Raw genomic sequence first — 228,793 nt, 5'->3', positions numbered from 1 at the left:
GTTGTCCGGCCGATGTCCGGAACATCCCCGCGCCGGTCACCCCGGGGTGCGCGCCGGGGGCCGGCAGTGCCAGGCTCGACCCGGCGAACGCGACGCCCGGAAGGACTCCGGACGCGGCGGCGGCGCGCGGCAGGTGCAGGACAGGGACGACGGCGAGGAGCGGATCGGGATGAGCGGACAGTCGGTCACGGCGGTGGTCGGGGCACATGTGGTGCCGATCGAGGGCGAGCCGTTCGACGGCACCGTGCTGGTGCAGGACGGCCGGATCACCGCGCTCGGTCCGGACGTGGCCGTTCCGGACGGCGCCGAGGTGGTCGAGGCCGGCGGCCGCTGGCTGCTGCCCGGCTTCGTCGACGCCCATACCCACCTGGGCCTGCACGAGGAGGGCGAGGGCTGGGCCGGCGAGGACACCAACGAGATGACCGACCCGGTGACCGCCCACGTCCGGGCGCTGGACGCGATCAACCCGGCCGACATCGGTTTCCGGGACGCACTGGCCGGAGGCGTGACCACGGTGAACATCAACCCGGGATCGGGCAACCCCATCGGCGGGCTGACCGTCGCGGTGCACACCCACGGCCGGACCGTCGACGAGATGGTGCTGCTCTCCCCCTCCGGCCTGAAGTCGGCACTCGGCGAGAACCCGAAGCGGGTCTACGGCGACCGGAAGCAGACCCCTTCGACCCGGCTCGGCACCGCGGCCGTGCTGCGCAAGGCCTTCGTCGAGGCGCGGACCTACCAGGACGCCCTGGACCGGGCCGCCGCCGACCCGGAGGCGAAGACGCCGGACCGTGATCTGAAGCTGGAGGCACTGGCCGCGGTGCTGTCCGGTGAACTGCCGTGGCGCCAGCACTCGCACCGGGCCGACGACATCGCCACCGCACTCCGCATCGCGGACGAGTTCGGCTACACCCTGGTCATCGACCACGGGACCGAGGCTCACCTGCTGGCCGACGTCATCGCCGGCAAGGGCATCCCGGTGCTGATCGGCCCGCTGTTCACCAGCCGGTCGAAGGTCGAGCTGCGCAACCGGTCGCTGGCCAACCCGGGCCGGCTGGCCGCCGCGGGCGTGGAGATCTCGATCATCACCGACCACCCGGTGGTGCCCATCCACTTCCTCGTCCACCAGGCGACGCTGGCGGTCAAGGAGGGCCTGGACCCGGTAACGGCGCTCCGGTCGATCACCATCAACCCGGCCACGGTGATGGGAGTCGCGGACCGGGTGGGTTCGCTGGCGGTCGGTAAGGACGCGGACCTGGTGCTGTGGTCGGGCGATCCGCTGGACGTGATGCAGCGGGCGCTGCAGGTGTGGATCGGCGGCACCTCGGTCTACCGCTGGGACGAGGCGACGCGCGAGGGGCTGGTCAGCGGCGACTGATCCGGCGAGGATCGGCGTCATGGTCGATGCCGGGGTTCCGCAGGATGTCGTGACCTACCTGGGGCGGCAACCCGCCGCGCTCCGCAAGGTGCACCGCTGGTGCCTGCGGCTGCCGGACACCACCGTCAAGCAGTCCCACGGGTCGCCGACCTACCAGGTGCGCGGGAAGTCCTACGCATCGACGATGCACGATCACCACGCCTCGGGCCGGACCGAGCTCTGGGCGAAGGGAGCGCCCGGCGCCCAGCAGACCTGGATCGAGGAGGACCCGGACCGCTACTACCGGCCGGCCTACGTCGGCCCGAGCGGCTGGGTGGGCGCCTGGTTGGACGTCGACGTCGACTGGCCGGCGATCGCGGAGATCCTGGTCGAGGGCTACCTGGACCGGCTCCCACCGCGGGCCGCCGCTGCAGTGGACGGGCCTGCTCTCGTGGCGGTGCTGCGCAAGGTCCGCTGAGCTCAGGCTCCCCTTCCAGCGCGCAGCGCCCAGGCGATCAGCGGGATCTGCAGCGGCAGCCGGGCCCAGACAGCGACCCGGTACCAGGCGGGCTTCCGCTTGGATCGCAGCGCCATGGAGACGTTCGCCGGGAACACCCCGGCCAGCAGGCCGGCGGACAGCACACCACCGGCGGGCCTGGTGCGCGGCACCGCGAGCAGGCCCGCGCACACGAGCTCGACACCCCCGGACACCAGCACCAGTTCCTTCTTGGCCGGCAGCCGCTTCGGCACGATCGCGACGAACGGGCCAGGGCGAAGGAAGTGCAAGGTGCCGGAGACGGTGAAGATCCCGATCAGCAGCGCCGTGGTCGGTCGGACTCTCGAGGTGAGGTTCACCGGTCCATCCTGCCTGCGTCGTGGTCCGGCCCCCTGCTGATCCGCGACGCGCTTTCGATCCGCGTGGCGGGACGTCGTCCCGTTCCGTCGCGGACCACTGGCTCCGGACGAATCTGGCGCGGGAACGGCGCCGGGCAGGCACGATGACCGCCATGGATCCGACGGCGCCACGCCACCTGCGTTCCCGGATCGTCGCCGCGGTCCTCGGCGTCCTGCTCGGCGGGGCGCTCGCCGCGTGCGGCACCACCACCGCCGGCACGGCGATCGCAGGCGCAGCACGTCCGTCGGCCGGCGCCGCTCCGACCGGCGGATCCGTCCCGGGTGTCGACCCGCGCACCGGAACCCCGACCACGGACGAGCAACCGGTACCCGGCGATCCAGGTTCTTCCGAATCGGAGCCGACCGACCCCGGGTCGACCGATGGCCCCGTCGGTTCGGCCGATCCAGGGGGTGCCGCCGGCTCCGGCAGTTCCGTCGCGCCACCGGGGTGGCCGCTGCCCGACGTCGGGCTGGACGGGGTCAACGACGCGGACTGCGTGCCCACCGCCGACGTCCCGCCGGTGCTGCTGATCCACGGCACCTTCTCCACCGCATCGTCGAACTACGGCGGTCTGGCCTATCCCCTGGTGGAGACCGGGCGCTGCGTCTACGCGGTCGACTACGGCAACCAGGGCACCGATGCCGTCGGGTCGTCGGCGACCGAGGTCGCGGCGGCGGCCCGGCAGGTGCTGGAGTCGACCGGGTCCGCCCGGCTGGACCTGGTCGGCTATTCGCAGGGTGGGCTGATCGTCCGCACGATGCTGCGCGACAACGGGCTCGCAGACCTGGTCCGCGTGGCCGTGCTCATCGCCCCGACCTTCCACGGCACCACCGCTCCGGAGGTGCAGGCGCTGGCCCCGGTCTGTGCGGCGTGCGCCGACCAGGTGGCCGGGTCGGAGTTACTGCAGCGGCTCGATGCCGGCGGCGATCTGGACGGCGCCGTGCGGTACGCGGTGGTGTCCAGTTCCGCCGACACGGCGGTGACGCCGACCGCTTCCCAGGTGCCCGAGGGCCCGGCGGACCGGGTGGTGTCGATCGTTGCCGAGGACCAGTGCCCCGGGCTGGTCACCGACCACGTCGCCATCCCCGCGGACCCGGGCGTGGTGAACTGGGTGATCGCCGCGCTGGAGACCGGCGGGGCACCGCCGCCCCAGGCACTGACCTGTCCCTGAGCGGCCGGGCCGTGGCCGGTCCCGTCGCAGTTCAGGGCGTTTGGGATCACTTCGGGCGGCTGGTACTCTGGACAACCGTGTGCGCTCCGAGGAGTGCACGGACAGACCTGGAACACAGAAGCGGTGCCCGCCTGGGCATCATCCCAGCAGCACCGAGACGAAACGAAGGCAATCCGGCGTGGCCAACATCAAGTCGCAGATCAAGCGTATTCGTACCAACGAGGCCGCTCGGCTGCGGAACAAGTCCGTGAAGTCGGCGCTGAAGACCGCCGTCCGGCGCGTCCGCACCGCCATCGAGGCCGGCGACAAGGAAGCCGCCACCACGCAGCTCGTGGTCGCCTCCCGCAGCCTCGACAAGGCCGTGTCGAAGGGCGTCATCCACGCCAACCAGGCCGCGAACCGCAAGTCGGCGCTGGCCCAGCAGGTCAACGCGCTCTGACCCGGTCGGTCCGGATTCGCCCCGGACCACCGACGGTCGCGAACGGCGTCATCCCCTCGCGGGGGTGGCGCCGTTTCTGCGTTCGCGCCGGTCCGTCGCGCCGATCCTGCAGACACCGTCGAGAGCCGGGACCATCGATGACCGACCCGATGCCGGGCCGGTGACTCACCCGGCCACCGCCGGCGGGCAGGGTCAGCTCAGCCGACGCGCCCGGCCGACCGCGATCACGGCCTTCTCCAGCGCGTAGTCCGGGTCGGCGGCGGCACCTTTCACCTCGGCGTTGACCACTGCGACCGCGGCCGTACCGGCGGCGAGCCCCGCCTCGGACCAGCCACGGGCCACACCTTTGGCCTTGTCGATCTTCCAGGGCGGCATGCCCAGCTGACCGGCGAGCTGGTAGGAGTTCCCACTGCGGACCCCGGCCACCTTCGCCACCGTCCGCACGCCGTCGGCGAGCGCGTCGGCGATCAGCACGTGCGCCACCCCGACGTCCAGGGCCCAGCGCAGCGCCTCCAGCGCCGCCGGGATGTCACCCGCCATCACCAGATCCGCGATCGCGAATCCGGAGACCTCGGCACGCCCGTGGTGGTAGCGGCGGACGGCGGCCTCGTCGACCATCCCGCCGGTGTCGGCGACCAGCTGGCCAGCGGCGGCGGCGAGCTCGCGCAGGTCGGAGCCGACCGCGTCCACCAGCGCGGCCACCGCGTCCGGGGACGTGGTGCCGCCGGCGGACCGGATCTCGTTGCGCACGAAGTCGATCCGCTCCGCGGGACGGGTGACCTTCTCGCAGGTCAGCACAGCGGCGCCGGCCTTGCGAAGACCGTCGGCGAGCGGCTTGTTGCGGGCCCCGCCGGCGTGCTGGACCAGCAGCACCACCCCGTCCACCTGATCGGTGGTGTAGCGCAGCAGTTCTGCGGCGGTCTCCTTCGAGACCTCGTGCGCGCCACGGACGATCACCACGCGTGGCTCGGCGAACAGGCTGGGCGCCACCAGGTCCGCGAACTCGGCCGGGCTCAGCCCGGCACCGGTCGCGTCGCGGCGCTCGACCTCGGGATCGACGGCACGCGCGGCCGCCATGGTCCGGCTGACCGCACGGTCCACGAGCAACCCTTCGTCGCCCGTCACCAGGACGAGCGGGGGCGGTGGTGTGGGGGTCGCCGTCGGCACGTCGCCATCCTGCCAGTCGTCGCCGACAGCCCCGATCCGTCAGGCACTGTCCTCGCGACCGCGCTGCCGGGAGGCCCGGACCTTGGACCGGTTCCCGCACCGCTGCATCGAGCACCAGCGCCGCGCGCCGGTCCGGGAGGTGTCCACGAACACCAGGGCGCAGTCGTCCGCCGCGCACTCGCGGATCCGGTCGGCCAGCGGCCCGCCGAGCACCCGGACGGCGTCCCTGGCCACGTCGGCCACGACCTGGGCGCCGGTGGCCGGCTGCTGCCAGAGCGATCGTTCGGCGCCGTCCAGTACCGGGGCGAGTGGCGGCACGGCCGCGGCCGCGTTGATCGTCGCGAGGTCCGCGTCGGGGATCCGGCCGCCGGCCATGCGCGCCCGGAAGGCCCGCCACAGCGCATCGCGCAGGGCCCGCGCCCCGGCGAGTGCGGTGCCGTCGACGGCGACCGGCGCAACGGCCAGCGAGCACCGGCCGGCCCAGTCGGCGAGGTCCTGCGGAGTGCGGAGGGTGTCCCACACCGCCAGCTCGTCCGGGCCTCCGAGCAGCAGGAACTCCGCGGAGAGCGCTCCAGGATCGAAGGTCCAGACCGCCCCGTCGGACGACCGCATCGTTGACAGACCGTGCATGTAACCACTATACCGGTTACATCGAAGCAGCACCGACGAGCGAAGGAGACGACCATGGACAGCCTCGGACAGACGCCGACGGACACCACCGGACTCACCCGCGACGCGGGCTGGGAGATCGGGGTGCGCAGCACCGTGCCGTACCCGGCAGCGGTGGTGTGGGAGCTCCTCACCTCGACGGACGGCCTGGCCCTGTGGCTGGGCACACCCGTCGACGGAGCACTGCCGACCGATCGTGGCGAAGGGTTCGTGCTGGACGGCGGCGCAAGCGGCGAGATCCGCTCCTACCACCCGGGATACCGGATCCGGCTGACCCTGCAGGACGCCGGCGGACCGGACTCGACGATCCAGCTGACCCTGGACGACCGGGACGACCGCACCGGCATCGGGTTCCACCAGGAGCGCCTCCCCGACGCCGCCGCCCGCGACCGGCAGCGCACGCACTGGAAGCACGTCACCGACCAGATCGCCACCGCTCTCGACACCACCACGAGCGCCGACTAGTCCAACGGCACCGAGTGCCCATGTAGGATCAGCCGCACAACCGAATACACCTCATCCAGAGGGGCAGAGGGATACGGCCCGTTGAAGCCCCGGCAACCGCGTCGGATGATCGCGTTCTTCGAGCTCAGCTCGCGAGGCCATCGACCGAAGGTGCCAATTCCGTCCCGTCACGAACGGGGAAGATGAGCAGAGAGGCCTCGTCATGACTGCTGTCCTGTCCGGTACCGATCTCGGTGCCGCCGTCGCCCTGTCCTGTCGCGAGTGCGGCGCACGGGTCGAACTCGGACCCAGCTACGCCTGTACCGAGTGCTTCGGGCCGCTCGAGGTCGCGTACGAGTTCCGGCTCCGGGGCGACGAGCTGCGCGCGGCCATCGAGGCGGGCCCGCAGAACATCTGGCGTTACGCGCCGCTGCTGCCGGTGCCCTCGCACGTGGCCTCGACGCCGAACATCAACCCGGGCGCGACGAAGCTGGTGAAGGCCGAGAACCTCGGCCGGGAACTGGGTCTGCGCAACCTGTGGGTGAAGGACGACTCCGGCAACCCGACGCACTCGTTCAAGGACCGCGTCGTCGCGGTGGCGCTGGCCGCCGCCCGCGAGCTCGGTTTCAAGGTGCTGGCCTGCCCGTCCACCGGCAACCTGGCGAACGCCGTGGCCGCGGCGGCCGCGCGGGCCGGCATCCGGTCGGTGGTGTTCATCCCGTCGAACCTCGAGCAGCAGAAGATCCTGACCACCGCCGCGTACGGCGGCACGCTCATCGCCGTCGACGGCAACTACGACGACATCAACCGCCTGGCAGGGCAGATCGCCGCCGAGCAGGAGGACTGGGCGTTCGTCAACGTCAACGTCCGGCCGTTCTACGCCGAGGGGTCGAAGACCCTGGCCTACGAGGTGGCCGAATCGCTGGGCTGGCGGATCCCGCAGCAGGTCGTCATCCCGATCGCCTCCGGGTCGCAGCTCACCAAGGTGGACAAGGGTTTCACCGAGCTCGCCGCCCTCGGCCTGGTCGACGACACCCCGTACAAGATCTTCGGCGCCCAGGCCACCGGCTGCTCGCCGGTCTCGCAGGCGTACAAGGCCGGCCAGGACTTCGTGCAGCCGGTCCGGCCGGACACCATCGCGAAGTCGCTGGCGATCGGCAACCCGGCCGACGGCCCCTACGTCCTGGACGTGGTGAACCGGACCGGCGGTGCCGTCGAGGACGTCACTGACGAGGAGGTCGTCGAGGGCATCCAGCTGCTCGCCCGGACCGAGGGCATCTTCGCCGAGACCGCCGGTGGCGTCACGGTGGCCGTGCTCCGCAAGCTGCTGGCCACCGGCAAGCTGGACCCCGATGCCGAGACCGTCATCTTCAACACCGGCGACGGACTGAAGACCCTGGACGCGATCGCCGACAAGGTCGGCCCGACCGCCACCATCAAGCCGACCCTGGACGCGTTCGAGGCCACCGGCCTGGCGTGATGCGCGGCTGACACACGAAGTCTGAGAAACGAAAGAGCGGGCCCGGTCGGAGTTCTCCGACCGGGCCCGCTGCGTTGTCCGGTGCCTCTACGTTGTCCGGTGCCGCTGTGTTGTTCGGTGCCGCTCAGTTGTCCGGTGCCGCAACCATGGGCCCGATGACGCCCGGGCGGTCAGCTGTGCTGGTCGGACCCGTCTGGCAGCCGGATCCCGAAGAGGGTGTGCAGCGCCTGCACGTAGTCCTGGCCGCTGCCGGTGCGGGCCAGCTCGCGGGCCCGCAGGGTCGGCGTGTGCAGCAGTGACTGGGTCACCCGGTGCATGGCCAGCTCGACATCGGCGGCCAGGTCGTCGGACAGGTCCCCGTACTTCGACCGGAACCGGCCCATCTCCTTCTGCACGGCGGACGAGACGTGCTCGCGCAGCGCGACGACGGCCGGGTCCAGTGTGCGGACCGCTTGGTCCTCCTCGAAGCGGGCGACCGCGTCGATGACGATGTCCTGCGCGGCGACCACGGTGTCGTGGTGCTCCGGCGCCACCCCTTCGGCCACGGTGTGCAGGTCGGTGACGTCGACGCCGTCCATCCCGCGGACCCCCGGACCGAGATCCGAGTGCAGCGCGAGATCCAGGACGCGGAGCCGGCTCTCGCGCAGCGCGACGGCCTCGGCCACCACCTCGTCGGACAGGCTGCGGCGACCGGTCCCGCTGCAGCCGATCACCAGGTCGACGGTCGCGACCGCCTTGACCAGGCCGTCGGCGTCGATCGCGGTGGCGTGGTGGGTCGCGGCGAAGGCCTCGGCGCGGCCGCTCGGCGAGTGCACCAGGAACTCGGCGCAGCCGCGGGCCCGCAGCGCGGTGGCGACCACCCGGGCGTAGGCGCCGGTGCCGACGATCAGTGCGGATGCCGGCACCGATCCGTCGGCCAGGGCCAGGTCCAGCGCGACGGAGGCGACGGACCGGCCGGCACCGCCGAGCGAGGTCGCGGAGGCGACCTTCTTGGCCGTGCGGGAGGCCTTCTGGAACAGCGAGTTGAGAACGGTGGTGGCGGCGCCGGCGGCCTGCGACTCGGCCAGCGCCCGGGACACCTGCCCGGAGATCTCCGCCTCCCCGACGACCATCGAGTCCAGCCCGGCGGCGACGGTGAAGAGGTGGGCCGCGACCGGCGCACCGACCCGGACCTTCAACGAGGAGGCGGCGTCGGCGGGATCGAGCCCGGCCACGTCGGCGACCAGGGCGGTGACCGCGTCGATCGCGTCGTGGAACCGGGCGGTGTCGAGATAGATCTCCAGCCGGTTGCAGGTGGCGATCACCACACCGCCCGCGACGGGCGAGTCGTCGGACCCGACGAGCTCGGCGATGCCGGATCGCAGCTGCGCGCTCCGGGCGGAGAGCCGGTCCAGTTCGGAGAGCTCCAGGTCATGGTGGCTGGCACCGAGAACCATGAGCATGTCAACGATGGTAACGCCTCTGACCTGCAAGAACCCACTTAGGGCAGCCTAACCGTGTCGACCCGGGAGGGTCCGGGGGCCGGTCCGGGCAGGTCACCGGCCGGGGTCTGGGACGATGGCAGCACCATGCCCGGAACACCACCTCCCCCGCTCTCCGCCCCCGTCACCGCCGCGACCGGCGGCGGCGACGCCGGCCCCGACGCGGGGGGCCTGCCTGCCACCCACCCGCTCGTCGACGGGCGGACGGCGTCCGCGCCGCTGGTCCGGGCGATGCGCGGGGACCGTCCGTCGACGCCGCCGGTGTGGTTCATGCGGCAGGCCGGACGGTCGTTGCCGGAGTACCGCGCGGTGCGTGCCGGGGTCGCCATGCTGGACTCCTGCCTCCGCCCCGAGCTGGCGTCGGAGATCACCCTGCAGCCGATCCGCCGGCACGGGGTCGACGGCGCGGTGCTGTTCAGCGACATCGTGGTCCCGCTGAAGCTGGCCGGGATCGACGTCGACATCGTGCCCGGGACCGGCCCCGTGGTGGCCGCGCCGGTGCGGACGGCGGCCGACGTGGCCTCGCTGCCCGATCTCGACCCCGCAGCACTCGCCCCGGTCGAGCAGGCCGCCGCGCTGACCGTGGAGCAACTGGGCGGCGTGCCGCTGATCGGCTTCGCCGGCGCCCCGTTCACCCTGGCCAGCTATCTCGTCGAGGGCGGTCCGAGCCGGGAACACTTGCGCACCAAGGCGTTGATGCACGCCGACCCGGAGACCTGGCACGCGCTGGCGTCCTGGGTGGCGGACATCACCCTGGCCTTCCTCCGCGGCCAGATCCTGGCCGGGGCGTCGGCGGTGCAGCTGTTCGACTCCTGGGCCGGGGGGCTCTCGCTCGCCGACTACACGGAGTTCGTCGCGCCGCACTCCGCCCGGGTGCTGGCGGGCGTGGCCGACCTCGGGGTCCCGCGGGTGCACTTCGGTGTCGGAACTTCCGAGCTGCTGGTGGCGATGCGGGACACCGGCGCCGACGTGATCGGCGTCGACCACCGGCTGCCGCTGGACGAGGCGAACCGCCGGCTCGGCGGGACGACCCCGCTGCAGGGCAACATCGACCCGGCCCTGCTGTTCGCCGGACAGGACGCCCTGGAGCGACACACCCGGCGGGTGCTGGAGGCCGGGCGGGCGGCGCCGGGGCACGTGGTCAACCTCGGCCACGGGGTCCCGCCGGACACCGACCCGGACGTGCTGACCCGCCTGGTCGAGTTCGTCCACCAGCAGTGACCCGGCCCGCCTCCGCCGGCGAGGGCCGCCGCCCGGTGGTGATCGGCGGCGGGGTGGCCGGACTGGTGGCGGCCTGGGAGCTGGCCCGGGCCGGACGCGCCCCGATCGTGCTCGAGGCCTCCCCCGCCCCCGGCGGCACCGTCGCCCGACACACCGTCGACGGGCTCGACCTCGACGCCGGGGCGGAATCCTTCGCAACGGCGACACCTGCGGTGGCGCAGCTGGTCTCGGACCTCGGGCTCCAGGACCGGGTGGTCTCCCCGAACCCGGCCGGCGCCTGGGTGAGACACGCCGCCGGTGCCGCACCGCTACCGGCCGGCGGGCTGCTCGGCATCCCTGGTCGCCCACTGGCCGCCGACGTCCGCCGGGTGCTCGGCACCCCGGGTGCCCTGCGCGCCGCGGTGGACCGGGTGCTGCCCCGCCGGACCGGCACCGGCCCGGGCACCCTCGGCGACCTGGTCCGCACCCGGATGGGCCGACGCGCCCTGGACCGGCTGGTCGCGCCGGTGGCCGGCGGTGTCTACTCCGCGGACCCGGACGGCCTGGAGACGCACTCGCTGAACCCCAGGCTGCTGCCCGCGCTGGCCGAGCACGGATCACTCGCCGCTGCCGTCCGTGCCCTGCGTGGCGGAGCGGGTGCCCGCGCCGGGTCCGCGGTGGCCGGCCTGCGCGGCGGCATGTACTCGCTGGTCGAGGCACTGTCCGCGCAGATCGCCGGCGCCGGCGGGGAGATCCGCACCGGCACACCGGCCCTGGCGCTGTCCCGTGCGGGCACCGCGTGGCAGGTGTCGGTCGCCGGGGCACAGCTGCTGACCGACCTGGTGGTGCTGGCCACGGACGCCGGCCCGGCCGCCGCCCTGCTCGGCCCCGCATCGGCGGTGACCCTGCCCACCGACACCACCGACGTCGTTCTGGTCACCCTCGTCGTCGTCGGACCCGATCTGCGCGCCGCTCCGCGTGGCACCGGCCTGCTCGTCGCGGCCGACGTGCCCGGCATCGCCGCGAAGGCACTGACCCACGCCACCGCGAAATGGGACTGGCTGGCGCAGGCCGCCGGCCCGGACCGGCACGTGCTGCGCCTGTCGTATGGCCGCGGGGACCGCACGCCGGACGACGGAGAGCTGCCCGCGCTCGCCGCCCGGGACGCGGCCGCACTGATGGGGGTGCCGCTCGGCACGGTCCACGCCACGGCACTCACCCGCTGGTCGGCGACGGTCCCCCGGTTCGGCACCGGCCACCGGGACACGGTGCGCGCCCTCCGCGCCGGGCTGCCGCCCGGGCTGCTCGCCGTCGGCGCCCACCTGGCCGGCACCGGGCTCGGCGCCGTGGTCGCCGACGCCAGGGCGGCGGTCGCCCCGTTGATCGCCTCGCCGTCGTCGCAGTCCTGAACCGATCGCGACCGAGCCACTCGCGACCTGCACCGCCACCCCGTCCGCGGGACCGGTTCGTGCGACGCCCCTCACCGGGTCACGCTCACCACACCCCGCGCGGCACATCCCACTCCCCGGAGCGGGGAAGATGGGGGCATGACCAGTGACACCGGCGCCGCCGCCGGAACCGGATCACGCCCGGAACGGACCCGACCGACCGCCCGCGAGATCAACGCCGGCATCCGGTACACCGCGTTCACCGTGCTCCGCCGGACCTCCGGACTGCCCACCTCCGCCGAGGCCGCGCTGGACGAGCTGACCGCGCTGGTCGCCCGACTGGCCGAGCAGGACGACGTGCAGATCCGCGGCTTCTACGACGTGTCCGCGCTGCGGTCGGACGCCGATCTGATGGTCTGGTGGCACGCACCGACCGCGGAGGCCCTGCAGCACGCGACGCGGGCGCTGCGACGCACGGCCATCGGCGCGGCGACCGAGCAGACCTGGTCCGCCGTCGGCCTGCACCGGCCGGCCGAGTTCAACAAGGGGCACGTGCCGGCCTTCCTGGCCGGGGCCGGCGCCAAGAACTGGGCCACCGTCTACCCGTTCGTCCGGTCGTACGAGTGGTACCTGCTGCCCGACGAGGAGCGCCGGACCATGCTCGTCGAGCACGGCATGATGGGCCGCGAGTACAACCAGGTGCTGTCCAACACCGTCGCCGCCTTCGCCCTCGGCGACTACGAGTGGCTGCTCTGCCTGGAGGCCGACGAGCTGCACGACACCGTCGACCTGATGCGGCACCTGCGTGCCTCCCGGGCCCGGCTGCACGTCCGCGAGGAGGTCCCGTTCTACTCGGGCCGCCGCGTCGACGAGGCGGGTGCGGTGGAGGTCCTGGCATGACCGCCGGCGGCTACGACGCCGTGCTGCTGGCCGGGTTCGGCGGGCCCGAGGGGCCGGACGACGTGATGCCGTTCCTGCGCAACGTCACCCGCGGTCGTGGGATCCCGGAGGAACGGCTGGTGGAGGTCTCGCACCACTACCAGGCCCTGGGCGGCGTCTCCCCGATCAACGACCAGAACCGGGCGCTCCGGGCCGCGCTGGAGAAGGCTCTCCGGCACCGGGGTCTCGACCTCCCGGTGATCTGGGGCAACCGCAACTGGGAGCCCTACATCTCCGACGTGGTGGCCGACGCCGCCCGGGACGGCCGGCGCCGGCTGCTCGGGGTGGCGACGTCCGCGTACTCGTCGTACTCCTCGTGCCGGCAGTACCGGGAGGACTTCGGCGGCGCCCTGCTGAGCACCGGTCTGGTGGGCGAGGTGGTGATCGACAAGATCCGACCGTACTTCGACACCGCCGGCTTCATCGACCCGTTCGCCGACGGCACCGCCGCCGCCGTGCAGCATGCGCTCGACGACGACTTCGACATCTCCCAGATCGAGATCCTGTTCACCACACACTCGATCCCCGACGCGATGGCGGACAGCTCCGGTGCCGCCTGCCTCGGCGACCACGTTCCCGGCGGCGCCTACGTGACCCAGCACATGGCCGCCTGCGCCGCGGTGGCCGCCGCGGTCGCCGGCCGCTGCGGGGCGACCCCGGCCTGGCAGCTGGTCTACCAGTCCCGCTCCGGCCCGCCGTCGATGCCGTGGCTCGAGCCCGACATCTGCGACGTCATCGAAGGCATGGGTGCCCGCGGGTACAGCGCCGCCGTCGTGGTGCCGATCGGTTTCGTCTCCGACCACGTCGAGGTGGTGTGGGACCTGGACCACGAGGCCCGGGACGCCGCCGAGGCCGCCGGGGTGTGGTTCGAGCGGGTGGCGACCCCGGGCACGGACCGGCGGTTCGTCGCCGGCCTGGCCGCGCTCGTCGCCGAACGGCTGCAGGGCCGCCGCCCGGACCTGACCATCGGACCGGTGTCACTCCCCCAGCGTCCCGACTTCTGCGCCACCGGTTGCTGTGTCAACCTGCGCGGGGCGAAACCGACCACAGCGGGCCAGGACTCGGCCCGCGACTGGGAGGACACCGACGTGTCGGCGGAGCAACTGATCCGCTCCGGCATCCCCGGCAGGCTGCCGGTATGACGGCCGCCCGCCTGCCCTCCGCTTTGCGGATCGGGACCCGGGGCAGCGCCCTGGCGCTCGCGCAGTCCGGGATGATCGGCGAGCAGTTGTCCGCGCTCATCGGGGTGCCGGCGGAGCTGGTCACCATCCGCACCGAGGGCGACGTGAACATGGCGCCGCTGACCGGCATCGGCGGCACCGGGGTGTTCGTCTCCGCGGTCCGCGACGCGCTGCTGGCCGGCGAGGTGGACCTGGTCGTGCACTCGCTCAAGGACCTGCCGACCGCCCCGGCCGCCGGGATCGCCCTCGGTGCCGTGCCGCCGCGGGAGAGCCCGGCCGATGCACTGGTGGCCCGCGACGGACTGACCTTCGCCGGGCTGCCGGCCGGCGCCACCGTCGGCACCGGATCGCCGCGACGGGCGGCCCAGATCCGCCACGCCCGGCCGGATCTGGACATCAGGCCGCTGCGCGGCAACATCGACACCCGGGTGGGACGCGTGCACTCCGGCGACCTGGACGCGGTCGTGCTGGCCGCGGCCGGCCTGCGCCGGATCGGCCGGGTGGACGAGATCACCGACGACCTGTCCGAGGTGATGCTGCCCGCGCCGGCCCAGGGTGCGCTCGCCGTCGAGTGCCGGCTCGAGGACCGGCAGTCGGCCTGGTTCGCCTCCGCCCTCGCGGCCGTCGACGACCCGGCGAGCCGCGCCGAGGTCACGGCCGAGCGGAACCTGCTCTCCCACCTGGAGGCGGGCTGCAGCGCACCGGTCGGCGCCCGCGCGGTGGTGGCCGGCCCGTCGCTCACCCTGCACGGCGTCGTCATGGACACCGAGGCCCGACACCGCTTCCACGGCACCGTCTCCGGGGACGCCGGCGATGCCGCGCGGATCGGCCGGCGTCTTGCCGAGCAGTTGCTCGCCGACGGCGCGGCCACCGCCCTGACGGCGGCACGGGAACGGTGAACCGGCTCGCCGGCTGGCGGGTGCTGCTGCCCCGACCGTCCTCCCGCAGCTCCCGGCTGATCGGCCTGCTGGGAGCGGAAGGTGCGACGGCGCAGGCGATCCCGCTGCTGGCGTTCGAGCCACCGGCCGACACCGGCGCGCTTGACGCCGCCGTGGTCGACCTGGCCCGTGGCGGGGTGGACTGGGTGGCCTTCACCTCGGTGAACGCGGTCGATGCGGTACTGGACCGGGCATCCGCCCTGGCCCTGCACCCGGCGGTCCCGGCGGACACCCGGGTCGCCGTGGTCGGTCCGGCCACCGCCCGGGCCGTCCGGGCGGCGGGGATCGCCGTCGACCTGATGCCCGAGTCCGGTGGTTCGGCGGCCACCCTGGCGGCCATCTGGCCGGCGCCCGGCGAGCACCCGCGGGTGCTGCTGCCGCAGTCCGCGATCGCCTCCGACACCCTCGCGGTCGCGTTGCGCGCCAGAGGGTTCCAGGTACAGGGCGTGCCGGCCTACCGGACGGTCCCGCTGCCGCCGCCGTCGTCGATCGCCGAGGACCTGGCCGACGGCGCCTTCGAGGCGGTGCTGCTCACCTCGCCGAGTACCGTGGCCGCGCTGGCCGGCCTGCCGGTCGCCGCCGGCACGGTGATCGGTGCGATCGGGGCGAGCACGGCGGCCGCGGTCCGCGAGGCCGGCCTCGCGCTGACCTTCACCGCCGCCGATCCCACCGAACAGGGCCTGGTGGACGCGCTCGCCGCCGTCGCCGCCGCCACACCTGCTGCCACACCTGCCCCAGAGGAAGGGACGTCATGAGCTACCCCACCCACCGCCCGCGCCGGCTGCGCCGGACCGCGCCGCTGCGCCGACTGGTCGCCGAGACCCGGCTGCATCCCGCCGATCTGGTGCTGCCGATGTTCGTCAAGGAATCGCTGACCGCACCGGTCCCGCTGCAGTCGATGCCCGGCGTACTGCAGCACACCCGGGAGTCGCTGAAGGTGGCGGCCGCGGAGGCCGTCGCCGCCGGGGTCGGCGGGCTGATGCTCTTCGGCATCCCGGCCGAGCGTGATCCGATCGGCACCGCCGCGACGCAGCCGGACGGGATCCTGAACCTGGCGCTGTCCGACCTGCGGGCCGAGGTCGGGAAGGACACCGTGCTGATGGCGGACCTGTGCCTGGACGAGTTCACCGACCACGGCCACTGCGGCGTGCTGGACGAGCACGGCGAGGTCGACAACGACGCCACGCTGCTGCGCTACCGCGAGATGGCCGTCGCCCAGGCGGAGGCGGGGGCGGACCTGATCGGCACCTCCGGGATGATGGACGGCCAGGTCGCCGCCTGCCGCGACGCCCTGGACGGCGCCGGGCACACCGACACCGGCGTGTTCGCCTACGCCGCGAAGTACGCATCCGCGTTCTACGGCCCCTTCCGCGAGGCGGTGGACTCCGCGCTGCAGGGTGACCGGCGCACCTACCAGCAGAACCCGGCCAACCGGCGGGAGTCCGCCCGCGAGGTGGCGTTGGACGTCGCCGAGGGCGCCGACCTGGTGATGGTGAAGCCGGCGATGTCGTACCTGGACGTGCTCGCCGACGTGGCCGCGACGGTGGACGTCCCGGTGGCGGCGTACCAGATCTCCGGCGAGTACGCGATGATCTCGGCCGCGGCGGCCAACGGCTGGATCGACCGGGACCGGGCGATCGCCGAGTCGCTGCTGTCCATCAAGCGGGCCGGCGCGCAGATCGTGCTGACCTACTGGGCGACCGAGGTGGCTGCGAAACTGGCTGCCGGACAGGAGATCTGATGACCCTCACCGAGCCCGTACCGGGCAGCGCCGAGTGGTTCGCCCGCGCCTGCCAGGTCACCCCCGGCGGGGTGAACTCGCCGGTCCGTGCCTTCCGGTCCGTCGGCGGCACCCCGCGGTTCATGGTGTCCGGGAAGGGCGCCACCATCACCGACGTCGACGGCAACACCTATGTCGATCTCGTGGGGTCCTGGGGTCCGATGATCCTCGGGCACGCGCACCCGGCCGTGCTCGAGGCCGTCGGAACCGCTGCGGCGAAGGGGTTGTCGTTCGGCACCCCGGGCACGGGCGAGGTGCTGCTGGCCGAGGAGATCGTCGCCCGGGTGGCGCCGGTCGAGCAGGTCCGGCTGGTGTCCTCCGGGACCGAGGCGACCATGTCCGCCATCCGGCTCGCCCGCGGCTTCACCGGCCGGCCGGCCGTCGTGAAGTTCGCCGGCTGCTATCACGGGCACGTGGACGCCCTGCTGGCCGCGGCCGGTTCGGGCGTCGCCACGTTCGGCCTGCCGGACTCCGCCGGGGTCACCGCGGCCACCACCGCCGAGGTGATCGTGCTGCCCTACAACGACATCGAGGCGGTCCGCGCGGCGTTCGCCGCCAATCCGGGCCGGATCGCGGCGGTCATCACCGAGGCGGCCGCGGCCAACATGGGTGTGGTGCCGCCGCTGCCCGGTTTCAACGCCGCACTGGCGGAGATCACCCGGGCCGACGGCGCCCTGCTGATCAGCGACGAGGTCATGACCGGATTCCGGTTGTCCCGCAGCGGGATGTTCGGCCTGGACGGCGCCGTCGAGGGCTGGCAGCCCGACCTGATGACCTTCGGCAAGGTGATCGGCGGCGGCCTGCCGGTCGGCGCGTTCGGCGGCCGGGCCGACGTGATGGCGCTGCTGGCCCCGAACGGGCCGGTCTACCAGGCGGGCACCCTGTCCGGGAACCCGATCGCCACCGCCGCCGGGCTGGCCACGCTGCGCGGCTGTGACGACGCCGTCTACCGGCACCTGGACGAGACCGCCCTGCGCGTCGGTGATCTGGCTGCCGCCGCGCTGGCCGAGGCCGGGGTGCCGCACCGCTTGCAGCGGGCCGGCAACCTGTTCTCGATCTTCTTCGCCGACGCACCGGTGACCAACTACGACGAGGCCAGGCAGCAGCACACGACCGCCTTCGCGGCCTTCTTCCACAGCATGCTGGCCTCCGGGGTCTACCTGCCGCCGTCCGCCTACGAGGCCTGGTTCGTCTCCGCCGCGCACGACGACGCCGCGCTCGACCGGATCGCCGCAGCGTTGCCGGCCGCGGCGGTGGCGGCCGGGGCCGCGCTGTCGGTCTGATCCCGGTCGGATCTGTCGGCTGGATCGCGGTCGGATCTGTCGGTCCGATCTCGGTCGGATCTGTCGGTCGGATCTGTCGGCCTGATCGCGGCCGGAAGTCCTGCCTCCCGGGCGCTGTCGGTGGCGGCTGGCAGGATGACGCCATGCCAGCACGCCGCGCCCAGCCCGTCCCGCTCGATGTCGAGGAGCTGCGCCGGCGGCTCGACGACGGCAAGACCGTGCGGGTCGGCGTCAGCCCGTCCGCCCAGTTCCCGGCCGGCGCGGTGGGTCGGGTCCGGCGCATCGGGGACCCGGCGTCGGACGGCGACGAGTTCGTGATGGTCGAGGTGGGCAGCGGCGCGACGAAGGACGTGCTGCCGTTCGCCCCGTCCGACCTGTCGGCGCCGCCCGCACGCGGCGTGCCGACCGCGCCGGACTCCGCTGCCGGGTCGGGTGCGACCACCACATCGGCAGGTGACGCAGAGCCGGCGCGGCGGCCGCTCCCCCGTTCGACGGCCACCGCACCGGCACCCGCACCGACGGCGGTGGATGCCCCTGCTCCGGCGACCGACGGTGCGGCTCCGGAGACCCCCGCCGGTCGCCCGGCGCCCGCCCGTCCGCGCACCGGAGCCACGAAGGGCCGACGCGCGCCGGTGACCATCACCGTCGCCACCGGTCCGGACGAGAACGGCAGCTGGCGCATCGAGGCGAAGGTCGGTGCCCGCACGGTGGTCCGGCCGACCCCGGTGTCGCCGGCCCGGGTCTGGGAGATCGTCCGCACGCTGGACAACGAGCCACTGACGCAGGCGGTGCAGACCCACCTGGAGGACCACCGCCGCGCCGCCCAGCAGCGGGCGGACGAGCTCGCCGCCCAGCTGGCCGCGGTGCGGTCCGAGCTGGCGTCGCTGCCGGACAGCACCGGCTGACCCGATCCGGGCTGACCCGAACAGGCGGGTGGTGACCGGAACCACCACCACCCGCCTGGCCGCCCACTCCCCCGTGTGCAACAGTGGAGGCGAGCCGGGAACCCGGTTCCCGGACGAGGGTTGCCGTACCCGGACAGCGACAAGACGGCTCCTGACAAGGAGCTCGTCATGTCCTGGATCGTTCTCGTCGTCTCCGGTGTGCTGGAAGCCGTGTGGGCCACCGCTCTCGGCCGTTCCGCCGGATTCTCCCGCCTCGCACCGACTGTCGTCTTCGGCGTCGCGCTGATTGCCTCGATGGCCGGCCTCGCGTGGGCGATGCGCAGCTTGCCGGTCGGCACCTCCTACGCGGTGTGGGTCGGCATCGGCGCCGCCCTGACCGTCGGCTACGCCATGGTCACCGGCACCGAGTCCGTGTCGCTGGTGAAGATCCTGCTGCTGCTCGGGATCGTCGGCTGCGTCGTCGGTCTCAAGCTCCTCCACTGACCCGGACGTCCCGCTGCCGGTGAGCGGTGACTCACCCGGTGGCCGGGCCGCTCAGCGGCGGAAGGTGTCGACCACCGCCTGGATCTCCGGCTTGCCGGCGGCGGAGGCCTGGGCCCAGGACTCGAACTCCAGGGCGGCGTCGAAGCCGCCGGAACGGGCGATCCCGACCGCCTTCTTCACGTCCCTGGCCAGCTGCGGGTCCATCGCCGCCCAGCGCGCGGCCGTGGCCTGCGCGTCCGCCACCGGGTCGTCGACCACCCGCAGCGCGAGCCCGGCGGCGACGGCCTCCGGCCCGTCGAGCGCTCCGCCGTCCATGATCATCGCGAAGGCGCGCTGCGGGCCGAGGATGTCGACCAGGAACCAGGTGCACCCGCCGCCCGGATGCAGGCCGATCCGGGTGAAGGTGGCGGCGAACCGCGCCCGCGGGCCGGCGATCCGCACGTCGCAGGCCAGCGCCAGGTTCATCCCGGCGCCGACCGCCGGCCCCTGCACCGCGGCCAGCGTGGGGATCGGCAGCCGCCGGATCCGCAGGAAGCTTTCGTACACCCGATGCAGGTGGTCCCGGGTCTGCGCGACAGTGCGGTCGGTGTCGCCGAAGAGCGCGGGCAGGTCGGCGCCGGCACAGAACGCCGCACCGGCACCGGTCACCACCAGGGTGCGGGCCGACGGATCGGCGGCCACCGCGTCGACCGCAGCGCCCAACTGCTCGATCACCGCCTCGTCGATGGCATTGCGTCGGTCCGGGTCGTCGAGGGTGATCGTCCAGCGCCCGTCCTCCACCGTGGCCCGCACCTTCGGCGGTCGCGTCCCGTCCGTCGTCACCCGGCCACCGCCCGGACCGGCAGCCGTCGCGCCGCGACCGTCATTCTTCGCGCCATTGCGCCCGTCATCAGTCCGCCCGTCATCCGTCCGCCCGTCGTCAGTCCGCCCGTCATCCGTCCGCCCGTCATCCGTGCACCCGTCATCCGTCCACCTCGCCCACGATCCAGTCCCACACGGCGTTCTCGCCCTGCGGCAGCAGCGATCGACCGAGGCCCGCGGCGGTCCGGTCCGGTCCGCCGAACTCGTCACGCCAGGACCAGAGCCGACGGGTGGACAGGTGCAGCCGGTGCTCCCTGGTGATGCCCATCGCACCGTGCAGCTGGTGGGCAGCCCGGGCCACCCGGCCGGCCGCCGTGGCTGCCACCACGAACGCACCGCGCACCCGGTCGACGCCCCCGGCCACAAGGATGTCGCGGTCGATGCCTGCTGATACGGCGCCCCCGTCACCGTCGTCGGCGATCCTGTCGGTGACCGTGCGCAGCGCCGCCTGCGCCAGCTCGAGCTCCGAGATCATCTGCGCCAGTTGCGATCCCACCGCCTGGAAGGCGACCAGAGGGCGGCCGAATTGCTGCCGGACCGTGACGTGCTGCACGGTCGAGTCGACGGCGGCCTCCATCGCACCGACCAGCTGGGCCGTCCGTCGCACCATCCCCCGGGCCCGGACCACGTCCACGTCGACCGGCCGGAGCACCTCGATGGGTGCGGCGTCCAACTGCAGGTCGTCCCGGGGCTCGCCGGCCAGGTTCTGACCGTGGTGCCAGGTGACACCGGTGGCGGCCGGATCGATGCCGACCAGCACCGGGCCGTCACCCGACGCGGCCACGCAGAGCAGGCGGGCTGCAGACGATCCCCACGGCACCCGATCAACGGTCCCGGAGATGCGGCCGTCCGCCAGCACCGGCAGGGCCGCGTTCGCCAGAGCCACCGTCGCCGGGCCGTCCCCGACCAACCCGCCGGCGGGTGCCAGCAGTGCTGCCGCCCAGCCGGTCTCGGCCAGCGGGATCGACACGGAATGCCGACCCGTCGCCCGGAGCAACTCCAGCAGGTCGACGATCGAGCCGCCGGAACCACCTGCGGCCTCGTCGATGCCGACCCCGGGCCAGCCGAGATCGGAGATCAACTGCCAGGTGCCGTCCCCGACCGAACGGTCCGGTTCCCCGCCCTGTCCAGTCAGCACCTCGTCGGCCATGGCCCGCAGCTCCGGACCGCCGACCGGACCGGGAGCGGTCGCGGAGCGGGCGACGATGGTGCGGAGCACCTCGGTCGTGCCTCCGCGGATGGTGAATCCCGGTGCGGACAGCAGGTTGTCGGCGAGCAGCCGGGCGATCCCAGATCCGTCCGGGTCGGGCTCGATGTCTACCAGGGCGCGGGCGATGTCGTTCACCTCGCCCTCGAACGCGGTGCCGAGGTCCTTGAGCACCGCGGCCTCGCGGATCGGCGCCCGGCCCTCGTCGATCATCTCCGCCACGCCGCGGGCCACCCGGCGCAGAGCGGCCAGCCGCGCCAGTGCCGCGCCGAGGGTCCGGGCAGCCACCGGATCCGGATGCTCGTGCGCCGCCATCACCGCGGCCAGCAGTGGATAGCTGGACAGCACCCGCTCGATGCCGCCGCGCTCGAAGGCCAGTTGCTCGGTCACCTGGGTCCAGCCGTTCCCCTCGGTGCCGAGCAAGGCTTCGGCCGGGAGCAGGACGTCGTCGAAGGTCACCTCGTTGAAGTGGTGCGCGCCGCGTAGGTCGAGGATCGGCCGCACCGTGATGCCCGGGGTCGCCATGTCGACGACGAACTCCGACAGGCCGTCGTGCTTGGACCCGATGTCGCCGGTCCGGGCCAGCAGGTAGGCGTGCGAGGCCAGATGCGCGTGGCTGGTCCAGATCTTGCCGCCGCGGACCAGCCACCCGCCGTCCACCCGGTCCGCGCGGGTCCGCACGGATGCCAGATCGGATCCGGACTCCGTCTCGCTCATGCAGAGGCAGAAGGTGATCTCCCCGGCGACGATCCGCGGCAGGTACTGCTCCTGCAGCGCCGCCGAGCCGTGGCGCAGCACCGCCGGACCGATCTGCCGGTCCCCCATCCAGTGCGCCGCGACCGGGGCGCCGGCCCGCAGCAGCTCCTCGGTCAGCACCAACCGGTCGGTGTTCGGCCGGCCGCCGCCACCCGCCGCGGTCGGCCAGGTCAGGCCCAGCCACCCGCGGGCGGCCAGTTCACCGCTGAACTCCGGATCGAAGCCCCGGAGCCAGTTGTCGCACCGTGGGGTGAACCGACCGGCGTCCTGCCAGGCTGTGACCAGCGCCCTGACCTCGGACCGCAGACCGGCGGTGTCCTGCACCCGTACTCCCTCCGCCACGCCCGCGGGCCGGACGATCCGGCGTCCAGCATCCCCCACGGGCGCGTGCAGCGTCAGGGCGGTGGCAGCGCAGGCCCGCGCCGGACCACGAAGAGTGCACCGGGAGCGCCACCGACCGCGACATCACCGTCCAGGTCGGTGCGGCCGACCGCCACCCCGGCAGCCCCCAGCAACTCCAGCACGGACGGCGCCGGATGACCGTAGTCGTTGCCGACACCGACACCGATCAGCGAGATCTCGGGTGTCACGGCCTCGAGTAGCTCCGGGCGGAAGGTGGCCGAGCCGTGGTGCGGTTGCGCCAGGATCTCGGCGTCCAGCGGCCCACCGGGCACCGTCCCGGCCGATCGCAGCAGGTCGCGCTGGGCGTCGTCCTCGACGTCGCCGGTCATCAGCAGGACGACGCCGCCGCGCACCGCCCGCAGCACCAGGGAGTTGTCGTTGGCATGATCCGGGTCGCTGTCGGTCCACGCGGTCACCGGCGGCGGTCGCGCCGGTGCATCCGGCCCAAGGACCTGCAGCTCCAGGCCGTCCAGCTGCCACCGCTGCCCGGGGACCCACTGCACGACCGGGATTCCCGCCCCGCCGGTCTCCCCGGCGAGCGCCGACCAGGCCCCCGCCGAGCTGCGATCGGGGCCGACCGCGACCAGCCCGACCGACCGGCCGTCCAGCGCGCCCGGCAACCCGTCGACGTGGTCGGCGTGCAGGTGGGTGATCACCACCGCGGCGAGCGTGCCGATGCCCAGCCGGTCCAGGCAGCCGTCGACCGCGACCGGATCCGGTCCGGCGTCGACCAGCACCGCGACGCCCGGCCGGTCGGTGGCCAGCACGTACGCCGATCCCTGCCCGACCTCGCACGCCACCACGATCCAGCCGGCCGGCGGCCAGCCGGGCCGGATCACCGCGACCGGGAGCAGGACCGCGGCCGCCCCGACCGCTGCGGCCAGCACCAGGGCGCGTGCCCGCCGCCCGCGCAGTGCCAACGACCCGGCCAGCAGCAGCCCGGTCAGCAGGGTGACCCCGACCGGTGTCGCCGGCCACGGCAGAGCGGCACCGGGCCAGCGGGAGAGCTGCAGGGCGACCTGCGCGATCCACTCCAGCGGTGGTGCCGCGCACCGGGCACACAGCACCGCGGCGTCGGGCCACCAGGGTGCCAGCACGGCGGCCAGCAACCCGAGCAGCAGGGCGGGCGCCACTGCCGGTGCCGCGAGCAGGTTCGCCGGCACGGCGACCAGCGACACGGCCCCACCGAGCCCGGCGACGACCGGCGTGGTGACCAGCGTGGCGGCCACCGGCACCGTGAGCACATCGGCCCAACCCGCCGGCCAGCCACGACGCTGCAGCGCGCGGGACCAGGTCGGCGCCAGGGTCACCAACGCCCCGGTCGCCAAGACCGACAGTGCGAAGCCGGCGGAGGCGGCGAGTGCCGGATCCAGCAGGAGCAGCAGGATCGTCGCCGCGGCGAGGGCCGGCAGTGCCGACCGGGTGCGGCCGAGCACCAGCGCCGCGGTGGCGATCGAGGCCATGACCGCGGCCCGCAGCACCGACGGCTGCGGTCCGACCAGGACGACCAGCCCGCAGAGCACAGCCACGGAGCCGATCGCGGCGGGACGCGGTCCCCAGCGGCGCAGCACCACCATCGTCAGGCCGCAGACCAGCGCGAAGTGCGACCCGGACACTGCCAGCAGGTGGGTGAGGCCGGTGACCTTCGCCGCCGCCTCGAGATCGTCCGGCACGAGCGAGGTGTCGCCCACGACGAGGCCGGGCAGCAGGCCCCGCGGGTACTCCGACAGGGTCGTCGCCACCGCACGGAGCTCGTGGCGGACCACGGCCGCGACCTGCTGCCAGGGTGGGGGCGATCCGGTGACCAGCGGCGGGTCCCGGGCGGTGACCGTCACTGCCGACAGCACGGACAGCCGGTCGGGCGCGGACCGGCCGGAGGTCGAGATCCGTTGGCCCGGAACCACCTCCACCCAGCCGGCGGCGTCGGAGAACACGGTGACCCGCACCCCGGGATCGAAGGTGAGGCCGCCGACGACCACCCGCTCCGGCTCGATCCCCACCCGGTGGCGCGGGGCGGTGCTGCCGTCGGCGGCCGGGAACCCACCGGTCACCTCCTGCGGGATCGACACGACGATGCCCTCGACCCGCACCCATGCGCCACCCGCGGCAGCCTCCACCAACGGGTCCGCTGCGGCGGCGTGCTGGCGGAGCGCCCCGGCCGCGAGCGCCGCGAGTCCGAGCGCCACCGCTCCCGTCGCCGTCACCAGACGCCCCGTGCGGCGGCAGAGCACCAGTGCCACGACACCGAGAACCACCGCAGCACACCAGATCACCACGCCTCCGGTGAGCGCAGCCAGGGTGGCCGCCCAGACGGCCCCGGCGCCGGGCCACAGCCGCAGGTCCCACCGGGCGGCCTGCTCCTCCTCCTGCCACCGGGCCTGCCTCATCCGACCCGGACGAGCGGGGCGATCTGCTCGTACTTCGCCGGCCCGATCCCGGTGACCTCCTGCAGCTGCTCGACGGAGGCGAAGCTCCCGTTGAGATCCCGCCAGGCGACGATGTTCTCGGCCGTGACCGGGCCGACCCCGGGCAGCGCGTCGAGGGCGGCGACATCGGCGGTGTTGAGGTCCAGCGGTGCACCGGGAGCGGAAGGATCGGCAGCACCGGTGCCGCTGCCGCCCGGTGCCGTGCCCGGCGGGGGTCCGGTGATCTGGGCCCCGCCGGCCACCACGACCACGGACCGGCCGTCGGTGAGCGGTTCGGCCAGGTTGATCCCGGTCATGTCGGCCGGGTCGAGCAGCCCGCCGGCCGCCTCGATGGCGTCGGCCACCCGGGATCCCTCCGGCAGCAGGACGATGCCCGGCCGGCGTACCCGACCGGTGACAGATACGGCGATCTCCGCCGGGGCCGCGGATTCCCTCGGCGGGTCGGCCGTCGCGGGCTCCCGGACGGACCCGGCGACGGTCGATGGCGTCCCGACCGCGGCGGCGGAACCCACCGGCTCCGACGGCCCGGCCGGTGCGGAGGCGACGGCGGTCATCTGTGCGGCGACCTGGACGGGCTCGGGCACCGGGCGGGACCGCCACACCCCGATCGCGGCCACCACCGCGGCGATCGCCGCCACCAGAACCAGCACCGTGCTCCCGCGCCTCGACAGCTCGACCCGGCTGTCCCGCAACGGTTCCGGCACCCAGCGCTCGGTGAGCCGGGATCCGCGTGCGGCCCACCGCCGGACCCGGCGGGCCCGGAACCGGGGCCGGCCGTCGTTGGCGTCGATGTCGTCGGGGTCCACACCCGGTTCGTCGTCGGGATCGTTCCCCACATCCGGGCCGTCGCCGGCCGGATCGGCCCGGTTGTCGGGATCGTCGGCCGGGTCCTCCGCCGCAGGCACCCAGCCGGAACGGGAGCGGGGCACGGGGGATCTCACCCGTCCGACGCTAGGAACCCGTGGTCGCGTGGTCGACCGGCACCGGCTCGGCTGTGGACAACGAGCGGTCTGTGGACAACGCCGCACGGATGGACCGCGCCAGCGGGAGACAAGCGGGCCAGCAGCAGGCGACCGGACCAGGAGACACCAGCCGGACCCGGATGCCGGCCGGCCCGGTGACGCCGGCCGGATCGGGAAGGGCCCAGGAGTTCACGAACTCCCCGAGGTCCGGGAGGCACCAGGAGTCCGGGGACAGCGGGAGACCGGGAGACCCGGGAGACCGGCCCTGTATCAGGAGCCCGACCCGTCGCTCCTGTGGTCGTCGGACCGGGGATCGACCCCGACCGCTCCCCTCCGGCACCTGCAAGAGATCGGATCCGGCCGCACCCGGCCGCACCATCCCCACCCCGGTGGCGCGGGCCCCGTGGCGGCCGGGTCCGACCCTCACGCCAGGCCCGGACGCAGGCCATGGCCGCAGGCAATGGCCGCAATGGCCACGGGTCAGACGCCGGCGACGGCCTCCTCGTCCTCGCTGCCGGGCAGCACGACCCCGCCGAGACCGGCGTTGTAGGAGTGCAGACGCCAGCGGCCGTCGAGGCGGTGCAGCTCGACCCAGTGGCAGTTGCCGACGCCGATCAGCGCACTCCAGGAGTCCGCCGGCAGCTCGAGCAGCCGGCCGGTCAGGCCGACGATCAGCCCGCCGTGGGCGACCAGCAGGGCCCGGCCGGTGTCGCCGGCGTCGAGCTCGTCGACAACGGCCGCGGCCCGGGCCGCCACCTGCGACCGGGACTCCCCCTCCGGCGGCGCGTAGTGCGCCGAGGTGGTCCGCCACTGCTGCCACTCGCCGGGCCACCCGGCGACCACGTCCTCCCGGGTGAGCCCCTCCCAGAGACCGAGCGAGGTCTCCCGCAGCCGCTGGTCGACGACGATCTGCTGACCGGTGATCGCCGCTACCGCTCCTGCCGTGGCGAACGCCCGGGCCAGGTCGGAGGACACGATGATCTCCGGCCGCAGCGCGGCGACCGACGGGGCGGCCGCGGCGGCCTGGGCCAGACCGGTGTCGTTGAGCGGGATGTCGCGGTGGCCCTGCATGCGCCGGACCGCGTTCCAGTCGGTCTCGCCGTGCCGCAGCAGGATCAGGTGCTGCAGGCTCACCGCTGCGCCGGCTCGTCGCCCACGACCTCGTCGGCGGGCTCGTCCACGGGCTCATCCGCGGCATCGGCCGACACACCGGAATCGACACCAGCACTCGCGGGAGCAGCAGCAGGCGCGTCCTTGTCGACGAACGGGATGGTCGGGCAGTCCTTCCAGAGCCGGTCCAGCGCGTAGAACACCCGCTCCTCGGAATGCTGCACGTGCACCACGATGTCGACGAAGTCGAGCAGCACCCAGCGCCCGTCCCGCTCGCCCTCGCGGCGCAGCGGCTTCACCCCGGCGGCACGCATCTGCTCCTCGACACCGTCGACGATGGCGCCGACCTGGCGCTCGTTGGACCCGGTGACGATGACGAAGCAGTCGGTGATGGCCAACCGGTCCGACACGTCGACGATGGTGATGTCCGCGGCCAGCTTGTCGGCCGCCGCCTGCGCGGCGATACCGGCGAGCTCGACGGACTTCTCGGTGGCGGTCACTCTGACTCCTGTTCGGGGAACTGCTGGTGCGGGACCGGGGCGGGCGCCCCGGCAGTGATCGGTACGGCGGCCGCGGACGGCCCCGGTGGGAGCGCGGACGGGTAGAGCCCGTGCTTGGCGATGTACTGGACGACCCCGTCGGGCACCAGGTACCAGACCGGGATGCCCTCGGCCACGCGGCGCCGGCAGTCGGTGGACGAGATGGCCAGGGCCGGGACCTCGAGCAGTGTCACCGCGCCGGCCGGCAGCCGGCCCTCGGAGAGCACGTACCCGGGCCGGGTGACCCCGATGAAGTGGGCCAGGTCGAAGAGCCGGTCCACGTCCTTCCAGCTCATGATCGCCGACAGCGCGTCCGCGCCGGTGATGAAGAACCAGTCCGCGTCGGGCTCCTCGGCCCGCAGGTCGGTCAGCGTGTCCCGGGTGTAGGTGGGTCCGACCCGGTCGATGTCAACCCGGCTCACGGTGAACCGCGGGTTCGCCGCGGTGGCGATCACCGTCATCAGGTAGCGGTGCTCCGCCGCGCTCACCCCGGACTTCTGCCACGGCTGGCCGGTCGGCACGAAGATCACCTCGTCCAGGCCGAAGCGGTGGCTGACCTCGGACGCGGCCACCAGGTGGCCGTGATGGATCGGGTCGAAAGTGCCACCCATGACGCCGATCCGGCGTCGGGTGCCGTCGTCCGCGTGTGGGATCACGAGCTCGCCCGGGTCTGCCCGTCGCCGACCACGACGTACTTGGTACTGGTCAGCTCGGCCAGCCCCATCGGCCCGCGGGCGTGCAGCTTCTGCGTCGAGATGCCGATCTCGGCACCGAAACCGAACTCGCCACCGTCGGTGAACGCGGTGGAGGCATTGACCATCACCGCGGCCGCGTCCACCCGGGAGGTGAACGTCTCCGCCGCCTCCAGCGACCCGGTGACGATCGCCTCGGTGTGCCCGGTGCCGTGCGCCGCGATGTGCGCGATCGCCGCGTCCAGGTCGTCGACGACCGCGGCCGCCAGGTCCAGCGACAGGAACTCGGTGTCCCAGTCGGCCGCAGCCGCCGGCACGACGTGCGAGGCACCGGCGGCGATCTCGACGATCGAGGGGTCGCCGTGCACGGTCACGTCGGCGGCGGCCAGCGCGGCGAGCGCGAGCGGCACGAAGACCCCGGCGACATCGGCGTGCACCAGCAGGGTCTCGGCCGCGTTGCACACCGAGGGCCGGCGCGCCTTGGAGTTGACCAGGATGTCGACCGCCATCGACAGGTCGGCGGTGCGGTCCACGTAGACATGGCAGTTGCCGATCCCGGTCTCGATCACCGGCACCGTGGAACCGTTCACCACTGCCTGGATCAGTCCGGCGCCGCCCCGCGGGATGATCACGTCGACCAGCCCGCGCGCGGTCATCAGGTGCTGCACCGAGTCCCGGTCCGTCCCGGGCACCAGCTGCACGGAGTCCGCGGGGAGTCCGGCGTCCGCCGCACCGGCGGCGAGCAGGTCCACCAGCACCCGGTTGCTGGACTGCGCCGAGGCGGAACCCCGCAGCAGGGCGGCGTTCCCGGCCTTGAGCGCGATACCGGCGGCGTCGACGGTGACGTTCGGCCGCGCCTCGTAGATGATCGCCACCACACCCATCGGCACCCGCCGTTGGGTCAGGCGCAGGCCGTTCGGCAGCACGGACCCGCGGACGATCTCACCCACCGGGTCGGGCAGCGCGGTGAGCGCGTCGAGTCCGGCGGCCATCGACTCGATGCGCGCGGCGGTCAGGGTCAGCCGGTCGATCAGCGCGTCGCTCATCCCGGCCCCGCGGCCGGCCGCCACGTCCTCCGCGTTCGCCTCCAGGATCACCGTGGACCCGGCCCGGATCCGGGCCGACATCGCCCGCAGCGCAGCGTCCTTGGCGGCGGGGGTGAGCAGCGCGAGCCCGGCCGCCGCGTCCTTCGCCCGCCGCGCCGAGGCCAGCACCTCTTCCTTGCCCGCGGCCACGATGCGGGGTGCCTGGGTGGTGGTCATGCGCTCTCCTTCTCGGCCGCCGGACCTGCTGCGCCTGCACGAGTACCCGGAACCGGCCCGGCCCCACCGGGCTGCGCAGACTGCACGGGCTGCGCGGATTGCACGGACACCAGGTCGTCGGCGTGCACCACCTCGTGACGCAGCGACTCGGGCAGTTCGGCGGTCTTGCGGCCCACCACGAGCGGCATCTCGGTCGCGTCGTGGGCGACGAACCCCCTGGCGACCACGATGCCGTCCGGACCCAGCAGGTCCACCACGTCACCGGAGTCGAACTCGCCGGTCCACCCCGTGATCCCGGCCGCGAGCAGGGATTTGCGGCGCTGCACCACCGCAGCGACAGCGCCGGCGTCGAGCTGCAGCGACCCGGAGGAGTGCGCGGCGTGCCGGAGCCAGAACAGGCGGGCACTGGTCCGTCGCAGCGCCGGGGCGAAGGCGGTGCCGACCGTCGGCACCACGGTGCCGTCCGGTCCCGGGGTGACCAGTGCGGCGGCCGCTGCCTCCGCCGATGCCAGCAGCACCGGGATCCCGGCGCCGGTCGCGGTCAGCGCCGCGGTGAGCTTCGAGCCCATCCCTCCGGTGCCGACATCGCTGCTGGAGGTGGCGATCTCGACATCGGCCAGGGCGGTGGCGTCGGCCACCTCGGGGATCTGCTCGGAGCCGGGCAGCCGGGGATCGCCGGTGTGCAGCGCGTCCACGTCGGACAGCAGGACCAGGGCATCGGCCCCGACCAGGTGCGCGACGAGCGCGGCCAGCCGGTCGTTGTCGCCGAACTTGATCTCCTCGGTGGCGACGGTGTCGTTCTCGTTGACGACCGGGACGACCCCGAAGCCGAGCAGCTTGCCGAAGGTGCGCTGGGCGTTGCGGTAGTGGGCGCGGCGCACCACGTCGTCACCGGTGAGCAGGACCTGGCCGACGGTCAGCCCGTGCCGGGCGAAGGACCCGGCGTAGCGCTGGGCCAGCAGCTGCTGGCCGACCGACGCGGCGGCCTGCTGGGTCGCCAGATCGCGGGGACGACGGGCCAGGCCGAGCGGCGCGAGACCGGCGGCGATCGCGCCGGAGGAGACGAGGACCAGGTGCGTCCCGGCGGCCACCCGGGCGGCCAGTGCGTCGACCAGCGCGTCCAGCCGCGCCGGGTCCAGACCGCCGGCCGCCGTGGTCAGCGACGACGACCCGACCTTGACCACGACGGTCCGGGCGGCCGCGATCGCCGTGCGGGTCGCGGACACCGTGGCAGGGGCGGTCTGGCCGCCGGCAGCGACGGTCACCGGATGTCGCCCTGCAGGTCCTCGAACTCCTCGTCCTGCACCGGCAGGCCACGGCGCAGCCGGTGCAGCGCCTTGCGCTCGGCAGCCCCGACCCGGTCCACCCGGTCGATGCGGCCGTCGGTACCGCGGCCGGTCGGCGTGTAGTCCTCGCCCATCCCGACGGTCGGCTCCCAGTCGAAGCTGACGTGCCCGATACGCACCGGATCACCCGGCGAGGCACCGAGTTTCGCGAGCTTGTCCTCCACCCCGAGCCGGGCGAGCCGGTCGGCCAGGTACCCGACGGCCTCGTCGTTGGAGAAGTCGGTCTGCTTGATCCAGCGCTCTGGGCGCACGCCCTGCACCAGGTACCCGCCCGGCTCCTCCGGATCCGGGACGACGGTGAACTGGTCCTCGTTGACCGCCTGCGGCCGGATGATGATCCGCTCGGTCCGCTTGACGGGACGGCTGGCCCGGTCGGCGGCGACCACCTCGGCGAGGGCGAAGCGCAGCGCGTCGAGACCCTCGTGGGTGGCGGTCGACACCAGGAACACCCGGTGGCCGGCGGCCACCAGGTCGTCGCGGACGAACTCGGCGAGTTCCCGGGCCTCGGGGACGTCGATCTTGTTGAGCACCACCAGACGCGGGCGGTCGGCGAGGTCGCCGGCCAGCGACGGGGTGTAGTTGGCCAGCTCGGCCTCGAGGGTGGCGATGTCGGAGGCCGGATCGCGGTCCGGCTCGTAGGTGGCGCAGTCGACGACGTGCACCAGCACCGAGCAGCGCTCGATGTGCCGGAGGAACTCGAGTCCCAGGCCGCGACCCTCGCTCGCACCGGGGATCAGACCCGGGACGTCGGCGATGGTGAACACCTCGGACCCGGCGGTGACCACACCCAGGTGCGGCTCCAGCGTGGTGAACGGGTAGTCCGCGATCTTGGGCCGGGCCGCCGACAGCACGGACACCAGCGAGCTCTTGCCGGCGCTGGGGAAGCCGACCAGGCCGACGTCGGCCATGGACTTGAGCTCCAGGGTCAGCTCGGCGGCCTCCCCGGCCTCGCCGAGCAGTGCGAAGCCCGGTGCCTTGCGGGACCGGGAGGCCAGCGAGGCGTTGCCCAGCCCGCCGCGGCCGCCCTTGGCGGCGACGTAGGAAGTACCCGGCACCAGGTCGGCGAGGACGTGACCGTCGGCGTCCAGCACGACGGTGCCCGCGGGCACGTGCAGCTCGAGTCCGCCGCCGTTGGCGCCGTCGCGGTGGTCGCCGTGGCCCGGGCGGCCGTTGCCGGCCTTCGCGTGCGGGCGGAAGTGGAAGTCCAGCAGGGTGTGCACGCCGGGGTCGACGACCAGCGTCACGTCGCCGCCGTTGCCGCCGTTCCCGCCGTCCGGGCCGCCCAGCGGCTTGAACTTCTCGCGATGCACGGAGGCGCAACCGTGCCCACCGTCACCGGCCTGCACGTGCAGGACGGCTCGATCGACGAACCGGGCCATGGGGACCTCCAACGATCAGGTACTGCGGGACCTACGGGACTGCTGGGCGGGGACTTCTCAGCGGAGTACTACCTGGTGCGGTGTTCCGGTGCGGTCCCCCGGAACGCCACGAGGGGCGACCCCGGTGGAGTACCGGCGTCGCCCCTCGTGGGAGAGCTGCTGCGTGGTGGCCGGTCTCAGACCTGGGCCGGCTGGGCCACGATGTTGACCGTCTTGCGGCCACGCTTGGTACCGAACTCGACCGAGCCGGGGACCAGGGCGAAGAGGGTGTCGTCCTTGCCGCGGCCGACGCCGTCGCCCGGGTGGAACTTGGTGCCGCGCTGACGGATCAGGATCTCGCCGGCGACGACGACCTGGCCACCGAAGCGCTTGACGCCGAGGCGCTGGGCGTTCGAGTCACGACCGTTGCGGGAGCTGGATGCGCCCTTCTTGTGTGCCATGTCAGATCTCCCTGATTCAGCCGGCGACAGAGATACCGGTGACGCGGACCTTGGTCAGCGGCTGGCGGTGACCCTGGCGCTTGTGGTAGCCGGTCTTGTTCTTGAACTTGTGGATGACGATCTTCGGGCCCTTGGTGTGGGCCAGCAGCTCACCGGAGACGGTGACGCCGGCGAGGTCCGCCGCAGCGGCCGTGACGTCGGTGCCGTCCACGAGCAGCACGGCCGGGAGGGTGACGGCAGCGCCGGGCTCGCCCTCGAGCTTCTCGACCTCGATGACATCGCCCTCGGCGACCTTGTACTGCTTGCCGCCGGTCTTGACGATCGCGTACATGATGTGACGCGCCTTCCCTGTCCTGTACTGCTCGTTGTCTTCTCTACCGCGCTTGTTACCGCACTGCACTGCTGCCGAACCACTGCTGCACTTGTCGCCGCGCCGCCCTGTCGAACTCGCGGCCCGGCCCTCCCGGGCTCCGGCCTGCGGCGTCCCGGGAACCGGGATCCGACGACGGGCACTGCAAAACCCGCTGCCTGGCAGCGGGCCGACTGCACACTCTACCCGCGGTCCGGCTCCGTCACCAAACCGTCGGTGGAGCCGCCGGTCGGGGCGCCCGCCGGCCGGCTGGCGGCCCGGCGCCGACGGGGGCGCGCCGCACCGGCGGGCTCGCCCACCGAGACGGTGCCGCCGGCCGGGGTCGGCTGGTCCGTGGTCACGGCGTTGTCGATGACCACGACGCCGGTGACGGGCACGGCCGCGGTGGAGCCGTGGACGGTGGAACCGTCGGCGCCCGCCCCGGGTCCGTCCGACCCGTTGGCCGTGATGCCCTGGAAGGACGTCGTCTCCGATGCGGCGGGACCGGCCGGGCGGCCGGCGGCCCTGCGGCCACGCCGCCGCCCGGTGGTGCGCTCGGCGGTGCCGTCCTGCGCGGGGTCGACGAGGACACCGGCCACAGCAGCGTCCGCCGCCGGCTCACCGAGCGGCGACACGGTGTCGCGGGTGCGGGCCTCGAGTGCCGCCAGCACCGCCGACACCGCTGCCGAGGCATCGTCGGACAGTGCGGCACCGGCCGGACGCGCACCGGCACCCAGGTGCAGCGAGGCCACGGCCGCCGCTGCCTCGCGGGCGCCGCGGTCCGCCGCCGACTCCTCGGACACCGGGGCCTCGGACGGCACCTCGGCAGGAGCAGCCGCATCGGCGGTCACCACCACCTGCTCGACCGCCCCGTCGACCGGGTGCTCGGCCACGGCCACCGCAGCGGCGAACCCCGGCGGCTTCGGCCCGCGCGGGTCCGGCTTGCGGACACCCGGCACCACCACGCGGGGCTGCTCGACCGGGGTCTCCGCACGGCTTCCGCCGGACCCCGAGTTCTGCCCGCCGGCACCGTTGCGGTTGTTGTCCTGACCGGAGCGACCGCGCCGGCCGCGAGCGCGCTTGTCCCCGTCGTCGTCCGGGCTGTGCTGCTCCACCGGGACGTCGTGCAGCACGATGCCGCGACCGCCGCAGTGCTGGCAGGGCTCGGAGAACGCCTCGACCAGCCCGGTGCCCATCTTCTTGCGGGTCATCTGGACCAGGCCGAGCGAGGTGACCTCGGCGACCTGGTGCCGGCTGCGGTCCCGGCCGAGGGCCTCGGTGAGACGGCGCAGCACCAGCTCGCGGTTGCTCTCCAGGACCATGTCGATGAAGTCGACGACGATGATCCCGCCGATGTCGCGCAGCCGCATCTGCCGCACGATCTCCTCGGCCGCCTCCAGATTGTTCCGGGTGACGGTCTCCTCGAGGTTGCCGCCGGAACCGGTGTACTTGCCGGTGTTGACGTCGACGACGGTCATCGCCTCGGTGCGGTCGATGACCAGCGAACCGCCGGACGGCAGGTGCACCTTGCGCTCGAGGGCCTTGGCGATCTGCTCGTCGATCCGGAATCCGGAGAAGACGTCCTTCGACGAGCCGGCCGGCGCCTCGTACTTCTCCACCCGGTCGGCCAGTTCCGGCGCGACCGCGGTGACGTACTCGGACAGCTGCGGGTAGACGTCCGGGCCGTCCAGCACGAGCCGGTTGATGTCGGAGTTGAACAGGTCGCGGACGACCTTGATCAGCGTGTCCGGCTCGGCCGACAGCAGGGTCGGCGCGCTCTGCTTCTGCTGCGACCGGGACTGGATGTCCTCCCAGGCCGACTTCAGCCGCTCGACGTCGCGGGCCAGGTCCTCCTCCGGGACGCCCTCGGCAGCCGTGCGGATGATGACGCCGGCGTCCTCCGGCACGATCCGGTCCAGGATCGACTTCAGCCGCTTGCGCTCGGTGTCGGGCAGCTTGCGCGAGATGCCGGTGGCACCGCCGCCCGGCACGTAGACCAGGAAGCGTCCCGGCAGCGAGATCTGCGTGGTGAGCCGGGCGCCCTTGTGCCCCACCGGGTCCTTGGAGACCTGGACCAGGATGGTGTCGCCGCTGCTCAGCGCCGTCTCGATGCGGCGCGCCTTGCCGGCCAGACCGGCCGCGTCCCAGTTGACCTCACCGGCGTAGAGCACGGCGTTCCGGCCGCGCCCGATGTCGACGAATGCCGCCTCCATGGAGGGCAGCACGTTCTGCACCCGGCCGAGGTAGATGTTGCCCATCAGCGATTCGGAGCCGGCCCGGGACACGAAGTGCTCGACGAGCACGCCGTCCTCCAGCAGCGCGACCTGGGCGAGGTCCCCGCGCTGGCGGACGGCCATCACCCGGTCGACCGCCTCGCGGCGGGCCAGGAACTCGGCCTCGGTCAGGATCTGCGGACGGCGGCCGCGGGACTCGCGGGAGTCCCGGCGGCGCTGCCGCTTCGCCTCCAGCCGGGTGGACCCGCGCACACCCTGGACCTCCTCGGAGGCCGGGCGGGACTCCCGCACGTGCACGACGGTGTTGTCCGGGTCGTCCTCACGGCCGGCCTCGCCGTCACCACCGCGGCGCCGGCGCCGGCGGCGACGGCGGCTGCCGTCCGCACCCTCGGCGGCGTCCCCGGAATCGGAATCGGAGTCGTCGGTGTCGCCCTCGTCCTCGGCGGAACCGGTCTCGTCGGTGCTGCCGGCTGCCACTTCGTCCGCGGACCGGGAGGTCTCGTCGTCGCCGGTCTCACCGGCCTCGTCGACGGGGCGGCCACGACCGCGGCGCCCGCGGCGGCGCCGACGGCGGCCGCCGGCCTCGCCGGTCTCCTCGGAGTCGTCCTCGGCCGCACCCTCGGCGGACTCGGTGTCGTCGCTCTCGTTCGACGGGGTGGTGTCGGTCCCGACGGCCTCGGCAGGATCGGCGGCCTCCGCGGGGGCGAGTGCCTCGGTCTCGTCGGGCAACGGCTCGTCCCCGGCGCGGGCGCCACGGCCACGGCGGCCGCCGCGACCGCGTCGGGAGCCTCGACCGCGCCCGCTGGTGGCCTGCTCACCCTCGGCCGGCTCGGTGGTGCTCGCGGCGTCGGCGCTCTGCTCGGCGGACGTCGACTCCGATTCCTCGGTGGCCTCGGGTGCCTCGGTCGGCGATGCAGCGGTCGACGCGTCGGTGAGTTCCGGAGCCGGCTCGGTGGCGGCCTTCGTGCCGCGACGACGGCGGGCCGGCTTCGCGGGTGCCGTTGCGTCCGGGGCCGCGCCGTCCACGGCGGGGTCGGCCGCGTCCGAGCCCGGCTCTGCAGCCGGCTCGGTGGCGATGGCCTCACGAGCCTCCGCCGGTGCGGCCTTCAGCTTGCGGGAGCGGGATCGGGGGGTCTTCACCTCGGCCGGCGGCAGGAACAGCGGCGCGGCCTCGTTCGAATCCGCCGCCACCGGTGTGGCCTCCGCCGGAGCGGCGTCAGCAGCCGCGACGTCGGCACCGAGGACAACGGTGAGCAGCGCCTCCGCAACGTCGCGGTCCACGGAGGACTGGGCCGACGGCACCGAGACGTCATGCGCGGCGGCGAGCCGGGCCAGTGTCTCCTTGGAGGTGAGCCCGGCGCGTTTGGCCAGCTCGTGGACCCGCAGCCGGGCCGGCAGGCCGTCGAGCGCCTGCGCGAGTGAAACGGTGGGTTCGGTCATGGGGTACGTCCTCTCGACGGCCCCCGGGCGCGTAGCAACGCGTCCGCACAGGAGCCGTTCTTGCAGTGGCCGGTGCCCGCCCGCGTGCGACCCGATCGTCGGTGCCGCAGCCCGGCCGGACAGCCGGAGAAGTCTTCGGTGGATCGACCGATCGATCCCGCCTGCTGCCGCCCTACCGGCGTCACACCCGCCGGCGGGCCGGGCTGCGGCGAACCGACCTGGCCGGGTGCGTCCGCCGGGGTCTCCCCCCGCCGACGTACCGCTACCACTATCCCACAACTGCGTTTCCCGGCCGGACACCACCCCGACACCGGCCGGTCGGGGCCGGGAAGCACCTTCCCGCGCAGGTCCGCGACCTGCCGACGGCTCAGCGCAGCAGCAGCTTGTCCAACCGGCGGGTGACCACCACCACGCCGATGAGCGCCATGCCGACGAAGTAGAGGGCGTGCCAGAGCAGCCCGACGTGCAGCTCCCCCAGCGTCAGCCCGCGCATCAACTCGATGCCGTGGTAGAGCGGGAACACCTCGACCAGGATCTGCACCGCCCGCGGGTAGACATCGAGCGGGAAGAAGGTGGTCGAGAACAGGAACATCGGCAGCAGGGCCGCATTGATCCACTCGAGGTGCTGGAAGCTGCGGGCGAACGAGGTCACCGCCATGCCGACCGCCGCGAATCCCGCGGCGATCAGCAGAGCGGCCGGGACGGCGAGCAGCACGGTCCAGTCGGCGGCCAGGCCGAGTGCCGAGATCACCCCGACGAAACCCAGCGAGTAGAGGCCGCCGCGGATCAGCGACCAGGTCACCTCGCCGACCGCGACGTCGACCGGCCCGAGCGAGGTGGCCAGCATCGTGTCGTAGAGCTTGGCGTAGCGGAGCTTGAAGAAGACGTTGGTGGTCGCGTCGTAGATGGCACCGTTCATCGCCGAGGTGGCGAGCAGCCCGGGCGCGATGAAGGCGGCGTACCCGACCGGCCCGTTGGCCGTCTGCACGTCGCCGACCAGCGCGCCGACGCCCTGTCCCAGCGCCAGCAGGTAGAAGACCGGCTCGAAGAAGCCGGACAGCACCACGTACCAGCTGCGGCGGTAGGCACGCAGCGACCGTTCCAGCAGGACGTGCGACCGGCGCGCGTAGAGGTGCAGCGGCAGGATCCGCCACAGCAACGGGTTGCCCATCTGCGCCCGGTCGGCCCCGCGGGTCGGCGCGCTCACGACACCAACCGCCGCTGGAACTTCCGCACCGCCACGACAGCCCCCAGCAGCAGCATCACGACCAGCACCGCCAGGTGGCCCAGCACCGGCAGCGGAGCGGCGGTACCGAGCACGGCGCTGCGTGCCACCTCGTTCCCGTGCCACAGCGGGGAGATCCAGGCGATCCAGCGCATGCCGGCGGGCATGGTGTCGACCGGGAAGAAGGAGCCGGAGAACAGCGTCATCGGAACCACACCGAACCGGAACAGCAGGTTCAGCGCGCCACCCTCGCTGTGCATCACCGCGACCAACGCCAGCACCCAGACCGCACAGGCGCAGGCGGTGAGCACGGCGACGGGCACCATCCAGAGCCCACGCCAGCCGCCGCCCGCCCCGAACAGCAACAGGATCGGGTAGAGCAGGATGGCACCGACGGCGACCCGGGTGGCGACGAACAGCACCTCGCCGGCGGCGATCTGCCGCGGGGTGACCGGGGTGGCGCTGATGCCGAAGAACACCCGGCGCCACTTGAACTTCGCGAACGTCGGGTAGGCGGCCTCCGTCACCGCGGTCTGCACCGCGGCGGCCATCACCAGGGCCGGCGCCAGGAACTGCAGGTACCCCACCCCACCGGGCAGGGCCGCCCGGTTGCCACGGTCCACCAGCGTGCCGAGGCCCAGACCCATTGCCAGCAGCGTCAGCACCGGCACCCCGATCGCGCTCAGCACGCTGCCCACCGCGGTGGCCCGCCAGGTCCGCATCAGGTAGCCCCAGACCGCACCCATCGCCGCACCCGACGACGGCGCCGGCAGCGGGGACGGCGCGGCGGGTGTGTTCCCCGGATCCCGGACGGTGCTCACGGCCGCCCCACCAGGCTGCTCACTCGACCAGGCTCCGACCGGTCAGCCGGAGGAACACGTCCTCCAGGGTCGACCGACGGACCAGCGCGGAGAGCGGCCGGATCCCGGCCCGGTGCGCGGCGGTCAGCGTCTCGTCGCCGTCGGGCGTGTAGAGCAGAAGACGGTCCGGCAGCACCTCGATCCGCTCCACCAGGGCGGAGGCCGCCGGCTCGGCGGCGTGCTGCTCGCCGGGGACGAACCTCAGCTCCAGCACCTCGCGGGTCGAGTACTGCGTGATGAGTTCCTGCGGCGACCCCTCGGCCACGATCAGCCCGCCGTCCATCACCACCAGACGCTCGCAGAGCTGCTCCGCCTCGTCCATGTAGTGCGTGGTCAGGATCAGCGTGACGCCGCGCTGGCGGAGCCGGAACAACCGGTCCCACAGCACATGTCGGGCCTGCGGATCGAGCCCGGTGGTCGGTTCGTCGAGCAGCAGCAGCTCGGGATCGTTCATCAGCGAACGGGCGATGGTCAGCCGCCGCTTCATACCGCCGGAGAGCGTCTCGACCTTGGCCGAGGCCTTCTCCTCGAGCTGCGCGAACTCGAGCATCTCGTCGGCCTTCGCCCAGCAGGCGCGGCGGGACATCCCGAAGTACCGGCCGTAGATGTAGAGGTTGTCGCGGACGGACAGCTCCTCGTCCAGGTTGTCCTGCTGCGGCACGACACCGAGCCGGGCCCGGATGTCGATGCCGTCGCGGGCCGGGTCCAGCCCCAGGATCTGCAGGTCCCCGGAGGTCCGGGGGGACACGCAGGCGATCATCCGCATGGTCGAGGACTTGCCGGCACCGTTGGGCCCGAGGAACCCGAAGGCCTGGCCGCGGGGCACCGTCAGGTCGATACCGCGGACCGCCTCGACCGTCTCGCCGCCCTTGACCGGGAAGGATTTCCGCAGGTCACGGGCACGGATCAGCAGCTCGGGCGGAGTCACCGGGGCTGCTGCCACCGCTCCGGCCGGGTCCGCGGCCCGCTGGCTGTCGTCCACAGCCGGGGACGGTACCGCTTCGCGCCGACACCCAGGAGGACGTTCAGGGGCCGAGCCGTGGCCGACGGCGGACGCGACGACCAGCGGGAATCCCGCTACAGCACGACAGCGTTCCGCGGAAGCTCGCGGCGTTCGGAACTGTTGTGAGAAGCGTCACAATCAAAGGCAGCACCGCGATGCCACCTCACACCGGGCTCATACGTCTGGACAATGAGACAGGTCCGTCATGGGACGGGCACACGTCGGGTTGACCGATCCGGGTTGACCGATCGCCCAGCGGCAGGAGGAGCGGACATGGACCGGGTACGCCGAGCAGTGGCCGCCGCGGCCGTCCTGCTGGCCTCGCTCGGGATCTGGCTGCTCGCCGTCGGTCCGGCCTCCGCCGAGACCGGACCGGTCGCCACCCCGGTCCCCGGCCCCGAGGAGGGCGTCGCCCTCGCCGCCACCGGCTTCAACATCATGGTGCCGGTGATCATCGGGCTCACCACGCTGGTCGTCGGCCTCGCGCTGGTCTGCTGGGCGTTCCTCCGCGGCGGCCGCCGCCCCTCCCGCCACCACTGACCGCGATCCCCTACAGGACGCGCGACCCGCGGCCGCCATGTTCAGGCCAGTCTCATCCTGAGGAAGACCTCGTCGCGGTCGTCACCGGGCGCGACGCGGATCCAGCCCGGTCGGCTGCCTTCCACCTCGAAACCGAAGCGGGCGTAGAAGCGCTCGAGGCCTTCGCCTCCGCGCACGGTCAGCTCGAGACGCTCGATCCCCAGTTCCCGCGCCTGCTCCAGCAGGCCTTCCATGATCCGGTCGCCGAGCCCTTGGCGCTGGTGATCGGGATCGATCATCACCAAGGTGATCATCCCTGTGTGCGCGACGAGCGACTCCCCCGGCGTCAGCAGGCCGAAGCCGACGAGCGTGCGGCCGGCGGTCAACGCCTGGCCGCGGGTGCGGCCGCGCTTGAGTCCGTCGACCACGCCGGCCGCCCGGGCGGCGATCTCCGGACGGGTGCTGTCCGCGAGGAAGCCGACGGCTCCCCCGGCCAGCGAGACCCGGTGCCACAGCGTCACCAGGGCGACGGCGAAGGCGCTGTCCGCGGCCATGGTCGCGGCCGGGCCGACCCGGCGGGAGACGATCTCGTCCGGCACGACGGTCCCGTCGTGCCCCGCCGGCTCGGTCGGTGCGTCGGTCACAGGCCGGGGAACCAGAGGGCGATCTCCCGGGCGGCGGACTCGGGCGAGTCGGAACCGTGGACCAGGTTGAACTGGGTGATCAGGCCGAAGTCGCCGCGGATGGTGCCCGGGGTGGCCTTCTCGACCGGGTCGGTGCCACCGGCGAGCTGACGGAACGCCGGGATCGCCCGGTCGCCCTCGACCACCATCGCCACCAGCGGGGCGGAGGTGATGAACTCGACCAGCGAGTCGAAGAACGGCTTGCCGTCGTGCTCGGCGTAGTGGGTGCGCGCGACCTCCACCGACACGGTGCGCAGGTCCATCGCCGCCAGGCGCAGACCCTTCCGCTCGATCCGGGCGATCACCTCGCCGACCAGCGCGCGCTGGACGCCATCGGGCTTGATCAGCACCAGGGTGCGTTCGGTCACCAGAACTCCTTCACCTCACGCCGCAGGTCGGTCCCGCGGTCGTCTCGCCCACGACCGCACGAGGCGGCCGGACGGGCAGGGGCACACCGGTCCGGACCGATCCGGGTCAGGATCCGGGTGCGGGCGGCGCCACCGGAAGCGTACCGGCGGCGAGGCGGCGCCTGAACTCGTTGCGGAACCACCAGAGCACCGCCCAGACCAGCGCGAAGACCACGCCCATCACGCCCAGCGGCCCGGAGATGAACCAGCCGGCGATGGTCAGCGCCTGCAGCACCGCGACCGCCGGGAGGAACCACGGCCGCGAGACGTACGCGCACAGGCCGATCATCGCGACGGCGAGCACGCAGATCAGCACGACACCGACCACACCGGTGCCGTTCCCGGTGTTCCGGGCGACCGGGATGGACAGCAGCACGGTGATCGCCTCGAGCACGAGCGTGGCCGACATCGCGCCGCGCAGGCCGCGTTCCGGGTCGTACGGGCGGCCGACCGGCCGTTCCGCTGCGGCGCCGGCGTCCGGCGCTCCCGATCCTTCCGATCGGTCCGGCGCGCTCATGACGGGGCCAATCCGGCCAGTGCCCGGCCGTCGCCGGCGGAGACCACCGAGCCCGTGACCACGACCCCGGTGCCGGCAGCGACCTGCTCGTCGTCGCCGGACTCGGCGAGATCGACGGCCAGGGCAATGGCCTCGTCCATCCGTTCGGCGGAGTGCACCCGTTCCTCGCCGAAGACGTCGACGGCGATCTCGGTGAGGTCGGGCACCGGCAGCGAGCGCGGCGAGGAGTTGACCGTCACCACGACCTCGTCGAAGGAGTCGGCGAGAGCGGTGAGCACACCGCGCACGTCCTTGTCCCCCATCACCGCGATGACGCCGACCAGCCGCCGGAAGGAGAACTCCGCGGCCAGTGCCGCCGCGAGTGCGGACGCCCCGGCCGGGTTGTGCGCGGCGTCGACGATGATCGTCGGCGAGGTCCGCACCCGTTCCAGCCGGCCGGGCGAGGACACGGCGGCGAACCCGTCCTGGACGGCGGCCAGGTCGAGCTGCCGGCCGGCACCCGCACCGAAGAAGGCCTCCACCGCGGCGAGGGCCAGCGCCGCGTTCTCCGCCTGGTGCTCGCCGGACAGCGGCAGGAAGACGTCCTCGTAGACGCCGCCCAGACCCTGCAGCGTCAGCCGCTGACCACCGACGGCGAAAGAGCGTTCCAGCACGGTGAACTCGGCGCCGAAGCGGGCGACCGCGGCGTCCACCTCGATGGACCGGCGGAGCAGCACCTCCATCGCGGCCGGGTCCTGCCGGCCGATCACCGCGACCGAGTCGCGCTTGATGATCCCGGCCTTGTTCCCGGCGATGGACGGAAGGTCCTCACCGAGGAACTCGGTGTGGTCGATACCGATCGGCGTGATGACCGAGATCCGCGGGTCGGCGACGCTGGTCGAGTCCCAAGTGCCGCCGAGGCCCACCTCGATCACCGCGGCGTCCACCGGGGCATCGGCGAAGACGGAATAGGCCATGGCGGTGAGGATCTCGAACTTCGACAGCGGGATGCCGCCGTCCTTCGCGCTCGCCGCGTCCACCAGGTCGACGTACGGCGCCACGTCGGCGTAGCCCTCGACGTACCGCTGCACGTCGATCGGGGTGCCGTCCAGGCTGATCCGCTCGGTCACCACCTGCAGGTGCGGGGAGGTGAACCGGCCGGTGCGCACCCCGAGCCGGGTGAGCAGCGCGTCGATCATCCGGGCGACCGAGGTCTTGCCGTTGGTGCCGGCGATCTGCAGCACCGGGTAGGCCTGCTGCGGGTTGCCCAGCAGATCCATCAGCGCGGTGATCCGGTCCAGCGTCGGACTGATCTGCACCTCGTTGCGCCGCCGGTCCAGCTGCGCCTCGACGGCGGCCAGGGTCAGCGGGGCACTGTCCGGGATCAGCAGCGCATCGCCGGAGTCGTCGAGATCGGCGGTGGCGGCCAGCACCTCGGCCTCGTCCACCCCGTCCAGCTCCCCGTCCGACATCCGCTCGCCGTCGGCCCGGTACTGCGGCGCTGCCGGGATGATGTCGTCCGGATGGTCGTCGGGACCGGCGAACTCGGCCGGGATCCGGCCGAACTCGTCGCGACCGAACTCGTCGAGATCCGGTGGCCGCTCGCCGAACTCGTCCTCCCGGCCACCCTCCCGGTCGTAGGGCCCGGTCACGAGGCGTCCAGTTCGGCCAGCCGTGCTGTCAGCCGCGCGATGTCGGCGGATGCTGCCGCGTTGCGGGCACGGATCCCGTCGACCACCTTGTCCGGGGCCTTCGACAGGAACTGCTCGTTGCCGAGCTTGCGGTCCGTGTCCGCGAGATCCTTCTGCGCCACCGCGAGTTCCTTGCCCAGACGGGCCTTCTCGGCACCCTTGTCGATCGCCGATGAGGTGTCGAGCTCGACCGTCGCGGTGCCGGAGGACAGCGCGACGGTGAGCGTCGCGGTGGCACCGAAGCCGTCGCCGGCCGGCTCGAAGCGGCTGAGCGCGGCGGCGGTGGCGGCGATCCCGGGAGCACCGTCGATCACCGCCGGCACCTTGCGGCCGGGCGCCAGGCCCTGATCGGCACGGAACCGGCGGATCTGGGTGACCAGCCGGTCGAGGTCCGACATCCAGGTCGCCGCAACGGGATCCGCGGTCCGCCCGGACGGCGCCGGCCACGGTGCGATCACCAGCGATTCACCGCCGGTCAGCGAGGTCCACAGTGTCTCGGTGACGAACGGGACGAACGGGTGCAGCAGGGTGAGCAGCCGGTCGAGCACGGTACCGAGCACCTCGCGGGTGGTCTCCACCCGCGACGGGTCGGTCATCTGCACCTTGGCCAGCTCCAGGTACCAGTCGCAGACCTCGTCCCAGGCGAAGTGGTAGAGCCCCTCCGCCGCCTTGCCGAACTGGAAATCGCCCAGCAGCGCGGTGGTCTCGGTGATCACCGTGTCCAGCCGGTCCAGCACCCAGCGATCGGCGGTGGTCAGCGCCGCGGCGTCGAGCTCGCCCTCGGGCAGCCGGGCACCGTTGAGCAGGGCGAACCGGGTGGCGTTGAACAGCTTCGAGCAGAAGTTGCGGGAGCCGCCGACCCATTCCTCGGCGATCGCCTGGTCCGTACCCGGGTTGGCGCCGCGGGCCAGGGTGAACCGCACCGCGTCCGCGCCGTAGGTGTCGATCCAGGCCAGCGGGTCGACCACGTTGCCGCGGGACTTGGACATCTTCTTGCCGAACTGGTCGCGGACCAGACCGTGCAGGGCGACGACGTCGAACGGTTGGGTGCCCTCCATGGCGTAGAGGCCGAACATCATCATCCGGGCCACCCAGAAGAACAGGATGTCGTACCCGGTGACCAGCACGCTGGTCGGGTAGAACGCCTTGAGGGTGTCGGTGTCCTCCGGCCAGCCCATGGTCGAGAACGGCCACAGCGCCGAGGAGAACCAGGTGTCGAGCACGTCCGGGTCCTGCACCCAGCCCTCGCCCGGCGGCTGCTCGTCCGGTCCCACGCAACGGATCTCGCCGGCCGGCCCGTACCAGACCGGGATGCGGTGGCCCCACCAGAGCTGCCGGGAGATGGTCCAGTCGTGCATGTTGTCGACCCAGTCGAAGTACCGGGCCGCCAGCTCCTGCGGATGGATGGTGGTGCGGCCGTCGCGCACCGCGTCGCCGGCCGCCTTCGCCAGGGTCTCCACCGCGACGAACCACTGCAGCGAGAGCCGGGGCTCCACCACGTCGTCGGAGCGGGAGCAGTGCCCGACCGCGTGCACGTACGGGATCTTCTCGGCGACGATGCGGCCCTCGGCCCGCAGCGCCTCCTTCACCGCGGACCGCGCCTCGAACCGGTCCAGCCCGTCGAAGCGGGTGCCGGTGCCGGTGAGGTGCGCGTCCTCGGTGAGGATGTTGGGCATCGGCAGCGAGTGCCGGCGGCCGATCTCGAAGTCGTTCGGGTCGTGCGCCGGGGTCACCTTGACGGCGCCGGTGCCGAAGGCCGGGTCGACGTGCTCGTCGGCGATCACCGGGATCTGCCGGCCGACCAGGGGCAGGGTCAGGGTGCGGCCGACCAGGTCGCGGTAGCGCTCGTCGTCCGGGTGCACCGCCACCGCGGTGTCGCCGAGCATCGTCTCCACCCGGGTGGTGGCCACCACGACGCTGAAATCGCCCTGCTCGTCGGACCCGTCGTAGCGGATCGACACCAGCTCGCCGGCGTCGTCGGAGTGCTCCACCTCGATGTCGGACAGCGCGGTGAGGCAGCCCGGGCACCAGTTGGTGATCCGCTCGGCGCGGTAGATCAGGCCCTCGTCGTAGAGCTTCTTGAAGATCGTCTGCACGGCGGCGGACAGCCCGTCGTCCAGGGTGAAGCGCTCCCGCGACCAGTCGACCGAGTCGCCGAGCCGCTTCATCTGGCCGAGGATCGCGCCGCCCGACTCGCGCTTCCAGTCCCAGACCTTCTCGACGAACAGCTCGCGGCCGAAGTCGTGCCGGGACTTGCCGTCCGCGGCCAGCTGCCGCTCCACCACGTTCTGGGTGGCGATGCCGGCGTGGTCCATGCCGGGCAGCCACAGCACCTCGTCGCCGCTCATCCGGTGCCAGCGGGCCAGGATGTCCATCATGGTGTGGTCCAGCGCGTGGCCGACGTGCAGGTTGCCGGTGACGTTCGGTGGCGGCAGCACGATGGAGAACGGCTTGGCCTCGCCGCGCAGCACCCGCTGCTCGTCCGCGTGGAAGTACCCCGCGGCCAGCCACCGCTGGTACAGCTCGACCTCTACCGACGCCGGGTCGTACTGCGTCGGGAGGTCGTCGTGCTGCGGGATGGCGGTCTGGTTCACATCCCACAGTTTAGGTGCGCGCAGGTACCGGCCCGACCCGTGCGCGTGGTGGTGCCTGATGTCCCGCGCCGGCCCGCCTCGCAACCACTCCGGATCAGTAGGCCCGGGGCATGCCGAGGGTGTGGCGGGCGACGTAGTTGAGGACCATCTCCCGGTTGACCGGGGCGATCTGCAGCAGCCGGGCCATGCCCCAGAGCGGGATCAGGCCGTACTCGTCGGACAGGCCGTTCCCGCCGTGGGTCTGGATGGCCGCCTCGACCGCTGCCAGCGCCGCCTCGGCGGCGGCGTACTTGGCCATGTTCGCCGCCTCCCCGGCCGGCAGCCCGCGGTCGTGCAGGTCGGCGGCCCGCATGGCCATCAGTGCCGCCAGCTCGACCTCGATCCGGGCCTTCGCCAACGGGTGCGCGACCCCCTGGTGGGTGGCCAGCGGTGCGTCCCACACCTGACGCCCGCTCGCGTAGGCGGCCGCGGTGGACGTGGCGTACCGGCCGATGCCGACCGCCAGCGCGGCCGCGGTGATCCGCTCCGGGTTGAGTCCGTCGAACAGCGGCACCAGTCCCCCGTCGGGTGCGCCGATCACCGCATCGGCGCCGAGCCGGACGTCGTCGAGGTACACGGTGAACTGCCGGTCCGGGATGTCGATCCCCACCGGCAGCGGCTGCCAGGACAGGCCGGGGCTGTCCGTCGGCACCAGGAACAGGGTCAACAACGCACGACCGGTGGCCGGGTCGGTCCCGGTGCGGGCGACCACCAGCACGGCAGCGGCGTGGTCGATCCCGGAGATGTAGTACTTGCTGCCGGACAGCACCCAGTCCGCACCGTCGCGGACCGCCGTGGTGGTCACCTTGTGCGAGTTGGATCCGGCATCGGGCTCGGTGACCGCGAAGGCGAGAACCGTGCTGCCGTCGGCCATCCCGGGCAACCAGCGGTGGCGCTGCGCATCGGTGCCGTGCCGCCGCAGCACCTCGGTGCCGATCGCCGAGGACACCAGGAGCAGCAGCAACGGGCAACCGCCGGCCGCCGACTCCACCGCGACGGTGGCCAGCTCGGTCATCCCCGCACCGCCGCCGCCGAACTCCTCCGGCACGTTGATCCCGATGAAGCCGGCTTCGCCGAGCGCCGTCCACAGGCCGGTCTGCGGCCGACCGGCCCGGCCGCACTCGGCGTAGTCGCGCGGTCCGAAGTCCGCGGTGATCTCCCGCACCACCGCTGCGATGTCGGTCAGGTGGTCCGCTTCCAGCAGGTCGGTCGCCATGGTCCGCACTCCCTCCGCGACGGACGCCGCCGTGGGATCCGCGCCCTACCAGTGTCGCAGAAGTGAACCGCGGTTAACAAGACCCGCGGCGCTCCGGGAGTCAGAGCGCGGAGGTGGCCTCCTCCGGCCCGGGCGCGTCGGGCGCCAGGAACATCGGTCCGTAGACCGGCCGCTCGCCGTCCATCAGCGAGACCGTCTCGACCCCGTCGGCCTGCAGTTCGTCGAAGTGCTCGGACAGCCACCGCTCGGCACCGGTCTGGTCGGTGAACGCGACCGGTGCGGGCCCGATGACGACCCCGGCACCGTCGGCGAGGATCCATTGCCAGGCCGCCGCTTCCGGCTCCATCTCGGCCGGGGCGAACCCGTCGGGGACCGCACCCGCGGCGGCGTCGACGGGGACTCGGGCGGCGGTGTCGCTCATGATGGGCTCCTGCTGACGGGACCTGCTCGGGGCCGGGTGCGGACCCGGGGCCGGGGTGGGCGTGCCCGGTGACCGTGACGGTAGCGTGGCAAGCCTGTCCCGACCCTAGGAGTCGACCGCGCCGTGACCGTTAATTTCGATCCAGTGCCGCAGCTCGCCTGGACGGCACCGCCGGCCGGACCCGCCGGGGCGTTCGGCCCGGTGGCCGCGCTGCTGCACGCGTGCACCGGCGGCGAGCCGCTGCGGCGGCCCCGCCTGGTCGCCTTCGGTGCCGATCACGGGGTGTCCGCGCTGGACGTGTCGGCACACCCGGACTGGGTCACCCAGGAGCGGCTCGCCGCCCTCGCCGGGGGCCGCGGCAGCCTGGCCGCGGCCGCGGACGCGGCCGGAACCGGTGTCCGCGCCGTCGATCTCACCCCAGGGGCCGGGTTCCCCGCGGCCGGCCGGATCGACATCGAGGACGCGATGGACGCCGATCTGCTGGACCGGGCATTGACCGCCGGCAAGGACGCGGCCGACGCCGAGGTGGACGCCGGCGCCGACCTGCTCATCGGCACGGTGCTGTCCGTGTCGGCCAGCACCCCGGCGGCCGTGCTGGCGGCGTCCATCACCGGGATGGAACCGGTGGACACCACCAGCCGCGGGTCCGGGATCGACGACGCCGCCTGGATCCGCAAGGCGGCGGCCGTCCGGGACGCGCTGTTCCGGGCGTCGCGGGCCGGTGCCGGTGTCACCACCCTGCTGCGGGTGGCCGGTGGCCCGGACATCGCCGCCCTCACCGCCTTCCTGGCCCAGGCAGCGGTGCGGCGCACTCCGGTCCTGGTCGACGACGTGATCAGCACCGCCTGCGCGGTCCTGGCCCACCGGCTGGCTCCGGGCGCCGACGCCTACGTCATCTCCGCCGGCGCCGCCGACGAGCGGTCGCAACCCCGGTTGCTCGAGGTGCTGGGCCGGGAGCCGCTCGCCTCCTGGTCCCTGCGGGCCGGCGGTGGGCGCGGTGCGCTGATGATGGTCCCGGTGCTGCGGTCAGCCCTGCTGCTGGTGCCGACAGAGCCGTCTGATCCGTCCGTTCCCGAGGAGGACCCGGCGGCTGTCGCCGCCGACCTGACGGACTCCGACGAGCAACTCGCGCCCGTGACGGCGGCCGACGGATCCGAAGCGGCCGGCCAGGGTCCGGACTCCGGGACCGCGGTCACGGCCACCGATGACCTCCATGCGGACGCCCCCGACGAAACCGACACCGCACCGACTGACGGGGGCGACGCCACGGATGGGACCGACGCCGGCACGGCAGGCGGGACCGGCGGCGAGGACTCCCCGGAGGAACTCCCCGGCGTCGCCGGTCCGCGGTACCCGCAGCCGGCGCCCGGGCTGGACGGCGAGGAGCGGATGCCGCAGGCCATCGACTCCTGGGACTCCGCCCTGCTCTGAGAGATCGGCGCCGTGGGATCGGCGCCGTGGCATCGGCGCCGTGGCATCGGGCACTGTGGATCCGGGACCTGCGAGACCCGGGACGCAGCCCTCTGTTCCGGTGCGACACCGGTCCCGGGGCTGCGTCGTATCCGGGCGCGGCCGGACACGACGTCAGGCGGTCGGCAGCGGTCCGAACACCCGGACCGGCGGCGGAGCACCGGTGAACAACTCGAGTTGCACCAGACAGCTGTGCGCGCTCGGTCCCTGGGCCAGCGTGCTGGTGCCGACGTCCCGGGTCAGCACGTTCGGGTTGCCGTGCGCGTCCAGGCCACCCGGCTCGACCGGGTCGTACCAGGCGCCGGTGGACAGCCGCACCACCCCGGGCCTGATGTCGGCTGAGATCACCGCCCCGGCCAGCACCTGCCCGCGGTCGTTGAACAACCGGACCACGTCACCGTCGGAGATGCCGCGGGATGCGGCGTCGTCCGGGTGCAGCAGCACCGGCTCCCGGCCGGCGACCTTCCCGGCCCGCGAGTGCGCCGCGAGGTCGAACTGCGAGTGCAGCCGACGATCCGGCTGGCCGGAGACGAGGGCCAGCGGGAACCGTTCTGTCAGCGGCGATCCGAGCCACTCGACGGGCTCCCGCCACACCGGGTGACCGGGACAGTCGTCGTGGCCGAAGGAGTCGATCGCGGCGGAGAAGATCTCCAACCGGCCGCTCGGGGTGCCGATCGGCCGCCCCTCCCGGAGTCCGCGGTAGGGCGAACCCGGCCGCGGGAGGTCGGGCAGCTCCCAGCGACCGGCGGCCACCAGGGTGTCCCAGTCCGGCAGCTCGACGTCGTGCCGGCCGGCCCGGTCCTGCGTCCGCCGGTACAGATCCGCCACCCACTCGTCCTCGGACAGGCCGCCGGTGAACTCGTCCAGCAGCCCCATCTTCGCGGCGATCCCGGCGAGGATGGCGTGGTCGGTGCGCACCTCTCCGGGCGGTGCGGCCGCCGCGACCATGGCGGACAGGAACGGGTCCTCGCGCCCGACTGCGAAGTCGGTCCGCTCGGCGAAGGTCGCTGCCGGCAGCACGATGTCGGCGTGCCGGGTGAGCGAGTTCGCGAAGTGCTCGTGCACGATGACGGTGTCCGGCCGTTGCCAGGCGCGCACCAACCGGTTCAGGTCCTGGTGGTGGTGGAACGGGTTGCCGCCCACCCAGTAGACGAGGCGGATGTCCGGATAGGCGAGCCGGTGCCCGTCGTAGTCGAACTCCTCACCGGGATGCAGCAGCATGTCGGCGATCCGGGCGACCGGGATGTAGTCGCGGACCGGGTTGACGCCCTGCGGGAACGCCGCCACCGGCATCTTCGACAGCCGCATCCCGTTGCGGTGCAGCGCGCCCATCGCACAGCCGAAGCCGCCGCCGGGCCGGCCCATCGACCCGGAGATCGCCGCCAGCGTCAGCGCCATCCATGGCGGTTGCTCGCCGAACTCGGCGCGCTGCACCGAGTACGAGGTGGCGATGACGGTGCGCTCGGTGCAGATGCGATCGGCCAGCCGGCGCAGCTCGTCGGGGTCGAGACCGCTGATGTCGCAGGCCCATTCGATCGTCTTGGGCACGCCGTCGGCGGCGCCGAGCAGGTACGGCTCGAACCGGTCCCAGCCCTCGCAGCAGGTGGTGAGGAAGTCCAGGTCGTGCCGTCCGGTGCTGACGATGTGGTGCGCCAGACCCAGCATGATCGCGGTGTCGGTGCCCGGTCGGGCGGCCAGCCACTGCGCGTCCAGGAACTCCGCGGCATCGGCCCGCAGCGGCGAGATGACCGCGAAATCCACTCCGGCGTCACGGGCGCGGCGTTGGGCGACCGGCGACAGGTGCGCGCCGATCCCACCGTCGTTCACCCGGTGGTTGCGCGGAGCGAGGCCACCGAAGGCCACGACAAGGCTGCCGTGCCGGGCGATCTCGTCGAACGTGGGGGTGGAGTCCATGGCCGTCTGGAAGCCACCCGCGACCCGGCGCAGCAGGACCGAGATCGCGGCCGAGGAGTAGGTGTCGACCGACGAGGTGTAGCCACCGGCGACGTTCAGGAACCGGTGGATCTGCGACTGCGGGTGGTGGAACCGGCCGGCCGATCCCCAGCCGTACGACCCGCCGTAGATCGCCCTGTTGCCGTGCTCGGTCCGCACCCGGTTCAGTTCGTCGGCGACCAGCGCCGACACCTCGTCCCAGTCCAGCGGCACGTAGACGTCGTCGCCGCGGGCCGAACGGCCGCCGGTGCCGGCCGGGCCGGGTCCGTGCTCGAGCCAGCCCCGGCGCACCATCGGACGGGTCAGCCGACCGGGTGCGGTCAGCGCCTTCGGGATGCCGTCGGACAGACCGTTGGGCACCGGGTCGTCGTCCCGCGGCACCAGCCGCTGCAGCACGCCGTCCTCGATCTCGGCGAGGTAGCTGCCCCAGTGGGTGGCGGTCGGGACCGTGCTGCGCCCCCGGGCCGGGCTGGTCATCGGACGGTCCAGTCGACCGGCGCCGCGCCCTGCTGCGCGAGCAGCTCGTTGACCCGGGAGAACGGCCGGGACCCGAAGAACCCGCGATCGGCCGACATCGGCGACGGGTGGGCGGTGGCGATCACCGGGAGGCCCTGCAGCCGGGGTTGCAGGGTCTGTGCGTCCCGGCCCCAAAGGACGGCGACCAGCGGTCCGCCACGCTCGACGAGTGCCTGGATGGCCCGGTCGGTGACCGCCTCCCAGCCCTTGCCCTTGTGCGCCGCGGACGCGCCAGGCGCCACCGTCAGCACCCTGTTCAGCAGCAGCACGCCGGAGGCGGTCCAGCTGGTCAGGTCACCGTGCGGCGCGGGCGGGATGCCGAGATCGGCCTGCAGTTCCTTGTAGATGTTGGACAGCGAACGCGGGATCGGTCGCACGTGCCGATCGACCGCGAAGGACAGGCCGATGGCGTGACCGGGCGTCGGGTACGGGTCCTGGCCGACGATCAGCACCCGTACATCGGCCAGCGGCGCCTTGAACGCACGCAGTACGTTCTCCCCGGCCGGCAGGTACGTCCGTCCGGCCGCGACCTCCGCCCGCAGGAACTCGCCCATCCGGTGGATGTCGTCCTCCACCGGCGCCAGCGCCGCGGCCCACCCCGGATCGACGATCTCGCGGAGCGGCTTCATGCTGCGGTCCTGCGTGTCCTCACCCCACCAACGCTAGGCCATGCGGAGAGCCGGAGTGGTTGCGAGGCGGGCTGCCGCGGGAGCGACCGAGGGACGAGGGAGCGACTGCGGCAGCTGAAGCCGCCGAGCAAGCCACGACATCAGGCGCCGCTGCACCCGCCGTTCACGCACTCCCGAAGTGGGTCCAGCCGGTGGCGCCCTCACGGACGGCGCCGTCCACGGTCACCCGCGGGCCGGACGGGTCGGCGACGGTCACGGATCCGATCGGCTGCCAGCCGGGCGGCAGGGTGGCGCCGTGCGGGAAGGTGGCGACGAGGGCATGGTCGTCGCCGCCGGTCAGCACCCAGTCCAGCGCGTCCCGGCCGAGCGCGGAGGCGACCTCGGTCAGCCGCGGATTGACGTCCAATGCGATGGTGCGGACGTCGATGTCCACCCCCGAGGCGCGCGCCACGTGGCCGAGGTCGGCGAGCAGCCCGTCCGACACGTCGATCATCGAGGTGGCGCCGGAGGCCGCAGCGGTCGGGCCGGCGGCGAGCGGCGGTTCGGGGACCCGGTAGGCGTTGACCAGCGACACCGGTGAGCGGAAGCCGCGGGAGAGCACGGTGAGTCCGGCCGCCGCCCAGCCCAACCGGCCGGCCAGCGCGACGACGTCACCGGACCGGGCCCCGGACCTGGTGACCGGCCGCTCCCCACGCAGGTCCCCGAGGACGGTGACCGACAGCGTCAGCGCCGGTGACCGGGTGACGTCCCCGCCGACCACGGCCGCGCCGTGCTCGGCGGCGGTGTCGTGCAACCCCTTGCCGATCCCCAGCACCACGTCCACCGCGGTGTCGGCCGGCGCGGACAGCCCGACCACCAGGCCGGTGGGCACCGCGCCCATCGCGGAGATGTCGGCCATCGCGGCGAGGGCGGCACGCCGGCCGATCTGCTCCGGGGAGGCCCAGTCGGTGCGGAAGTGGACGCCGTCGACCAGCACGTCGGTGCTCACCACCACCCGGCCGTCCGGCGCGGCCAGGATCGCGGCGTCGTCACCCGGCCCCAACTGCACCGACTCCGGGTACTTCACCCCGGCGGTGATCCGGCCGATGAGCGCGAACTCCCCCACCGCCTGCACGGTGTCGGCCGCGGAGCCCTGATCGCCGCCCGCGCGGCCCCGATCGGTCGTCCTGCCGGCTGCCGTCCGCCCGTCCATCGGGTCCACCACCGTTCCTGCCGGGCCGCAGCGGGACCGGACGATCGTTCGCCGGCACGATCCGTGCGGCGGGGACCATGCTGCCGCACCGCACCCCGGCGGCCGGTCCGGCGCGCCCGGCCGACCGGGTACGACCCCGAGGACCCACCGACGACCGCCGCCGCCGGATGCGACCGCCCGGGCCGGCCGGACCCCTGCCGGAGGACGCGCGGCCGTCCCGGCCGGGGCCGATAGACTCCGGGCCGACGACCAAAGGAGCTCACCGTGGTGCAGGCATTCATCCTCATCCAGACCGAGGTCGGTCAGGCCGCGGCCGTGGCCGCCGCGATCGCCGAGATCGCCGGGGTGACCAGCGCCGAGGACGTGACCGGCCCCTACGACGTGATCGTCCGTGCGGAGGCCAACTCGGTCGACGAGCTGGGCAAGCTCGTGGTGGCCCGGGTCCAGGCGGTCGCCGGCATCACCCGCACCCTGACCTGCCCGGTGGTCCACCTCTGACCACCGACGGACCCGGCACCGCCACGGTGGACCCGGACACGGACCCCGCGCCCGCCGACGGTGCCCGCGGGCGCAATTGGCGTCCGTGGGTCGCGGCCGGCGCCGGATTGCTCGCCGTCGTGGTGGTCATCGTGCTCGCGGGGGTGGTGCGGTCCGCCGCCCAGGACGCCGAACCGGTGGTGCTGGCCGGTGTCGAGCAGCCGGGTGCGGCCACCGCGGCCTGCGCATCGGTGATGGCGGCGCTGCCCGACCAGCTCGGTGACCTGCAGCGGCGGGCGACCCTGGGCGACGCGACGGCCGCTGCCGCCTGGGGCAACCCGGCGGTGGTGCTGCGCTGCGGCATCTCCGACCCGATCCAGATGACGCAGACGAACGCGCAGGGAGTCCAGGCGGGCTGCGAGGCCGGGTTGACCGACATCAGCGGGGTGTCCTGGATGCAGATCAGCGACGTCGGCCAGTCCACGTACCTGGACGTCGACCGCACTGTCCGGATCGCCCTCACCCTGCCCGACGGCCTCGGCTCCGCGCCGATCCAGGACATCTCGGCGATCGTCCAGCAGACCCTGCCCCGCCGCGAGCCGTGCAGCGGCGGGCAGCTGCTCCCACTCGACGGCTGAGCCCCCGGCTCAGCGCAGGCCGGTGCCCCGCGCGACGGCGGTCCGCACCAGCACCTCGAGCAGCTCCGGGTAGGACACGCCGCCCACCTCCCACATGCGCGGGTACATCGAGATCGGGGTGAACCCGGGCATGGTGTTGACCTCGTTGATCACCACCGCACCGTCGTCACCGACGAAGAAGTCGACCCGCGCCAGACCCTGGGCGTCCAGCGCCCGGAACGCCTGCACGGCCATCCGGCGGACGGTCTCGGTCACCTCGTCCGGGAGCTTGGCCGGGATGTCGAAGGTGGCGACGTCCTCCAGGTACTTGGCCGAGAAGTCGTAGAACTCGTGGCCGTCACGCACGCTGATCTCCGCGGTCGGCGAGGCCTCGATCCGGCCGTCCGGGTACTCCAGCACCCCGCACTCGATCTCCCTGCCGATCACCGCGGCCTCGACCAGCACCTTGGGGTCGGCCTGCCGTGCCACCGCGATCGCGTCGGCCAGATCGGCCCACGAGTCGACCCGGCTGACACCCAGCGACGACCCGGCCCGGGCGGGCTTCACGAACACCGGCAGTCCCAGGTGGTCCCGCTGCTCCGGGGTGAGGGTCTCGACGCCCGGCCGCAGCACCACCCAGCGGCCGACCGGCAGACCCTCGGCGGCCAGCAGCTTCTTGGTGAACTCCTTGTCCATCCCGGCGGCGGAGGCGAGCACACCCGGCCCCACGTACGGCAGCCCGGCCATCTCCAGCAGACCCTGGATGGTGCCGTCCTCGCCGTAGGGACCGTGCAGCACCGGGAACACGACGTCGACGTCCAGCACGTCCCCGGCCACCGCCACCGCGCTCGCGCCGCGCACCGTCGGGTCTCCGGCCAGCACCACCGGGTCACCGGCGCCGACGGCGGGCAGTTCCTTCGTTCCGGCACCGGTCAGCACCCGGTCCGGATCCACCCGGACCCAGCCGCCGGAGGTGGTGATCCCGATTGCCGTCACGTCGAACACCGCGCGGTCCAGGTGCCCCAGCACGCTGTTCGCCGAGATGCAGGACACCGGGTGCTCGCCGCTGCGTCCGCCGAAGATCACGGCGATCCTGATCCGTTCCTGCGGTGTCCCGTGCGTCATGCGCCCCACCCTAAGGCCGGGAGCCGGTGGGTCCCGGCTGCGCCTGATGTCGTGGCCTGCTCGGCGGCTTCAGGTGCCGCAGTCACTCCCTCGTCCCTCGGTCGCTCCCACGGCACCCCGCCTCGCAACCACTCCGGGCCTGATGGTCGTGGCCTGCTCGGCGGCTTCAGGTGCCGCAGTCACTCCCTCGTCCCTCGGTCGCTCCCACGGCACCCCGCCTCGCAACCACTCCGGGCCTGATGGTCGTGGCCTGCTCGGCGGCTCGAGTCGCCGCAGTCGCTGCGCCCCGCCTCGCAACCACTCCGGGATCACTCCGGGGAGTAGGGGCGGTTCATCAGCACGCCGATCATCGAGGCCGGGGTCTCGTGCTGGTAGCAGACCCGGTAGACGCCGTCGGTGATCGGCATGTCGACACCGTGCCGATGGGCCAGGTCGCGCATCGAGCGGCAGCTGACCACGCCCTCGGCGACCTGACCGCCGTTGGCCTCCAGTGCCGCCTCCAGGCCGGAGCCCTGGGCGAGCCGGCTGCCCAGGGTGCGGTTGCGGGACAGCGGTGAGGAACAGGTCGCCACCAGGTCACCGAGCCCGGCCAGGCCGGCCAGCGTCGCGGGCAGTGCACCGAGCTTCTCCCCCAGCCGGGTCAGCTCGTTGAGCCCACGGGTGATCAGCGACGCGGCGGTGTTCAGGCCCAGTCCCAGCCCCTCGGCCATCCCGCAGGCCAGCGCGATGACATTCTTGCCGGTACCGGCGATCTCGGCGCCGACCACGTCGGTGATGGTGTACGGCCGGAAGTAAGGGGTGGCGCTGGCCAGCTGCATGCGGACGGCGGTGTCGTGATCGGAGCAGGCCAGCACCGCGGCGGTCGGTTGCCCGGCGGCGATCTCGGGTGCGAGGTTCGGCCCGGTGAGCACCACCACCCGGCGCGGCGCGATCCGGCCGACCGAGCTGATCACCTCGCTCATCCGCAGCCCGGTGCCGATCTCGACCCCTTTGGCCAGCGAGACGACCGGCACCCCGGCGGGCACCGCATCCCGGAAGACCTGCAGGTTCTCCCGCAGCGACTGACTGGGCACCCCGAGCACGACCGCCTGCGCACCCGCCAGCGCGGCATCGAAATCCGAGGTGGCATCGAGGTTCTCGGGCAACGCGGCGGTGGTGAGGTAGTCGGGGTTCCGGTGCTCGGAACGGATCGAGGCGGCCACGCTCTCCCGCCGTGCCCACAGCACGACCTCGCGGCCGGCATCGGCGAGCACCTTGGCGAAGGTGGTGCCCCAGGACCCGGCGCCCAGCACCGCGATCCGGCCGGGCACGTCGACACCGTCCATGGGATCCGGGACGTCGGACATCAGGATCCGGCCGCCCGCTTCGCCATCCGCTCGGCCTTCTTCGGGTCGTAGAACTCGACCGGCGCGGGCTCGTCCCGGATCTCGGCGAGCAGGTCGCGCACCGCGGTCATGATCCGGATCGACGCGTCCCGGACGACCCGGGTGTCGTGCTCCATCCCGCGCAGGTCATCCAGCGGCACCGGCGGGCCGGCGGCCACGATCACGTCCTTGCGCGGCCACGGGCGGAACTTCCCGGCGTACGGCGGCACGATCTCCTGCGTCCCCCAGATGGCCACCGGCACCACGCGCAGGTCCGGCACCGACAGCGCGAGTGCCGCCACGCCGGGCCGCGGCCGCATCGGCCAGTGCTCCGGATCCCGGCTGATGGTGCCGTCCGGATAGATGAAGACGAGCTTGCCCTCGTGCAGCGCCTCGATCGCGGCGTCCAGCCCGACCTGGCCGCGACCCCCACCACGCTCCACCGGGATCTGCTGTGTCGCCTTCAGGATCGGACCGACCACCGGGATCTTCCACAGCGATGCCTTGGCCATGATGTGCGGCCAGCGCCCGGACTTGCGCAGGAACACCGCGCTGTACACCGGATCCAGGTGCGAGATGTGGTTGCCGACCGCGAGCACCGGCCCCGGCACCTGCAGGTGTTCCAGGCCGAGCATCTTCCGCCGGCCGACGATCCGGGTCACCGGGTAGAACACGCACTCGCAGAACCGGATCCAGCCGTTGGCCTTCTCGAACACCGGCCCGCGTCGCGAGCCCCTGCGCCATGCCACGTGCCGATCCCTCTCGCCGGTGGGGCACCGCGCGCGGCGGTGCGTGTCGCACCCAGCCTAGGTGTACCGAGCCCGCCGCGATCCGGAGCGGCCGCTCATCCGTCACCGGACGTTCACCGTCGGCGGTGGGCAACGAGCAGCATGACGGTCCACAATGTCGGGCGTGAGTGCCCTCGACAGCGAGACAGAGATCAACGACCCCGGCTTCGGCGACGAGCACGACCGGACGGCCGCGCCCGGCGCCGACGGCGCCGACCGTCCCGCGGTCGAGTCCGTCGCGGTGGAACCGTTCCACGCCCCGGAGGACCAGGCGGACGTGGTCGACGTGCCCTCGCTGGAGGACGATCCGGCGTTCGCCGAACCGCTTCCGGTCGACCGGTTCTCCAACCGCGAGCTGTCCTGGCTGGACTTCAACGAGCGGGTGCTCACCCTCGCCGAGGACCAGGACGAACCGCTGCTGGAGCGGGCGAAGTTCCTGGCGATCTTTGCCTCGAACCTGGACGAGTTCTACATGGTGCGGGTCGCCGGCCTGAAGCGCCGCCGCGAGATGGGTCTGTCGGTGACCAGTGCGGACGGGCTCACCTCCTCGGAGCAGCTGGCGCTGATCTCCGCCCGCACCCAGGAACTGGTGGAGCGGCAGGGCCGCTGCTTCTCCGACGACGTGCTGCCCAAGCTCGCCGAGGCCGGCATCCGGATCGTGCACTGGGGCGAGATCGACGCCACCGACCGGGAGCGGCTGGCCGAGTACTTCACCGCGCAGATCTTCCCGGTGCTGACGCCGCTGGCCGTCGACCCGGCGCACCCGTTCCCCTACATCTCCGGCCTCAGCCTGAATCTCGCGATCATCGTGCGCGACCCGGAGACGGGTTCCGAGCGTTTCGCGCGGGTCAAGGTGCCCAACAACGTCGACCGGTTCGTGCGGGTGCGCCGCGGCACCGACTCCTTCCTGCCCATCGAGGACCTCATCGCAGCCCACCTGGCCGAGCTCTTCCCGGGCATGGAAGTGGTGGAGCACCAGACCTTCCGGGTCACCCGCAACGCCGATCTGGACGTCGAGGAGGACCGCGACGAGGACCTGCTGCAGGCCCTGGAGCGGGAGCTCGCCCGGCGCCGTTTCGGTCCGCCGGTGCGCCTGGAGGTCACCGACACCACCAGCGAGCGGATCTTGGACCTGCTGCTCGGCGAGCTCGAGGTGGAGGCCACCGACGCCGTCGAGGTGCCGGGACTGCTGGACCTGTCCTCGCTCTGGCAGCTGGTCGGCCTGGACCGGCCGACCCTGAAGGACGCGCCGTTCGTCCCCGCCACCAACCCGGCGTTCGCCGAGGGCGAGGTCCCCAAGAGCATCTTCGCCCGGCTGCGCGAGGGCGACGTGCTGGTGCACCACCCCTACGAATCGTTCGCCACCACGGTGCAGCGTTTCATCGAGCAGGCCGCCGCCGACCCGAACGTGCTGGCGATCAAGCAGACCCTGTACCGCACCTCGGGCGACTCCCCGATCGTCGACGCGTTGATCTCCGCGGCCGCGGCCGGAAAGCAGGTCGTGGCACTGGTCGAGATCAAGGCGAGATTCGACGAGCAGGCCAACATCTCGTGGGCCAAGGCGCTGGAACGCGCCGGCGTGCACGTGGTCTACGGGCTCGTCGGTCTGAAGACGCACTGCAAGGTCTGCCTGGTGGTGCGCCAGGAGGGCTCGGTCATCCGCCGCTACTGCCACGTCGGCACCGGCAACTACAACCCCAAGACCGCCCGCATCTACGAGGATCTCGGGCTGCTGTCGGCCGACCCGGCGATCGGCGCCGATCTCACGGACCTGTTCAACGTGCTCACCGGCTACTCCCGGCAGACGGAGTACCGGAACCTGCTGGTGGCACCGCATTCCATCCGGTCGGGCATCGTCCGCCGGATCGAGCGGGAGATCGACCACCAGCGGGCCGGCCGGGGCGGCCTGGTCCGGCTCAAGATGAACTCCATCGTCGACGAGGGCGTCATCGACGCCCTCTACCGGGCCTCCCGCGCCGGCGTCGTGGTCGACGTGACCGTCCGCGGCATCTGTGCGCTGCGGGCCGGCGTCCCGGGGCTCTCCGAGAACATCACCGTGCGCAGCATCGTCGGCCGGTTCCTGGAGCACTCCCGGATCTTCCACTTCGGCAACGGCGGCCAGGACGAGTACTGGATCGGCAGCGCCGACATGATGCACCGCAACCTCGACCGCCGGGTCGAGGCGCTGGTGAAGGTCACCGACAAGGCCGCCGTGGAGCGGATGTCCACCCTCCTGACCCGGATGGCCAGGCCGGACACGAAGTGCTTCGTGCTGGGTCCGGACGGGTGGACGCGCTCGCCGGCCGAGGGCGGCCGGGACATCCAGGAGGACCTGCTGCGCCGGGGCGCTGCCCTGAGCGACGACTGAGAACGCCAGAGTCTGCGTGAGTCCCCACGAGTCCGGGGCGGTCCTCGCCGCCGGAGCGGTGCTGTGGCGCCCGTCCCGGAAGCACGGCGTCCGCGTCGCACTGGTCCGGCGGCCCCGGTACGACGACTGGTCCCTGCCGAAGGGCAAGTCGCACTCCGGTGAGTCCCCGGCGGTCACCGCGCTGCGCGAGGTGGTGGAGGAGACCGGGTCCGGGGCGGTTCTGGGCCGGACCCTGACCACCGTGTCCTACGTCGTGTCCGGTCGCCCGAAGACGGTGCAGTACTTCGCCGCCCGCTCCACCGGCGGCGACTTCGTCCCCGGTCGCGAGGTGGACCGGCTGGACTGGCTCTCGCCCGCGGCGGCGCGCTCGAAGATGACCTACGAGTTCGACCGGGCGGTGCTGGACACCTTCCAGCGGGAGCGGGCGGATCTGCGGACCGTGCTGCTCGTCCGGCACGCCCGCGCCGGTCAGCGGGAGTCCTGGTCCGGCCGGGACGAGACCCGGCCGCTGGACAGCAAGGGGCAGAAGCAGGCCGCAGCCCTGGTTCCGGAGCTGCTGCCCTTCGGCCCGCTGCAGGTGCGGGCCGCGCCGCTGGTGCGGTGCACCGACACCGTGCGGCCGCTGGCCGACCGGCTCGGCCTGGACGTCCGCCCGGAACGCGCACTGTCCGAGGACGCCTACCGTGACGACCCGGCCGGTGCCCGACACCGGTTGCTGGACTACGCCCAGGGCCTGTCCGACGACGCCCCGGGCTCCGTGGTCGCCTGCAGCCAGGGGGGTGTGATCCCAGGCGTCGTCAAGTCCCTCGCCGCCAGGTCCGGCGCGTCGGTGCCGCGGATCGGCACCCCGAAGGCGTCGTTCTGGGTGCTCAGCTTCGAGGACCGGCGCCTGGTGCAGGCCGATCACTGGGCCGCGCCGCAGGTCTGAGCCGGGCATCCGGAGCAGGTCCGAGCCGGGCATCCGCCGCAGGTCTGAGCCGACCCCCCGGAGCCCCTGCGGCACAGGACGACCCGAACGGCGAACGGCCGGAACCCGTGGGGTTCCGGCCGTTCGGCGGTGCTGCGGTCAGCCCCTTCGGGCTGGCGGTGTCACTTCTTCTTGGCGGCCGGCTTGCGCGCCGGGGTGGCCTTGGCAGCCGGGGCGGCAGCGGCCGGCTTGGCCGCGGCACGGGTCCGGGTCGCCGGCTTCGCGGCGGCCGGAGCGGCAGCAGCGGGCTTGGCGGCGGCGCGGGTCCGCGTGGTGGCCGGCTTGGCGGCCGGAGCAGCCTTGGCAGCCGGGGCGGCGGCGGGCTTGGCGGCGGCGCGGGTCCGCGTGGTGGCCGGCTTCGCAGCGGCAGCAGCGGGCTTGGCGGCAGCGGCACGGGTCCGGGTCGGCGCGGCGGTGACCGCGGCCTTGGCGGCGGCGACGGCGGCGCGGGCGCTGGTGGGCTTGCCGGTGGCCTTCGGCAGCTTGATGGCGCCGGCGATGACGTCCTTGAAGTACTTGCCGGGGCGGAAGGCGGGAACGGTGGTCTTGCGGACCTTCACAGCCTCACCGGTGCGCGGGTTGCGCGCGGTGCGGGCGGCGCGGGCACGCTTCTCGAAGACGCCGAAGCCGGAGATCGAGACGCTCTCGCCCTTGTGGACCTCGCGCTGCACCAGGTCGATGAAACCCTCGACGGCGGTCTGCGCGACCTTCTTGTCACCGTCCAGCTTTTCCGCCAGCGCGTTGATCAGATCGGTCTTGTTCATCGATGTCCCTCCCAGGACCTCACGGCCCCGATGGGTTGGGTAGGGCCGACTCGTCGCACACGGTAGGCGTGTTTCGCCCACAATGCCAACAGCCACGCCCACCGATGACCGGTGGTGTCAAGGGTTCTCGACCCTCCCGGAGCCCCTCCGGGGTACTTCCCGGCGCCTACCCGGAGCTCACATGCCTCTCGGGAACGGTTGCGCCGGAACAGGTCCCGGCGCCCGAGCGGCCCTGGGGCCGGATCAGCCGGCGACCTCGACCCGGGGCTTGAAGGCCGGCCGGGCCTGTTCGAAATTCTCGATCTCGTCGGCATGTCGCAGGGTCAGCGAGATGTCGTCCAGGCCCTCGAGGAGACGCCAGCGGGTGTACGGATCGATCTGGAAACCGACCACCGTGCCGTCGGCGGCGGTGATCGTCTGCTCGCGCAGGTCCACCGTGAGCGTCATCCCGGGGTTGTTCTCCAGCAGCTTCCAGAGCAGCTCGACGTCGTCCTGGGTGACCTGGGCGGCGAGAAGACCGTCCTTCGCCGAGTTCCCACGGAAGATGTCGGCGAACCGCGACGAGATCACGGCCCGGATCCCGTAGTCCCGCAGCGCCCAGACGGCGTGCTCGCGCGAGGATCCGGTGCCGAAGTCCGGTCCCGCGACCAGCACCGATCCACCCGAGAAGGCCGGGTTGTTCAGCACGAAGGTCGGATCCGAGCGCCAGGCGGCGAACAGCCCGTCCTCGAAACCGGTCCGGTTGATCCGCTTGAGGTACACCGCCGGGATGATCTGGTCGGTGTCGACGTTGCTGCGGCGCAGCGGGATCCCGGCGCCGGTGTGGGTGGTGAAGGCTTCCATGACGACCTCTTGTCGTGAGTCGCTGCGTCGGGCGGCAGCGCGGTGGGTACCGGGGGCGTTGCGGGTGCGGTCGGCGTTCAGCCGACCGGGGCCGGCTCCAGATCCGCCGGGGAGGACAGCGTCCCGCGGATCGCGGTGGCGGCGGCGACGGCCGGGGACACGAGATGCGTGCGCCCGCCCTTGCCCTGGCGACCCTCGAAGTTCCGGTTGGAGGTGGACGCACTGCGCTCCCCCGGCGCCAGCTGGTCCGGGTTCATGCCCAGGCACATCGAGCAACCGGCACTGCGCCACTCGGCGCCCGCCGCCTCGAAGACCTTGTCCAGGCCCTCGGCCTCGGCCTGGGCCTTGACCCGCATGGAGCCAGGAACCACGAGCATGCGCAGGGTCTCGCTGATGTGCCGGCCCTGCAGGATGCCGGCGGCCTCGCGCAGGTCCTCGATCCGGCCGTTGGTGCAGCTCCCGAGAAAGACGGTGTCGATGCCGATGTCACGCAAAGGTGTGCCTGCGGTCAGACCCATGTACTCCAGCGCCCGCTCGGCGGCGGCCCGCTCGGTGTCGCCCTCCACCAGCGCCGGGTCCGGCACCGAGGCCGACAGCGGCAGTCCCTGACCGGGATTCGTGCCCCAGGTCACGAACGGCGAGAGGGTGGAGGCGTCGATGAGCACCTCGGCATCGAAAACGGCGTCGTCGTCGGTGGTCAGCGAGGACCACCAGGCCACCGCCTCGTCCCAGTCGGCGCCGGTCGGGGCGTGCTCACGTCCCTTGACGAACTCGAAGGTGGTCTCGTCCGGTGCGATCATCCCGGCCCGGGCACCCGCCTCGATCGACATGTTGCAGATGGTCATCCGGGCTTCCATGGACAGCGCCCGGATCGCCGGCCCGCGGTACTCCAGCACGTAGCCCTGGCCACCACCGGTGCCGATCTTCGCGATGACCGCCAGGATCAGGTCCTTGGCCGAGACCCCGTCCGGCAGTTCGCCCTCGACGGTGATGGCCATGGTGCGGAACGGCTTGAGCGGCAACGTCTGGGTGGCCATGACGTGCTCGACCTCACTGGTGCCGATGCCGAAAGCCAGTGCCCCGAAGGCGCCGTGGGTCGAGGTGTGCGAGTCGCCGCAGACGATCGTCATGCCCGGCTGGGTGATCCCGAGCTGCGGCCCGACCACGTGCACGATGCCCTGCTCGGCGTCACCCATCGGGAACAGCCGGACCCCGAACTCCTCGCAGTTGCGGCGCAGCGTCTCCACCTGGAGCCGCGAGACCTGGTCGGCGATCGGCAGGTTGATGCCGGTGGTCGGCACGTTGTGGTCCTCGGTGGCCAGGGTGAGATCCGGCCGGCGGACGGGCCGCCCGGCCTGCCGGAGGCCGTCGAAGGCCTGCGGGCTGGTGACCTCGTGGACGAGGTGGAGATCGATGTAGAGCAGGTCCGGCTCGCCTTCCGTGCGGCGCACCACATGTGCGTCCCAGACCTTCTCCGCCAGCGTGCGCCCCATTGCTCAGGCCTTTCCGGTGCGTTCCCGTGTCGTCGTGCGTGGTTGAGCGGAGCGATGACCGCTCCCGGTCGTCGGGACGGCAGAGCCGGTGCCGGACGGTCCCGGGATGTCCGACGGATCGCGGCGTGGCAGTGCGGCGGCCTGCACCGATCGGCTGGACATCCCAGATTTCGGGAATCTAGTATCGCTTCATGGGACAGTCTAGCGGCATCGGCGTACTCGACAAGTCGGTGCAGGTGCTCCGTGCGAGCGCGTCCGGGCCGGTCGGCCTGGCCGACCTCTGCGCGGCCACCGGACTGCCCCGGGCCACCGCCCATCGTCTCGCCGTCGGGCTCGAGGTGCACGGTCTGCTCGTCCGGGACCACCACGGGCGCTGGCGTCCGGGGCCGCTGCTGGCCGCACTGGCGGCCGGCGCACCCGATCCCCTGGTGACCGCCGCCACCGACGTGCTGCCGCGGCTGCGCGACCGCACGGGCGAGAGCGTCCAGCTCTACCGCGCCGACGGCCTCTCCCGGGTCTGTGTGGCCACCGCCGAACCGGTCTCGGGCCTGCGGGACACGGTGCCGCTGGGCGCCCGGCTGCCGATGACAGCGGGCTCCGGCGCCAAGGTGCTGCTGGCCTACGCCGATCCGGCCACCGTGCGGGCAGTGCTGCCCGGCGCCGGGTTCACCGAGCGGATGCTCGCCGAGGTGCGCCGTCGGGGCTGGGCCCAGTCGGTGGCCGAGCGCGAGCCCGGGGTGGCCTCGGTGTCCGCCCCCGTGCGGGATCACGGCGGCACGGTCATCGCAGCGGTCTCGGTGTCCGGCCCGGTGGAGCGGATCGGGCGGCGGCCGGGTGAGCGCTGGGCCGGCGACCTGGTCGAGGCCTCGGAGGCGCTCACCGCCCGGCTGTGACCCTGACCGCTGCCCGGCCGGCCGCTGCCCGGCCGGCCGCTGCCCCGCACGGACACGGTCTCCGGGCCCGGAGACGACTGAAGCCCGGCATCGTGTCCGATGCCGGGCTTCTCGCGTAGCCCCGAAGGGATTCGAACCCTCGCTACCGCCGTGAGAGGGCGGCGTCCTAGGCCGCTAGACGACGGGGCCCTAGGAGATCGGGACCGCCGGTGAAGGCCGTCCCTGGTGTTGCTGCTCCCTGAGGAGCCTCGAACACTCTACCCGATGGCGGGCGGCCGCTTGACCACTCGCATCGCTGGGGTACTAGGACTCGAACCTAGAATGATGGAATCAGAATCCATAGTGTTGCCAATTACACCATACCCCAAGGTCTCTGCCGGTCCGTTCCCGGCGGCAGCACCGAGGAACGATCGTACAGGCAACCGCACCGCAACAGAAATCCGCAGGCCGCGGCTCCGGGTGCCGTCCCGCGGTCTCAGCGGGCCGCGTCGCCCGCCGCCGCCCCGCCGGTCCGGGCCGACCGCGGGACCACCCGGAGGTCGTCGAGCGAGCCGATCTCCGCGAACAGCCGGCCGAGGGTCGGATCGGACCCGTCGTCCGGGCCGCACACGTCCTCGGCCGCCGTCGGCACCTCCGGCCGGGGTCGCCGTTCCCGGTTCAGCCAGACTCCGCCGAGGCCGGCCCGCAGCGCACCGACGGTGTCGGTGAACCACCGGTCGCCGACGTAGACCGCGTGCGCCGGGTGCACCCCGAGCTGCTCGACGGCCAGGGTGAAGATGGCCGGATCCGGCTTCGAGACCCCGACATCACCGGAGCAGACGGCGGTGTCGACGAACTCGTGCAGCCCCACCGTGCGCAGCTTCCGGCGCTGGTAGTCGCCGTCGCTGTTGCTGATGATGCCGACCGCGATGCCCTGTTCCCGCAACCGGTCCAGGCACGGCCGCACGTCGGGGAACAGTGTGTAGAAGCCGAAGATCGAGGAGTTGCGCTGCTCCTCGACGAGGCGGTGGTCCCACGCCGTGACCCGCTCCGGGTCGAGTTCGCCGAGCAGGGCCTGCATCCGGGCGTTCCGCATGGCGTCGAAGTCCAGTTCGCCGGAGAGGAACCGGCCGTACTCCCGGTCGTTGAGCGATTCCCAGAGCTCGACCAACCGTCCCGCATCGACCTCCAGCTGCCCGCGGATCACCGCCGTCGCCTCGGCCAGCGCCGACATGGCGGCGCCGTGGAAGTCGACCAGGGTGTCGTCGATGTCGAACAGCACGGCCTCGACCGGCAGCACCGTCCCGGCCGCCGCGCGCGGCTCAGGCACCGGTCAGCGCGGCGCGCAGGCGCTGCAGGGAGGTCTCCCGGCCGAGCAGCTCCAGCGACTCGTACAGCGGCGGCGAGATCGTGCGTCCGGTCGTCGCCACCCGCACCGCGGCGAACGCGACCCGCGGCTTGAGACCGAGTCCGTCGATCAGCGCGGCCTTGAGCGCCTCCTCGATCGGGGCGGCGGTGAACTCCGGCAGCGCCTCGAGGGCGCCGATCGCGGCGGCCAGCACCGGCTGTGCGGCCTCCCCCAGGTTCTTCGCCGCGGCCGCCTCGTCCACCCGGAAGTCGGTCGTGAGCAGGAAGTCCAGCATCAGCGCCGCGTCCGACAGCAGCACGCACCGCTCCTGCACGAGCGGCGCCGCCGCGACGACGAGCCCCTGGTGGGCATCGGAGAGCCGTGCGCCGTCCCGGGTCTCGATGAACTCGGTGAGCCGGACCGCGAACTCGTCGGCGTCGAGCAGCCGGACGTGGCTGGCGTTGATCGCCTCCGCCTTCTTGCGGTCGAACCGCGCCGGGTTCCCGGAGATGCGGTGCCCGTCGAAAGCGGCGACGAGCTCGTCGGTGCCGAAGATGTCGCGGTCGTCGGCGAGCGACCAGCCGAGCAGCGCCAGGTAGTTGACCATCCCCTCCGGGAGGAACCCGTCGCGCCGGTACTGGAAGAGGTCGGACTGCGGATCCCGCTTGGACAGCTTGCGGTTGCCCTCACCGGTGACGAAGGGCATGTGCCCGAACTCCGGTGTGTACCGCGCGACGCCGATGTCGGTCAGCGCGGCGTACAGGGCGATCTGCCGCGGGGTGGAGGGCAGCAGGTCCTCGCCGCGCAGCACGTGGGTGATGCCCATCAGCGCGTCGTCGACCGGGTTCACCAAGGTGTACAGCGGTTCTCCGTTGCCACGCACCAGCACCGGGTCCGGGACGGACCCGGCCGGGAAGGTGATGGGTCCGCGCACCAGGTCGGTGAACGAGATGTCGGCGTCCGGCATCCGCAGCCGCAGCACCGGGGCCCGGCCGGCCTCCCGCGCGGCGGCGACCAGCTTCGCGTCCGGCACCCGGTCGAAGTTGTCGTAACCGAGCTTCGGGTCCCGGCCGGCGGCCAGGTGGCGGGCGGTGACATCGTCGGTGGTGGACCAGGACTCGTACAGATGACCGGCCGCGAGCAGCCGGGCGGCGACGTCCCGGTAGATCTCCCGCCGCTCGCTCTGCCGGTACGGCTCGTGCGGCCCGCCGACGATCGGGCCCTCGTCCCAGTCCAGGCCGAGCCACTGCATCGCCTCGACGATCGCCTGGTATGACTCCTCGGAATCCCGCGCGGCGTCGGTGTCCTCGATCCGGAACACCAGGGTCCCGCCGTGGTGCCGGGCGAACGCCCAGTTGAACAGCGCGGTCCGGGCCAGCCCGACGTGCGGGGTGCCGGTGGGCGACGGGCAGAAGCGGGCGCGGACCGGGCGGCCCGCGGCCGTCGGGGTCAGAGCGGCTGGGGCAGTGGCGGCGGGAGCAGGCGTCTCGGTCATGGCCTGGTCAGCCTAGTCCGGCTGTGCTTGATGGTCGTGGCCTGCTCGGCGGCTTTAGGTGCCGCAGTGCCTGATGTCGTGGCCTGCTCGGCGGCTTCAGCTGCCGCGTCACTCCCTCGTACCTCGGTCGCTCACGCGCCAGCCCGCCTCGCAACCACTCCGGGGCAACCACTCCGTCCGACCCGGTCGGGGGCGGGTCGGACGGAGCGGAGGGAGGGCGTGACTCGCACGCCCTGGTCTGCGGTGCCGGATCAGGCGGTGGTGGGTTCGCCCTTGACGATGCGGGTCGACGCGGCGGGGGCCGGCGCGGCCTCCTGGGCCTCGACCGGGACGTCCTCGCCCTCGTGGGCGACCGGATCGACGAGTTCGTCGGCCGGATCGCCACCGGTCTCGCCGCGGCGGCTCAGCCCGATCAGCGCGAGCACCACCGCGAGCAGCACGTAACCGAGGGCGATCCCCGGTGCCGCCGCCCACTTCACCTCCTCGGCGTGCAGCAGTCCGATGAAGGTCAGCACCGCCCCCACCCCGGCACCGATCGCGGCGAGGAAGAGCTTGCGGTCGAGGATGAAGGTGACGATGGCGCCGAGCACCATGCCGGCCAGCGTCGCCCCCTGACCGAGTACGCGCAGCCCGTGGTAGACGAGGCCGGCCCCGGCCAGCGACTCCTCCCCCACCTCCGCGGCCGTGGTTCCGGCTGCGGAGAGCGCATTGTCGATCAGCCCGGCCCCCCACGCCGCGAGGTTGGGGATCAGCGCGGCCACCACCGCCGCGGCGTGCAGCCGCGGGACCGACTGGAACGCCTGCGCGCCGATCAGCAGGCCGATGTACAGCAGGATCGGCACGATCGCGGGCAGCGGAAGTACCGCGGCGAGCAACCCGAACAGCCCCAGGAAGCAGAGCACCGCCACCACCACGCCGCTGGCCAGCGAGTAGCTGGCGCGGCCGCCGGCCTCCTTCCAGCCGGGATGACCGATGTAGACGGCCGGCGGGAACGGCGACCCCAGCGCGGATCCGATGATGGCGCCGGTGCCGTCGGCGAGCAGGACGCTGCGCAGGTTGTAGCTGTCCCCTGCCGCGGCCGCGCTCTCCACGTTGCTCATCGCCTCGAGGAAGTTGTAGACGCCGAGCGGGATCGCGGTGGCCAGCAGTGGTCCGAGATCCGAGAGTCCCTGGAACAGCATGTCGATGTTGAGGGTCGGCACTGCGACGGCGATGTCCCGGACGGCGGCCGAGACGTCCGGCGCCGACATGTATCCGCCGATCCAGCCGATGGCGGTGCCGACCAGCAGCGCGGCCAGGCCGATCGGGATGTTGCCCGGCAGCTTCAACCCGGTGAAGAAGCCGACCAGGATGATGCCGAGGACCGGCAGGCCGATCCAGGCGGCCTCCCAGATCTGGGCGGCCGGCCGCATGGAGATGAAGGTGATCGAGATGCCGGCCAGCGTGCCCAGCAGTGCGGCGCGCGGGGTGATCCTGCGCAGGAACGGCCCGACGAACGCGCCGAGCAGCACGATCACCCCGATGACGAAGGCCCAGGCGAGCCCGGCCTCCCAGGCCTGCAACGGATCTCCGGTCCGCAGGTAGATCGGCAGCATGATCACGAACACGACGATGAACATGTGCGGCACGCTGGGCCCGTAGGGCAGCGCCGCGACGTCGGTCCGGTTCTCCTTGCGCGCCAGTCGCCGGGCCAGCAGCGTGTAGTAGAGATTGCCGGCCACCAGGGCGATCCCGAGCGCAGGCAGGACCGTACCGAGCACGTCACCGGCCGGGACGTTCACCACGAAGATCATCAACGTGGTCAGCGTGAGCACGTTCACCAGGATGTTGAAGGCCAGGCCGAAGAAGGCGTTGGTCTCGCCGCCGCTCCACCAGGGCAGCCGCAGGGTGGGTCCGGAGGTGGTGCTGGTCATGACTGTTCTCCTTTCCTGGTCAGACCGCGCCGGCGGCAGCGGCCGGGGCGGGCAGGTGCTCGAGCAGGGCCGCGGAATCGGCCACCCAGCCGAAGATCCCGCCCTGGGCGGCGATCATCTGCAGGCCGACCCGCTGGAACTCCGGGAAGTACGAGCCGACGCAGTCGGACAGCACCAGGCAGTCGTAGCCACGGTCGTTGGCCTCGCGGACGGTGGTGTGCACGCACACCTCGGTGGTGACGCCGGTGACGATCAGCCTGGTGATGCCGTGCCCCTGCAGGATCTCGGCGAGATCGGTGGCGTAGAAGGCACCTTTGCCCGGCTTGTCGAGCACGATCTCGCCCTCGATCGGGGCGAGGTCGTCGACGATGTCGTGGCCGTACTCGCCGCGGATCAGGATGCGCCCGTACGGTCCGGGGTCACCGATCCGCATCGACGGCTTGCCGCGACGGAGCTTGGCCGGCGGCAGGTCCGACAGGTCCGGGCGGTGCCCCTCCCTGGTGTGGATGACCAGCATGCCGGCGGCGCGGGCCGCGGCGATGACCCGCTGCAGCGGCGGGACCACCGCGGCGAGCTGACCGACGTCGTTGCCGAGGGTCTCGCCGAAACCGCCGGGCAGCAGGAAGTCCCGCTGCATGTCGATGACGACGAGGGCGACCTCGCCGACGGGCAGCGCGAAGGGACCGGGGACCGCGTCGACCTCGACAACGGCGGCCGGGTCCGGGACGGACTCAGGGGTCATGAGCTCACTCCTTGGGACGGGGACGAGAGGGAGTGCCGGTACTGCGGATCGACGCGCTGGTGGTGGTTCTCGCCGCACACCCGACCGGGACGGGCGGGAGGCGGACCGGAGGAACTGGTGGAACGGTGGGACTGCCGGGTCAGTGGACAGGTGCGAGGGCGTGCGGCAACGCCGCAACCGCAGCGCCGACCCGGAGCACCAGGTCGTCGGACAGTGCCGGGCCCAGGATCATCGCCGCCGATGGCCGGCCGTCGGCGGTGACGCCGGTCGGCACGGTCAGCGCGCACAGGTCGAGCAGGTTGCCGAAGTGCGTGTAGTGGCCGAGCGTGGTGTTGGTGGCGACGGGATCCGCCAGTACCTGGGCGACGGTGAAGGTGGTGCCGATGGTGGGCAGTACCAGGACGTCGACCTCCTCGAAGATCCGGCCCACCTCGGCCCGCAGCTCCGCCATCCGGTACTGCGCCCGGAACACGTCGACCGCGGTGTACTGCGCGCCGGAGGCGATGATCCCGGCGACCACCGGGTGCACCGCGTCCGGGTGCCCGGCCATGAAATCGCCGAACTCCAGGTACCTCTCGGCCACCCAGGGTCCCTGGTACAGCAACTCCCCCGCGGCCAGGAACGGCGCCAGCGGCACCTGACGCCGCTCAGGGAAGGCCCCGGCGATCGCATCCCGGGCGGCGAGATGTGCCTGCCGCACGGCATCGTCGCCGAAGAAGTCCAGCTCGTCGGCCTCCGGCAGACCGATCCGGGCCTCCGGCGCCGGCATGGTCGTCCGGCGACGGGGCCGGCTCCAGGCATCCCGCTCGTCGACGCCGGACACCACGTCGAACACCGTCGCCAGGTCGTCGACCGTGCCGGCGATCAGGCTGACGCAGTCCAGCGACCGGCAGGCCGGGACCAGCCCGACGGTGCTGATCAGGCCGCGGGACGGCTTGAACCCGGGGATCCCGTTGAGCGCCGGCGGGACCCGCCCGGATCCCGCGGTATCGGTGGCGACGGCGAACGGCACCTCGCCGAGCGCGACGGCGACCGCGGAGCCGGAACTCGAGCCGCCGGAGATCATCTCGTCGTCGAAGACGCTCCGCGGGATGCCGTACGGGCTGCGGGTGCCGTTCAGCCCGGTGGCGAACTGGTCGAGGTTGTTCTTGCCGATCATCACCGCGCCCGCGTCCAGCAACGCCTGCACCGCCGGAGCGGTGTCCGTCGCCACCCGCGACCAACCCGGGCAGGCCAGGGTGGTCGGCCAGCCCCGGACGTCGAGACTGTCCTTCACCCCGAACGGAATCCCCCACAGCGGGAGATCCCTTGGCAGATCGGCCACCTCGCGGAGCCGGGCGTCCAGCATCGCGCGGTCGGCCACGGTGATCCAGACCCCGTCGTCACCGCGTTCCCGGATCTTCTCCAGCACCCGGGCGATCACCGCGGCCGGCGTGGTCGCCCCGGAGCGGTACGCCGCCAGCAGACCGGCGACGGTCATCGGGATGTCGGAGAGGTCCTCGTCGAGCATTGGTCGATTGTCGACAATCCATGTGACAGGTGATCTGCTCCGGTGTTACGAATGTGTGAGCGGAACCGGACAGCGCGCAGGTCCCTCGTGCGCTGCCCGGTTCGGTCCGGGTCGGTCCCGGTCGCCCGGTCGGTTCAGTCCTGGTCGGCGACGGCAGCGACGAGGTAGCGGCGACTGCCGTGCTCGGCGAGGGTGCGCAGCAGCACGCCGGCGTCGTTGGAAACGGCCGCCTCCAACAGGTCCTGGTGCCGGCGCAGTCCCGCCTCCGACCCGAGCAGGGCGGCCTCGGTCCGCAGGTTCACCGCCATCGGCCGCTGCAGCTTGAGCAGCACCGGTTCGATCGCCAGGTCCAGCTGCCGGTTGCCGGCCAGGCCGACGAGGGCGGCGTGGAAGCTCCGGTGGGCGTCGTCCTTGGCCAGTTCGTCCCCGCTGCGGTCGGCCCGCCGCATCTCCTGCAGGGCCTGCTCGCACACGGCGAGCCGCGGTGCGGCCACCTCCGGGTGCAGCGGGAACGCCGACTCGATCGCGAAACGTTCCAGCACGTCCCGGATCTCGAACAGCTGGCGGATGTCGGTCTCGGACCACTCGGCGACCCGGGCTCCGCGCCGCGGCAGGTGGTCGATCAGCCCCTGCTGGGCCAGCAGCCGCAGCGCTTCGCGCAGCGGGGCCCGGCTGATCTCGAAGCGACGGCGGATCTGCTCCTCGATCAGCCGCTCCCCCGGCTCCAGGTGCCCGGAGAGGATCTCCTCGCGGAGCCGGCGGGTCGCGACCTCGACCAGGCTGGGCGCGTACAGACCACCGACCGACATGTCGGACACGGTCACCGCCCTTCGTTCACCGATTCGCCCCGCGGCCAGTGTAGGCAGACGGGTGGCGGCGGCCGCCGCTTCCCGGCGACGTCAGCGGGCGGCGACCGGATTGCTGAGCGTTCCCAGTCCCTCCACGGTCACGCTGACCATCTGCCCGACCGCCATCGGACCGACCCCGGCCGGCGTCCCGGTGAGGATCACGTCGCCGGGCAGCAGGGTCATCACCCGGGTCACGAACTCGACGAGTTCCGAGACGGTGAACACCATCTCGGCCGTGTGGCCGTCCTGCTTGACCTCGCCGTCGACCTCGGTGCGGATCGTCACGTCACCCGGGTCCAGGTCGGTCTCGATCCACGGCCCGAGCGGGCAGAAGGTGTCGAAGGACTTGGCCCGGGTGAACTGGACGTCGGAACGCTGCAGGTCGCGGGCGGTCACGTCGTTGGCGATGGTGTAGCCCAGGATCACCGACGACGCGTTCTCCGCGGCGACGTCGCGGCACGGCCGGCCGATGACAACCGCGAGCTCGCCCTCGAAGTCCACCTGCTGCGAGTCCGGCGGCAGCAGGATCGAGGCGAACGGCCCGATCACCGTGGTGCTGGGCTTGAGGAAGATCAATGGCTCGGTCGGCAGCTCGTGCCCGAGTTCGCGGGCGTGGTCGGCGTAGTTGCGGCCGACCGCGACCACCTTCGACGGCAGGATCGGCGCCAGCAGCCGGGTGTCGGCGATCGGCCAGGACCGGCCGGTGTAGGTCGGGGTGCCGAAGGGGTGGTCGGCGATCTCCCGTGCGATGTCGGAGGCGCCGTCACCGCCCTCGCCGGCTTCGATGGTGACGAAGGCGACGCCCTCGGGGTGGGCGATCCGGGCAAGCCGCATGCCGGTTCTCCTCGTGCTCTCGTGCGCTGATGTCCGTGTCGCGACCCGACCGGCTCCGACGCCGCGGCGCCGGGCCGCGCGCGGGCCGCAGACCATTGTTCACCGTCCGGGCGACGCCCGTCGCCGGGCGCGGCCGCAGGTGTTCTGCTCAGCGGGAGCCGAGGGCGTGCACCAGCGAGTCGACCAGCGCCGCCCAGGAGGCCTCGACCACGTTGGTGTGCACGCCGACGGTGGTCCAGTCGGCCACGGCCGGGTCGGTGGTCGAGGCGGAGGTGACCAGCACGCGGGTCACCGAGTCGGTGCCGGCGTGGCCGGCCAGGATCCGCACCTTGTAGTCGACCAGCTCCACCCCGTCGAGCTCGGGCAGTTCGTCGGCCAGCGCCTGTCGCAGCGCGGAGTCCAGCGCGTTGACCGGTCCGTTGCCCTCTGCGGTGGCGATCACCCGGCGGCCGCCGACGTGCACCTTGACGGTCGCCTCGCTGGTCACCTGCTGACCGGTGGACAGCGCGTTGTGCTCGACGATGACGCGATAGGACTCCAGCTCGAACCGGGCCGCCGCCGGGGCGCCGTCGGCCTTGGCCAGCTCCTCGCGCAGCAGCAGCTCGAAGGAGGCGTCGGCCGCCTCGTACGACCAGCCCTGGGCCTCGCGCTGCTTCACCGTGTCGACGACGGCGGCCACCACGTCGGTGCGGCCGGCCAGGTCGACCCCCAGCTCTGCGGCCTTGAGCTCGACGGAGGCGCGGCCGGCCATCTCGGTGATCAGGATGTGCATGTCGTTGCCCACCTCCTCCGGGTCGAGGTGGTTGTACAGCTCGGGATCGACCTTGATCGCGGACGCGTGCAGACCCGCCTTGTGCGAGAACGCCGACGCCCCGACATAGGCCTGGTGGGTGTCCGGCGCGATGTTCGCCAGCTCGGCCAGCGCGTGCGACACCCGGACCATCTCGGTGAGCCGGCCGTCCGGCAGCACCGGCAGGCCCAGCTTGGTGACCAGGTTGCCGAGGACCGCGAAGAGGTCGGCGTTGCCCGCCCGCTCGCCGTAGCCGTTGGCCGTGCACTGCACGTGGGTGGCGCCGGCCTGCACCGCGGCGACGGTGTTGGCCACCGCGCAACCGGTGTCGTCCTGGCAGTGGATGCCCACCCGGAACCCGCCGCGCTCCCGCACCGCGCCGACGATCTCGTGGATCCCGACGGGCAGCATGCCGCCGTTGGTGTCGCACAGCACGACCACGTCGGCCCCGGCGCCGACCGCCGCCTCGGCCACCCGCAGGCCGTAGTCGTTGTCGGCGCGGTAGCCGTCGAAGAAGTGCTCGCAGTCCAGGAACACCCGGCGCCCGTGGTCGGTGAGGTAGCGGACCGTGTCCGCCACCATGGCCAGGTTCTCCTCGAGGGTGGTGCGCAGTGCGCGCTCCACGTGCCGCGGATCGGACTTCGCGACCAGGGTGATCACCGGTGCCCGGGAGTCCAGCAGAGCCCGGACCTGGCGGTCGTCGGCGACCTTGATCCCGGCCTTGCGGGTGGCGCCGAACGCCACCAGCTGCGCGGTCCGCAGATCCAGCTCGCCATCGGCGGCCCGTGCGAAGAACTCCGTGTCCTTGGGCATCGCCCCCGGCCAGCCGCCTTCGATGAACCCGACCCCGAGCTCGTCCAGCAGCCCGGCCACCGCCAGCTTGTCGGTCACCGAGTAGGTGATGCCCTCACGCTGCGCGCCGTCCCGCAGGGTGGTATCGAAGACGTGGAAGTCGTCGCCGAGCGGGGACAGGATCTTTTCCGCGGTGCGGCCGGCGACCGCGCCGGCGACATCCGGGACGGCCGGGTTCAGTGCGGTGGGGGTGGACATCGGGACTCCTGGAGGACACCCGTGGGTGGCCGGACGGCGACGGTGGCGGCGGTGACCACCGCACCGACCGCGACCCCCGATCAGGACGGCGACCCCGGCGACAACGGTGTGTCACGACCGACGGTACTGCCCGGAACGCCTCCGGCCGAACTGGAGAGAGCGAGCCGTCAGCTGGCGGCGAGAGCCGCCAGGCGGTCGCCGATGGCCGAGGTGCGGCCGATCGATCCGGGCTGGCGGGTGGCGAGGTCGAAGGCCACCGCGGCCTCGACCCGGCGGGCGGCGTCCGGCAGCCCGAGGTGGTCGAGCAGCAGACCGACCGAGAGCACGGTCGCGGTCGGGTCGGCCTGGCCGGTGCCGGCGATGTCCGGGGCCGAGCCGTGCACCGGCTCAAACATGCTCGGGTTCGCCTTCGACGGGTCCAGGTTGCCGGAGGCGGCCAGACCGATACCGCCGGAGACGGCCGCGGCGAGGTCGGTGAGGATGTCGCCGAACAGGTTGTCGGTGACCACCACGTCGAACCGGCCCGGGTCGGTGACCAGGTAGATCATCGCGGAGTCGACGTGCGTGTAAGAGACGGAGACGTCGGGGAACTCCATCGACACCTCCTCCACCACCCGGCTCCACAGCTGGCCGGCGTGCACCAGCACGTTGGTCTTGTGCACCAGGGTCAGATGCCGGCGCGGCCGGCGCATGGCGCGGGCGAAGGCGTCGCGGACGACGCGCTCCACGCCGAAGTAGGTGTTGAGCGAGACCTCGGTGGCGATCTCCTGCGGGGTGTCCTTGCGCAGCAGGCCGCCGTTGCCGACGTACGGACCCTCGGTGCCCTCGCGGACCACCATCAGGTCGACGGCCTGGTCACCTGCCAGCGGTCCGGGCACACCCGGGTACAGGCGGGCCGGGCGCAGGTTCACGCAGTGGTCGAGCTCGAACCGCAGGCGCAGCAGCAGTCCGCGCTCCAGGATCCCGGACGGCACCGTCGGGTCGCCGACCGCACCGAGCAGGATCGCGTCGTGCTGGCGCAGCTCGCGCAGCACCGAGTCCGGCAACAGCTCGCCGGTGCGGTGCCAGCGGGCGGCACCCAGGTCGTAGGTGGTGGTCTCGACCGACGGCAGCACGCCGGTCAGCACCTTGAGCCCTTCCGCGACGACCTCAGGACCGATTCCGTCTCCAGGAATGACCGCCAGCTTCATCGTTTCCCTGTCCTGTGATGCCGGTGCGCACGGATGCTCCCACCCCGGAAGCGGTGGGAGGTTTGGTATGTCCTGCGAAGAGTAACCGCCCGTGCTCCATGAGTGGCCACCCGACGCGTTCAGCTGCTCCGATGGGGTGAAGATTTTCTTGCCGAGGTCCTCGTCCCGCGACTCCGGACGGCCGTATCGCCTGCTCTGTCCGGTTCCGCCACCCACCACCGACTCCACCCCACGCCCTGCCCCGACCCCGGCCCCTCGCGCGGATCAACTTCCTCCGCGCGTACGAAGTCGTTGACTCCGGTCCCACCCGTCACAAAAACAGTGTGATCTGGCGTGTCTGCGATCTTGATCCTCGCGCGGGACGGGGGTGGGGTAGGTGGGGGTGGGTCAGGAGGCGGGGATGCCCCGCACGGCGCTGGCCTCGATGGATTCCCCGATGGTCTCCAGCAGCTCGGGGGCGGGCAGCGGCTCGACCCGCAGCACCATGATCGAGGCGTGCCCGGAGATCTCCTGCGAGATCTGCGCGGCCAGGATGTTGATGCCGGCGGTGCCGAGCGCGGCGCCGACGGCGCCCATCACGCCCGGGCGGTCGGCGTAGGCCATCACCAGCAGGTTGCCCTCGGCGCGCAGATCGAAGTGCCGGCCGTTGATCTCGACCAGCTTGGCCACCTGTGCCTGCCCGGACAGCGTGCCGGACACCGACCGGACGGCACCGTCGGACATCGCGGCGCGCAAGGTCACGGTGGACCGGTAGTCACCGATCTCCGGGGTCGAGCTGCCGGACAGGGTGAGCCCGTGCTCGGCGGCCAGCGACGGCGCGTTGACGAAGGTGACGGCGTCGGTGATCACCGGGCCGAAGATCCCGCGGACAGCGGCGAGCTGCAGGATCGAGGTGTCGACCCCGGCCAGGTCGCCGCGGACCTCCACCGCGACCGAGACCGGCACGGCGCCGGCGACCGCGGTCAGGATGCTGCCGAGCCGGGTGACCAGCGGGATCCACGGCCGGACGTCGTCCGGGACCGGGCCGGTGGCCTGGACGTTGACGGCGTCCGGGACGAACTCGCCGCGCAGGGCCAGCTTCACCGAGCGGGCCACCGCGGTGCCGGCCTTGTCCTGGGCCTCGGCGGTGGACGCGCCGAGGTGCGGGGTCAGCACCACGTTCGGCGCGGTCAGCAGCGGGTTCGCCGGGTCGATCGGCTCCTTGACGTAAACGTCGATGCCGGCACCGGCCACCCGGCCCTCGGCGAGCGCGTCGGCCAGCGCCTGCTCGTCGATCAGACCGCCCCGCGCGGCGTTGACCACGATCAGGTTCGGCTTGACCGTCTTCAGCTCCTCCACGCCGATCAGCCCCAGCGTCTCCGGGGTGCGCGGCAGGTGCACGGAGATGATGTCCGCCTCGCGCAGCAGGGTGGGCAGGTCGACCAGCTGCACACCCAGCGACGCGGCGCGCGCGGGCTGCAGGTACGGGTCGTAGGCGATGACGTTGGTGCCGAAGGCGGCGATCCGGCTGGCGAACAGCTGCCCGATCCGGCCCAGACCGACCACACCGACCGTCTTCTCGGCGATCTCGACGCCGGAGAAGGAGGATCGCTTCCACTGGCCGGCCACCATCGAGGCGTGCGCCGCCGGGATCTGCCGGGCCACCGACAGCAGCAGCGCCAGCGCGTGCTCGGCGGCGGTGACGATGTTCGACTGCGGCGCGTTGACCACCAGCACACCGCGGGCGGTGCAGGCCGGGACGTCGACGTTGTCCAGCCCGATGCCGGCGCGCGCGACGACCTTGAGCTGCGGCGCGGCGGCCAACGCCTCGGCGTCGATGGTGGTGGCCGAGCGGATCAGCACCGCGTCGGCCTCGGCCAGCGCCGGGAGCAGGGCGGACCGGTCGGCGCCGTCCACGTACCGGATGTCGAACTCCGATCCGAGGACGTCCATCGCGGACTGGGCGAGCTTCTCGGCGATCAGGACGACGGGCTGGGGCACGGGTGTTTCCTCTCGGGGCGCCACGTTGAGCGTCTGAGTCACGGGTCGGACTGGTGTCGCGGGTCGCACGGCAGCGATCCGACTTCTCGGTTGTTCTCGCTACGGACCCGGTCCGGCCGATGGGGCCGGCGCAGGTCCGGTCACCTCGGCCGGGCGTTCCCGGCCGTCGTGGCCGGGAACGATGCTAGTCGGCGCCGACCGGGCCACCGCACCCGCCCGGGCACCGGTCGCGGTGCGGCCGGCATCCCCCGGAAGGCTGTCGGGCCCTGTCCGGAACGGTGTTTTCCGCCAAATCTGTACTATCCGCGCGCACTGGTGCTCTCATGGTCACGCACACCTCGGCAACAGCCGACCGTGCCCCCACGACGGCCCTCGGAAGGGATCGACCAGTGACCACTCCCCCGCCCTACGGTTCCCAGCCTGGTGCCCAGGGATATCCCGGCCAGCAGCCGGGTGGTTACCCGGCCACCGGCGGTCAGCCGGCCTACCCGCCGTCGGGCCCGCAGCCCGGCTACGGCCAGCCGCAGTACGGACAGCAGCCGCAGCCGCCGGCGGACTACGGACAGCAGCCGGCGTACGGCCAGCAGCCCGCCTACGGGCAGCCCCCTGCTTACGGCACCCCGCCGGCCTACGCCCCCGCGCCGCCCGGCGGCAACCGCCCAGGCCTGGCCACCGCCTCCGCGGTGCTGGCCTTCATCTTCGGCGCCGGCGCGATCATCCAGGCGCTGTTCGGCGTGGTCATCGGTTCGCTGTTCAGCGGTGCCTCGGACTACGTCGACTCGGCCGCCGAGTACTCGGTGCGGCTGTCCTGCGACGAGTCCAGCGTCGCCTACTCGGCGTCCACCTGCGAGCAGGCCCGGCAGGCCGCCGGCGACCTGCAGGACGCGGCCGGGAGCGTCGGCACCTTCGGCATCCTGCTCGGCATCGGTGCCGCGATCGTCGCGATCCTGATGATCTGGGGCGGCGTGGTGCTGCTGTCCGGCAAGAACGGCCAGATGGTGGTCATCGCCTCGGCGATCTACGTCGTGCTGATCATCGCCCTGATGATCGCCACCAGCTTCGGCTTCTTCTACGTCTTCGGCATCGTGCTCCCGGTGCTGATCACCGTGTTCGCGCTGAACCCGGCCGTGAAGAACTGGGTCCGGGCCAAGGGCGGCAAGACGTTCTGATCCGGCCCCGTCACGGCCGCCCGCCCACGGGTGGCCGTGACGATCCAGGGAATTCCCGGCGATCCCGGCCCGCGGCCGTGAGGTTGTTGTTAGCCTCCGACCGGACCGCAGGTCGTGTCGGCCTGCCCTGATCGATCAACAGGAGAGCACATGAGTTTCGAGCAGTACGGCGCGCCCGGGTACCCGGCGCAGCCGTCCACCCGCCCGGGTGTGGTCACCGCGGCCGCGGTGCTCGCCTTCGTCGTCGGCGGACTGAACGTGATCTTCGGCCTGGTCGGGTTCGGGGTCGTCGCGAGTGTCGGCGGCGCCTACGCGTTCCTCATCATCCTGAACCTGGCGTTCGCCGCCCTGCTGATCTGGGGTGGTGTGCAGGCGATCAACGGCCGCAACGGCACGATCCTGGTCATCGCCGCCGGTATCAGCATCCTGCTGCAGCTGATCTCGATGATCACCTACTTCAGCACCGGAAGCCTGATCGGTCTGGTCATCCCGATCCTGATCCTGGTCTTCATGCTGCAGCAGCCGAGCCGGAACTGGATCCGCTCGCGCGGCGGAAAGACCTTCTGAGCAACCGGTCCCGCTCCGCCCTGCCGCCCCCGTCCGCCACCGGACGGGGGCGGCAGCGCATTGCAGGGTCCCGAGGAGACATGTGTCGCACGAACCGCAGGTGCACGGAGCCGGGGCGCACGACGCCGGCGTCCCCGGACCACCGGTCCCCGCGCGGCCGGGGCAGGTCACGGCCGCCGCGTCGATGGGCCTGGTCGTCGGTGTCGCCGGGATCCTCGCGCTGCCCGCGCAGCTGTTCTTCCGTTCGACCACGCCGGTCGGGTTCGATGCCTGGCGGCCGGTCTTCGTCGCGCTCTTCGGCGCCGCGTCGATCCTCGGCGGGATCCTCGCCGTCCGCGGCCGCAGCAGCCGTCCGCTCGCCGGCGTCGCGGTGGTGGGCGTCCTGGCCTCGATCATCGGCGGCGCGGTCGAGGTCGGGATCCTGCGGTTGCCGGGCTTCGTCGTCGAGGTGCTGATCCTCGTGCTGCTGTTCCAGGGTGCGAGCCGCTCCTGGTTCCGCGCCCGCGGCGGCACCACCTTCTGACCCTCGCCCTCCCTGCTGCACCGGCTCACCCCACTCGTCTCACTCGTCTGCCCCTCTCCCCTTCCGACCCGTAGGACACAGATGTCGCACTCCCCCTGGGCACCCGACCCGGCGCCGCACACTCCGGTCCCGCCCGTCGCGCCGGGCGATCCCTTCGCCGTCGCTCCGCAGGGGCAGTGGTACGGGCCGGATGCGAGGCACCTGCAGCGGCCGTTCACCGGCCCCGATCCCTACCTGGACTACGACCGGTACGGCCGGCCGCTCAACCCGATCGACCCGGCACATGCCGCCCCGTCGGGGACCTGGCAACGACCCGGGATCGTCACGGCGGCAGCGGTTCTGGCGTTCATCGCGGGTGGGCTCGGCAGTCTGGGGCTGATCGCGCTGATGGCCCTCGGAGAGTTCGACACCCCCTTCCTCACCTACCTCGCCGTTGTCGGCCTGCTTTTCGGCGGCATCTTCGTCTGGGGAGGTGTCGCCGCCCTCACCGGCCGTAGCTCGCGCATCCTGGTGGTGCTCGCGATCGCCGATGTGGTCCTGGAAATCGTGCTGCTGGTTCTGACGCGGGACCCCTCCGGCGGATTGCTGTTCCCGATCCTGATCTGGGTGTTCCTCATGCAGCGCCGGTCCCGGGACTGGTTCCGGCTCCGCGGCGGCCGCACCTTCTGACCCCGTCCTGACCTCGCCGGTCTCCGGACCGGTCAGTCACGAGTCGTCGTACCGCGACGGCGTCCGGACGGGGACGATCTGCCGGGTGCCCCACTCCCGGCGCGAATCCGGGACCGGAAACACCGGCACACAACGGAAACGGTCCCCGATTCCCGGGAATCGGTCGCGATCTGCAGTCCGCCCCGCGACGCCCGGTTCGCTCCCCCTGCACCCGGACCGGCCACCCCGACACCCGACACCCGACACCCGACACCCGACACCCGACAGAAAGCACCACCGCCCCCGTCCGGATGCGGACGGGGGCGGTGGTGTGCGGACCGGCGCCGGGATGTGGCGCCGGCCGCGCGTGTGGCAGGCCCTGTGCGGGGCGGTGGATCAGCCGCGGGCGGCGGTCCCGGTGTAGTCGTCCTCGACGGCGACCCAGCTCATCAGGCCGCGGAGCTTGCGCCCGGTCTCCTCGATCGGGTGCTGCTCCTGCTCGGCGCGGAACTTCTTGAACTCCGGGGCACCGGCGTCCTGGTCGGCGATGAAACGGGCGGCGAAGGTGCCGTCCTGGATGTCCTTCAGCACGGCCTGCATGTTCTCGGCGACCTTGTCGTCGATGACGCGCTTGCCCGAGACGTAGTCGCCGTACTCGGCGGTGTCCGACACCGACCAGCGCTGCTTGGCGATGCCGCCCTCGTACATCAGGTCGACGATCAGCTTCAGCTCGTGCAGGCATTCGAAGTAGGCGATCTCCGGCTGGTAGCCGGCACCGACCAGGGTCTCGAAGCCCTGCTGCACGAGGCGGGACACGCCACCGCAGAGGACGGCCTGCTCGCCGAAGAGGTCGGTCTCGGTCTCCTCGGTGAAGGTGGTCTTGATGACGCCGGCCCGGGCACCGCCGATGGCGGCGGCGTAGGACAGCGCGAGCGCCTGGGCGCCACCGGTGGCGTCCTGCTCGATGGCGATCAGGTCCGGCACGCCCTTGCCGTCGACGTACTCGCGGCGGACCAGGTGGCCCGGGCCCTTGGGGGCGATCATGATGACGTCGACGTCGGCCGGGGGCTTGATGTAGCCGAACCGGATGTTGAACCCGTGACCGAAGGCGAGCGCCTTGCCGGCGGTCAGGTGCGGCTCGATGGCGTCCTTGTAGACGTGCCGCTGCACGTGGTCCGGGGTCAGGATCATGATGACGTCGGCCTCGGCCGCGGCCTCGGCGGGGGTGACCACCCGCAGTCCCTCGTCGGTGGCCTTCGCGCGGGACTTCGAGTTCTCCGGCAGTCCGACGCGGACGTCGACACCGGAGTCGCGCAGGCTCAGCGCGTGGGCGTGGCCCTGCGAGCCGTACCCGATGACCGCGACCTTGCGGCCCTGGATGATCGACAGATCTGCATCGTCGTCGTAGAAGATCTCGGCTGCCATGGGGGTGACTTCGTTCCTTTCCGTGGGCGGGGCCCTGCGCCCTCGCCGCGATGTGGAGCTGTAGCGCTGTGGAGCTGAAGCGATGTGGAGCTGGTGTGCTGCGTGTTGCCGGGCGGCCGCGCCGGCGGGAGCAGGTCGTGCTCCGGTGGCGCGGCCGAGGGCCCGGTCCGGGTGGGGACCGGTCGGGTGCGGGTCAGTCGGCCCGCTGCCGTTCCGAGGTGATCGACCGGGCCCCGCGACCGAGCGCGACCATGCCGGACTGCACCATCTCACGCACGCCGAAAGGCTCCAGCATGCGGACCAGTGCCTCCAGCTTGTCCGAGGTACCGGTGGCCTCGACGGTGAGCGAGTCCGGGGTGACGTCGACGATCCCGGCGCGGAACATCTCGACGATGGTGGAGACCTGCGCCCGGACCGCGGGATCGGCCCGGATCTTGATCAGCAGCAGCTCCCGGGTGACCGCCGAGGCCGTGGGCAGCTCGACGATCTTCAGCACGTTCACCAGCTTGTTCAGCTGCTTGGTGACCTGCTCCAGCGGGAGCCCCTCCACCGCGACGACGATCGTCATCCGGGAGACCTCGGGGTTCTCCGTCGGCCCGACTGCCAGCGAGTGGATGTTGAAGTTCCGTCGGGAGAACAGCGACGAGACCCGGGCGAGCACGCCCGGCTTGTTCTCCACCAGCACGGACAACGTATGGCGGGTCACGGTTCTCGTTTCTCCGGAGGGAAGCAGGCCGGCCACCGCCATCGGGTGCCGGCGGTCGGTCGGGATGCGGGCGGCGGCGGTCCGTGCCGCCGGCACGGCCGGCGGGGCGACCGGTGGTGGCGTCGCCGGCGACTCGAGAGTGGGTGCGGACATGCTCATTCCTCGTCGAAGAGCGGGCGGATCCCGCGGGCGGCCATGATCTGGTCGTTGCTGGTGCCGGCCGCGACCATCGGCCACACCTGGGCATCGGCGCCCACGGTGAAGTCGACAACCACCGGCCGGTCGTTGACCGCCATGGCTGCCTCGATCGTACGGTCGACGTCCTCCTTGGACTCGCAGCGCAGCCCGACGCAGCCGTACGCCTCGGCGAGCAGCTTGAAGTCCGGGATGCGGTGCTTGTGCGTCCCGAGGTCGGTCTGCGAGTACCGCTGGTCGTAGAACAGCGTCTGCCACTGCCGGACCATGCCCAGATTGCCGTTGTTGATGACGGCGACCTTGATCGGGATGCCCTCGATGGCGCAGGTGGCCAGTTCCTGATTGGTCATCTGGAAGCAGCCGTCGCCGTCGATGGCCCACACGGTCGCGTCCGGGCGGCCCATCTTGGCGCCCATCGCGGCCGGCACCGCGTAGCCCATGGTCCCGAGACCGCCGGAGTTCAGCCAGGTGCGCGGGTTCTCGTAGGAGACGAACTGCGCCGCCCACATCTGGTGCTGTCCGACACCGGCGGCGTAGATCGCCTCCGGCCCGGCGATCTGCCCCAGCCGCTGGATGACGTACTGCGGCGCCAGGGTGCCGTCGGCCGGCTCCTCGTAGCCGAGCGGGAAGGTCTCCCGCAGCTGGTCGAGTTCGGCCCACCACGCGGTGAGATCCGCGACCGCACCGGCCTTCTGCTCGATGGCCACCGCATTGATCAGCTCGGTGACGATCTCCCTCGCATCGCCCACGATCGGCACGTCGGCGACCCGGTTCTTGCCGATCTCGGCCGCGTCGATGTCGGCGTGGATGATCGTGGCCAGCGGGGCGAAGGTGGACAGCTGACCGGTCACCCGGTCGTCGAAGCGCGCGCCGAGGGCGATCAGCAGATCGGCCTTCTGCAGGGCCGCCACGGCGGCGACGGTGCCGTGCATGCCCGGCATGCCCAGGTGCTGGACGTGCGAGTCGGGGAATGCACCGCGGGCCATCAGGGTGGTGACCACCGGGATACCGGTCAGCTCGGCGAGCTGCCGCAGCTGCGCGGTGGCACCGGCCTTGATCACCCCGCCGCCGACGTACAGCACCGGCCGCCGCGCGCCGTTGATGAGCCGGGCGGCAGCGGTGATCTGACCCGAGTGCGGCTTGGGTGCCGGCCGGTAGCCGGGCAGATGGACCTCCGACGGCCAACGGAAGGTGGTGTCGGCCTGCAGGATGTCCTTCGGGATGTCCACCAGCACCGGGCCGGGTCGGCCCGTGGACGCCAGGTGGAACGCGGCAGCGATCGTCTCGGGGATCTCCCGCGGATCGGTGACCATGAAGTTGTGCTTGGTGATCGGCATCGTGATGCCGCAGATGTCGGCCTCCTGGAAGCCGTCGGTGCCGATCAGCGGCCGGCCGACCTGCCCGGTGATGGCCACCAGCGGCACGGAGTCCATGTGCGCGTCGGCGATCGGGGTGACCAGGTTGGTGGCGCCGGGACCGGAGGTCGCCATGCACACGCCGACCTTGCCGGTGGCCTGCGCGTACCCGGTGGCGGCGTGGCCGGCGCCCTGCTCGTGCCGGACCAGCACGTGCCGGACCTTGGTCGAGTCGAACAGCGGGTCGTAGACCGGGAGGACCGCGCCGCCCGGGATGCCGAAGACGACCTCCGCGCCGGCCTCCTCGAGAGACCGGACGACCGCGGCGGCTCCGGTGAGATGCTCGATGGCAGGGGCGTTCTCGGGCGCAAGGGTGGCAGTGCGGCTCTGCGTCATGACGTCGACCTTCTTCGGTGGCCCGGCCGCGGGTGCGGCCGGATGGTCCTGGGTCCTGCTGGTGCCGGTGCTGTGCTGGTGGTGCTGTGCTGGTGGTGCCGGTGCTGTTGTCCAGCTCGTCGTGCTGTCCTGCTGGTGGTGCTCCGGTCCTCGTGGGACCGGTTGCTGCGGTACCACCCGAACGGGGTGCGAACCGGGGGTGGGGGTTCACGTTCGTTCGGTAGGAGGGCCGACATTCGTGGTGCCGACCGCATCCGGGCAACAAAAAACCCCTTGTCGCGTCAGTGGCGACCAAGGGGTTTGCGCGTCAGCGGCGGGTCGTCACACCCGCGCAATGACGCGCCGCTGGAGTACGAGGAGCTGGGACATGTTTCGACTGTATGACCGACCCCCGGGTGTGTCAAACCGTGGGCGGAACTGTCCCACATGTTGGAACAGCGCTGCCCCGATCGGTTCTCGACCTGCAGGTGGGACCGCCGGCGGATGGCATGCGGCCGACGGACGGAGGGCGTGCTGACAGCGCGTGGCCGGCTCGTGGCCGGCGCTGCCGGGCATGCCGGAACGTGCCCGCGACAGTGCGACGATGGTCGGCGTGTCCCGCCCCGATCGTGCCGTCTTCCGCCTGCCGCTGGTGTCGTTGGCCTTCCCCGTGCTGCTCTTCGTCTGCGCCACCCCGCTGGCCACCGTCCGGGTCTGGCTGCTCTGGGTCTACCTCGCGCCGGTGCTGGCGGTGTTCTACGTGCTGCTGACCCGCACCACCGTGACCCCGGAGTCGATCACCACCTCCGGACTGCTCGGCCGCCGCCGGATCGCCTGGTCCGACCTGGACGGCTTCGAGTTCCGTGGACCTCGCTGGGCGGTGGCCGTCACCACCGCCGGCAAGCGCATCCGGCTGCCGATGATCCGGCCGCGAGACCTGCCCGTCCTCGCCGAGGTGTCCGGCGGCCGGTTGAACCTCGCGGCCCCGCCGGCCGACACGGACACCAATACGGACACAGGTCTCGAGACCGAGACCGATGCACCGACCGACGCCTTCGTGCCGGCGCAGCCGACGGACACGACCGGAGTGACGGACACACCGGTTCCGACCACACCCGACGCTGCACCCGACAACGCAGTCGACGCGACACCCGACGGCAGCGGGACCGGGAACGGCGGCCACGAGGCCACGGCTGCTCCCGCTGCGGACCGGCCCGCCGGCCGGGACGGGTAGCCTGCAAGGGCCCATCAGGCACGATCCGGTCGTCCGTGATCATCACCGGTCCCGACCACGACCGGTTCCGGTCACCAGCAGCACGGATCACCAGCAGCACCCGATCAGGCAGCACCGGCCGATCGCCCCGCCATCCGCCGGGCCACCGATCCCGATCCGCCGGATCGACAGATGTGACAGCTTTCCGGTCCCACCGTTCCCCCCCAGTCCGACCAGCACCGGCCCGGCACCGCCGTCGAGGCCGGCACCCAGGAGTCGTTCCCATGCCTGCACTGCGTTCCCGTACCTCCACCCACGGCCGGAACATGGCCGGCGCCCGCTCGCTGTGGCGCGCCACCGGCATGACGGACGACGACTTCGGCAAGCCGATCATCGCGATCGCGAACTCCTACACCCAGTTCGTGCCGGGGCACGTGCATCTCAAGGACATGGGCGACCTGGTCGCCTCCGCGGTGGTCGAGGCCGGCGGCGTGGCCAAGGAGTTCAACACCATCGCCGTCGACGACGGCATCGCGATGGGCCACGACGGGATGCTCTACTCCCTGCCCAGCCGCGAGCTGATCGCCGACTCGGTCGAGTACATGGTCAACGCGCACACCGCCGACGCGCTGGTCTGCATCTCCAACTGCGACAAGATCACCCCCGGCATGCTGATGGCCGCACTGCGGCTGAACATCCCGGTGGTGTTCGTCTCCGGCGGCCCGATGGAGGCCGGCAAGGCCGTCATCGTCGACGGTGTCGCGCACGCCCCCACCGACCTGATCACCGCGATCGCCGCCTCCGCCTCCACCGTGGTGGACGAGGAGGGCCTGGCGGCGGTGGAGCGGTCCGCGTGCCCCACCTGCGGGTCGTGCTCGGGCATGTTCACCGCGAACTCGATGAACTGCCTCACCGAAGCTCTCGGACTCTCGTTGCCGGGCAACGGGTCCACCCTGGCCACGCACGCGGCGCGGCGGGACCTGTTCCTGCGCGCCGGTTCCCTGGTCGTCGAGCTGGCGAAGCGGTACTACGAGCAGGACGACGAGTCGGTGCTGCCGCGGAACACCGCGAACAAGGCGGCGTTCGGCAACGCGATGGCGCTGGACGTGGCCATGGGCGGCTCCACCAACACGGTGCTGCACATCCTGGCCGCTGCCATCGAGGGCGAGATCGACTTCACCCTCGAGGACATCGACGCGATCTCCCGCCGGGTGCCCTGCCTGTCCAAGGTGGCGCCGAACTCGGACTACCACATGGAGGACGTGCACCGGGCGGGTGGCATCCCGGCCATCCTGGGCGAGCTGTGGCGGGCCGGGCTGCTCGACGAGTCGGTGCACACCGTGCACTCCCCCGACCTGGCGTCCTGGCTGTCGGAGTGGGACGTCCGCGCCGCCGCGCCGTCGGCGAAGGCCCTCGAGCTGTTCCACGCCGCACCCGGCGGGGTCCGCACGACGAAGGCGTTCTCCACCGAGAACCGTTGGGACACCCTGGACACCGACGCGGCCGGCGGCTGCATCCGGGACAAGGCGCACGCCTACACCGTCGACGGCGGGCTGGCCGTGCTGCGTGGCAACCTGGCCGAGGAGGGCGCGGTCATCAAGACCGCCGGCATCGACCCGTCGCTGTTCCACTTCACCGGTACCGCGATCGTGCTGGAGTCCCAGGAGGACGCCGTGCAGGCGATCCTGGGCAAGAAGGTGCAGCCCGGCCACGTCGTCGTCATCCGCTACGAGGGTCCGGCCGGCGGCCCCGGCATGCAGGAGATGCTGCACCCCACCTCGTTCCTCAAGGGACTGGGCCTGGGCAAGGTGTGTGCGCTGGTCACCGACGGGCGCTTCTCCGGCGGGTCCTCCGGCATCTCCGTCGGCCACATCTCCCCCGAGGCCTGGGCCGGCGGCACCATCGGCCTGGTACAGGACGGCGACGAGATCGAGATCGACGTCGAGCAGCGGCTGCTCCGGGTGAACGTGCCGGACGCGGTGCTGGCCGAGCGCCGGGCGAAGATGGAGGCCTCCGAGCGGCCGTGGGAGCCGGTGGACCGGGACCGCACCGTCTCCAAGGCGCTGCAGGCGTACGCCTCGATGGCCACCTCCGCCTCGGCCGGTGCCGTCCGCCGGGTCCCGCCGCGCCAGCACCGCAACGGCTGATCCCCGACCGCCGTGCCCGACCCGGCCGCAGCACCTGCTCCGGATCCCGCGCCACCTGCGCCCGATACGGCACCGCTGCCCGGTGACGACGGGCAGGCGAGGCACCGGCTCCCCCGGCGCAGCCTGACCTACCAACTGGTGTGGGTGCTGCTGGTCGGGATGCCGGTGTCGGCCGCGGTGATCACCGGCGCCGCCATGCTGTCCTGGTTCACCCCGGGGATCCGTTGGGTGATCGCGGGCCTGGTGGTGCTGTACCTGCTGCCGGTCCGGCTGATCCTGACACCGCTGTGGTGGCAACGGTTCTGGTACGCGGTGTCGCCGGACGAGGTGGACGTGCGGCACGGCGTGCTGCTCACCACCCGGACTGTGGTGCCGATGAACCGGGTGCAGCACCTCGCGGTGACCCACGGCCCGCTGGCCGACCGGTTCGGGGTGGCCACGGTGCACATCCACACCGCGGCCGGCGAGATCACCCTGCACGACCTGGATGCCGCGGAGGCCGAGGCGGTCCGCGCCCGGCTGGCCGTGCTCGCCGGACTGGCCGGTCCCGGTGACGACATCTGACCCGCCGCCGCTTGCCACGGACCCGCCCGGCCGACCCGGCGAGATCGCCGAGCGGCGGCTGCATCCCGCCTACCTGCTGATCAGCGCCGGTCAGACGGTGCGCAGCGCGATCCCGGTCGCCGCGGCCCTGGCCTTCTCGCCGATCCGCTGGTGGGCGCTGGGCATCGGCGGGGTGCTGGTGGTGCTCGGCGCGGTGACCGGCTGGTGGTTCCGGCGTTACTCGGTGTCCGGACAGGTGCTGCGCATCCGGTCCGGTCTGCTGGCCCGCAAGGAGCAGACGGTGCCGGTGCACCGGATCACCGCCCTGGACGCGCACCGCGGGCTGGTGCAGCGGCTGTTCGGCGTCTGGGGGCTGCGGGTGCAGACGCCCGGCGACGGCGAGCGGGCCACGGTCCGGCTGGCCTGCCTGTCCGGCCGGGCGCTCGACGAACTCCGCGCGGCGCTGGCCGACCCGGGCGCCGGCCCGGGCCGCTCCTCTCCGGGTGCCGCAGGTGTCCCAGGTGCACGTCCACCCGGCGAGGTGATCGCCCGGCTGCGCACCGGTCGGCTGCTGATCGCCGCGGTGACCGGCACCTCGGTGCCGCTGCTGCTGGCCGGCGCCGCGGGCGTGTGGAACCGGCTGCAGGAGATCCTGCCCGGGTCGGTGCACCGCTGGCTGCGGCAGGAGATCCTGCGCGACCTGACCTGGCTGCTGGCGCTGGCGCTCCTGCTGCTGGCGTTGTTGGGGGCCGTGCTGATCACCTCGCTCCGGCTGGCCCGGTTCACCCTGGTCCGCGATGGCGACCGGCTGCGGATCAGCCGCGGCCTGCTCGCCCAGCGGTCCGGCACGGTGATCGTCGACCGGATCCAGGCGGTCCGGATGGTGGAAGGGCTGTGGCGCCGGCCGTTCGGGCTGTGCGCGCTGGAGGTCGAGGTCGCAGGCATCGGCAAGGACCGGGACAGCGAGCGCACGCTGTTCCCGCTGCTGCGGGTGACCGAGGTGCCGGACCTGCTGGCCCGCGCCGTGCCCGAACTCGTCGCGCCGCTGACCGGGGTGCAGCGGGTGCCGGCCCGGGCCCGCCGCCGCTACCCCACGCTGCCGCTGCTCACCGGTGTGGTGCTGTCCGCACTCGCCCTGCTGCTGCCCGGCCGGTGGGCCGTACTGGCCGTGGTCCCGGTGACCGTGGCAGTGCTGGTGGCCTGGGGCCAGGTCCGGGCGGCCGGGCTGGCGCGCACCCCGCAGACGGTCACCCTGCGCTGGCACCGGGTGCTGGCCCGGCACACCGTGTCCGCGCGCTCGCCGCGGGTGCAGCTCACCCACGTCACCACCACCCCGTTCCAGCGCCGCGCCGACCTGGCCGGGATCCGGCTCGCGCTGTCCTCCGGCCGCGGCGCCCGGCTCCGGCACCTCGACGCCGACACCGGACGGGCGCTGCAGCACACCGTCGGCCGGCGGTCCCGCGCGCTCCCGGCTGCACCCACCTGTCCGGCCGGGCCGACAGATCCGCCTGGTCCAGCTGGTCCGACAGAGCCGACTGAACCGACTGGTCCGACCGGCCCGGCTGTTCCTGCTGTTCCACACATCGGCCCCACCCCTGCCACGTACCGTTGATCCCGATGTCCCCGCACCTGTCCCGCACCCGGACCCGGCTCGCACTGTGGCTGGCACCGTTGCTGCTGCTCGTCGCCGCCTGCGGGGACTTCTCGGCCGAGGCGGTGCCGTACAGCGTGCAGCCCAGCCTGACCCCCGCCGTCGTCACCCCGGTGGTGCCGGACCCGCCGACGCCCGGGCAGTCGACCAGCTCGTCCAGCAGCAGCTCCACCAGCTCGGCGCCGCCCGACCCGTGTGTGCCGACCGACCCGGCGGTGATCGCGGCCTGCCTGGACGCGCCGTGGGGACTGGTCCCGCTGGACGGGCAGTCGGCGCTGGTCGGCGAGCGCACCACCGGCCGCATCCTGCTGGTCGCGTACCAGCAGACCCCGGTGGAGATCGCCACCGTGCCGGACGTCGACGCGAGCGGCGACGGCGGACTGCTCGGCCTGGCCGTGTCCCCGTCCTATGCCGAGGACGGCCTCATCTACGCCTACGTCACCACGAAGACCGACAACCGCATCGTGCGGATCGCGCCCGGCGACACCCCGAAGGCGATCTTCACCGGCATCCCGCGCGGCGCCGAGCACAACGGCGGTCCGATCACCTTCGTCGACCGTTTCCTCTACGTCGCGACCGGGGACGCCGGGGATCCCACCGCCGCCGGGTCGGACAGCTCGCTGGCCGGCAAGGTGCTGCGGCTGGACGAGTTCGGCAAGCCCACCGGCGGCACCCTGACCCCAGGATCCCCGGTGTTCGCGACCGGGCTGACCCAGCCGACCGGCATGTGCGTGCTGGCCACCGGCAACCTCGGGGTGATGGACCACCGCAAGGCCCAGGACCTGCTGCTGTCCGTCTCGGCCGGCCACGACTACTCGCAGCCGAAATCCGGCGACTCGGCCTGGAGCTGGACGAAGGCCGAGGGCGGCGCCAACGACTGCGCCTTCGACCAGGGCATCCTGGCCGCCACCTCGCTGGCCGGCAAGCAGGTGGTCGGCCTGGAGATGACCGAGCAGGGCACCTTCACCGGGGACCCGGCGCAGCTGCTCGGCGACAAGTACGGCCGGCTGCTCACCGTGGAACCCGGCCCGGAGTCGCTGTTCTGGATCACCACCTCGAACAAGGACGGCGCCGGCGACCCGACGCCGTCCGACGACAGGGTGATAGTGCTGCCCAACTCCGGTGGCGGGGGCGGCGGCGGGCCGGACTGAGCCCGCGCTCAGGAGCCGGGCGCGGTGCCTGGGTTCACGGCCGCGTCCGCAAGCCGGCGTTCCCGCTTGCCACGGGCGATCTCGGTGGCCAGCGCGTCCAGCTTCGGCTCCCAGAACCGGCGGAACGGCTCCAGCCACTCGTCGGTCTCCCGCAGCGGCTCCGGTCGGACCGCGTAGAGCCGGCGGGTGCCCTGCGCCCGCACCGAGGCGAACCCGTTGTCCCGCAGCACCTTCAGGTGCTGCGAGACGGCGGGCTGGGAGATCCCGAACTCGGCGCCGACCACCGCGACGATCTCGCCGGCGGCCTGTTCGCCGCCGGCGAGCACCTCGAGGATGCGCCGGCGGACCGGGTCACCGAGGACGTCGAAGGCGTGCACGACCCGACAATATGCGCCTGCCCTTATAGAGGCAAGGGCCTCTGCAAGGGCATGGCTCAGCCTTCGACACCCAGGGTGGACAGCACCAGCGCGCGCACCTTGGCCGCATCGGCCTTGCCCCGGGTCGCCTTCATCACGGCGCCGACCACGGCGCCGACCGCCTGCACCTTGCCGGAGCGGATCTTGTCGGCGACATCCGGCTGCGCGGCGAGGGCCTCGTCCACCGCCGCCTGTAGCGCGGAGTCGTCGGAGACCACCGCGAGCCCGCGGGCCTGCACCACGGCGTCCGGCTCGCCCTCGCCGGCCAGCACGCCGTCGACGACCTGCCGGGCCAGCTTGACGGTCAGCGACCCACCGTTGACCATGCCGATCACGGTCGCCAGCTGCTGCGGGGTGATCGGCAGCTCGGTGAGCGGCACGCCCAGGGTGTTCGCCTGCTGCCCCAGGTAGGCGGTCCACCAGGACCGGGCCTCGGTCGGCGTCGCGCCGGCGGCCACCGTCCCCTCCACCAGGCCGACGGCGTCCGCCGCCACCAGGTCGCGCATCTCGAGATCGGTGAAGCCCCAGTCGGACTGCAGCCGGGCCCGGCGCACCCAGGGCAGCTCCGGCAGCGATGCCCGGATCTGCTCCACCCAAACCGCTTCCGGCGCCAGCGGCACCAGGTCCGGCTCCGGGAAGTACCGGTAGTCCTCGGCAGTCTCCTTGACCCGGCCGGATCTGGTGCTGCCGGTCGACTCGTCGAAGTGCCGGGTCTCCTGGATCACCGTGCCACCCGCATCGAGAACACCGGCCTGGCGGGAGATCTCGTAGCGCACCGCGCGTTCGACCGAACGCAGCGAGTTGACGTTCTTCGTCTCGGTCCGGGTGCCGAAGACCGGGTTGCCGGCCGGCGTGAGTGACACGTTCGCGTCGCAGCGCAGCGAGCCCTGGTCCATCCGGACGTCCGAGACGCCCAACGAGGCCAGCAGATCGCGCAGCGCCCGGACGTAGGAGCGGGCCACCACCGGGGCCGAGGCCCTGGTCCCGGTGACCGGCTTGGTGACGATCTCGACCAGCGGCACCCCGGCCCGGTTGTAGTCGAGCAGCGAGTACTCGGCGCCGTGGATGCGCCCGGTGGCGCCGCCGACGTGGGTCGACTTGCCGGTGTCCTCCTCCATGTGGGCGCGCTCGATCTCGATCCGGATCGTCTCGCCGCTGCCGTCGTCCAGCTCGACGTCGAGGTAGCCGCCGAAGGCGATCGGCTCGTCGTACTGCGAGGTCTGGAAGTTCTTCGGCATGTCCGGGTAGAAGTAGTTCTTCCGGGCGAACCGGCACCAGGACGCGATCGAGCAGTTCAGCGCCAGCCCGATCCGCACCGCGAACTCCACGGCCTTTTCGTTGATCACCGGCATCGCCCCGGGCAGCGCCAGGCAGGTCGGGCAGACCTGGGTGTTCGGCGGGGCACCGAAGGTGGTGGAGCAGCCGCAGAACATCTTGCTGACCGTGCCCAGCTCGACGTGCACCTCCAGGCCCAGGACGGGGTCGTACTTCTCGATCGCCTCGTCGTAGTCGACGAGGTCGGTCACGGATGCGGTCATCGGGCCGACACCTCCAGTGCGGGGGCCAGGGCCGGCACACCGCTGCCGTTGGCGACGATGTAGGCCTGTTCGAAAGCGGCGGCGACGCGGTACATCTGCGCCTCACCGAGGGTCGGCCCCATGATCTGCAGGCCGACCGGCAGCCCGGTGTCGGCGGCCAGGCCGCTCGGCACCGACATCGCCGGGATGCCGGCCAGCGAACCGGGGATGGTGGCGAGGTCGTTGAGGTACATCGCCATCGGGTCGTCGACCTTCTCGCCCAGCGGGAACGCGGTCACCGGGGAGGCCGGCGAGATCAGCACGTCCGCTGCGGCGTAGGCGTTCTCGAAGTCCTGCCGGATCAGCGTGCGGACCTTCTGCGCGCTGCCGTAGTAGGCGTCGTAGTAGCCGGCCGACAGCGCGTAGGTGCCGAGCATGATGCGGCGCTTGACCTCCGCGCCGAACCCGGCACCCCGGGTCGCCGACATGACGTCCTCGGCGGAGACCAGCGCGTGCCCGTCCCGGACGTCGGCCAGGGTGCGCAGCCCGTACCGCATGGCGTCGAACCGGGCCAGGTTGGAGCTGCACTCGGACGGCAGGATCAGGTAGTAGGCGGCCAGCGCGTAGCGGAAGTGCGGGCAGGAGACCTCGACGATCTCGGCGCCCAGTCCCTGCAGCGTCGCCACCGCGGCGGTGAACGACTCCATCACGCCGGCCTGGTACCCCTCGCCCGAGAGTTCTTTCACGATACCAATCTTCACGCCCTGCAGGCCATCGGCGCGGCCAGCCTCCACCGCTTTCGTGGCATTCAGGTACGCGAATTGAATCGACGTCGAATCCATCGGGTCGTGACCACTGATCACGTCGTGCAGCAGCGCGGTGTCCATGACGGTGCGCGCGCACGGCCCGACCTGGTCCAGCGAGGAGGCCAGCGCGATGACGCCGTACCGGGACACCCCGCCGTAGGTGGGCTTGGCGCCGACGGTCCCGGTCACCGACGCGGGTTGGCGGATGGAGCCGCCGGTGTCGGTGCCGATGGCCAGCGGCGCCTCGAAGGCGGCCAGTGCGGCTGCGGAGCCGCCGCCGGACCCGCCGGGGATCCGGGTGAGGTCCCACGGGTTGCGCGTGGGCCCGTAGGCCGAGTTCTCGGTCGAGCTGCCCATGGCGAACTCGTCGAGGTTGGTCTTGCCCAGGATCACCACGCCGGCGTCGCGCAGCCGGGACGTGACGGTGGCGTCGTACGGCGGGATCCAGCCCTCGAGGATCTTCGACCCGGCCGTGGTCGGCACACCCTGCTGCACCACGATGTCCTTGAGCGCGAGCGGCACCCCGGCCAGCGGCGAGGCGGCCGGCTCCCCGGCGGCACGGGCGGCGTCGACAGCGGCGGCCTGCTGCAGCGCGAGCTCGCCCGAGACGTGCAGGAAGGCATGGACATCGCCGTCCACGGCGGCGATCCGGTCCAGGTGCGCCTGCGCGACCTCGACGGCGGTGTACTCGCCGCCGGCGATACCGGCGGCCAACTCGACGGCCGTGCTGCGGACCAGCGCGGCACTGGTGCTGTGGTCGGACACTGCGTTGTCAGACACTGCTCACTCCTCGCCCAGGATCTGCGGGACCCGGAACCGGCCGTCCTCGGCCGCCGGCGCTGCGGCCAGGGCCGCCTCGTTCGTCAGTCCGGGACGGTGCTCGTCCGCGCGGAAGACGTTGGTCAGCGGGACGGCATGGGTGGTGGGCTCGATGTCGGGGGTGGCGACCTCGGAGACCTCGGCCACCCACCCCAGGATCTGCGACAGCTGCCCGCCGTAGAGATCGAGCTCGGAGTCGGTGAGCTCGAGCCGGGCGAGCCGCGCGAGGTGCGCGACGTCGTCCCTGGTCAGGGTCGGGGTGGCGGTGTCGTCGCCGGACGCTGTGGACACGATCCTCCGTAGGCAGGCCGCCGGTGCGGGTCAGGTGCTCCCCGTTCCCGGGGTGCTACGGGCGGCTCCGCCGGCGTCGGAGGCGTCCACGGGCATCCTAGTGACCGGACGGACGCAGCTTCCGCCCGTTATCCGCCGGCTGTAGTCCGCCCGTGGTCCGCCGGCCCGCCCCGGACCGTCACTCGCGGGCCTGCCCGGCCAGCGCCAGGTACGGGTCCAGCGCGGCCGGGTCCAGCAGCGCCTCCCGGCTGATCGCCTTCTCCACCGGCACCCCGGCCAGGATCCGCTTGACCGGCACCTCGCACTTCTTGCCGGACAGCGTGCGCGGTACCGCGGGCACCACCAGGAACCGGTCCGGGACGTGGCGCGGCGACAACTCCGACCGCAGGGACCGGCGCAGCACGGGCTCGACCTCGGACAGCTCCACGCCGTCGGCCAGTACCAGGAAGCAGAGCAGCTCCCCCTCGTGCGCGTCGCCCAGCGCGGTGGTGTCGACCACCAGCGAGTCGAGCACCTCGGGCAGCGCCTCCACCACGGCGTAGAAGTCCGCGGTGCCCATCCGCACCCCGCCGCGGTTGAGGGTGGAGTCGCTGCGGCCCTGCACCACGAACGAGCCGCGCCGGGTGGCGACCACCCAGTCGCCGTGCCGCCACACCCCTGGGAAGTGCTCGAAGTAGGCCTCCCGCAACCGGTGTCCGTCCGGGTCGTTCCAGAACTTCACCGGCATCGACGGCATCGGCGTGGTGATGACGAGTTCGCCGACCTCGTCGAGGATCTCGTGGCCGTCGTCGTCGAATGCCCGCACGTCGGCGCCCAGCGCGGCGCAGGACAGCTCACCGCGGCGGACCGGCACCGTGGGCGCGGTGCCCAGGAAGGCGGTGCAGACATCGGTGCCGCCGGAGGTGGAGCAGACCTGGACGGCCGCGCCGACCGCCTGCGCCACCCAGTCGAACCCGGCGGCGGACAGCGGCGAGCCGGTCGAGCCGACCGTCCGGATCCGCGAGAGGTCGTGCCGCGCAGCGGGTTCCAGGCCGTCCTTCTCGCAGGCGTGCAGGTAGCCGGCCGACACCCCGAACACCTCGGTGCCGGTCCGCTCGGCCAGCGCCCACAGCGCGTGCAGGTCCGGGTACCCGGGATTGCCGTCGAACAGCACCGGTACGGCGCCCACCAGCAGGCCGCCGACCAGGTAGTTCCACATCATCCAGCCGGTCGTGGTGAACCAGAAGAACCGTGACCCCGGGCCGAGGTCCAGGTGCAGCCGCAGCATCTTGAGGTGCTCGACCACGATGCCGCCGTGACCGTGCACGATGCCCTTGGGCAGCCCGGTGGTGCCCGAGGAGTAGAGCACCCACAGCGGGTGGTCGAACGGCACCGGGTCGAACTCGAGAACTGCGTCGCCGGCGAGGAACTCGTCCCAGGACACCATCCCGGACCCGGCCGGTGCGGGGTCGGACAGCACCGGGACCACCACGGTCCGCCGCAGGGCCGGCAGCCCCTCGCGGATCTTCCCGATCTTCTCCGCCAGGTCGAACTGCCGGCCGCCGTAGCGGTACCCGTCGACGACGACCAGCACCGAGGGTTCGATGGCACCGAACCGGTCCAGCACGGCGCGGGTACCGAAATCGGGCGAGCAGGACGAGAAGATCGCGCCCAGGCTCGCCGCGGCCAGGAAGGTGACCAGCACCTCGAGTCCGTTCGGCGCCAGCGCGACCACCCGGTCGTCCCGGCCGACGCCGGCGGCGATCAGGCCGGACCTGGCCCGCCCCACCAGGTTTCGCAACTCGCCGCGGGTGACGATGCGGTCGGTGCCGGCCGGGTCCTCGGTGGCGACCACCAGCGCGGGGTCGCCGGCCTGCCGGCCGGGACCGGTGGCCAGCGCCTGCTCGGCGTAGTTCAGCGTGCCGCCCGGGAACCACACCGCGCCCGGCATCGAGGCGTCGGCCAGCACCGCGGTCGGCCGGTCGTGGAAACGCACCCCGAGCTGCTCGACGACCAGGGACCAGAACTGCTCCGGCTGCGCCACCGACCAGGCGTGCAGCGCCGGGTAGTCCAGCGGGTCGAGGTCGGGCAGGTGGGCGTCCCGCACGGCGCCGGCGAAGTCGGCGATCGCGCTGCGGGCGGCCCGCTCCGGATCCGGCGTCCACATCACGGCCGGCGCGTCGCTGCCGGTGTTCTCACCTTCGGTCGCCATCAGACGTGGGTCCCCTTCTCGTGTCGTCGGCAGGCTACCGGCCGCGGGTCAGTCCGTACGGCGCGGGTCGAACGCGGCGACCGAGCCGATGACGGTGACGGCCGGGGCCTTCAGCCCCGCCTCCCGGGTACGGTCCGCGATGTCGGCGACGGTGCCGACCACGCGGCGCTGCGACGGCAGCCCGGCATCGGCGACGGTGGCCGCCGGGGTGGCCGGGTCCAGGCCGTGGCCGATCAGCGTGCTGCACACCTCCGGCAGTGTCTTCAGCCCCATCATCAGCACCAGCGCGGTGCCGGTGCGGGCGAGCGCCGCCCAGTCGAGGGTGGACCGTGGGTCGCCCGGCGGCACGTGCGCGGTCACCACGGTGTAGCCCTGGTTCAGCGTCCGGTGGGTCACCGGGATCCCGGCCAGCGCCGGGGCCGCGGTCGCCGAGCTGACCCCGGGCACGATCCGGACGTCGATGCCGGCCGCCTCGCAGGCCTGCCACTCCTCGCCGCCGCGGCCGAACACGAAGTTGTCGCCGCCCTTGAGCCGCACCACCGTGCGGCCGGCCCGGGCGTGGGTCACCAGCAGCCGGTTGATCTCGTCCTGCGAGGTGCTCGGCCCGTGCGGGATCTTCGAGACGTCGATGATCTGCGCGCCGTCCCGCGCCCGCTGCAGCACGGCGAGCGGGGCCAGCCGGTCCACCACCAGCACGTCGGCCTCGGCGACGGCGGCCATGCCGGCCACGGTGATCAGGCCCGGGTCACCGGGGCCGCCGCCGACCAGCACCACCCGGCCGCCGGACACCCGCCGCTCGACGGCGGGCTCGACCGCCACCGCCCCGCTGCCCGACAGAGTCAGCCGCCCGGCCCGCTCGGCGGCCTCGGCCAGCCCGGCATCCAGCTCCGGGTCCCCGGTGGCGGTCACCACCAGCAGCGCCTCCCGCAGGTCGGCGTCGGTGATCTCGCGGCGGTGCAGGGTGATGAGTCCGCGGTCGGCGAGGTCGGTGACGGCGTCGGCGGGGTGGGTGCTCACCACGGTGACCAGGGCCCCGGCGGCGCGCAGCGCGGCGATGCGGCCGAGGGCCGGGGGGCCACCACCGGCGACCAGCACCGGGCGGCCGCGGACCGGGAGGTCGACGGTCAGCGTGCCCGTCCCGGTGCTGCCACCGATCTCGCCACCCGCCGGCACCGTCGAACCGTCCTGCTGCTGGTGTCTGCCCACGGCTGTTGATCCTGCCGCATCCCGCGGGTCCCGCCGACCGCCTGTGGCTTTCCCCGGCGCTACAGGGCGGGTGACGTCGACCGGCTCAGCCCGACCGGGAACCGGCCGCCCAGGCGGTGACCAGCTCGGCGAACGCCCTTGCCGGGCCGGGCAACTCGACCGCATCGCCGCGGATCATGCCGACCTCGCGGAACGATCCGTCGTCCAGCAGCGGGACCAGCCGCACCCCCACGGGTGTCGTGACCTGCTCGGCCGGCACCACGCCGACACCGAGACCGGCCCCGACCAGGCCGACCACCGTCGCCATGTCGGTGCTCTCGAAGGTGATCCGCGGCCGGAACCCGGCGCGCCCGGTCAGCTCGTCCAGGATCCGCCGCATGCCGTAGCCGGCCTGGAGTGCGATGAACGGCTCCGCCGCCACCTCCCCGATGGCGATGGCCGGCCGCTGTGCCGCGGGGTGCCGCTCCGGGACCGCGAGCACCAGCGGCTGCCGGAACAGCTCCTGCCACTGCAGCCCGTCACCCGCCGGTCGCGGCGAGGTGATGGCCAGGTCGGTGCCGCCCTCGCGGACCAGCCGGGCCAGCGTGCCGGCCGAGTCCTGACGCAGTTCGAACCCGGCCCCGGGGAAGGTTTCCCGGAACCGCCGAATCAGGGCCGGGACCACCCGCACCCCGAAGGAGTGCAGGAACGCCAGCCGGACGGTGCCCATCGGGGTGGCCAGGTCGGCGATCTCCCGCCGGGCGGCGTCCAGCTCGGCCTGCGACCGGCGGGCCCGCTCGTAGAACGCGCGGCCGGCGGCGGTGGGCACCAGCCGGCGCGGGGTGCGCTCGAACAGCGCGGCGCCCAGCTCCTGCTCCAGCCGGGCCAGCCGCCGGGTCAGCGTGGGCTGGGCGATCCCCAACTCCGCCGCGGTCGCGGTGACCCGCCCGGTCTCCACCAGCAGCAGAAACCAGTGCAGGCCGTGAGAGTGATCCGGCCGGGGCCCGATGTGAACCGCGTCACCCGACACCCGCACCTCCCGGACCGAAGTGGCACTGAACTGCATCGATGCACAGTATGCATCGACTTGGGTGTATCCATGCATTTCCGTTGGTCGTTCGGAAGGCGAAACATCCTGCTGCGGAGGCGAGTGATGACAGTGCAGCAGGACCGGACCACCGCGGACGTCACGACCGCGGAGAAGCACCGGCGCGGCACCCCCGGGTACCGGCGTATCACCTGGGGCCTGTTCGCCGCCGGCCTGTCGACGTTCGTCGCGCTGTACTGCACGCAGGCCCTGCTGCCCTCGCTCACCACCGCCTTCCACCTGGACCCGGCCACCTCGGCCCTCGCCGTCTCCGTCGCGACCGGTGCGGTGGCGCTGGCGATCATCCCGGCGAGCACCCTGTCCGAGCGGTTCGGCCGCACCCGGGTGATGACGATCGCCGCTGTGGCCTCGGCGGTCATCGGATTGCTGCTGCCGCTGTCCCCCACCTTCCCGGTGCTGCTGATCGGCCGTGCCCTGCAGGGCATCGCGCTGGCCGGGGTGCCGGCGGTGGCGATGGCCTACCTGGCCGAGGAGGTGCACGGCACCACGCTGGGCGCGGCGATGGGCCGGTACATCGCCGGCAACACCATCGGTGGGCTGCTGGGCCGGTTGATCCCGGGCTCGGTGCTGGACCTGGTGCCCGGGTTTGCCGGCTGGCGCTGGGCCCTCGGGGTCACCGGCCTGGCCGCGACCGCCTTCACCGTGCTGTTCCTCCGCTGGGCCGAGCCGTCGCGGTTCTTCGTGCCGCGGCGGATCGGGATCCGTTCGCTGGCCCGGCAACTCGCCGGCCACCTGCGCACCCCGTCGCTGCTGGCGCTGTTCGCACTGGCATTCGTGCTGATGGGCGGCTTCGTCTCGGTCTACAACTTCGTCGGGTTCCGGCTCACTACAGCGCCTTTCGACCTCCCCCAGGGCATCGTCGGGCTGGTGTTCCTGCTGTACCTGTCCGGTACCTGGTCCTCCGCCGCGGCCGGGCGCTGGGCGGACCGCTTCGGCCGGCCCACCGTGCTGCTGTCCGGGGTGGTGGCCACCGCGGTCGGCCTGTTGCTGACCCTGCCGGACCACATCGGCACGATGATCCCCGGCCTGCTGTTGTTCACCGCCGGCTTCTTCGCCGCCCACTCGGTGGCCAGCAGCTGGGTCGGCAGCATCGCCACCGAGCACCGGGCGCAGGCCTCGTCCCTGTACCTGTTCGGCTACTACCTGGGCAGCGCGGCCGCGGGCGCCGCCGGCGGGGTGTTCTGGTCCGCCTCCGGCTGGGCCGGTGTCGTGCTGTTCGTCGGCGCGCTGCTGATCGTCGGCATCGGGCTGGCGGTCGTCATCACGGCCACCACCCGGATCGCCGGGAAGCGGGTTCTGGCAGGCTGACCCGGTGCGCGAGGACCCGGGAGTACTGATCATCGGCGGGACGGCCGAGGCCCGGGGCCTGGCCGCGGTCCTGGTGCAGACCGGGATCCCGGTGCTGTCCTCGCTGGCCGGTCGGGTGCGTGACCCGGCCCTGCCCGCCGGCGAGGTACGCATCGGCGGCTTCGGCGGTCCGGACGGACTGCGGGAGTTCCTGCGGCAACGGCGTTTCCGCGCCCTGGTCGACGCCACCCACCCCTTCGCCACCCGGATGTCGGCACACGTCGCGGCCGTCGCACCGGAGCTGCCCACCCTGCGGCTGGCCCGGCCGGGCTGGGCCGACCACCCGGACGCCGCGGGCTGGACCTGGGTGGACGGCCCGGCGTCGGCGGTGCAGGCGATCCGGGCGACGGACGGCCCGCTCCTGCTCACCACCGGGCGGCAGACCCTGGACCACTACCGGGTTCTCACCGACCGGACGGTGCTGGTGCGGGTGGTGGAACCACCCGAGCAGCCGCTGCCCTCGGGGTGGTCGCTGATCCGCGACCGCGGACCCTATCGGGTGGAGGCGGAGACGTCGCTGCTGCGCGACCACGGGATCCGGGTGCTGGTGTCCAAGGACTCCGGTGGCAGCTACACCGCGCCGAAGCTCGACGCCGCCAGGGATCTCGGGATCCGCGTGGTCATGCTGACCCGACCCGCCGCGCCCGCCACGGTGCTCTCGACCGACTCGGTCGACGGTGCACTGGCGTGGTTGTGGACCGTCCTGCACTGATCCCGACCGCCAGCACCGCCGCCGCGGCGGTCACCAGGGTGACCAGCAGGCCGGCCCTGGCCAGATCGGCGGCATCCGGCGCCGGCCCCTCCCCCAGCCGTCCGCGGTCCTCCACCGTGCCGTGATAGACGTTGCTGCCGCCCAGGGTCCGGCCCAGCGCGCCGGCGAAGGCGGCCTCCACCGGACCTGCGTTCGGGCTGGGATGGGCCCCGGCATCCCGGCGCCAGGCCCGCACCGCCGCGGCAGGTGCACCGCCGACCAACGGTGCCAGTCCGGCCGCGAAACACGCCGTGAGCCGGGCGGCCGGCCAGTTCACCACGTCGTCCAGCCGCGCCGCGATCCGGCCGAAGCGCAGGTAGCGCGGCGACCGATGACCGATCATCGCATCCAGGGTGTTCACCGCCCGGTAGCCGAGCAGACCGGGCACACCGAACAGACCGCCCCACAGCAGCGGCGCCACCGCGGCGTCGGAACTGTTCTCCGCCAACGACTCCACGGCCGCCCGGGCCACCCCGGCCGGGTCCAGCACCGTGGTGTCACGACCGACCAGCCGCCCCACCTGGCGCTGCGCGGCCGGCAGATCGCCGGTGTCGAGCACGGCGGCCACCGCGGCGCCCTCCCGCACCAGCGTCCGGGCGCCGACCACCGACCACGTCGCCGCCGCCGTCGCCAGCACCTGCCCGGCCCCGGACCGGCAGACACGCTCGGTGAGCACGCCGAGTCCCACGGCGCCGCCGGCCAGCAGAGCGACGTGCACCCCGCCCGCGACGATCGAGTCACGGTGCAGACGCCGCTCGAGAGCCGTTGCCACCCGGCCGAACCCGGCCACCGGATGACCGCGCACCGGATCACCGAGCACCTGGTCGGCCACGACCCCCAGCAGCAGCCCGGCGGCCCGGGCCCTGCCCGGCCTCACCCGTCCCGCCCGGTAGGGTCGTTCCGGACAGGCACGTCGGAGGGAACGGGAGTGGTGATGCACCAACGGGTACCGGTGCAGCGCACCCTGGTCACCGGCGGCGTCCGGTCCGGGAAGTCCCGGCACGCCGAGACCCTGCTGAAAACCTCGGCCGCCGACCGACCGGTCACGTACCTGGCCCCCGGACCGGTCCCGGACGGCACCGACACCGAGTGGGCGGACCGGATCCGCCGGCACCAGCAGCGGCGACCGGCCGGCTGGGTCACCGTGGAATGCGGCGCCGAAGCATCCACCGCGCTGCGCGCGGTCACCGGCCCGGTGCTGCTGGACTGCCTGGGCACCTGGATCACCGCGGTGCTGGACGGGATCGGCGCCTGGGACCGCCCGCAGCCGGAGTGGGAGCCCGAGGTGCACCGGCGCATCGACGATCTCGTCCGCGCCTGGTCCGCGGTGCGCGGGCCGGCGGTCGCCGTGACCAACGAGGTGGGTTGGGGCGTCGTCCCGGAACACCGCTCCGGGCGGCAGTTCCGCGACCTGCTGGGCACGGTCAACCAGCGTGTGGCCGCGGCGAGCGACGAGGTGCACCTCGTGGTGGCCGGCCGGGTGCTGGTGCTCTGACCGCCCCCGGCCATCAGGCCCGACCGATCGCCGCGACCAGCAGCATTGCCGCCAGCGCACTCTCGACGCCGGCGCCGAGCACGTCGCCGGTGACACCGCCGAGACGCCGGACCGCCCGCCGGCACAGCACCTCGACGATCGCCCCGGCGACCAGCACCGTGACGGCCCCGAGCCACCAGGCCCGGCCGATCGCGCTGCCACCGACGGACAGCACGGCGGCGAGGACCAGGGCACCGACCGCGGCAACCCCGCGCGGCACCGTTCCGGCGACCAGCGCGCCGAGGCCGTCCGGTCGCGCCGAAGGCACCCCGGCCCGGCAGAGTTGCCACAGCGCGGCCCGCGAGCAGCAGACCAGCACAGCCACCGCGAGTGGTCCGGCCACACCGGGATGCCGGGCGAGCACCGCTGCGGCAGCAGTGATCTGGGCCAGCAGCACCAGCACCAGGGTCGCGGCGCCGGCGGGCCCGACGTCACCGGTCCGCATCACCGCCAGTGCGCGCTCACGGTCGTAGGAGGCGGTGAGACCGTCGGCGGTGTCGGCCAGGCCGTCCAGGTGCAGGGCCCGGCTGCTCAGCGCCAGCACTCCGGTCATCAGGACGGCGACGAGCAGTTCCGGTAGCCGCAACCAGGTCCCGGCTGCACCGACCAGGCCCACGACGACCGCCGATGGCAGCACCGCGACCGGCGCGAGCAGCATGGCGGACCGGGCGACACCGCGGTCGATCCGGTCCGGGCCGCGCACCGGCAGTGCGGTGAGAGTGCCCACCGCCAGCGCGATCCCGGACCGGACCGTCCCGGTCACAGGTCCAGGTCGGACAGCAACGACATGCCGGAGAGCACCGCGGTCGCGGACCGCAGCAGCGGCACGGCGGCGAGCGCGCCGGTGCCCTCGCCCAGCCGCATCCCCAGGTCCAGCAACGGTTCCAGACCCAGTGCCTGCAGGGCCGCCGACTGGGCCGGCTCGGTGGACCGGTGACCGGCCGCCCACCAGTGCACCGCACCCGGCTGCAGCCGCTGCGCGGTGAGCGCCTGGGCGACCGCGATCACCCCGTCCAGCAGCACCGGCACACCGTGCCGGGCAGCGGCAGCGAGAAAGCCGACACCGGCGGCGAAGTCGGCCCCACCGGCGGCGGCCAGCAGGTCCACCGGGTCGGCGGCCCGGCCGCGGACCCGGGCCAGTGCCGCCCCGATCACCTCGGTCTTGCGCTCGAGGCCGGGATCGTCGATGCCGGTACCGCGGCCGGTGACGGTCGCCGCGTCCAGGCCGAGCTGCGCCCCGATGAGCACGGCGGCCGGCGTGGTGTTGCCGATGCCGAGGTCGCCGAGCACCAACAGGTCGGCGCCGGCGTCGATCTCCTCGGCCGCGATCTCCGCCCCGGCGGCCAGCGCCGCGGCGATCTCCGCGGCGCTGCAGGCGTCCTCGCGGTCGATGGAGCCGGACGACCGGCGCACCTTGTACCGCTGCACGTCGGCCGGCACGCCGGCCAGGTCGTCGTCCACCGCGATGTCCAGCACCCGGACCGTGGCGCCGAGGGACCGGCCGAGGACGGCCACGCCGGCGCCACCGGCCAGCACTGTCCGCACCATCGCCGGGGTGACGGCCGCCGGGTAGGCCGAGACCCCGTGCTGCGCCACGCCGTGGTCACCGGCCAGCACCACGACGCGGACCCGCTCCGGCCCGGTCGGCCTCGCGCTGCCCGAGCACGCGGCGTACCAGACGGCCAGCTCACCGAGCCGGCCCCAGGCACCGAGCGGCGTGGCCAGCGCGTCCAGCCGGGTCCGGGCAGCGGCGGCCACCTCCCGGGACGGCGCCGCGACGGCCTCCCGGGCGACGGCACCGCTCATGCCGCGACAGGTTCCGGCGCGACCAGCCGGGCCGGTGCCGGGAGCCGGTCGACGGCCCGCTGCATCAGTTCGCCGAGCACCACCGCGGCCACGGCCCAGAGCGCGAGTTCGACGGCCAGCGAGGAGGTCCGGAACTGCCACAGCAGGCTCGCCGGGAAGTCCCCCACCTCGTCGATCACCGGGAACAGCCGGACGGCGACGACCACCACGACCAGGTAGCCCAGCACCGCCAGGGCGCCGGCGCGGAACCCGCCGAGGGTGCCGGCGGCCCGCCGGGCCAGCACGGTCGCCAGCACGGCGGCGACCACCGACACGGCCAGGAAGGCGAAGAACAGGCCGGTACGGCGACCGATGGTCTCCCCGTCGCCGACCGCCGGCGGATTCGCCGGGTACTTCAGGAACGGCACCAGGAAGGCAGCGCCGAACCCGATGGCGGCGACCGTGGCGACGGTGCCCCGGACCCCGGCCCGGCCGAATCGGCCGAGCGCGAAAGCAGAGGCCAGGCCGAGGATCCCACCGACGGCGAGACCGAACAGCACGGTGCCGGTGAGCAGTCCCCAGGTCGACTGGGTGGAGCGGGAGACCTCGGCGTCCTCGCCGTGCGAGTGCTCCGGGGTGCCCTCGTCGTGGGCGTGGTCGTCCGGTGCGGCGGCCACTGCCCCGGGCTCGTCGGCGGGCGCCGCAGATTCCTCCAGGGCGATGGCGGCGTCCACCGGCGGCTCACCGACGACGTAGGCGACACCGAAGGTGACGATGCCGGCGATCAGCCCGGCCAGCAGGCCGCGCAGCAGGAAGGTACGTGCGGTCAACATGTCGGCCGCCCGCTCAGTGGCAGGGGAAGCCGAGCAGGTGGCGTGCGTCGTGCACCCACTCGTGCACGCCGGTGCCGGAGAACACCGACAGGGCACCCTGCTCGGAGGACACGAAGTACACGGCGAGCAGCAGGATCAGGCCCGCGAAGACGGCCCACGGCAGCACCTGCCGGATCGGCAGCGTCGGCAGCGCGACCTGCGGCAGGGCGGGGGAAAGGGGGACGGCGGCAGCCATCGGGGCCTCCTCGGGGTTTCTGCGACCCCTGGTCGGTGGAGCTGGACGGCATCGGGGTCTGGCTCGGGATCCGGGGATCCCTCACAGTGGCGCGACCGCACCGGATTTGCACCGGCTTCCCGATATCGCTGAGACGTAGGGAACGTAGTCCCCCGCCACGGCGGGGTCAACGCCGGGGTCCCCCGTGCGACGCTGGGCACATGGCACACCCGGCCGCGCGGCTGCTGATCCTGGCCTGCGGCGCCACCGCCGATCATGCCGCCGTGGCGTTCCCCACCGAGACGTCGCCGTTGCTGCGGGCGGTCGCACCGCCCCGACCGCTGCGCGCCGACCGCGTGCTGGCCGGTCCGGAGCTGCGCTGCACGCAGACCGCCGACACACTCGGGACGTGGGAGCCCGCACCGGCCGGTCTGCACGACCTGGACGCCGGCGACTGGACCGGCCGCCCGGCCGTCGACCTGCTCGACGAGGGGCTTCCGGAGTTCCTGACCGGGACGACATCCCGGGCGCCGGGCGGCGAGTCGTTCGGTGACCTGATCGCCCGGGTCCGGCACGCACTGGACGGTCTCCCGCAGGAGCCGCACCGCTCGCTGCTGGTGGTGGCCCCGCTGGTGGTCCGGGCGGCGCTGGTGGCGCTGCTGGACCTGCCGGACACCGCGTTCCACCGCTTCGACGTCGCCCCGCTCACCCTGGCCCGGGTCAGCGGGTTCCGGACCCCGGCCGGGACCCGATGGAACCTGCAGGGTCTGGCGCCGCTCGGCTGATCACCTGGCCGTTGTCGACCGGGATCCATTCCATGTCGTGCAGTGCCCGGCGGTCCAGCAGGGACAGCGCCACCCGGATGGTGTCGCCGTGCCCGACCAGCACGACATCCCCGCCGGCGGAGCAGATCTCCGGGGACGAGAGGAGGCCGGCCATCCGGGTCCCGACGTCGTCGATCGACTCGCCGCCGGGCACCCGGCGGCGGCTCTGCCCGCCCTGCTCGGTCCACGGGTCCCGGCCGAACCACTCGCCCCACCGGATCCCGGCCTGCTGTGTGGTCAGCCCCTGCCACTCCCCCAGGTGCATCTCCCGCAGTGCCGGCGTCGGCACCGGCGTCAGACCCAGTGCGGCGCCGATGATGTCGGCCGTCTGCGCGGCCCTGGTGAGATCCGAGGTGAGCAGCAGGGTCGCGTCCACCCCGGCCAGCTGCGCGGCCGCCGCGTGCGCCTGCTCCCGTCCGCGTTCGGTCAGCTCCGGCGCCGCGGTCTGGCCCTGGACCAGACCCTGCTCGTTCCAGGTGGAGCGCCCGTGCCGGACCAGGTGCAGCCGGCGGCTCATCCGGCCTTCCTGCCCTCGCGCACGATCCGGGCGAGGGCGTCCAGGAACGGCACCATCACCTCCGGCGCCCGCACCGCCACCCGGATCCAGCCGGGGCCCAGCCCCGGGAAGGTGTCGCCCCTGCGGACGGCGATGCCGTTGTCCCGCAACATCTCCCGTACCCGGTCGGGCCGGTCGTGGGCCGCCGGCCGGCCGGTGTCCAGCAGCACGAACGGCGCACGCGGAGTGCCGGCCACCGGCAGCCCGAGCGCGGCGAGCCGTGCTGCCAGATCCGCCCGCCACTCCTGGGCCTGCTCCGCCATCGCGTCCGCCTCCGCCAGCGCCCGCGGCGTGCAGCAGGCGACCATGGCCGCGGCCGCCGGCGAGGAGACGGACCAGGGCGGCTGCTGCGCGCGCAGCCGGGCCACCAGTTCCGCCGGACCCAGCAGGTACCCGGCGCGCAGCCCGGCGATTCCCCAGGTCTTGGTGAGCGACCGCACCACCACCACCCCCGGGAGGTCCTGTCCTGACAGGGATTCCGGTTCACCCGGCACCGCGTCGAGGAAGGCCTCGTCCACCACCAGCAGTCGCCCGGGGGTGATCAGCTGTTCCAGCACCGCCCGCGGGTGCAGGGCGCCGGTCGGGTTGGTCGGGTTGCCGATCATCACCAGGTCCGCGGTCGCCGGGACCGCGGCCGGGTGCAGCCGGAAACCGTCCTCCGGCCGCAGCAGTACGCGGTCCACCCGGTGGCCGGCAGCCCGCAGTGCGGCCTCCGGTTCGGTGAACTGCGGGTGCACCACCACCGTGTGTCGGGGCGCGAGCGTGCGGGCCAGCAGGGTGAACGCCTCCGCGCCACCGGCGGTCGGCAGCACCTGCGCCGGGTCGCGGCCGTGCCGGGCGGCGATCGCCGCGGTCGCCTCGTCGGTCCGCGGGTACGCCGCCAGATCGTCCAGCGCTCCCCGCAGCACGTCCTGCAGCCAGTCCGGGGCCGGGCCACGCACGTTCACCGCGAGATCCAGCAGGCCGGGGGCGGCATCGGCATCACCGTGGTGGTGCAGGTCCGGCTCCGCCACCGTGGTGCGGACCGGTGCCGGCCGCCGGGCCGGCCGCCGCACCGGGGCCGCGGCGCGCACCGACTCCGCGACACCCGCTGCCATCGACGGGTTCCCGGCCCAGTGGGTGTGCAGGTAGGAGGCATGCACGGTGGCCAGGCCGGTCCCGGCCGGATCGATGGCGAACCCCTCGACCCGATCGGCGAACCGCCAGGCCGGCGTCACGCCGGCGGCCGGGGTGACCACGGTGCGGTGGAACTCGTGACCGGTGCTGCGCCCGCCGGCCGGTCCGTGGACACCGTCCGCGGCGGTGACCGCGGTGGAGTAGCGCAGGGTCAGCCGGGGTGTCATCACCGCGTCGGCCGGCAGCGCCCCGACCATCGGCGCGCCGTCGAGCGTCCGGCACAGGTAGAGCATCCCGGCGCACTCGGCGACGGTCGGCAGTCCGGCCCCGACCGCGGCACGCAGCCCGGCGGTCAGATCGGCGCGGGCGGCCAGTTCCCGGGCGTGCACCTCCGGGAAGCCGCCGCCCAGGTAGAGCCCCTGGGCGCCGTCCGGCAGGTCGTCGGCGAGCGGATCGAACACCACCGGCTCCAGACCGGCGGCCCGCAGCAGCTCGTCGGTCTCGGTGTAGCGGAAGGTGAAGGCCCGGCCGCCGGCCACTGCCACCACCGGCCGGTGACCGATCACCGGCGCGGTGCCGAGCGCGGTCGCCGGGTCCCAGGCCGGCCCGGCCAGGTCCGGCGCCGACCGGGCGATCCGCAGCACCGCGTCGAGATCGACGCCGGCGGCGATCCGCTGGGCGAGCAGCGCGGTGGCCGCTGCGGCATCGGTCCGCTCGTCCACCGGCACCAGGCCGAGATGCCGTGCCGGGGCAACGATCCCGTCGTCCCGGCCGAGCACACCGAGCACCGGGATGCCGGTGCGGGCGACCGCCGCCCGCACCTCGGCGACGTGCCGCTCGGAGCCCGCCTTGTTGAGGACGACCCCGGCGATCCGGACCCCCGGCTCGAACGTCGCCAGGCCGTGCACCACCGCGCCGACGGTCCTCGATGCGGCCGAGATGTCCACCACCAGCAGCACCGGGGCATCGAGCACCCGGGCGACGTGCGCCGTGGACGCGAAACCCTCACCGCCGATGGCGCCGTCGTGCAGCCCCATCACGCCCTCGACAACCGCGACATCCGCGGGCTCCGGGGTGGCGGCGCCGTGCAGCAGCAGCGGGACCAGCAGGTCCTCGCCGACCAGGTGCGGGTCCAGGTTGCGGCCCGGCCGCCCGGTGGCCAGCCGGTGGTAGCCGGGATCGATGTAGTCGGGCCCGATCTTGTGGCCGGACACCCGGTGCCCGGCCCGGCGCAGCGCGGCCATCAGCCCGGTGGCCACCGTGGTCTTGCCGTGCCCGGAGGCCGGCGCGGCCACCACGATCCGCGGGAGCCTCACCGTGCCGTCACCGGTGCCCTCACCATTCGATGCCCCGCTGGCCCTTCTGGCCGGCGTCCATCGGGTGCTTGACCTTCGTCATCTCGGTGACCAGGTCGGCCGCGGCCAGCAGATCCGGGTGCGCCCGGCGCCCGGTGACCACGACGTGCTGGTCGTCCGCGCGGTGGGTGAGAGTGTGCACCACATCGGCGATGTCGACCCAGCCCCAGGCGATGGGATAGGTGAACTCGTCCAGCACGTAGAGCCGGTGCCGGCCCTGCACCAACCGCCGTTTGATCTCCGCCCAGCCCTCGGCGGCCTCGGCGGCGTGGTCGGTCTCGGCACCGTCGCGGCGGGTCCAGGACCAACCGGAGCCCATCTTGTGCCACTCGATCGGGCCGCCGGTCCGACCGGTGGCATCGGCCCGGTGCAGCGCGTCGAGCGACTCCAGTGCGGTCTGCTCGCCGATCCGCCACTTCGCCGACTTGACGAACTGGAACACCCCGACGGACCAGCCCTGGTTCCAGCCGCGCAGCGCGAGACCGAAGGCGGCGGTGGACTTCCCCTTGCCGTCACCGGTGTGCACCATCAGCAGCGGGCGGTTGCGCCGCTGCCGGGTGGTGAGCCCGTCGGCCGGGACGACGTCCGGGATCCCCTGCGGCATCAGGCGGCCCTGTCCCCTCTGGCCGATCGGACGGTGCCGGCCAGCGCCGTGGCGTCGATCTCGCCGAGCGGCACGTACTCCGCGTCCAGCGCGGTGGCGATCGGCGCCGCCAGACCCATCCGGAACCGGCCGGTCTCGCAGTCCACCACCAGGGCGGCGACGCCGTCGGCGCGGAGCAGGCCGGCGGCGGCCAGTGCACGGGCAGGGGCGTCGGGTCCGTGGGTGGCGCGCCCGTCGGTGACGAGCACCAGCAGGGTGCGCCGCCGGGGGTCGCGGATCCGCTCACGGCGGACGGTCTCCCCGGCCAACAGCAGACCCTCGGCGATCGGCGTGCGACCACCCACGGGCAGGTCGGCCAATCGCCGGGCCGCCACGTCCACCGAGGAGGTGGGCGGCAGCACCAGGTCCGCAGCTCCGGCCCGGAACGTGATGAGGCCCACCTTGTCCCGGCGCTGGTAGGCGTCGAGCAGCAGCGACAGCACGGTGGTCTTCACCTGGTCCATCCGGCGCCGCGCGGCCATGGATCCGGAGGCGTCGACGCAGAGCAGCACCAGGTTCGACTCCCGGCCCTCCCGCACGGCGAGCCGCAGGTCCTCGCCGGTCAGTCGCAGTCCGGCGCCGTCCCGGCCGCGGGCCACCTGGTGCGGCGCCGCGGCGTGCACGGTGGCCAGCAGGTGCAGCCCGCTGCCCGATCCGTCACCGGGCCGCACGCTGCCCACCGCCCGGCCGCGCCCGGTCAACGCCCGCGACCGCCGCCCGGCCTCCCCGGCGCCCAGCCCGTCGACCTCGAAACGCCTGGTCCGAAAAGGGGTCCCGGCCGTCCCGGCCTGGATCCCGGGAGCCCGCTCACCGTCAGGACCCGCCGCCGGCCCCCGGTCGGCGGCAGCAGGGTCGGCCGACGTGCTGTCCGCGGGTGAGCCGTCGCCAGGCGCCCCGTCGGGAGCACCACCATCCTGGCCGCCGTCGGGTCCGGAACCCGGTTCGGAGCCCGACCCGGGCCCCGGATCCGGCTCCGGATCCGGCTCGGGCTCGGGCTCCGGTTCCGGCTCCAGGTCGTCCAGGATCCGGTCCAGCAACTCCTCGTCCAGGCCCGGCGCGTCGAACGGGTTCCGCCGGCGCCGGTGCGGCAGGGCGAGTCGGGCCGCGGCCCGGATGTCCGCGCGCTGCACCGTGTCCCGCCCGGACCAGGCCGCGTGGGCGGCGGCCGCTTTCGCAGTCACGATGTCCGCGCGCATGCCGTCCACCTCGAAGGCCGCGCACACGGTGGCGATCGCGGTGAGCGCCGCATCGTCCAGCCGCACCGCCGCCAGCCGGCGGCGGGCGTCGTCGATCCGGGAGGTCAGTGCCGCCTCGGCCGCGGCGTACCGGTCCACGAACCCGGCGGGGTCGTCGTCGAAGTCCAGCCGGCGCCGGACCACCTCGGCCCGCAGGCCCGGTTCCCGCGGCGCGGTCACCTCGACGGTGAGCCCGAACCTGTCCAGCAGCTGCGGCCGCAGCTCCCCCTCCTCGGGGTTCATGGTGCCGACCAGGACGAACCGTGCACCGTGGGTGACGGAGACACCGTCCCGTTCCACCGACGCCCGGCCCATGGCCGCCGCGTCGAGCAGCAGGTCGACCAGGTGGTCGTGCAGCAGGTTCACCTCGTCGACGTAGAGCAGTCCGCGGTGCGCGGCGGCCAGCAGTCCCGGCTCGTACTCGGTGACCCCGTCGGTGAGCGCCCGCTGCAGGTGCAGGGACCCGACCACCCGGTCCTCGGTGGCACCGACCGGCAGCTCCACCAGCCGGGCCGGCCGGTCGCCGGCGTCACCGCGGTGCTGCGGCAGGTCCGGGCAGCGCGGGTCGGGATCGGCGGGGTCGCAGGAGAACCGGCATCCGGCCACCACCCGCACCGGCGGCAGCAGCCCGGTCAGCGCGCGCACCGTCGTCGACTTCGCGGTGCCCTTCTCGCCGCGCACCAGCACCCCGCCGATGGCGGGTGAAACCGCGCAGAGCAGCAGGGCCAGGCTCATGTCGTCGGCGCCGACGACCGCGCTGAACGGGTACCCGACCGGGGCCACCGGAGCAGTCGGGTGCACGACGACAGACACGGAACCTCCTCCGCGGGTGTCCACGCCCGCGCCACGGGACGCCGAGCCGTGTCCGGCAGCGGCGGACGGACGCGGACGTCCTGGCTCCCTGCCGCCCGGGATGGTCCGGTCCCCGGGGCGGTCAGGTCACAGTGGCGGGACCGCTGCGGATTCGTGGCGCACCGCGCCACCCACCGCATTCCTCCACGACCGTCGGCGGTCATGCTGCCACAGCCGGCGGCCCGCTAAGGTCCCGGGTCGTGTCCAGCCACGTCTCCGCCACGGCCTCCACCCCGGCCCCGATCGCCGTCGTCGGCATCGGTGCCGACGGCTGGCCCGGGCTGGACGACCACCGTCGGCGGGTCCTCACCGGCGCGGCGACCGTGGTCGGCGGGCCCCGCCAGCTCACCCTGCTCCCGGACGACGTCGGCGCACGGCGCACCCCGCTCCCCCGCCCGCTCCGGGACCGCCTGCCGGCCCTGCTCGAGCAGGCCGCGGCCCCGGTGGTGGTGCTCGCCTCCGGCGACCCGCTGCTGTCCGGGATCGGCAGCACCCTGCTGGACCTGCTCGGCCCCGACGCCGTCGAAGTCCTGCCGCACCTGTCCTCGGTGACCCTGGCCCGGGCCCGGATGGGCTGGCGCGCCGAGGATGTCGCCGTGGTGTCGGCGGTGGGCCGGCCGCTGCACCCGGTACTGCGAGAGATTCATCCGGACGCCCGGATCGTCGTGCTGTCCGCCGACTCCGGCACCCCGGCGGCACTGGCGGCCCTGCTCACCAGGCACGGTCACGGCAACGCCGCGATGACCGTGCTCGCCGACCTCGGTGGTGCCGAACTCCGGCTCGACGGCACGCCCGGCGCCTGGCCGGACGTCACCGTCCCCGACCTGAACCTGGTGTGTCTGCACGGCTTCTCGACCGGATCCAGCACCACCCCGGGACTGCCCGACGAGGCCTACGAGCACGACGGGCAGCTGACCAAACGCGAACTGCGGGCCGCCGCCCTGGCCCGGCTCGGCCCGCGGACGGGTGAACTGCTCTGGGATCTCGGCGCCGGCGCCGGGTCGATCGCGATCGAGTGGTGCCGGCAGCACCCGCACAACCGGGCCGTCGCCGTCGAGTCCGACCCGGAACGGGCGGACCGCATCTCCCGCAACGCCTCCCGGCTCGGCGTCACCGTCTCCGTCGTCACCGGTCGCACCCCCGACGCACTGACCGGGCTGCCCGATCCGGATGCGGTGTTCGTCGGCGGCGGACTCGGCGGTGAGGGCGGGGCCGCAACCCTGCGGCTGGCCCGGGAGTCGCTGCGCCCGGGCGGGCGGCTGGTCGCGCACGCGGTCACCCTGGAGGGCGAGCAGTCGCTGCTCGCTGCCGCCGGTACGAACGGTGGTGACCTGACCCGGATCTCGGTGGAACGGGCGCTCCCGCTGGGCCGCTGGACCGGCTGGACGCCCGCCCGCCCGGTGGTCCAGTGGGCACTCGACGTTCCCCGGGAGGGCTTCTGATGACCGTGCACTTCGTCGGCGCCGGACCCGGCGCGGCCGACCTGCTCACCCTGCGGGCGGTGCGGATCCTGCAGGCCAGCCCGGTCTGCCTCTACGCAGGCACCTACGTCACCCCCGAGGTGCTCGGGCATTGCCCGGACGGCGCCGAGCTGATCGACAGCCAGCACCTCGACCTGGAGCAGATCGTCGGGCACCTGGTCCGGGCGCACCGGTCCGGCAAGGACGTGGCCCGGCTGTGTTCCGGTGACCCGTCGCTGTACTCGGCGCTGGCCGAGCAGACCCGCCGGCTGGACGAGGTCGGTGTGCCCTGGCAGGTGGTGCCCGGGGTGCCCGCCTACGCCGCGGCGGCGGCGCTGCTGGGGCGGGAGCTCACCGTGCCGGAGGTGGCGCAGACGGTGGTGCTCACCCGCACACAGGCCAGGTCGACGAGAATGCCGGAGACCGAACGACTGTCGCTGCTGGCTGCGTCCCGGGCGACGCTGGTGCTGCACCTGGCGGTCACCCGGGTCCGGCAGGTGGTCGAGGACTGCCTGCCGGAGTACGGCGCGGACTGCCCGGTCGCCGTGGTGCACCGCGCCACCCAGGCGGACGAGGTGGTGCTGCGCGGCACCTTGGCGACCATCGCCGACCGGGTGGAGGCCGCGGGCCTGCGTCAGGCGGCGGTCATCGTCATCGGGAGGGCTTTGGGCGCCGAGGGTTTCGTCGACTCACACCTGTACGGCAGCCGGTACCGACCGTGAGGTCCACACCCCGTGCGACCCGGCGGTCGTCCGGGTGGACCCGACGATCAGCAGGCAGCCCATGTCGATGGACGCCGGGTCCAGCGCGCCCAGCGTGGTGATCTCCACCGACTCGGCTGCGCGGCCGACCTGCCGGCCCACCACCACCGGCACGTCCGCGGAGCGGTGCTGCAGCAGCAGGTCCCGGGCGTCGGCGACCTGGGTGGTCCGGCTGCGCGAGGCCGGGTTGTAGATCGCGATCACCAGGTCGGCGGCGGCGAGTGCGGCCAGCCGGTCCCGGACCACCGACCAGGGCTTGAGCCGGTCGGAGAGCGAGACGATCGCGTGGTCCCCGCCGAGCGGCGCCCCGGCCCGGGCGGCCACCGCCTGGGCCGCGGTCATCCCCGGCAGCACCCGGATCCGCACACCGGCGAACCGGTCGTCGGCGCCGGCCGCCTCGAAGACCGCGGCGGCCATCCCGAACACCCCGGCGTCGCCACCGGACACCACCGCGACCCGCTGCCCGGCCAGCGCCAGCTCCAGCGCCAGCGAGGCCCGGTCCAGCTCCACGGTGTTGCCGGAGGCGTGCCGTACCAACCCTTCCCGCTGCGGCACCCGGTCCACGTAGGGCGCGTACCCCACCACGTGGTCGACCTGCCCGAGGGTCGCCGCCACCTCCGGCGTCACCCAGCCGTCCGGCCCCGGACCGAGCCCGACCACCAGCAGCTCCGCCGGCGGTGCGGCCGCGGGTTCCGCCACCGCAGCGGGCACCGCGGCCCGGGCCAGCCGCCGGTCACCGCCGGGTACCAGCACCAGCGAGAAATACGGCACCACAGCGGGATCCACCTCGGCGGCCGGCAGCACCCGCTGGTCCGCGGTGCTCGCCCGCTCGACGTAGACGGCGCCGGCTTCCCGGCCGGACTCGCGCAACGCCTGCCGCACCTCCGGGAAGGTGCGGCCCAGCTTCATGATCGCGGCGGCCTGGGTGTCGGCGAGCCGGCGCGCGAGCTCCGGTGCCGGCAGGGTGCCGGGCAGCACGGTCAGCACGTCCTCGTGCCGGGCCAGCGGCAGCCCGGCCGCCGCGGCCGCGCCGGACACCGAGGTCACGCCCGGCACCACGCTCGCCGGGAAGCGCCCGGCCAGCCGGTCGTGCAGGTACATGTACGACCCGTAGAACATCGGGTCGCCCTCGCACAGCACCACCACGTCCCGGCCGGCCGCCAGGTGCACGGCCAGCCGCTCCGCCGACTCGTCGTAGAAGCGGTCCATCACCGCGGGATAGCCGCCGGGGTCGGCGGTCTCGCCGGTGGTGACCGGGTAGACGAGCGCCTCCTCGATCACCCCGGCCGGCAGGATGTGGCTCGCGATGGTCCGGGCGATGGACCGCCCGTGCGGGCCGGAGTGGTAGGCGACGACGTCGGCGGCCGCCACCAGCCGGGCGGCCTTGAGGGTGATCAGCTCCGGGTCACCGGGTCCGAGTCCGACGCCGGCCAACGTACCTGTGCTGCTCATATCTCCTGCTCCCTGGCGAGGGCGTTGACCGCGGACGCGGCGAGCGCGGATCCCCCGCGGCGTCCTCGCACGGTGAGGTACGGCACCCCGCGCCCGAATGCGGCGAGGGCCTCCTTCGATTCGGCGGCCCCGATGAAGCCGACCGGCAGGCCGACGATCGCCGCCGGCGGCGGCGCACCGTCCGCCAGCAGCTCCAGCAGGTGGAACAGCGCGGTCGGGGCGTTGCCGATCGCCACCACCGCACCGGCCAGCCGGTCCCCCCAGAGCGACACGGCCGCAGCGGATCTGGTGGTCCCCCAGCGTGCCGCGAGGCCGGGCACCCGCGGGTCGCGCAGCAGGCAGACCACCTCGTTGCCGGCTGGCAGCCGGGCCCGGGTGATCCCGGCGTCGACCATGTGCGCGTCGGTGAAGACCGGCGCCCCGGCCGCCAGCGCCGTCCGTGCGGCGGGGACCAGCTCCGGGTGGATCTGCAGGTCCGCCGCCAATTCCGGCTCGCCGGCGGCGTGCACCATGCGGACGGCGACCCGCTCCGCCACCGCGGGCAGGTGCGCCAGCGCGGCCGGGTCGATCTCGGACCGGATCATCGCAAAGGAATGACGGTAGATCTCCGCGCCGTCCCGCACGTAGTCGTAGCGGGCGGTCGGCGGCCGCAGCACGTCGTCGATCATCCGGTGACCTCCCACGCCCGGACCGAGCGGTGCTCCCCTGCCGGCGCGCCACAGGCCCGCGGGCACCCGATCACGTGCACCCGCCCCCGATGGCCCTGGGTCGCGAGAGATGCTGCCACCGGCCGGGTGTCGGCCCGTCCGGACGGGCAGCGCGGGGCGCCGGTACAGGCGCTGATGCCGCTCCACGCCGCGTCCCCGTCCAACAGGAAGCCCGCGTCCGCCAGCACCGGCGCCATCCCCGGTGCGGCCGTCGGCAGCACGATCCCGCGCCATGGCGTCACCACGACCTCCGGTTGCCCGCGCAGCACATCCAGCATCGCCGGGGTCAGCACCCCGAGCGGTACCGCGGTCGACAGCGCGACGTCCCCGTCGTCCCGGGTGAGCACCCCGTACGGCATCACCACCGGCGCCCGGGGCTGATCGGGCGCGGTCGTGACGCCCGGCAGACCGTCCGGCAGCTCGTCCACGTGCCAGGCCCGGCCCCGCACCCGCAGGAACTGCGAGGCGAGATCAACGATCGCATCGGGGATCCCGGCAGTCGCCACCGACGGCCCGAGGCGGCCGCCGATCAGCAGCCAGCCGTGGTCCTGACCGGTCATCCGCACCCCGAGGTCGAGCCGCAGGCCGGCGAGATCACCACGCCCGTCGTCGATCCCGAACAGGAACCGCCCGGGCAGTCCGGCCAGGTCCGGGGCAGCGCACACCGCGCGGTCGAGAGCGTCGACCAGTGAACGGATGTCGGCCGTACCACCGGTGATCCCGGACAGCGGGGAGGCGGTGACGTTCCGCACCCGTTCGTGCCCGGGGGCGGGCAGCAGGCCGGCGTCGGACAGCAGCGTCACCAGCGCCGCCGGGGCCTCCCCGTCGGGATCCGGCCGGATGCCACGGATCTGCACGTTCCCCCGCGAGGTCAGCTGCAGGTCGCCGTCACCGAACCGGTCCGCGGCCCCGACGAGGGCGGACAGTGCCACCCCCGGCAGCCGCCCGCCGGGCAGCCGCAGTCGCACCAGCGCGCCGTCGGCGGCGAGGTGCGGACGCAGCAGACCGGGGCACCGGTCCGCGGCGGAACGGGCGATCGGTGGGGACACGGCGCCCATGGTGGCACGGCCGCTAGAGTGGTCGTCACCAACGCACCACCCCGCAGTTGTCAGGAACCCGGCGAGCATCCGGGACGGCCTGAGCCACTGTGACCGGGGAGCGCGTCCCGAGTTCCGCCCCGGTCCGCCGGTGCGGGCGTCACTGCCGGTCCGCCGGTGGGAAGGCGTCGGGGCGGGCGTCGATCCGGAAGTCAGGAGACTGACCTGCGGGGACGTCCGAACCGGTCCCAGGCCCGGTGGAAGGAGCTCCGCCATGCCGCGTCTCGCGCTGCTGTCCACCTCGGACACCGATCTGCTGTCCGCCCGCGCCTCGGGTGCCGACGTGGTCCTGGCCAACCCGGCCCGGATGGAGATCGCCGATCTGCCGACATTCCTGCAGGGCTGCGACCTGGTCCTGGTGCGGATCCTCGGCACGGTCCGGACCTGGGCGGACGGGCTCGACGCCATCCGGGCGACCGGGCTGCCGATGGTGGTGCTCGGCGGCGAACGCACCCCGGACGCGGAGCTGATGCGGCTGTCCACGGTGCCGATCGGCGTCGCCGCGCAGGCGCACGGCTACCTCGCCGAGGGCGGCCCGGAGAACCTGACCGAGCTGCACGCCTTCCTGTCCGACACGGTGCTGCTGACCGGCACCGGGTTCGCCCCGGTCCGCCCGCTGCCCGACTGGGCCCTGCTCCCCCGCGACCCGGCACCGCGGCCGGACGGGCCGCGGATCGGCGTGCTCTGCTACCGCGCCCACCACGCCAGCGGCAACACCGCCTTCGTGCACGCCCTCGCCGACGAGATCGACCGGCAGGGCGGGTTCGGTGTCCCGCTGCACTGCGCCTCGCTGCGCACCGCTCCGGCGGACCTGCTGGCCGAGCTGGGCCGGCTCGACGCACTGGTGGTCACCGTGCTCGCCGCGGGGGGCAGCAACCCCGCGGCCGCGAGCGCCGGCGGTGACGACGATGCCTGGGACGTCTCGGCTCTCGCCGACCTGGACATCCCGATCCTGCAAGGGCTGTGCCTGACCCGGGGCCGGGACGAGTGGTTGGAGTCGGACGACGGGCTCAGCCCACTCGACGTGGCGACGCAGGTCGCCGTGCCCGAGTTCGACGGCCGGATCATCACGGTGCCGTTCTCGTTCAAGGAGACCGATGCCGACGGTCTGCCGCGGTACGTGCCGGACCCGGAGCGCTGCGTCCGGCTCGCCGGGATCGCGCTGGGCCACGCCCGGTTGCGGCGCACGCCGCCGGCGGAGCGGCGGATCGCGATCATGCTGTCCGCCTATCCCACGAAGCACTCCCGGATCGGCAACGCGGTCGGCCTGGACACCCCGGTGTCCACCGTCCGGCTGCTGCGCGAGCTGCGCGACGCCGGCTACGACGTCGGACCGGCCGACGGCCCGGACGCGTTGCCCGGGCTGGCCCCGCTGCCGCCGATCGACGGCGAGGAGCCGGACACCACCGCCGGCAATGCGCTGATCCACGCCCTCATCGACGCCGGCGGCCAGGACGAGGAATGGCTCACCGCAGGGCAACTCGCCGGCCAACCGGTCCGCATCCCGGCGGCCCGGTACCGGGAATGGTTCGGCGCGCTGACCCCGGGCCTGCGGGAGGCCGTGACCGACGCCTGGGGGGAGGCGCCCGGCGAGCTGTTCGTGGACCGCTCCACCGACCCGGGCGGGGAGATCGTGCTGGCCACCCTGCGGGCCGGGAACCTGGTGATCCTGATCCAACCGCCGCGCGGGTTCGGCGAGAACCCGGTGGCGATCTACCACGACCCGGACATGGCGCCCTCGCACCACTACCTGGCCGCCTACCGGTGGATCGAGCAGGAGTTCGGCGCGCACGCCGTGGTGCACATGGGCAAGCACGGCAACCTGGAGTGGTTGCCCGGCAAGAACGTCGGCATGTCTGCGGACTGCGGCACCGACGCGGCGCTGGGCAGTGTCCCGTTGATCTACCCGTTCCTGGTCAACGATCCCGGCGAGGGCACCCAGGCAAAGCGCCGGGCGCACGCGGTGATCGTCGACCACCTGGTGCCGCCGATGGCCAGGGCCGAGTCCTACGGCGACATCTCACGGCTGGAGCAGCTGCTCGACGAGCACGCGAACGTCGCCGCGATGGACCCGGCCAAACTGCCGGCCATCCGGGCGCAGATCTGGACGCTGATCCAGGCGGCGAAGATGGACCACGACCTGGGAATCGGAACCCGGCCCGACGACGAGGGTTTCGACGACTTCCTGCTGCACGTCGACGGCTGGCTGTGCGAGATCAAGGACGTGCAGATCCGCGACGGCCTGCACGTACTGGGCGCCGCGCCGACCGGTGAGGCCCGGGTCAACCTGGTGCTCGCCATGCTGCGGGCCACGCAGATCTGGGGCGGCTCCGTGGCCCATCCGGGGCTGCGCGCCGCGCTCGGCCTCAAGGACGGGGCCGACCTGGCCGCCGTCGACGCCGCCGAGACCACCGCCCGGTCGCTGGTGGAGGCCGCCGAGGCCGCCGGCTGGGCACCGTCCGCGATGGCCGGCGTCGTCGCCGGGGTGCTCGGCGACACCGACCCGGCGGTCACGTCGGTCATGGGGTTCGCCGCCACCGAGATCGTGCCGCGACTGGCCCGTACCACCGACGAGATGTCCGCCGTGCTGCACGCTCTCGATGGCGGATTCGTCGCCGCCGGGCCGTCCGGGTCGCCACTGCGCGGCCTGGTCAACGTGCTGCCGACCGGGCGGAACTTCTACTCGGTCGATCCCAAGGCGGTGCCCTCCCGGCTGGCCTGGGACACCGGCTCGGCGATGGCCGCCTCGCTGCTGGAGCGACACCTGGCCGACACCGGGGAGTACCCGCGGTCGGTGGGACTCTCGGTGTGGGGCACCTCCGCCATGCGCACCTCCGGCGACGACATCGCCGAGGTGCTGGCGCTGATCGGCGTCACCCCGGTCTGGGACGAGGCCTCGCGCCGGGTCAGCGGGCTCGAGGTCATCCCGGCCGCCGAGCTGGGCCGGCCGCGGATCGACGTGACCGTCCGCATCTCCGGCTTCTTCCGGGACGCCTTCCCGCACGTGGTGTCGATGCTGGACGACGCCGTGCGGCTGGTGGCGGCGCTGGACGAACCGGCGGAGGTCAACTTCCTGCGGGCCCACGCCGACGCCGACCGGGCTGTGCACGGGGACGACCGGCGGGCCACCACCCGGATCTTCGGCTCGGCGCCGGGCAGCTACGGCGCCGGAATCCTGCCGCTCATCGAGTCCGGGAACTGGCGCGACGACTCCGATCTCGCCGAGGTCTATACCGCCTGGGGCGGCTTCGCCTACGGCCGCGACCTGGCGGGCGCGCCGGCGGCCGAGGACATGCGGGCCAACTACGCGCGGATCGCGGTGGCGGCCAAGAACACCGACACCCGTGAGCACGACATCATCGACTCCGACGACTACTTCCAGTACCACGGCGGCATGATCGCCACGGTGCGGGCGCTCACCGGCACCGCCCCGCGCGCCTACATCGGCGACTCCACCACCCCGGACGCGGTGCGCACCCGGTCGCTCGGCGAGGAGACCGCACGGGTGTTCCGGGCCCGGGTGGTCAACCCCCGCTGGATCGCCGCGATGCGCCGCCACGGCTACAAGGGCGCCTTCGAGATGGCCGCCACCGTCGACTACCTGTTCGGCTACGACGCCACCGCCGGGGTGGTGCCGGACCACATGTACGACACGGTGGCCCGCACCTACGCTCTCGACGAGGAGAACCGCGCGTTCCTGCAGCACGCGAACCCGTGGGCGCTGCGCGGCATGATCGAGCGGCTCACCGAGGCCGCGGACCGCAGGCTCTGGGCCGAGCCGGACCCGGACCTGCTGCGGGAGCTGCAGGGCATCTACCTGGATCTGGAAGGCGATCTCGAGGACCGCTGAGGGGCTGCTGGACCCGCCGGGGCTGTGCCTACCCCGCCGGGTTGTGTCTCAGACCCGGCGCAGCAGGTAGACGTCCATCACCCAGCCACGGTCGGCGCGCACGCCGTCCCGCAGCCGCCGGATCTCCGGCAGGGTGTCGGCCAGCGGCCCCGCGGCCAGCACCTCGCCCGGCGTGCCCAGGTTCGCCCCCCAGAAGATCTCCAGTCCGGCGGGATCCAGTGCGGCACAGGCGAGGTCGGGATCGAGCATGACCACCACCGAGTCGATGTCCGCTCCCGGCCAGCCCTGCCGCAGCCGCCGCCCGGTGGTGATGTGCACCGCGCCGCCGATGCTGTTGAGCACCGTGCGGTGCGCGGCTGCCAGCGCGGAGACACTGCTGACCGCGGGGATCACCGACCAGCGCAGCACCGGGTGCGTCGCCGCGACGTCACCCACCACCCGGATCGTCGAGTCGTACAGCGCCGGGTCACCCCAGACCAGGATCGCCGCGACGGTCCCGTCCGGCTCGCCCTCCATGGCGGCGGCCAGCCGCCCGGCGCGGGCCGCGTGCCAGTCCAGCACGGCCTGCCGGTAGTCCTGCGGATCCCGGTCCCGGGCCGGGTCGGGCACCACCACCACCCGGGCCGGCTCCGGCCGGTGCGCCGACAACAGGTCCCGCCGGGCGGTCTCCAGCTCCGCGGCGGCGCCGTCCTTGCCGATCACCAGGAAGACGTCCGCCCGCTCGATGGCCCGGATCGCCTGCAGGGTCAGCTGTTCCGGGTCCCCCGCACCCACGCCGACCAGCAGCACCTCGGCGATCACAGTCCCACCGCCCGGAGCAGCCGGTCGGTGTCCACGTGCTCCGCGACGGCGTCGGCCAGGGTGTCGATCATCCGCTCGCGACGCTCGCCGAAGGAAGGCGCGCCCGGCACCGCGGTGAACGACGGGGCGACCGTTGCCAGCCAGGCCCGGCGGAAGTCGTCGTTCTCGAAGGCGCCGTGCCAGGTGGTCCCCCAGACGCTGCCCGAACGCACGCCGTCCAGGAAGGGCTCGCCGCCGTCCGGCGCCGCCACCCCGTGATGGATCTCGTACGCCCGCACCGGATGTCCCTCCCACGCTCCGACCGGCCGGCCCAGCACCTTGGCGGCACCGAACCTCGTCACCGCCGGCAGCAGGTCCAGACCGTCCACCACGCCGGTCTTCTCGATCCCGTCCGGATCCTCGATCCGCCGGGTCAGCATCTGGTACCCGCCGCAGATGCCGAGCACCGGCCGCCCTGCGGCCGCCGCATCCCGCACCACCCGGTCCAGTCCGGAGCGGCGCAGCCAGTCGAGATCGTCGACGGTGGAACGGCTCCCGGGGAGCACCAGCACGTCGGCGGAGCGGAGCACGGCGGGGTCGGTGGTGACGTCGACCCGGACCCCGGGCTCCGAGGCCAGCGCATCCAGGTCGGTGACGTTGGACAGCCGCGGGAACCGCACGGCGCCGACCCTGGTCGTCGCCCCGGGGGCGGCCGGATCGGACCGCCACCGCCCGGTCACCAGCGTGTCCTCGCCATCCAGCCAGACCTCGGGCAGCCACGGGACGACACCCCAGAACGGCACCCCGGTGAGATCGCTGATCCGGTCAAGACCCGGCTGCAGCAGGGAGACGTCGCCGCGGAACTTGTTGATCACGAATCCCGCGACCAGCGCACGGTCCTGCTCGTCGAGCAGGCCGACCGTGCCGTAGAGCGCTGCCAGCACCCCGCCCCGGTCGATGTCGCCGACCACGATCACCGGCAGGCCGAACTCCCGCGCCAGCCCCATGTTCACGTAGTCGCCGGACCGCAGGTTGATCTCGGCCGGGGAGCCGGCGCCCTCACAGACGATCACCTGGTGCCGGCCGGCCAGCTCGCTATACGCCTCGAACGCAGCGGCGGCGAGATGCCGTCTGCCGGTGGCGAACTCACCGGCACGCAGGGTGCCGGCCGGGGTACCGCGGAGCACGATGTGCGACCGCCGGTCCGACCCGGGCTTGAGCAGCACCGGGTTCATCGAGGAATCCGGCTCGACCCGGGCGGCCTGGGCCTGCAGGTACTGCGCCCGGCCGATCTCCGCGCCGTCGGCACAGACCATCGAGTTGTTCGACATGTTCTGCGACTTGAACGGGGCGACGTCCACCCCGAGTCGGGCCAGGTAGCGGCAGATCCCGGTGGTGAGCAGCGACTTGCCGGCGTCCGAGGAGGTGCCGGCGACCAGCAGTCCACGCGCCGTCACAGGCACCGACACTACCGGCCCTGCTGCCGGTTCCTGCCCCGGGGACAGGACAACCCCCGGGCCTTGTCCGCTCCGGTGGGAGCGGGCCGACTGGACTGGGTTCGGCGGCCCGAGGGTCGGGTGACTGTCCTGTTGTGCCGGGCCGTCGGTCCGCCGCTCGGCGGATCCGGTCAACCACAGCGTGGTGTGCTCGGCCTAGCGGCCAGCCACCTCACGAGTCCTGTACGTCATCAACGTCGGACCACCTCCTCTCCCGTGTCCTTCGAACCTACGACCGTCCGGCGCCCTCCGCAACGGATTTCCGGGCGCCAGGTGACCGGCGCGTCGTCGGCGAACGAGTGACCCTGCCGGGACTGTTGCGCTGGATCGCCACACGATCAGGTGAACACGACGGTCCGACTCGCGCCGGTGATCTGGCCGAAACGCCGCACCGGGACAATCGGACCGCGCCGCTCGCGTGTCGGGCGGCGCAGCCGCGGGTACTGCCCCCTGGCTATGTTCGCGAAAGGTGGTCACCTCTTGTCCTACGTGTTGCGGGTGGTCCTCCCGGACCGCCCGGGATCGCTGGGCGCAGTGGCCTCCGCTCTCGGCCGGGTCGGCGCGGACATCCTCGCGATGGACATCGTGGAACGCATCCCCGACCAGGCCGTCGACGACATCGTGGTCGAGCTGCCCTCGGGCCGGCAGCCGGACTCCCTGATCACCGCCGCCGAGTCGGTGCCGGGAGTGCGGGTGGAGTCGGTGCGCCCGGACCCGGGGATCGCGGACATGCACCGGGAGTGGGAGCTCGTCGAGGCGATCGCCGCCGACCCCGACCGGGCGGTGCACACCCTGGCACTGATGCTGCCCAAGGTGCTGCGGGCCGGCTGGTCCGTGGTGGCCCGGGTGAACGGCGACCGGGAGATCGAACTGGTGGCCGGTGGCGGCGGGGTGCCGAACCTGGACGGGGTGATCCCCGGCTGGGCGCCGGTGCAGCGGGCCACCGTGCTGGATCCCGAGGCGCACTGGGTGCCCGAGGACTGGAAGACTGTCGGCACCGAGATGGCCGTCGCACCACTGGGTTCCGCGGACGTCGCGGTGATCGTGGGCCGGCCGGGCGGGCCCGCCCTGCGCGCGTCCGAGGTGGCCCGGCTCGGCCACCTGGCCTCGCTGGCCGCGGCGGTCTCCGCCCGCACCGACGCCGGGTGACCCGGCTCACACCCTGACCGGGGCGTATCAGCACGCCCCCTGCGGCGTTCCTGCCTGCCGACAGACCGCATCGAGCAGCGTCCGGCCATCTGTGCCGGGGGCTGGGCGGCCGCCACCCCGGAATGCGACACCCGCTGTGCCGCAGAAGTTTTCGAGAGTCTCCGGGAACCACGGGACCGGATCTGTCGTCGGAGTCACCAGCAGGCGCACCCGGCGCCCGACGGCCGCAGCAGGCCGGAACCGTAGACAGAGTGAGATCCACCATGAACGTCCGCAACGGCCTCGCCGCGATCGCGCTGGCCGCCGGCATCCTGACCCTGACCGCCTGCGGCAGCACCCAGGCCGGTTCGCCCGTGATGCCCCAGGCCGGCACCGCATCCGCGCCGGTCAGCACCCCCGCGAGCATCCCCACCAGCGCGCCCACCAGCGAGGCACCCACCCAGGAGCCCACCACGGATCCCAGCACCGAGGAGCCGACCACGGATCCCAGCACGGAGGAGCCGAGCACCGAGGAGCCGACCGGATCCCCGATCGGCGACATCGACCCGGACCTAGCCGCCTGGGCGACCAACATGTGCACCGACATGGGCGGCCTGCTGGCCACCGTGTTCGCCTACCCGACCCTGACCTCCGACACCCCGCTCGGCGAGTACCGGCAGGCCTTCGTCGACTACTACGCGAACGTGGCCCAGGCGGCGAGCACCGCGCTGGGCAATGCCCAGGCCGGGCACGCCCCGGACGTGCAGGGCGGCGAGGAGATCCACCAGGCGTTCATCACCTACCTGACCGCCCTGGCCGACATCAGCGGCAACGGCGCGATCCTGGTGTCCGAGGCCACCGACGTCGCCTCGGTGGACGCGGCCGTGCAGCAGATCAGCCAGGAGATCGGCGATCTCGGTGACGCCGACTTCGGCATCGAGGACGGCTCGTACCCCGAACTGCAGGCCGCGGTGGAGACCGTCCCGGCGTGCACCGACATGGTCAGCGGCGGCTGAGCTCAGAGCTGCGCCGGTTTCACAGCTCCGCAGTTCAGAGCTCTGCGAGCGGGACCTGTTCGTCGGCGAGCCGTGCCGGATCCACCGGCCGGCCGTCGATGATCAGGTCCCGCACCGCGTCCGGCACGTCCCATACGTTGACCGCGATCACCGCATGGACGACATCGTCGGCCCCGCAGAGGAATCCGACGAACTCGCGACCGTCCCGGTCCCCGCGCAGCACCAGCCGGTCGTCCGGGTGCGGGTCCCCGAGGAACTCCATGCCCAGGTCGTACTGGTCGGAGAAGAAGTACGGCAGGTCGTCGAAAGCGGCGTCCTGCCCGAGGATCGAGGCCGCTGCGACCGCAGGCTGGTGCAGCGCCCATGCCCAGTGCTCCACCCGGACCGGCCGGCCGAGCACCGGGTGGTTCACCTCCGCGATGTCGCCGACCGCCCAGATGTGCGGGTCGGACGTCCGCAGGTCGGGTCCGACCCGGACGCCGTCCCCGACCTCCAGTCCGGCGGCGACCGCCAGGTCCAGCCGGGGCCGGGCTCCCACCGCGACCAGCAGCCGGTCGGCCGGGAGTTCCTCACCGTCCTCCAGCAGCACCGCGCGCAGCCTGCCGTCCGTCACCACCGCATCGGTGACCCGGTGCTCCGGCCGGAACCGCACCCCGTGCGCCAGGTGCAGCTCCAGGAACACCTCGGCCGCGACCGGCCCGATCGCCGACTGCAGCGGCCGGGCGGACGACAGCACCACCGTCACCTCGCAGCCCGCCGCGCGCGCCGCGGCCGCGACCTCGAGCCCGATCCAGCCACCGCCGGCGATCACCCACCGGCCGCCCTCCGCCAGCTGGGCCTTCAGCGCCTCCGCGTCCGCCGCGGTCCGCAGTGCCACGGCCACCCCGGGCGGGAGGTCGTCCAGCCCGACCGGCTCCGACCCCGTCGCCAGCACACAGGACGAGTAGTCCAGCGACGTCCCGTCGGACAGCGTCACCACCCGCTGCGCCGGATCGAGCGCGACCGCGGACACCCCGAGCCGGACGTCCACCCGGCGGTCGGCGTACCACTGCTCGTCGTGCACGGTGGAGTCGAGCAGGCCGGCCTTGCCCAGCAGGTAGTCCTTGGACAGCGGCGGCCGCTCGTAGGGCAGCACGTCCTCCGCGCACACCAGGGTCAGGCTGCCGTCGAAGCCCTTGTCCCGCAGCGCCTCCACCGTCTTCGCACCGGCCAGCCCGCCACCGATCACCACCACAGGTCCGGTCATCGTCGTCCTCCTGCACCTGTCCTGCCGCTGATCCCGGGCCCGTGGGCGGGCCCGATCGATCCGTACCCGCGTGGCGCGGGGCCAACCGGATACGCTTCCGGGCGAGTGCCGCCGCCGCGGCCGGGAAGGACGTGTCCGATGGACGATCGGGAGATCCTGCAGCGCATCCACGACCTGGTGGCACAGGAGCGCTCCGTGCGCGCCGACGAGGGCCGGCCGGACGCCGACCGGGAGGCCGACCACCAGGAGCTGCAGCGCATCGAGCAGACCCTGGATCAGTGCTGGGACCTGCTGCGGCAGCGTCGAGCCCGCCGCGAGTTCGGCGAGGACGCCGACGGCGCCGAGGTGCGCCCCGAGGGAGTCGTCGAGGGCTACCAGCAGTGACCCGCACCGCAGCGATGTGCCGGTGACCCCGCAGCCGGTGCTGAGCCCGCTCACCCGCGCGGCGATCTTCCTGGTGCTGACCATCGACGAGGGCGGCGAGGACGCGGTCCGTGACCTGCTGCCCGACGTCCCGGCCCTGCAGCGCGCGGTCGGCTTCCGGGTTCCGGACGGCGGGCTCAAGTGCGTCGTCGGTATCGGCGCCGACGCCTGGACACGACTGTTCGACGCTCCCCCGCCACCCGGGCTGCACCCGTTCCGGGAGCTGGCCGGGCCGCGCCACCTGGCCCCGTCGACCCCCGGGGACCTGCTCTTCCACATCCGCGCCGGGGCACCGGACCTCTGCTTCGAGCTGGCCACCCAGTTGACCGCGCGGCTGGCCGGTGCCGCCACCGTCGTCGACGAGGTGCACGGCTTCAAGTACTTCGAGATGCGGGACCTGATGGGGTTCGTCGACGGCACCGAGAACCCGGAGGACGCCGACGCTCTCGCCGCCGCGCTGACCCCGGCCGACGATCCGGTCCACCCGGAGTCGTCGTACGTCATCGTGCAGAAGTACCTGCACGACCTGGACGCCTGGAACGCTCTCCCGGTGGAGGCCCAGGAGCGGGTGATCGGCCGGACCAAGCTCGCCGACATCGAGATCGCCGACAAGGCACCCGATTCGCACGTCGCGGTCAACACGATCGTCGACGCCGACGGCGAGGAGCGGCAGATCGTCCGGGACAACATGCCGTTCGGCACCGTCGGCACGCGCGAGTTCGGCACCTATTTCATCGGGTACGCGGCGGACCCGTCAATCACCGAGCTGATGCTGGAGCGAATGTTCGTCGGCGACCCGCCCGGCCGGACCGACCGGATCCTCGACTTCTCCACCGCGGTCACCGGCGGGTTGTTCTTCGTCCCGTCGCTCGACTTCCTCGACGACCCACCAGGTCCTCCCGGGGCACCCCCTGCCGCCCCGCCCCCTGCCGGCACCGATGCCGACAGCACCGGCGACGGAAGCCTGAAGATCGGTAGCCTGAAAGGAATCCCGCGATGAACAACCTGCACCGCGAACTCGCCCCGATCTCCGACGCCGCGTGGGCGGAGATCGAGGAGGAGGCCACCCGCACCTTCACCCGGCACCTGGCCGGGCGCCGGGTGGTGGACCTGGCCGGACCGGCCGGCACCGGGCTGGCCGCGGTCGGCACCGGTCACCTCACCGATCTGCAGCCGCCGGCCGACGGCGTGATCGCCCGGCAGCGCCGCGCCGCGCCGCTGGTGGAGCTGCGCGTCCCGTTCACCGTCGACCGGCAGCAGATCGACGACGTGGAGCGGGGTTCCAAGGACTCGGACTGGCAACCGGTGAAGGACGCGGCGAAGCAGATCGCCTGGGCCGAGGACCGTGCGGTCTTCGAGGGCTACGCGGCGGCCGGCATCACCGGGCTGCGGGCCACCACGTCCAACCCGTCGCTCGCCCTGCCCGAGGATCCGCGCGCCTACCCGGATGTGGTGTCGCAGGCGCTGACCAGCCTGCGGCTGGCCGGGGTGAACGGGCCGTACGCGCTGGTGCTCTCGGCCGACGCCTACACGGCGGTCAACGAGACCGTCGACCACGGCTACCCGATCCGGGAGCACCTGTCGCGGCTGTTCGACGGCGAGATCATCTGGGCCCCGGCCATCGTCGGCGGATTCGTGCTGTCCACCCGGGGCGGCGACTTCGAGCTGCACCTGGGCCAGGAGCTGTCCATCGGCTACCTGTCCCACGACGCGACCAGCGTGCAGCTGTACTTCCAGGAGTCGCTGACCTTCCTGGCCTACACCTCGGAGGCGATCGTCGCGCTGACCTGAGCCCCGGCTGCCGGCCGGCAGCCGGGCCCGGTCTCAGGCCCGGTCGGCGAGCAGCTTGTCGAACCCGGCGAGCCGCACGCAGGTGGCGACGCCGGCCATGGCGGTGGCAACGTCGGCGAGCACCGGAACGGTCGGCGCGAGCCGGATCCAGCTGTCCTCGGGATCCTTGCCGTAGGGGTGGGTGGCACCGGCCGGGGTCAGCGCGATGCCGGCCTCCTTCGCCAGCCGGACCACCTCCGACGCCGTGCCCGGGAGCACCTGCAGCGCAACGAAGTAGCCGCCCTTCGGCAGCGCCCAGGAGGCCAGGTCGCTGCCCTCGAGCTGCTCGGTGAGGGCCTTGTCGACCGCCTCGAACTTCGGCCAGACGATCTCGGCGTGCGCGCGCATGTGCGCCTCGACGCCGGCACCGTCCTTCAGGAACTTCACGTGGCGCAACTGGTTCAGCTTGTCCGGGCCGATGGTGCGCTTCGCGCTCGCCGCGGCGAACCAGGCCACGTTGGCCGGGGAGCTGCCGAAGAACGCGACTCCGCCGCCGGCCATGGTCACCTTCGAGGTGGAGCCGAAGACGAACACCCGGTCCGGGTGGCCGCTCTCGGAGCACCTCGTCAGGATGTCCGCGATCTCCGGCCGTTCCTCGGTGAGATGGTGCACGGCGTAGGCGTTGTCCCAGAAGATGCGGAAGTCGGGGGCGGCCGTGGGCATCGCGGCCAGCCGGGCGACGGTCTCGTCGCTGTAGACGGTGCCGTCCGGGTTGCTGTACTTCGGCACGCACCAGATGCCCTTGACCGCGGGGTCGGCGGCCACCAGCCGCTCGACCTCGTCCATGTCCGGGCCGTCCGGGGTCATCGCGACCGGGACCATCTCGATGCCGAACCGCTCGCAGATCGAGAAGTGGCGGTCGTAGCCGGGCACCGGGCAGAGGAAGACCAGACGCTCCTCGTCCGCCCACCGCCGCTCGGCGCCGGGCATGACGCCGAGCAGGGCCTGGACGATGGTGTCGTGCATCAGCTCCAGACTGGAGTTGCCGGCGGCGAGCAGCTGGGCGGACGGCACCTGGAACAGCGGGCCGAAGATGTCCCGCAGCTCCGGCAGTCCGGCCGGGCCGCCGTAGTTGCGCAGATCCGTGCCGTCGGCGGCGGTGTGGTCGCCCTGCAGGATGTCGAGCATCGGCTCGGACAGGTCGAGCTGGGCCGACGACGGCTTCCCGCGGGTGAGGTCGAGCGAGAGCTTCTTGGCGACCAGGTCGTCGTAGTCGCGCCGGGCCGCGTCCCGCAGCACGACGATCTCCTCGGTGGTCAGCTCCGCGGCAGTCACGCCTTCGACTCTCCTTCGACCGGACTCCGCCGGCAGGCGCCGGCGCAACCCTCAGGGTAGGCGCTGGCCCGGGGCGGCGGGCGCGCGGGCTCAGGCCCCGCGCGCCGACCGGGCGTGCTCCGGCAGCACCGGGTGCAGCAGCTCGTCGAACAGCGACAACTCCTCGGTCGCGCCCCGCGCGCGCGGCCGCCGCCGGTGCGGCTCCGCGGCCACAGGTTGCTCCGGCTCGGGTGCGAGTTCCGGCAGGGATGCGGGCTCCTGCCCGGCCGTCTCCTCCTCGGACTGCTCCTGCACGGCCTGCTCCTGCACGGCCTGCTCCTGCACGGCCTGCCCGGACTCCACCGCACCGACCGACTCCACCGCACGCCGCCGCACCTTGTGCGTGCTCCCGTCGGCCCGCAACCGCAGCACCGTCGCCCCGCGCACCGACCGGTAGCGGTCGGGGGTGCAGGTCATCAGCACGATCTGGCTGTCGCCGCCGACGGCGGTGAGCACCTCGCCGATCCGTCCCAGCCGCTCCGGGTCGGAGAACCCGAGGGCGTCGTCCACCAGCACCGGGGTGCCATGCTCGCCCCCGACCAGGCCGGCGCAGGCCAGCCGGATGAGCACCGCCAGCTGCTCCTTGGCGCCGGAGGACAACGCGCCGAACGGCAGCGTGACCCCGTCCAGCGTGCGGGTGGTGACCACCAGCCCGGGATCCACCTCCACATCGAAATCCGCTCCGTAGAGCAACTTCCCGAGGCGGCGCAGCTCCGCCCGGAACGGCGCGACGTACCGTGCCCGGGAGTCCTCGCGATGCCGCAGCAGGGTGTCCCGCAACAGCTGCGCCGCACCGGCACGCGAGGTGCGGGCCCCGGCCTCCGCCTCGGCGGCGGCCAGATCGGTCATCGCCCGGTCGTAGCGCTCCTGCCGGCCCTGGCCACCGATCACCGCGAGCTCGGCGGCGATCGTTCGCAGATCACCGGCAGCAGCCTCGGACCGCCGCTGCAGGTCGGCCACCCGGGCCCGGCCGTGCGCCACGGTGCGGTCGAGCACGGCGACGTCGGTGCTGCCGAGCGCTTCCCGGATCGTCCGGACCGCGTCGGCGCAACTGTCTGCCCGCTCGGAGGCCCGGAGCAGGGCGGTGTCCAACACCGAGTCCGGCTGGTCGGCCCGGGCCAGCGCCAGCTGCTCGCGGGCCGACTCCAGCTCCACGTGCGCGGTCTGCTGCTGGGCCCGGTGGACGGCACGTTCCTTGTCCACGGCAGCGCTCTCCCGCTCGGCCCGGTGCAGCGCTGACGCCGCCTGTCGCTCCTGCTCCTGCAGAGCGGCGTGCTCGGCCCGGGCCTCCCGGGATGCCGCACGGGCGAGATCCGGGTCGTCAGGACCACCGGGCGGCGGCCCGGCCCCGATCCGTCCCCGCAGGAGCGCAGCCCGGGCCCGCAGCTCGTCGGGACCGGAGCTGCCGGTGAGGTCCCGCAGCGCCCGCTGCGCCGCGGCCTGGTCGGCGACGGCGGCACGGTGGATCTCGCCCCGTCGCCGGGCGTCGGCGAGATCGGTGGCGCCACAGGCGGTCAGCGCCTCCTGCCACTGCTGTTCGGCGGCCTCCAGGGTGCGGGCCAGCTCTCCCGCCTGCGCGGGCGCCTCCCATCGGATCTCGGTGCCGTCGCCCAGGGTGAGCGCCCCGTCGGCGGTGACCGGCAGCCTGTCCATCAGCAGCGGACCGCCGTCGGGCCGGGCGACCGTCAGCCGGGTGACCGAGGTCTGCAGGACGTCCGTCGCGACGGAGAGGGCGTTCGCCGCTCCCTCCACCGCTCGCAGGTGCCGGTCGTCGACCGGGTGGGCCGCGAGCGCGGCACCGGCAGCGGCGATGTCCCGCTCGCACACCGCGACGGCGTCCAGGGTGTCGGTGACCGCCAACAGGTCGGCCCGGTCCTGCGCGAGATCGGCACGGGCGAGCGCACTCTCGGCGCGTGCTGCGGCGGTCTGCACGTCCGTCCCGATCGCCGCCAGGGTGATCCCGGCCCGCTCCAGCGCGGTGGCAGCGGTCGCGGCGGCGGCATCCGAGGCCGCGACCCGGTCGGCGAGCCGGATCACCGCGGCCGTGCGGTCGTCGACCCGGCGCACGATCTCCTCGCGGGCCCTGCGGTCGGCCGAGGCCCGATCCCGGAACCGCTCGGCCTCGCCGGCGCTGTCCGTCGCCGCGGCGAGCTGTGCCACCAGGGCGCGGGCGGCCGCCAGCCGCTGCTCGTCGCCCGCCAGCGTCTCCGACCGATCCCGGAGTTCGGACACGAGCCCGGCCAGCTCGCCCTCGATCCGGTCGTGATCGCCGACCCGGACGGCGATCTCGCCCAGCTCGGCCGCCGCCGCGCTGACCTCGGCGCGGCACTCGTCGACCCGCCGCAGCAGATCCCGGTACTCCCCGGTCGGCCGCCCGCCTGCGGTGAAATGACGCCGGTACTCGGCCTCGACCGCCGCCGGCAGCGTCTCGTCCGGATCGTCGGCGGTGGCCCCGGCCGCCCGGTCCAGGGCGGTGGCCAACGCGGTCGACCCCGACCACTCGCCCTGCTCCAGCGGGGCGGTCTGCAGCACGCGCTGCGCCTTGAACAGCCGGTCGTCCAGGTGCTCGGCCAGGATCGCCCGGACCTTGTCGTGCGCCTCCCGACCGGTCCAGTGGGCCTTGGCCGGCTGCAGGATCCGCAGGTCCGTCGAGGCACCGCGGTTCCACCGCTTGCGGTAGACGAAACGGTGCTCGCCGACGGAGATCTCGGCCTCCACCGAGGATCCGACGTCCCGCCCGGCCGGGCGGACCGCCTTGACCGACTGCTTCGCCGAGGAGTCGCGCTCCTCCAGCAACAGGTCCAGCGCCTCGATCATGCTGGTCTTGCCGACTTCGTTCGCGCCCTCGACGATCACCACACCCGAGGCGGGGAAGGTGATCTCGCGGTGGTTGATACCGCGGTAGTCGTCCAGGACCAATCGGTGCAGTCTCATCGGCCGGCTCCGGTCAGCCGGTGCAGCAGGGTCAGCGCCGCACCGGCGGTCGCGGCGTCCGGACCGTCACCGGCCGCCAGCTCCGCCAGCTCCTCGGCGGCCGACCGCGCGTAGCCACCGACACCGAGCGCCTCCAGGTCGCCGTCGTCGAGCAGCACGTGCACGGCGGCGTCCTCGCGGAGCCGGAGCGAGGCGAACAGGTCACCTCGGGCGGCCAGCAGGTCATCGAGACGGGCGCGCTCGGCGACGGTGAGCGCCCCGGACGGCGCCAGCCGCACGACGGTGCGCTCCTTGTCGGGCAGGGCGGCCAGCCGTGCATCCAGTGCGTCGACGTCGGCGGCCCCGTGCAGGACGGCGTCGATCTCGGTGAAGGTCCACTCGCCCACCCGGACCGCGGTGGCCTGCACCCGCTCCGCGGACAGGTCGACGACGAGCACCTGCCCTGGCGCGGTCTCGTCGAAGGCGGTCACCTCGTGGGTGCCGGGATACCGCACCCGGCCGGTGGCGCCGACGTCGGTCAGCGAGTGCCGGTCACCCAGTCCCAGGTAGTGGATCCGGCCGTCGGCGAGCGCCGCCTCCACGCCCGCGAGGGCGATGTGCCGGACGTCCTGTCGGTCCTGCGACAGCACGTCCAGGGCGCCGTGGCCGGCCACCACCCGGAGGGTGCCGTCCGCCGGCAGCTCCGCGACCGCCCGGGCCACCAGGTCCTCTGTCGGCCGCTTGTTCGCCCACGGCGCGGCGACCACCTCGACCCCCGCGGACACCGGGTGGCTTCCCGCGGAGAGGACGGTGACGTTGGCCGGCCGCGCCGACAGGAACTCGCGCGAGGAGTACACGGAGGAGGCGTCCAGCGGGTCGTGGTTACCGGGCAGCAGCAGCACCGGCAGGCCGATCTGCTCCATCGCGGCCAGCGCCCGCCGCACCACCTGCGGTGGCACGGCGTTGGTCTCGAAGACGTCCCCGCAGACCAGGACGAAAGCGCAGTCGTGCGCGCGGGCCACCTCGCCGATCCGGACGATGCCCTCGATCCGGGCCGCGGTGTACCGGGCCTGCGCCTCGCCGGCCAGGAAGTACCTGGTCATCCCCAGCTGCCAGTCGGCGGTGTGCAGAAACCGCACCGTTGCCGCCATGGTTCTCCACCCCGCTTCCTGATCTGCGCTTCCCGGGCCGTGCCGGACGTCTGTTCGTTGGTACCACGTGACCCGGACAGTCCCCCGCAGGCCGCGGGCGCGGCGACTGCGTAGGGCACCATTCCTACCGTGGCCGCACGACAGTCCCAGGGACCCGGACCGACCGCGGGCGTGCACGTGATCGACACCGGCACCGCCACCCTTATCCCCGACCGGGACCGACCGCGCGGCTGGATGCTGCTGGTCAACGGGGTCGAGTCCTCGCACGCCGACCTCGACGACCCGGAGTGGCTGGAGTTCGAGTACCTGCGGTGGACCGCGGCGGTGATCGAGGACACGTTCCCGCCCGGCAGTGCCCCGGCGGTGCTGCACCTCGGGGCGGCCGGCTGTTCGTTGGCCCGCCACCTGCTGGTGACCAGGCCGGGCTCCCGGCACTTGGCGGTCGACATCGACGCCCGGCTCGCCGCACTGGTCCGGGACTGGTTCGAGCTGCCCCGGGCGCCGCTGCTACGGATCCGGATCGGCGACGCGCGTGCCGTGCTGGAGAGCCTGCCCGACAACAGCCGGGACGTGGTGGTGCGGGACGTGTTCGCCGGGGACACCACACCCGCGGACCTGCTGACCGACGGGTTCGTCGCCCAGGTGCGCCGGGTGCTCCGGCCCGGCGGGCTGTACCTGCTCAACTGCGCCGACCGGCCCTCGTTGGAGCTGACCAGGCGCGAGGTCGCGACGCTGGCCACGGCATTCGGGACCGTCGCGCTCACCGCCGACCCGCCGATGCTCAAGGGGCGGCGCCGCGGCAACGTGGTGGTCGTCGGTTCCGACGTGCCGGTCGGCGGCCCGGCACTGACCCGGCAGCTGCTGGCCGGCGCGGTCCCCGCCCACTGGTGGCCGCCGGACGAAGTGGCGACCTTCGCCCGCCGGGCGGAGCCCTGGCGGGACCCCGTCGTGGTCGATCCGGAGGGTGATTAGCCGATCAGCGCGTCCTCCTTGCGCGCCCACCACCGCACCGCGACCAACAGCAGCAGTTCGACGAAGAACGAGGTCAGCGCCCCGAACTGCTCCTGCCCGAACGAGAGCACCTGGCGGATCAGCAGATCGACGACCAGACCGAGCTGGATCAGCCGGTAGCCGGACTTCGTCCGGTGCAGCGCCAGCGCGATCAGTCCGGCCGCCACCAGCAGCGAGGTCGCGGAGTTGATGATCAGGATGATGAGGTCGATGCCGGTGAGGTCGAGCTCGACGGTGACCGACACGGCGGCGATCAGGATCGCGGCGAGCAGCTGCACGATGATCACGACGGTGATCAGGACGAGCAGCACCCCGCGGACCCAGCGATGTTCCAGCGCGGCGCCGCTGGCCCGGGCGACCCGGTCGCGCAGCCGGCTGATCCGGTCCTCGATGCCGGGCCGGTGGGTCGGCTGCTCCTGCAACGCGTCCCGCAGCGACGCCGCCACGTCGGCCTCCACCTGCACCGGAGCCAGCAGGGCGAGAGCCCTTGCCCGGCCGCGCGCGTCGAGCTGGCCGAGGATCTGGTCGGCGACCGCGCCGGCCGCCAGTGCGATCCGGCGCCGGTCGGTCAGCCGCCGGCGCCCGAGGATGATCCGCACCGTCAGGTAGAAGAGGACGAAGACCACGTACATGATCGCGATCGCCGGGGTGAAGAAGTAGTTCACGTCCTTGGTGAGGAACTTCCCGATCTCGTCGATGAAGAGCCCGAACCCGATGCCCCCGATGAAGGCGGCCCGGGTGTGCACCCGGGTACCCTGGCCGATGATCGAGGTCACCACGGCGATCCCGAGCAGCAGGCCACCCCACAGCACGTGCGCGATGTGCAGTTCCTTGCCACCGACCTGGGGGTAGCCGGTCGCGGCGAGGTACGCGCGCACCACCAGCACGGTGGCGACGGCGGTGAACAGGAACACCTCGAACCGGTGCAGTGCTGCGGTGTCCTGGACCGGCTCGATCCCGGTCGGTGCGTGCTGCTCGGCGCTGGTGTCGGTGCTCTCCACGGTCCCACCGTAGGGCCAGGCAGGGGCCGATTGTCGGTGCCGGTTGCCACACTCCCGGACCATGACGACCTTCACCCTCCGGCCATCCGGCAGGTACTCCCTGCGCGAGTCGGCGGAGTTCGGTTTCGGCCAGCGCGAGGCGGAACGGTTCGACGGGGTGATGCGCCTGGCGTTCTGCTCCGACGAGCACTTCCGTCCGGTCGGTGTCGCGCTGACCCGACCCGGCGACGGGGACCATGCCGACGTGCACGCCACGGCGGTCGGTCCCGGCCGCACCCTCGGTGTGCGGGTGGAGTCGGTCCGTGCCCAGGTGGCCCGGATCCTGTCGCTGGACGGGGATGTCGCGGCCTACGAGGCGATCGCCGAGCGGGATCCGGTGATCGCGGACCTGCAGCGCGTGGCGCCGGGGCTGCTGCCCCCGCTGTTCCATTCCGCCTACGAGGCGGCGATGTGGGCGGTACTCAGTGCCCGGCGCCCGGCGAAGGTGGCGGCCACCGTGCGGCAGGCGCTGTCCGAGTCGCTCGGCACGGTGCTGCATGTCGCCGGGCGGCCGATGGCGGTGCTGCCCTCGCCGCGGCAGATCCTGACGGTACCCGCGGCACCCCGGGGCATCGACGCGGAGCGCTGGCACCGGCTGCAGGGGGTTGCCCGTGCAGCCGACGAGGGTCGGTTGGACGTGCACCGGTTGCGACAGTTGGGGCCGGAGGGTGCGAAGGCGGAACTGTTGCGGATCAAGGGGATCGGGCCGTTCTACAGCTCACTGGTGGTGATCCGGGCATTGGGCTGGACGGACGTGTTGCCGACCGAGGAGCCGCTGCTCCGCGAGGCCGTGGGCCGGCTCTACCACCTCGGTCATGCGGCGAGCGTGGCGGAACTGGAGGAGATCGCCGATGCCTGGCGCCCGATGCGCACCTGGGCGAGTGTGCTGGTGCGCGCCGCCCATCACCGACTGGGGGCAGGGGTCTGATCCGGCTGTACTTGCTCAGGGGATGCGCGGCGCCGGTCCGCACGCCATGATCGGTGGATCGCACACAGGGGGAAGGCGCACCGATGACCCGTTTCCGACGCAGGATCCACCTCGCGCTGCTCGCCACGGTCGGCATGGTCGCGGCATCTCTCGCCGCCGCTCCCGTGGCGGTCGCCGCCGCGCCGGTCTTCACCGACGTCCCGACCAACCAGGTCAACGGCGGCCCGTACTTCCCGGTCGTCGGTGACTTCGGTGGCGCGGCCACGGACGACATCTTCTGGTACCACCTGGACGGTGGAGTGAGCTTCCTGTGGCGGTCGAAGGGCGACGGCACCTTCACCTCGACCCCGTACCGGCTCACCGACCGGGTCCGCGCACTGGAGATCGGCGACTTCGTCGGCGACGAGCGCGACGAGATCGTGTTCGCCACCGGCGGGGACCGCCGGGCCGGTTCGATGTGGCGGTTCGACGTGCCCGGCCGGACCATGGTGAGCTCCCCGCTGCCGGACACCGGTGAACGTCGCAGCCCGGTGGCGATCCACAACGCCGCCGCCAAAGACGATCTGCTGATCACCGGGACCCCGACGACGATCGCCCGGTACAGCTGGCCGGTCGGCGGGAAACTGTCCGTCTCCTCCCGTCCGGTGACCACCCCCGGCGGCTACCAGCCCACGGTCGCGGACCTGGACGGGAACGGGTGGGGCGATCTGTACTGGAGCGCACCGGGTGTCACCAGCCGCACCTGGTTCGCACTGCCGACCGGAACCGGCAGCTCGAGATTCCTGGCCAACACGCATCTCGGCTCCGGGTACTCCGAGCTCACGATCCCCGCGCCCCTCGACGGGTGGACGGGCGAGGACCTGTTGAAGGTGAACGTGCAGATCGCCGGCAACGAGGTCACCACCACCGGCTACCTGTGGGGTTGGGCGGACCAGACCATCAGCAGCGGGAAGCCGGTGTCGATCGCCGGGTCCGTGCTCGGCACCGTCCGCACCGGGAGCGCCGACAGCGAGGTGCTCGTACTCGGGGCGACCGGCTCCGTACTGCTCTGGCACGGCACCGGCACCCCGGGGATCCGGTCCACCGGCAATGCCGACAAGGTCGGGTATCGGGCGGTCATCGGCGAGTTCACCGCAAGCGGCCGGAGTTCGATCCTGTGGTGGGCGGCCGGCGCCACCCCGGAGCGGATCTACCTCGGGTAGCTGGCGGTAGCGTGCGGCCCATGACCGACCAGTCCGAGCCCCCGGCCGCACCGGACCGCCGTTGGCCGCGCTCGGTGTTCGGCGTCGGCGAGGAGCCGGACGCACGGTTCACCTTCGCCAACGAGCGCACGTTTCTGGCCTGGATCCGGACCAGCCTGGCGCTGGTCGGTGCGGCAGTGGCGCTGGATGCGTTGAAGGTGCCTGCGGACGCGACCGTGCGGATCATCCTGGTCGTGCTGCTCGCGACGGCGGGTGCGGTACTGCCGATCACCGCGCTGCTTCGGTGGGCCAGATCCGAACGGGCCCTGCGACTCTCCCGTCCGCTGCCGTCGAGCGCCGCGCTGCCGCTGCTGGTCGTGGTGCTGATCGCGGCCGGGATCCTGGTGCTGCTCGCCGGGATCCTGGGCTGATGGAGCCCGGCGCCGGGCAGTTGCCGGACCGGGGTGCGCAGAACGAACGCACCCAGCTGGCCTGGACCCGTACCGCCGCTGCCCTGGTGGTCGGGTTGCTGCTGCTGTCCCGGCTGCTGCTGTCCCGGTGGGTGGTGGCGGGCCTGGTCTTCTTCGTCATCGGCGTCGGGCTGCTGGCGGTGCTGGCTGTCGGGATCCGTCGCCGCTACGCGATTTCCCGGCGGGCGCTCGACCGGGGCACCCCGCACGCGGATGGTGGGCTCATCGCGATCAGCGCGGCGGTCGTGGTGCTGCTCGGTGTCGGTGAACTGGTGCACCTCGCGCTGGCCTGACCTCCTGCTCACCAGGAGGCCCGCAATCGTTGCTCGACATCGGCGGGCGCCGGTCCGCCGAGGTGCGCCTCCAGGGTGAGCAGGGCGGCACCGTGGATCGGCGGGAGATCCGGCACGACCAGCGTCGCGCGGGGGGCCAGGCCGTGCAGGCCCGAGTGCACCATCCGCGTCAGTGGGTCGGCTCTCGCGGCGAGCACACCGCCACCGAGGACGATGTCGGTCTCCGCATCGAGCAGGTCGCACCGGGTCAGCGCGACCCTCGCGAACGCGAGCACCTCGTCGGCCTGGTCCCGCACGAGTTGAACGGCCACCTTGTCGCCGTCCCGGGCGGTTGCGAAGAGCACGGGGACGATCTCGTGCAGCCGCTCGGTCGCGACAGCACCGGTGGACAGGGCGATCCCGCAGTCGACGGCGGTCGTTGTCCCGAACAGGTCCGCGATCGCCGGGGCCAGTTGCGTCCACGGCCCTCGGCCGTCCTCCGCCCTGCAGGCGGCGCGCAGGGACCAGGTCGCCAGGTCCATCCCGCCACCCCGGTCCCCGGTCAAGGGTCCGAGCGCCGGGAACCGGGCGACCTGACCGTGCAGTCCGACACCGACGCAGTTGATGCCGGCTCCGCACACCACCGCGACACCGGTGCTGCCCTTGGAGCCCGACCGCAGCAGGGCGAAGGTGTCGTTGGCGACCGTCAGGACCTCTGCGTGATCCTCGAGCGCCGCGGCGAACCGGTGTTCCTGCTCCGGCAGGTCGGCGTTGGCCAGGTACAGGCCGGCCCTGGCCGGGATCTCACTGCCGGAGGCGCTCCGGATCGCCGACCGCAGCACCTCGAGCGCTGCGGCCTCACCCAGGTGCGGCCGGAAGCCGTCGGTCCGTACCCTGCGCAGCACGGTGCCGTCCGTGGCCAGCACCGCCAGGTCGGTCTTCGAATTGCCGGCGTCCAACGCCAGCAGAGTGGTCATCCGGCCCAGCTGAGATACCGGCGGTTCTCGGCCAGCAGGCGCTCGGTCAGGCTTTCGGCCAGATCCCACTGACCGACGAGCGGGTGGGCCAGCAGCGCCGCCCGCACCCGGTCCGCACCGCCATGGACCGCCGCCTCGAGTGCAAGGTGTTCGTAGGCGGTCACGGCTCCGATCAGGCCGGTGAACAGCGGCGGAACCGATGCGACGGGAAGCGGTGTCGCTCCGTCCGCGCCGATCGTGGACGGGACCTCGATCACCGCGTCGTCGGGCAGGAACGGCAGTGTGCCGGAGTTCCGGACGTTGGCCACCTGGACGTCGCGGCGGTCCCCGAGCAGCGATGCCATCAGCGCGACCGCGGCGTCGGAGTAGTGCGCGCCACCGCGGCCGGCCAGCAGATCGGGCTTGGAGTCGATGGTGGGGTCGGCGTACATCTCGAGGAGTTGCTTCTCCATCGCCGCCACCTCCTCGGCCCGCGAGCCGGTCCCGCGCTGTTCCCGCACCACCTGGTCGTGCAGGTAGAAGTACCGCAGGTAGTACGACGGCACCACTCCGAGCTCCCGCAGCAGGGCGACCGGCAGACCGATTCTGGCCGCGATCGCGTCCCCGTGCCCGGCGAGCAGGCCCGGCAGCACATCCTCGCCGTCCAGCAGCACCCGCCGCTCCCAGGTCAAGTGGTTGAGTCCGACATGATCGAGCTCGACCCGTCCCGGCTCCGTGCCGAGCAGCTCCGCGAAATACCGCTGCAGCCCGATGGCGACGTTGCAGAGACCGACCGCACGGTGCCCTTCCTGCAAGAGCGCCCTCGTGACGATGCCGACCGGGTTGGTGAAGTCGACGATCCAGGCATCCGGATTGACATCCCTCACAGTGTCGGCGATCTCCGTGACCACCGGGACGGTGCGCAATGCCTTGGCCAGGCCGCCCGCTCCGGTCGTCTCCTGACCCACACATCCGCAGTCCAGTGGCCAGCGCTCGTCGCGGGCACGGGCCGCCTGCCCACCGACCCGCAGCTGCAGCAGCACCGCCGCTGCACCGTCCGCGGCCTGCGCGGGGTCGGCGGTCGTGCTGACCCGGGCCGGATGGTCGAGTTTCCGGAGCATCCGCCGGCTCACCGCGGCCAGCAGTTCTCGTCGGTCCTCCGCAGGGTCGACCAGCACGATCTCGTCGACGGGCAGCTCGGTCCGCAGCCGCGCCATGCCGTCGATCAGCTCGGGCGTGTAGGTGGATCCACCGCCCACCACGACGATCTTCATCACTGCTCCTTGGGTCCGACGCGGTCGAGTGTGCTGGCGCGCAGCAGCTCCCGCGCCGCCAGGCCCGCACCCTCGATCACTCCACGGCCGGAGTGATGGGCGATGCGCACGGGCACAGGATGCAATGCAAGATCCGCGATCGCCCGTTGCACGGCCTCCGCCAACTCTCCGCCCCCGGCCTCAGCCGTCGGGCCGGCCAGCACCAGCGCCTGCGGATCCAGCACCGCGACCAGCGGCCGGGCCACAGCCGCATATCGGCGGGCAAGGCGCATCTGTGCCGCCTCCGGATCGGTCTCGGCGCTGGTCATTTCGGCGACGGCGTCCGCGCCCAGCAGATCCTGCCCGGTCCGACCATCGGCGGTGGGTAGGTCGCCGATCTCACCGGCGGCGCCGCCGACTCCTCGAACCACCTGCCCACCGATGACCGCTGCCGACGCGACCCCTTCGCCGCACCAGAGCAGCGCCATCGACTCGAGGCCTTCCCCCGACCCGCTTGCCTGCTCGGCCAGTGCCGCCAATTTGGCGTCGTTCTCGATCCGCACCGTCGCGCCGATGGCCGCTTCCAGGCGTGCGGTGATGCCTGGCCGTTGCCACCCGCGCAACTCGTCGGCGAACCGGACCCGGTCGGCGAGCGCATCGAAGGAGCCCGGCATGCCGATGACCATCGCCTTGATCTGGTCCCGTGTGGATCGCCTCAGCAGTGCCTTCTCGATCTGGGCGGTCGCAGCTCCGCTCCCCCGCCGCACTTCGGACCTCTCGACGACATCACCCTGTGCGGTGAGCACTTCGATCCGGATCCGTTCCTGCTCGACGGACACCGCCGCGGCGACGCCGATACCCGACCCCGCGGCGTACAGCTGCGCATGCGGCCCGGACCTGCCCGCAGCCGTACCCGCAGGCATCATCAGATCAAGGGCGCCGAGACGACGCAGCGACTGGGTCGCAGTCGGTTTCGACAGGAGCGTCGCCAGCGCCAACTCGGCGACCGAGAGCGGCGGCCCCGACAGCAGTGCGGACAGCACCGCCCTGTCGTTCCGCACGCGCAGCGCGCCCGGGGTGCCGGGGACCGGTGTCACAGCCCACCTCCACTCTCTTCCAACTGACAACAAACCTTGTTGTTGGACTGTAGCAGGTCCGAGGGACGGCCGCACACCCCGGATGCAAACGCTTGTCCCGCCGCGAAACAGTGCCGTCGCGGTGACTGTCGGTGGCCTCCGCCATGCTGTTCCCACCCCGATACCTCGGGCCCTCTTCGTTTCAGACTCGCCGCACGGGAGGCGGGAGTACTGATCGCGACATCACCGGCCTGCCGTGCATCCGCGGCGCGGTTCGCGCAATGGACAATCAGCTGTGCGAGAGGACCGGACATGGCAACGGACGGAGCATGTTTCGAGCGGTCGACTCGCAATCACGCAGAGCCTCCGATCGACTGCACAGTGAAGTATTCATGGACAGGTGTTCCAAAGTGGTTGTACGACTGCTACTCTGAGGTGAGTGACCTCCGGGGGGAGGTGGACACAACAGTTCTCGACGTCACATCGACTGGATCGCAGGGGTGGGATTGATGACAGCAACACCGGAGACGCTGCCGGCAGCGCGCCGCGCAGAGGACGCGCTGCACGCGCTGTCCACCCTGTGCCCTGCCGAGCTGTCAGGCCGCAAGGTGGTGGACCTGGTGGCTGCCGGATACCAGGCCATCTCCTACATCCAGGCCGAGCTGCAACCGTTCATGGCGCGCCTCGCGGAACCCGGGGTGATCCCGTCTGCCGAGGGTCTGTTGAAGCACCCGGCGAAGGACAGGGGCGCCGGACATGAACCGCCGAGGCCGGCGGAAGACAGCGACAACCCAACTGAAGAACCCTCAGCGCCATCGGAGGGCAGCGACAGGACGGTTGAAGAGCCCTCCGCCGAGGAGCCCTCCGCGCCGACGGAAGCCAGCGACGGCTCCGCCGAAGGACCCTCAGCGCCACCAGAAGACAACGCCTGCACAGCTGAAGGGGCCTCCACGCCGACGGAGGCCAGCAACAGCGGATCACAGGGATCCTCGGCGCCTGCGGAGGACAGCGCCAACGCGGCGCAGGAACCCTCGGCGTCGGAACGGGTCTACGATCTGCGCGCGTCGAACCCGGACTCGACGGCCGAGTACTTCGATCTGATGGACACCCTGGAGAGGGCCAAAGCGCGGCGGGACACTGCCGGTGGCGAAATCGCTGCTGCCCTGGTGCTCTCGCCCAAGTCGGGGTCGATCTATGTGCAGCGGGCGATCGATCTGATCGAAGAACTGCCCGACACCCTCGCGCTGCTTCGCGAAGGTGTCTTGGATCAGACCAGGGCATCGATGATCCACAAGTACTCCTACAAGCTGCGCGATCAGACGCTGCTGTGCGAGTTCGAACGGCGCGCGTTGAAGGTCGCACCCGGGCGGGCTCCGGCGAAGCTGGAGCCCCTGCTCAAGCGCATCATCGCCGACCTCCAACCCGAAGACACCGCCGAGGTGGAGAAGCGGGCCTTCAACAACCGCCGCACCGGACGCTACGACCTGGACGGCGCGATGGCCCGGTTCTACGCCGACCTCACCGCCGAGAACGCCCAACTGGTGCAGCAGCTGGTGGACCAGATCGCCCGCACCATGGGCAACGCCGGCGGCCGGACGCTGGAGCAGTGCCGGGCGGATGCGTTCGCCGCGATCTTCGAACAGCTCCACACCCACGGCACCATCGATCTGCGTGAGATCCTCGCTGCCGCCGCGCACGTCGCCGCCGGTGGCGACATCCCCGACGAGCACGACGATGACGTCGAGACCTTCAGCGAGGGAACAGACAGCGAGGGAACAGACAGCGAGACCCACGACTTCGCCGCCGAGGACGACGTCGACGAGGCTGCGGCCGGCGAGCCGGACGATCGCGTCGCCGAGGCAAATGGTGACACCGAAACCCCGGCCCCCGAGTCCGCCGCGAGCACCGAGCACCACGTGGACGGCGATCCCTCCGGAACCACCGGCGCCGAGGCCGAGTGCACCGGCGCAGGCGAGGAGACCGATTCTGTCGACCCCACCGCGGCCGAGGACTCAGCAACCTCCGACGCCTCCGACGCCGCAGACGCCGAGAGTGACAGCGAGGGTTCGACCGATAGCCCGGTGGTAAGTGAAAGCTCTGACGCCACCGGAGCTGCCGACGATGCAGATGGCGCCGGGACGGATGACTGCCCTGACGAGGCAGCTGACGCCGGCTCGGTGGGTGATAGCACCGATAGGACGGGCGTGGGCAACGACCCTGACCCCTTCGACATTGCCGAGGACCCCGTCGGCGCCGACACCGAAAGTGATGCCGACCAGGTAGCCGACGACGACCCCGTGGGTGACAGCTCCGACAAGATGGGCGCGGGCAACGACCCTGACCCCTCCGACACTGCCGAGGACCCCGTCGGCGCCCACACCGAATGTGATGCCGACCGGGCAGCCGACGACGACCCCGTGGGTGACAGCTCCGACAAGATGGGCGCGGGCAACGACCCTGACCCCTCCGACACTGCCGAGGACCCCGTCGGCGCCCACACCGAATGTGATGCCGACCAGGCAGCCGACAACGACCCGGTGGGCGACAGCTCCGACATCACCGGTGCGGCTGATGAACCCGTCGACCTGGATGCCGACAGTCACGTTCAGCGCGGCGGCAAGGACGACGACACCGCTGATGCCGGAGTCGACGGCGAAGCCGCCGATGACACGGACTCGCAGCTCGCCGGCGGCGATGGCGAGGCGGGTCCGGAGCCCGAGAACCGTTCCGATTCTGAACATCCCGTGGCCCAGGGAGGTAGCGGATGGTCAGAATCCGGGCCGCCCAACGCTGATCCACCGGGCAACCCGGAGCGCGACGGCGACACTGACGACACCGGTCAGAAGAGCAATCAGGAGCGCACCGCCGCCAGTGATGACGCGGACACCGACGACCCGCCTCCTTTCGATCCCTTCCGGCTCGACGACCCCGACCAGCCGAGACGACACGCACCGAAGTGGAGAGCTCCGGTGTGGCAGGACCGCGCCTTGAACCCGGCGCTGCCCTGGAACGGCGTCATCACCATCTCACTGGAAGCCCTCGCGGGCCTGGCCGACCACCCCGGGGACATGTCCGGGTTCGGGTGCATCTCACCCGACCTCGCCCGCCAACTCCTGAAAGCTGCGAACTCGATCACCCTGCTGGTGATCGACCCGGAGACCGGCGCGCCCGTCGGGGTGTCCGACCGGGTGTACGTCCCGCCCGGGAGTCTGCGCCGCAAGGTCATGCTGTTGACGCAGACCTGTTCATGGGTGGGTTGCAACCGCAAGGCCGAACGCTGCGACGTCGACCACGGCGAGCCGTTCGACCACCACAATCCCGCCGCCGGCGGCAAGACGACTCTGCGCAACCTGCGGCCGCTCTGCCGGTTCCATCACCGGCTCAAGACCTTCACCGCCTGGACCATCACCGAACGCGACGACCGTTCGGCCACCTTGGTCAGCGCCCTCGGCCGCACCACCCGACGACCACCACCCGCCATCACCGACCCCGGCGAATGGGAACCCGCCTGGCAGACCGAGGACCACGATGACGACACCCCGCCGTTCTGACGGGCCTGCGCTACCCCCGGCAGTTCCACGGCGGCCAGGAGTGGGAACAGGGTCGTCACGTCATCGATCCCACCTTCGAGAGGGACAGCGAGCGTCAACCACCGCTCCGGAGCGAGCCGGACCAGAGCGATGCTGCGGTCGACATCGACGATCGCAGTGAGGTTCTCGCCGTCGCCCCCCGGGATGGTCTGCAGGGATCCGGGGACCGCCTCGCCGGTATTCCTGTTGCCGCCGTAGTCGCGGTGGTCGGACACCATGATCGCGACGCAGCCGATCGCCCATGGCACCTCGAAGGGCATCGAGCGCTGGAGATCGGTTCCAGGTGGACACAAGCTGATACTGGGTCCGCTCTCGGAACCACCACAGCCGTACTGCGTGTATCCGGAAACGGTCAGGCCGAGATCCAGACCACCGGGCACGGAGTATGGAGTCCCTCCCAGATCTACTGCGATGGCGGCAGTGCGGGGCAGTTCGAGCAGAGCGGTTCAGCCCCAGCCCTTGGCCCGCGGATCGGGGGGCAGCCGGGGGTTGAGCAGGTGCGCGACGAGCGCGGTCCAGCCGGTCTGGTGCGCAGCCCCCAGTCCTTCGCCGGTATCACCGTCGAAGAACTCGCTGAAGGTGGGATGCACGCTCCAGAGCGGGTCGTCGGAGGCCTCGATCCGGCTGCCGTCCGCCGGCCGCCGCCCGTTGACCGGCCGGAACAGCGCGGTCAGCCCGCGATCGATGATGTCGGCCAGCTCCACCAGCGTGCGCTGCTGCCCCGATCCCGCCGGCACCTCGACCGTGAAGGAGTCGCCGAAATGCCGGCCGTACGTGCGCAGCTTGTCGGCGAGCAGCACGTTGACCGGGAACCACACCGGCCCGCGCCAGTTCGAGTTCCCGCCGAACATCCCGGTCTTCGACTCCCCCGGCTCGTACTCGATGGTCGCCACCTGCCCGTTGACCTCGAAACTCACCGGCTCCTTGTACGCCGCCGACAGCGACCGGATCCCGTACGGCGACAGGAACTCCGACTCGTCGAACATCCGCTGCAGGATCTGCTTGAGCCGCGCCGGATCCACCAGCGACAACAGCATCTTCCGCCCCTCCGGCCCCGACCGGGTCAGCAGCGGACCCATCACCGCCGGCCGGCGCCGCTGCAGCCACCGCAGCCGCGCCGTCACGTCCGGGCATTCCTGGGTGATCCACGACGGCACCTCGGTCGCCCCGAGGATCGGCAGCAGCCCCACCATCGACCGCACCCGCATGTGCGGCGCCTGCCCGTCCGGCTGCACCAGCACGTCGTAGAAGAAGCCGTCCTCCTCGTGCCACAGCGAGATGTTCCTCGAGCCGAAGGAGTTCAGCGCCCGCGCGATGGACAGGAAGTGCTCGAGGAACTTCGTCGCGGTGTCGTCCCACGCCGAGTCGTGCCGGGACAGCTCGAGCGCGATCTTGAACATCTGCTGGCAGTAGAACGCCATCCAGCTGGTCGCGTCCGACTGCTCCAGCCGGAACCCCGGCGGCAACGGCGCCGACCGGTTGAACAGGCCGATGTTGTCCATCCCGAGGAAGCCGCCCTCGAAGATGTTCGATCCCGACGAGTCCTTCCGGTTCACCCACCACGAAAAGTTCAGCAGCAGCTTGGTGAACACCCGCACCAGGAACTCGCGGTCCCGGTACCCGTCGATCCGGTAGACGTGCCACGCCGACCAGGCGTGCACTGGCGGGTTGACGTCACCGAACTCCCACTCGTACGCCGGCAGCTGACCGTTCGGGTGCATCGCCCACTCCCGGCACATCAGCACCAGCTGTTCCTTGGCGAAGGCCGGGTCGACGTGCGCCAGCGGGATGCAGTGGAAGGCGAGATCCCAGGCGGCGAACCAGGGGTACTCCCACTCGTCCGGCATCGAGATGACATCGGCGATCGCCAGGTGGTTCCAGTGCGTGTTGCGCCGCCCGTACTCCTTGCGCTCCTCCGGTGCCGGGTTCACCGCCGGGTCGCCGTCCAGCCACTGCTCCACGTCGTACCGGTACAGCTGCTTGCCCCAGAGCAGCCCGGCATACGCGCGCCGCGCCACATGCCGGTCCTGCTCGTCGAGCTCGGGATGGATGACGGTGGCGTAGAACTCGTCCGCCTCCCGCGCCCGGTCGGCGACGGTCGCGGCGAACGACGGGCCGAACGTCTCCTCCGACGGCGGCGTGGTCGACAGCCGCAGCCGGACCGACACGGTCCCGCCGGCCGGCACCGCGTCGAAGACGTACCGGAAGCCGACCTTCGTGCCCTCCGGTACCGGGTTCACCGCGCCGGTGTCGCCGTGCACGATGTAGTTGTTGATCCCGTCCTTGGTGAACGGCGCCGGGTTCTTCTCCGCTCCGAACAGCGCGACGGCGTTGGTCTCGTTGTCGCAGAAGAGCACCTCGGGCGAGCCCTCACCGGCCAGGTAGTAGTTGCCGAGGAAGCCGTGCAGGCACTCGACGGCCTCCAGCCCGGCGACGGTCAGCGTCGGCGGCAGCAGCTGCTGGATCCGCGAGCGCCGCCGGTCCCGGCCCCAGGCCCAGGTGTTGCGCAGCCAGAGCTGCGGCACGATCTCCAGCGGGGCGGCGTCCGGGCCGTGGTTGACGGCGGTGACGGTGATGCACAGGTCGTCCGGCGCGGCCTTTGCGTAGCCGATGCTGACGTCGAAGAACCGGTGCTCGTCCAGCAGACCGGTGTCCGCCAGCTCGAACTCCCGCTGCTCCCGCGAGCGGTTCCGGTTCTCCTCACGCAACTGCTGGTACGGGTACTCGGCCTGCGGATAGCGGTAGAGCCACTCCATGTACGAGTGGGTGGGCGTCCCGTCGATCGCCCACCAGTACTCCTTGGCGTCCTCGCCGTGGTTGCCCTCCTCGTTGGTGAGGCCGAACAGCCGTTCCTTGAGGATGGGGTCGCGGGTGTTCCACAGCGCCAGCCCGAGGTTCATGAAGCCGAACCGGTCGGAGATCCCGCCCAGTCCGTCCTCGCCCCACCGGTAGGCCCGGGCGACGGCGTGGTCGAAGGGGAAGGCGTTCCAGGCGTCACCGCTGTGCGAGTAGTCCTCGCGGACGGTGCCCCATTGCCGTCCGGCCAGGTAGGGACCCCAGAGCCGCCAGGGTGCGGCCGGTCCGTCGCCCTCGCCGAGCCGCCCGTGCTCCGCGGTGGTGCCCGCGCTGAACCTGCCGAACGGGTCGTCGGTCACCGCTGCGTCGCTCACCGCGCCATTGTGATCATCGGGCGTTTCCGGCCGATGACGCACAGGTGGCCGGGTCCGGTCAGGCGTCCGCGGAACCCTCCGCCTCCCCGATCTGGGCGACCTCGCGGGCGGCGTCCGGGCCCTGGTCCAGCAGCACCCGGAAGCCGGCCTCGTCCAGGATCGGCACCTTCAGGCTCACCGCCTTGTCGTACTTCGACCCCGGTGCCTCGCCGACCACCACGAACGCCGTCTTCCCGGACACCGACCCGGCTGCCTTCGCCCCGCGCTCCAGCAGCGCGTTCTTCGCCTCGTCCCGGGAGAAGGTCTCGAGGGACCCGGTGACCACCACCGACAGGCCGGCCAGCGTCTGCTCCGGGCGGTCGGTGACGTCGTCGGCCATCCGGACGCCGGCGGCCCGCCACTTCTCCACGATCTCCTTGTGCCAGTCGACCCCGAACCACTCGGTCACCGAGCGGGCGATGGTCGGGCCGACACCGTCGGCGGCGGCCAGCTCGGCCTGGCCCTCCTCCGAGGCGGTGGCCGCCTCGATGGCATCCAGCGAGCCGAACTGCTGGGCCAGCGCACGGGCGGCGGTGGGCCCGACATGCCGGATGGACAGGGCGACCAGCACCCGCCACAGCGGCTGCTGCTTGCGCTGCTCCAGGTTGGTCAGCAGGATCCGGCCGACCTCGGTGAGCGCATCGTCCTTGGCCCGGTGGAACAGCGGCGCCCGCTTCAGGTCGTCCGCGGTGAGGCCGAAGATGTCCCCCTCGTCCTGCACCACCCCGGAGCCGAGCAGGCTCTTCGCCGCCTCGTACCCCATGCCCTCGATGTCGAAGGCGCCCCGGCCGGCCAGATGGAAGATCCGCTCCCGCAGCTGCGCCGGGCAGGACCGCGAGTTGGGACAACGGATGTCGACGTCGCCCTCCTTCATCGGCCGCAGCTCGGTGCCGCACTCCGGGCAGTGCGTCGGCATCACGAAGGCCCGCTCGTCGCCGGTGCGCAGGTCGACCACCGGACCGAGCACCTCGGGGATCACGTCGCCCGCCTTGCGGATCACCACGGTGTCGCCGATCAGCACTCCCTTGCGGACGACCTCCTCCTGGTTGTGCAGGGTGGCCATGCCGACGGTGGAGCCGGCCACCAGCACGGGCTCGAGGACGGCGAACGGGGTGACCCGACCGGTGCGCCCGACGTTGACCTGGATGTCGTTGAGCTTCGTGGTCGCCTCTTCCGGCGGGTACTTGTAGGCGATCGCCCAGCGCGGCGCCCGGGAGGTCGATCCCAGCCGGCGCTGGATGCCGATCTGGTCCACCTTGACCACGAGACCGTCGATGTCATGGCTGATGTCGTGCCGGTGCTCGTGCCAGTAGGCGACCCGGGCGGCGACCTCGGCGGCGGTGTCGACCACCTTGTTGTGCTCGGAGATGGGGAGCCCCCAGGCCCGCAGCCGCTCGTAGGCCTCGGACTGCCGGGTCATCTCGAAGCCCTTCCGGGCGCCGATGCCGTGGCAGAGCATGGTCAGCGGGCGGGAGGCGGTGACCTTCGGGTCCTTCTGCCGCAGCGAGCCGGCCGCCGAGTTCCGCGGGTTGGCGAACGGCGCCTTGCCCGCCGCGACCAGCTGGGCGTTCAGCTCCTCGAAACCGGCCAGCGGGAAGAACACCTCGCCGCGTACCTCCACCAGCTCGGGGATGTCGTGGCCGCCGTCGTCGCGCAGCCGCTCCGGGATGACGTCGATGGTGCGCACGTTGAGGGTCACGTCCTCCCCCACCCGGCCGTCGCCGCGGGTGGCAGCACGCACCAGCCGGCCGCGTTCGTAGGTGAGGCTGATCGCCAGACCGTCGATCTTCAGCTCGGTGAGCCACTCGACCTCGCCACCGGCGTCCCGGCCGGTCTTGGCCAGCCACTCGGCGAGTTCGTCGGCGGAGAACACGTTGTCCAGGCTCAGCATCCGCTCCGCGTGCTCCACCGGCGCGAATCCGGTAGCGAACCCGCCGCCCACCTTCTGCGTCGGCGAGTCCGGCGTCTGCAGGGCCGGGTGCTCGTCCTCGATGGACTGCAGCTCGCGCAGCAGGGTGTCGAACTCGCCGTCGGACAGCGTCGGGGCGTCCAGCACGTAGTAGCGGAACTGCGCGTCGGTGATCCGCTCGGCGAGCTCGGCGTGCCGGTGGGCGGCCTCCGCGGGCACCTCCGCCGCCACCTGGGCGGCTTCCGGCAGGTCGGGGAGATCGGCGCTCTTGCTCACCCCGGCAGCGTAGCCAGGGGTGCCGACAGCGGCCCGTCCGTGAGCACGGTCACCGCCGGGCGGCTGGCGGAAGAACTTCGCAAGTGCAAAGGTTGACACGTCACAGACATTCGTGAAGAGCAGGCAGAGCCGGCAGTACAGAGCGAGGAGCAGGCCATGTCGACCCTGAAGGTCATCATCGCGTCCACCCGGCCGGGTCGGATCGGGCTGCCGATCGGCACCTGGATCACCGAGGTCGCCCGCCGGCACGGCGGTGTCGACCGCGTCGAGGTGCTGGACCTGGCCACCATCGACCTGCCGATGTTCGACGAGCCGCACCACCCGCGGCTGCGGCAGTACGTGCACCCGCACACGCAGGCGTGGTCGGCCGCTGTCGACGAGGCGGACGCCTTCGTGATCGTCTCGCCGGAGTACAACTTCTCCTTCACCGGCGCCCTGAAGAACGCCCTGGACTACCTGTCCCAGGAGTGGGCCTACAAGCCCGTCGGCCTGGTGACCTACGGCGGGATCTCGGGCGGCACCCGCGCCGCCCACGCGATCCGCCAGGTCGCCTCGGTGCTGAAGATGGTGCCGGTGCCGGAGGCCGTCGCGCTGCCGATGGTGTTCCCGCAGGTGGTCGACGGGGAGTTCGTTCCGACCGCGGCGAACGAGCAGGCCGCGGGTGTCATGCTCGACGAGATCGCCAAGCTGGAAGGGGCTCTCGCCCCACTGCGTCAGCCGGCCGTCGCGAGCACCCCGGCCTGATCGCCTGCCGGCGGCCAGCAGCGCGCCAGGTCGGCGGTTTCCGAGATGTCGACCACGGGTAGGCCGTGCCGGTGGGCGAACCGCCGCGCGGCCGCGACGTCCGCCATGCGTAGCGGATCGGCGGGGTCGACCAGGTCGGTGAACGCGGCGACCGCGACACCGGTGGATGCGGCGGCCAACCGGAGGGCGGCGGCCGCGGCCCGCGCCCGGGGTGGTGCGCTGCCCAGCTCCGGCACCAGCACCACGGGTACGTGCCCGGGATGGTGGAAGTCGTCCGGCCCGGAGTCCGGCCGGGCCAGGGCACGGATGGTCGCCGACCGGTCGTGCGCCGAGATCCCGGTCCCCGATCCGGCCGCGAGATCCACCGAGAGCAGCGCCCGGGAGTCGGGTCCGGTGCCGGACATCCGGTGCAGCCGGAGCCTGCTGCGCACCGCCGGCCCGATGCCCACCTGCAGGTAACCGGAGCCGTACCGGACCAGCAGCGCCACCGCTTCCGGGGTGCTCGCGGCCGCCGCCAGGGCGAGCACGCCACGGTCCAGGAAGGGATCGAGCAACACCGTCGTCGTGTTCATCGCGCCGAGGATAGTTACAGATGATTCTCCGAGCAAGGTCACCATTGCTGCACGTCACTGCATGGCGAATGAGGACTCATTCTGTTACCGTCGCCACATACACCTGAGATGGGCCGATGTGACATGGAGGTCAGATGGCCAGAAGCGACGCTCTCGACCGCGCCGAGGACGTGTACCGGAACGGGTTCCCGGACGCCGAGAACGCGACCGTCGAGATCCTGCGGGAGCAGTACGACGCGATGCTGCTGCAGTTCCCGCTGCCGGAGGGCACCACGGTCACCGGGATCGACGCCGGCGGCGTGCCGGCGCTCGAGGTGCGGGCCGCGGGTGCCGTCTCCGGCAAGGTGCTGGTCTGGTTCCACGGCGGCGGGTACGTGCTCGGCAGCGCCCGTGGTTTCACCGGCCTGGCCGCGGCGTTCTCCGCCGCACTGGGCTTCCCGGTGATCCTGCCGGACTACCGGCTGGCACCGGAGAACAAGTTCCCGGCCGCCGCTCTCGACGGCGCGGCGGTGCTGCGCTGGGCGGTGGCGACCTACGGACCGGGTGCGACCGTGGTCGGCGGCGACTCCGGCGGCGGTGGCCTGACCTTCGCCGCGCTCGCGATGCTGGTCGCCGGCGGGGAGCCGGTCCCGGCCGCCGCGATGGCGATCTCGCCGCTGGTCGACTTCACCGCCGAGAGCGGGACCATCGACAGCAACGCGGCGTTCGACGTCGCGGTGTCCCGCGGCTCCATCGGCAACCTCCGTGCCGCCTACCTGCAGGGCGACGATCCCCGGGACCCGGTGGCCTCCCCGCTGTTCGGCGCACTCGGCGGCCTGCCGCCGGTGCACGTGGTGGTCGGCTCCACCGAGGTGCTGCTGGACGACGCCCGTTCCCTGGTGGACGGCATCACCACGGCCGGCGGCACCGCCGATCTGACCGTCTACGACGACATGTGCCACGTCTGGCCGCTCTTCGCCTCCTTCCTGCCGGAAGGGCAGGCCGCGGTCGAGCAGCTGGCCGGCTTCGCCCACAAGTACCTCTGACACCCGCATCCCGAGAACAGCCGCACCCCGAGAGGACCTGCATCATGCGGATCACCTACCAGATGTTCATGGCCAACCCGGCGAACCTGGACGACCACGACTTCTACGCCAAGGAGCTGCACCTGGCGGAGCTCGCCGACGAGCTCGGCTTCGACGGGATCTGGTGCGTGGAGCACCATTTCGACAGCGAGTACTCGATGAGCCCGGACAACCTGATGATCCTGGCCTACCTCGCCGGCCGGACGAAGAACGCCACGCTCACCACCGGCGGGGTCATCCTGCCGTGGAACGACCCGCTGCGGGTGGCCGAGAAGATCAGCCTGCTGGACATCCTGTCCGGCGGCCGCGCCCAGCTCGGCATCGGCCGCGGCCTGTCGAAGGAGGAGTACGACACCTTCGGCATCGACATGAACACCTCCCGCCAGCGCTCCGACGAGTCGCTGACGATGGTGCTGGACGGACTGCGCTCCGGCACCGTCCGCGGCAGCGGGCCGTTCTACCCGCAGCCGGAGGCGCCGCTGCGGCCCCGCCCGATGCACGACATGACCGGCGACGTGGTGAACATCGCGATGTCCGCTGACTCCCGGCTGGCCGCCGCCGAGAACGGTACCACCATCGCCTCTTTCGCCCAAGGACCGGTCGAGGTGCACCTGGCGGACATCGAGGAGTGGCGCGCGAAGTACCGCGAACTGCAGGGCACCGAGCCGCCGCTGCCGGTGATGACCGACCACATCTACTGCTCGGCCGACGCGGCCGAGGCGGAGGCCACCTCGCGGGAGTACGTGACCCGGCACTTCCTGAAGACCATGCAGCACTACGGTTTCGACAAGGCCAACCACTTCGACGAGATCAAGGGCTACCAGTCCTACGCGGCGATGGCCGACGCGCTGCAGGCGGCCGGCAAGCAGGCGGCCTGCGACGGCTACTGGGCGGCGCAGATCACCGGCACCCCAGAGCAGATCGTCGCCCGCATCAAGGAGCGGTACGAGGCGTTCGGCGACTACAACCAGAACTTCGGGTTCTCCTACGGCGGCATGCCGCACGACAAGATCGAGGCCAGCCTGCGGCTGTTCGCCGCCGAGGTGCTGCCGGCGCTGCGTGAGGCCGGCCTGGTCGCCACCCCGGTCCCGGCCTGACCTGACCCGACCTGATGTGAACGACCTGCGACCCGCGCCTTCAGCCGCCGATGGTGGAGGCGCGGGTCGCTGTCGACATGCCCCGTCGCAGTTCGGCATCGGTCCAGGCGAGCACGGCCGCGATGGTGTCCTGCGGGTCCTGGTCGGCCGTGTAGGTGCCACGGATGCGGTCACCGACCGTGCGTAGCCTTCCGGCGCGGTCACCTTCGGTCGGGGGCAGGCCGAGGGTGGTCTCGAGGTCTGCGAGATCGGCTTCCTCGGCGGCTTTCTCGTCCGGTGACCAGGTCAGTCCGCCGGCGATGTTGTCCAGCAGCTCGACCGCCGACAGCAACTCGGCGCGGGCGAAGTCGGCCCCGCGGCCGGGCAGCGCGTCGAGCACCGGCCCGGCGAGAGCGTCCCGCACCGAGCGCAGCAACTGTTCCGGATCCAATGGCAGCACAGCCATCTCATTCTCCCCATTCGCGGTCGCGCAGCATCTGCGCCAGCCAGTAGAGCCCGTAGTGCACCGAGTGCGCCATGTTCGCGTAGCGCAGGTCGCCGCGGCTGCCGTCCGAGTACATCCGCACCGCCTGCAGGCAGCCGACGGCCGTCTTCACCAGGCCGAGCACGGTCCAGTAGCGCAGTGACTCCGTGCTCGGCCGCCAGCCGGCCGCGACGGCGTAGTGGTCGAGGAACTCGTCCTCCCGCAGCAGCCTGCCCCAGGACGCCGACCGGCCGCGGAAGGTCCGCATCCCGAACCAGGCGAGATCCGCTGCCGGGTCGCCCAGGTGGGCGGTCTCCCAGTCCAGCACGCAGGACAGCCGGCCGTCGGTCAACACGATGTTGCCGACGCGGAGATCGTTGTGCACCAACGCCACCCGGCCGGACACCGCACCGGTGCGCGCGTGCAGCCAGTCCAGGGCCAGGTCGAGCAGCGGGACCGGGGTGGCCGGCACCGCACGGTAGGCGGCATCCCAGTGCCCGACCTCCCGGACCGGCGACCGGGCCTCGTCCGGGGTGGTTCCCAGCACCCGTGCGAGCTCCGGGTCGTCGACCGGCCCGGCGTGCAGAGTGGCCATCACAGCGGCGATGTCGCGTCCGAGCCGGGCCCGGTCGGCTGGGTCGGGCAGTTCCCGGCCGAGGTCGCCGGGCAGCGGGATCCGGCCCTGCGCCTGCTCCATCACGAAGAACCCCCGGCCGCCGGTGCCACCGACCCGGTGCGCCAGCACCCGGGGTACCGGGCAACCGGACCGGGCGGCGGCGGCCAGCAGGACGACCTCCCGGTCGACGTCGTAGTCGCCGACGATCCCGGCGACCGGTTGCCGCTTGACGGCGATCGGCGTCCGCCGCGGCCGTCCGTCCGTCGACCACTCCACGGTCGCGAGATAGGTCTCCCACGAGTTGCCCTCGCTACGGCGGTCCACCCCGGTCAACCGGACCGGCCCGTCCGCTCCCCACTCCCGCTGCACCGTGCCGGCCAGGTCGTCGAGGAACTCCGGCACCGGGGCCGGCGGGGTGGTAGCGGTCATCGTCGGTCGCCTCTCTTCCGCCCTCCAGCCTACGTGAATCCTGGTTCTGCCACCAAGGCACCGCATCACAGACGACAGTGAGGGATGGTTTTCAGCTGTGCAGGACCGACAGGGAGATGGACCGGAGCTCGCTGCGGATGTGCGGGCGGTCCCGCATGGCCGGGATCTGGGTGGTCTCGTTGATCAGCGCGAGGGTGGTGCGGACCAGGGCTGGTGCCTCGGTCGCCGGCAGTTCCGGCCGAACCGCGAGCAGCGCGGCCGTCCACTCGTCGAGGTACTCGCGCTCGGTGCGCTGCAGCGCCTGCTGCGTCTCCGTCGGCAGGTAGATGACGTCCGCGGTGAGGATGCCGAGCAGTCGCCGGTGCGGGCCCAGCGCCAGCTCGAGATAGGTGTCCAGGATCGTCCAGAGCGCGTCCTGGGCGTCGGCCGCCCAGGCCAGCCGGTGCGCGGTCACGTAGTTGATGCCGTCGGCGCCGCGGGAGAGCATCAGCTGCAGCAGCTCGGCCTTGCTCGAGAAGTGCTGGTACACACTGGCGATCGAGACGGCGGCGGCCGCGGCGATGTCCTCGATGCCGACCGCGTAGTACCCCGAGGAATCGAAGAGCCGCGCCGCTGCGTGCAGGATCCGGTCCCGCCGGCCCGCGGGCCGGCGCTCCAGATCGACCGGCGGGGTACCGGCGTCGTCGTGGGCGGTGCTCAGGTCGGTCATCACCACGGACCTGCCCATGGCGATCAGCACCCGGGACAGCGTGGTGGGGTCCAGCTGGGCCCGGTAGTGCCTGGCGTTGGAGAACACGGAGAGCACCACCCAGCCGAGCAGCACGGCGTCCGGTTCCTCGAGATCGGGGCGGGCGCCGCGGATGATCCGCACCGTGTCGGCCAGCACGCTGCGCAGCTGCCGGCGGAACTGCTGCTGCTCGTCCCCCGCCAGGTGCCGCCGCTCCCGTTTCCAGAGCAGTGCCTCCTCCACGTCGACCACCAGCGCGGCCAGGTCGGCGAAGTAGAGGTCCAGCCGTTCGGCGCCGGTGCCGTCCACCGTCAGGCTGCGCGACGCCACCCCGGCGACCAGGTCGAGCTGCGCGAACAGCGCCTGCGCCAGGATGTCGTGCTTGTTGCGGAAGTGCCGGTACAGCGCCGGACCGGTCAGCCCGACCGCGACCGCGATGTCGTCCATGCTGACGTTGTGGTAGCCGAACTCCTGGAACAACCGCGCGGAGGCGTCCATCAGCTGCACGCGGCGCCGTGACCGCCGGTCGGTGCCGGGCGTCGGTGCAGCCACTGGCGTCGACCCTCCCGTCCCGCGTGCGGTCCGGGCCGGTGCCCGGTGCGTCCCCACCGTCCTCGGTGCTGAGTCTGCCACCAGGCCTGCGGGGATCCGGTGCGGGTTCACACCGACTGCAGCCCGCCGGCGCACTCGAGGACCTGACCGGTCACGTAGGACGACTCCGGGGAACAGAGCAGCCACACCGCGCCGGCTGCCTCCTCCGGGGTGCCGGCCCGCCCCAGCGGCGCCGCCGAGGCGCCGCTCTCCAGGACGGACAGGATGCTCTCGGTGGCGCCCACGGTGACCGGACGGCCACCCACCTCGGTGGTGCTGTCGGCGCCGACCGCGGTGGTCAGCCGGGTGGTGATGATGCCGAAGGCGACCGCGTTCACCGTCACGTTGTACCGGCCCCACTCCTTGGCCAGGGTGCGGGTGAGGCCGAGCAGCCCGGCCTTGGCGGAGGAGTAGTTGGCCTGGCTCGCGCTGCCGGCCGTGCCGACGATCGACGACACGTTCACCACCTTGCGGCACGGCACCGGGACCCCGGCCGCCTGCTCGGCCTTCACCGCCGCGCGGATCACCGGCTGGGCGGCCCGCAGGATCCGGAACGGTGCGGTCAGGTGCACCTCGATCAGCGTGTCCCACTGCTCGTCGGACATGGCCCCCAGGTACGCGTTCCAGGTGTATCCGGCATTGTTGACGATGATGTCCACCCCGCCGAACGCCTGCACCGCGGCTCCCACGAAGCGGTCCGGGAAGTCATGGCCGGTCACCGATCCGGCGCAGACCACCGCCCGGCCGCCGCGGGCGACGATGCCGTCGGCCACCTCCTGCGCCGGGCCCGGGTCCAGGTCGTTCACCACGATGCGGCAGCCCTCGGCGGCCAGCTTCTCGGCCACCGCCCGGCCGATCCCCCGGCCGGCGCCGGTCACCAGCGCCACCGGGCCGCACTGCCCGTCCGCCGTGTCCTGCATCGTCGCGCTCTCCCCTCGTGCCACCGGCACTACTGATCAGAACTGAAACTAACAGTACGGCGAACAGTACTGATGAAATGGCATGTTGACCATCTGCATGGCCGGAACTAGCCTTCACTTCGACGCAAGTGGGCAATGCTGCCGACAGGAGTGGCGATGGATGAGCGGGACCAGCAGGTGTGGACCTCCTGCAAGTACGGCGCCGATGCGGAGGAGACGCACGACGGCTCCGGGATCGGGAACTGGAACGAGAGCTACTACCTGAACTTCGTGGATCCGGTGGCCCAGATCGGCGGCCTGCTGCGGGTCGGCAACCGACCGGGACTGGGGTACAAGGAGGCCTCGGTGCAGCTGACCCTGCCGGGCGGCGCGATCGCCTTCCGCGCCGGGCGGGAGCAGAACGCCACGAACGACGACTTCGCCAGCCAGGGACTGGAATTCGTCGTCAAGACACCGACCCGCACGGTGTCGGTGCGGTACTCGAACAGCGTCGCGCGGATCGCCACCCCGGCCCTGATGGCCGACCGCCCGCGGATCGTGCTGAAGAACAGCCCGGCCGAGAAGTGCACCATCGACCTGACTTTCGAGGCCACCAGCCCGCTGTTCGTCACCGACCCCGACCAGCTCGGTGACTGCACGCCGGGCGGCTCGGTGATCGCTGCCGACCACTACGAGCAGTTCGGCGAGATCAGCGGCGAGATCACCGTCGGGTCGAGGACCTGGGGCCTGGACCGGGTCACCGCCATGCGCGACCACTCCTGGGGACCGCGGGAGTGGGCCTCGTTCACCGGCGAGTGGCTCTGTGCGTATTTCGCCGACGGGACCCGGGTCACCGCCTACAGCGAGACCGAGGACTCCGGTGCACGTTCCGTGGGCGGCGTGGTGGTCACCGCCGACAACGTGCTGCACCCGATCACCGCGTTCACCGTCGTCACCGACTACGCCGGCGAAGCGACCTGGAACGGGCGTTACCGGGCCACCCTGCGGGCGCAGGGTCTGCCGATGATGGTGCTCGACGGCACCATCCGGCACCTGGTGCCGGTCACCCAGGCCACCGAGGACCGCCGGGTCCGGATGGCGCAGATGACCGTCGACTTCGTCGGACCGGAGGGCGGCTGGGCGGCCGCCGAGTTCCTCCGGCCGCTGCGGTGAAGGGAGAGCACCATGTACCCGGGTGAACATGCCAGGACCACGCCGGACCGGCCGGCGATCATCATGGCCGGCAGCGGCGAGACGCTGAGCTTCGCCGAGCTGGACCGCCGGGCGAACCGGCTGGCGCACCTGTTCCGCGACATGGGGTTGCGGCGCAAGGACCACGTCGCCTTCCTGGTGGAGAACCACATCGAGCTGCTGGTGGCGATGTCCGCCGCGGAGCGCACCGGGCTGTACTACACCCCGATCAACGCCTTCCTCTCCGCTGCCGAGGCCGCCTACATCGTCAACGACTCCGGTGCCCTGCTGGTGCTCTCCTCGAGGGCGAAGCGTGAGGTGGCGGCCGACCTGCCGGCGCTCTGCCCGGCGGTGCGGCGGTGGATCATGCTGGACGTCGACGCACCGACGGACGGCTTCGAGCCGTACGCCGCGGCGGTCGCCCCGTTCCCCGACACCCCGGTCCCCGACGAGCGTCTCGGCACGCCGATGTTCTACTCTTCCGGCACCACCGGTGTGCCGAAGGCGATCGTCCGCGGCCTGCCGGACCGGGATCCCGGCGAGATGCTCGACATCGAGGCCTTCGGTCGGCAGGTGTTCCACCTGCGCGAGGGTGGCATGGTCTTCCTCTCCCCCGCCCCGCTCTACCACTCCGGACCGCAGTCCAGCGTGGCCATCGCACTGCGTCTGGGCGGCACCTCGGTGGTGATGGAGAAGTTCGACGCCGAGACCTATCTCGCGCTGGTGCAGCAGTTCGGGGTGACCCATTCCATGGTGGTGCCCACCATGTTCTCCCGGCTGCTCAAGCTGCCGGCGGTGATCCGCGAGCGCTACGACCTGTCCACCCTGGAGGCGGTCGTGCACGGCGCCGCTCCGTGCCCGATGCCGGTGAAGCAGGCGATGCTCGAGTGGTGGGGCCCGGTCATCTACGAGTACTACGGAGCCACCGAGGCGAACGGGATCACCGGCTGCGGCCCCGAGGAGTGGCTGGCGCACCCCGGCACCGTCGGCCGGCCGATCCTCGGCGAGGCGGTGATCCTCGACGACGACGGCCGCCCCTGCCCGCCCGGGGTGCCGGGCACGATCTGGTTCCGAGGCGGCAACAGCAACTTCGAGTACCTCAACGACCCGGAGAAGACCGCCGCCGCACGGCATCCCAGCGGGACCATGACCATGGTCGGCGACATCGGCTACCTGGACGAGGACGGCTATCTCTACCTCACCGACCGGCACGCGTTCGTCATCATCTCCGGCGGGGTCAACATCTACCCGCAGGAGGTGGAGAACCTGCTGGTCTCCCACCCGTGGGTGATGGACGCCGCGGTGATCGGCGTGCCGGACGACGACAAGGGCGAGGCCGTCAAGGGTGTCGTGCAGCTGGTGGACGGGATCGAGGCCGGCCCGGCGACCGAGAAGGCACTCATCGACCACTGCCGGTCCGCGCTGGCCCGGTTCAAGTGCCCGCGCAGCATCGACTTCGTGGACGAGCTGCCCCGGCTGCCCACCGGCAAGCTCTACAAGCGCAAGCTGCGCGACACCTACTGGCCCGCCGCGGAACCGGTGAGTGCGCAGTGACCCCCTCGACGCTCATCGAGCTGCACGCACCGGCCGGCGATCCGCTGGTGCTGCGACAGGTCTACGGCTGCTTCCCGTCCGGGGTCACCGCCCTGTGCGCCGAGATCGACGGCGCCGAGGTGGGGATGGCGGCGAGCTCGTTCACCTCGGTGTCGGTGTCGCCCCCGCTGGTCTCGGTCTGTGTGCAGGACACCTCCACCACGTGGCCGAAGCTGCGCGGCGGCGCGCGGATCGGGGTCAGCGTGCTGGCCGCCGGGCACGACGCGGCCTGCCGGTCGCTGTCGGCGAAGAACGGCGACCGGTTCGCCGGGGTCGACCGGGAGACCACCGACACCGGCGCCGTCCTGGTCCGCGACGCCGCGGCCTGGATGGAGTGCTCGATCGAGTCGGAGCTGCCCGCCGGTGACCACACCATCGTGCTGCTGCGGATCCACCGCATGCGCGCCAACGCCGCCGAGACGCCACTGGTGTTCCACGGCAGCACCTTCCGCTCGCTGGCCTGAAGGGAAGCAGCATGGACACCGGCACGGCACCGCTGCACGGCAGCACCGATCAACGCTTCTCCGCGGTCCGGGACAGCTTCCGGGCCCGGTTGGACTCCGGCGACGACCTCGGCGCCGGCCTGCACGTGCGGATCGGCGACGAGGTGGTGGTCGACCTGTGGGGCGGGCACCGGGATCCCGCCCGCACGGTGCCGTGGTCCGAGGACACCATCACCAACGTCTGGTCGACGACCAAGACCGTCACCAACCTGGCGATGCTGCTGCTCGTCGAACAGGGGCTGCTCGACGTCGACGCACCGGTGGCCGCCTACTGGCCGGAGTTCGCCGCGGCCGGCAAGGAACAGGTGCTGGTGCGGCACGTGATGGGCCACACCTCGGGCGTCTCCGGCTGGGAACGCCGGCCCTTCACCACCGCCGACATGTACGACCGCGCAGGCTCCGTCGCACTGCTGGCGGCCCAGGCGCCGTGGTGGACCCCCGGCTCCGCCTCCGGGTACCACGGCAACACCCAGGGTCACCTGCTCGGCGAGATCGTGCGCCGGGTCAGCGGTCTGCCGCTGCGCGAGTTCGTCGCGGAGCGGATCGCCGGCCCGCTCGGCGCCGACTTCGGCATCGGCGCCCGGCCCGAGGACCGTTCGCGCATCGCGGACATCGTGCCGCCACCACCACTGCCCTTCGACATCTCCGGGATGGACCAGGACAGCCCGCCTACAAGTCGATGACCGGCCCTGCCTCCACCGCCGAGGACGCCAACACCGACGCCTGGCGGGCCGCCGACATGGGTGCGCTCAACGGCCACGGCACCGCCCGCGGCATCGCGACGATCCTGTCCGCGATCCCGAACGGCGGCAGGATCGACGGGCAGCGGTGGCTGTCCCCGGAGACCATCGGGCTGATCTTCCGCGAACAGGCCAACGGCACCGACGTGATCCTCGGGATGCCGCTGCGCTGGGGCATCGGGTACGCGCTCCCCCTCCCCGGGCTGCCGCTGCCGGCGACGGTGGCGCAGCGACCGGACCGCCGGATCTGCTTCTGGGGCGGCTGGGGTGGCTCGCTGGCGATCATGGACCTGGACCAGCGGATGACCTTCGTCTACGTCCCGAACAGGATGGGCGCCGGGCTGATCGGCGGGCCGCGCAGCGACGACCACCTCACCGCGGTGTACGCGGCGCTGGAGGGCTGAAGCGCCGGGCTACCAGCCCTCGGGCAGATCCTGCAGAGCGCGGCCGAGCTCGGCGACGGTGTGCATGGCGGTCCGTGCCCACTCCGGGGCGGCTCCGGCCAGCCCGCAGGTGGGCGTCGGGACGACTCCGGCGAGGTCCTTGCGCGGCAGACCCAGCCGGTTCCACAGGTCCAGCAGCGGTCCGGCCCACTGCCGGAGCGGCACGGCGGGTCCGACAGGGGCGACGCCCGGGAGCAGGCCGGCCAGCAGCACGGTGCCGGCCTCCAGCGCCTCGCCCACCGGGTCGAGCCGGCCGGCGGAGCTGCCGAGCGCGGTGACGTCCAGCGAGATCGCCTGCACCCCGGCCGCTCTCAACAGGTCGATCGGGATCTGCGGGTGGCAGCAGTGCGCGACGACCGGGTGCTCACCGATGGCCGACACGAAGTCCTGCAGCACCGGTCCCGCCGTGGCCCGGTCGATCGACCGGACGGTGCCGAAACCGGAGGCGGTGGGCAGGCTCCCGGCCAGGACCGCCGGCAGGCCGGGCTCGTCGACCTGCACCACGAACCGGGTGCCGGGCAGTCGCCGGGTCAGCTCGGTGAGCTGCTGCGTCAGGCCCTCCGCCAGCGAGGCGGACAGGTCGGTCACCGCGCCGAGGTCCAGCAGGGCGCGGTTGCCCGACGGCAGTTCGATCCCGGCGGCCAGCGTCCACGGCCCGCAGACCTGGACCTTCACCCATGCCGCGCCGGCGTAGTGCTGCTCGGCGGCGTCCAGGTCCCAGGCCAGGTAGTCCTGCGCCCGCTGCACGTCACGGCCGGGCCGGCGGCTGATCCGCCAGCCGCTCGGCACGACCTCCCCGTACACGTCGACCAGCAGGCCCACCGCCCGGCCGATCATGTCGGCGCCCGCACCACGGCCGGGCAGTTCCGCCAGGTGCGGCAGGTCGGGCAGTTCGCCGGCCACCGTGCGGGCGGCCTCGTCGGCGGACGTGCCGGGCAGCGATCCGACACCGGTGGCAACGCCGCCGGAGGACCAGGCGCGGTCGGTCATGCCGCCCGCACGATGGTGGCGGCGCCGATGACGTAGCGGTCCTGCGGGTCGTAGAGCACCACGGTCTGGCCGGGGGCGATGCCGCGCATCTTCGCGTCCAGCCGCACCTGCAGCCGGCCGTCGACGAGATCGGCGACCGCCGGCACGGTGGCGCCGTGCGCACGCAGCTGGGCGACCGTGCGCAGCGGGAACTCGGGTGCGGCGCCGGTGGAGAAGACGATCCGCTCGCCGGTCAGCGAGTCGACGTCCAGTCCGTCCACCGGGCCCACGGTCACCGTGCCGGAGACCGGTTCGATGCCGAGCACGAACCGTGGCTTCCCGTCGGCGGCCGGCCGGCCGAGGCCCAGACCCTTGCGCTGGCCGATGGTGTAGCCGTAGAACGCGTCGTGCCGGGCCAGCTCCTCGCCGGATGCGGCGTCGACCACGACACCCGGCCGCTCGCCCAGTTTCTCGCGCAGGTAGCCGCGGGTGTCGCCCTCCGGGATGAAGCAGATGTCGTACGAGTCCTTCTTGCCGGCCACCGCGAAGCCGCGCTCCGCGGCCAGCTCCCGCACCCGCTCCTTGGTCAGCTCGCCGAGCGGGAACATGGTGTGCGCCAACTGCTCCCGGGTGAGCACGGCCAGCACGTAGGACTGGTCCTTGGCGGCGTCGACCGAGCGGTGCAGCACCCCGTCGACCAGCCGGACGTGGTGCCCGGTGGCGACCGCGTCGAAGCCGAGGGCGATCGCCCGGTCCAGCAGCGCGGCGAACTTGATCTTCTCGTTGCACCGCAGGCACGGGTTCGGGGTGCGGCCGGCGGCGTACTCGGAGAGGAAGTCGGCCACCACGTCCTCAGCGAACTCCGCGCTGAAATCCCAGACGTAGAAGGGGATGCCGAGATGATCGGCGACCCGGCGGGCGTCATGGGCGTCCTCGATCGTGCAGCAGCCGCGGGAGCCGGTGCGCAGCGTGCCGGGCTGCCGGGACAGCGCCATGTGCACGCCGGTCACCTCGTGCCCGGCCTCCACCGCCAGTGCGGCGGCCACCGCCGAGTCCACCCCGCCGCTCATCGCGGCCAGCACCTTCATCGGCGGATCAGCGCGCCCGCCGCCCGGGCGCGCTCGACCACCGCCGGCAGCGCGTCGATGACCGCGTCCACATCGGCCTGCGTCGAGGTGTGCCCGAGCGAGAAGCGCAGGGCCCCACGGGCCCTGTCCTCCTCCAGCCCCATCGCCAGCAGCACGTGGGACGGGCGGGCCACCCCGGCGGTGCAGGCCGAGCCGGTCGAGCACTCGATCCCGCGGGCGTCGAGCAGCATCAGCAGCGAGTCCGCCTCGCAACCGGTGAACCGCAGGTGGGCGTTGCCCGGCAGCCGGGACGGTGCCCCGTCGACCAGGCCGAGTCCGGGATCACCGGAGAGCGCGACACCGGCCACCGCGGTCGAGGCCCGGTGGATCAGGTCGTCACGCAGGGCCGCCAGCAGGGCCGCCCGCTGCGGCTGGTGCGCCACCGCGTCCCGGACGGCCACGGCGAAGCCGGTGATGCCGGCGACATCGAGTGTGCCGGAGCGGATCCCGCGCTCCTGGCCGCCGCCGAAGAGCAGCGGCGCGACGGCCTGCTCCCGACGCAGCAGCAGCGCGCCGACCCCGGTCGGGCCACCGATCTTGTGCGCGGTGACGGTCAGCGCGTCGGCGCCGCTGCGACCGAAGTCGACCGGCAGCTGACCCAGCGCCTGCACCGCGTCGGTGTGCAGCGGGATGCCGTGCCGGTGGGCCACTCCGGCCAGCTCGCGGATCGGGTTGACGGTGCCGACCTCGTTGTTCGCCCACATGACGCTGACCAGCGAGACGTCGTCCGGGTTCTCGGCGATCGCGGCGGCGAGGGTGTCGGCGTGCACCCGGCCGTAGTCGTCCACCTCGAGCCAGCCGATCCGGGCCTCCCCGGCGCGCTCCAGCTGCTCCGCGACGTCCAGCACCGCGTGGTGCTCGACGGCGGCCAGCAGCAGCCGGGTCCGGCGCGGGTCGGCAGCCCGGCGCGCCCGGTGGATACCGGCGACCGCCAGGTTGTCCGACTCGGTCCCGCCGGAGGTGAAGACCACCTCGCTGGGCCGGGCGCCGAGGTCCCGGGCGATCGACTCCCGGGCCTCCTCCACCCGCCGCCGGGCGGCCCGCCCCGAGGAGTGCAGGGACGAGGCGTTGCCGCAGGTCGACATGGCCTCGGCGACAGCGGCGACCACCTCCGGCAGGACCGGGGTGGTGGCGGCGTGGTCGAGATAGGTCATGGCCCTCCCAGGGTAGGCGCTCCGCGGGCGCCCTTCGACATGCGCGGCGGACACTCCAGGCTCAACCCGGCGGGGAGCTGCGCCAGCTGGTCAGGTAGACGTCACGGGCGGCGAGGCTGACCGCGACGTCGTCGATCAGCGGGACGAAGAACTGGGCGCGGTACTGGGCATCGGTGCTGCTGTGCACGGTGAAGTACAGGCCCGACAGCACAGCGATGAACAACGCCATGTGGACCAGCGAGTTCGGCACCGGCAGCCGCAACCCGAACCAGGTGCCCGGGGCCGCCGTCGCGCCGGACCAGGTCTCCACGATCGCGGTCGGCAGCATGATCGCGCCCAGTACGACGAAGAGCACCAGCACCACCACCGTGAACAGCACCACCTGGATGGCCTGCGCCACCAGCAGCACGCCGAGCACGTTGACCTTCTCCCGGAACAACATCGGCGGGCGGGTGGGTGGCACCGGCATGGACGCCATCGGGGTGCGGACCAGGATCCGCTCGGCCTCGCCCTCGGTGCGCAGCCGGCGGCGGATCCCACGCAGCTCGTCGCGCAGCTGGGTGATCATGAAGGCCAGGGCGATGGCGGCCAGGAAGGCGGTCGTCCGCCAGACGACCGCCCGGTCCGCGGTGGCCGCCCACTGCCAGAGCTCGCCGGTGAAGAACACCACCACGGTCAGCATCACCAGCGGCAGTGCCCGGCCGCCCATGGTGCCCAGCGCGCCGAGCTGCCGCCAGGCGAAGCGGGCCGCCCACCAGAGCACCGACCCGGCGCCGAGGTAGTTCATCAGCACCACCAGGACGTCGGCGAGCAGGTGCAGGCCGATCACCGGCAGCAGATCGGCGCCGACCTCCCCGTCCACCACCAGCGACCCGACGACCGGCACCAGCACCGCCATGGTGACCACCACCACCGGCGCCACCCAGCCACCGGCCGGGCCCCGGGTCATCCGGGCGACCAGCGCGCCGACCAGCGGCGGCACCACCACCGAGGCGCCGATGAGGATCCAGAGCAGGGTCAGCCAGCCGGACGAGCCCAGTCGGCGGTCGTACTCCTCGTCGGGCACGTCAAAGATCCCGAACATCAGGATCGCGACCAGTTCCAGCACCGCCAGCGCGGCGACGAACGAGCTGCTGCGGCGCACGATCCGGTACGCCCGCACCCGCGGTGTCAGCACCAGCGGCAGCCCACGGTCGAGGAAGAACCGCTGCGCGCTGTCCCTCACGGGCGGCCGGGTGGTGGTCACCCGTGGATTGTGCCGGGTGTCCCCGGACCGGTCACCTATCCTGGACCCGTGCCCACCCTGACCGAGCGGCTGACCACCCGTGGCTGGCGGATGACCCCGCAGCGCCGGGTGATCAGTGCACTGTTCGACGTGAGCGCGTCGCAGCACGTGCATCTGACCGCCGACGACGTGCTGGAGCAGGCCGTCGCCGTGCTGCCGGACATCAGCCGGGCGACCGTGTACAACACCCTGGGCGAGCTGGTGGACGCGGGCGAGCTGCTCGCGGTCAGCGTCGGCGACCGCATCACCCGGTACGACCCGAACGTGCACACCGAGCACCACCACCTGGTCTGCACCGGGTGCGGCGCCATCTTCGACGTCCCCGCCCTCCCGGTACCGCCGCCGTCACCCGGCGGCGAGGCCGGCGGCTTCGTCGTCGAGGCGGCGGAGGTCATCTACCGCGGCCGCTGCGCGCGGTGCGCCGGGCAGGACGCGTAGTCCCGGTCGTCCGCGCCGGGCGACATCCCGGTGCAGCACCGGGATCCCGAGATCCCGGGCGACGGCCGACTCCACCAGCGTGGTGACCGTGCGTCGGTCCACCGCCCGCCGGCCGGTGCCCGCAATGGCCGGCACCGGTACCAGCCAGTGGATCTCGGCGACCAGCTCGCGGCTGGCCACCACCCGGCGCAGGCACCGCAGCAGCGACTCGTCGCCGACGAACGCCGCCGCGGTGGACGCCCCGCTCGCATCCCGGTAGCGCACCGTCACCGGGCTGACCACCACCGCGGCATCGATCGCGGCCTGGAAAGCGGCCCGGCGGAAGGGATCCAGGGCGGTGCCGCAGCGGGTGGTGCCCTCCGGGAAGACCTGCACCCGGTGGCCGGAGCGCAGGGCCGCAGTGATGTCATCGACGGTGCGCGGCAGGTCGTGCAGGCTGTCCCGGCGCAGGAAGATGCTGCCGCTGCTGCGCGCCGCCCAGCCGATGACCGGCCAGCCGGCCACCTCCGATTTGGCGACCATCAACATCGGCGCACCGGCCGACAAGGCCAGGATGTCGAGGAACGACAGATGGTTGCCGACGACCAGCGACGGCCCGCTGCGGGGCGCGCCGGTGACCTCCCGGCGCACGCCGAGGGCACGCAGCACCCAGCGGGATCCGCGGGTGCGGGCCCGCGCGGTCCGGCGGATGCGCCCCGGCCCCGGGACGGCGAGCACCAGACCGAGCCAGGTGAGCCCGACCGCCAGCGCCACCGCGAGCGCGCACCAGCGGCGGGCCCGGGTGACCGGGCCGACCGTCGCGCCGGGGTGGCCGGCGCAGTCGGCCGTGCACGCGGCACGCCGGCACGGCGGTGCCGGCCGGGACGCGGTGCGGGTCAACGGATCGGCCCCAGGAAGCGCCGCAGGTAGCGCTGGTCGGTCTGCTGGAGATCCAGCAGCATCAGGAAGTCGGCCGTGCCGAAGTCCTCGTCCCAGGCCGGCGCGCCGCACACCTGGGCGCCCAGCCGCAGGTACCCGCGCACCAGCGGTGGCACCTCGGCGCGGGAGGCGGCCGGGATCCCGGCCATCGGGAACGGCCGGCGCGGTGTGCAGTGCAGCGCGGTCGGCGCCCGGTGGCCGAGGGCGGCCAGGTCGGCGAACGCCGCGGCCGCCCGCCCGCCGTCCTCGACGTGGAAGGAGGCGCAGCCCAGCAGGTACCGGTGGCCGGCACCGGCCATGTACCGGGCGATCCCCCGCCAGAGCAGCGAGATCGCCGTGGCACTGCGGTGATCCGGGTGGACACAGGCCCGGCCGGCCTCGACCGTCCACTCCAGCAACCCGTCCAGCGGGCGCAGGTCGAACTCCCCGGACCCGTACAGGCCGGCGTGCCGCGGGCGCCGGTGGTTCTGCCCCGGTGGCAGCAGACGGTAGGTGGCCACCGGGATCTCGGGCCGGATGCCGTCCGGCGACCACCAGACCACCAGGTGGTCGCAGATGTCGTCGAAGTCGTCGATGTCGAAACCCTCGGGGCCGGGGGTCCGCGCTCCCCCTTCGATGCGGAACACCTGGTCCCGCAGTTCGCACACGGCCAGCACATCGCTGCGAACAGCGGCCAGGCCCAGCCGGTAGCCACCGGCAGACGCAGTTCCCGGGTACGTGCCCGGCACCATCTCGATGGTCGTCACACCCCGGGACTGTCGGCCGCGAATCGGTCGGGGGTACCACCTGCGGGTGTCGTGTCGGTGTTGCTCCGGTGAAGGTGTTGCTGCGGTGAGAATGTTGCTGCGGTGAGGGTGTTGCTGCGGCGAGGGGGTGCTCAGACCTGCGCGGCCAGGGCCCGGTAGCCGGGCAGTACGGCGGAGAAGGTGCTGTCCCAGTCGAACTCGCCCGCGGACTCCGGCGTGGTGGGATCGAGTATTGCGCCGAGGGAGTCGAGGTGGGCGTGCCAGCCGGCGGCGTAGCCGATCCACTGGTCCTCGGGCAGCAGGGTGTGCATCACGGCCAGCTCCGACCCGCCGGCCGCGTCCCGGATGCGGACCTCGACCTCGCCCAGCGGACGGCCCTCGACCAACCAGCTGATCCGGTAGCCGCCGTCGTCGCAGGCCAGCACGGTGCCGTGGGTCCGGTTGCCGGGACCGAAGTCGATCTCGTAGTCGCCGCCGGCGCGGAGGTCACCGCCGACCGGGGCGAACCAGCGGGCGATCCGGGCCGGGTCGGTCACCGCCGACCACAGGTCGGCGGCGGTGGTCCGGTACTCCCGGACGAAGGTCGCGCTGGGGGCACCGTCGCGGCGCTGCAGGAGTCCGTCGAGCTGCATGGTCGGTCCTCTCGGTGGGCGAGCCGATGATGCGGCATCCGCCGCACCCGCACCACACTAGAACCTCAGACTTATATAAGTCCAGGCCGTTGGAGACTCAGGCGTCGACCGGCACCGGTCGGTGCAGCCCGACCGGCCACCCCGGCCGGTCCTTGAGCAGGTCGGGGCGGGTGTACGGACCGGCCTTGCTGGTCGTCTTGCCCAGCCGGACCAGCGACTCGCACAGCGCGACGGCGGCGGCCACCCCGTCGATCACCGGGACACCGAGCGCGCGCTCGAGCTCCAGGTCCAGCCCGGCCATCCCGGCACAGCCGAGGACCAGCGCGTCGGCTCCGGCGGCGATCAGCTCGCGGCCGCCGGCGATCAGCGCCGCCGCGGTGCGGTCGAGGTCACCGTGCAGGTCCAGCACGCCGATGGCGGTGGCGCGGATGCCCGCGCACCGCCCGGCGACGCCGGCCGTGGCCAGCGAGTGCTCGATCCCGGCGACGGCGGTCGGTGCCGTGGTGACCACGCCGAACCGGTGACCCACCAGGACCGCGAGAGCCGCTGCGGCCTCGGTGATGTCGACCACCGGCACGTCCAGCAGCTGCCGCGCACCCTCCCGGCCGTGCTCGCCGAATCCGGCCATCACCACGGCGTCGAAGCTCTCCTCGGTGGTCGCCAGCAGATCCAGCACGGCGGCGGCGGAGATGAAGCTCTCGTAGAAACCCTCGGCGGAGGAGACCCCCCAGGACGGCTCCACGGCGACGACCCGGGTCCCGGGCAAAGCCGCTGCCCGCGCGACATCGCCGATGGCGGCCGTCATCCCGGCCGAGGTGTTGCAGTTGACGACCAGGATCCGCATGCCACCGACGCTAGGCGGCGACCGGGGGGTGCTGGTGTCGGTCGCGCTACGGGAGCGATATATCTCCCGCGGATGGTGGCAAGCTGGTGGGGTGTCGAACCCCACGCCGCCGGAAGCCCGCGTCCCCCGCTCCACACACGTCCTGCTGGTCAGCGTGATGCTGTTCTTCTTCACCTTCCTGACCGTGTTCACCCTGCAGGCCGCCTGGTACCTGTGGATCGTGCCGATCGCCTTCGGCGCGGTGGCCGCGGTGATCCTGGCGCAGCGCTGGCAGCGCCGGCAGCAGCGCCTCGCCGAGGCCGCCGCCCGCCGATGAGCCCGACACCGGTGGTGATGGACGTCGACACCGGCATCGACGACGCCCTGTCCCTGCTCTTCGCGGTGCGCAGCCCGGACATCGACCTGCGGGCGGTGACCTGCGTGACCGGGAACGCCCCGGTCGACCAGGTGGTCCGCAACACGCTGTACGTGCTGGACGCGGCCGGTGCCCCGGAGATCCCGGTGGCCCGCGGCGCCACCCACCCGCTGCTGGTCGACCCGGAGCACGCCGGGCACGTGCACGGCGCCGACGGCCTCGGCGGGTTCTCCCGGCCCAGCGACCGGCGGGCGTCGTCGTCGACGGCCGTGCAGCTGCTGCACCAGGTGCTGATGACCGCCATCGGCATCGGCGAGCGCATCACCCTGGTGCCCAGCGCGCCGCTCACCAACATCGCCCTGCTGCTGCGCACCCACCCAGAGGTCGCACCCGGCATCGAGCGGATCCTGTTCATGGGCGGCTCGGCCGGCCGCGGCAACGCCACCGCTGCGGCGGAGTTCAACATCTGGCACGACCCGGAGGCCGCCGCGGTGGCGCTGCGCGCCGCCGGCGAGCTCGACATCCCGGTCACCATGTACGGTCTCGACGTCTTCGAGGACGTCGTGGTCACGGTCGACGAGGCGGACCGGCTGGCCGCCCTGCCCGATCCGGCCGCCCAGCTGGCCGGCCGGTTGCTCCGGTTCTCCGCCCGCACCTTCGGCCGCGACGGCGCCACCATCGGCGACGCCGGCACGGTGTGCGCGGTGGCGGACCCGGACGGACTGACCACGCAGCTGTTGCCGGTACAGGTGGTGCTGGACTCCGGGCCTGCCCGCGGGCAGACCCTGGTCGACCGCCGGACCTGGGCCGGGGACCACAGCACCGACCCGAACCCGTTGCGCGCCACGGGTGTCGACGTCGCACTCGCCGTCGACGGCCCGCGCTACGCGCAGCTCTGGCTGTCCACGTTGGGCGGCTGAGTCCCCCCTTCCCGATCAGACCCGGCCCGATCAGTCACGGACGTCAGTCCTGGACGCCGATGTCCTCGTTCCACAGGCTCGGCTCGGCCGCGATGAAGTCGGTCATCATCTGCACGCACTCCGAGTCGTCGAGCACCACCACGTCCACGCCGCGACTGCGCAGCAGCTCCTCTCCGCCCAGGAACGTACGGTTCTCGCCGATGACCACGCGCGGGATCTTGTAGAGCAGGATCGCGCCGGTGCACATGTCGCACGGGGACAGCGTGGTCACCATGGTGGCGCGGGCGTAGACCGAGGCGGGCAGCCGGCCGGCGTTCTCCAGGCAGTCGGTCTCGCCGTGCCGGATGGCGCTGCCCAGCTGCACCCGCTTGTTCCAGCCGATCGCGACCACCTCGTCGTCCACCACCAGCGCACCGCCGATCGGGATACCGCCCTCGGCGAGACCCTGGCGGGCGGCGGACACCGCGGCGGCGAGCAGTTCCTGATCGGTCACGTGATCCTCCGGTCCCCGACCGCCGACCGGTCGCTGCCGAGCATGATCCCAGCACGACCCGCCGGACATCACACCGGCCGGTGCCCGATTCCCACACCGGGATCACCCGGGGTCGGGCACGCTGGACGTATGACCGGGACCGCCCACGGGGAGACCGCCGCACCCCGGACGTCCCGCCGGTGGCGCCGGTGGGCCTGGCTGCCGGTCGGTGCCGGACTGCTGGCCGCGGTGCTCACCGTCGACCCGGACGCGGTGGGCCTGGCCGGCACTCCGGGCTACCTGCACGCCGTCTCCTTCCGCGGGCTGACCGCGCTGGGCTTGCTGGGTGCGGCGGTGGTCGGTGCGGCCACGCTGCTGCTGCCGCGCACCGGACGGCCGTGGATCCGGTTGGTGTCCACCGGCACGCTGCTGGCCCTCGCCCTGGTGCAGGGCGGCATCGTGCTGGCCCGCGGCTGGTCGGCCGCCCCGGACACCACGACAGCGGCCGACCTGACGGTGGTCTCGTTCAACACGCTGCACAGCGCGACGACGGCCGAGCAGATCTCCGGCCTGGTCGTCGCGGCCGGGGCGGACGTGGTGGCGCTGCCGGAGACACCGGCCGTGACGGCCCGCCGGGCGGCGGAACTGCTCGCGGCACAGGGACTCCGGTACCAGGTGTTCCACGGCTCCGACGGCACCGGCCCGACCCAGACCACCAGCCTGCTGGTGGCCGAGGGCCTCGGCGGCTACCGGCAGGTGGCGGCCCCGTACATGATGCTCGGCGCGGTGCGGGTGGAACCGGTCTCCGGGGACGGGCCGGTGCTGGCCGCCGTGCACCCGCCGGCCCCGGTCGCCGCGGTCGGGTACGGCACCTGGCAGCACTACGGTGGCATCGCACTGGACCAGTGCCGGAACACCGGGAACGCCGTGGTGGCCGGTGATTTCAACACCACCGTCGACCATCCGGCGTTCGCCGACCTGGGACACTGCGTGGACGCCGCGACCGCCGCCGGTCGCGGCGCGGAGGGCACCTGGCCGTCCTCCCTGCCGTCGGCCCTGGCCACCCCGATCGACCACGTCTTCTACACGGGCGAGCAGTGGCGGGTGCTCGGCACGCACACCGAACGGATCGGCGGCAGCGACCACCGGGCCCTGGTGGTCCGCCTCGCCCTGCGCTGATCCGGGCCCTCGCCGATCGATCAGGCGAGCAGCGCGTCGACCGCGGCCGCGCCGCCGAGTCCGGAGACCCCGCCGCCGCGGCGGGATCCCGCTCCGGCCAACAGGATCCGGCGACTGCCGGGAACGGCCACGCCGAACGCCTGCGCCGGGGAGTCGACCTCCTCGTCGTCCGCCAGCCACGGCCAGGACAGGTCACCGTGGAAGATGTTCCCGCCCGGCATCAGCAGGTCCCGCTCCAGGTCGAGCGGGGACGCCACGTCCAGGCACGGCCGGCCGTCCACATCCCGGGCCAGGCACTCCTCCAGCGGCTCGGCCAGGTGCAGCTGCAGGGCGTCCAGCGCGGACCGGGCCGCCGCCGCCCGGGCGGCCACGGGATCGGCGCGGAACAGCGCGTCCGGGGTGTGCAGGCCGAACAGGGTCAGCGTGGCGCCGCCCCGGCCGGCCAGGATGCCCGGATCGGTGAGCGAATGGCAGTAGACCTCGCCGGGCAACGCAGTCGGCAGCGCCCCCGCCACCGACAACCGGTACGCCGCCTCGAGCTGGTCGAAACTCTCCTCGAGATGCGTGGTCCCGGCGAAGGCCTCGGCCGGATCGGCGCCGGAGAGCAGGCGCGGCAAGCGGTCCAGCAGCATGTTGATCTTCATCTGGGCGCCCACCGGCCGGTCGGGCACCTCACCGCGCCAGCCGGCCACCACAGCCGGTGCCACCGCCGCCAGCAGATGGGCGGCCGGCCACTCCCGGCCGGTGGTGTCCACCGCGACCACCCCGTCGGCGGCCTCGTGGACCTGCGCGACGGTCACGTCGGTGACCAGGTCGACACCGAGCCCGCGCGCCCGGGCCAGCAGCGCGTCGGCGACCCCACCCATGCCGCCGACGGGCACCAGCCACTCCCCGGTGCCGCGGCCGATCAGGTGGTAGAGGAAGCAGCGGTTGGCGAGCAGCCCGGCGTCGAACAGCGATGTGTGGGTGCCGATCAGGCCGTCGGTGGCCACAACCCCGCGCACCGTGTCGTCGGCGAACCGGCCGGTGATGGTCTCGCCCAGCGGTCGTTCCGCGATCTCGTCCCAGATCCGGCTGCCGGCGGTGGCGACCACGGCGTCGCGGACCGCCGACCGGCGGCGCAGCGGCCCGGTGAGGGCGGGTGCGACCACGGCGGCGAGGGCGGCCAGCTCGCCGTAGAACTGCTGCCAGGCAGCGAACTCCGCGCGGCCGCCGGTCAGCGCGGCGAAGGACGCCTCGGTGGCCGGACCGGGATCCCGCTCCACCAGCAGGCCGCCGGCCCGGCCGTCCCGGCGGACCGGGGTGTACGACGACACCCGGCGGGAGGCGAGCGGCAGGGTGATGCAGAGCCGGTCGGCCAGCTCCGCGGGGAAGAGCGAGACCAGGTAGGAGTAGCGGCTCAGCCGGACCGGGATCCCGGGGAACACCGCGGCGCCCAGGGTGGCACCACCGAGGTGGTCGGCGGCCTCCAGCAGCCGCACCCGCAGGCCCGCCTGCGCCGCGAGGATCGCGGCCACCAGGCCGTTGTGGCCACCGCCGACGACGAGCACGTCCACGGCGGCGTCGCTCGGTGCATCACCCCGGCTGCCGGTCATCAGCGCACCGTAGCGGTGATCGGTCCCCTCCGGGCTGCGCGGCTCGGTACGGTTCCGGTCAGGAGCAGCACCGACACCGACCCACAGGAGCCCGCCAGTGCAGAACGACGGACCCGAGCAGGCACCCGACCACGGAGGTGCCCTGCCCTACAGCGGTGACGGGGGCACGCCGGACCTGACCAAGGGCGCGGATCCGTACGCGGCCACGGCCGCCGCGCCGGAGGCCTATCCGGGACAGCCGGCCTACCCGCCTCCCGGGCAGCCGACGTACGCGGCGCCCGGTGCCTACCCGGGATACGGCGCGCCCGGCCACGGCTATCCCGGTCAGCACCCGGGCCAGTACCCCGGCGGCTACCCGATGCAGCCGCCCCCGCCCGGACAGCGGCGCAACGGCATGGGCACCGCGGCCCTGGTGCTCGGGATCATCGGCATCGTCTTCGACCTGGGCGCCTTCGGCATGCGCAACGGCAGCGGCGGCGGAGCGATCCTGATCGCCGGCGTGCTGCAGATCCTGGCCATCGTCTTCGGCGCGGTCGGGATCGGCCGGGCCCGGCGGGGCGAGGCCACCAACCGCGGCGCGGCGGTGGCCGGTCTGGTGCTCGGCATCGTCGGGCTGGTCCTGGTGCTCCTGCTGATCCTGCTGCTGGCGGTCTTCCTCTCCAGCTTCCACCTGTACTGAGCCGCCGGTACCGATCCCGGGCCGGGCTACGCCCGCGGCGAAACCCGGGGGCGGGCTGTCGGGGCGCGTGGTTACCGTGGCGGCGTGCCACCTTCGACCGCCACCGGGACGACCGGGACCACCGCTCCGGGGGCGCCGACCGACGGAACGACGGCTCCGGTCGCGGCCGGCGGCCACCGGCGGTGGATCGCCCGGATCTGGGCCTACTGCTGGCGGCACAAGGTCATCACCTCGCTGGCCGCCGTCGCCGGCCTCGGCGGCGTCGGCCTCGGCGCGCTGACCCCGTGGCTCACCGGTCTCGCCGTCGACGACGCGACGGACGGGCGCACCGACGCCCTGGCGCCGGTGATCGTCGCCCTGGTCGCACTTGCCCTGGTCCGGTTCGGGTCCTCGTTCCTGCGTCGCTGGGCGGGCGGCCGGATGTCGCTGGACGTGCAGCACGACATGCGGCAGGACGTGTTCGGTGCGCTGTCCCGGCTGGACGGCGCCGGCCAGGACGCACTGCGCACCGGCCAGGTCGTCTCTCGCGCGTCCTCCGACCTGCAGGTGGTGCAGGGCCTGCTCGCGATGGTGCCGCTGTCCGCGGGGCAGGTGGTGCTGTTCGTCGCGTCGCTGGTGCTGATGGCGTTCCTGTCACCGCTGCTCACGGTGATGGCGCTGCTGGTGGTCCCGGCGGTCTGGCTGCTGGTCCGGGCCACCCGGATCGTGCTGTTCCCGGCGACCTGGGCGGCGCAGCAGTCCGCGGCCGAGGTCGCCGACATCGTCGAGGAGGACGTCACCGGCGTCCGCGTGGTCAAGGGCTTCGGCCAGGAGGAGCGGGAGCTGCGCCGGCTGCGCACCGGCGCCGGCCGGCTGTACCGGGACCGGCTGCGCGCCGTCCGGCTGACCGCCCGGATCTCCCCCGGCCTGTCGTCGGTCACCGCCATCGGCCAGGTCGGTGTGCTGGCCCTGGGCGGCTACCTGGCGCTGCGCGGTGTCGTCTCGCTCGGCACCTTCCTGGCCTTCTCGCTGTACCTGGCCCAGTTGGTCGCGCCCACCCGCACCCTGTCCTACCTGCTGGTGCTGGCCCAGCAGGGCCGCGCGTCGGTCGAGCGGGTGCTGGACATCATCGATTCCAAGGCCTCCGTCACCGAGCCGGACCGGCCGGAGCGGCTGCCCGACGGGCCGGTCGCCGTCGACCTGACCGCGGTCCGGTTCGGCTACACCTCGGACGAACCGGTCCTCGACGGGTTCGACCTGCACGTCCCGGCCGGCGCCACGGTCGCCCTGGTCGGCGCGTCCGGCTCCGGCAAGTCCACGGTCTCGCTGCTGCTCCCCCGCTTCTACGACCCGCAGCAGGGCACCGTCGCGCTGGCCGGCACCGACATCCGCCGGCTGTCCTTCGCCGAACTGCGCGGCACGGTCGGCGTGGTGTTCGAGGAGGCCTTCCTCTTCTCCGACACCATCGGCGCCAACATCGCCTACGGCCGGCCGGACGCCACCGCGGAGGACGTGCGGACCGCGGCCCGGGCCGCCGAGGCGGACGAGTTCATCAGCGCGCTGCCCGACGGGTACGACACCGTCATCGGGGAGCGCGGTCTCACCCTGTCCGGCGGCCAGCGGCAGCGGCTCGCGCTCGCCCGGGCGATGATCACCGACCCACGGGTGCTGCTGCTGGACGACGCCACCAGCGCGGTCGACCCGGCCACCGAGGCCGCCATCCACGCCACGCTGCACCGGCTGACCCGGGACCGCACCACGCTGCTGATCGCCCACCGCCGGTCCACCCTCGAGCTCGCGGACCAGGTCGCCGTGGTGGTCGGCGGCCGGGTCGTCGACCAGGGCAGCCACGAGGACCTGCTGCTGCGCTGTGCTCCCTACCGGGAGCTGCTGGGCGGCGACACCGGGGATCTCGACGGCGGCGGGGTCGAGCTGCGGACCGCCCGCCCGGCACCGGTGGACGGGGGTGTCACACCCGAGCTGTGGCCGGACGCCGACCCGGCGGACGACGGCGACCCGGCCGATCACGGTGCCCGGCTCGCGGCCGCGGCGGCCGCCCGGGTCGGACCCCGGATGCGGCCCGCGGGCGGTGGACCCGGAGGCGGCCTGATGGGCGGTGCCGTGCAGGCCACCCCGGAGCTGTTGGAGAAGGTGCGGCAGCTGCCGCCGGGCACCGACGACCCGCCGGAGCGACCGGTGGACGAGGCCGTCGCCGCGGGCGAGGGCCGCCGGTTCTCCTTCGGCGGCGCGCTGCGGCCGTTCCGCGCCCTGCTCTGGACCGCGCTGGTGCTGGTGGCCCTGGACGCCGCGGCGCAGATCGCCATTCCCGCACTGGTCCGCGGCGGCGTGGACCACGGTGTGTCGGCCGGCGCGATGGACGTGGTGTGGCTGATGTCCGGGCTGGCTCTGCTGGTGGTCGCCGTCGACTACGTGGTGCAGCGACGGCAGCTGGTGGTCACCGGCAAGGCCGGCGAGGGCGTGCTCTACACGCTGCGCACCCGCGAGTTCGCGCACCTGCAGCGGCTCGGCCTGGACTTCTACGAGCGCGAGATGTCCGGCCGGATCATGACCCGGATGACCACCGACGTCGATGCGCTGTCGACGTTCCTGCAGACCGGTCTGGTCACCTCGGTGGTCTCGCTGACCACGTTCCTCGGCATCGCCATCGCCCTGGTGGTGATGAACCCCGGCCTGGCGCTGCTGGCCTTCGCCGTGCTGCCGCCGCTGTTCGTGGCCACCTTCTACTTCCGCCGGTTCTCCGCCCGCGCCTACGACGACGCCCGGGAGAAGGTCAGCGCGGTCAACGCCGACCTGCAGGAGAACGTCTCCGGGATGCGGATCACCCAGGCGATGCGGCGCGAGCAGGCGAACGCCGCCGGGTTCGCCGCCCGCAGCGACGACTACCGGCGGTCCCGGATGCGGGCGCAGACCGCCATCTCCGTCTACTTCCCGTTCGTCGCGCTGCTCTCCGAGCTGGCCGCGGCCCTGGTCCTCGGGGTCGGCGCGGAACGGGTGGCGGCCGGCACCGTCACCGCCGGGACGCTGATCGCCTTCGTGCTCTACCTGGACTCCTTCTTCACCCCGATCCAGCAGCTGTCCCAGGTGTTCGACAGCTACCAGCAGGCAGCGGTCGGCCTGCGCCGGATCGGCGAGCTGCTGTCCACCCCGACCAGCACACCGGTCGCCGCGCACCCGCTCACCGCCCCGCCGCTGGCCGGCGACGTGCGCGCCGAGCGGGTCGGCTTCCGGTACTCGACCGCCGACGAGGGGGCGTCACCCGCGCTGGTGGACGTCGACCTGGAGTTCCCGCCCGGCCGGACGATCGCCGTGGTCGGCCCGACCGGCGCCGGGAAGTCGACCCTGGTCAAGCTCATCGCCCGGTACTACGACGTCACCGACGGCACCGTGCGGGTGGACGGCACCGACATCCGGGACTTCGACCTGCCGTCCTACCGGCGGCGGCTCGGCGTGGTCCCGCAGGAGCCGCACCTGTTCGCCGGCACCGTCCGGGACAACATCGCCTACGGCCGACCGGACGCCACCGACGCCGAGGTCGAGTCGGCCGCCCGCGCGGTCGGCGCCATCGACGCGGTGGCCGCGCTGTCCGGTGGTTTCCGGCACCGGGTCGACGAGCGCGGGCGGAACCTCTCGGCCGGACAGCGGCAGCTGGTGTCGTTGGCCCGCGCCGAGCTGGTCGACCCGGACATCCTGCTGCTCGACGAGGCCACCGCGGCGCTCGATCCCGCGGCCGAGGCCGCCGTGCTGGCGGCGACCGACCGGCTGGCCAAGGGCCGTACCACCGTCGTGGTCGCGCACCGGTTGACCACCGCGTCCCGGGCCGACTCCATCGTCGTGATGGACCACGGCCGGGTGGTCGAGACCGGCACGCACGCCGACCTGCTGGACGCCGGTGGCCTCTACTCCCGGCTGTACCGGGAGGACCCGGCCGGCTGACCCGTGGGTGCCGACGGGTGAGCGACGGGTGAGCGACCGGCCCGACGCGCGACCCGAACGGAGGTTGCGCGGTGTCCGAACCGTCCGGTGTGGGACATGTCCCATACCTCTTCCGACGAAGCGTCGACAAGCGGTCTAGCCTTGACGGGTCACACACATCACCCAGGAAGACTGAGAAGGCGGAAGCGACAGTGTCGTCAGCCACGACCACGCCCGAATTCGGACCCAACGACTGGTTCGTCGAGGAGAAGTACCAGCAGTTCCTCGCAGACCCGGCGAGCGTGGAGCCCATCTGGCGGGACTTCTTCACCGATCCCGTGGCCGAGCACCGCAAGGCCAACGGCAACGGGGCCGCCGCTCCGGCCCCCGCTGCCGCTGCACCCGCCGCAGCTCCTGCACCAGCCGCAGCTCCGCCTGCTCCGCCCGCCGCCGGCGCCCCGCCGCCGCCCCCGCCGCCGAAGCGCGCGACCGCCGCCCCGGCTGCTGCCGCACCGGCTCCTGCCGCGCCCGCCGCTCCTGCGCCGGAGAAGGCCCCGGCCCGGCCGGCCACCACCGCCACCCCGGACGACCTCGCCGCGGCGAAGGCCGCCAAGCAGGCGAAGGCCGACCAGGCCGCCGCGGCCGCCGAGCCGCAGGAGTCCGCCGCCCCGCTGCGCGGGGCCGCCGCCGCCGTCGTGCGCAACATGACCAGCTCGCTGGAGTTGCCGACCGCCACCTCGGTGCGCGCCGTCCCGGCCAAGCTGATCGCCGACAACCGCATCGTCATCAACAACTTCCTGCGCCGGCAGCGCGGCGGGAAGGTCTCGTTCACCCACCTCATCGGGTACGCGATCATCCGCGCGCTGGCCGACTACCCGAACATGAACCGGCACTTCGCCGAGGTCGGCGGCAAGCCGCAGGTCGTCACCCCGGCGCACGTCAACCTCGGGCTGGCCATCGACCTGCCCGGCAAGAACGGCCAGCGCTCGCTGGTCGTCGTGCCCATCAAGGGCTGCGAGTCGATGAGCTTCACCCAGTTCTGGTCGGCCTACGAGGCCGTCGTCCGCAAGTCCCGGTCCGGCCAGCTGACCGCCGAGGACTACGCCGGCACGACCATCTCGCTGACCAACCCGGGCGGCATCGGCACCGTGCACTCGGTGCCGCGGCTGATGACCGGGCAGGGCGCCATCATCGGCGTCGGCGCCATGGAGTACCCGGCCGAGTGGCAGGGCGCGTCCGAGAAGACGATCGCCGACCTGGGTATCAGCAAGATCATCACGATCACCTCGACCTACGACCACCGGATCATCCAGGGCGCCGAATCGGGCGAGTTCCTGCGCCGCATCCACCAGCTGCTGCTGGGCGAGGACGGCTTCTACGACAACGTCTTCGCCTCGCTGCGCCTGCCCTACGAGCCGGTGCGCTGGGTGCCGGACGTCAACCAGGGCAAGCAGGGCCAGATCGACCGCACCGCACGGATCCTCGAGCTGATCGACGCCTACCGGTCGCGCGGTCACCTGATGGCCGACACCGACCCGCTGAACTACCGCCAGCGCAAGCACCCCGACCTGGACGTCATCTCGCACGGCCTGACCCTGTGGGACCTGGAGCGGGAGTTCCCGGTCGGCGGCTTCAACGGCCAGCAGTACATGAAGCTGCGCGACGTGCTGGGCGTGCTGCGCGACTCCTACTGCCGGACCATCGGCACCGAGTACATGCACATCATGGATCCGGTGCAGCGCAAGTGGATCCAGGACCGGGTGGAGGCCAGGCACTCCAACCCGACCCCCGAGGAGCAGAAGTACATCCTGGGCCGGCTCAACGCGGCCGAGGCCTTCGAGACCTTCCTGCAGACCAAGTACATCGGCCAGAAGCGCTTCTCGCTCGAGGGCGGCGAGACGGTCATCGCGCTGCTGGACGCCGCGCTCAACAAGGCCGCCGAGTCCGACATGGACGAGGTCGTCATCGGGATGGCGCACCGTGGCCGGCTCAACGTGCTGGCGAACATCGTCGGCAAGCCGTACTCGCAGATCTTCCGTGAGTTCGAGGGCAACCTGGATCCCAAGCAGGCGCACGGTTCCGGCGACGTGAAGTACCACCTGGGCGCGGAGGGCAAGTACATCCGCCCGTTCGGCGACGGCCAGGTGGACGTCTCGCTGGTCGCCAACCCCTCGCACCTGGAGGTCGTCGACCCGGTGCTGGAGGGGCTGACCCGGGCCAAGCAGGACCTGCTCAACCGTGGCGAGGGCGGGTTCACCGTCATGCCGCTGGCGATCCACGGCGATGCCGCGTTCGCCGGTCAGGGCGTGGTGGCCGAAACCCTGAACCTCTCGCTGCTGCGCGGGTACCGCACCGGCGGCACCGTGCACGTGATCATCAACAACCAGGTCGGCTTCACCACCGCCCCGGAGGCCTCGCGCAGCTCCGAGTACTGCACCGACGTCGCGAAGATGATCCAGGCGCCGATCTTCCACGTGAACGGCGACGACCCGGAGGCCGCGGTCTGGGTGGCCCGGCTGGCGGTCGAGTACCGGCAGACGTTCGGCAAGGACGTCGTCATCGACATGGTCTGCTACCGCCGCCGCGGTCACAACGAGGGCGACGACCCGTCGATGACCAACCCGCTGATGTACCAGATCATCGACGGCAAGCGGTCGGTCCGCCGGATCTACACCGAGGCCCTGATCGGCCGCGGCGACCTCTCCCCCGAGGACGCCGAGGAGGCGCTGAAGGACTACCACCTGCAGCTCGAGCGGGTCTTCAACGAGGTCAAGGAACTGGAGCGGGCGGTGGCGGCGCCGTCGCCGACCATCGAGGCCGAGCAGCCGATCCCGCCGAAGGTGGAGACCTCGATCAGCCTGGAACAACTCCAGCACATCGCCGACGCGCAGATGACCTTCCCCGAGGGCTTCACCGCGCACCCCCGGGTGAAGACGGTGCTGGAGCGCCGGGTGGAGATGTCCCGCAACGGCGGCATCGACTGGGCCTTCGGCGAGCTGCTGGCCTTCGGCTCCATCGCGATGGAGGGCCGGCTGGTCCGGCTGACCGGCCAGGACTCCCGCCGCGGCACCTTCGGGCAGCGGCACGCGGCTCTCATCGACCGCAACACCGGCGCGGAATACGTTCCGCTGCAGCACCTCTCGGAGGGCCAGGGCAAGTTCCTGGCCTACGACTCGGCGCTGACGGAGTACGCCGGGCTCGGCTTCGAGTACGGCTACTCGGTGGCGAACCGGGATGCGCTGGTGCTGTGGGAGGCGCAGTTCGGCGACTTCGTCAACGGCGCCCAGTCGGTGATCGACGAGTACCTGTCCTCCGGCGAGGCGAAGTGGGGTCAGCAGAGCGGTGTCGTGCTGCTGCTGCCGCACGGCCACGAGGGCCAGGGCCCGGACCACACCTCGGGCCGGATCGAGCGCTTCCTGCAGCTGTGCGCCGAGGGGTCGATGACCGTCGCGGTGCCGTCCACCCCGGCCAACTACTTCCACCTGCTGCGCCGGCACGTGCTGGACGGCGTGCACCGGCCGATGATCGTCTTCACGCCGAAGTCGATGCTGCGCAACAAGGCCGCGGTCTCCGCCGTCGAGGACTTCACCACCGGCAAGTTCGAGTCGGTCATCGCCGACTCGACGGTCGACCCGGCCGGCGTGCAGCGGGTGCTGCTCACCTCCGGGAAGATCTACTACGAGCTGGAGGAGTACCGCCGGAAGAACGGGATCACCGACACGGCGATCGTCCGGATGGAGCAGATCTACCCGGTGCCGCGCCGCAAGCTGGCGCACATCCTGGAGGCGTACCCGAACGTCACCGACTTCCGCTGGGTGCAGGAGGAGCCGGCCAACCAGGGGTCGTGGACCTTCCTGGCGCTGGCGCTGCCGGAGATGCTGCCGCGGCTCACCGGGATCAAGCGGGTGTCCCGCCGGTCCATGGCCGCGCCGTCGGCCGGGTCGCTGCGGGTGCACGAGGTGGAGCAGGCCGCCGTTGTGGCGGCAGCGTTCAGCTGAGTGTCACAGCGTTCAGCTGAGTGTCACAGCGTTCAGCTGAGTTGTTCGTCCGACACCGCCGGTGCGCTGCAGCGCACCGGCGGTGTCGTGTGCCGGGGCTCTGTGTATCGAGCACCGTGAACCGAGCACTGTCCGGTGTGGTGTCGGTCCCGGTTCGTCCGTTCCGTGCCACGGCGGGTGGTGCCTTCGGCAGGATGGAGCACCGGTGCCGGTCCGGCGAGGACCGGCACGAGAAGGCCGAGCAGTGCAGACCAGAGTGAGGACCGACTGTGCCCGACCCCGGAGATCCGACGCCCCCGCGCCCGTACGGGCCGGGGCAGGACCCCGACGCCACCGTGCACCTGGGCCGGTCCGCGATGCCCGGCCGGCACTCCCGGCCGGAGCCGGACGCCGAGCGGACCGACGTGCTGCCGGTGGTGCCGGCTGCTCCGGCCGCGCCTGATCCTGTTGACCCCGCACCGGAGGCAGAGCCGATGGCGGAGGAGTCCCCGGTGCGTCGGAAACGGCCGGGCTGGCTGATCCCGGTGATCGCGGCGGCGGCGCTGGTGCTCCTGGTGGCCGGCGCCTACCTGGTGGATCTGCTGCGCACCTCCGGCGAGATCGAGGCCGGCACCACCATCGGCCACGTCGACGTGGGCGGGCTGACCCCGGAGCAGGCCCGCGAGCGACTGGCCACCGAGGCGGCCGGTCTGCAGCAGCCGTTCTCGGTGCAGGCGCACGGCGAGACGCTCACCCTGGACCCGGTCGCCGCCGGGCTCGACTTCGACATCGCCGCCTCGGTGGCGGCCGCCGGCACCCGCTCGGCGAACCCGGTGGACCGGGTGCGGGCGCTGTTCGGCACCGAGCAGGATCTGCCGCTGATCGCCACTGTCGACGAGACGGCGCTGACCACCCAGCTCGAGGGCCTCGCGGCCGAGTCCGACGTCACCGCCGTCGAGGGCGTCGTGGAGCTGACCGGTAACGAGGTCAGCGCGATCGAGCCGGTCACCGGACGGCTGCTGGACGTGCCCGGCTCGGCGGACCTGATCTCCGCCGCCTGGCTCTCCGGCAACCCGGCCACCGCGGCCGGGATCGAGCTGCCGGTGGACGAACAGCCGGTGCGGGCCACCATCGAGCTGACCCGGGAAGCGGTGGCCGAACTGGACACCCTGCTGTCCGGTCCGGTGATCCTGTCCGCGGCCGGTACCGAGGTCGGCCTGCCGATCGCCCGGATCGCCGCCGCGATCACCGTGGTGCCCGACGAGGCCGGCGGCTGGGCGGTCACCATCGACGAGGCGTCGCTGATCGAGCTGCTGCTGCCGCAGCTGCAGGCCGTCGAGACGCAGCCGGCGGACGCGTCGATCGGGCTGGTCGACGGCGCCCCGAAGATCACCCCGGGCGTGGACGGCCGGACGCTGGACCGGGCCGCCACCACCACCGCACTGGCCGACGCGCTGCGCGGCAGCGACCGCCGCATCGACGCGGCCTACACCGTGACCGAACCCGGCACCACCACCGCCGAGGTGGAGGCGCTGGGCATCAGGGAGGTCGTCTCCGAGTTCACCACCGGCGGCTTCGCCTACGACTCCGGCCAGAACGTGCGGATCGTGGCGGAGGAGGTGCAGGGCGCGATCGTGCTGCCCGGCGAGACCTTCTCGCTGAACACCTACACCGGGCGGCGCTCCGAGGCGGAGGGGTACGTGGAGGCGGGGATCCTGGAGAACGGCCGGCCGGCCCGGGCGGTGGGCGGCGGCATCTCGCAGTTCGCCACCACCACCTACAACGCCGCCTACTTCGCCGGTATGGAGGACGTCGACCACCAGGCGCACTCGATCTACATCTCCCGCTACCCGGAGGGCCGGGAGGCCACGGTGTTCCAGAACCCGGACGGCAGCAGCGTCATCGACCTGGCGTTCAAGAACAACTTCGAGACCGCCGTGCTGATCCAGACCATCTGGACCGAGTCGGACATCACCGTCCGGTTCTGGGGCACGAAGACGGTCGAGGTGGAGTCGATCACCGGCGAGCGGTACGACTTCACCGCCGCTCCCGAGGTCACGATCCCCTACGGCGAGAGCTGCAGCCCGACCGGCGGCAGCAGCGGGTTCACCGTCGACAACACCCGCATCGTGCGGGATCTCGCGGGCAAGGAGATCGAGCGCAACGAACAGTCGACCTCCTACAACGGCAGCGTGAAGGTCATCTGCGAGCCCGCCCCGGTGACCAGCTCCCCCTCGGCGCCGAGCGCCCCGCCGCCGGCCACCACCCCCGCCGGCTGACCCGGGTACCTCCTCAGGCGACCTGCTTCCCGCGGCGCCAGACGGCGTGGGTGAGGGGCATGCCGACGCGGTAGGCCAGGTGGTCGTGGGACGGCGCGTCGAGCACGTGCAGGTCGGCGAAGGCACCGGGCCGGAGCACCCCGACGTCGGTCAGGCCCAGTGCCGCCGCTCCCCCGGCGGTCGCCGCCCGCACCGCCTCGTCGGCGGTCAGACCGCACTGCAGCACACCGAGCGCCACCACCAGGTTCATCGACGAGGTGTACGAGGTGCCCGGGTTGCAGTTGGAGGCCAGCGCGATCGTCGCGCCGGCGTCGGCGAGCCGGCGGCCGGGGGCGGCCGGCTGCCGGGTGGACAGGTCGCAGGTGGGCAGCAGGGTCGCGACCGTGCTCGACCCGGCCAGCAGGTCGATGTCCTCGTCGGTCAGGTAGGTGCAGTGGTCGACCGAGGTCGCGCCGGCGTCGACCGCCAGCCGCACCCCGGGCCCGTAGCCGAGCTGGTTGCCGTGCACCTTCAGACCCAGGCCGACCCGCTGCCCGGCGGCCAGCACCCGCCGGGAGCGGGCCTCGTCGAAGGCCCCGTCCTCGCAGAACACGTCGATGAAATAACCGCCGGGCGGCCCGGACAAGGCGGCGAGCACGCCGTCCAGCATCTGCCCGCAGACCAGGTCGAGGTAGCCGTCGATGTCGCCGGCGAAATCGGCCGGCACCAGGTGCGCCCCGAGGAACGTGGTGACATCGCAGGTGGCGTCGGCGATCCGGGCCGACCGCACCTCGTCCACGAAGGACAGGCCGTACCCGGTCTTGGTCTCCACGGTGGTGGTGCCGCCGCGCAGCATCTCGGCCAGCCGGGCCTGGACCAGCCCGGTCAACTGCTCGTCGGAGGCCTCCCGGGTGGCGTGCACCGTGGTCATGATGCCGCCGGCCTCGTACGCCTCACCGGCCATCCGGGCGGTGAACTCGGCGGCGCGGTCGCCGTCGAAGACCAGGTGGGTGTGCGAGTCGACCCAGCCCGGCAGCACCGCCCGCCCGCCCACGTCGACCCGCTCGTCGGCGCCGACGTCGGACGCGGACGCTGCGGTTCCTGCCCACAGCACCCTTTCGCCGTCCAGCACCAGCGCCGCGTCCCGGACCACCCCGAGCGGGCCCTCGCCCAGCGCCGGGTCGTTCGTCACCAGCTGCGAGATGCCCTGCACCAGCACCGTCATGCCCACGCCCTCTCGATGGCCCGGGCCAGCAGGGGCCCCGGGTCGCCCCACCGGACATGTACCCCGTCCCGGGCCTGCACCACCCCTGCCGTCACCACCACGCGGACATCGGCCGCGGATGCGGACAGCAGCAGCTGCAGACCCAGCGATCCGGCGGTGCGCACCGACGACCGGTCCAGCGCGACCAGGTCGGCCGGCGCCCCCACCCCGATCCGCCCGGCGGCCGAGCCGATGGCCGCGTGCGAGTCGGCGGTGGCGGCGGTGAGCAGCGCCGACGGTGCGAAGTGCCCGCGCCGGCCGGTGGCCAGCCGCTCGCCGTATTCCAGTCCCCGGGCCTGCGCGATCGGGTCGATCTGCACGTGCTGGTCGCTGCCCAGCGCCAGCCGCACCCCGGATGCGGCCAGATCGCCGGCCCGGGGCAGCCCGTCCGCCAGGTCCGCCTCGGTGCTCGGGCAGATGACCGCGGTGGCGCCGGCCGCGCCCAGCAGCGCGATGTCGGCGTCGGTGAGGTGGGTGGCGTGCACCGCGGCCAGCCGGGGCGAGAGCACCCCGGCATCGGCCAGCAGGCCGGTCGGCGTGCGGCCGGTGGCGGCCAGGCAGGCGTCGTTCTCGGCCGGTTGCTCGGACAGGTGCACGTGCACCACGCGGTCCCCGGCCGCCGCGGCGACCGCACCCAGATCGGTCGGCGGGACGGCACGGACCGAGTGGATCGCCACCCCGCTGCGCACCGAGTCCGGCAGTGCCCCGACCCGCTCGGCCCAGGCCTGTACCGTGCCGTCGGAGAAGCGCCGCTGCGACGGACCGACCGGTTGGCCGAAACCCCCGGCCAGGTAGGCGACGTCGAGCAGGGTGACCTGCAGCCCGGCGGCCCGGCCGGCCTCGGACACGGCCAGCCCCATCAGGTTCGGGTCGGCGTACGGGGCCCCGCCGGGACCGTGGTGCAGGTAGTGGAACTCGCCGACGGCGGTCACCCCGGCGCAGACCATCTCCACGTAGGCGGCCAGCGCCAGCTCGTACAGCCGGTCCGGGTCCAGCCGGTCGGCCAGCGTGTACATGCGGTCCCGCCAGGTCCAGAAGCTGCCGCCCTCGTCGTGGGTGCGGCCGCGCAGGCCGCGGTGGAAGACGTGCGAGTGCGCGTCGGCGAAGGCGGGCACCACCAGCCCGGGCAGCCACTCGTCGACCGGTGCCGCACCCGGCCCGCGGCTGATCGCGGTGATGATCCCGTCGGTGGCCGAGATGTCCACGTCCGGGACCACCTCGCCGTCGAGCACTGCGGCGGCGCAACGGAACACCGTCACCGGAGCTGGACCTCCAGGGCGTCCGCCAGCGCCTCGACACCGGTGATGCAGTCGGCGGTCTCGGCGTGCTCGCCGGGGGCGTGCGAGATTCCGGTCGGGTTGCGGACGAAGAGCATCGCGCTCGGCACGTGCGCGGCCAGCACACCCGCGTCGTGGCCGGCACCGGTGGGCACGATCGGCGCGCCGAGCTGCTCGGCGAGCTGCATCGCCAGGCCGGGGTCGAAGTCCACCCGGTCCGACATCGACTCCCGGTGCACGGTCAGCGCGCAGCCCTCCAGCGCGGCCTCCTCGCGTACCGCGGCGACGATCTCGTCGACCAGCTCACCGGTCGCCGCACCGTCGAGATACCGCGCGTCCAGCCAGACGTCGACCCGGGAGGCGATGACGTTGGTGCCGCCCGGCACCGGCTGGATCCGGCCGACGGTGGCCACCGCGCCGGGTCGCGCGGTGATCGCCCGGCGGGCGGCGAGCACGGTCGCGGCGGCCGGGATCATCGGGTCGTGCCGGTCGTCGGCGACGGTGGTGCCGGCGTGGTTGCCCTCACCGGTCAGGCTCAGCCGCCACCGGCCGTGGGCGACGATCTCCGACCCGACCCCGATCGCCGCGGGGGCCCCGGCCGGGCTCGCCGACTTCAGCAACCGGCCCTGCTCGACGTGCAGCTCGATGAAGCTGCCGATCATCGCGACCCGTTCCGGGTCCGGCCCCATGTGCGCCGGGTCGACGCCGGCCCGGCGGGCCGCCTCGGCGAGGGTCTGCCCGGCACCGTCGTGCAGCCGGCGCACCTGGTCGGCGTCCACCGCACCGGTCATCAGCCGGGATCCCAGGCAGGCCAGGCCGAACCGGCCGCCCTCTTCCTCGGTGAAGCAGGCCACCGCCAGCGGCCGGGTGGGTCGCACCCCGCGCACCCGCAGCTCGTCCACCGCCAGCAGCGCGGACACCACGCCGAGCGGGCCGTCGAAGGCACCGCCGCCGGGCACCGAGTCCAGGTGCGACCCGGTGACCACGGCACCCGCCCCCGGCGTGCCCCACCAGGCCCAGACGTTGCCGTTGCGGTCGGTCTCCACGTCCAGCCCGCGGCGCTGCGCCTGGGCGGTGAACCACTCGCGCAGGTGCAGGTCCGCGTCGTCGAAGCCGTGCCGGGAGTACCCGCCGCGCAACCGGTCCCGGCCGATCACCGCGAGATCGGACCACAGCGAGGCGAACCGGGACGGCTCCACCGGCGGGGTGCGCATCAGGAGTCCTGTGCCGACTGGGCCATGGGTACCTGGATGCCGACCTTCTCCGCCGCGGCGGACGCCTCCGGGTAGCCGGCGTCGACGTGCCGCAGCACACCCATCGCCGGGTCGTTGGTCAGCACCCGCTCGACCTTCTGCGCGGCCAGCTCGGTGCCGTCGGCCACGGTGACCTGGCCGGCGTGGATGGACCGGCCGATGCCGACCCCGCCGCCGTGGTGGATGGACACCCAGGTGGCGCCGGAGGCGGTGTTGACCAGGGCGTTGAGCAGCGGCCAGTCGGCGATCGCGTCCGATCCGTCGGCCATCGACTCGGTCTCCCGGTACGGCGAGGCGACCGACCCGGAGTCCAAATGGTCCCGGCCGATGACCACCGGCGCGGACAGTTCGCCGGAGGCCACCATCTCGTTGAACCGCAGGCCGGCCAGGTGCCGCTCCCCCGCGCCCAGCCAGCAGATCCGGGCCGGCAGGCCCTGGAAGGCGATCTTTTCCGGGGCCAGCCGCATCCAGCGCTGCAGACCCTCGTTCTCCGGGAACATCTCGATGATCGCCCGGTCGGTGGCGTGGATGTCGGCCGGGTCGCCGGACAGCGCCGCCCAGCGGAACGGCCCCTTGCCCTCGCAGAACAGCGGCCGGATGTAGGCCGGGACGAACCCCGGGAAGTCGAAGGCCCGCTCGTAGCCGGCCAGCTGCGCCTCGCCGCGGATGGAGTTGCCGTAGTCGAAGACCTCGGCACCGGCGTCCGCGAAGCCGACCATCGCCTCCACGTGCGCGGCCATCGAGACCCGGGACCGGTCGGTGAACTCGTCGGGCTTGGCCCGGGCGTAGTCGTGCCAGTCCTCCAGCGACACCCCGGTCGGCAGGTACCACAGCGGGTCGTGCGCGCTGGTCTGGTCGGTGACGATGTCGACCTCGACGCCGCGGCGCAGCAGCTCCGGCAGGATCTCGGCGGCGTTGCCGATGACGCCGACGGACAGCGCCTTCCGGTCCTTCTTGGCCGCGAGCACCAGCTCCAGCCCGGCATCCAGCGAGTCGGCGACGACGTCCAGGTAGCGGGTCTCCACCCGGCGGCGGGCGCGGTGCGGATCCACCTCGATGCACAGCACGGCGCCGCCGTTGAGGGTGACGGCCAGCGGCTGGGCGCCGCCCATGCCGCCGAGACCCGCGGTCACGGTAAGGGTCCCGGCCAGCGACCCGCCACTGTGTTGATGCCGACCAGAGGCCGCGAGCTTGGTGGCCACCGCACCGAAGGTCTCGTAGGTGCCCTGCACGATGCCCTGACTGCCGATGTAGATCCACGATCCGGCGGTCATCTGGCCGTACATGGTCAGCCCCATCGCCTCCAGCCGGCGGAACTCCGGCCAGGTGGCCCAGTCACCGACCAGGTTCGAGTTGGCGATCAGCACGCGGGGCGCCCACTCGTGGGTGCGCAGCACACCGACCGGCCGGCCGGACTGCACCAGCAGGGTCTCGTCCTGCTCGAGATCGGTGAGCTCCCGCGAGATCGCGTCGAAGGACGCCCAGTCCCGGGCGGCCCGGCCGGTGCCGCCGTAGACCACCAGGTTGTCCGGGTCCTCGGCCACGTCCGGGTCGAGGTTGTTCTGCAGCATCCGCAGCGGCGCCTCGGTGGCCCACGACTTCGCGGTCAGCGTGGTGCCGCGGGCGGCGCGGACGGGACGGGCTCCGGGGAGGGCGGTCACGGGGTCTCCTTCGCATCGGGGACGAACAGGGTCGGGCTCTGGTTCGGGGACTGCAGGGCTCCGGTGGCGAGCAGGTCCACCACGGCGTCGATCTCGGCGGCCAGGTGCCGGTCGGGTCCGGGACCGTCGACCCGGGTGCGCACCAGGTCGCGCACCGCGCCGGTGACCGGGCCCGGCACCAGCGGCGCACGGAGGTCGAGAGCCCTGGCCGCGGTGAGGATCTCGACCGCCAGCACGCGGCGCAGCCCGTCCACGCCGCGGCGCAGCTTGCGGGCGGCATGCCAGCCGAGGGACACGTGGTCCTCCTGCATGGCCGAGGACGGGATCGAGTCGACGGAGGCGGGGACGGCGAGCCGCTTGAGCTCGGCGACGATTCCGGCCTGGGTGTACTGGGCGATCATGTGGCCGGAGTCGACGCCGACCTCGTGGGCCAGGAACGGCGGCAGCCCGTGCGAGCGGGCCGGGTCCAGCATCCGGTCGGTGCGGCGTTCGGAGATCGAGGCGACGTCGGCGACCGGGATGGCCAGGAAGTCCAGCACCGCGGCGACCGGGGCGCCGTGGAAGTTGCCGTTGGACTCCACCCGGCCGTCCGGCAGCACCACCGGGTTGTCCACCGCGGACGCCAGCTCGCGACCGGCGATCATCGCGGCGTGCGCGTGGGTGTCGCGCGCCGAGCCGTGCACGGCCGGGGCGCAGCGCAGCGAGTAGGCGTCCTGCACCCGGGTGTCCTCCGGACCGGCGTGCGAGGCGACGATCGGTGACCCGGCCAGTGCGCCGGCCATTTGGGCCGCCGAGATCCCTTGCCCCACCTGGGGTCGCAGCGCGGCGAGGTCGGCGGCGAACACCCGGTCGGTGCCCAGCAGGGCCTCCACGCTCATCGCGGCGGCGAGGTCGGCGACGTCCAGCAGCGCCTCCAGGTCGGCCAGCGCCAGCAGCAGCTGGCCGAGCATGCCGTCGGTGCCGTTGATGAGGGCCAGACCCTCCTTCTCGGCGAGCACCACCGGGGTGAGCCCGGCGGCCGGCAACGCCTGTGCCGCCGGCAGCACCGTGCCCTCCCGGTCGACCACCTGCCCCTCGCCGATCAGCGCCAGGGCGACGGCGGACAGCGGGGCGAGATCACCGGAGCAGCCCAGGGATCCGTACTCCGGCACCAGCGGGGTGAGGCCGGAGTTGAGCAGGTCGGCATAGGCGGTGGCGGTGGCCGGCCGGATCCCGGTGCGGCCGGTGGCGAGGGTGGACAGCCGGAGCAGCATCATCGCCCGGACCACCTCGGTCTCCACCGGGGTGCCGGTGCCCGCGGCGTGCGAGCGGATCAGCGAGACCTGCAGCGCCTGCCGGCGGGCGGTGTCGATCTGCACGGTGGCCAGCGCGCCGAAGCCGGTGGAGATGCCGTAGTGCGGTGCGCTGTCCCCGGCCAGCCGGTCGACGACCGCGCGGGTGGCGGCGATCCCGGCCAGCGCGTCCTCCGACAGCACCACCCGGGCCCCGTCCCGGGCCACCGCGACGACCTGGGCCGGGGTGACCGGACCGATGCCCACCGTCACGGTGGCTCCGGCGAGGTCGGTGGAGGGCTGCTCGAACGGAGGCTTCACGGGCACCATTCCACTCCTCCGGACGGCACCCTGCCCAGTGCCGCCGCCGCGGAACTGTCCGGTATACCGGACATCATGAGCACCTCGGACCCGGCAGACGCAAGCGGACCTGCCGGACCCGCCCCCGCACTGCGCCGTGGGCTGGCGGTGCTGTCCCTGCTGGCCGCCCGGCCGTCACCGCTGTCGGCGGCGGCCATCGCGCGGGAACTCGGGCTGCCCCGGTCCACCACCTACGAACTGCTGCACGAGCTGGCGGCCGCCGGTTTCGCCGCCCATCTCGGGCCGCAGCGCCGCTGGGGCCTCGGCGTCGCCGCCTTCGAGATCGGCAGCGCCTACCAGCGGGCGGATCCGTTGACCCGGGTCGGCACCCCGGTCCTGGTGCGTCTGGCCCGGACCACCGGCGGGACCGCACAGCTGGGCGTGCTGCACGGCGCCGAGACGCTCTACCTGGCGAAGGAGCAGCCGGACCGGGCCGGCCGGACGGCATCCCCGCCGACCCTGGTCACCGACGTCGGGGTGCGGCTGCCCGGGCAGCTCACCGCGACCGGGCTGTCGATCCTGGCCGGCCTGCCCGCCGAGCAGGTCCGGGCGCTCTTCCCCTCCGCCGACCGGTTCGTGATGCGGACCGCCCGCGGTCCGGCGGACCCGGCGGCGCTGCGCGCCCGGCTGGCCGCCGTCCGCCGCCGGGGGTGGGCCGACGAGGACTGCCAGGTCTCCCCCGGCACCGCCTCGGTGGCCGCCGCCGTGCACGACCACTCCGGCCGGCCGCTGGCGGCGGTCGGGGTGACCGTGCGGCACCGCTGCCCGGCACCGGACGACCCGGTCGGCTGCGGCACCGACCTGGCCGGGCCGGCGGGTCTGGCCGCCGCCGTGCAGGAGGCAGCGCGATCGGTCACAGCGGCCATCGGCGGGCGATGGCCCGGCACCCATGCCGGATAGCATTCCGGCCATGCAGGTACGGGAGCTGGCGATGGCCGGCGCATACGAGTTCACGCCGGTGCAGCACGGCGACGACCGCGGTCTTTTCCTCGAATGGTTCAAGGTGGAGAAGTTCCTGGGCGCCGCGGGTCACCCGCTGACCCTGGCCCAGGCCAACATGTCGGTGTCGAAGGCGGGCAGCCTGCGCGGCATCCACTTCGCCGACGTGCCGCCCGGTCAGGCCAAGTACGTCACCTGCCCGGCGGGTGCGGTCGTCGACTTCATCATCGACATCCGGGTCGGTTCGCCGACCTTCGGCGCCGTGGACGCCGTCCGGCTGGACACCGTCGACCGGCGCGCGGTCTACCTGGCCGAAGGACTCGGCCACGCCTTCCTCGCACTCGAGGACGGCAGCACCCTGACCTACCTGTGCTCCACCGGCTACAGCCCCGGACGCGAGCACGGGATCAACCCGCTGGACCCGGGTATCGGCCTGCCTTTGGACGGGCTGCTGCCGGCGGGTGTCGAGTACACCCTGTCCGACAAGGACGCCCAGGCACCGTCGCTCGAGGAGGCCCGGCTCGCCGGGTTGCTGCCGACCTGGGACGCCTGCCAGGAGTACATCGCCACGCTCGCCCCGTGAGCGGGCCGCGCATCGCGCTGATCCGGCACGGGCAGACCGAGTGGAGTGCCTCCGGGCAGCACACCTCGACCACCGACATCGATCTGACCGCCGAAGGCGTGCAGCAGGCCGGTGCGGTGGCGGGGATGCTGACCGGGCTCGAGCTCGCCCCCCGCACGGTGCTGGTGAGCCCGCGGCTGCGGGCCCGGCGCACCGCGGAGCTGGCGGGTCTGACCCCGACCGCTGTGCTGGACGACCTGGCCGAGTGGGACTACGGCAGCTACGAGGGCCTGACCAGCGCGCAGATCCACCAGGACCGGCCCGGCTGGTCGATCTTCACCGACGGCGCCCCGGGCGGGGAATCACCGGAGCAGACGACGGCGCGGGCCGACCGGGCCCTCGCCGCGGCCCGGGCGGCGCTGGCCGACGGTGACGTCGCGCTGGTCTGCCACGGGCACATCTCCCGGGTGCTGGCCGTCCGCTGGGTGGGGCTCCCGGTGGCGACCGGGTCCCTGCTGGCGATGAGCCCGGCCGCGATCACGGTGCTCGGCACCTACCGCGGCGACCCGATCATCGACCACGCCAACGTGGTCCCGTTCGTCGGAGGCCCGGCATGACCGACCCACGGATCACCGCTGCCACCCCGGCCGACGTGCCGGCGATCGTGGGCATGGTGCACGAGCTGGCCGCCTATGAGAAGCTGCCGCAGGACTGCCATCTCGAGGAGTCGCAGCTGACCGCCGCGCTGTTCGGCGACTCCCCGGCCGCGTTCGCGCTGGTCGCCCGGGAGACCGGTGGCCGGGACCCGGTGGGGTTCGCGCTGTGGTTCCTCAACTTCTCCACCTGGGAGGGCGTGCACGGCATCTACCTGGAGGATCTCTACGTGCAGCCCGGCGCCCGGGGGTCCGGGCTGGGCAAGGCGCTGCTGGTCCGGCTGGCCGAGATCGCGGTGGAGCGCGGCTACGCCCGGGTGGAGTGGTCGGTGCTGGACTGGAACACCCCGTCCATCGACTTCTACCGGGCCTTCGGCGCCGTCCCGTTGGAGGGCTGGACCACCTACCGGCTCACCGGCCCGGCTCTGGCCCGAAGAGGCTCGGGAACCGACTGATCCAGTCGTTGGCCTGTTTCGTGAGCAGCAGGCCGCCGGTCGCGACGGCGAGCACGATCAGCCCGAGGCCGGGCAGCAGCTGCCCGCTGGGCACCGCCAGGTAGAAGCCGATCGCGCCGACGATGATCTGCAGCACGATCACCGGCGTGCGGCCCCAGCGGCGACCGCGCAGCAGGCCGGCGGCACACACCGCCATGGCCAGCGCCAGCACGACGAAGTAGGCACCCTGGGCGAGCAGCTGGCCGACGTCGGCGTCGTTGCCCAGCCCGCTGATCACCATGATCACCGCCAGCACCACCACCGCCGCCGCCTGCACCAGCACGGAGACCCCGGCGATGCGCACCGGGGTGGGCGGCGGGATGGACACCGGGGGCGGATCGACGGGTTGCTGCGGCACCCGGTCAGCCTAGGTGCCCCGAGATCGTCGGCGCCTCGTCCCCGCCGCATAAGGTCGGGGGACCATGTCGGATCCGCTGCGCGCCGTGCTCGTCGTCAACCCGCACGCGACGTCCACCACCGGACGTCGCCGGGACCTGCTCGCCCACGCCCTGGCCTCCGAGCTGCGATTGGCCGTCGAGCAGACCAACGGCCGCGGGCACGCGAGCGAGCTGGCGGCCCGGGCCACCGAGGCCGGCGCCGACCTGGTGGTGGTGCACGGCGGCGACGGCACGGTCAACGAGGTGGTCAACGGGATCATGAAGGCGGGTACCGGGACCCGGCCGATGATCGCGGTGGTGCCCGGCGGATCGACCAACGTGTTCGCCAGGGCACTGGGCGTCGACCCGGACCCGACGGGAGCCACCGAGCAGATCCTGGAGGCGCTGGCCGAGCGCCGGCTCCCCCGGCGGATCTCCCTCGGGCTGGCCGACGACCGCTACTTCACCTTCAACGCCGGACTGGGTCTGGACGCGGAGGTGGTGCACGCCGTCGAGGAGGTGCGCGGATCGGGCCGGGCGATCTCCAACTCGCTGCACGTCCGGAAGACGCTGCGGCACTACCTGACCGGCCACGGCCGGACCGCCCGGCTCACCCTGGAGCTGCCCGGCCGGGAGCCGATCCCCGGCGTGCACCTGGCCTTCGTGTCCAACGTCGATCCCTGGACCTACTGGGAGAAGCGGGCCATCCGCACCAATCCCGGCACCACCGCCGACGGCGGGCTCGGCGTGTTCGCGCTCACATCGATGAAGGTGCCGACCGTCGCCCGGGTGGTCGGCCAGTTGCTGCGCAGCGGCGAGGCCCCTCCGCGTGCCGGGGCACTGATCCGTGAGGACGACGTTCCCTCGGCGCACGTGCGCTGCAGCGAGCCGGTGGGGCTGCAGGTCGACGGCGACTACCTGGGCACCCGGAGCGAGGTGCGGTTCCGCAGCGTGCCGGGCGCACTGGGACTGTTCGGCCCGCCGGCGGAGACGGACACCCCGGCCGCCGGCGACTAGGTGCACCGGGATCCGGCAATTCCGACACCGTTATCCACCGGAACTACCTGGATCTTCCCGAAATGGCCGAAGCGGCCCAACCCGGTCGATTGCACAACAGACCGGTTCACATCACCTGACCGGGGTCCCGTGAGGCTTCGGTGACGGCACGGCGGTCGGAACGGGCCCGCACCGACCGCACCCTCCGTGGTGCGCTGACCCTCCGTCGTCGGACCGGCGCCCAACCGGATGAATTTCCTCGTCTGAATCGTTCCGAACTGGCATCATGGAGGGCCGGGTCGCCAGCCGGTCGCCCGCCCGTCACGCGGACGTGAGGTGCGTAACCTCATCGTCATGAACCCTTGACATCCCCGTGTCACGTGAAACGATGGATGCAACAGGGACAGCGGGAACCCACCACAGCATGTGATACAGCCGGACGAGGTCTGTCGGGCGCGGGATCGTGTGCTCGAAGCCTTCCGGCGAGACAAAGCCGGACATCCAATTCAGAAGGAGTCACCACACCATGGACTGGCGCCACCGCGCAATCTGTCGCGACGAGGATCCGGAGCTGTTCTTCCCCGTGGGGAACTCCGGTCCGGCGCTGCTGCAGATCACGGACGCGAAGGCGGTCTGCCAGCGGTGCCCCGTCACCAGCGAGTGCCTCTCGTGGGCCATCGAGACCGGCCAGGACGCCGGCGTCTGGGGCGGGATGAGCGAGGACGAGCGTCGCGCCCTCAAGCGTCGCCGCGCGCGGGCCCGCGCCCGCAGCCTGTAAGCAGCACCGCGCAGCATCACTGCACGTCACAGCACCGCCCGATTCCACCCGGAATCGGGCGGTGTTGCGTTTCGGGCCTGTGCATCACGACACACCGGACGCTGCAGGGGGAATCGGGCGGTCGCCGGCCGGATTGCTCCTGGGGTGAGCCTGCTGCTGGAACCCCTGACCCTGCGTGGCACCACCCTGCCGAACCGGATGGTGCTGTCCCCGATGTGCCAGTACAGCGTGACCGCGCAGGACGGTGTGCCCACCGACTGGCACCTGGTGCACCTCGGTGCCCGCGCGGCCGGCGGGTTCGGCACGGTGCTCGCCGAGGCGACCGCGGTCCGGGCCGACGGCCGGATCTCGCCGCAGGACACCGGACTGTGGAACGAGGAGCAGGTGGCCGGCTGGCGCCGGATCACCGACTTCGTCCGGCAGCAGGGCGCCGTACCGGGGGTCCAGCTCGCCCATGCCGGCCGGAAGGCCTCCACCTACCCACCGTTCGCCGGCACCGCCGGCTCGGTACCCACGGCCGACGGCGGCTGGGGCACGGTCGGCCCGGGCCGGGAGCCGTTCGGCGACCTGGCGACCCCCGCGGCGCTGGACCGGGCCGGCATCGCGGCGATCGTCGAGGCGTTCGCGGACTCGGCCGTCCGGGCGGTACGCGCCGGGTTCGGGGTGATCGAACTGCACGGTGCCCACGGGTACCTGCTGCACCAGTTCCTGTCCCCGCTGTCCAACACCCGCACCGATGCCTACGGCGGCAACCTGGCCGGCCGCAGCCGACTGCTGGCCGAGGTCGTCGACGCCGTCCGCGCCCGCATCCCGGACGAGATGCCGCTGCTGGTGCGGCTGTCCGGCACAGACTGGGTCGACGGCGGCTGGACGATCGAGGACACCGTCGCGCTGGCCCGGCGGATCGGGCCGCTCGGCGTCGACCTGTTCGACGTCTCCAGCGGTGGGAACTCCCCCACCGCACAGATCCCGGTGGGACCGGGATACCAGGTGCCGCTGGCGGAGCGGGTCCGGCACGGCGCGCAGGTGGCGACCGGCGCCGTCGGCCTGATCACCACCGCGGCCGGGGCCGAACAGGTGCTGGCCCACGGATCCGCCGACCTGGTGCTGATCGGCCGCGCCGCGCTGCGCGACCCGGCCTGGCCGCAGCGGGCGGCCGCCGACCTGGGGCACCCGGAGCGGGTGCACTACCCGGACCAGTACCTGCGCGGCGCCTGGCGCTGACCGCCCGCACTCGGGGGCGGGAACGTGTCAGTGCCGCGAGCGCAACGGAACCCGGATCAGCACCTCGGTGCCGGGCTGGTCGTCGCGGCGGCGCAAGGTGATGGTGCCGGAGAGCTCCGAGTCGACCAGGGTGCGGACGATCTGCAGTCCCAGGCCGGAGGCCCGTTCCAGGGAGAACCCGACCGGCAGGCCGACGCCGTCGTCGACCACCCGGACGTCGAGCTGACGGGCCGACCGCTCGACACCGATCACCACCTCGCCGTCCTGCCGGGTCGGCCGGTAGCCGTGCTCCAGCGCGTTCTGCACCACCTCGGCCAGCACCATGACCAGCGGAGTGGCACGGTCCGCGCCGAGGGTGCCGAAGCTGCCGATCCGCCGCACCCGGGCCCGGATCTCGGCCGAGGCGATGTCGACGATCATCGGCACCAGCCGGTCGACGATCTGGTCCAGGTCGACCCGGTCGTCGGCCGAGGTGGACAGGGTGTCGTGGACCAGGGCGATCGAGGAGACCCGGCGCACCGACTCGAGCAGCGCCGCGCGGACCGCCGGCTCCCGGGAGCGCCGGGACTGCAGCCGGAGCAGGGCCGCCACGGTCTGCAGGTTGTTCTTCACCCGGTGGTGGATCTCCCGGATGGTCGCGTCCTTCGACAACAGCGCACGGTCCCGGCGGCGCACCTCGGTGACGTCGCGGACCAGCACCAGGGCACCGTGCGGGCGGTTGAGCGGGCGCAGCGGCAGGGCACGGAACAGCACCGTGGCCGCCCGCACCTCGACCTCCATGCGCAGGCTCGGCCGGCCCTGGACCGCACCGGAGATACGGGCCGCGAGCTCCGCGGCGTCGAACGGGTCGGCGACCAGCCGCCGCGTCACCGCGGCCAGGTCGGCGCCGACCAGGGAGCCGGTGAGGTTCATCCGGTGATAGGCGGAGAGGGCGTTCGGGCTGACGTAGACGACCCGGCCGTCGGCGTCCAGCCGGACCAGCCCGTCACCGGCGCGCGGGCCGGTGTGCATCTCGCCGGTCTGCTCCTTCGGTGGGAAGCTGCCGTCCACCACCATCTGGAACAGGTCGTCCGCGGCATCGATGTACGCCGTCTCCAGCAGCGACGCCTCCCGGCCGACCAGGCTGCCGGTGTCCCGGCTCAGCATGGCGACGACCTCGTCGCCGAACAGCACCGGCCGCACCTCGCGGTGGTAGGTGCGGGCGCGGCCGGCCTCGAAGTGGATGCGCGGCGGGTCGATGCCCTGCACCTCGGTGATGGTGCGGCCGCTGCTCCGGGACTCCTCCAGGGTGAAGGCGTCCTCGCCGGTCATCACGTCGGCGACCAGGTCGTCCGGGTGCACCGTGGTACCGGTGGTCGGCCGCACCTGGGCCACGCAGACCCAGGACGTGCCGGCACCGGTCCCGCTGCCGTCCGTCTGCGGCTCGGCGCGCTCCTCCGGCACCCACAGCAGCAGGTCGGAGAAGGACATGTCGGCCAGCAGCTGCCATTCGGACACCAGTCGCTGCAGGTGCGCGACGGTGGCGCCGGGCAGCGCGGTGTGCTCGGCCAGCAGGTCGGAGAGGGTGGACACGGCTCCGCCGGCCTATCGGTGGCTCACGGGACGGCCAGGTTCAGGAGATCTCGGCGATCAGGTCGCCCTCCTGGACCACCTGGCCCTCGGCGACCGCGACGGCGGTGACGGTGCCGTCGACCTCGGCCAGGACCGGGATCTCCATCTTCATGGACTCCAGGATCACCAGGGTGTCCCCGTCGGCGACCGTGTCACCCACGGCGACCAGCACCTTCCAGACGTTGGCCACCATCTCGGCGTGTACTTGCTCGGCCATGGACCTCGAGTCCTCCTGTCGGACACATCGGCGTTCCCGGCCGCCATCCTCGCACGGCCCGGCGGACGGCCCGGACATGGCACGATGGACGACGCGTCACAGCCCTCTCGCAGATCGGAGAAGCACATGGGAAAGCGTGCACGGAAGAAGAAGGCCCGTAAGGGCTCCGGCGCGAACCACGGCAAGCGCCCCAACTCCTGATCCGGCGGCCGCGGCACCTGCTCGCGGCCACCCGATACGGATACGCGGAACGCCCCGGGACCTGGACGGTCCCGGGGCGTTCCCGTGTCTGCTGCTCAGGCCTGGTCGGTGCGCACCGTGGTCACCTGGGTGACCTCGGTCCAGGTGATGTCGGCGCCGCGCGCGTCGGCGGTCACCTGCAGCGCACTGAGCTTGGTGACCAGCCGCGACCGCAGCTCCTCCGGTGCCCGGTCGCCGCCGCACTTGTTGTGCAGCAACGACTTCAGCTTCTGCGTCAGCCCGGCCTCCTCGAGGCAGGGCGAGCAGTCGTCGAGGTGGTGCTGCACGGCCGACCTCCGCGCCACGTCCATCTCGTCGTCCAGGAACATCCAGACGTCGTTGAGCACGTCCGAGCAGTCGCCCTTCTCGCCGGGCGCACCGCACGGCCCGGTCACACCGCCACCGGTCTCCATCACTCGTTCCCTTCCTCGGCGCCGGCCGTCGCCATCGACGAACCGCGCAGGAATCCGCGTTCGGTCGCGTAGTCGGTCAGCAGCTCGCGGAGCTGCCGGCGGCCACGGTGCAGGCGGGACATCACGGTGCCCAACGGCGTACCCATGATCCCGGCGATCTCCTTGTAGGAGAAGCCCTCGACATCGGCCAGGTAGACGGCCAGCCGGAAGTCCTCGGGGAGTTCCTGCAGCGCCTCCTTGATGTCGCTGTCCGGCAGCCGGTCCAGTGCGTCCATCTCGGCCGACCGCAGGCCGGTCGAGGTGTGCGACTCCACCGAGGCCAGCTGCCAGTCGGTGATCTCGTCGGTCGGCGCCACCTGCGGCTGCCGCTGCTTCTTGCGGTAGCCGTTGATGTAGGTGTTGGTCAGGATGCGGTAGAGCCAGGCCCGCAGGTTGGTGCCCTGGGTGAACCCGGCGAAGGCGCTGTACGCCTTCAGGTAGGTCTCCTGCACCAGGTCCTCGGCGTCGGCCGGGTTGCGGGTCATCCGCATGGCGGCGGCGTACAGCTGGTCCAGCAACGGCATGGCCTGCTCGGTGAAGAGCCGGGACCGCTCCTGCTCGCTGATCTCGGGAGCGGCGGGCTCCTGCTGCACCGTCGCCTCCGGATCCGTCGTGCCCGGATCCGGGTCCACCTCGGGTGTCACCTGCAGCCTCCTCCGGGACCCGGCGCGCGGGTCCTTGCGTGAAGGCGAATCTACCCGTGCCGCCGGACCCTCCCGGTCGGCGAGCGATCGGACGGGTTGCGGGATCCGGTCGAGCACCACCGGATCTGCCACTGCCCGCTCCAGCACTGCGGATGAAGTCATCGACACCAGTCCTTCCGACCATGGGAACACGGCCGGACCGGCGGCTATTCCGGATCGCCGCCCCCTCCGCGGCATGCCCTAGGGTTCCGGCATGGCCGGCGCCCCCACCCCTGCGATCGCGGTGCTGCTGCAGGGGAAGATCCCGCACACCGTCCGCACCTACGAGCACGACCCGCGCACCACGGCGTTCGGCGACGAGGCGGTCCGGGCCCTCGGCCAGGACCCGGAACGGGTGTTCAAGACCCTGGTGGCCTCGGTCGACGGCCGGCTGGTCGTCGGCGTGGTGCCGGTCGCCGCACACCTCGATCTCAAGGCACTGGCCGCCGCGGTCGGCGGCAAGAAGGTGGCGATGGCCCCGGTCGCCGAGGCCGAACGCTCCTCCGGCTACGTCGCCGGCGGGATCTCACCACTGGGCCAGCGCAAGCGGCTGCCCACCGTGCTGGACTCCTCCGCGGCCGGCTTCGAGACGATCTTCGTCAGCGCCGGCCGACGCGGGCTGCAGGTCGAGCTGTCCGCCGCCGACCTGCTCCGGGCCTGCGGCGGGACCAGCGCGCCGATCGCCGGGCACTGAGCCGGCTCATCCCGGCTCATTCCGGCTGCAGCATCAACTGCCCGTCGTCGGCCTTGCTGCTGGTGTCGGCTGCCGGGTCCGGCGCCGTGCCCGGCTCGCCCGGCCGGACCTCCACCAGCAGGTCCTCGTCGTCGTTGCCGACGCTGCCGATGCGGGCCCCGATCGGCCGGAACTCCAACTGCTCCACCAGCCGCGGGTCCGGCGGTGCGAGCAGTCGCTGCACCGCCTCCGGGTCGGCATCCGGATCGAGCCAGGCCGCCCAGTCCGCCGCCGGCAGGATCAACGGCATCCGGTCGTGCACGGTGCGCATCTCGCCCACCGCGTCGCAGGTCAGGATTGTGTAGGAGACGATCGCCTCCTGTGCCGCCTCCCCGGACCCGGCAGTGTCCCCGTCCCCCTTGGGCTTCCAGTACTCCCACAGCCCGGCGAAGGCCATCACCGAGTCGTCGGCCGGGTGGATCCAGTAGGCCTGCTTGCGCTGCTTGGAGCTCTTCGACCCGGGCTTGGGACCGAGCTTGCGCCACTCGTAGAACCCGCTGGCCGGGATCAGGCAGCGCCGCTTGCGCAAGGCGGTGCGGAAGGACGGGGTGGTGGCCGCGCTCTCCGACCGGGCGTTGAACATCCGGTTGCCGATCTTCGGGTCCTTCGCCCACGACGGCACCAGCCCCCACTTCATCGGCTCGATCGTGCGGGCCAGGTGCTCCCCGGCCGCGTCGCCGTCGGCCGGTTCGTCCTTCACCAGGCGCAGCCGGACCACCGGGTTCTCCGTGGTCGGGGCGATGTTGTAGCGCGGGCGCGGCGGGTCACCGCCGTACAGGCCCGGCTCCGCGGCCGGATCCGGCTCGGCGTCGAACACGCCGAACAGCGTCTCGGTGTCCATGGTGGTGGCGTAGCGACCGCACATGCGCCCATGCTGCCACCGGCTGCCGACAGTCCGCCGGGACGCCGGTGATGCGGGATCATGGGGCGGTGAGCGCTCCCGCACCGGCCGTCTGGGCCGCCCCCACCCTCGCCGAGAGCGGGACCGGCCCGATCGACGCGACCGTCACCATCCCGGGGTCGAAGTCGCTGACCAATCGGGTGCTGGTGCTCGCGGCACAGGCCGACGGACCCACCGACCTGGAGGGCGTGCTGCGCAGCCGCGACTCCGACCTGATGGTCGCCGGTCTCCGGGCGCTCGGCTGCGGCTTCGAGGAGCTGCCCGGCGGGCTGCTCCGGGTCACCCCCGGGCCGCTGCACGGCCCGGCACACATCGACTGCGGGCTGGCCGGCACGGTCATGCGGTTCCTGCCGCCGCTGGCGGCGACCGCCCCGGGCGCGGTCACCATGGACGGCGACCCGGCCGCCCGGGTGCGGCCGATGGGCACGGTGTTGCAGGCGTTGCGCGATCTCGGCGTCCGGGTCGACGGGGACGGGCTGCCGTTCACCGTGCACGGGGTGCAGGCACCGGCCGGCGGCACCGTCCGGATCGACGCCTCCGCCTCCTCCCAGTTCGTGTCCGGCCTGCTGCTGTCCGGGGCGCGGTTCGCCGGCGGTCTGACCGTCGTGCACACCGGCAAGCCGGTGCCGTCCATGCCGCACATCGAGATGACCGTGCAGGTGCTGCGGGCCGTCGGTGTGCAGGTCGACGACAGCGGCGCCAACACCTGGCGGGTGGAGCCCGGACCGGTCGTCCGGTGGACCGACCCGATCGAGCCGGACCTGTCCAACGCCACCCCGTTCCTGGCCGCTGCCGCGATCACCGGTGGGACCGTGCGGATCCCGCGCTGGCCGACGACAACCACCCAACCCGGTGACGCGGTCCGCGACCTGCTCACGGACATGGGCGCGCAGGTGCTGCTGCGCGACGGCGTCCTGCAGGTCACCGGCACCGGCACGCTCGACCCGCTGGACGCCGACCTGCACGACATCGGCGAGCTGACGCCGACCGTCGCCGCGCTGTGCCTGTTCGCCTCGGGGACCAGCCGGCTGCGCGGTATCGCCCACCTGCGCGGTCACGAGACCGACCGGCTGGCCGCGCTGGTCGCCGACATCCGGGCCGTCGGCGGTGATGCCGACGAGACCGAGGACGGCCTGGTGATCCGGCCGCGCCCGCTGACCGGAGGTGAATGGGGCGCCTACGCCGACCACCGGATGGCCACCGCCGGCGCCATCGTCGGCCTGCGGGTGCCCGGCGTGGTGGTCGACGACATCGCGTCCACCTCCAAGACACTGCCCGGCTTCGAGGGCATGTGGGCCCGGATGCTGGGTGCTGCGGCGGACGTCGGCACCGGGGCGTCGTCCTGAGGCGACTCGAGGACTCCTGGGAGAACGAGGACGTCCGGATCCGGCCCGGCAAGCGGTCACGCCCGCGGACGAAGACCCGGCCGACGCACGGCGAGGCGGTCCGGGCGATGGTGATCACCGTGGACCGCGGCCGGTACGGCTGCCTGGTCGGTGACCCGGGCGGCGAGCACCTGGTCGTGGCCATGCGGGCCCGCGAGCTGGGCCGGCGCGGGGTGGTGGTCGGCGACGAGGTCGACCTGGTCGGCGACACCAGCGGCGACCCGGACACGCTGGCCCGGATCGTCCGGATCGAGCCCCGGCGCAGCGTGCTGCGCCGCTCCCGGGACGACGCGGTCGACCCGAACACCGGCGAGACCGCCAACACCGAAAGGGTTCTCGTCGCCAATGCGGACCAGCTGGCGATCGTCACGGCGCTCGCCGACCCGGAGCCGCGGACCGGTTTCATCGACCGTTGCCTGGTCGCCGCGTACACCGGGAACCTGCGGCCGGTGCTGGTGCTGACCAAGTCGGACCTGGCCGATCCCGCGGTGCTGCTGTCCTCCTACACGGCGCTGGACCTGCCGGTGGTGGTGACCCGGCGGGTCGACGGCGGCCGGGTGCTGGACCCGGCCGGGCCGGACGAGCTGCGGGAGCTGACGGCGGACCGGACGACGGTGCTGGTCGGTCACTCCGGTGTCGGCAAGTCGACGTTGGTGAACACCCTGGTGCCGGACGCCGACCGGGCCACCGGCAGCGTGACCGGCGTCGGCAAGGGCCGGCACACCTCGACATCGGCGGTGGCACTGGCCCTTCCGGGCGGCGGCTGGGTGATCGACACCCCCGGCGTGCGGTCGTTCGGCCTGGCCCACGTGACCGCCGACGACCTGCTGGAGACCTTCACCGACCTGCTGCCGGCCACCGCCGACTGCCCGCCGGGATGCGACCACACCGGGTCCGGGGATGCGGTCTGCGCGCTGGACGCGTTCGTCGCGGCCGGTGGGGCGAGCCCGGAGCGGCTCGCCTCCTTCCGCCGGTTGCTGGCCTCGAGGGCCGGCGCCGCCGACGACCTGGGCTGACCCGGACCGATCCTTCCGTGCGTGGTTGTCCACAGCCACGCAGGTGTCCACAGCAGCCCGTCGCCCCGCCCGGCCTTTCCGGCGCAGCGGTCCAGGCTGGTGCCGTGCCCGCCTTCCGATGGTGTCCGACGATCGAGGTCCGCGGCCGCACGGTGGATCTCGAAGTGGACCTGCCGGCCGCGCAGCCGCTCGGACCGCTGCTGCCTGAGCTGGTGGCGGCCGCCGGGCTGCCCGCGGACGCCGTGCTGCACCTGGGCGCCCTCGCGGTCGACCCGGCCTGGACGATCGGCCTGCCGCCCCTGGTCGACGGTGTGCTGCTGGCCGACGTCCCGGCCGCCGACCTCCCGGTGGTGGGCGCGATGCGGGTGACCTGCGTGGCCGGTCCCGATGCCGGCCGGTCGGTCGTGCTGGACGGTCCGGTCCGGGTGGGCCGCGGGCCGGGCAACGACCTGTCGCTCGACGATCCACACCTGTCCCGCCGCCACCTGGAGATCCGGCCCGGCCCGGAGGGTGTACTGCTGCTGCCGGCGTCCGCCGATGATCGTCCGGTGCTGCACCTCGACGGTGCACCGGTCGACGTGCCGGCACGGTGGCCGCCCGGGGCCGTCCTGCGCGCCGGGTCCAGCCGGCTCTCGGTCACCCTGGACCACGACGGCGACCCGACCGGACGTCCCGATGGTCGGGCCGGGATCGAGATCGTCGGCACGGCAACGGTTCCGGCCGAGCCGGCGGTGCCACCGCTGCCGCCCCCGCCGGGACCGGCCCCCGAGCTCCGGCGGCGCCCGCTGCCACTGGTCGCGGCCGTCGGCGGTGCCGTCCTCGGGGCGGTGATCGCGGCGGTGACCGGGATGTGGATGTTCCTGCTGCTGGCCGCGCTGGGACCGGCCCTCCTGCTGCTCGGCGCCGTCGCCGACCGGATCACCGGGCGCCGCGGGTACCGCCGGGCCCGGCTCGACCACCGGGCCGACACCCTCGCCGAAGCAGCGGTGCTCGCCGGCGCCCTCGCCGACGACCGGCGGCGGTCCTGGCGGTATCACGACGATCCGGCCACCCTGCTGCGACGGGCGGAGACCGGATCCTTCCGGCTGTGGGAACAGCGGGCCGGTCCCCGGGTGGTGATCGGCACCGGCCGCCGGCCGGCCCTGATCGACCGGCACACGCCACCGGAGGTCGACGAGGTGCCGATCACCGTCGCGATGGCCGGGACGCTCGGGATCGTCGGTGCCGGCGCGGGTGTCGAGTCCCTGCTGCGGTGGCTGCTGCTGCAGCTGGTCACCCGGTACTCCCCCGCCGACCTGGCCGTCGAGCTGGGTCCCGGCGATCCCTGCCTCCGGTCCCTCGCACCCGTACCGCACCTGGGCACCGGGGACGGCACGCCGTACCGGGTGGTCGTGCGCCGGGGCCGGCCGGACGATCCCGCGCGCCGGCCACCCGGTCCGGGTCTGACGACGGTGCTGCCGGCCGCCGATCGGCTGCTGCTGCCGGAGCCCTGCGACCTGGTGCTCGAGGTGGCCGGGACCCGGGTCAGGGTGCACGGGCCGGACGGGACCGCTGCGTGGTGCGACCTGACCGGGATCGGGTCGGGCCTGCTGACCAGGGCCGGACGGGCCCTGGCTCCGCTGCGGCTCCGCACCGGCACCGGGTCCGGCGGATTGCCCGCCGCCGTGCACCGGCGGGACCTGGCGCCGTGGCCGACGGATCCGGCGACGGTCCGGACCGGTTGGCGGACGCCGGGCCGCACCGCGGTGCTGGGCGCCGCCCCCGGTGCGACGGCGGTCCTGGACCTGGCCGCCGACGGACCGCACCTGCTGGTCGCCGGCACCACCGGTGCCGGCAAGTCCGAGCTGCTGCTGACCCTGGTGGCCGGGCTGGCGGTGTCCGCCCCGCCGGCCGAGACCTCCTTCCTGCTGGTCGACTACAAGGGCGGTGCGGCCTTCGGTCCGCTGGCGGCGCTGCCGCACACGGTCGGTGTGATCACCGACCTGGACGAGCACGCCGCCGCCCGGGCACTGACCGGCCTGCGCGCCGAGCTCCGCCGCCGGGAACGGATCCTGGCCGAGCACTCCGTCCCCGATCTCGCTGCCCTGGGCCGGATCCGACCGCCGGGTGTCGGGGTACCGGCGGCGCTGGTGGTGGTGGTCGACGAGTTCGCCACCCTGGCCGCCGAACTCCCCGACTTCCTCGACGGGCTGGTCGATCTCGCCCGGCGCGGGCGGGCACTGGGGATCCACCTGGTGCTGGCCACGCAACGGCCGGCCGGCGTCGTGTCGGCCGCGATCCGGGCCAACATCACCACCCGGATCTGCCTCCGGGTGGGCGAGACCGCCGACTCGCTGGACGTTCTCGGATCGGCCGACGCCGCCGCGATCCCCCTCGGCCTACCGGGCCGGGCCTACCTCCGGCGCGGCCCGGAACGCCCGCGGCCGGTGCAGACCGCCCGCATCACCGGGCACCGCCCGGTGCGGGCCACGGTCCGCCGGTCCGGGATGCCGGTGCCCGCCGGAGAATCCTCCGGCCCCCGCGATGTCGACGACCTCGTCCGGACGCTCTCGGCGGCGGCGCAGGGGCTGCCGGCGCCGCACCGCCCGTGGCTGCCGCCGCTCCCGGCCGTGCTGACCGCGGCACCCGGCGACCACCGTCTCGCCGTCGCCGATCTCCCGGAATCCGCCGAGCAGCGGGACGTTCCACTGCCGTCCGGTTCGGTGCTGGTCACCGGGCCGAACCGGAGCGGGCGGAGCAGCACGCTGCGGCGGTTGGCCCACCTGCACGCCGCGAAGGGTGCGCAGCTGCTGCTCGTCGATCCGACCGGCGGACTGCGACCGCTCGTCGACTGGCCGCACACGGCGACCCACCTGGACGGCCGGGACCCGGTTCTGGTCGGTGTGCTGATCCGCCGGCTGCACCGGGAGTGGACCGGACGAGCAGCGGGTGGTGACGGATCACCGCTGGTCCTCGTCCTCGACGGGTGGGAGACCATCACCGCCGCACTGGATCTGGCCGACTTCGGCACCGGGTCCGGCCAGCTCGCCGAGATGGTCGCGGGCGGCGGCCCGGTGGGCCTGCACGTGGTGGCGAGCGGTGGTGAGCGGGCGGTGCACCACCGGAGCGCACGGTCCTTCGACACCGTGCTCGAGTTGGCGGACCCGGCCGTCGACGGCCCCGGTCGCGGGAGGATCGGCGGCATGAGCACTGCGGTCCTGCTCGGCCCGGACACACCGCCGCCGGGTCGGCCGGTCGGTGGGGCGGTGGTGGTCCGGCCGCTGCCGACGTCCCTCGGATGGGCCGAGCGGCCCGCGGCTCCACCGGGACTCGCGGTGATCGGTCCCGGCGGGGAGGACGCCGGACCGGTCGGCCTGCCGGTGCCCGGGCCGGGCGGCGGCATCCTGGTCGCCGGTCCCCGCCGGTCCGGGGTGAGCACCGCCCTCGCCGCGCTGGCTCTGGCATTGGCATCGCAGGGGGTGCCGTCGCGTCGTGTCCGGGGAACGGATCCGGCCGCGGAACACAGGTTCCTGACCGACCACACCGGCCCGTTGCTGCTCGTGCACGACGGCCCGGTCCCGGACGGGCCGCTCGCCGAGCTGTTGCTCCGTTACCTCGAGATCTGCGGCCCCGGGCAGTACCTCGCGATCGGCTGTCGGCCGGAGCAGGCCCAGCGGGCGCTGCGCGGGCTGCTCGCCGAGGTGCGCGCCCACCGGACCGGCCTGCTGCTGCAGCCCACCCCGGCCGACGGGTCGTTGCTGGACACGACACTGCCACGACGGTCGGCCGAACCCCGCCCCGGGCAGGGGTTCTGGGTGCTCGACGGGTCCGCGGTGCCGGTCCAGGTGGCGGTGCCCGATGGGCGGCCGGACATCAGCCCAGCAGCGAGGGGGTGACCGGCGCCGGGATCTTGGGACTGCGGTGGTCGCCGGAGGAGCGGCCGGTCAACCGGCGCTGTACCCAGGGGCCGACGAACTCGCGGTAGTAGTGCACCTGGTCGCGCACCGGCTTCGCCGACGGCGGCACCGGCGGTACCGGCGCGGTCCAGCCGGCCGGGACCGGCAGGTCCAGCACGTCCAGCTCCCTGCCGGCGACCCGGGCGTGCCCGGCGGCATTGAGGTGCAGGTGGTCGGCGGCCCAGAACCGCAGGTCGCGCAGCTCGTCGACGGCCCACAGGTCCACCAGCAGCGCACCCCGCCGGGCGGCGACCTCGCGGATCATGTCGCAGTACCGGTCACCGTGGGACCTCACCACCGCGCCGAGCGGCAGGTTGGCCGACGGGTCGGCGCCGGTGAACAGCACCACCGAGGCGCCCGAGTCGACCAGCCGGGCCACCGTCAGGTCGTACAGCCGTCGCAGGGTCACCAGGTCGGCGCGCGGGCGCAGCACGTCGTTGCCGCCACCGGCGAAGGTGACGAGGTCGGGCTCCAGCTCCAGCGCCGGTTCCAGTTGCTCGTCGATGATCGCGCCGAGCAGCTTGCCGCGGATCGCCAGGTTGGCGTACTCGCCGGCGACCTCCGGGGCGACCAGGTCGGCCCACCCCCGCAGCGAGCCGTCGGCCCGCGCATCGCCCAGGCCCTCGGTGAAGCTGTCGCCGATCGCGACGAACCGCGTGCGCTGCAGACCCATGATTCTCCGATCTTCTCCGGGCACGTCCGACCGGCAGCAGGCTACTCGCCGGTAACCCCGCTCCGCAGCCCGGCCGCCACCGGATCCGGGGGCGGTGTGGCGACGATCACCATCTCCCTCACCAGCCGGAACAGGATTCCTCGGGAATGAAAGGTGACACGTCACCGTTCTGCCCCTATGCTCGGCCAGGAAGTCGTTGACACATCAACAGCGACCGGCCAGGCCAGCAGCAATTCCGCTGAGAAGCACCACAGACCAGCACCGCGAGAGTCGCGGCGCAGACCAGCCCGGAGGCACACCATGACCAGCACCACCACCCTCACCGGCACCTGGACCGCGGACGCGATCCACTCCGACGTCAGCTTCAAGGTCCGTCACATGGCGGTCGGCAAGGCCAAGGGTTCGTTCACCCTGAAGTCGGCCGAGCTGGTCGTCCCGGAGTCGGGCCTGGCCGACGGCACCGTCACCGCCGTCATCGACGCCACCAGCGTCTCCACCAACCAGGAGCAGCGCGACCAGCACGTCAAGTCCGAGGACTTCCTGCACGTCGAGGAGCACCCGGAGATCACCTTCGTGTCCACCGGCGTCAAGGACTTCGACGGCGACGAGTTCGTCCTGCTGGGCGACCTGACCATCCGTGGCACCAGCAAGCCGGTCGAGCTGACCACCGAGTTCCTGGGCGCCACCACCGACGCCTACGGCGCCGAGCGGATCGGCTTCTCCGCCAAGACCTCGATCAGCCGCAAGGAGTACGGCGTGTCCTTCAGCGCCGCCTTCGGTGCCGGCAACTCGGTCGTGGCCGACAAGGTCGAGATCGACCTCGAGCTGGAGTTCACCAAGAACGCCTGATCCACCCGGCCGCACGGCCGGTGAAAAGACTTCCGCCCGGTTAGTTGACGTCTCAACTAACCGGGCGGAGTCGTTTCCGGTGTCTTTCCGAAGGCCGGACCCAGGTCAGCTCAGGTCCTCCAGCAGGAACCGCACCTCGCCGGGGCCGTACCAGGCCAGGTCGAGGTCCTCCGCGCTGCCGACGGCGTACTCCGCATCGATGTCACCGAGATCGGCGGCGTCCACCGCGCCGGCCGCCTCCTGCACCACCGCGGCCGCGTCGGCCCCGTCGATGTGCACGCTGGCCACCCGCTTCCACGGGATGGTGCCGCCGAGCCGGGCAGCGGCCCGGTCGAGATCGCTTGCCGGGGTGAGCCCCTCGACGTCCGCCGCCAGCACCACCCGCAGCCAGTCCGGGCCGTCCTCAGCGGCGAGCAGCCGGAGCGAGGCGCGCGCGGCGTCGGCCATCGCCAGGTACTCCAGCTCGTCGTCGTCGGCGCCGGGGTACTCGGCGCGCAGGCCGTCGGTGACGGCGAACACCACCTCCCCGGCGGCGCCGAACTGCGCGGTGGGCACGGCGGCCCGCAGCCGGGACACGGTCAGCGGCAGGTAGACCCGCATCAGTCGGTGGCTCGCTTCCTGCCGCGCCTGGGCGCGGCCTTGCCGGCCGGTGGGTCCGGCACGGGCAGCAGTTCCTCGACGGCCTCGCCGATGTGGTCGGCGAACTCCTCGATGTCGGGGATGGCGTCCCGGTCGGCGGTCACCCCGAAGAAGACCCCGCCGTTGTAGGAGGTGATCGCGACCGCCAGCGCCTGCCCGGAGGCCAACGGCGCCACCGGGTACATGGCGGCCACGGTGCGCCCGGCGGCGTACAGCGGGGCCTGCGGGCCGGGGGCGTTGGTGACCAGCACGTTGTACATCCGGCCGGACAGCTGCCCGGCCACCCGGGCGCCGAGGGCGTGCAGCGTCGGCGGGGCGAACCGCCCGAGCCCGATCAGCGCGTCGGCGCCCATCTGCCGCCCGGCCTCCAGCTGCGCGCCCATCGCGAACGACACCTGGTGCAGCCGCATCGCGGGATTCGGCTCGGCGACCGGCATGTCGAGCAGGTAGGAAGTGACCGGCGCCTGCGGGTCGACGGCGCTCTCCCCCGCCTCGTCACGCCGCCCCGGCTGCAGGGACACCGGCACCAACGCCCGCAGCACGGTGGTCGGGGTCACCGGCTCACCGTGCGAGAGCAGCCAGGTGCGCAGCGCCCCGGTGATCACGGCGAGGATGACGTCGTTGAGCGAGCCGCCGTGGGTGGAGCGGATCGTCTTCAGGTCCGCCAGCCGGACCTGCGACGTGGCGAACCGCCGCTGCCCGCTCTTGGTCACGTTCAGCACCGACCTCGGGGCCGGCTTCACCGTCCGGCGGACCAGTTCCACCGAGGCCCCGGCGAAGTGGCCGACCTTGGCCACCGTCGACCGCACGTCCATCGCGGCCAGCCGCACCAGGTCCATCGCCCCCGACGGCCGGCTGGTCAGGTCGGCCACCGCGTCCACCACCAGGTCGACGTCACTGGGTGGCGGCAGCGGCATCCACGGCTGCTCCGGCAACCGGCGCGGCCGGCGGGTGACGTCCAGGATCGCGGCGGCGACGTCGACGGCACCGATCCGGTCGACCATGGCGTGGTGCGTCTTGTTGACCAGGGCGACCCGGCCGTCGGCCAGTCCCTCGATCACGTAGATCTCCCAGAGCGGGCGGGTGCGGTCCAGCGGCCGGGAGATCAAGCGCCCCACCAGGTCATCCAGCTGGTCCATCGTGCCCGGCCGCGGCAGCGCGGACCGCCGCACGTGGTAGGTCAGGTCGAAGGCGTCGTCGTCCACCCAGACCGGGCGGGCCAGCCGGCCGGGGACGAACCGCACCTTCTGCCGGTACCGCGGGACCAGGGACAGCCGGGACCGGATCAGGTCGACGATGTCCTCGTACTCCGAGCCCGACCCCTCCGGCGCATCCGGCTCCAGGATGACCACACCACCCACATGCAGCGGGGTCGAGCCGTCCTCGGCGTAGAGGAACGCGGCGTCGACGGCGGAGAGCCGATCGGTCATGCGGTCATCGTGGCACAGGCCTCACCCGGTGCGGTCGCGAGCCGGAACCGCCGCGCAGAAGTCGGCGAGCGCCGCCAGCCCTTTCACCAACGGGGCGGCGGGCGCGATGTCGGCGACCGGCCGGGCCTGCCGCCAGGCCCGGTCCGTCACCGCCCGGTCCTCGGGCAGCAGCGCCACCACCGGCAGCGCACTGAACCTGGCGAACGCGTCCTGCGCCTCCACCCGGCCCGCCGCGTCCCGCCGCACCCGGTTCAGTACCACCCGCACGTCCGCCTCCGGCACCCGCTCGGCGAGTTCGTCGAGACCGCGGACCAGGCGCTCGATCCCGGGCGGGTCCGCCGAGCCGACCGCCAGCACGACGTCGGCGCCGGCCAGCGCCGCCAGGGTGGCGCCGTTGCGTCGCGGGGCCATGGTGTCGAAGGACAGCTCCTCGTCCACCTCGAGGCAGAACCCGGTGTCCAGCACGGTCAGTGCCGCGCAGCTGCGGGCCACCTGCAGCACCCCTGGTACTGCGGAGGGGCGCACCTCCGGCCACCGGTCCGGCCGCGAGATGCCGCTCAGCAGCGAGAGTCCCGGAGCGAGGCGCCAGCTCAGCCGGGTGAGCTCCGTCCGGTCGAGCCGGCCGCCCGCCGCTGCCCGGCAGGCACCGGTCAGGCCGGGTGACTCGTCCAGCAGCCCGAAGGCGGCGGACAGCACCCCGCCGTAGACGTCGGCGTCGACCAGCAGTGTCGGCGTGCCGGCCGCGGCCGCCGCCACCGCGAGCCCGGCCGCCACCGTGCTCCGCCCCGGCGCCCCGGTCGGGCCCCAGACCGCCACCACCGCGCCGGCGCCGCTCCCCTCGCACGAAAGGTCCGAAGGGTCCGACGCCACGGGTGCATCGCGGCGGGGCGCGGCGTCCAGTGCCCGCTCCGGGTCCGAGACCCCCGGCAACGACGGCGGTGTCAGATCCAGCAGCGCCTCCCGCAGCACCGCGACCAGGGCATCGGGTCCGGCGTCGTCGGCCACCACCGCGTCGATGCCGATCCGGTCCAACCGGACCGGCGCACGCTGGTCGCCGGCGGTGTGCACCGCCACCACGGCGACCCCGGAGACCCGGAGTCGTTGCACCGCATCGGTGTCCAGCCGCCGGAGCCCGTCGGACAGCACGACGGCGGCGGCCCGGCCGGTCACCGCCTCGGCCAGTACATCGGCGAGATCGGCGCAGCGCTGCACCACCCGGAACGGACCGCCGGGTCGGTCGAGGAGGGCGACCAGGTCGCTCTCCCACTGTCGGCCACCGCCGGCCGTGAGCAGCCCGGCGGTCATGGCGCGCTCCGCACCAGCAACCGGACCGTCCCGGTCGGCAGCGCCCGGATCAGGTCGTCCGCGGCTGCCGGCGGCAGCGCCACTGCCACCTGGTAGTCGTCGGTGGCGGCCCCGGACAGCCCACCGGACGCCGGTCCGGCGACCGACTGCACCGTCACCCCGGCGGCGAGCAGGTCGGTGGTGGCCCGCTCCCCCGACCGCCCTGCGACCTCCAGGTAGAGGTCCACCACCGAGCCGTGCCCCACACCGGGCGGCATGTCCTCCGGGGTCACGCCGAACACCAGCACCCGGTGGTCCGGCGCCGGCCGGACCGCGGACGCCGGCAGCAGCTCGCCCACGTCCACCGGCCGGGTCAGCGCGAGGCCGACCGGCGGGGCGGCGCCGGCCAGGTACCGGTCCGCCGTGTCGTCGAGCTTGACCCGGACGACGGCGAGATCCTCTGCGGTGAGCACGGTCCCGGTCGCCAGATCGCGGGTGACGGACCACACCGGGGCCGTCCGGTCCGCAGCGCCGACGACCTTCGCGCCGAGCACCACCGACCCCACCACCAGCAGCAGTCCGGCCAGGATCCGCGGGTCCCACCACCTCGGGCGGGTCATCCGGCGCGGCACCGGGGCCGGTGGATCCGCCGCGGCCGGCGGTGGTGACTGCGGGCGGTCGCCGGAGGTCGGTGACTTCCGCCCCCGGGCGCGCGACGGTACGACGATCTTCACGACCTGCTCCCCCTACCGGTCCCCCGACCGGCTCTGTGACCTGCGGTCTGGGGACAACCGGAACGCGCCCCCACCCGACCGTGCCAAAATAGCGCAGTCCGGGACGGGACGTCGGCGCTTCGCGCAGGCCCACCCGAACGGGACGGACCGGCAGTGCGGAGGAAGGCGTGACCCCATGACCTCGGAGCGGTTCCTGACCCTGGCCGACGTGGCGGAGATCCTCAACATCTCCGCGTCGCAGACCTACGCGCTGGTGCGCTCCGGTGACCTGGCCGGCATCCAGATCGGCGGCCGGAACCAGTGGCGGGTCGAGCGTTCCAAGCTCGAGGAGTACATCGACGAGGCCTACCGCCGCACCGCGGCCAGCCTGTCGGACATGCCGAGCACGCTGCCGACCGAGGTCTGAGCAACCCGCCCCGCGATCAGACCGGGATCAGCGCGGCGAGGGCGGCCGCGGCCTGCTCCTGCACGTTGTGCCCGGCCTGCACCTGCACCACCCGGGCCGCGGGCACCCGCTCCCGGAACTCCGCGACACGCTGCTCGGAGACGAACCCGTCGGAGGCCCGGACCAGCAGGACCGGGATGCCGGCGCCCACCACCTCGTCCGCCGCCGACCACAGCCGGTCGCGGTCGGACAGCACCGTCGGTGACAGCCCACCCAGGTGGGCGAAGTGGTGCACGAAGACCACCCGGCCGTCGGGACGGATCCGGGTGTTGTGGAACACCCCGCGCTGCAACGCTTCTCGGCCGGACCCGAGGCCAAACCGCAGGGCCATCTCCACGATCTCGTCCCGGGAGGCGAACTCCGAGGGGCCGGCGAGGAACTCGACGACCTGGGCGCTGTCCTGGGCGGTGACGCCCGGGGTGATGTCGACCATCACCAGTGACCGCGTCAGGTCCGGTCGCCGGGCGGCGACCACCAGCGCGGTGAGCCCGCCCAGCGACTGGCCGAGCAGCACCACACCGCCGCCGGTCCATGCGTCCAGCGCGGCGATCACCGCCGCGGCGTTGGTGGGCGGCGAGTAGTCGGCGTCGGACCGCCAGCCCGACCGGCCGTGGCCGGGGAGGTCGAGGACCAGCGCCGGGCGGCCCAGCGCCAGCACCGTGGTGTCGAAGGTGTGCGCGTTCAACCCGGCACCGTGCAGCAGCACCACCTCCGGCGGCCCGTCGCCCCAGAGCAGGCCGCTCACCGGCGGGGCGTCCGGCAGCTCCAGCTCCACCCGGCGCACGGCGGGCAGCGGCCCGGTGCGGCCGACCTCGGCGGCCTCGGCGGCGAGGAAGTCGAACTCGCCCGGTGTCTCGTCGGGCGGCAGCGGTCCGGTCACCTCGTCATCCTCGCGCACGGCTCGCGGGGCTCATCCGGCGGGGACCGCCCGGACCAGTACGACGGCGGTCAGCGGGACGGTCAGCACCGAGCGCACCTGGTCCGGCCGCCGGGACTCCCACGCCGCGTGCCGGGCCAGCTCGACGAAGTCGGCGCCGACCCGGTCCAACGTCCCGGTGAACTCCCCGCCGGTCACCACCACCGCCACCGGTGAGCGGTCGCGCACCACCCCCCGCAGCACGTGCCGCAGGTCGAGCCGCAACGCCACCCCGGCCGGCGCCTCACCGGTGGCCCGCCCGAGTCCTTCCACACCGGTGACCGCGGCCAGCCGGACGACCACCTCGCGACCGGGACCTTCCGCCAGCAGGCACCAGTCCGGCCCGACCCGGGCGAGTTGTCCGGTCACCGAGGCACCGGTGGTGACGTGCAGCCGCACCGGCGCCCCGATCGCACCGGTCAGCCGGGCGACGAACGGCACCGCGCCGAGGGCCACCCGCTGACGGTCGGCCAGTTCGGCGAGCAGTGCGGCGTCGGCGAGCTGGTCGAACCGGGCCTCCAGGTCGTCGAACAGGCTCTCCCATCGCATGCGACCACCGTCCGGCACCCAGCACCTGGGGTCAACCGTGCGGTGGATGTCCACATGTTGCGTTCGGGGCTTGATTCTTTCATTTGATGCTGTTTGACTGCGTTACATGCGAATGGGGGTGCACAGAGCAGTCGGGCCGGTGGAGGGGATCCGGTTCCGGCTCCTCGTCCCGGTGCTCCCACTCGCTGTCCTGGCGGTCGTGCTCCCACGGCCCTGGGACGGTTTCCGGGATCCGGCCGGGTCCGGGACGGACACGGCAGACGCGGCGCTGACCGCCGTCGCGCTGGCTGTCTGTTCCGGCTTGGTGTGGGCCCTGATCTGCTGGGGGGCAACAGGTCTGGTCCTCACCCTGGCCGGTCGGATCCCGGGCACCGTCGGGCGCACCGCCCGCCGCGCGGCGGCAGCTGTACTGCCCGGAGCAAGCCGTCGGCTCATCGCCGTCGCCCTCGGTGTCGGCACCATCGGCGGCCTGGTCGCAGGTACCGCAAGCACAACAAGAAGCACAGACACCACGAGCACCGCAGGCGAGGTGACGTGGACGGCTCGAGGGGTGCCGTCCACGTCACCGGCAGGACAGCCACCGGAGGAGCACCGGACCGGCGGCCCGGGACGACACCTCGCCGCCAGCACGATCCAGAACCACAGCACCGCAGGTGATGTCGACCTCGACTGGCCGATGGAACCACCACAGCAACCGGCACCTCCAGTCGTACAACCTCCGGAGCCCGCCGAGGTGGTGGTGCTCCGCGGCGACACGCTCTGGGGCATCGCCGCCGCGCACCTGCCGACGGGTGCGACCGACGCGGAGATCGACACCGCCTGGCGCGCCTGGTACGTCGCGAACCGTCAGGTCATCGGCGACGAACCGGACCTGCTGCTGCCGGGCCAGCGACTGACAGCACCAGCACCAGGGGACACAGCACCACCAGGGGGACAACCATGACCACAGCGTTCGACCTGCTCGACGACTACCGACCCACGGCACCGTATCTCGCGCCGGTGCCGGTCTCGCTGCCGCCGTACGACGACGAGCTCCCGCTGGTCCGGGAGAGCCGGGCGCCGGCGGTGCCACGGATCGTCGACGACGCCCGGGTGCCGACGTGGTCCGAGGACCCGGACGTCGGGGTAAGGCGGAACTCCGCGGACGATCTCCCGGCCGCGGCGGGTGCGGCCTCCGTGCTGGCCCGCGGCCTGGTCGAGACCCTCTGCGGGGTCCGGCCTGTCGCCCAGCTCCGGCAGCACTGCGCGCCCGGTGTGTTCGCCGGCCTGCAGCGCTCCCGCCGGACCGGGACCCGGATGCAGGTGTCCAGCGTCCGGGTGTCGGCGCCCGCCGACGGCATCGCCGAGGCGAGCGCCGTGGTCCGGGCCGGGCGGCGGGCCCGCGCTCTGGCCTTCCGGATGGAGGGCATCGACGGACGCTGGCGGGTCACCGCCCTGCAGATCGGCTGGTGATCAGGCGCCCGGGCGTCCGTGGCAGAGCTTGTACTTCTTGCCGGAGCCGCAGGGGCACGGCGCGTTCCGGGCCGGCTCCTTCGAGCCGCCCGCGGCGCCGTTGGCACCGCCGGCGCCGGCCTTGGTGCCGGTGGTCTCCGTGCCGCCGCTCTCCGCGGGACCCGAGTAGCTGAGCCGGGTCTCGGACGGACCGCCCAGGCCCTTGGCCCGCAGCGCCGCCGGGGCCCCGTCGGTGGCGGTCGACGCGGGCTTGGCGGCGACCTCCTGGCTCGGCAGCGGCTTGGCCGGTCGCACCCGCTTGCGGGTCACCGTCTGCGTGGTTCCCGACGCCTGCTCTACGGGAGCAGCCGCCTCGACCGCGGCCGGAGCCGCGGGTGCCGCTCCGTTCTGCGCCGGGGCGGCGGCGCCGCCGTCGGCCGGGACGACCTGCACCTGCAGGTTGTAGAGGAATCCGACGGACTCCTCCTTCAGCGAGTCGAGCATGGCGGCGAACATGTCGAAGCCCTCGCGCTGGTACTCGACCAGCGGGTCGCGCTGGGCCATGGCCCGCAGCCCGATGCCCTCCTTGAGGTAGTCCATCTCGTAGAGGTGCTCGCGCCACTTCCGATCCAGCACGGACAGCACCACCCGCCGCTCCAGCTCGCGGGTGATCTCCGGGGTCAGCGTCTCCTCACGCGTCTTCCAGGCCTCGCGCGCGTTCTCCAGGACCGCTTCCTGCAGCGACTCCTTGGTCAGCCCGCCGGGTCCCTCGGCCACGTCGGCGGCCGAGATGCTGATCGGGAACAGCGTGCGCAGCGCGGTCCACAGGGTCTCGGTGTCCCAGTCCTCGCCGTAGCCGTCGGTGGTGGCGCCGTCGACGTAGGCGGTGATGACGTCGGTGATCATGTTCTGCACCTGCTGGTGCAGGTCCTCGCCGTCGAGGACGCGGCGCCGCTCGTCGTAGATGACGGTGCGCTGCTTGTTCATCACCTCGTCGTACTTGAGCACGTTCTTGCGGATCTCGAAGTTCTGCTGCTCGACCTGGGTCTGCGCCGACTTGATCGCGCGGGACACGAACTTGTGCTCGATCGGCATGTCGTCGGGCATGCGCAGCCGGGTCATCAGCATCTCGACGGTGCCACCGCCGACCCGGCGCATCAGGTCGTCACCGAGGGAGAGGTAGAAGCGCGACTCGCCCGGGTCGCCCTGCCGGCCGGACCGGCCACGGAGCTGGTTGTCGATGCGGCGGGACTCGTGCCGCTCGGTGCCGAGGACGTAGAGACCGCCGGCCTCGCGGACCTTGCCGGCCTCCTCCTTGGACTTCTTGGTCGCCGCCTCCAGCGCCCCGGTCCAGGCCTCTTCGTACTCCTCCGGGGTCTCGGTCGGCGACAGGCCGTCGGCCCGCAGCTCGAGATCCGCGGTGAAGTCGGGATTCCCGCCCAGCACGATGTCGGTGCCACGGCCGGCCATGTTGGTCGCGACGGTGACCGCACCGGACCGCCCGGCCTGCGCGATGATCGCGGCCTCCCGGGCGTGGTTCTTGGCGTTCAGCACCTCGTGCGGGATTCCCGCGCGCAGCAGCAGCTTCGACAGCAGCTCGGACTTCTCCACCGAGGCGGTACCGACCAGCACCGGCTGACCGTTCTCGTGCCGGTCGGCGATGTCGCTCACCACGGCGTCGAACTTGGCGTCCTCGGTCTTGTAGATGAGGTCGGCCTCGTCCAGGCGCTGCACCGGCTTGTTCGGCGGGATCGGCACCACACCCAGCTTGTAGGTCTGGTGCAGCTCGGCCGCCTCGGTCTGCGCGGTACCGGTCATCCCGGCCAGCTTCTCGTAGAGCCGGAAGTAGTTCTGCAGGGTGATCGTGGCGAGAGTCTGGTTCTCCGCCTTGATCTCGACGCCTTCCTTGGCCTCGATCGCCTGGTGCATGCCCTCGTTGTAGCGCCGGCCGTGCAGCACCCGGCCGGTGAACTCGTCGACGATCAGCACCTCGCCGGAGACGACGATGTAGTCCTTGTCCTTCTTGTAGAGCTCCTTGGCCTTGAGGGCGTTGTTCAGGAACCCGACCAGCGGGGTGTTGACCGACTCGTAGAGGTTGTCGATGCCCAGCGCCTGCTCGACCCGCGCGACGCCGTCCTCGGACACACCGACGGTGCGCTTGGACTCGTCGACCTCGTAGTCGATGTCGCGCTTGAGCAGCGGCACCAGCCGGGCGAAGTCCGAGTACCACTTGCTGGACTGGTCGGCCGGGCCGGAGATGATCAGCGGGGTGCGGGCCTCGTCGATGAGGATGGAGTCGACCTCGTCGACCACGGCGAAGAAGTGGCCGCGCTGCACCAGGTCCGCCTTGGACCAGGCCATGTTGTCCCGCAGGTAGTCGAAGCCGAACTCGTTGTTGGTGCCGTAGGTGATGTCGGCGCCGTAGGCCAGCCGCCGGGCGGCCGGGTCGAGCTCGGACAGGATGACGCCGACCTCGAGGCCGAGGAACCGGTGCACCCGGCCCATCCACTCGGAGTCGCGGCGGGCCAGGTAGTCGTTGGTGGTGACGACGTGCACGCCCTTGCCCTCGAGGGCGTTGAGGTAGACCGGCAGCGTGGAGACCAGGGTCTTGCCCTCACCGGTCTTCATCTCGGCGATGTTGCCCAGGTGCAGGGCCGCGCCGCCCATCAGCTGCACGTCGAAGTGCCGCTGGTTCAGCGTCCGCTTGGCCGCCTCACGCACCGTCGCGAAGGCCTCGGGCAGCAGGTCGTCGGTGTTCTCGCCGTCGGCGATGCGCTGCTTGTAGGTGTCGGTGAGCGCCCGCAGCTCGGCATCGGTCAGCGAGGTGTAGTCGCTCTCGATCGAGTTGATGTGATCGGCGATGGCGCGCAGCCGCTTGAGCGTCTTCGCCTCACCGGCGCGCAGCAGTCGGGACAGAACCACGTGTCACCCTGTCGTCGTACGTCGCCGCGGCACCCCTGCGGGCATGCCGCCGCCGCCGGGGAGGTCTCCCCCGGCACCGACCATGGTAGGCGTCCGTGACGTCGGCCGTGGGCAGTGCGCGGCAGGAGGCTCCCCGGGCGGTGTGGATCTACTCCTGCGGCGAGAGCCGGAGCAGGCCGTAGTCGAACCCGCGGCGCCGGTAGACGACCGAGGCCAACCCGGTGTCGGCGTCGTGGAAGAGGTAGAAGTCGTGGCCGACCAGCTCCATCTGGAACAGCGCCTGGTCCACGGTGATCGGGGCACCCGGGTGGTCCTTGATCCGGACCACCTTGCCGGGCTCGTCGTCGACCGGCCGGGTCGCCTCGTCCTCGTGCCAGTGCGACGGCCGGGTGTCGTCCGCGGCCACGTCGGCGCCGTCCACGCCGTCGAGACCGTCCAGGACGGGCGGGCCGTCGAGGTAGGACGCACCGGCGGCGACCGCCATGATCGGCGTGCGGGCGTGCTGCCGGTCGTGCCGTCGGTCCGCGGCCTTGCGCAGGCGGGACTCGAGCCGGTCGACCGCACCCTCGAGGGCGGAGTAGAAGTTCTCCGCGCAGGCCTCGGCGCGCACGGCCGGACCCTTGCTGGCGAGGGTGATCTGGACCCGTTGACAGGTCTTGGACTGCCGTCGGTTGGTCTCGTGGGAGAGCTCGACATCGACCCGGATGATCTTCGAGTCGTACCGCTCGCTGCGGGCGAGCTTCTCCTCCACGTGGGTCCGGAAGTGCTCCGGCACCTCGACGTTCCGACCCTTCACGACAATGTCCATGCGCAGTCCTCCTGGCCTCCGGAGCGGCCGGGCGGACCCGGCGCACCCCTGGTCTCGGTGAGTCCCGGGAATGCCCACGCGGCCCGTGCGCCAGGTGTCTCCACCGGACGTTCGTCTGCGGTTCCTCCGGGCTTCCCCGGGATGCCACCGACCCTACCGGGATGACACCGGATCGCAACCACGGCAACGAATTCAGCGTGGGATCACCATGCTTTCGCCCGCTTCGTGCATCTTCCTCCCGCGTGTCTCAGACACTGCTCCACGGCATCGCCGAGGCCATCGCGACGACCCCGTGCACACCGATGCCGACGGCGGCCAGCGCCTCCACCACACACACCGTCGTCGCCCCGCTGGTGACCACGTCGTCCAGCACCACGACCGTGGCACCGGACGGCGGCAGGGCGGCCACGGAGAGTCGTACCCGGCCGCGCAGATTGGTGATCCGCTCCCTCGGTCGCAGGCCCACCGAGTCCAGCGCCCGCGCGGAGGTCCACAGGCAGCGGGACACGGTCACCGGCCGGCCGTGTGCCGCGACCACCCGGGCCGCGGACCGGGCCATCGCGGCCACCGGGTCGCCGCCGCGGCGGCGGGCGGCCGCCCGCCGGCTCGGCGCGGGCACCAGCACCAGCGGCCCGGGCGGTGGGTCGACCCGCAGCAGGGTCACCAGCGCCTCGCCCATCGCGGCGCCGAGCAGCGGCGGCAGGTCCCGACGGTCCCGTTCCTTGCCGGCGATGACCGCCGCCCGGACCGGACCGGCGTAGCGGGCCAGCGCGCGCACCGGCGGCGCCGGCAGCCCGGCCAGCGCGTCCAGTGCCTCCTCGCCGAGCCGCACCCGGCGCAGCGGGACGGTCAGCGTCGCGGCGCAGGCGGCGCACCAGGGCACGCCCGCGTCACAACCGGGACAGGTCCGCGGCAGCACCAGGTCCACGGCCTCCGCCAGCAGCCCGAGCATCCCCATCGCCCGATCCTGCCGGGCGCAGAGCGGGTCCGGTGAACGGACCGGATCAGTTGGGGAAGAACGGCTGCTCGCCGCCGGTGATCGGGAACCCGCCGGAGTTCACCGGCTGCTCCCAGGTCCCGGCATCCAGGGTGCCTTCCAGCACGACGATGCGCTGCAGGGTGTTGGAGGAGACGTACACGTCGTCACCGGACACCGCGATGGTGTCGACGTCCTGCACCAGCCCGCTCGAGGTGACCGCGGCCTGCTCGCTGCCGTCCAGCGGGACCCGCACGATGCTGCCGGTGCTGGTCGACTCGGAGATGGACACCAGCAGCTCCACCGAGCTGCGGAAGGCCAGGGTGTTGACCTGCGAGATGCCGGGCCGGATCTCGACCGCGTTGACGACGGTCGTGGTGGTGCCGGCGCCCGCGTCGCCGATGGAGTTCTGCACCGCGCCGAGGAACAGCCGGCCGTCGATGACCAGGGCGACCCGGACCCGGTCCGGGGACAGCGCGATGGCGGTCACCGTGCCCTTGCCGTCGAGATCCGGTGTGGAGATCCGGGTCCGGCCGGCTCCGGCGCCGGACCCGGTCGGCACACTGACCGCGTAGATCTCCTGCTTGTTCGACCCGGGAGTCGTCTGGGCCACCCACACCTCGTCGCCGGTGCGTGAGAACACCGGCGGGGTCATCTTCTCCGCCTCCAGCACGGTGACCGGGGAGAGCGGGTCGCCCAGCCGCAGCTGCTGCTGGTCGAGCTTGTCGAGGGTGCCGGTGACCACGGCCAGGGTGCCGGTGACGGTGGACAGCGAGGCGTACAGGACCTCGAGCACCCCGTTGCCGGCCGGACCGTCGAGAGGCTTGCGGGTGAGCAGACTCTCGACCCGACCGGAGCGGATGCAGTAGGGCTCGGAGTTGATGGTGCCGCTGCCCGGTGTGCTGTCCGGGTCGTAGGAGCCCAGTCCGCGTCGGGAGTAGGAGTCGACGCCCGGCTCCAGCAGTTCGCCGTTGATCAGCACCGGCACCGTCGCCGCGTCGGCGGACAGCGAGTAGGCGATCTGCGCGGCCAGCGCCTTGCGGTCGCCGGTCTCCAGCGTCTTCACGTTCGTCAGGTCCACCTGCGGCAGCGCGCCCTGCTCGGGGACGAAGTTCCGGCGCAGTTCGGCGCCCTCCAGCTCGTTGCGCACCACACCCTGCAGTGCCGGGCCCGGGCCGGCGAGCAGCAGCGAGAGCACCCGGGCGGCACGGTAGACGGCCGAGCCGGCCACCGGGATGTACCGCGGGTCCGGCACCATCACCGACCCGGTCGGGTCCAGGAAGTAGAGGGTGCGCTGGATGTAGTTCAGCCCGAAGTTCGCGGTGGTGATGAGCAGGACGTCGGGCGGGGTGGCGATCCGCCACTGGCCGTTGACCCGGGCGACGGTGACCTCGGTGCTGAAGGTGTCGTCCGCCGGGACGGTGTAGGAGCGGGTCTCGTCCAGGCTCGCGATCAACGTCCCGGTGATCACGTAGACGTTCGTCTCCTGGCCCGGCGCGACCCGGAAGTCGGCGCGCAGCACCATCATCGGGGTCCGGCCGTTCGGTGCCCAGTCGTCGTCCGCCTGCGGCGTCAGGTACTGCCGGGCCGCGGTGAAGTTGGTGGTGGCGCTGGTGCCGGCGCTCACCTCCGGGACGTTGCTGCCGATGGACTGGATGAAACCGCGGACGATCTCGTCCGGCTGCGCGCCGTCGGCCGGCGGCTGCACCGCCACCGCGTTGGCGGTCGACGGCACGGTGCCGACGATCGTCGGGGTGCTGTTGCCGGGCACCGTCGAGCAGGCCGCCGCGCCCAGGCCGGAGAAGACGGTGAGGGCGCCGCCGAGGAACGTCCGCCGCTTCACCGGACCACCTCGTCGACGCCGTACGCCTGGTCGGACACCAGCGCCTCGGCGGGATCCTTGTCGTCGTCGGCACTCCCGGTGTCCGGGCCGTCGTCGCCGGGCAGCCGCAAGGGCAGCGGTGAGGAGTCGATCAGCATGCCCT

At 72.8% G+C, this 228,793-nt stretch carries 200 protein-coding genes, 2 tRNA genes and 4 riboswitches (1 of these 206 running past the window's edge); of the genes, 82 read left to right on the top strand and 120 right to left on the bottom strand.

Annotated elements, in window-relative coordinates:
* Window positions 1–169: 169 nt before the first annotated feature.
* Window positions 170–1,378 carry an amidohydrolase gene (locus GIS00_RS04285; RefSeq protein WP_154767077.1) on the top strand — a complete coding sequence of 403 codons (1,209 nt, stop codon included), beginning with the start codon at window positions 170–172 and terminating at the stop codon, window positions 1,376–1,378.
* Window positions 1,379–1,397: 19 nt separating this feature from the next.
* Window positions 1,398–1,835, top strand: a complete 438-nt coding sequence (locus GIS00_RS04280; protein ID WP_154767076.1) for an MmcQ/YjbR family DNA-binding protein — start codon at window positions 1,398–1,400, stop codon at window positions 1,833–1,835.
* A 2-nt stretch (window positions 1,836–1,837) separates the two neighbouring features.
* Here GIS00_RS04280 and GIS00_RS04275 read toward each other — a convergent pair whose 3' ends face one another.
* Window positions 1,838–2,212: a DoxX family protein gene (locus tag GIS00_RS04275; RefSeq protein ID WP_230312770.1), complete on the bottom strand. Its 375-nt coding sequence runs from the start codon at window positions 2,210–2,212 to the stop codon at window positions 1,838–1,840.
* 152 nt (window positions 2,213–2,364) lie between these two features.
* On the opposite strand from GIS00_RS04275, the gene GIS00_RS04270 reads away from it, so the two are divergent.
* Both GIS00_RS04270 and rpsT read left to right on the top strand, forming a co-directional pair.
* Window positions 2,365–3,423, top strand: coding sequence for an esterase/lipase family protein (locus tag GIS00_RS04270; protein WP_196073107.1), 1,059 nt, complete (start codon window positions 2,365–2,367; stop codon window positions 3,421–3,423).
* A gap of 178 nt (window positions 3,424–3,601) precedes the next feature.
* The gene (gene rpsT / locus GIS00_RS28310; RefSeq protein ID WP_322097481.1) at window positions 3,602–3,862 is read left to right on the top strand and encodes a 30S ribosomal protein S20; all 261 of its coding nucleotides are present in this window, start codon (window positions 3,602–3,604) and stop codon (window positions 3,860–3,862) included.
* A 192-nt stretch (window positions 3,863–4,054) separates the two neighbouring features.
* On the opposite strand, the gene holA is transcribed toward rpsT, so the two are convergent.
* Window positions 4,055–5,029 carry a DNA polymerase III subunit delta gene (holA, locus tag GIS00_RS04260; RefSeq protein WP_322097480.1) on the bottom strand — a complete coding sequence of 325 codons (975 nt, stop codon included), beginning with the start codon at window positions 5,027–5,029 and terminating at the stop codon, window positions 4,055–4,057.
* 39 nt (window positions 5,030–5,068) lie between these two features.
* Window positions 5,069–5,659 carry a CGNR zinc finger domain-containing protein gene (locus GIS00_RS04255; RefSeq protein ID WP_154767074.1) on the bottom strand — a complete coding sequence of 197 codons (591 nt, stop codon included), beginning with the start codon at window positions 5,657–5,659 and terminating at the stop codon, window positions 5,069–5,071.
* Between the two features lie 54 nt (window positions 5,660–5,713).
* On the opposite strand from GIS00_RS04255, the gene GIS00_RS04250 reads away from it, so the two are divergent.
* Together GIS00_RS04250 and thrC are read left to right on the top strand one after the other, a co-directional pair.
* Window positions 5,714–6,163 carry an SRPBCC family protein gene (locus GIS00_RS04250; protein ID WP_154767073.1) on the top strand — a complete coding sequence of 150 codons (450 nt, stop codon included), beginning with the start codon at window positions 5,714–5,716 and terminating at the stop codon, window positions 6,161–6,163.
* 48 nt (window positions 6,164–6,211) lie between these two features.
* A riboswitch (SAM riboswitch) is annotated at window positions 6,212–6,352 on the top strand.
* Window positions 6,353–6,365: 13 nt separating this feature from the next.
* On the top strand, window positions 6,366–7,622 hold the full coding sequence (gene thrC / locus GIS00_RS04245) for a threonine synthase (RefSeq protein WP_154767072.1): 1,257 nt from the start codon (window positions 6,366–6,368) through the stop codon (window positions 7,620–7,622).
* A 170-nt stretch (window positions 7,623–7,792) separates the two neighbouring features.
* Here thrC and GIS00_RS04240 read toward each other — a convergent pair whose 3' ends face one another.
* Window positions 7,793–9,064, bottom strand: a complete 1,272-nt coding sequence (locus GIS00_RS04240; RefSeq protein ID WP_154767071.1) for a glutamyl-tRNA reductase — start codon at window positions 9,062–9,064, stop codon at window positions 7,793–7,795.
* Window positions 9,065–9,190: 126 nt separating this feature from the next.
* On the opposite strand from GIS00_RS04240, the gene hemE reads away from it, so the two are divergent.
* The 10 genes from hemE (at window position 9,191) to GIS00_RS04190 (ending at window position 19,200) form a co-directional block, all read left to right on the top strand.
* Window positions 9,191–10,324 (top strand): uroporphyrinogen decarboxylase, encoded by a 1,134-nt coding sequence (gene hemE / locus GIS00_RS04235; protein WP_154767888.1) that lies wholly within the window; start codon window positions 9,191–9,193, stop codon window positions 10,322–10,324.
* Window positions 10,321–11,712 carry a protoporphyrinogen oxidase gene (gene hemG, locus GIS00_RS04230; protein WP_322097478.1) on the top strand — a complete coding sequence of 464 codons (1,392 nt, stop codon included), beginning with the start codon at window positions 10,321–10,323 and terminating at the stop codon, window positions 11,710–11,712. The genes hemE and hemG overlap by 4 nt, the downstream gene beginning before the upstream one ends.
* Before the next feature lie 138 nt (window positions 11,713–11,850).
* The gene (gene hemQ / locus GIS00_RS04225; RefSeq protein ID WP_154767070.1) at window positions 11,851–12,591 is read left to right on the top strand and encodes a hydrogen peroxide-dependent heme synthase; all 741 of its coding nucleotides are present in this window, start codon (window positions 11,851–11,853) and stop codon (window positions 12,589–12,591) included.
* On the top strand, window positions 12,588–13,772 hold the full coding sequence (locus GIS00_RS04220) for a ferrochelatase (protein WP_154767069.1): 1,185 nt from the start codon (window positions 12,588–12,590) through the stop codon (window positions 13,770–13,772). Before hemQ ends, GIS00_RS04220 begins: the two co-directional genes overlap by 4 nt.
* Window positions 13,769–14,710, top strand: a complete 942-nt coding sequence (gene hemC, locus GIS00_RS04215; RefSeq protein ID WP_154767068.1) for a hydroxymethylbilane synthase — start codon at window positions 13,769–13,771, stop codon at window positions 14,708–14,710. The genes GIS00_RS04220 and hemC overlap by 4 nt, the downstream gene beginning before the upstream one ends.
* Window positions 14,707–15,504, top strand: coding sequence for a uroporphyrinogen-III synthase (locus tag GIS00_RS04210; protein ID WP_154767067.1), 798 nt, complete (start codon window positions 14,707–14,709; stop codon window positions 15,502–15,504). The genes hemC and GIS00_RS04210 overlap by 4 nt, the downstream gene beginning before the upstream one ends.
* Window positions 15,501–16,490 carry a porphobilinogen synthase gene (gene hemB, locus GIS00_RS04205; protein ID WP_154767066.1) on the top strand — a complete coding sequence of 330 codons (990 nt, stop codon included), beginning with the start codon at window positions 15,501–15,503 and terminating at the stop codon, window positions 16,488–16,490. The genes GIS00_RS04210 and hemB overlap by 4 nt, the downstream gene beginning before the upstream one ends.
* Window positions 16,490–17,812 (top strand): glutamate-1-semialdehyde 2,1-aminomutase, encoded by a 1,323-nt coding sequence (gene hemL, locus GIS00_RS04200; protein WP_154767065.1) that lies wholly within the window; start codon window positions 16,490–16,492, stop codon window positions 17,810–17,812. The genes hemB and hemL overlap by 1 nt, the downstream gene beginning before the upstream one ends.
* A 143-nt stretch (window positions 17,813–17,955) precedes the next feature.
* Complete coding sequence (locus tag GIS00_RS04195) at window positions 17,956–18,717, top strand: DUF6319 family protein (protein WP_154767064.1); 762 nt, start codon at window positions 17,956–17,958, stop codon at window positions 18,715–18,717.
* An 88-nt stretch (window positions 18,718–18,805) separates the two neighbouring features.
* Window positions 18,806–18,871: riboswitch (guanidine-III (ykkC-III) riboswitch) on the top strand.
* A gap of 14 nt (window positions 18,872–18,885) precedes the next feature.
* Window positions 18,886–19,200 (top strand): DMT family transporter, encoded by a 315-nt coding sequence (locus GIS00_RS04190; RefSeq protein WP_154767063.1) that lies wholly within the window; start codon window positions 18,886–18,888, stop codon window positions 19,198–19,200.
* A gap of 51 nt (window positions 19,201–19,251) precedes the next feature.
* On the opposite strand, the gene GIS00_RS27230 is transcribed toward GIS00_RS04190, so the two are convergent.
* From GIS00_RS27230 to GIS00_RS04110, 16 genes are all read right to left on the bottom strand, one after another.
* Window positions 19,252–20,022: an enoyl-CoA hydratase gene (locus tag GIS00_RS27230; protein WP_322097477.1), complete on the bottom strand. Its 771-nt coding sequence runs from the start codon at window positions 20,020–20,022 to the stop codon at window positions 19,252–19,254.
* Between the two features lie 139 nt (window positions 20,023–20,161).
* The gene (locus GIS00_RS04180) at window positions 20,162–22,348 is read right to left on the bottom strand and encodes an acyl-CoA dehydrogenase family protein (protein WP_322097476.1); all 2,187 of its coding nucleotides are present in this window, start codon (window positions 22,346–22,348) and stop codon (window positions 20,162–20,164) included.
* 71 nt (window positions 22,349–22,419) lie between these two features.
* Window positions 22,420–24,813: a ComEC/Rec2 family competence protein gene (locus GIS00_RS04175; RefSeq protein WP_154767062.1), complete on the bottom strand. Its 2,394-nt coding sequence runs from the start codon at window positions 24,811–24,813 to the stop codon at window positions 22,420–22,422.
* Window positions 24,810–25,793, bottom strand: coding sequence for a helix-hairpin-helix domain-containing protein (locus tag GIS00_RS28795; protein WP_196073106.1), 984 nt, complete (start codon window positions 25,791–25,793; stop codon window positions 24,810–24,812). The genes GIS00_RS04175 and GIS00_RS28795 overlap by 4 nt, the downstream gene beginning before the upstream one ends.
* 501 nt (window positions 25,794–26,294) lie before the next feature.
* Window positions 26,295–26,948 (bottom strand): histidine phosphatase family protein, encoded by a 654-nt coding sequence (locus GIS00_RS04165; protein ID WP_322097475.1) that lies wholly within the window; start codon window positions 26,946–26,948, stop codon window positions 26,295–26,297.
* Window positions 26,945–27,424, bottom strand: a complete 480-nt coding sequence (rsfS, locus tag GIS00_RS04160; RefSeq protein ID WP_196073105.1) for a ribosome silencing factor — start codon at window positions 27,422–27,424, stop codon at window positions 26,945–26,947. Before rsfS ends, GIS00_RS04165 begins: the two co-directional genes overlap by 4 nt.
* The gene (gene nadD / locus GIS00_RS04155; protein WP_154767883.1) at window positions 27,421–28,074 is read right to left on the bottom strand and encodes a nicotinate-nucleotide adenylyltransferase; all 654 of its coding nucleotides are present in this window, start codon (window positions 28,072–28,074) and stop codon (window positions 27,421–27,423) included. Before nadD ends, rsfS begins: the two co-directional genes overlap by 4 nt.
* A gap of 41 nt (window positions 28,075–28,115) precedes the next feature.
* On the bottom strand, window positions 28,116–29,417 hold the full coding sequence (locus GIS00_RS04150; RefSeq protein ID WP_154767060.1) for a glutamate-5-semialdehyde dehydrogenase: 1,302 nt from the start codon (window positions 29,415–29,417) through the stop codon (window positions 28,116–28,118).
* Window positions 29,414–30,643: a glutamate 5-kinase gene (proB, locus tag GIS00_RS04145; RefSeq protein WP_407666789.1), complete on the bottom strand. Its 1,230-nt coding sequence runs from the start codon at window positions 30,641–30,643 to the stop codon at window positions 29,414–29,416. Before proB ends, GIS00_RS04150 begins: the two co-directional genes overlap by 4 nt.
* 35 nt (window positions 30,644–30,678) lie before the next feature.
* Window positions 30,679–32,142 carry a GTPase ObgE gene (obgE, locus tag GIS00_RS04140; RefSeq protein ID WP_154767059.1) on the bottom strand — a complete coding sequence of 488 codons (1,464 nt, stop codon included), beginning with the start codon at window positions 32,140–32,142 and terminating at the stop codon, window positions 30,679–30,681.
* A gap of 176 nt (window positions 32,143–32,318) precedes the next feature.
* The gene (rpmA, locus tag GIS00_RS04135) at window positions 32,319–32,582 is read right to left on the bottom strand and encodes a 50S ribosomal protein L27 (RefSeq protein WP_154767058.1); all 264 of its coding nucleotides are present in this window, start codon (window positions 32,580–32,582) and stop codon (window positions 32,319–32,321) included.
* A gap of 16 nt (window positions 32,583–32,598) precedes the next feature.
* Entirely contained in the window at window positions 32,599–32,913 is a 315-nt protein-coding gene (gene rplU, locus GIS00_RS04130; protein WP_154767057.1) for a 50S ribosomal protein L21, read from the bottom strand.
* 221 nt (window positions 32,914–33,134) lie between these two features.
* Window positions 33,135–36,605 (bottom strand): translation initiation factor IF-2 N-terminal domain-containing protein, encoded by a 3,471-nt coding sequence (locus tag GIS00_RS04125; protein WP_154767056.1) that lies wholly within the window; start codon window positions 36,603–36,605, stop codon window positions 33,135–33,137.
* Window positions 36,606–36,972: 367 nt separating this feature from the next.
* Window positions 36,973–37,776, bottom strand: coding sequence for an ABC transporter permease (locus tag GIS00_RS04120; RefSeq protein ID WP_154767882.1), 804 nt, complete (start codon window positions 37,774–37,776; stop codon window positions 36,973–36,975).
* A 32-nt stretch (window positions 37,777–37,808) separates the two neighbouring features.
* Window positions 37,809–38,651, bottom strand: a complete 843-nt coding sequence (locus GIS00_RS04115) for an ABC transporter permease (protein ID WP_154767055.1) — start codon at window positions 38,649–38,651, stop codon at window positions 37,809–37,811.
* 19 nt (window positions 38,652–38,670) lie between these two features.
* Window positions 38,671–39,633: an ABC transporter ATP-binding protein gene (locus GIS00_RS04110; RefSeq protein WP_407666788.1), complete on the bottom strand. Its 963-nt coding sequence runs from the start codon at window positions 39,631–39,633 to the stop codon at window positions 38,671–38,673.
* Window positions 39,634–39,966: 333 nt separating this feature from the next.
* Between GIS00_RS04110 and GIS00_RS04105 the strand changes: the two genes are divergently transcribed.
* Window positions 39,967–40,233, top strand: a complete 267-nt coding sequence (locus tag GIS00_RS04105) for a hypothetical protein (RefSeq protein WP_154767054.1) — start codon at window positions 39,967–39,969, stop codon at window positions 40,231–40,233.
* A gap of 41 nt (window positions 40,234–40,274) precedes the next feature.
* Here GIS00_RS04105 and GIS00_RS04100 read toward each other — a convergent pair whose 3' ends face one another.
* The 7 genes from GIS00_RS04100 to GIS00_RS04070 all read right to left on the bottom strand — a co-directional run bounded on the left by GIS00_RS04100 (window position 40,275) and on the right by GIS00_RS04070 (window position 47,759).
* Window positions 40,275–40,856 (bottom strand): GNAT family N-acetyltransferase, encoded by a 582-nt coding sequence (locus tag GIS00_RS04100; RefSeq protein ID WP_154767053.1) that lies wholly within the window; start codon window positions 40,854–40,856, stop codon window positions 40,275–40,277.
* Window positions 40,853–41,263 carry a nucleoside-diphosphate kinase gene (ndk, locus tag GIS00_RS04095; protein WP_322097470.1) on the bottom strand — a complete coding sequence of 137 codons (411 nt, stop codon included), beginning with the start codon at window positions 41,261–41,263 and terminating at the stop codon, window positions 40,853–40,855. Before ndk ends, GIS00_RS04100 begins: the two co-directional genes overlap by 4 nt.
* Window positions 41,264–41,369: 106 nt before the next feature.
* Window positions 41,370–41,819, bottom strand: coding sequence for a DUF4233 domain-containing protein (locus GIS00_RS04090; protein WP_154767051.1), 450 nt, complete (start codon window positions 41,817–41,819; stop codon window positions 41,370–41,372).
* Window positions 41,816–43,270, bottom strand: a complete 1,455-nt coding sequence (locus GIS00_RS04085) for a bifunctional folylpolyglutamate synthase/dihydrofolate synthase (protein ID WP_154767880.1) — start codon at window positions 43,268–43,270, stop codon at window positions 41,816–41,818. Before GIS00_RS04085 ends, GIS00_RS04090 begins: the two co-directional genes overlap by 4 nt.
* 176 nt (window positions 43,271–43,446) lie before the next feature.
* A complete protein-coding gene (locus tag GIS00_RS04080; protein ID WP_322097467.1) occupies window positions 43,447–46,083 on the bottom strand; it encodes a valine--tRNA ligase in 2,637 nt (878 codons plus the stop codon).
* A 94-nt stretch (window positions 46,084–46,177) separates the two neighbouring features.
* On the bottom strand, window positions 46,178–47,338 hold the full coding sequence (locus tag GIS00_RS04075; protein ID WP_154767050.1) for an acyl-CoA dehydrogenase family protein: 1,161 nt from the start codon (window positions 47,336–47,338) through the stop codon (window positions 46,178–46,180).
* Window positions 47,339–47,438: 100 nt separating this feature from the next.
* Window positions 47,439–47,759 carry a hypothetical protein gene (locus tag GIS00_RS04070; protein WP_230312751.1) on the bottom strand — a complete coding sequence of 107 codons (321 nt, stop codon included), beginning with the start codon at window positions 47,757–47,759 and terminating at the stop codon, window positions 47,439–47,441.
* Window positions 47,760–47,882: 123 nt separating this feature from the next.
* On the opposite strand from GIS00_RS04070, the gene GIS00_RS04065 reads away from it, so the two are divergent.
* Window positions 47,883–49,190 (top strand): nicotinate-nucleotide--dimethylbenzimidazole phosphoribosyltransferase, encoded by a 1,308-nt coding sequence (locus GIS00_RS04065; RefSeq protein WP_154767049.1) that lies wholly within the window; start codon window positions 47,883–47,885, stop codon window positions 49,188–49,190.
* Between the two features lie 153 nt (window positions 49,191–49,343).
* On the opposite strand, the gene GIS00_RS04060 is transcribed toward GIS00_RS04065, so the two are convergent.
* The 3 genes from GIS00_RS04060 to GIS00_RS04050 form a co-directional block, all read right to left on the bottom strand.
* Entirely contained in the window at window positions 49,344–51,659 is a 2,316-nt protein-coding gene (locus GIS00_RS04060; RefSeq protein WP_154767048.1) for a molybdopterin-dependent oxidoreductase, read from the bottom strand.
* The gene (locus GIS00_RS04055; protein ID WP_154767047.1) at window positions 51,656–52,327 is read right to left on the bottom strand and encodes a uracil-DNA glycosylase; all 672 of its coding nucleotides are present in this window, start codon (window positions 52,325–52,327) and stop codon (window positions 51,656–51,658) included. Before GIS00_RS04055 ends, GIS00_RS04060 begins: the two co-directional genes overlap by 4 nt.
* A gap of 163 nt (window positions 52,328–52,490) precedes the next feature.
* Complete coding sequence (locus tag GIS00_RS04050) at window positions 52,491–53,519, bottom strand: thiamine-phosphate kinase (RefSeq protein WP_154767046.1); 1,029 nt, start codon at window positions 53,517–53,519, stop codon at window positions 52,491–52,493.
* Window positions 53,520–53,783: 264 nt separating this feature from the next.
* Here GIS00_RS04050 and GIS00_RS04045 point away from each other — a divergent pair, with 264 nt between their 5' ends.
* A complete protein-coding gene (locus tag GIS00_RS04045; protein ID WP_322097466.1) occupies window positions 53,784–54,017 on the top strand; it encodes an Lrp/AsnC ligand binding domain-containing protein in 234 nt (77 codons plus the stop codon).
* A 26-nt stretch (window positions 54,018–54,043) separates the two neighbouring features.
* The gene (locus GIS00_RS04040; protein ID WP_196073104.1) at window positions 54,044–54,634 is read left to right on the top strand and encodes a DUF3515 domain-containing protein; all 591 of its coding nucleotides are present in this window, start codon (window positions 54,044–54,046) and stop codon (window positions 54,632–54,634) included.
* Between the two features lie 9 nt (window positions 54,635–54,643).
* On the opposite strand, the gene GIS00_RS04035 is transcribed toward GIS00_RS04040, so the two are convergent.
* From GIS00_RS04035 to GIS00_RS04025, 3 genes are all read right to left on the bottom strand, one after another.
* Complete coding sequence (locus tag GIS00_RS04035; RefSeq protein ID WP_154767045.1) at window positions 54,644–55,738, bottom strand: D-alanine--D-alanine ligase family protein; 1,095 nt, start codon at window positions 55,736–55,738, stop codon at window positions 54,644–54,646.
* 308 nt (window positions 55,739–56,046) lie between these two features.
* Window positions 56,047–57,084: an NAD(P)H-dependent glycerol-3-phosphate dehydrogenase gene (locus GIS00_RS04030; protein ID WP_230312750.1), complete on the bottom strand. Its 1,038-nt coding sequence runs from the start codon at window positions 57,082–57,084 to the stop codon at window positions 56,047–56,049.
* Complete coding sequence (locus tag GIS00_RS04025; RefSeq protein ID WP_322097465.1) at window positions 57,084–57,851, bottom strand: lysophospholipid acyltransferase family protein; 768 nt, start codon at window positions 57,849–57,851, stop codon at window positions 57,084–57,086. Before GIS00_RS04025 ends, GIS00_RS04030 begins: the two co-directional genes overlap by 1 nt.
* A gap of 154 nt (window positions 57,852–58,005) precedes the next feature.
* Between GIS00_RS04025 and GIS00_RS04020 the strand changes: the two genes are divergently transcribed.
* The gene (locus GIS00_RS04020) at window positions 58,006–60,258 is read left to right on the top strand and encodes an RNA degradosome polyphosphate kinase (protein WP_230312748.1); all 2,253 of its coding nucleotides are present in this window, start codon (window positions 58,006–58,008) and stop codon (window positions 60,256–60,258) included.
* Between the two features lie 16 nt (window positions 60,259–60,274).
* Window positions 60,275–61,186 (top strand): NUDIX hydrolase, encoded by a 912-nt coding sequence (locus GIS00_RS28790; RefSeq protein ID WP_322097463.1) that lies wholly within the window; start codon window positions 60,275–60,277, stop codon window positions 61,184–61,186.
* Between the two features lie 161 nt (window positions 61,187–61,347).
* On the opposite strand, the gene GIS00_RS04010 is transcribed toward GIS00_RS28790, so the two are convergent.
* From GIS00_RS04010 to leuC, 3 genes are all read right to left on the bottom strand, one after another.
* The gene (locus tag GIS00_RS04010) at window positions 61,348–61,989 is read right to left on the bottom strand and encodes an HU family DNA-binding protein (protein ID WP_154767044.1); all 642 of its coding nucleotides are present in this window, start codon (window positions 61,987–61,989) and stop codon (window positions 61,348–61,350) included.
* A gap of 243 nt (window positions 61,990–62,232) precedes the next feature.
* Window positions 62,233–62,832: a 3-isopropylmalate dehydratase small subunit gene (gene leuD / locus GIS00_RS04005; protein ID WP_154767043.1), complete on the bottom strand. Its 600-nt coding sequence runs from the start codon at window positions 62,830–62,832 to the stop codon at window positions 62,233–62,235.
* 77 nt (window positions 62,833–62,909) lie between these two features.
* Window positions 62,910–64,325: a 3-isopropylmalate dehydratase large subunit gene (gene leuC / locus GIS00_RS04000; protein ID WP_154767042.1), complete on the bottom strand. Its 1,416-nt coding sequence runs from the start codon at window positions 64,323–64,325 to the stop codon at window positions 62,910–62,912.
* Window positions 64,326–64,516: 191 nt separating this feature from the next.
* On the opposite strand from leuC, the gene GIS00_RS03995 reads away from it, so the two are divergent.
* Window positions 64,517–65,218, top strand: a complete 702-nt coding sequence (locus tag GIS00_RS03995; RefSeq protein WP_154767041.1) for an IclR family transcriptional regulator — start codon at window positions 64,517–64,519, stop codon at window positions 65,216–65,218.
* A gap of 116 nt (window positions 65,219–65,334) precedes the next feature.
* Here the strand turns inward: GIS00_RS03995 and GIS00_RS03990 are convergent.
* The 12 genes from GIS00_RS03990 to serA all read right to left on the bottom strand — a co-directional run bounded on the left by GIS00_RS03990 (window position 65,335) and on the right by serA (window position 78,897).
* Window positions 65,335–65,407, bottom strand: a tRNA-Glu gene (locus GIS00_RS03990).
* Window positions 65,408–65,513: 106 nt separating this feature from the next.
* A tRNA-Gln gene (locus GIS00_RS03985) sits at window positions 65,514–65,585 on the bottom strand.
* A gap of 108 nt (window positions 65,586–65,693) precedes the next feature.
* On the bottom strand, window positions 65,694–66,527 hold the full coding sequence (locus tag GIS00_RS03980) for an HAD family hydrolase (RefSeq protein ID WP_154767040.1): 834 nt from the start codon (window positions 66,525–66,527) through the stop codon (window positions 65,694–65,696).
* Complete coding sequence (gene gltX, locus GIS00_RS03975) at window positions 66,520–68,040, bottom strand: glutamate--tRNA ligase (protein WP_154767039.1); 1,521 nt, start codon at window positions 68,038–68,040, stop codon at window positions 66,520–66,522. Before gltX ends, GIS00_RS03980 begins: the two co-directional genes overlap by 8 nt.
* Before the next feature lie 251 nt (window positions 68,041–68,291).
* Window positions 68,292–69,953 (bottom strand): regulator, encoded by a 1,662-nt coding sequence (locus GIS00_RS03970; RefSeq protein ID WP_230312746.1) that lies wholly within the window; start codon window positions 69,951–69,953, stop codon window positions 68,292–68,294.
* Between the two features lie 19 nt (window positions 69,954–69,972).
* Window positions 69,973–70,695, bottom strand: a complete 723-nt coding sequence (locus GIS00_RS03965) for a cysteine hydrolase family protein (RefSeq protein WP_154767038.1) — start codon at window positions 70,693–70,695, stop codon at window positions 69,973–69,975.
* A 139-nt stretch (window positions 70,696–70,834) separates the two neighbouring features.
* Window positions 70,835–72,205, bottom strand: coding sequence for an allophanate hydrolase (locus tag GIS00_RS03960; protein ID WP_154767037.1), 1,371 nt, complete (start codon window positions 72,203–72,205; stop codon window positions 70,835–70,837).
* Between the two features lie 134 nt (window positions 72,206–72,339).
* Window positions 72,340–73,029: a GntR family transcriptional regulator gene (locus GIS00_RS03955; protein WP_322097461.1), complete on the bottom strand. Its 690-nt coding sequence runs from the start codon at window positions 73,027–73,029 to the stop codon at window positions 72,340–72,342.
* A gap of 75 nt (window positions 73,030–73,104) precedes the next feature.
* Window positions 73,105–73,887 (bottom strand): fumarylacetoacetate hydrolase family protein, encoded by a 783-nt coding sequence (locus tag GIS00_RS03950; RefSeq protein ID WP_154767036.1) that lies wholly within the window; start codon window positions 73,885–73,887, stop codon window positions 73,105–73,107.
* A 148-nt stretch (window positions 73,888–74,035) separates the two neighbouring features.
* On the bottom strand, window positions 74,036–75,727 hold the full coding sequence (cimA, locus tag GIS00_RS03945) for a citramalate synthase (protein WP_154767035.1): 1,692 nt from the start codon (window positions 75,725–75,727) through the stop codon (window positions 74,036–74,038).
* A 167-nt stretch (window positions 75,728–75,894) separates the two neighbouring features.
* Window positions 75,895–76,917, bottom strand: a complete 1,023-nt coding sequence (locus GIS00_RS03940) for a 3-isopropylmalate dehydrogenase (protein ID WP_154767034.1) — start codon at window positions 76,915–76,917, stop codon at window positions 75,895–75,897.
* Between the two features lie 387 nt (window positions 76,918–77,304).
* Entirely contained in the window at window positions 77,305–78,897 is a 1,593-nt protein-coding gene (serA, locus tag GIS00_RS03935; protein ID WP_322097459.1) for a phosphoglycerate dehydrogenase, read from the bottom strand.
* A gap of 389 nt (window positions 78,898–79,286) precedes the next feature.
* Here serA and GIS00_RS03930 point away from each other — a divergent pair, with 389 nt between their 5' ends.
* The 4 genes from GIS00_RS03930 (at window position 79,287) to GIS00_RS03915 (ending at window position 81,825) form a co-directional block, all read left to right on the top strand.
* Window positions 79,287–80,066, top strand: a complete 780-nt coding sequence (locus GIS00_RS03930) for a hypothetical protein (RefSeq protein WP_154767033.1) — start codon at window positions 79,287–79,289, stop codon at window positions 80,064–80,066.
* 150 nt (window positions 80,067–80,216) lie between these two features.
* Complete coding sequence (locus GIS00_RS03925) at window positions 80,217–80,633, top strand: hypothetical protein (RefSeq protein ID WP_154767032.1); 417 nt, start codon at window positions 80,217–80,219, stop codon at window positions 80,631–80,633.
* A gap of 82 nt (window positions 80,634–80,715) precedes the next feature.
* Window positions 80,716–81,156: a hypothetical protein gene (locus GIS00_RS03920; protein WP_154767031.1), complete on the top strand. Its 441-nt coding sequence runs from the start codon at window positions 80,716–80,718 to the stop codon at window positions 81,154–81,156.
* An 81-nt stretch (window positions 81,157–81,237) separates the two neighbouring features.
* Window positions 81,238–81,825 carry a hypothetical protein gene (locus GIS00_RS03915; RefSeq protein ID WP_154767030.1) on the top strand — a complete coding sequence of 196 codons (588 nt, stop codon included), beginning with the start codon at window positions 81,238–81,240 and terminating at the stop codon, window positions 81,823–81,825.
* 375 nt (window positions 81,826–82,200) lie between these two features.
* Here GIS00_RS03915 and ilvC read toward each other — a convergent pair whose 3' ends face one another.
* The 3 genes from ilvC to GIS00_RS03900 all read right to left on the bottom strand — a co-directional run bounded on the left by ilvC (window position 82,201) and on the right by GIS00_RS03900 (window position 85,881).
* Entirely contained in the window at window positions 82,201–83,229 is a 1,029-nt protein-coding gene (gene ilvC / locus GIS00_RS03910; RefSeq protein WP_154767029.1) for a ketol-acid reductoisomerase, read from the bottom strand.
* A 193-nt stretch (window positions 83,230–83,422) separates the two neighbouring features.
* The gene (gene ilvN, locus GIS00_RS03905; RefSeq protein WP_322097724.1) at window positions 83,423–83,935 is read right to left on the bottom strand and encodes an acetolactate synthase small subunit; all 513 of its coding nucleotides are present in this window, start codon (window positions 83,933–83,935) and stop codon (window positions 83,423–83,425) included.
* A gap of 155 nt (window positions 83,936–84,090) precedes the next feature.
* Window positions 84,091–85,881 (bottom strand): acetolactate synthase large subunit, encoded by a 1,791-nt coding sequence (locus GIS00_RS03900; RefSeq protein WP_154767028.1) that lies wholly within the window; start codon window positions 85,879–85,881, stop codon window positions 84,091–84,093.
* A gap of 592 nt (window positions 85,882–86,473) precedes the next feature.
* On the opposite strand from GIS00_RS03900, the gene GIS00_RS03895 reads away from it, so the two are divergent.
* The 5 genes from GIS00_RS03895 to GIS00_RS03875 all read left to right on the top strand — a co-directional run bounded on the left by GIS00_RS03895 (window position 86,474) and on the right by GIS00_RS03875 (window position 92,565).
* Window positions 86,474–87,094 (top strand): PH domain-containing protein, encoded by a 621-nt coding sequence (locus GIS00_RS03895; protein WP_196073103.1) that lies wholly within the window; start codon window positions 86,474–86,476, stop codon window positions 87,092–87,094.
* 263 nt (window positions 87,095–87,357) lie between these two features.
* The gene (gene ilvD / locus GIS00_RS03890; protein ID WP_154767026.1) at window positions 87,358–89,220 is read left to right on the top strand and encodes a dihydroxy-acid dehydratase; all 1,863 of its coding nucleotides are present in this window, start codon (window positions 87,358–87,360) and stop codon (window positions 89,218–89,220) included.
* Between the two features lie 12 nt (window positions 89,221–89,232).
* Window positions 89,233–89,784, top strand: coding sequence for a PH domain-containing protein (locus GIS00_RS03885; RefSeq protein ID WP_154767025.1), 552 nt, complete (start codon window positions 89,233–89,235; stop codon window positions 89,782–89,784).
* Window positions 89,771–91,375 (top strand): PH domain-containing protein, encoded by a 1,605-nt coding sequence (locus tag GIS00_RS28625; RefSeq protein ID WP_196073102.1) that lies wholly within the window; start codon window positions 89,771–89,773, stop codon window positions 91,373–91,375. The genes GIS00_RS03885 and GIS00_RS28625 overlap by 14 nt, the downstream gene beginning before the upstream one ends.
* 5 nt (window positions 91,376–91,380) lie before the next feature.
* The gene (locus GIS00_RS03875; RefSeq protein ID WP_154767023.1) at window positions 91,381–92,565 is read left to right on the top strand and encodes a PQQ-dependent sugar dehydrogenase; all 1,185 of its coding nucleotides are present in this window, start codon (window positions 91,381–91,383) and stop codon (window positions 92,563–92,565) included.
* Between the two features lie 8 nt (window positions 92,566–92,573).
* On the opposite strand, the gene GIS00_RS03870 is transcribed toward GIS00_RS03875, so the two are convergent.
* The 7 genes from GIS00_RS03870 to GIS00_RS03840 form a co-directional block, all read right to left on the bottom strand.
* Window positions 92,574–92,942, bottom strand: coding sequence for an ArsR/SmtB family transcription factor (locus GIS00_RS03870; RefSeq protein WP_322097457.1), 369 nt, complete (start codon window positions 92,940–92,942; stop codon window positions 92,574–92,576).
* A 56-nt stretch (window positions 92,943–92,998) separates the two neighbouring features.
* The gene (gatB, locus tag GIS00_RS03865; RefSeq protein ID WP_154767022.1) at window positions 92,999–94,519 is read right to left on the bottom strand and encodes an Asp-tRNA(Asn)/Glu-tRNA(Gln) amidotransferase subunit GatB; all 1,521 of its coding nucleotides are present in this window, start codon (window positions 94,517–94,519) and stop codon (window positions 92,999–93,001) included.
* Window positions 94,516–96,084 (bottom strand): Asp-tRNA(Asn)/Glu-tRNA(Gln) amidotransferase subunit GatA, encoded by a 1,569-nt coding sequence (gene gatA, locus GIS00_RS03860; protein WP_322097456.1) that lies wholly within the window; start codon window positions 96,082–96,084, stop codon window positions 94,516–94,518. Before gatA ends, gatB begins: the two co-directional genes overlap by 4 nt.
* 3 nt (window positions 96,085–96,087) lie before the next feature.
* Window positions 96,088–96,414, bottom strand: coding sequence for an Asp-tRNA(Asn)/Glu-tRNA(Gln) amidotransferase subunit GatC (gene gatC / locus GIS00_RS03855; protein ID WP_322097455.1), 327 nt, complete (start codon window positions 96,412–96,414; stop codon window positions 96,088–96,090).
* A gap of 178 nt (window positions 96,415–96,592) precedes the next feature.
* Window positions 96,593–98,605 carry an acetoacetate--CoA ligase gene (locus GIS00_RS03850; protein ID WP_154767021.1) on the bottom strand — a complete coding sequence of 671 codons (2,013 nt, stop codon included), beginning with the start codon at window positions 98,603–98,605 and terminating at the stop codon, window positions 96,593–96,595.
* A gap of 48 nt (window positions 98,606–98,653) precedes the next feature.
* Window positions 98,654–99,811 carry a uroporphyrinogen-III C-methyltransferase gene (gene cobA, locus GIS00_RS03845; RefSeq protein WP_322097454.1) on the bottom strand — a complete coding sequence of 386 codons (1,158 nt, stop codon included), beginning with the start codon at window positions 99,809–99,811 and terminating at the stop codon, window positions 98,654–98,656.
* An 85-nt stretch (window positions 99,812–99,896) separates the two neighbouring features.
* Window positions 99,897–100,856, bottom strand: a complete 960-nt coding sequence (locus GIS00_RS03840; protein ID WP_196073101.1) for a LysR family transcriptional regulator — start codon at window positions 100,854–100,856, stop codon at window positions 99,897–99,899.
* Window positions 100,857–100,943: 87 nt separating this feature from the next.
* Between GIS00_RS03840 and GIS00_RS03835 the strand changes: the two genes are divergently transcribed.
* Together GIS00_RS03835 and GIS00_RS03830 are read left to right on the top strand one after the other, a co-directional pair.
* Window positions 100,944–102,206, top strand: coding sequence for an MFS transporter (locus tag GIS00_RS03835; protein ID WP_154767018.1), 1,263 nt, complete (start codon window positions 100,944–100,946; stop codon window positions 102,204–102,206).
* 4 nt (window positions 102,207–102,210) lie between these two features.
* Window positions 102,211–102,957: a cobalt-precorrin-6A reductase gene (locus GIS00_RS03830; RefSeq protein WP_322097453.1), complete on the top strand. Its 747-nt coding sequence runs from the start codon at window positions 102,211–102,213 to the stop codon at window positions 102,955–102,957.
* On the opposite strand, the gene GIS00_RS03825 is transcribed toward GIS00_RS03830, so the two are convergent.
* Window positions 102,866–103,873, bottom strand: coding sequence for a cobalamin biosynthesis protein (locus GIS00_RS03825; RefSeq protein ID WP_322097452.1), 1,008 nt, complete (start codon window positions 103,871–103,873; stop codon window positions 102,866–102,868). The genes GIS00_RS03830 and GIS00_RS03825 overlap by 92 nt on opposite strands.
* A 57-nt stretch (window positions 103,874–103,930) precedes the next feature.
* Here GIS00_RS03825 and cobU point away from each other — a divergent pair, with 57 nt between their 5' ends.
* A complete protein-coding gene (gene cobU, locus GIS00_RS03820; protein ID WP_154767016.1) occupies window positions 103,931–104,491 on the top strand; it encodes a bifunctional adenosylcobinamide kinase/adenosylcobinamide-phosphate guanylyltransferase in 561 nt (186 codons plus the stop codon).
* Between the two features lie 13 nt (window positions 104,492–104,504).
* On the opposite strand, the gene GIS00_RS03815 is transcribed toward cobU, so the two are convergent.
* The 4 genes from GIS00_RS03815 to GIS00_RS03800 are packed head-to-tail and all read right to left on the bottom strand — an operon-like array spanning window position 104,505 to window position 107,383.
* Window positions 104,505–105,293, bottom strand: coding sequence for an adenosylcobinamide-GDP ribazoletransferase (locus GIS00_RS03815; RefSeq protein WP_322097451.1), 789 nt, complete (start codon window positions 105,291–105,293; stop codon window positions 104,505–104,507).
* The gene (cobT, locus tag GIS00_RS03810; protein ID WP_154767015.1) at window positions 105,290–106,336 is read right to left on the bottom strand and encodes a nicotinate-nucleotide--dimethylbenzimidazole phosphoribosyltransferase; all 1,047 of its coding nucleotides are present in this window, start codon (window positions 106,334–106,336) and stop codon (window positions 105,290–105,292) included. Before cobT ends, GIS00_RS03815 begins: the two co-directional genes overlap by 4 nt.
* A complete protein-coding gene (locus GIS00_RS03805) occupies window positions 106,333–107,148 on the bottom strand; it encodes a CbtA family protein (RefSeq protein WP_154767014.1) in 816 nt (271 codons plus the stop codon). The genes cobT and GIS00_RS03805 overlap by 4 nt, the downstream gene beginning before the upstream one ends.
* 13 nt (window positions 107,149–107,161) lie before the next feature.
* Window positions 107,162–107,383: a CbtB domain-containing protein gene (locus tag GIS00_RS03800; RefSeq protein ID WP_154767013.1), complete on the bottom strand. Its 222-nt coding sequence runs from the start codon at window positions 107,381–107,383 to the stop codon at window positions 107,162–107,164.
* 52 nt (window positions 107,384–107,435) lie between these two features.
* A riboswitch (cobalamin riboswitch) is annotated at window positions 107,436–107,505 on the bottom strand.
* Window positions 107,506–107,583: 78 nt separating this feature from the next.
* Here GIS00_RS03800 and GIS00_RS03795 point away from each other — a divergent pair.
* Window positions 107,584–108,147 carry a histidine phosphatase family protein gene (locus tag GIS00_RS03795; RefSeq protein ID WP_154767012.1) on the top strand — a complete coding sequence of 188 codons (564 nt, stop codon included), beginning with the start codon at window positions 107,584–107,586 and terminating at the stop codon, window positions 108,145–108,147.
* Here the strand turns inward: GIS00_RS03795 and GIS00_RS03790 are convergent.
* The 4 genes from GIS00_RS03790 to GIS00_RS03775 are packed head-to-tail and all read right to left on the bottom strand — an operon-like array spanning window position 108,083 to window position 113,826.
* Window positions 108,083–108,703 (bottom strand): histidine phosphatase family protein, encoded by a 621-nt coding sequence (locus tag GIS00_RS03790; protein ID WP_154767011.1) that lies wholly within the window; start codon window positions 108,701–108,703, stop codon window positions 108,083–108,085. The two genes, GIS00_RS03795 and GIS00_RS03790, sit on opposite strands and share 65 nt — an antisense overlap.
* Window positions 108,700–111,174, bottom strand: a complete 2,475-nt coding sequence (locus tag GIS00_RS28785) for a cobyrinate a,c-diamide synthase (RefSeq protein ID WP_322097450.1) — start codon at window positions 111,172–111,174, stop codon at window positions 108,700–108,702. The genes GIS00_RS03790 and GIS00_RS28785 overlap by 4 nt, the downstream gene beginning before the upstream one ends.
* Window positions 111,175–111,193: 19 nt before the next feature.
* The gene (cobO, locus tag GIS00_RS03780) at window positions 111,194–111,817 is read right to left on the bottom strand and encodes a cob(I)yrinic acid a,c-diamide adenosyltransferase (protein WP_154767010.1); all 624 of its coding nucleotides are present in this window, start codon (window positions 111,815–111,817) and stop codon (window positions 111,194–111,196) included.
* Window positions 111,817–113,826, bottom strand: a complete 2,010-nt coding sequence (locus GIS00_RS03775; protein WP_154767864.1) for a VWA domain-containing protein — start codon at window positions 113,824–113,826, stop codon at window positions 111,817–111,819. Before GIS00_RS03775 ends, cobO begins: the two co-directional genes overlap by 1 nt.
* Window positions 113,827–114,143: 317 nt before the next feature.
* Here GIS00_RS03775 and cbiE point away from each other — a divergent pair, with 317 nt between their 5' ends.
* Together cbiE and cobM are read left to right on the top strand one after the other, a co-directional pair.
* Window positions 114,144–115,385, top strand: a complete 1,242-nt coding sequence (cbiE, locus tag GIS00_RS03770; protein WP_322097448.1) for a precorrin-6y C5,15-methyltransferase (decarboxylating) subunit CbiE — start codon at window positions 114,144–114,146, stop codon at window positions 115,383–115,385.
* A complete protein-coding gene (cobM, locus tag GIS00_RS03765; protein WP_154767009.1) occupies window positions 115,385–116,125 on the top strand; it encodes a precorrin-4 C(11)-methyltransferase in 741 nt (246 codons plus the stop codon). Before cbiE ends, cobM begins: the two co-directional genes overlap by 1 nt.
* Here the strand turns inward: cobM and GIS00_RS03760 are convergent.
* From GIS00_RS03760 to GIS00_RS03750, 3 genes are read right to left on the bottom strand one after another with little or no spacing between them, the layout of a single operon-like run.
* Complete coding sequence (locus GIS00_RS03760) at window positions 116,093–117,616, bottom strand: precorrin-2 C(20)-methyltransferase (protein ID WP_154767008.1); 1,524 nt, start codon at window positions 117,614–117,616, stop codon at window positions 116,093–116,095. The two genes, cobM and GIS00_RS03760, sit on opposite strands and share 33 nt — an antisense overlap.
* On the bottom strand, window positions 117,613–118,284 hold the full coding sequence (locus GIS00_RS03755) for a precorrin-8X methylmutase (RefSeq protein WP_154767007.1): 672 nt from the start codon (window positions 118,282–118,284) through the stop codon (window positions 117,613–117,615). Before GIS00_RS03755 ends, GIS00_RS03760 begins: the two co-directional genes overlap by 4 nt.
* On the bottom strand, window positions 118,281–119,372 hold the full coding sequence (locus GIS00_RS03750) for a precorrin-3B synthase (RefSeq protein WP_322097446.1): 1,092 nt from the start codon (window positions 119,370–119,372) through the stop codon (window positions 118,281–118,283). Before GIS00_RS03750 ends, GIS00_RS03755 begins: the two co-directional genes overlap by 4 nt.
* Before the next feature lie 37 nt (window positions 119,373–119,409).
* Window positions 119,410–119,603, top strand: a riboswitch (cobalamin riboswitch).
* 31 nt (window positions 119,604–119,634) lie between these two features.
* Between GIS00_RS03750 and cobN the strand changes: the two genes are divergently transcribed.
* Entirely contained in the window at window positions 119,635–123,270 is a 3,636-nt protein-coding gene (cobN, locus tag GIS00_RS03745; protein WP_154767005.1) for a cobaltochelatase subunit CobN, read from the top strand.
* Between the two features lie 48 nt (window positions 123,271–123,318).
* On the opposite strand, the gene cobF is transcribed toward cobN, so the two are convergent.
* Both cobF and GIS00_RS03735 read right to left on the bottom strand, forming a co-directional pair.
* Entirely contained in the window at window positions 123,319–124,068 is a 750-nt protein-coding gene (gene cobF / locus GIS00_RS03740) for a precorrin-6A synthase (deacetylating) (protein ID WP_407666787.1), read from the bottom strand.
* Window positions 124,068–125,507, bottom strand: coding sequence for a cobyric acid synthase (locus GIS00_RS03735; protein ID WP_322097443.1), 1,440 nt, complete (start codon window positions 125,505–125,507; stop codon window positions 124,068–124,070). Before GIS00_RS03735 ends, cobF begins: the two co-directional genes overlap by 1 nt.
* 519 nt (window positions 125,508–126,026) lie before the next feature.
* Here GIS00_RS03735 and GIS00_RS03730 point away from each other — a divergent pair.
* Window positions 126,027–126,695, top strand: a complete 669-nt coding sequence (locus GIS00_RS03730; protein WP_154767004.1) for an ACT domain-containing protein — start codon at window positions 126,027–126,029, stop codon at window positions 126,693–126,695.
* Window positions 126,696–126,946: 251 nt separating this feature from the next.
* Entirely contained in the window at window positions 126,947–127,690 is a 744-nt protein-coding gene (locus tag GIS00_RS03725) for a superantigen-like protein SSL4 (RefSeq protein WP_154767003.1), read from the top strand.
* 34 nt (window positions 127,691–127,724) lie between these two features.
* On the opposite strand, the gene GIS00_RS03720 is transcribed toward GIS00_RS03725, so the two are convergent.
* Window positions 127,725–128,936 (bottom strand): NAD(P)/FAD-dependent oxidoreductase, encoded by a 1,212-nt coding sequence (locus GIS00_RS03720; RefSeq protein ID WP_154767002.1) that lies wholly within the window; start codon window positions 128,934–128,936, stop codon window positions 127,725–127,727.
* A gap of 138 nt (window positions 128,937–129,074) precedes the next feature.
* Here GIS00_RS03720 and GIS00_RS03715 point away from each other — a divergent pair, with 138 nt between their 5' ends.
* The 3 genes from GIS00_RS03715 to GIS00_RS03705 are packed head-to-tail and all read left to right on the top strand — an operon-like array spanning window position 129,075 to window position 131,150.
* Entirely contained in the window at window positions 129,075–129,320 is a 246-nt protein-coding gene (locus tag GIS00_RS03715; protein ID WP_154767001.1) for a DUF2630 family protein, read from the top strand.
* A gap of 22 nt (window positions 129,321–129,342) precedes the next feature.
* Entirely contained in the window at window positions 129,343–130,359 is a 1,017-nt protein-coding gene (locus GIS00_RS03710; protein WP_322097442.1) for a Dyp-type peroxidase, read from the top strand.
* A complete protein-coding gene (locus tag GIS00_RS03705) occupies window positions 130,356–131,150 on the top strand; it encodes a family 1 encapsulin nanocompartment shell protein (RefSeq protein ID WP_154767000.1) in 795 nt (264 codons plus the stop codon). Before GIS00_RS03710 ends, GIS00_RS03705 begins: the two co-directional genes overlap by 4 nt.
* A 33-nt stretch (window positions 131,151–131,183) precedes the next feature.
* Here the strand turns inward: GIS00_RS03705 and GIS00_RS03700 are convergent, their stop codons facing one another.
* The 3 genes from GIS00_RS03700 to GIS00_RS03690 form a co-directional block, all read right to left on the bottom strand.
* A complete protein-coding gene (locus tag GIS00_RS03700) occupies window positions 131,184–132,464 on the bottom strand; it encodes an aminotransferase class I/II-fold pyridoxal phosphate-dependent enzyme (protein ID WP_322097441.1) in 1,281 nt (426 codons plus the stop codon).
* Between the two features lie 90 nt (window positions 132,465–132,554).
* Window positions 132,555–135,437 carry an AAA family ATPase gene (locus GIS00_RS03695; protein ID WP_154766999.1) on the bottom strand — a complete coding sequence of 961 codons (2,883 nt, stop codon included), beginning with the start codon at window positions 135,435–135,437 and terminating at the stop codon, window positions 132,555–132,557.
* A complete protein-coding gene (locus tag GIS00_RS03690; RefSeq protein WP_322097440.1) occupies window positions 135,434–136,555 on the bottom strand; it encodes a metallophosphoesterase family protein in 1,122 nt (373 codons plus the stop codon). Before GIS00_RS03690 ends, GIS00_RS03695 begins: the two co-directional genes overlap by 4 nt.
* A 141-nt stretch (window positions 136,556–136,696) precedes the next feature.
* On the opposite strand from GIS00_RS03690, the gene GIS00_RS03685 reads away from it, so the two are divergent.
* The gene (locus tag GIS00_RS03685; RefSeq protein ID WP_322097439.1) at window positions 136,697–137,539 is read left to right on the top strand and encodes a spermidine synthase; all 843 of its coding nucleotides are present in this window, start codon (window positions 136,697–136,699) and stop codon (window positions 137,537–137,539) included.
* On the opposite strand, the gene GIS00_RS03680 is transcribed toward GIS00_RS03685, so the two are convergent.
* Window positions 137,536–138,579: a hypothetical protein gene (locus GIS00_RS03680; RefSeq protein WP_154766997.1), complete on the bottom strand. Its 1,044-nt coding sequence runs from the start codon at window positions 138,577–138,579 to the stop codon at window positions 137,536–137,538. The genes GIS00_RS03685 and GIS00_RS03680 overlap by 4 nt on opposite strands.
* Window positions 138,580–138,640: 61 nt before the next feature.
* Between GIS00_RS03680 and GIS00_RS03675 the strand changes: the two genes are divergently transcribed.
* From GIS00_RS03675 to GIS00_RS03660, 4 genes are all read left to right on the top strand, one after another.
* Complete coding sequence (locus tag GIS00_RS03675; protein ID WP_154766996.1) at window positions 138,641–139,546, top strand: DNA-3-methyladenine glycosylase family protein; 906 nt, start codon at window positions 138,641–138,643, stop codon at window positions 139,544–139,546.
* 83 nt (window positions 139,547–139,629) lie between these two features.
* Complete coding sequence (locus GIS00_RS03670) at window positions 139,630–140,748, top strand: hypothetical protein (protein WP_154766995.1); 1,119 nt, start codon at window positions 139,630–139,632, stop codon at window positions 140,746–140,748.
* Window positions 140,749–140,768: 20 nt separating this feature from the next.
* Window positions 140,769–141,158, top strand: a complete 390-nt coding sequence (locus tag GIS00_RS03665) for a YidH family protein (protein WP_154766994.1) — start codon at window positions 140,769–140,771, stop codon at window positions 141,156–141,158.
* Window positions 141,158–141,490 (top strand): DUF202 domain-containing protein, encoded by a 333-nt coding sequence (locus GIS00_RS03660; RefSeq protein WP_154766993.1) that lies wholly within the window; start codon window positions 141,158–141,160, stop codon window positions 141,488–141,490. Before GIS00_RS03665 ends, GIS00_RS03660 begins: the two co-directional genes overlap by 1 nt.
* 8 nt (window positions 141,491–141,498) lie before the next feature.
* Here GIS00_RS03660 and GIS00_RS03655 read toward each other — a convergent pair whose 3' ends face one another.
* The 3 genes from GIS00_RS03655 to GIS00_RS03645 are packed head-to-tail and all read right to left on the bottom strand — an operon-like array spanning window position 141,499 to window position 144,721.
* On the bottom strand, window positions 141,499–142,446 hold the full coding sequence (locus tag GIS00_RS03655) for an N-acetylglucosamine kinase (RefSeq protein WP_154766992.1): 948 nt from the start codon (window positions 142,444–142,446) through the stop codon (window positions 141,499–141,501).
* Window positions 142,443–143,699 carry a 6-phospho-beta-glucosidase gene (locus GIS00_RS03650; protein ID WP_154766991.1) on the bottom strand — a complete coding sequence of 419 codons (1,257 nt, stop codon included), beginning with the start codon at window positions 143,697–143,699 and terminating at the stop codon, window positions 142,443–142,445. Before GIS00_RS03650 ends, GIS00_RS03655 begins: the two co-directional genes overlap by 4 nt.
* On the bottom strand, window positions 143,699–144,721 hold the full coding sequence (locus GIS00_RS03645) for an ROK family protein (protein ID WP_154766990.1): 1,023 nt from the start codon (window positions 144,719–144,721) through the stop codon (window positions 143,699–143,701). Before GIS00_RS03645 ends, GIS00_RS03650 begins: the two co-directional genes overlap by 1 nt.
* Window positions 144,722–145,263: 542 nt before the next feature.
* Here GIS00_RS03645 and GIS00_RS03640 point away from each other — a divergent pair.
* Entirely contained in the window at window positions 145,264–148,305 is a 3,042-nt protein-coding gene (locus GIS00_RS03640) for a DUF222 domain-containing protein (protein ID WP_154766989.1), read from the top strand.
* A gap of 485 nt (window positions 148,306–148,790) precedes the next feature.
* Here the strand turns inward: GIS00_RS03640 and GIS00_RS03635 are convergent, their stop codons facing one another.
* Together GIS00_RS03635 and ligA are read right to left on the bottom strand one after the other, a co-directional pair.
* The gene (locus GIS00_RS03635) at window positions 148,791–151,499 is read right to left on the bottom strand and encodes an MGH1-like glycoside hydrolase domain-containing protein (protein WP_407666786.1); all 2,709 of its coding nucleotides are present in this window, start codon (window positions 151,497–151,499) and stop codon (window positions 148,791–148,793) included.
* Between the two features lie 73 nt (window positions 151,500–151,572).
* A complete protein-coding gene (gene ligA, locus GIS00_RS03630; protein ID WP_322097438.1) occupies window positions 151,573–153,738 on the bottom strand; it encodes an NAD-dependent DNA ligase LigA in 2,166 nt (721 codons plus the stop codon).
* Between the two features lie 156 nt (window positions 153,739–153,894).
* Between ligA and GIS00_RS03625 the strand changes: the two genes are divergently transcribed.
* On the top strand, window positions 153,895–154,482 hold the full coding sequence (locus GIS00_RS03625) for an NADPH-dependent FMN reductase (RefSeq protein WP_154766988.1): 588 nt from the start codon (window positions 153,895–153,897) through the stop codon (window positions 154,480–154,482).
* Here GIS00_RS03625 and GIS00_RS03620 read toward each other — a convergent pair.
* Window positions 154,452–155,054 carry a 3,4-dihydroxy-2-butanone-4-phosphate synthase gene (locus GIS00_RS03620; protein WP_196073100.1) on the bottom strand — a complete coding sequence of 201 codons (603 nt, stop codon included), beginning with the start codon at window positions 155,052–155,054 and terminating at the stop codon, window positions 154,452–154,454. The genes GIS00_RS03625 and GIS00_RS03620 overlap by 31 nt on opposite strands.
* Before the next feature lie 134 nt (window positions 155,055–155,188).
* Between GIS00_RS03620 and GIS00_RS03615 the strand changes: the two genes are divergently transcribed.
* Window positions 155,189–156,079: an alpha/beta hydrolase fold domain-containing protein gene (locus GIS00_RS03615; RefSeq protein ID WP_154766986.1), complete on the top strand. Its 891-nt coding sequence runs from the start codon at window positions 155,189–155,191 to the stop codon at window positions 156,077–156,079.
* A 44-nt stretch (window positions 156,080–156,123) separates the two neighbouring features.
* Window positions 156,124–157,215: an LLM class flavin-dependent oxidoreductase gene (locus GIS00_RS03610; RefSeq protein ID WP_154766985.1), complete on the top strand. Its 1,092-nt coding sequence runs from the start codon at window positions 156,124–156,126 to the stop codon at window positions 157,213–157,215.
* A 40-nt stretch (window positions 157,216–157,255) separates the two neighbouring features.
* Here the strand turns inward: GIS00_RS03610 and GIS00_RS03605 are convergent, their stop codons facing one another.
* The 4 genes from GIS00_RS03605 to GIS00_RS03590 form a co-directional block, all read right to left on the bottom strand.
* Complete coding sequence (locus tag GIS00_RS03605) at window positions 157,256–157,660, bottom strand: hypothetical protein (protein WP_154766984.1); 405 nt, start codon at window positions 157,658–157,660, stop codon at window positions 157,256–157,258.
* A gap of 1 nt (window position 157,661) precedes the next feature.
* The gene (locus GIS00_RS03600; RefSeq protein WP_154766983.1) at window positions 157,662–158,723 is read right to left on the bottom strand and encodes a phosphotransferase family protein; all 1,062 of its coding nucleotides are present in this window, start codon (window positions 158,721–158,723) and stop codon (window positions 157,662–157,664) included.
* A gap of 91 nt (window positions 158,724–158,814) precedes the next feature.
* Window positions 158,815–160,002: a TetR/AcrR family transcriptional regulator gene (locus GIS00_RS03595; RefSeq protein ID WP_154766982.1), complete on the bottom strand. Its 1,188-nt coding sequence runs from the start codon at window positions 160,000–160,002 to the stop codon at window positions 158,815–158,817.
* Window positions 160,003–160,109: 107 nt separating this feature from the next.
* Window positions 160,110–160,961 carry an SDR family NAD(P)-dependent oxidoreductase gene (locus tag GIS00_RS03590; protein WP_154766981.1) on the bottom strand — a complete coding sequence of 284 codons (852 nt, stop codon included), beginning with the start codon at window positions 160,959–160,961 and terminating at the stop codon, window positions 160,110–160,112.
* Window positions 160,962–161,117: 156 nt separating this feature from the next.
* Here GIS00_RS03590 and GIS00_RS03585 point away from each other — a divergent pair, with 156 nt between their 5' ends.
* From GIS00_RS03585 to GIS00_RS27205, 5 genes are read left to right on the top strand one after another with little or no spacing between them, the layout of a single operon-like run.
* Entirely contained in the window at window positions 161,118–162,113 is a 996-nt protein-coding gene (locus tag GIS00_RS03585) for a DUF7065 domain-containing protein (RefSeq protein WP_154766980.1), read from the top strand.
* Between the two features lie 12 nt (window positions 162,114–162,125).
* Window positions 162,126–163,685, top strand: coding sequence for an AMP-binding protein (locus GIS00_RS03580; protein WP_154766979.1), 1,560 nt, complete (start codon window positions 162,126–162,128; stop codon window positions 163,683–163,685).
* The gene (locus tag GIS00_RS03575; RefSeq protein WP_322097437.1) at window positions 163,682–164,188 is read left to right on the top strand and encodes a flavin reductase family protein; all 507 of its coding nucleotides are present in this window, start codon (window positions 163,682–163,684) and stop codon (window positions 164,186–164,188) included. The genes GIS00_RS03580 and GIS00_RS03575 overlap by 4 nt, the downstream gene beginning before the upstream one ends.
* An 11-nt stretch (window positions 164,189–164,199) precedes the next feature.
* Window positions 164,200–164,910, top strand: a complete 711-nt coding sequence (locus tag GIS00_RS27210; RefSeq protein WP_230312742.1) for a serine hydrolase domain-containing protein — start codon at window positions 164,200–164,202, stop codon at window positions 164,908–164,910.
* A complete protein-coding gene (locus GIS00_RS27205) occupies window positions 164,907–165,371 on the top strand; it encodes a beta-lactamase family protein (protein WP_230312741.1) in 465 nt (154 codons plus the stop codon). Before GIS00_RS27210 ends, GIS00_RS27205 begins: the two co-directional genes overlap by 4 nt.
* Window positions 165,372–165,380: 9 nt before the next feature.
* Here GIS00_RS27205 and GIS00_RS03565 read toward each other — a convergent pair whose 3' ends face one another.
* From GIS00_RS03565 to GIS00_RS03550, 4 genes are all read right to left on the bottom strand, one after another.
* Window positions 165,381–166,400 (bottom strand): methionine synthase, encoded by a 1,020-nt coding sequence (locus tag GIS00_RS03565; protein WP_154766978.1) that lies wholly within the window; start codon window positions 166,398–166,400, stop codon window positions 165,381–165,383.
* Window positions 166,397–167,467 carry a tRNA 2-thiouridine(34) synthase MnmA gene (mnmA, locus tag GIS00_RS03560; protein ID WP_154766977.1) on the bottom strand — a complete coding sequence of 357 codons (1,071 nt, stop codon included), beginning with the start codon at window positions 167,465–167,467 and terminating at the stop codon, window positions 166,397–166,399. The genes GIS00_RS03565 and mnmA overlap by 4 nt, the downstream gene beginning before the upstream one ends.
* Window positions 167,464–168,660 carry a cysteine desulfurase family protein gene (locus tag GIS00_RS03555; protein ID WP_154766976.1) on the bottom strand — a complete coding sequence of 399 codons (1,197 nt, stop codon included), beginning with the start codon at window positions 168,658–168,660 and terminating at the stop codon, window positions 167,464–167,466. The genes mnmA and GIS00_RS03555 overlap by 4 nt, the downstream gene beginning before the upstream one ends.
* A gap of 61 nt (window positions 168,661–168,721) precedes the next feature.
* On the bottom strand, window positions 168,722–169,906 hold the full coding sequence (locus GIS00_RS03550) for a hypothetical protein (protein WP_154766975.1): 1,185 nt from the start codon (window positions 169,904–169,906) through the stop codon (window positions 168,722–168,724).
* A 48-nt stretch (window positions 169,907–169,954) separates the two neighbouring features.
* On the opposite strand from GIS00_RS03550, the gene GIS00_RS03545 reads away from it, so the two are divergent.
* Window positions 169,955–170,383: a Fur family transcriptional regulator gene (locus tag GIS00_RS03545; RefSeq protein WP_322097435.1), complete on the top strand. Its 429-nt coding sequence runs from the start codon at window positions 169,955–169,957 to the stop codon at window positions 170,381–170,383.
* On the opposite strand, the gene GIS00_RS03540 is transcribed toward GIS00_RS03545, so the two are convergent.
* The 4 genes from GIS00_RS03540 to GIS00_RS03525 all read right to left on the bottom strand — a co-directional run bounded on the left by GIS00_RS03540 (window position 170,291) and on the right by GIS00_RS03525 (window position 173,523).
* Entirely contained in the window at window positions 170,291–171,262 is a 972-nt protein-coding gene (locus GIS00_RS03540) for a lysophospholipid acyltransferase family protein (RefSeq protein ID WP_196073099.1), read from the bottom strand. The two genes, GIS00_RS03545 and GIS00_RS03540, sit on opposite strands and share 93 nt — an antisense overlap.
* Window positions 171,259–172,032 (bottom strand): GNAT family N-acetyltransferase, encoded by a 774-nt coding sequence (locus GIS00_RS03535; protein WP_230313096.1) that lies wholly within the window; start codon window positions 172,030–172,032, stop codon window positions 171,259–171,261. The genes GIS00_RS03540 and GIS00_RS03535 overlap by 4 nt, the downstream gene beginning before the upstream one ends.
* 146 nt (window positions 172,033–172,178) lie before the next feature.
* Window positions 172,179–172,679: an SRPBCC domain-containing protein gene (locus GIS00_RS03530; protein WP_154766972.1), complete on the bottom strand. Its 501-nt coding sequence runs from the start codon at window positions 172,677–172,679 to the stop codon at window positions 172,179–172,181.
* A gap of 97 nt (window positions 172,680–172,776) precedes the next feature.
* Window positions 172,777–173,523, bottom strand: a complete 747-nt coding sequence (locus GIS00_RS03525) for an aspartate/glutamate racemase family protein (protein WP_154766971.1) — start codon at window positions 173,521–173,523, stop codon at window positions 172,777–172,779.
* A gap of 91 nt (window positions 173,524–173,614) precedes the next feature.
* Here GIS00_RS03525 and GIS00_RS03520 point away from each other — a divergent pair, with 91 nt between their 5' ends.
* Together GIS00_RS03520 and GIS00_RS03515 are read left to right on the top strand one after the other, a co-directional pair.
* A complete protein-coding gene (locus GIS00_RS03520) occupies window positions 173,615–173,839 on the top strand; it encodes a hypothetical protein (protein ID WP_154766970.1) in 225 nt (74 codons plus the stop codon).
* Complete coding sequence (locus GIS00_RS03515; RefSeq protein WP_154766969.1) at window positions 173,836–174,798, top strand: nucleoside hydrolase; 963 nt, start codon at window positions 173,836–173,838, stop codon at window positions 174,796–174,798. The genes GIS00_RS03520 and GIS00_RS03515 overlap by 4 nt, the downstream gene beginning before the upstream one ends.
* A 43-nt stretch (window positions 174,799–174,841) precedes the next feature.
* Here the strand turns inward: GIS00_RS03515 and GIS00_RS03510 are convergent, their stop codons facing one another.
* Entirely contained in the window at window positions 174,842–175,291 is a 450-nt protein-coding gene (locus tag GIS00_RS03510) for a nucleoside deaminase (RefSeq protein WP_322097434.1), read from the bottom strand.
* Between the two features lie 129 nt (window positions 175,292–175,420).
* On the opposite strand from GIS00_RS03510, the gene GIS00_RS03505 reads away from it, so the two are divergent.
* Window positions 175,421–176,449: an endonuclease/exonuclease/phosphatase family protein gene (locus tag GIS00_RS03505; RefSeq protein ID WP_196073098.1), complete on the top strand. Its 1,029-nt coding sequence runs from the start codon at window positions 175,421–175,423 to the stop codon at window positions 176,447–176,449.
* A gap of 20 nt (window positions 176,450–176,469) precedes the next feature.
* On the opposite strand, the gene GIS00_RS03500 is transcribed toward GIS00_RS03505, so the two are convergent.
* A complete protein-coding gene (locus GIS00_RS03500) occupies window positions 176,470–178,044 on the bottom strand; it encodes a phytoene desaturase family protein (protein WP_154766966.1) in 1,575 nt (524 codons plus the stop codon).
* A 97-nt stretch (window positions 178,045–178,141) separates the two neighbouring features.
* Here GIS00_RS03500 and GIS00_RS03495 point away from each other — a divergent pair, with 97 nt between their 5' ends.
* The 4 genes from GIS00_RS03495 (at window position 178,142) to GIS00_RS03480 (ending at window position 188,891) form a co-directional block, all read left to right on the top strand.
* Window positions 178,142–178,723 carry a phage holin family protein gene (locus GIS00_RS03495; RefSeq protein ID WP_230312740.1) on the top strand — a complete coding sequence of 194 codons (582 nt, stop codon included), beginning with the start codon at window positions 178,142–178,144 and terminating at the stop codon, window positions 178,721–178,723.
* 84 nt (window positions 178,724–178,807) lie between these two features.
* Window positions 178,808–182,656: an ABC transporter ATP-binding protein gene (locus GIS00_RS03490; RefSeq protein ID WP_322097433.1), complete on the top strand. Its 3,849-nt coding sequence runs from the start codon at window positions 178,808–178,810 to the stop codon at window positions 182,654–182,656.
* Window positions 182,657–182,847: 191 nt separating this feature from the next.
* Window positions 182,848–186,633 (top strand): multifunctional oxoglutarate decarboxylase/oxoglutarate dehydrogenase thiamine pyrophosphate-binding subunit/dihydrolipoyllysine-residue succinyltransferase subunit, encoded by a 3,786-nt coding sequence (locus GIS00_RS03485; RefSeq protein ID WP_322097432.1) that lies wholly within the window; start codon window positions 182,848–182,850, stop codon window positions 186,631–186,633.
* Between the two features lie 269 nt (window positions 186,634–186,902).
* On the top strand, window positions 186,903–188,891 hold the full coding sequence (locus tag GIS00_RS03480; RefSeq protein ID WP_154766965.1) for a VanW family protein: 1,989 nt from the start codon (window positions 186,903–186,905) through the stop codon (window positions 188,889–188,891).
* 13 nt (window positions 188,892–188,904) lie between these two features.
* Here GIS00_RS03480 and hutI read toward each other — a convergent pair whose 3' ends face one another.
* From hutI to hutH, 5 genes are read right to left on the bottom strand one after another with little or no spacing between them, the layout of a single operon-like run.
* Window positions 188,905–190,095: an imidazolonepropionase gene (gene hutI / locus GIS00_RS03475; protein ID WP_154766964.1), complete on the bottom strand. Its 1,191-nt coding sequence runs from the start codon at window positions 190,093–190,095 to the stop codon at window positions 188,905–188,907.
* A complete protein-coding gene (locus GIS00_RS03470) occupies window positions 190,092–191,393 on the bottom strand; it encodes a formimidoylglutamate deiminase (protein WP_322097431.1) in 1,302 nt (433 codons plus the stop codon). Before GIS00_RS03470 ends, hutI begins: the two co-directional genes overlap by 4 nt.
* On the bottom strand, window positions 191,390–192,625 hold the full coding sequence (locus tag GIS00_RS03465) for an allantoate amidohydrolase (RefSeq protein WP_154766962.1): 1,236 nt from the start codon (window positions 192,623–192,625) through the stop codon (window positions 191,390–191,392). Before GIS00_RS03465 ends, GIS00_RS03470 begins: the two co-directional genes overlap by 4 nt.
* Window positions 192,625–194,325 (bottom strand): urocanate hydratase, encoded by a 1,701-nt coding sequence (gene hutU, locus GIS00_RS03460; protein ID WP_322097430.1) that lies wholly within the window; start codon window positions 194,323–194,325, stop codon window positions 192,625–192,627. Before hutU ends, GIS00_RS03465 begins: the two co-directional genes overlap by 1 nt.
* On the bottom strand, window positions 194,322–195,926 hold the full coding sequence (gene hutH / locus GIS00_RS03455) for a histidine ammonia-lyase (RefSeq protein ID WP_154766961.1): 1,605 nt from the start codon (window positions 195,924–195,926) through the stop codon (window positions 194,322–194,324). Before hutH ends, hutU begins: the two co-directional genes overlap by 4 nt.
* A gap of 66 nt (window positions 195,927–195,992) precedes the next feature.
* Here hutH and GIS00_RS03450 point away from each other — a divergent pair, with 66 nt between their 5' ends.
* From GIS00_RS03450 to GIS00_RS03435, 4 genes are read left to right on the top strand one after another with little or no spacing between them, the layout of a single operon-like run.
* Entirely contained in the window at window positions 195,993–196,856 is an 864-nt protein-coding gene (locus GIS00_RS03450; RefSeq protein ID WP_154766960.1) for an IclR family transcriptional regulator, read from the top strand.
* A 10-nt stretch (window positions 196,857–196,866) separates the two neighbouring features.
* Window positions 196,867–197,478 (top strand): dTDP-4-dehydrorhamnose 3,5-epimerase family protein, encoded by a 612-nt coding sequence (locus GIS00_RS03445; RefSeq protein ID WP_154766959.1) that lies wholly within the window; start codon window positions 196,867–196,869, stop codon window positions 197,476–197,478.
* The gene (locus GIS00_RS03440) at window positions 197,475–198,074 is read left to right on the top strand and encodes a histidine phosphatase family protein (RefSeq protein WP_322097428.1); all 600 of its coding nucleotides are present in this window, start codon (window positions 197,475–197,477) and stop codon (window positions 198,072–198,074) included. The genes GIS00_RS03445 and GIS00_RS03440 overlap by 4 nt, the downstream gene beginning before the upstream one ends.
* A complete protein-coding gene (locus GIS00_RS03435; protein ID WP_154766958.1) occupies window positions 198,071–198,565 on the top strand; it encodes a GNAT family N-acetyltransferase in 495 nt (164 codons plus the stop codon). Before GIS00_RS03440 ends, GIS00_RS03435 begins: the two co-directional genes overlap by 4 nt.
* On the opposite strand, the gene GIS00_RS03430 is transcribed toward GIS00_RS03435, so the two are convergent.
* Window positions 198,522–198,962: a hypothetical protein gene (locus tag GIS00_RS03430; protein WP_154766957.1), complete on the bottom strand. Its 441-nt coding sequence runs from the start codon at window positions 198,960–198,962 to the stop codon at window positions 198,522–198,524. The genes GIS00_RS03435 and GIS00_RS03430 overlap by 44 nt on opposite strands.
* A 76-nt stretch (window positions 198,963–199,038) precedes the next feature.
* Here GIS00_RS03430 and GIS00_RS03425 point away from each other — a divergent pair, with 76 nt between their 5' ends.
* The 3 genes from GIS00_RS03425 (at window position 199,039) to GIS00_RS03415 (ending at window position 201,979) form a co-directional block, all read left to right on the top strand.
* On the top strand, window positions 199,039–199,998 hold the full coding sequence (locus GIS00_RS03425) for a diacylglycerol/lipid kinase family protein (RefSeq protein WP_154767849.1): 960 nt from the start codon (window positions 199,039–199,041) through the stop codon (window positions 199,996–199,998).
* A gap of 505 nt (window positions 199,999–200,503) precedes the next feature.
* Window positions 200,504–200,755, top strand: coding sequence for a WhiB family transcriptional regulator (locus tag GIS00_RS03420; RefSeq protein ID WP_154766956.1), 252 nt, complete (start codon window positions 200,504–200,506; stop codon window positions 200,753–200,755).
* A gap of 144 nt (window positions 200,756–200,899) precedes the next feature.
* A complete protein-coding gene (locus GIS00_RS03415; RefSeq protein ID WP_322097427.1) occupies window positions 200,900–201,979 on the top strand; it encodes an NADH:flavin oxidoreductase/NADH oxidase in 1,080 nt (359 codons plus the stop codon).
* A 27-nt stretch (window positions 201,980–202,006) separates the two neighbouring features.
* Here GIS00_RS03415 and GIS00_RS03410 read toward each other — a convergent pair whose 3' ends face one another.
* Complete coding sequence (locus GIS00_RS03410) at window positions 202,007–203,551, bottom strand: sensor histidine kinase (protein WP_322097426.1); 1,545 nt, start codon at window positions 203,549–203,551, stop codon at window positions 202,007–202,009.
* Window positions 203,552–203,591: 40 nt separating this feature from the next.
* Complete coding sequence (locus GIS00_RS03405; RefSeq protein ID WP_154766955.1) at window positions 203,592–203,807, bottom strand: biotin/lipoyl-binding carrier protein; 216 nt, start codon at window positions 203,805–203,807, stop codon at window positions 203,592–203,594.
* A gap of 126 nt (window positions 203,808–203,933) precedes the next feature.
* Here GIS00_RS03405 and GIS00_RS29245 point away from each other — a divergent pair, with 126 nt between their 5' ends.
* Window positions 203,934–204,008: a 50S ribosomal protein bL37 gene (locus GIS00_RS29245; protein ID WP_407666785.1), complete on the top strand. Its 75-nt coding sequence runs from the start codon at window positions 203,934–203,936 to the stop codon at window positions 204,006–204,008.
* 95 nt (window positions 204,009–204,103) lie between these two features.
* Here the strand turns inward: GIS00_RS29245 and rsrA are convergent, their stop codons facing one another.
* Window positions 204,104–204,460, bottom strand: coding sequence for a mycothiol system anti-sigma-R factor (gene rsrA / locus GIS00_RS03400; RefSeq protein ID WP_154766954.1), 357 nt, complete (start codon window positions 204,458–204,460; stop codon window positions 204,104–204,106).
* Window positions 204,460–205,305 carry a sigma-70 family RNA polymerase sigma factor gene (locus GIS00_RS03395; RefSeq protein ID WP_284700269.1) on the bottom strand — a complete coding sequence of 282 codons (846 nt, stop codon included), beginning with the start codon at window positions 205,303–205,305 and terminating at the stop codon, window positions 204,460–204,462. Before GIS00_RS03395 ends, rsrA begins: the two co-directional genes overlap by 1 nt.
* A gap of 91 nt (window positions 205,306–205,396) precedes the next feature.
* Here GIS00_RS03395 and ybaK point away from each other — a divergent pair, with 91 nt between their 5' ends.
* Window positions 205,397–205,876: a Cys-tRNA(Pro) deacylase gene (ybaK, locus tag GIS00_RS03390; RefSeq protein ID WP_154766953.1), complete on the top strand. Its 480-nt coding sequence runs from the start codon at window positions 205,397–205,399 to the stop codon at window positions 205,874–205,876.
* A 16-nt stretch (window positions 205,877–205,892) separates the two neighbouring features.
* Here the strand turns inward: ybaK and GIS00_RS03385 are convergent, their stop codons facing one another.
* Window positions 205,893–206,780 carry an SOS response-associated peptidase gene (locus tag GIS00_RS03385; RefSeq protein WP_154766952.1) on the bottom strand — a complete coding sequence of 296 codons (888 nt, stop codon included), beginning with the start codon at window positions 206,778–206,780 and terminating at the stop codon, window positions 205,893–205,895.
* A 47-nt stretch (window positions 206,781–206,827) separates the two neighbouring features.
* On the opposite strand from GIS00_RS03385, the gene aroA reads away from it, so the two are divergent.
* The 3 genes from aroA to GIS00_RS03370 all read left to right on the top strand — a co-directional run bounded on the left by aroA (window position 206,828) and on the right by GIS00_RS03370 (window position 213,092).
* On the top strand, window positions 206,828–208,162 hold the full coding sequence (aroA, locus tag GIS00_RS27200) for a 3-phosphoshikimate 1-carboxyvinyltransferase (RefSeq protein ID WP_154766951.1): 1,335 nt from the start codon (window positions 206,828–206,830) through the stop codon (window positions 208,160–208,162).
* Window positions 208,163–208,269: 107 nt separating this feature from the next.
* The gene (gene rsgA, locus GIS00_RS03375; RefSeq protein ID WP_230312738.1) at window positions 208,270–209,217 is read left to right on the top strand and encodes a ribosome small subunit-dependent GTPase A; all 948 of its coding nucleotides are present in this window, start codon (window positions 208,270–208,272) and stop codon (window positions 209,215–209,217) included.
* A gap of 104 nt (window positions 209,218–209,321) precedes the next feature.
* The gene (locus tag GIS00_RS03370) at window positions 209,322–213,092 is read left to right on the top strand and encodes an FtsK/SpoIIIE domain-containing protein (protein WP_154766949.1); all 3,771 of its coding nucleotides are present in this window, start codon (window positions 209,322–209,324) and stop codon (window positions 213,090–213,092) included.
* Here GIS00_RS03370 and GIS00_RS03365 read toward each other — a convergent pair.
* A complete protein-coding gene (locus GIS00_RS03365) occupies window positions 213,070–213,825 on the bottom strand; it encodes an SGNH/GDSL hydrolase family protein (protein ID WP_154766948.1) in 756 nt (251 codons plus the stop codon). The genes GIS00_RS03370 and GIS00_RS03365 overlap by 23 nt on opposite strands.
* 300 nt (window positions 213,826–214,125) lie before the next feature.
* Between GIS00_RS03365 and GIS00_RS03360 the strand changes: the two genes are divergently transcribed.
* Window positions 214,126–214,674 carry a YceI family protein gene (locus tag GIS00_RS03360; RefSeq protein WP_154766947.1) on the top strand — a complete coding sequence of 183 codons (549 nt, stop codon included), beginning with the start codon at window positions 214,126–214,128 and terminating at the stop codon, window positions 214,672–214,674.
* Window positions 214,675–214,779: 105 nt separating this feature from the next.
* On the opposite strand, the gene GIS00_RS03355 is transcribed toward GIS00_RS03360, so the two are convergent.
* The 4 genes from GIS00_RS03355 to GIS00_RS03340 are packed head-to-tail and all read right to left on the bottom strand — an operon-like array spanning window position 214,780 to window position 218,647.
* Window positions 214,780–215,274 (bottom strand): DUF6912 family protein, encoded by a 495-nt coding sequence (locus tag GIS00_RS03355; protein ID WP_154766946.1) that lies wholly within the window; start codon window positions 215,272–215,274, stop codon window positions 214,780–214,782.
* Window positions 215,274–216,743, bottom strand: a complete 1,470-nt coding sequence (locus GIS00_RS03350) for a WS/DGAT/MGAT family O-acyltransferase (protein WP_154766945.1) — start codon at window positions 216,741–216,743, stop codon at window positions 215,274–215,276. The genes GIS00_RS03355 and GIS00_RS03350 overlap by 1 nt, the downstream gene beginning before the upstream one ends.
* Before the next feature lie 21 nt (window positions 216,744–216,764).
* The gene (locus tag GIS00_RS03345) at window positions 216,765–218,048 is read right to left on the bottom strand and encodes an AAA family ATPase (protein WP_154766944.1); all 1,284 of its coding nucleotides are present in this window, start codon (window positions 218,046–218,048) and stop codon (window positions 216,765–216,767) included.
* Window positions 218,045–218,647: an SAF domain-containing protein gene (locus GIS00_RS03340; RefSeq protein WP_154766943.1), complete on the bottom strand. Its 603-nt coding sequence runs from the start codon at window positions 218,645–218,647 to the stop codon at window positions 218,045–218,047. Before GIS00_RS03340 ends, GIS00_RS03345 begins: the two co-directional genes overlap by 4 nt.
* A gap of 289 nt (window positions 218,648–218,936) precedes the next feature.
* Between GIS00_RS03340 and GIS00_RS03335 the strand changes: the two genes are divergently transcribed.
* On the top strand, window positions 218,937–219,167 hold the full coding sequence (locus GIS00_RS03335; RefSeq protein WP_154766942.1) for a helix-turn-helix domain-containing protein: 231 nt from the start codon (window positions 218,937–218,939) through the stop codon (window positions 219,165–219,167).
* Window positions 219,168–219,183: 16 nt separating this feature from the next.
* On the opposite strand, the gene GIS00_RS03330 is transcribed toward GIS00_RS03335, so the two are convergent.
* Both GIS00_RS03330 and GIS00_RS03325 read right to left on the bottom strand, forming a co-directional pair.
* The gene (locus tag GIS00_RS03330) at window positions 219,184–220,086 is read right to left on the bottom strand and encodes an alpha/beta fold hydrolase (protein WP_322097422.1); all 903 of its coding nucleotides are present in this window, start codon (window positions 220,084–220,086) and stop codon (window positions 219,184–219,186) included.
* A 30-nt stretch (window positions 220,087–220,116) separates the two neighbouring features.
* A complete protein-coding gene (locus GIS00_RS03325) occupies window positions 220,117–220,671 on the bottom strand; it encodes a hypothetical protein (RefSeq protein ID WP_154766941.1) in 555 nt (184 codons plus the stop codon).
* 199 nt (window positions 220,672–220,870) lie between these two features.
* Here GIS00_RS03325 and GIS00_RS28780 point away from each other — a divergent pair, with 199 nt between their 5' ends.
* Entirely contained in the window at window positions 220,871–221,614 is a 744-nt protein-coding gene (locus tag GIS00_RS28780) for a LysM peptidoglycan-binding domain-containing protein (protein WP_322097421.1), read from the top strand.
* Window positions 221,611–222,123, top strand: a complete 513-nt coding sequence (locus tag GIS00_RS03315) for an Rv3235 family protein (protein ID WP_154766940.1) — start codon at window positions 221,611–221,613, stop codon at window positions 222,121–222,123. The genes GIS00_RS28780 and GIS00_RS03315 overlap by 4 nt, the downstream gene beginning before the upstream one ends.
* Here the strand turns inward: GIS00_RS03315 and secA are convergent, their stop codons facing one another.
* The 5 genes from secA to mtrB all read right to left on the bottom strand — a co-directional run.
* Entirely contained in the window at window positions 222,124–225,024 is a 2,901-nt protein-coding gene (gene secA / locus GIS00_RS03310; protein WP_322097420.1) for a preprotein translocase subunit SecA, read from the bottom strand.
* 148 nt (window positions 225,025–225,172) lie between these two features.
* A complete protein-coding gene (hpf, locus tag GIS00_RS03305; protein ID WP_154766939.1) occupies window positions 225,173–225,832 on the bottom strand; it encodes a ribosome hibernation-promoting factor, HPF/YfiA family in 660 nt (219 codons plus the stop codon).
* 247 nt (window positions 225,833–226,079) lie between these two features.
* The gene (locus GIS00_RS03300) at window positions 226,080–226,790 is read right to left on the bottom strand and encodes a ComF family protein (protein ID WP_154766938.1); all 711 of its coding nucleotides are present in this window, start codon (window positions 226,788–226,790) and stop codon (window positions 226,080–226,082) included.
* Between the two features lie 46 nt (window positions 226,791–226,836).
* Entirely contained in the window at window positions 226,837–228,651 is a 1,815-nt protein-coding gene (locus GIS00_RS03295) for an LpqB family beta-propeller domain-containing protein (RefSeq protein WP_154766937.1), read from the bottom strand.
* A protein-coding gene (mtrB, locus tag GIS00_RS03290; protein ID WP_154766936.1) for an MtrAB system histidine kinase MtrB crosses the window boundary here: on the bottom strand, window positions 228,648–228,793 show its final stretch. It continues 1,558 nt past the right edge of the window; only the last 146 of its 1,704 coding nucleotides appear in the window; its start codon lies off the right edge, out of view; it ends in the stop codon at window positions 228,648–228,650. Before mtrB ends, GIS00_RS03295 begins: the two co-directional genes overlap by 4 nt.

This window comes from Nakamurella alba (genome assembly GCF_009707545.1).
Classification (GTDB): Bacteria; Actinomycetota; Actinomycetes; order Mycobacteriales; family Nakamurellaceae; genus Nakamurella; species Nakamurella alba.
Note: the sequence above shows the minus strand (reverse complement) of the source record. Positions and strands in the feature narration are given on the sequence as shown.

What these genes read in the sequence shown, in the direction of transcription:
- GIS00_RS04285 (WP_154767077.1), top strand. Translation starts at nt 170, where the DNA reads ATGAGCGGACAGTCGGTCACGGCGGTGGTCGGGGCACATGTGGTGCCG.
- GIS00_RS04280 (WP_154767076.1), top strand. Translation starts at nt 1,398, where the DNA reads ATGGTCGATGCCGGGGTTCCGCAGGATGTCGTGACCTACCTGGGGCGG.
- GIS00_RS04270 (WP_196073107.1), top strand. Translation starts at nt 2,365, where the DNA reads ATGGATCCGACGGCGCCACGCCACCTGCGTTCCCGGATCGTCGCCGCG.
- GIS00_RS04255 (WP_154767074.1), bottom strand. Translation starts at nt 5,659, where the DNA reads ATGCACGGTCTGTCAACGATGCGGTCGTCCGACGGGGCGGTCTGGACC.
- GIS00_RS04250 (WP_154767073.1), top strand. Translation starts at nt 5,714, where the DNA reads ATGGACAGCCTCGGACAGACGCCGACGGACACCACCGGACTCACCCGC.
- thrC (WP_154767072.1), top strand. Translation starts at nt 6,366, where the DNA reads ATGACTGCTGTCCTGTCCGGTACCGATCTCGGTGCCGCCGTCGCCCTG.
- GIS00_RS04240 (WP_154767071.1), bottom strand. Translation starts at nt 9,064, where the DNA reads ATGCTCATGGTTCTCGGTGCCAGCCACCATGACCTGGAGCTCTCCGAA.
- hemE (WP_154767888.1), top strand. Translation starts at nt 9,191, where the DNA reads ATGCCCGGAACACCACCTCCCCCGCTCTCCGCCCCCGTCACCGCCGCG.
- hemQ (WP_154767070.1), top strand. Translation starts at nt 11,851, where the DNA reads ATGACCAGTGACACCGGCGCCGCCGCCGGAACCGGATCACGCCCGGAA.
- GIS00_RS04220 (WP_154767069.1), top strand. Translation starts at nt 12,588, where the DNA reads ATGACCGCCGGCGGCTACGACGCCGTGCTGCTGGCCGGGTTCGGCGGG.
- hemC (WP_154767068.1), top strand. Translation starts at nt 13,769, where the DNA reads ATGACGGCCGCCCGCCTGCCCTCCGCTTTGCGGATCGGGACCCGGGGC.
- hemB (WP_154767066.1), top strand. Translation starts at nt 15,501, where the DNA reads ATGAGCTACCCCACCCACCGCCCGCGCCGGCTGCGCCGGACCGCGCCG.
- hemL (WP_154767065.1), top strand. Translation starts at nt 16,490, where the DNA reads ATGACCCTCACCGAGCCCGTACCGGGCAGCGCCGAGTGGTTCGCCCGC.
- GIS00_RS04195 (WP_154767064.1), top strand. Translation starts at nt 17,956, where the DNA reads ATGCCAGCACGCCGCGCCCAGCCCGTCCCGCTCGATGTCGAGGAGCTG.
- GIS00_RS04190 (WP_154767063.1), top strand. Translation starts at nt 18,886, where the DNA reads ATGTCCTGGATCGTTCTCGTCGTCTCCGGTGTGCTGGAAGCCGTGTGG.
- GIS00_RS04175 (WP_154767062.1), bottom strand. Translation starts at nt 24,813, where the DNA reads ATGAGGCAGGCCCGGTGGCAGGAGGAGGAGCAGGCCGCCCGGTGGGAC.
- nadD (WP_154767883.1), bottom strand. Translation starts at nt 28,074, where the DNA reads ATGGGTGGCACTTTCGACCCGATCCATCACGGCCACCTGGTGGCCGCG.
- GIS00_RS04150 (WP_154767060.1), bottom strand. Translation starts at nt 29,417, where the DNA reads ATGACCACCACCCAGGCACCCCGCATCGTGGCCGCGGGCAAGGAAGAG.
- obgE (WP_154767059.1), bottom strand. Translation starts at nt 32,142, where the DNA reads ATGGCCCGGTTCGTCGATCGAGCCGTCCTGCACGTGCAGGCCGGTGAC.
- rpmA (WP_154767058.1), bottom strand. Translation starts at nt 32,582, where the DNA reads ATGGCACACAAGAAGGGCGCATCCAGCTCCCGCAACGGTCGTGACTCG.
- rplU (WP_154767057.1), bottom strand. Translation starts at nt 32,913, where the DNA reads ATGTACGCGATCGTCAAGACCGGCGGCAAGCAGTACAAGGTCGCCGAG.
- GIS00_RS04125 (WP_154767056.1), bottom strand. Translation starts at nt 36,605, where the DNA reads ATGACCGAACCCACCGTTTCACTCGCGCAGGCGCTCGACGGCCTGCCG.
- GIS00_RS04120 (WP_154767882.1), bottom strand. Translation starts at nt 37,776, where the DNA reads ATGGGCAACCCGTTGCTGTGGCGGATCCTGCCGCTGCACCTCTACGCG.
- GIS00_RS04105 (WP_154767054.1), top strand. Translation starts at nt 39,967, where the DNA reads ATGGACCGGGTACGCCGAGCAGTGGCCGCCGCGGCCGTCCTGCTGGCC.
- GIS00_RS04090 (WP_154767051.1), bottom strand. Translation starts at nt 41,819, where the DNA reads ATGAGCGCGCCGGACCGATCGGAAGGATCGGGAGCGCCGGACGCCGGC.
- GIS00_RS04085 (WP_154767880.1), bottom strand. Translation starts at nt 43,270, where the DNA reads ATGTCGGACGGGGAGCTGGACGGGGTGGACGAGGCCGAGGTGCTGGCC.
- GIS00_RS04075 (WP_154767050.1), bottom strand. Translation starts at nt 47,338, where the DNA reads ATGGCGACCGACCTGCTGGAAGCGGACCACCTGACCGACATCGCAGCG.
- GIS00_RS04070 (WP_230312751.1), bottom strand. Translation starts at nt 47,759, where the DNA reads ATGAGCGACACCGCCGCCCGAGTCCCCGTCGACGCCGCCGCGGGTGCG.
- GIS00_RS04060 (WP_154767048.1), bottom strand. Translation starts at nt 51,659, where the DNA reads ATGACCAGCCCGGCCCGGGGGCGCAGCACGGTCCCGACCGCCACCCAC.
- GIS00_RS04055 (WP_154767047.1), bottom strand. Translation starts at nt 52,327, where the DNA reads ATGAAGCCGCTCCGCGAGATCGTCGATCCGGGGTGGGCCGCGGCGCTG.
- GIS00_RS04050 (WP_154767046.1), bottom strand. Translation starts at nt 53,519, where the DNA reads ATGGACGGGCGGACGGCAGCCGGCAGGACGACCGATCGGGGCCGCGCG.
- GIS00_RS04035 (WP_154767045.1), bottom strand. Translation starts at nt 55,738, where the DNA reads ATGACGCACGGGACACCGCAGGAACGGATCAGGATCGCCGTGATCTTC.
- GIS00_RS04030 (WP_230312750.1), bottom strand. Translation starts at nt 57,084, where the DNA reads ATGTCCGACGTCCCGGATCCCATGGACGGTGTCGACGTGCCCGGCCGG.
- GIS00_RS04020 (WP_230312748.1), top strand. Translation starts at nt 58,006, where the DNA reads ATGTCGGGCGTGAGTGCCCTCGACAGCGAGACAGAGATCAACGACCCC.
- GIS00_RS04010 (WP_154767044.1), bottom strand. Translation starts at nt 61,989, where the DNA reads ATGAACAAGACCGATCTGATCAACGCGCTGGCGGAAAAGCTGGACGGT.
- leuD (WP_154767043.1), bottom strand. Translation starts at nt 62,832, where the DNA reads ATGGAAGCCTTCACCACCCACACCGGCGCCGGGATCCCGCTGCGCCGC.
- leuC (WP_154767042.1), bottom strand. Translation starts at nt 64,325, where the DNA reads ATGGGGCGCACGCTGGCGGAGAAGGTCTGGGACGCACATGTGGTGCGC.
- GIS00_RS03995 (WP_154767041.1), top strand. Translation starts at nt 64,517, where the DNA reads ATGGGACAGTCTAGCGGCATCGGCGTACTCGACAAGTCGGTGCAGGTG.
- gltX (WP_154767039.1), bottom strand. Translation starts at nt 68,040, where the DNA reads ATGACCGAGACGCCTGCTCCCGCCGCCACTGCCCCAGCCGCTCTGACC.
- GIS00_RS03970 (WP_230312746.1), bottom strand. Translation starts at nt 69,953, where the DNA reads ATGACCAGCACCACCTCCGGACCCACCCTGCGGCTGCCCTGGTGGAGC.
- GIS00_RS03965 (WP_154767038.1), bottom strand. Translation starts at nt 70,695, where the DNA reads ATGACCCCTGAGTCCGTCCCGGACCCGGCCGCCGTTGTCGAGGTCGAC.
- GIS00_RS03960 (WP_154767037.1), bottom strand. Translation starts at nt 72,205, where the DNA reads ATGCTCGACGAGGACCTCTCCGACATCCCGATGACCGTCGCCGGTCTG.
- GIS00_RS03950 (WP_154767036.1), bottom strand. Translation starts at nt 73,887, where the DNA reads ATGCGGCTTGCCCGGATCGCCCACCCCGAGGGCGTCGCCTTCGTCACC.
- cimA (WP_154767035.1), bottom strand. Translation starts at nt 75,727, where the DNA reads ATGTCCACCCCCACCGCACTGAACCCGGCCGTCCCGGATGTCGCCGGC.
- GIS00_RS03940 (WP_154767034.1), bottom strand. Translation starts at nt 76,917, where the DNA reads ATGAAGCTGGCGGTCATTCCTGGAGACGGAATCGGTCCTGAGGTCGTC.
- GIS00_RS03925 (WP_154767032.1), top strand. Translation starts at nt 80,217, where the DNA reads ATGAGTTTCGAGCAGTACGGCGCGCCCGGGTACCCGGCGCAGCCGTCC.
- GIS00_RS03915 (WP_154767030.1), top strand. Translation starts at nt 81,238, where the DNA reads ATGTCGCACTCCCCCTGGGCACCCGACCCGGCGCCGCACACTCCGGTC.
- ilvC (WP_154767029.1), bottom strand. Translation starts at nt 83,229, where the DNA reads ATGGCAGCCGAGATCTTCTACGACGACGATGCAGATCTGTCGATCATC.
- GIS00_RS03900 (WP_154767028.1), bottom strand. Translation starts at nt 85,881, where the DNA reads ATGACGCAGAGCCGCACTGCCACCCTTGCGCCCGAGAACGCCCCTGCC.
- ilvD (WP_154767026.1), top strand. Translation starts at nt 87,358, where the DNA reads ATGCCTGCACTGCGTTCCCGTACCTCCACCCACGGCCGGAACATGGCC.
- GIS00_RS03875 (WP_154767023.1), top strand. Translation starts at nt 91,381, where the DNA reads ATGTCCCCGCACCTGTCCCGCACCCGGACCCGGCTCGCACTGTGGCTG.
- gatB (WP_154767022.1), bottom strand. Translation starts at nt 94,519, where the DNA reads ATGACCGCATCCGTGACCGACCTCGTCGACTACGACGAGGCGATCGAG.
- GIS00_RS03850 (WP_154767021.1), bottom strand. Translation starts at nt 98,605, where the DNA reads ATGGCGACCGAAGGTGAGAACACCGGCAGCGACGCGCCGGCCGTGATG.
- GIS00_RS03840 (WP_196073101.1), bottom strand. Translation starts at nt 100,856, where the DNA reads ATGCAGTTCAGTGCCACTTCGGTCCGGGAGGTGCGGGTGTCGGGTGAC.
- GIS00_RS03835 (WP_154767018.1), top strand. Translation starts at nt 100,944, where the DNA reads ATGACAGTGCAGCAGGACCGGACCACCGCGGACGTCACGACCGCGGAG.
- cobU (WP_154767016.1), top strand. Translation starts at nt 103,931, where the DNA reads ATGCACCAACGGGTACCGGTGCAGCGCACCCTGGTCACCGGCGGCGTC.
- cobT (WP_154767015.1), bottom strand. Translation starts at nt 106,336, where the DNA reads ATGAGCGGTGCCGTCGCCCGGGAGGCCGTCGCGGCGCCGTCCCGGGAG.
- GIS00_RS03805 (WP_154767014.1), bottom strand. Translation starts at nt 107,148, where the DNA reads ATGTTGACCGCACGTACCTTCCTGCTGCGCGGCCTGCTGGCCGGGCTG.
- GIS00_RS03800 (WP_154767013.1), bottom strand. Translation starts at nt 107,383, where the DNA reads ATGGCTGCCGCCGTCCCCCTTTCCCCCGCCCTGCCGCAGGTCGCGCTG.
- GIS00_RS03795 (WP_154767012.1), top strand. Translation starts at nt 107,584, where the DNA reads ATGGCACACCCGGCCGCGCGGCTGCTGATCCTGGCCTGCGGCGCCACC.
- GIS00_RS03790 (WP_154767011.1), bottom strand. Translation starts at nt 108,703, where the DNA reads ATGAGCCGCCGGCTGCACCTGGTCCGGCACGGGCGCTCCACCTGGAAC.
- cobO (WP_154767010.1), bottom strand. Translation starts at nt 111,817, where the DNA reads ATGCCGCAGGGGATCCCGGACGTCGTCCCGGCCGACGGGCTCACCACC.
- GIS00_RS03775 (WP_154767864.1), bottom strand. Translation starts at nt 113,826, where the DNA reads ATGAGCCTGGCCCTGCTGCTCTGCGCGGTTTCACCCGCCATCGGCGGG.
- cobM (WP_154767009.1), top strand. Translation starts at nt 115,385, where the DNA reads ATGACCGTGCACTTCGTCGGCGCCGGACCCGGCGCGGCCGACCTGCTC.
- GIS00_RS03760 (WP_154767008.1), bottom strand. Translation starts at nt 117,616, where the DNA reads ATGAGCAGCACAGGTACGTTGGCCGGCGTCGGACTCGGACCCGGTGAC.
- GIS00_RS03755 (WP_154767007.1), bottom strand. Translation starts at nt 118,284, where the DNA reads ATGATCGACGACGTGCTGCGGCCGCCGACCGCCCGCTACGACTACGTG.
- cobN (WP_154767005.1), top strand. Translation starts at nt 119,635, where the DNA reads ATGCCGCGTCTCGCGCTGCTGTCCACCTCGGACACCGATCTGCTGTCC.
- GIS00_RS03720 (WP_154767002.1), bottom strand. Translation starts at nt 128,936, where the DNA reads ATGACCGGACCTGTGGTGGTGATCGGTGGCGGGCTGGCCGGTGCGAAG.
- GIS00_RS03715 (WP_154767001.1), top strand. Translation starts at nt 129,075, where the DNA reads ATGGACGATCGGGAGATCCTGCAGCGCATCCACGACCTGGTGGCACAG.
- GIS00_RS03705 (WP_154767000.1), top strand. Translation starts at nt 130,356, where the DNA reads ATGAACAACCTGCACCGCGAACTCGCCCCGATCTCCGACGCCGCGTGG.
- GIS00_RS03695 (WP_154766999.1), bottom strand. Translation starts at nt 135,437, where the DNA reads ATGAGACTGCACCGATTGGTCCTGGACGACTACCGCGGTATCAACCAC.
- GIS00_RS03675 (WP_154766996.1), top strand. Translation starts at nt 138,641, where the DNA reads ATGACGACCTTCACCCTCCGGCCATCCGGCAGGTACTCCCTGCGCGAG.
- GIS00_RS03670 (WP_154766995.1), top strand. Translation starts at nt 139,630, where the DNA reads ATGACCCGTTTCCGACGCAGGATCCACCTCGCGCTGCTCGCCACGGTC.
- GIS00_RS03665 (WP_154766994.1), top strand. Translation starts at nt 140,769, where the DNA reads ATGACCGACCAGTCCGAGCCCCCGGCCGCACCGGACCGCCGTTGGCCG.
- GIS00_RS03660 (WP_154766993.1), top strand. Translation starts at nt 141,158, where the DNA reads ATGGAGCCCGGCGCCGGGCAGTTGCCGGACCGGGGTGCGCAGAACGAA.
- GIS00_RS03655 (WP_154766992.1), bottom strand. Translation starts at nt 142,446, where the DNA reads ATGACCACTCTGCTGGCGTTGGACGCCGGCAATTCGAAGACCGACCTG.
- GIS00_RS03650 (WP_154766991.1), bottom strand. Translation starts at nt 143,699, where the DNA reads ATGAAGATCGTCGTGGTGGGCGGTGGATCCACCTACACGCCCGAGCTG.
- GIS00_RS03640 (WP_154766989.1), top strand. Translation starts at nt 145,264, where the DNA reads ATGACAGCAACACCGGAGACGCTGCCGGCAGCGCGCCGCGCAGAGGAC.
- GIS00_RS03625 (WP_154766988.1), top strand. Translation starts at nt 153,895, where the DNA reads ATGTCGACCCTGAAGGTCATCATCGCGTCCACCCGGCCGGGTCGGATC.
- GIS00_RS03620 (WP_196073100.1), bottom strand. Translation starts at nt 155,054, where the DNA reads ATGAACACGACGACGGTGTTGCTCGATCCCTTCCTGGACCGTGGCGTG.
- GIS00_RS03615 (WP_154766986.1), top strand. Translation starts at nt 155,189, where the DNA reads ATGGCCAGAAGCGACGCTCTCGACCGCGCCGAGGACGTGTACCGGAAC.
- GIS00_RS03610 (WP_154766985.1), top strand. Translation starts at nt 156,124, where the DNA reads ATGCGGATCACCTACCAGATGTTCATGGCCAACCCGGCGAACCTGGAC.
- GIS00_RS03605 (WP_154766984.1), bottom strand. Translation starts at nt 157,660, where the DNA reads ATGGCTGTGCTGCCATTGGATCCGGAACAGTTGCTGCGCTCGGTGCGG.
- GIS00_RS03600 (WP_154766983.1), bottom strand. Translation starts at nt 158,723, where the DNA reads ATGACCGCTACCACCCCGCCGGCCCCGGTGCCGGAGTTCCTCGACGAC.
- GIS00_RS03590 (WP_154766981.1), bottom strand. Translation starts at nt 160,961, where the DNA reads ATGCAGGACACGGCGGACGGGCAGTGCGGCCCGGTGGCGCTGGTGACC.
- GIS00_RS03585 (WP_154766980.1), top strand. Translation starts at nt 161,118, where the DNA reads ATGGATGAGCGGGACCAGCAGGTGTGGACCTCCTGCAAGTACGGCGCC.
- GIS00_RS03580 (WP_154766979.1), top strand. Translation starts at nt 162,126, where the DNA reads ATGTACCCGGGTGAACATGCCAGGACCACGCCGGACCGGCCGGCGATC.
- GIS00_RS27210 (WP_230312742.1), top strand. Translation starts at nt 164,200, where the DNA reads ATGGACACCGGCACGGCACCGCTGCACGGCAGCACCGATCAACGCTTC.
- GIS00_RS27205 (WP_230312741.1), top strand. Translation starts at nt 164,907, where the DNA reads ATGACCGGCCCTGCCTCCACCGCCGAGGACGCCAACACCGACGCCTGG.
- GIS00_RS03565 (WP_154766978.1), bottom strand. Translation starts at nt 166,400, where the DNA reads ATGACCGACCGCGCCTGGTCCTCCGGCGGCGTTGCCACCGGTGTCGGA.
- mnmA (WP_154766977.1), bottom strand. Translation starts at nt 167,467, where the DNA reads ATGAAGGTGCTGGCCGCGATGAGCGGCGGGGTGGACTCGGCGGTGGCC.
- GIS00_RS03555 (WP_154766976.1), bottom strand. Translation starts at nt 168,660, where the DNA reads ATGACCTATCTCGACCACGCCGCCACCACCCCGGTCCTGCCGGAGGTG.
- GIS00_RS03535 (WP_230313096.1), bottom strand. Translation starts at nt 172,032, where the DNA reads ATGGTGCCGGGCACGTACCCGGGAACTGCGTCTGCCGGTGGCTACCGG.
- GIS00_RS03530 (WP_154766972.1), bottom strand. Translation starts at nt 172,679, where the DNA reads ATGCAGCTCGACGGACTCCTGCAGCGCCGCGACGGTGCCCCCAGCGCG.
- GIS00_RS03525 (WP_154766971.1), bottom strand. Translation starts at nt 173,523, where the DNA reads ATGCGGATCCTGGTCGTCAACTGCAACACCTCGGCCGGGATGACGGCC.
- GIS00_RS03515 (WP_154766969.1), top strand. Translation starts at nt 173,836, where the DNA reads ATGAGCCCGACACCGGTGGTGATGGACGTCGACACCGGCATCGACGAC.
- GIS00_RS03505 (WP_196073098.1), top strand. Translation starts at nt 175,421, where the DNA reads ATGACCGGGACCGCCCACGGGGAGACCGCCGCACCCCGGACGTCCCGC.
- GIS00_RS03500 (WP_154766966.1), bottom strand. Translation starts at nt 178,044, where the DNA reads ATGACCGGCAGCCGGGGTGATGCACCGAGCGACGCCGCCGTGGACGTG.
- hutI (WP_154766964.1), bottom strand. Translation starts at nt 190,095, where the DNA reads ATGACGGTGCTGGTGCAGGGCATCTCGCAGCTGGTGACGAACGACCCG.
- GIS00_RS03465 (WP_154766962.1), bottom strand. Translation starts at nt 192,625, where the DNA reads ATGCGCACCCCGCCGGTGGAGCCGTCCCGGTTCGCCTCGCTGTGGTCC.
- hutH (WP_154766961.1), bottom strand. Translation starts at nt 195,926, where the DNA reads ATGGTGCCCGTGAAGCCTCCGTTCGAGCAGCCCTCCACCGACCTCGCC.
- GIS00_RS03450 (WP_154766960.1), top strand. Translation starts at nt 195,993, where the DNA reads ATGAGCACCTCGGACCCGGCAGACGCAAGCGGACCTGCCGGACCCGCC.
- GIS00_RS03445 (WP_154766959.1), top strand. Translation starts at nt 196,867, where the DNA reads ATGCAGGTACGGGAGCTGGCGATGGCCGGCGCATACGAGTTCACGCCG.
- GIS00_RS03435 (WP_154766958.1), top strand. Translation starts at nt 198,071, where the DNA reads ATGACCGACCCACGGATCACCGCTGCCACCCCGGCCGACGTGCCGGCG.
- GIS00_RS03420 (WP_154766956.1), top strand. Translation starts at nt 200,504, where the DNA reads ATGGACTGGCGCCACCGCGCAATCTGTCGCGACGAGGATCCGGAGCTG.
- GIS00_RS03405 (WP_154766955.1), bottom strand. Translation starts at nt 203,807, where the DNA reads ATGGCCGAGCAAGTACACGCCGAGATGGTGGCCAACGTCTGGAAGGTG.
- rsrA (WP_154766954.1), bottom strand. Translation starts at nt 204,460, where the DNA reads ATGGAGACCGGTGGCGGTGTGACCGGGCCGTGCGGTGCGCCCGGCGAG.
- GIS00_RS03395 (WP_284700269.1), bottom strand. Translation starts at nt 205,305, where the DNA reads ATGACTTCATCCGCAGTGCTGGAGCGGGCAGTGGCAGATCCGGTGGTG.
- ybaK (WP_154766953.1), top strand. Translation starts at nt 205,397, where the DNA reads ATGGCCGGCGCCCCCACCCCTGCGATCGCGGTGCTGCTGCAGGGGAAG.
- GIS00_RS03385 (WP_154766952.1), bottom strand. Translation starts at nt 206,780, where the DNA reads ATGTGCGGTCGCTACGCCACCACCATGGACACCGAGACGCTGTTCGGC.
- aroA (WP_154766951.1), top strand. Translation starts at nt 206,828, where the DNA reads ATGCGGGATCATGGGGCGGTGAGCGCTCCCGCACCGGCCGTCTGGGCC.
- rsgA (WP_230312738.1), top strand. Translation starts at nt 208,270, where the DNA reads ATGGTGATCACCGTGGACCGCGGCCGGTACGGCTGCCTGGTCGGTGAC.
- GIS00_RS03365 (WP_154766948.1), bottom strand. Translation starts at nt 213,825, where the DNA reads ATGGGTCTGCAGCGCACGCGGTTCGTCGCGATCGGCGACAGCTTCACC.
- GIS00_RS03360 (WP_154766947.1), top strand. Translation starts at nt 214,126, where the DNA reads ATGACCAGCACCACCACCCTCACCGGCACCTGGACCGCGGACGCGATC.
- GIS00_RS03355 (WP_154766946.1), bottom strand. Translation starts at nt 215,274, where the DNA reads ATGCGGGTCTACCTGCCGCTGACCGTGTCCCGGCTGCGGGCCGCCGTG.
- GIS00_RS03350 (WP_154766945.1), bottom strand. Translation starts at nt 216,743, where the DNA reads ATGACCGATCGGCTCTCCGCCGTCGACGCCGCGTTCCTCTACGCCGAG.
- GIS00_RS03345 (WP_154766944.1), bottom strand. Translation starts at nt 218,048, where the DNA reads ATGACCGCCGGGCTGCTCACGGCCGGCGGTGGCCGACAGTGGGAGAGC.
- GIS00_RS03340 (WP_154766943.1), bottom strand. Translation starts at nt 218,647, where the DNA reads ATGACCCGCCCGAGGTGGTGGGACCCGCGGATCCTGGCCGGACTGCTG.
- GIS00_RS03335 (WP_154766942.1), top strand. Translation starts at nt 218,937, where the DNA reads ATGACCTCGGAGCGGTTCCTGACCCTGGCCGACGTGGCGGAGATCCTC.
- GIS00_RS03325 (WP_154766941.1), bottom strand. Translation starts at nt 220,671, where the DNA reads ATGCGATGGGAGAGCCTGTTCGACGACCTGGAGGCCCGGTTCGACCAG.
- GIS00_RS03315 (WP_154766940.1), top strand. Translation starts at nt 221,611, where the DNA reads ATGACCACAGCGTTCGACCTGCTCGACGACTACCGACCCACGGCACCG.
- hpf (WP_154766939.1), bottom strand. Translation starts at nt 225,832, where the DNA reads ATGGACATTGTCGTGAAGGGTCGGAACGTCGAGGTGCCGGAGCACTTC.
- GIS00_RS03300 (WP_154766938.1), bottom strand. Translation starts at nt 226,790, where the DNA reads ATGGGGATGCTCGGGCTGCTGGCGGAGGCCGTGGACCTGGTGCTGCCG.